Source organism: Amycolatopsis stemonae (genome assembly GCF_054781455.1).
Window position 1 is genome coordinate 502,259 of sequence record NZ_BAAGUJ010000001.1, and the last position, 221,592, is coordinate 723,850.

The following is a 221,592-nucleotide window of genomic DNA, read 5'->3' on the forward strand; positions in this document are numbered from 1 at the left end:
TTGGTGTTGAGGTCCTTTGTGGACGTTCCGGCCCCCGCGCCGCGGCCGGTGAGGTCCGCTTCGCTCAGCACGACCAGAGCGCGCTCCGGCGAGACGAAGCCGTCGGTGAGGCCGCCGCAGGTGACCGTGACCATGCCCGGGGCCGGGGCGCCGGTGAGACCGTCGCCCGCCTGCGTCGCCGGGACGTCGGCGCCGCTCAGCTGCTCGACCGCGCGCGCCGCGGTGCCCTGGCCGGCGACGACGAGCACCGCCGTGCCGCCCGCCGCGGTGTGCGCCCGCAGGTCCGCCATCGCGCGCTCGAGCTCGCCGCGGTAGGACGGCGCGGCCTCGACGGAGACGCGGAAGACGTCGGGGTCTTCGCTGGTCAGCTGGGTGAGCGTCCACCAGGGGCGCTTGGTGTCCTGGGCGTGCGTGGCGATCTCTTCGAGGCCGCGGTAGGCGGACGCGCCGAGGTCGATCGGGGCCTGGCCGCCCGCCGCGGCCGTCGTCCACGACGCCTCGAGGAACTCCTGGCCGGTGCGGACGAGGTCGGCGGCGCGGGCGCGGATCTTCTCCGGGTCGGTGAGCAGGACGTGGGTGCCCACCGGCATCGCGTCTGTGAGCAGCTCCAGCTCGTCTTCGCAGAGCACCGGGATGAGGGCTTCCATGCCCTCGACCGGGATGCCGTCGGCGAGCTTGGTGAGCATCTCGGCCAGGTGCGCGTCCGCTTCGTACGTCTTCGCCAGCTCCGCGGCTTTCTCCTTGACCGGCGCGGTGAGCAGCAGCTCACGGCACGGCGGCGCGGTGACGCGCGGGATCTCGCCGGGCAGCGACCGCTGGTCGGAGACGGCGAACGCGCGGATCTCGCTGACCTCGTCGCCCCAGAACTCGACGCGGACGGGGTGCTGCGCGGTCGGCCCGAACAGGTCGAGGATGCCGCCGCGGACCGCGAACTCGCCGCGCTTCTCGACCATGTCGACGCGGGTGTAGGCCAGCTCGACGAGCCGTTCGAGCAGCGCTTCGAACGGCTGCTCCTCGCCGACGACCAGGTCGATCGGCTCGAGCGAGCCGAGGCCGGGCGCCATCGGCTGGATGAGGCTGCGCACGGTCGCGACGACGACGCGCAGGGTGTCGTCCTCGGTCTTCAGCCGGTGCAGCACCTCCAGCCGGCGGCCGACGGTGTCGGCGCGCGGCGAGAGGCGTTCGTGCGGGAGGGTCTCCCAGCTGGGGAAATCGGCGACTCTCGACTTGCCGAGGAGGGCGCCGAGGGACGCGGTCAGCTCGTCGGCCTCGCGGCCGGTGGCGGTGACGGCGAGGACGGGCTTGGCCGCGCCCTCGTCGGTGGCCAGGGCGGCGGCGACGAGCTGACGGGCGGCGATCGGGCCCTGGAGCTCGAGCAGCGGCGCACCGGCGCGCTCGACCACGCCGCGCAGGGCCGGGTCGGGAAGGATGGCGGTGAGGAGTCCGGACAGTGGAGCGTCGGTCACGGTCCCAGCCTACGTGCCACCCCCGACAGGTTTCCGATCACGGCTGGTCGCGCAGCAGTTCCACCACCTCCGCGAGCCGGGGCAGCTGCTCGTCGAACACCTTCGGGTCGGTGCTCGCGATCCGCAGCAGGAAGTGCTCCGCGCCTTCGTATTCCCGCAGCCGGGCGGCCACCTCCGGCGCGGATCCCGTCACCTGCAGCTGGATCCCCTGGACGAAGTCGGCCGGCATGCCGTAGTTCCGCCGGCAGTACTCCTCGAGCAGCGCGCGGCCGCGGGAAGGGTCGTCCTCCACCAGCACCGTCGCGAACAAGGCCGGGGTCATCGGGCGCGACGACCGGATCCGCGCCAGGCCCGACGCGTAGTCCGCCGGGTCGGGCGGGTACGGCAGCCAGCCGTCGTACAGCCGGCCGACGCGCTCCAGCGCACCCGGCGTGTCCGCCGCCAGCCACACCGGCGGGCCGCCGGCGCGTGCGGGCGCCGGGTAGGACGGCAGCGAGTCGTAGTGCAGCACCGACCCGTGGAACGACGTCTCCCCGCGCCACGCGGCCCGCCACAGCCCCACGATGTCGTCCAGCCGGGCCCGCCGCCGCGCCCACGGAACGCCCGCGAACGCGAACTCGGGCTCGCTCCGCCCGGCGAACCCGGCGCCGACGGCCACCGTCAGCCGGCCGCCGCTCAGCAGGTCGAGCGACAGCAGCTGGTTCGCCGAGAGCACCGGGTCCCGCAGGGCCGGGAGCAGCGCGGACGTCCCCAGCGTCACCCGTGAGGTCCGGGCCGCGAAGGCCCCCAAAACGGTCAAGGCGTCGAGCGGAGCGCGCGCGAGGGTGTCGCCCACCCACACCGAGTCGAGCCCGAGCTCTTCGGCGGCGACCGCGACGTCGACCAGCTCGGGCGCGGTCCGCCCGGCGTCGAGGATGGGCTGGTAGGTCGGCACGACCAGGCCGTGTTTCGTCATACCCGGACCCTCGCCGAATCCGGGAATCCGCTCAATTCCCCGCGGGGAATGACGAAGATGGACCCGTGGACTTCGGAACCGCGCTCAAGGACTGGCGCACGAGGCGCCGGCTCAGCCAGCTCGACCTCGCCCTGCGCGCGGGGACGACGCAGCGGCACGTCAGCTTCATGGAGAGCGGGCGCTCGCTGCCCGGCCGCGGCATGGTGCTGCGCGTCGCGGAGTCGCTCGAACTCCCCCTGCGCGAGCGCAACGGCCTCCTGCACGCCGCCGGCTACGCGCCGACGTACCCCGAAACCCGGCTCGACGACCCCGCGATCCGGCCGGTGCTCGACGGGCTGCGGCGGCTCCTGGACGGCCACCGGCCCTACCCCGCGATCGTCGTCGACCGCTACGGCGTGCTCGTCGCGAAGAACGACGCGTTCGCCCTGCTCGTCGAAGACGTCGCGCCCGAACTGCTGCGCGAGCCGGTCGACACGCTGCGGCTCGCGCTGCACCCGCGCGGGATGGCGCCACGCGTGCGCAACCTCGACGACTGGGCCCGGCACATCCTCGAGCGCCTCCGCAACGACCTCGCGCGCACCCCGGACGACCGGCTGGCCGCGCAGCTCGCCGAGCTGACGGGCTACCTGCCGCCGCACCACCCGCCGGGCGACGGCCACCTCGGTTTCGCCGTCCCCGTGCGACTGTCCACTTCGGTCGGTGAGCTGCGGCTGATCACCGCGATCACGACGTTCGCGACCGCGGCCGACGTCACGGTGTCGGAGCTGAAGCTGGAGACGTTCCTGCCCGCGGACGCCGAGACCGCGGAACGCCTTCAGACCACCATCGCCGTCACCTGACCCGCCAGCAGCTCCGCGCTCGCCCACAGCACCGCCGCGCCCGCGCTGCCCGCGGCGAACCGGCGGTACGGCATCGCCGCCGAACCCGCGATGCGCGGGACCACCGTCCGCAGCCCGGCCAGGCACCGGCCCGCGACCACCGCCGGGACGCCGTAGCGCGCGATCGCCGCTTCGGCGCGGGCCCAGCGGTCCCGGCCGACGCGCCGCGCCAGCCGCGGCCCCCACCACCGCCCCTCGAAGTACGCGAGCTGGTCGCCCAAGACGGCGGCCGCGACGGCCACGGCCAGCGCGAGTCCGAGGTGGAGCGTGCCCCGCTGCGCGAGGTAGCCCATCAGGAGCAGCGCCGACAGCGTCGGCAGCACGATTCCCGGCAGCAGCGCGGTTTCCGCGGTGATCAGCAGCGCGCAGACGAGGTAGACGGCCGCCGGCGGCGCGTCAAGCAGTGGCCGCAGCAGGCTGTCCACGCCGGGTCCTCCCCACCGCCACCGGCAGCGCCGCACGGTAGACGAACGCGGGCGGCAGGTTCCTCCAGACGACCGAAGTGCGCTCTACGACTGCGAAACGGCTTCGCAGCGAAGCGGCGAAGCGACGCGCGGGTGGCGTCCAGGCCGCGTGGGCGTACGCGAACGTCGTGAACCGGCCGTTCGGCGCCAGCGCCGCCGTGACCGCGTCGAGGATGCCGTGCTGCCGGTCCGCGGCCATCGCCGTCCACGGCAGGCCCGAGACGACGACGTCGGCGCCGTCCGGCGCGAGGTGTTCGGCCGATCCCGCGACGACGTCGACCTGCGGAAACCGCCGGCGTAGCCCGTCGGCGAAGCGCGGGTTGATCTCGACGGCCGTCAGCCGCGCTTCGGGGCGAAGCAGCGCGAGGACCGCTTCGGTGAACACGCCGGTACCGGGCCCGAGTTCGGCGACGCGGGCCGCGCGCTCCAGGCCGAGGCCCGCCGTCATCGTCCCGGCCAGCCGTGACGAGCTCGGCGCGATGGCGCCCGTCAGCATCGGGTGGCGGAAGAACTCCCTGGTGATCGACATGACCCCGACGCTAGGTTCGCCGGGGGTGGCCGCGAATCCGTCGGAGCGACCGGTTCCCTCCTCCCGCGGGAGGACCAGGTCGAGCCGCCGGGATGACGCCGTGGGCCGCGTCGCCGCGTTACGTTCGGCGCGTGGAACGGCTCGTGAAGTGGGTGCGCAGGCACCGGTGGACGGTGGACTTGCCGCTGTACGCCGTGTTCGTCTTCCTCGCGCCCGGCTGGACCGGCCAGGACCCGTGGGTGCTGCGCGCGATCCCGATGCTGTTCCTGCTCCCCCTGCTGGTCCGCCGCCGGTACCCGCGCACGGTCGCGGTGCTCGTCCTGGCGGCCACGCTCGCCGCCTACGCGAACGGGGTCTGGGCGTACGACCGCGGCCGCGCCGAGCTGAGCATGGCCGTCGTGCTGTTCAACCTCGTCCAGCGAGGCGACCGGCGGTTCGCCGCGCTGACCGCGGCCGGGATCCTCGCGCTCGACGTGCTGTGGGGGATCGGCCGGGGCCCCGACACGCAGAACCCGGTCCTGAACGTCGTCATCATCCTCCCGATCCACTTCGCCGCGTGGGCGCTCGGGGAGTTCTTCCACGCGAAGGCGCAGCTGACCGCGGAAGAGAACCGGCGCGCCGAAGCGCAGGCCCGGGCGGCGATCGCGGAGGAGCGCACCCGGATCGCGCGCGAGCTGCACGACGTCCTGGCGCACAGCATGAGCGTGATCGTGCTGAACGCCGAGGGCGCGAAGCTCGCGCGGCACCGCGACCCCGAAGCCGTCGACCGGACGCTCGACACGATCGGCCGCACGGGCCGGGACGCGCTGGCCGAGCTCCGGCGGCTCCTCGAAGTGCTGCACGCGGGCCCGGGGGCGCGCCGTCCCCAGCCGACCGTCGCCGAGCTGCGCGGGCTCGTCGAGCAGTGCGGCCGCCCCGTCACGCTCGAGGTCACCGGCGACCCGGCCGGGCTGCCCGCGAGCGCCGCGCTGCAGGCGTACCGGATCGTCCAGGAGGCATTGACCAACATGATCAAGCACGCCCCCGCCGACGCGACCGGCCGCGTCGACGCGACCGGCCGCGTCGACGTCGCGTTCGAGCCGGACGGGATCCGGATCGAGGTGACGAACACCGGCGGCCGCGCCGCGCCCGTCGCGACGCTGCCGTCGTCCGGGCGCGGGCTGGCCGGGATGCGCCAGCGCGTCGAGATGTTCCACGGCGAGCTGGCGGCCGGCCCGCGGCCGGACGGCGGCTACCGCGTGGGCGCGAGCCTGGTGGTGCGGCCGTGAGCACCCGGGTCCTGCTCTGCGACGACCAGGAGCTGGTGCGCGTCGGGCTGCGGATGATCGTCGAAAGCCAGGACGACCTCGTCGTCGCGGCCGAGGCGGCGAACGGCGAGGAGGCCGTCGCGAAGGCCCGGGAGCTGCAGCCGGACCTCGTGCTGATGGACGTCCGGATGCCGGTGCTCGACGGCGTCGCGGCGACCGGGCGGATCTGCGCCGAGCTGCCGGACGTGCGCGTCCTGATCATCACGACGTTCGACCTCGACGAGTACGCGTACGCCGCGTTGCGCGCCGGCGCCAGCGGCTTCCTGGTGAAGGACGCGCCGTCCGAAGAGATGCTCGTGGCGATCCGCGGGGTGCTGCGCGGCGACGCGATGGTCTCGCCTTCGGTCACGCGGCGGCTGCTCGACCGCTACCTCGCCGACGACCGCGACCCGGTGGACGTCGCGAAGCTCGAGGTGCTGACCGAACGCGAGAAGGACGTCTTGGGCCTCATCGCGCGTGGCCTGTCCAACGGCGAGATCGCCGCGAAGCTCTACATCGGCGAGACGACCGTGAAGACGCACGTCGGCCGGATCCTCGGCAAGCTGCGCCTGCGCGACCGGGTGCACGCGGTGGTGTTCGCCTACGAATCCGGGCTGGTACGACCCGACTCCTGATCACTCCTTATTTATCCTCTTGATAGGGAGCGTTAGAGTACTTTGCATGACGATATACAACTCCGAAGCCGGAGCGCGCTTGCTGCGTGAGCGCTACCTCGACGCCCTGACGGCGTGGCCCGCCCACGACCAGGTGCGCGTGCCGACCCCCGAAGGCGAGACGTTCGTGCTGGTCACGGGCCCGGCGAGCGCACCACCACTGGTGCTGCTGCACGGCTCCGGCAGCAACTCCGCGGAATGGGCCGAGCGGATCCCGGCACTCGCCGAGCGGTTCCGGGTGCACGCCGTCGACATCATCGGCGAGCCCGGACTGAGCGCCGAGACGCGGCCGCCACTGGACGGCGACCGGTACGCGCGGTGGCTGGACGCGGTGCTGGACCACTTCGCGGTGGCGCGGGCGGCCTTCCTGACGTCGTCGTTCGGCGGCTGGCTCGCCCTGGACTACGCGACCCGGCGGCCCGAGCGCGTCGCCGCGCTGGCGTTGCGGTGCCCGATCGGCCTCGGCCCGATGAAGAAGGGCTTCGTCGTCAAGGCGGTGTTCCTTTCACTGCTCGGCGAGAAGGGACGGCGGAAGTCGGTGGCCGGCGTGCTCGGCGAACCGGGGACGTCGCCGATCGTCGAGCACCAGCTGCTGGTGTCCGCGCACTACCGGTACCGCACCGGGCCGTTCCCGGTCTTCGGCGACGCGGCGCTGGCCCGGCTGACCATGCCGGTGTACGCCGTCGCCGGGGCGGACGACGCGATGGCCGACTCCGCGACGACGCACCGCCGGCTCGAGGCGGCGGGCGCCGAAGTGGACCTGGTGCCCGGCACGGGGCACTACCTCCCGGGCTCGCGCGACCTGGACTTCCTCACGGCGGTCGCGGCGAACGGCGATTTCACCGCTTGATGGCAGGATGAACCGTATGCGGCGTGTGCTGGGTCTCATCGGTGCGGTGTCCCTGCTGGTCGCGGGCTGCTCGGGCGCGTCGAGCGCGCCCGTCCAGAGCGTCCCGGCCGCGGCCACGCCGGCGGCGTCGACCGGGAAGTTCAAGGTCGAGACGGTCACCGCCGGATTGCAGCACGGCTGGGACATCGGCTTCCTGCCCGACGGCGGCATCCTCGTGCCGCAGCGGCCCGGCAAGCTCGCCCTGATCCGCGGCGGGAAGGCAGCCGACGTCCGGGCCGACTTCTCCGACGTCCTCGTGCAGGGCGAAGGCGGGCTGCTCGGCATGGTCATCAGCCCGGACTTCGCGACCAGCCGCGAGTTCATCACCTGCCAGGACCACCAGGAGGGTGGCAAGGCCGTCGACATCCGGCTGGTCACCTGGAAGCTCGCCGAGGACGGCGCCAGCGCGACGAAGGTGAAGAACCTGCTCACCGGGCTGCCGGTGAACCCGAGCGGCCGGCACTCCGGTTGCCGGCCGACGTTCGCGCCGGACGGCGCGCTGCTCGTCGGCACCGGCGACACCGCGCGCTCGACCGTCGCGCAGGACCGCCACTCCCTCGGCGGCAAGGTGCTGCGGCTGGACGCGAAGACCGGGAACCCGTTGCCGGACAACCCGTTCATCACCTCGGCCGACCCGCACGAGCGGCTGATCTACACCTACGGGCACCGCAACGTCCAGGGTGTGGCGATCCGCCCGGGCAGCGGCCAGGTGATCACGGCCGAGCACGGGCCGACCTTCGACGACGAGGTCAACCTGCTGAAGCCGGGCGCCAACTACGGCTGGGACCCGTCCAAGGGCGGCACGGACTCCAGCTACGACGAGAGCGTCCCGATGACCGACCTCAAGCGCTTCCCGGACGCGGTCAGTCCACTGTGGACTTCCGGCAAGATCACCGAGGCGATCAGCGGCGACGCCTTCCTGACGGGTGCGCAGTGGGGCAAGGACGACGGCGCGCTCGTCGTGGTGGCGTTGAAGGGCCAGAAGCTGCTGCTGTACCACTTGGACGCGGCGGGCAAGGTCCTCGACGTCACCCTGCCACCGGAGTTCGACGACAAGTTCGGCCGCCTGCGGGCGGTCCGCAGCGGCCCGGACGGGGCGTTGTACGTGACCACGTCGGACGGCACCGACGACAAGCTCCTGAAGGTCACCCCCGCCTGACCGTGAGAAAGCCACGGCCGTCCGGTGCCGTGGGCACTTCCGCCGCGGGTGGCGGATCGCGGAACATGGTTCACACCAAGAGTTTCGCCCGCCCCCGACGAGTGTTGGACGCGGTCCGAAGATGGTTTTCCCGCGGCAGCACCGCGCCGGTCCCCGTGCGCCACCGCCGACCTGGCGGACGGGGACCGGCCTCCAGCTCCACCTGCCCACGGCTCCCACCCCGCGCCTAGGATCGGGCCATGACCGTGATCGACAAGATCGCCTGGATCCACGTCGTGGACGGCCGCGTCCTGGCCGCACGCTCCCGCGGCAAGGACAAGTTCTACCTCCCGGGCGGCAAGCGCGAGCCGGGCGAGACGGACGCCGAGACGCTGGTGCGGGAGATCCGCGAGGAGCTGGACGTCGAGATCACCCCGTCGACGATCGAGCCGGCGGGCACGTTCGAAGGCCAGGCCCACGGCAAGGCGGCGGGCACCGTGGTCCGCACGACGGCCTACCGGGCGGAGTACAGCGGGACACTGCGGGCGAACAGCGAGATCGAGGAGATCGCCTGGCTGACCCACGCGGACCGGCCGCGGGTGTCGTTGGTGGCGCAGCTGATCTTCGACCACCTGCGTGAGACCGGCCGGCTCGAGTAGCCAGGAACCCGGCGAGGTCCGCGCTGAGCCGGCGCAGTTCCCGCACGCCCGGCCCCGCGCCGGAAACGCTAACCCAGCCGCAGCTTCGGTTTGTGTTCCAGGTGCGACAAGCCGTTCCAAGCCAGGTTCACGAGGTGCGCCGCGACCTCGTCGCGCTTCGGTTTGCGGGCGTCCAGCCACCACTGGCCCGTCAGCGCGACCATGCCCACCAGTGCCTGCGCGTACAGGGCAGCCAGTTTCTCGTCGTAGCCGCGGGCCGCGAACTGCTGGGCCAGGATGTGCTCCACCTGGCTCGCGATGTCGTTGAGGACCGTGGAAAACGTGCCCGTCGAACTGGCCACCGGGGAGTCGCGGACCAGGATGCGGAAGCCGTCGTGGGAATCCTCGACGTAGGACAGCAGTGCCGTCGCCGCCTGCTCCAGCATCACGCGGGGGTGGCCGCCGTGGAGGGTCGAGACCATGCGGTCGAGCAGGAGCTGGGTTTCGCGGTCGACGACCACCGCGTAGATGCCCTCTTTGCCGCCGAAGTGTTCGTACACCACGGGTTTCGACACGTTGGCGCGGTGCGCGATCTCCTCGATCGACGTGCCGTCGAACCCCTTTTCGGCGAACAGGGCCCGCGCCACGTTGAGCAGCTGCTGGCGCCGCTCGCTGCCGGTCATCCGGACCCGGGTCACCGGGGCGACCGGACGCGCCCCGGTGACCTGCTGCTCACGCTTCGACCGTCGTCTCCCCGCCACCAGAGCAGCCTAGTTGACTAGCCCTTTTCCATCTTGATACGGGCCAGCCGCTGCGGGGTCGGCCAGCGGACGTCGTGCACCCAGCCGAACTTCTCGAAGATCCAGATCAGCCGCGCGGAGATGTCGATCTGGCCGCGCTTGACGCCGTGGCGCGCGGACGTCGGGTCGGCGTGGTGGAGGTTGTGCCACGACTCGCCGAAGCTGAAGATCGCCAGCGGCCAGAAGTTAGCCGACTTGTCGCGCGCGGCGAACGGGCGCTCGCCGATCATGTGGCAGATCGAGTTGACCGACCACGTCACGTGGTGCAGCACGCAGATGCGCACCAGCCCGGCCCAGAAGAACGCGGTGACCGCGCCCCAGAGCGACCACGAGATCAGGCCGCCCAGCAGCGCCGGCAGCAGCAGGCTCACCAGGGACCACAGCCAGAACAGCTCGTCGACCTTCTTGATGGCCGGGTCCTTCACCAGGTCGGGCGCGAAGCGCTCGGCGTTGGTCTGGTCGCGCTCGAACAGCCAGCCCATGTGCGCGTGCCAGAAGCCCTTCGCGATGGCCCACGGCGAGGTGCCGAACGCCCACGGCGAGTGCGGGTCGCCGTCGCGGTCGGAGAACGCGTGGTGGCGGCGGTGGTCGGCCACCCAGGTGATCACCGGGCCCTGCAGGGCGATGCTGCCCGCGATGGCCATGACCACGCGCAGCCACTGCTTGGCCTTGAACGAGCCGTGCGTGAAGTAACGGTGGTAGGACACCGTGATGCCCAGCCCGCTGATCGCGTAGAACACCACGAAGATGCCGACGTCGACCCAGCTCAGTCCCCAGCCCCAGGCGAACGGCACGGCGACCAGCAGGGCCACCAGCGGCGCGATGACGCCGAAGTAGACCGACAGCTGCACGCCGATCCCGCGCGTGCCTTCGATGACGGGTTTGGGCCCCTTCGGAGCCGGTGGCTCCCCGGTGGGCTGCGATCGGTCGAGCGTGGCCGTCATACGCTTCACTTCTTCCTACAGGGTGCCCTTTACGAAGGGTGACCTAACCTACGATGCCGTAAGTTACGGTACAGGAGGTTCGGGTGCCTGGGGAGTGCCTGAACGCTCACACCGGTGCTTCGGAGCGAAGTACCCCGCGGACGGCCCGGTAACGCATCCCCCGCGCGGACGACACCCGATCGTCGCTATCCTGACCAGGTTCGATCCGCCGTAGTGTAATCGGCAGCACTTCAGATTTTGGTTCTGACAGTTCAGGTTCGAATCCTGGCGGCGGAGCAGCAGCACGAGAACCCCGAAACCCACGACACCGGGAGGTTGGCGCTGACCGAAGAGGCGACCGACCCGGTATCGGCCAGGCGGCCCGCGCTGGTCGAGATGTCCGACGCGTGGCTCGTCGGGCGCGCGCGCGAGCTGACCGCCGCGATCCAGCGCTCCGAATACCCGCAGCAGCTCGAAATCGTCTCGCTGATGGACGAGCTGCTCGACGAGACCCAGCGGCGCGGGGAACCCCTGCTCGTCGCGCAGCTGCTGCGCGCGTCCGCGACCGCGCGGCTGATCACGAAGGGCCTGGCCGCCGAAGCGGAGCCGCGGCTCGACGAAATGCTCGCGCACACCCGGCGGCACGGCCTGGCCCTGCTGCGCGCCGACGCGCACGCCCTGCGCGGGCGCCGGCTCGTGCTCGCCGCGCAGGAAGACGCCGCGCTCACCGAGATCGCCCGCGCGCTCGCCATCCTCGACGACTCCGCGACGCCGGACCGGCAGGTCGGGGTCCGCGCGTGGAACCGGATGCTGTGGTCGACGCTGAACGACTGCTGGATCGTGCTGAACCAGCTCGGCGTGTACGAGTCCGCCGAAGAGGTCAGCAGCCGCGCCGCCGCCGCGATCCGCGAAAGCGCCAGCCCGCACGAGATCACCCTGCAGCTGCTGAACCGCGTGAAGATGCTGCTCGGCTGGGGCCTGCGGCTGGAGCGGATCGAAGAGTACGACGAGAGCGCCGAGAAGTTCCGGACCGCCGCGTCGATGTCGATGGCCATCGAAGGGCCCTACAGCGAGTCGCTGTTCCCGCGCCGGGCCGGCGTCGAAGCCGTCGAGCAGGTCGGCGTGCTCGCCGCCGCGCTCGCGCTGCACCGGCCCAGCGAGGACCAGGTCGACCGGCTCCGGCGGCTCCACGAAGGCACCGCCTACCCGGGCGAACGCGAGATCGTGACGATCGCGCTGGCCCGCTGCCTGGACAAGGCGGGCCACCGCGAGGAGGCGCTCGGCGTCCTGCGGTCGGCCCGCGAGTCGCTGACCGACGACACGTCCCAGCCGTCGATGCGGCTGAACATCGCGCGCGAGCTCGCCCGGCTCGACACGAGCCCGGACTACGCGTCCGGCGCCAGCCAGTCGCTGATCGACTACGCGACCCGGCTCGAGACCGAGATGTGGAGCCTGCGCGAGTCGCAGATCGCCACGCTGAACGCCCGCCGCGAGCACGAACGGCTGTCCGCCGAGCACGGCGCGATCACCCAGCAGGCGCTGCAGGACCCGCTCACCGGCCTGCCGAACCGGCGCGCGCTGGACGAGAAGCTGCGCCAGCTCGCGTCGTCGGCCGACGCGCAGCCCCTCGCCGTCGCGCTCGTCGACCTCGACGGGTTCAAGGGCGTCAACGACAAGCAGTCGCACGCCGAAGGCGACAACGTGCTGCGCGTCGTCGCGAGCACGCTTCGTGACGCCCTGCGCGGTGACGACCTCGTGGCGCGCTACGGCGGCGACGAGTTCATCGTCCTGCTCCCGGGCACGCCGGCGTCGGCGGCGAAGATGGCGCTCGGCCGCGCAGTGAAGTCCGTCGCAGGTCTGCCGCACCACCTCTCGCACGGCGTCACGCTCTCGATCGGGCTCGTCTCGCTGCGGCCGCAGGAGCGCGGCGAACAGGTCCTCGCGCGCGCGGATGCGGCCATGTACCAGGCAAAACGCGGCGGCGGCAACCAGGTCGCGTCGGCCAACTCGATGGCCGCCGACCCGGCCGCGGCGTGGGCGGGCGAAGGCCCTCCCACCGACCCCGCGTGGGACGCCGAAGAGCCCGGTTAGGATCGGTGCCCGACAGAAGCCACACGTTGGTAACCGTTGGGAGCGCCGTTGACCGGCCCGCTGAGCACGTTGATCCTCGCCGCGGGTGAGGGCACCCGCATGCGTTCTTCGACCCCGAAGGTGCTGCACCCGATCGCCGGGCGGCCCCTCGTCGAGCACGCCGTCCGGGCCGCCGCCGGCCTGTCCCCCGAGCACCTCGTCGTCGTGACCGGCCACGGCCGCGAAGCCGTCGGCGCCCGGCTCGCCGAGGTCGCCACCGCGCTCGGCCGCGAGGTCGGCACCGCGGTCCAGGCCGAGCAGAAGGGCACCGGCCACGCCGTGTCCTGCGCGCTCGCGACGCTGCCGGCGGACCTCTCGGGCACGGTGATCGTCAGCTACGGCGACGTCCCGCTGCTCGACACCGACACGCTGCGCTCGCTGCTCGAGGAGCACACCGAGGCGAAGAACGCGGTCACCGTGCTCACCGCGGTCGTCGCCGACCCGACCGGCTACGGCCGGATCGTGCGCGACGGCGACGGCAAGGTCACCGGGATCGTCGAGCACAAGGACGCCACCCCGGCGCAGTCGGAGATCACCGAGATCAACTCGGGTGTGTACGCCTTCGACGCCGCCGTGCTGCGCGACGGCCTTTCGCGCCTGTCGACCGACAACGCGCAGGGCGAGCTGTACCTCACCGACGTGCTCGGCATCGCGAACGGCGACGGGCTGCACGTCGGCGCGCTCGTCGTCGACGACCCGTGGCTGACCGAAGGCGTGAACGACCGCGTCCAGCTGTCGGTCCTCGGCGCCGAGCTGAACCGCCGGATCGTGCGGCGCTGGCAGCGCGAGGGCGTCACCGTCGTCGACCCGGCCACGACCTGGATCGACGCGGGCGTGACCCTCTCCCGCGACGTCGTCCTCGAGCCGAACGTGCAGCTCAAGGGCACCACGTCGGTCGGCGAGGGCAGCACGGTCGGGCCGGACAGCACGCTGACGAACGTGCGGATCGGCGCCGGCGCGTCGGTCGTGCGGGTCCACGGCTCCGACTCCGAGCTGGGCGACCGCGTCAACGTCGGCCCGTTCACCTACCTGCGGCCCGGCACCAAGCTGGGTGAGAAGGGCAAGCTCGGCGCGTTCGTCGAGACGAAGGCGGCCGACATCGGCGCCGGCACGAAGGTGCCGCACCTGACCTACGTCGGCGACGCCACGATCGGCGAGCACAGCAACATCGGCTGCTCCAGCGTGTTCGTGAACTACGACGGGGTGAACAAGCACCGGACCGTTATCGGGTCGTATGTCCGGTTGGGTGCCGACAACACCTTCGTCGCCCCGGTGCAGGTGGGCGACGGCGCTTACAGTGGAGCCGGCGCGGTGATCCGGGAGGACGTCCCACCGGGCGCTCTCGCGGTGTCCGCGCCGCCGCAGCGCACCATCGAAGGCTGGGCGGTCCGGCGCAGGCCGGGCACGCCCGCGGCCGAGGCGGCCCAGGCCGCGCTCGACGCCGAGTCAGAAGCAGGAACCGACGGGGAGTCGCCAGCATGAGTCCGAAGTCCGGCACGCCGAAGAAGAACCTGATGCTCTTCTCCGGGCGTGCACACCAGGAGCTCGCCGAAGAGGTCGCCAAGCACCTCAACGTGACGATCACCCCGCAGACGGCGCACACGTTCGCCAACGGCGAGCTGTTCGTCCGCTTCGAGGAGTCCGTCCGCGGCACCGACGCCTTCGTCATCCAGGCGCACACCACGCCCATCAACGAGTACGTGATGGAGCAGCTGATCATGGTGGACGCGCTCAAGCGGGCGAGCGCGAAGCGGATCACCGTGGTGATGCCGTTCTACCCGTACGCGCGCCAGGACAAGAAGCACAAGGGCCGCGAGCCGATCTCGGCGCGGCTGATCGCGGACCTGTTCAAGACCGCGGGCGCCGACCGGATCATGACGGTCGACCTGCACACCGCGCAGATCCAGGGCTTCTTCGACGGCCCGGTCGACCACCTGATGGCGCAGACCGTGCTGGCCGACCACATCAAGGCCACCTACGGCGACGCCGACATCACGGTCGTCTCCCCGGACTCGGGCCGCGTGCGGCTGGCGGAGAAGTGGGCCCAGCAGCTGGGTGACCGCCCGATCGCGTTCATCCACAAGACGCGCGACCCGGACAAGCCGAACCAGGCCGTGGCCAACCGCGTGGTCGGCAAGGTCGAGGGCAAGCTCTGCGTCCTGATCGACGACATGATCGACACCGGCGGCACGATCGTGAAGGCGACGGAAGCGCTGATCGACGAGGGCGCGGCGGACGTCGTCATCGCGACGACCCACGGCATCCTGTCCGACCCGGCGACCGAGCGGCTTTCGCAGTGCAAGGCGCGCGAGGTCATCGTGACGAACTCACTGCCGATCCCGGACGAGAAGCGGTTCGAGGGCCTGACGGTCCTGTCGATCGCCCCGATGCTGGCGGAGGCGATCCAGCAGGTCTTCGAAGACGGCTCGGTGACGTCCCTCTTCGACGGCAACGCCTGACGACCCGTCCGCCGGGCGCGAAACTCCGCGCCCGGCGGGGGTTTCCGGCGCTACCGTCGCCGGCATGGGGAACTTCAAGTTCGGCGTCAGCTTCCGCGAGATCGGCAGCCGGGACGCGTGGATCGCCAAGTGCCGCCGCGCCGAGGAACTCGGCTACGACGTCATCACCGTGCCCGACCACCTCGGCACCGGGCGGTTCGCGCCGTTCCCGGTGCTGGCCATGGCGGCCGCCGTCACCGAACGGCCGCGGCTCGGCACGCTCGTGTCCAATGTGCCCTTCTACAACTTCGCGCTCTTCGCACGCGAAGCGTCTTCGACAGCCGCGCTGCTCGACGGGCGCCTCGACCTCGGCCTCGGCGCCGGGCACATGAAGGCCGAGTTCGACAACGCCGGCCTCCCCTGGCGGCAGGCCGCGGACCGGATCGCCTACCTCGAAGAGAGCCTCGGCCACCTGCGCAGGCACTTCGAAGACGAGGGCATCGCGCACCCGCGGCTGCTGATCGCGGGCAACAGCGACGGCGTCCTGGACCTGGCCGCCGAGCACGCGGACGTCGTCGGCTTCGCGGGCTTGAAGCAGCAGCCCGGCAAGCCGCCCGGCACGTTCGAGCTCGACACCGCGATGGACGAACGGGTGCGGTACTTCCGGGCCAGGACCAGCCGCGAGGTCGAACACAACATGCTCGTCCAGCACGTCGAGGTCACCGAAGACCGCGAGAAAGCCGCCGAAGCGTGGCACGAGCTGACCGAGCGCAGCGCCGTCGCCGACGCCCGGGACCTCCTCGACGCGCCCCAGCTCCTGCTGGGCACCGTCGGGGAGATCGCCGGGCAGCTCGAACAGCGGCGCGAGCGCTACGGCTTCTCGTACATCACGGTGTTCGAACCGTTCCTCGAGACCTTCGCGCCGGTGATCCGGGAACTTCAGTAAGCGACGGTGAACCGCGCGCGGTGGTGCTTCGGCTGCTCGATCTCGTCGACGTACGCGATCGCGAAGTCGTCGCCGCCGATGTGGGACTTGCCGTTCTCGTCGGTCACCAGGACGTCGCCGCCGACGCGGTACGTGCCCGTGCGTTCCCCGGGGGTCCAGGCGCCGAACTCGGCGGCGGGGCTGACGTAGAACCAGTCGAGGCCCTCGGGCTGCTCGCGCAGCAGGCCGAGCACCTCGGCGTGGCTGCCGGCCTCGTCCTTGTACTCGGCCGGGAACTCCGGGGTGTCGAACAGCCGCGGGCCGCCCTCGGCGACGAGCAGGCTCGCCGCGCCACCGACGAACGACAGCCGGACTTCGTGCTCCCGCGCGATCCGGGCCAGCGCCGGCACGGCCTCGATGAGCTTCTTGCCGTCGAGCGCGCGGGCCGGGGTGGCGACGACGAACACGTCGGCGTCCTTCGCCAGCTCCGCCACGAGCTCCTCGTCGTGCAGCGAACCCTGCCGCTCGTCGACGCCCTCGGGCGCCGAACCCGGGTGGCGCGCGACGCCGACCACCTCGTGACCGCGGCGCACCGCCTCGGCGCCGATCTTGCCACCGGCGTACCCGGTCCCCCCGAAAACCACCAGCTTGGCCATGGGATCTCCCTGTTCGTAGTCGGCCTTCGAGGCCGATGGTAGGAACGGAAGATCCCCTACTTCAACGGGAGCAACGCACCCCCGGGTAGGTGTCCAGCTCAGCCGCCCAGGCCGGCGAACTCCGCCGCGACCTGCTGCTTCACCGCGTTGACGTCGAGGGCCGCGCGGACCTCCGCGACGGCGTTCGGCTTCGACAGCACCTGGTAGCTCGCCGTGCGGTTGGGCAGCTTGAAGTTGACCGTGCAGGACATCTTCACCGTGGCGTACGGCTCGGCGTCGGCCGTCGTCGTGCACGTCTGCGAGCCGAGCGCGTCGGCGCTCACCTCGACCGAGAGGTTGATGTGGATGACGCTCTTGCCGCCCGAGGACGGTGAGCCGACGACGCTGGTGGAGACGTCGACCGTCGTCGTGCAGGAGCCGACGAAGTCCTTGCAGTCGAGCTTGTCGTTCGTGACGACTGCGCTCGCCTGCACCAACCCTTCGAACGGCTGCCCCAGCCCGGCGACGGCGGCGTCCAGGTCGGTGTGGAACGTCTTGAGGGCGTCGCCGGCCAGCGGGGCGACGCGGAACTCGGCGCCGAACTTCGGCCCGTTCTGCGGGTCGAGCAGCGCCGGGGCGAAGCTGACGACCCGGTTCGGCTTGGCCGTGGTGACGCGCAGGACGCTCGGGGCGGCACCGAGCTGGTAGACCTCGGTGCCGTCGGGGAGCTTCGCCATGACCGGGTCGCTCAGCCGGTCGAGCCCGGGGAGCGCCTTGCGCAGCCCGTCGGCGAGGGCCTGGGGCGCGAACCGGGCCGCCGGGTCGAAGGGCAGCTCGGAGCCGAGCGACCGCACCCAGCTCGTGCCGAACTGGGTGCCTTCGTCGATCGCGTGCGCCTTCCAGTACTCCGGGTCGGCCTGCAGGTAGAACTGGCCCGCGGCGGCGGTCACCTGGACGACCCGGCCTTCGATCGGCAAACCACCGGCCGCGGTCCCGCCGCGGGTGACGCGGAACTGCTGCTCGGCGCCGTTGGTCGTCGCCTTCAGCGAGAGCGCGGGCGCCTGGCCCAGCGCGGTCAGGGCCGCGTCGACCGCGGCGCGCTGTTCGGCGCGCCGGTCGGCCGTCTGCCGGCCCGCGGCGGAGACACCGGCGCTGCCGGGGACCGCCACCTGGCAGCCGGCCAGCAGTCCGCCCAGCAGCAGCACCGCCGCCGCCGTGGCCCGTCGTGCCCGCATTTCCGCCCCCTGCTCTCCCGCCGTACCCGAGAACACCTCGGCCGGTTCGGTCCCGCCACCGGATTCGTGTCGTCACGCGCCCGGGTTTCTGGGAGGGTTCTAGCCTGGCGCGGGCCCCCGCCGCAACCCACCGTGATGAGGTTGGTTTACACTCTTGAGGTTGTCTCGGCGAGGCGGGGCCCTTCTGGGGTGCCCGGCGTGATCGACGCGGCGGCTCGAGTAGCCCCCGTCGTCGTGCACGCCCGGAAACTCGCCGCCGAACGCAACCGCCTGAGAAGAAAACACCGGCCATCCCCGCCGCCGCATGCTGTCTTGATTTGAAGGAGTGCCACACCGTGTCCGAGGTACGTCTGTCCGTCGAGCCGCGCACCGAGTTCGGCAAGGGCGCCGCGCGTCGCACGCGTCGCGCCGGCAAGATCCCCGCCGTCCTGTACGGCCACGGCTCGGACCCGCGGCACTTCGCGCTGCCGGCCATCGAGTTCGCCCGCGTCGTCCGCGAGAACGGCTCCAACGCCGTCATCACGCTGGACCTGGAGGGCAACAGCGAGCTGGCCCTCACCAAGACCATCGTCGTGCACCCGCTGAAGAACTACATCGAGCACGTCGACCTGCTGGTCGTCAAGCGCGGCGAGAAGGTCACTGTCGACGTCCCGGTCGTCGTCTCCGGCACCCCGGCTCCGGGCACCCTGGTCAACCAGGACCTCGACGCCATCCAGATCGAGGTCGAGGCGCTGCACATCCCCGACCAGGTCGAGGTCTCCGTCGAGGGCGCCGAGCTGGGCACCCAGATCACCGCCGCCGACGTCGCCCTGCCGAAGGGCGCGACGCTGGTCACCGACGGCGAGGCCCTGATCGTGGCCATCGCCGAGCCGCAGCGCGAGGAGCTGCCGGAGGACGAGGCCGCGGCTTCGACCGAGGGTGAAGAGTCCGCCGAAGCGGCCGAATAACATCTCCGCATGACCGAAGACCTCCCCGGGGCCGGCGAGCTGATCCTGCTCGCCGGCCTCGGCAATCCCGGGCCCCAGTACGCCGGGAACCGGCACAACGTCGGGTTCATGGTGCTGGACGAGCTCGCCGCGCGGATCGGCGGCAGGTTCAAGGCGCACAAGACCGGTGGCGAGGTCCTCGAAGGCCGGCTGGGCGGCCGCCGCGTGGTGCTCGTGAAACCGCGGTCCTACATGAACCTCTCCGGCGGGCCGGTGGTCGGCGCGGCGCGGTTCTACAAGGTGCCGCCGTCCGGCGTGGTGGTGGTGCACGACGAGCTGGACGTCGATTTCGGCGCGCTGAAGCTGAAGTTCGGCGGCGGCGACAACGGCCACAATGGACTCCGCTCGATCACCAGGTCGCTGGGCACCCGCGACTACTACCGGGTCCGGTTCGGCATCGGCCGCCCGCCCGGCCGCCAGGACCCGGCGGACTTCGTGCTGAAGGACTTCTCGACGGTCGAGCGCAAGGAGCTCCCGTTCGAGGTGGACCGCTGCGCGGACGCGACGGAGGCGCTGGTCGGCACCGGCCTCGCGGCCGCGCAGAACGCCTTCCATGCGGGCTGACATCGGTGGCAAGGTGAAGCCATGACCCCTGACGAAGTCCGGGCGATCGCGTTCGGCAAACCCCGGTTCGGCCGGCGCGGCTACAACGAGGACGAGGTCGACGCGTTCCTCGACCTGATCGCGGAAGCACTGTCCGGGCGGAACATCCTCACTCCCGACGACATCCACTACGTCGACTTCACGATCATGCCCGTCGGCATGCGCAGCTACGACCAGGCCCAGGTCGACCTGTTCCTGGACGAGGCCGAGGCCGCGCTGGTGGCGCTGCGGAACCCGCGGCCGGCGGCCGAGGAGCCGCGGCCGCAGGGCCCGCGGAAGTGGTTCGGCCGCACCTGACGCTGTGAGACCGGCCACACAGCGCTGCGTAGTCCCGGCTCACTCACAGGCGGACGGCGACCGCCCGTCGGGGTGAGCTTCGGGCTTCAACCCTTCCGGGGGAGCCTGTCCGCGGGTTAGGACGGTGTACGGCAGTTCGCACCGCTCAACCCCGAATCGGAGAGTTGCATGTCGTTCACCGCCGAAGACCTCGCCGAGGTCACCTTCGGTAACGCCCCGATCGGCCGCCGTGGCTACGCGAAGCACGAGGTCGACGAGTTCGTCCGGCGCGTCGCCAAGACGATCGCCGAGGAGGACGACCTGACCGCCGCCGAAGTCCACCACGTGATGTTCGCGAAGCCGCTGATCGGCAAGCGCGGCTACGACGAACGCGAGGTCGACGAGTTCCTCGACAAGGTGGAAGACCAGCTCGCCGCCCGCACGGGCCACGCCCCGGACCTCCCGGGCGCCCGTACGGCGTCGGAAGCCACTTCCGAGCGCGCCACCCCGCCCACGCTCCGCGCCGAACGCCTCCAACAGCGCTAAGACACCGCTTTCCCGTGGAAGTGCCGCCTCCTGGTGGGCACTTCCACGGGAAAGCGACCGTCAGGCGTCGGCGTTCCGCTTGATCTTGTCCGCGAACTGCTGGGCCGTCGCCGCGCGCTTGACCTTGCCCGACGGCGTCTTCGGCAGGCTCCCGGCCGGCAGCACGACCACCGCGTACGGGCGCATGTCCACCGCGTCGCGCACGCGCGCCGCAACCTGCTTCATCAGGTTCTTCTCGGCCTCGGCGTCGCCCGCCAGCTTCGACTCGACGACCACCGCGAACCGCTCGCGGCGGCTGCCCGCGTCCAGCCGGACCGCCACCGCGTTGCCCGCGCGGACGCCTTCGACCGACGTCGCCGCGCGCTCGATGTCCGTCGGGTACAGGTTCCGGCCGCCCATGATGATGACGTCCTTGCGGCGGCCGCAGATGACGATCTGGCCGTCCACCAGGTAGCCGAGGTCGCCGGTGTTCAGCCAGCCGTGCTCGTCCTGGGTGGCGACCGGGCCGTCCATGGTCAGGTAGCCCGGCGTCACGGCCTCGCCGCGCAGCCGGATCTCGCCGACCCGGCGGTCGCCGACCCGGGCGCCCGCCTCGTCGACGATCTCGGCCTCGAGCCCGTCCAGGGGACGGCCGAGCACCGCGAACGACCGGACGTCGTCGGTGCCACGCCGGGGGTCGCCCTCGGGCACCGGCACGGCGCGGTTGTCCGCCTCCAGCGCGTCCGCTTCGACGATGTCGAGCGTCAGCCCGGTGAACAGCGGCGCGAACGACACCGCGAGCGTCGCCTCCGCCATACCGTAGGCCGGGAAAACGCATTCCGCCGGCATCTTGAACCGCGCGCCGGCGTCCACAAAGGTCTGGACGGCCGTCTCGTCGATGGGCTCGGCGCCGTTCAAGGCGATGCGCAGTTTCGAGAGGTCGTAGGCGTTGGCGTCGTCGACGCGGGCCATCCGGCGCCCGACGATCGCGTACGCGAAGTTCGGCGCCGCCGTCGTGGTGCCGCCGTACTTGGTGATCAGCTCGGGCCAGATCAACGGCCCCGAAAGGAATTCGACCGGCGTGATCTTGACCAGCTCGACGCCGAACGTCATCGGCACGGTCAGGAAGCCGACCATCCCCATGTCGTGGAACGTCGGCAGCCACGACACCATCACGTCGGTGTCGAAGTCGAACTCCGCGCGGTCGACCATGGCCTTGACGTTGGAGTACAGGTTCCCGTAGGTGATCCGCACGGCCTTGGGGTCGGCGGTCGAACCGCTGGTCAGCTGCAGCAGCGCGGTGTCGCCCTCGTCGGTCGCGACGACGCCGTCGAGGGGCTCGCCCGCGGCGAGGCCGGTGATGAGCCGGAAACCGATGCCCTTCTCTTCCAGCACCGGCGCCAGCTGGTCGAACGGCTCGCCCAGCAGCACCAGGTCGGACCCGATCATCCCGAGCACGCGCACGGTGTCTTCGGCCCACTCGGCGAGGTCCGTGCGCGGGGTCGGCTGGTGCAGCATGGTGACGCTGCCGCCGGCCAGCCAGACGGCCTGCACGGTCGGCGCGATCAGCACCGGCGCCGCGGCCAGCACCGCGACGGCACCCCCGCGCTCGAACCCGCCCGCGACGAGCCCGCCGGCGATCCGCCGGGCCTCCTCGTGCACCTCGGCCCAGGTCCGCCGGACCGGCTCCTTCGGCTCCCCGGTGACCATGCCCCGCTGCTGACCCCGCCCCGTCGCGGTGGCGACGAGCGTGTCCACGAACCTGCTCATGGCGCAGACATTACTGGCAGCGGTGTCACTCGAGCAGTTCGGACGTCTCCAGCCACCGGCCTTCGACGTCCTCGATCTCGCCTTGGACGCCCTTCAGCTCGGCGTTGAGCTCCATCAGCTTCGCCGGGTCCGTCGCCGCTTCCAGGAGCGCCGCGTGGAGCTTCTCCTCCTTGGCGTGCAGCTGGTCGAGTTTGCGCTCCAGCCGACCCAGCTCCTTCTGCGCCGCGCGCAGGTCGGCAGCCGACTTCTTCGCCTCCACCTTCGCCGCCGTCGGCGCGGCCGCCGCCGGTTCCTTGGCCAGCGCGCGGCGGTTCAGGTACTCCTCGATGCCGCCCGGGAGGTGGGTGATCCGGCCGTCGCCGAAGAGCGCGACGATCGTGTCGCAGACGCGTTCCACCAGGTAGCGGTCGTGCGAGACGACGACCATCGTGCCCGGCCAGCCGTCGAGGAGGTCCTCCAGCTGCTGCAGGGTGTCGATGTCCAGGTCGTTCGTCGGCTCGTCGAGGAGCAGGACGTTCGGCTCGGCCATCAGCAGCCGGCACAGCTGCAGCCGGCGCCGCTCGCCGCCGGAGAGGTCCTCGACCGGCGTCCACTGGCGGGCCTGCGGGAAGCCGAGCTTCTCGCCCAGCTGCGACGCCGTCATCTCCTGCTTGCCGAACACGACGCGCCCGGCCACCTGCTCGATCGCCTGCAGCACGCGCAGGTCGCCGGGCAGGTCGTCGAGCTCCTGGCGCAGGTGCGCGAGCGCGACCGTCTTGCCCTGGATCCGGCGGCCCGTCGCGCCCTCGACGTCTCCGCCGAGCAGCTTCAGCAGCGACGTCTTGCCGGAGCCGTTGACGCCGACCAGGCCGATCCGGTCGCCCGGGCCGATGCGCCAGGTGACGTGGTCGAGCAGCGTCCGGTCGCCGACCCGGTAGGTCGTGTCCTCCAGCTCCAGCACGGTCTTGCCGAGCCGCCGCTTCGCGAACGCCTGCAGCTCGACGGAATCGCGCGGCGGCGGGACGTCGGCGATCAGCGCTTCGGCCGCTTCGACGCGGTAGCGCGGCTTCGACGAGCGCGCCTGCGGGCCGCGGCGCAGCCAGGCCAGCTCCTTGCGGGCCAGGTTCTGCCGCTTCTCCTCGGCCGTCGCGGCCAGCCGCGCGCGCTCGGCGCGGGCGAAGATCCAGTCGGCGTAACCGCCTTCGTACTGCTCGACGCGGCCGTTCGCGACCTCCCACGTCAGCGTCGCGACGGTGTCGAGGAACCACCGGTCGTGCGTGACGACCACGACCGCGATCCGGCGGGAGAGGAGGTGGTCGGCGAGCCACCGGACACCTTCGACGTCCAGGTGGTTGGTCGGCTCGTCGAGCACGACGAGGTCGAGCTCGCCGGTCAGCGCGGCGGCCAGGGAGACGCGGCGCCGCTCACCGCCGGAGAGGTTCGCGGTCGGCGTGTCCAGCCCGATCGCGGTGATGCCAAGGCCGTCCACAATGGACCGCACGCGCGCGTCGGCGGCCCACTCGTGCTCGGCGCCGTAGCGTTCGAGGACGACGTCGCCGACCGTGCTGCCGTCCGGCAGTTCCGTGCGCTGGGTGACCACGGCCATCCGCAGGTCGCGAACATGGCTCACCCGCCCGGAATCCGGCTCGGTCAGTCCGGAAAGGACTTCCAGGAGCGTGGTCTTGCCACCACCGTTGAGGCCGACGACGCCGATGCGCTGCCCGGCCGCGACGCCGAGCGAAACACCGTCCAGGAGCGGGCGAACCCCGTAGGACTTGCTCACCGCCTCCAGGTTGACCAGGTTGGGCATCCGCTCAGCCGATCCTCTCTACGATGACGAACCGGGTCGCCACGACCTGCGTCGTGTCGTCCACGGAGAATTCCGGATCTTCCATGGCCGCGCGCATTTCGGCGCTCTGCCAGTAGTCCGCGTGGTCGGCGCGCCATTCGGCGACGCTCGTGAAGCCTTCGCCTTCGTCGAGCGCGTGCTGCAGGTCCACTTCGGACAGCGGGAGGACGCGCACCTCGGTGGTCTCGAGGATCGCGACGCCGTGGCCGGCCGAGTCGACCATCAGCTCGCGCTCGCCGACAACGGGCAGTTCTTCCCCGTACTTCTCGTATTCCGCGACCAGGCCGGTGGTCGACGTCTTCTCCCCACGCAGGATGGCCGCGATGAGCTTGTCCCGCAACGGGCCGGGGAACGCGAACTCCGCCTTCTTCATGCGTGCACCCGCGGCGGCATCGGGCGCGGCGCGTCGTCGCCGCCGACCACGCGGGCGCCGGGGACCGGGCCGTGCGCTACGCGGACGGTCCGGCACACGCCCGCGCCCGACAGCTCCGCGGCGACCTCCACCGCCGACTGGGCGTCCTCGCAGAGGAACGCGCAGGTCGGGCCGGATCCGGAGACCGTGCCGGCGAGCGCGCCCGCGTTGACGCCGGCCCGCAGCGTCCGGCGCAGCCCCGGCCGCAGCGAAACCGCGGCCGCCTGGAGGTCGTTGCCCAGCAGCAGCGCGAGCTGCCGCGGGTCGCCGGAGGCCAGCGCCTCGACGACCGGCGTGTGCGAGCCGATCCGCGGCGGGTTGCCCTCGGCACGCAGGCGGTCGAGCTCGCCGAACACCTTCGGCGTCGACAGGCCGCGCTGGTCGAAGGCCAGCACCCAGTGGAAGGTGTGCCGCGACAGCACCGGGACCAGCTGCTCACCGCGTCCAGTGCCCAGCGCCGTGCCGCCGTAGAGCGCGAACGGTACGTCGCTGCCCAGCCCGGCCGCGATCTCGGCGAGCTCGTCGCGCGTGACGTCGAGGTTCCACAGGCTCGCCAGCCCCACGAGGGTCGCCGCCGCGTCGGCGCTGCCGCCCGCCATGCCGCCCGCCACGGGGATGCCCTTGCGCAGCACCACCCGGACCTTCGGGTCGCCGGTGCGCCCGACGTGCGCGGACAGCGCTTCGACCGCCCGCCAGGCCAGGTTTTCCGGGCCGGTCGGGACCGTGCCTTCGCCTTCGCCGTAGATCTCCAGCCCCGGCTCGTCGGTGACGGCGACGGTCACCTCGTCGGTCAGCGACAGGGCCTGGAACACGGTGACCAGCTCGTGGTAACCGTCTTCGCGCAGGTCGTCGACCGAAAGGTGCAGGTTGACCTTGGCCGGGACCCGGACGGTGACTGGGGGCGGAACTACGGCGAGCACCCGACCAGCCTACGTGCCCGCGAAAACGCCCCGATGCGAAGTGCGCATCGGGGCGTCATCGGGTCGGGGTCAGGCCGCGGCGACGCCCTGCGGGCCGCGCGCGGTGTGTGTGACGTGGCCGCCGCGCTCGGCGACCCAGGCCAGCGCCGCGTCGGCCCGCTCGCCGCGGACGCCGAGGCGGAACCGGCCGACCGGGGTGTCGCCGATGCGGGTCAGGCCGCCGCCGATGGTGGCGAACTCGACGTCGAAGCGGCCCGCGGCCTCGGGCAGCAGCGCGCCGACCGACGCGAAGCCGACCAGCACGACGTCGGCCGAGCGGTCGTAGCGCGAGGTCTGCGCGCGGGTGGTCTCGATGGCCGGCAGCAGCGCCTGGGCGGTGCGGCTGCCCGGGTCCGCGATCAGGTCGAGGACCGTGCCGCGCTCGACGACCGTGCCGTCCTCGAGCACCGCGACGTCGTCGCAGACCCGGCGGACCACGCCGGCGTCCGGCGTCGTGACGACGACGGTGGTGCCCAGCTCGGAGCGGGCGCGGTCGAGCACGGTGAGCACCGCGCCGGCCTCCTCCGGGTCGATCCCGGCGGTCGGGTCGTCGGCGAGCAGCACGGCGGGGGCCGCCGCGAGCGCCTTCGCGACCGCTACCCGGCGGAGCTGCCCGGCGGACAGCTCGCCGGGACGCTGCGCCGCGCGCTGCGTCAGGCCGACGAGGTCGAGCAGCGAGCCGACCCGGCTGCGGCGCTGCGGGCCGTCGACGCCGAGCTGCTCGAGCGGGGACGCGATGTTGCCGGCGATGGTGCGCTCGGCGATCAGCTCCGGCTTCGTCGAGACGACGCCGAGCTGACGGCGGATTTCGCGGAGGCGGCGGCCGTCGAGCGTGCCGGTGTTGAGGCCGTCGAGGCGGACGACGCCGCGGTCCGGCCGCTCCTGCAGCGCGATGCAGCGGGCGAGGACGGACTTGCCCGACCCGGCGGGACCGACCACGCCGAACAGCGAGCCGGCCTGCACGTCGACGCTCACGTCGCGCAGGGCCAGCACCGAATTTCCGTTGGTGGCAAAGGACTTGGACAGGTTTTCGACGGTGATCACGAAGGCTCCAGAAAACGGGGCGCGCTCACTCGGAGGCGCCCGGCCGCAAGCAGAGTCCGTCCGTTATGGACGGTGCGTGAAGAAGAGGTGGACCGGCTGGGACGAGCTCAGTGGGAGCGTCGACATGCGGTCACGGAGCGGCGGCCTTCGTCGACTACGCGACGCCTGGTCAGGAGCAGGGGGCGGGCTACCCTCTTCATCGGAAACGGCCTCCATCGGTCCTGGCGGTAGCACCTGCCCTGTGGAGGGTGGTTGCTGCGACTTCGGCGAGCCAGGTCTCTCAGTCGCTCGGGATGGACGTACTGAGTAAAACCGATCCCGCGGAGCGAAAGCAAGCCCGTTGGCCCAGATCACACGAGTGGAGGTGTCCGAATCGCGAGATCGCACGTCGGGAGGCGTATTTTCGCCGTCTCTACTGTGGACGTGCTAACGCGCGGCGGCGAGCCTCGCGAAGTCGTGCACGTCCAGCTGCTCACCACGGGTCTTCGGGTCGATCCCGGCGGCCGTCAGCAGCTCGCCGGCCCGCTCGGCCGAGCCCGCCCAGCCCGCGAGCGCGGCGCGGAGCGTCTTCCTGCGTTGTGAGAAAGCGGCGTCGACGAGGCCGAAGAGCCGATCGCGGTCGTCCGACGCCGGAGCGTCACCGCGTTCGAAGGCGACGAGCGCGGAGTCGACGTTCGGCACCGGCCAGAACACCGAGCGTGGCACGGCGGCGACCTTGCGTGCCGGGCCGTACCAGGCGAGCTTGACGCTGGGCACGCCGTAGATCCGGCTGCCGGGGCCGGCGGCCATCCGGTCGGCGACCTCGGTCTGGACCATGACGAGCCCAGACTTGAGCGAAGGCACCTCGGCGAGCAGGTGCAGCACGACCGGGACGGCGACGTTGTACGGCAGGTTGGCGACGAGCGCGGTCGGCTCCCCCAGCTGTTCGCGGGTGACGCGCAGTGCGTCGGCCCCGACGACCTGCAGCCGTTCCACGGCCTCGGGCCCCCGCTCGGCGACGGTCTTCGGCAGCCGCTCGGCGAGCACGGGGTCGATCTCGACGGCGACGACCCGCGCGCCGGTGGCGAGCAGCCCGAGCGTCAGCGACCCGAGCCCGGGCCCGACCTCGAGCACGACGTCCCCCTCGCCGACGCCGGCGAGTTCGACGATCCGCCGCACGGTGTTGGGATCGTGCACGAAGTTCTGCCCGAGCTTCTTGGTCGGCCGCACGTCGAGCTCGGCCGCCAACCCCCGGATCTCGGCAGGTCCCAGCAGTTCAACCACCGGCCGAGCCTACCGGCGGGGCATCACCCGTGATTGAGCAGGCATCACCCGTGATTGAGCAGGCATCACCCGTGATTGAGCAGGCATCACCCGTGATTGGACGGGCATCACCGTGATGCCCCCGCAGTCACGCGTGATGCCCCTCGGCACACGCGTGATGCCCTCCCGATCACGGGTGATGCCTTTTGGTGCACGTGAAACGGCCCTCACCTCGTGAGGTGAGGGCCGTTCGGTGAGGCTGTCAGGCCTTCTTGCCGCAGACCGGCCAGGCGCTGTAGCTGCCGCCACGGGCGGCCTTGACCTTCTCCGCGATCGCGATCTGCTGCTCGCGCGAAGCCTGGCTCGGCAGGGCCGCGTACTGGTCGCCGCCGTAGGCGTTCCAGGTCTGCTTGTCGAACTGGAGGCCGCCGTAGTAGCCGTTGCCGGTGTTGATGGCCCAGTTGCCACCCGACTCGCACTGCGCGATGCGGTCCCACGCGGAGCCGTCGCCGATGTCCGGCGTCGGGGCCTCTTTGGTGCCGACGTGGACGATCTTCGGCTTCGGCTGGGTGATGACCTGCTCGGAGATGCTCTCGCGGGAGACCTCTTTGCCGTTCTTCTGCGTGACCTTGTAGGTCACCATCTTCTCGCCCGGCGTGCCCGGGTCCTCGACCGACGTCTTGCCCTTGGCCAGGTCCGGGTCGTCGACGCGCTGCTCGGGCGGGTCGATGGTCTCCTTCTGGACGACCGTCGAGACGCCGGTGCGGCTGATGTGCACCTCGGCGCCGTCGGTCAGCTTGACGTCCAGGCCACCCTCGGCCTGGTCCTCCGGGCCCAGGGTGAGCTTGTACTCGCCCAGGAACTCCTTGGTCGTGACCGCGGTGGTCTTGACCTGCTTGGGCGCGTTGGCGCCGTCGTACAGCGTGACGTTCTTGAGGGTCTTGATCTCGACCGTGGCGCCCTGCAGCGGCAGCTCGCCGTCCTTCGGCATCGACATCCACGTGCCGGGCTTGTCGAGCTCGGTCATGCCGAGCTGGCCCAGCGCGTCGCCGAGGTGGGTCGCGCGGACCCAGGAGGTGCGCTCCGAGCCGTCGACGATCATCTTCAGCTGGCGGCCGCGCTCGAGCTTGATGACGCCGCCATCGCCGACCTCCGCCTGCGGGGACGGCGAGAGGGAGTCGTGCGCACCGACGGACAGGCCCGCGTCCTCGAGCACCTCGCCGACGGTGTCGCCGAAGGAGTGCACGGTCTGCTGCTGGCCGTCGACGTCGACGGTGACGCTCTTGTTCATCGCCAGCGCGGCCGCGCCGCCGCCGGCGATGGAGATCATCACGGACAGGACGGCGCCCTTGAGGAAGCGGCGCTTCCAGACCTTGGTGGTCTGGCGGAGGCCCTCGTCCAGAGCCGCACGACGCGCTTCGGGGGAAGCGGTGCGGTCCTCCTCGAGGCCGTCCGGGATGACGATCGGGGGCAGGTACGTCGTCTCGGCGTTGATGAGGCGGATCAGCTCGTCGACGTCGACGTCGATCTCGGCCATCATCGCGTCGGCGTCGGGGCCGAGCGCGGCGAGGATGTCCTGCTGCGTGATGTTCGGGTCGTCGGAGAAGTCGAGCTGGCCGTACGCGGTGTCCTCGAATTCGCGGTCGAGGACGGCCGTGGAGCGCGCTCCAGCCTGTCTGCTACCTGTCACCGGGTCGTTCCCTTTCCCAAGACGCCGTTCGGGGCGACGTCTTTACGTCTGGGCCCGCAGCCGGCGCCATCGTCACGGTCCCAGGCCGTACCGCTCCCGGTTCCGCTTCCCCGACGTGCACTGACGTGACTGTGGGCGTAACAGTCGGCAACTGCTCGGGCAGTACCGACCGGCACGATCACGGGACAGTAACGGGTCGCGCCGGGTTGCGCAAACACCCCCCGGAGTGTCGTGATCCCCGTCACTCCATCAGGTGGACGATCAAGCACCCCTGATGTCGCAATGCGTTCAACCCGTTGTGACACTGGGGAGTCGGTAGATCCGCTCGGCGGTGGTCCGGACCGATTCGGCGACTTCGTGGACAGCTTCGCCCCTGAGCGCCGCGAGGTGACGGACGGTGTAAGCCGCGCCGAACGGCTCGTTCGGCCGCCCACGGAACGGGTGGGGGGTCAGAAACGGCGCGTCGGTCTCGACGAGGTACTGGCCCGGCGGGCAGAGCCGCGCCGCCTCGTGGAGCCCCCTCGCGTTTTTGAACGTCACCGTGCCGGCGAAGGAAAGGACGTATCCCGCGTCGAGGCACTTGCGCGCCATTTCCGCGTCCCCGGAAAAACAATGGAAGATTACGGCGTTCGGCGCATTCTCTTCGGCCAGGATGCGCAGCACGTCGTCGTGGGCCTCGCGGTCGTGGATCATCAGCGGCTTGTCCAGCCGCTTGGCGAGGTCGATGTGCCAGCGGAAGGCCTCCTGCTGGGCGTCGTGCGGCGAGTAGTCCCAGTAGTAGTCGAGGCCGGTCTCGCCGACGGCGACCACTCGCTCCTGCGCGGCCAGGCGCTCCACTTCGGACTTCTCGGCGTCGCCGAACTCCTTGGTGCGCGTGGGGTGGATCGCCACGGCGGCCCACACGCGCGGGTCCCAGGTGGCGGCCTCGGCGGCCCAGCGGGCGGCGGCGAGGTCGTCCGCGACCGTGACGACGCGGGCGACACCGGCGCGCTCGGCGCGGTCGACCACGGCCTTCACATCGGCCGCGGTGACCGCGCCGCACGCGTCGAGATGGGTGTGCGCGTCCACCACCGACACCGGGAGCCGGTCCGGGACCGGCGGCAGCTCGCGCTTCTCGTCACCCATGCGTACCTCTTAGTCCTTCGTGATCGGTGCCCACTCCGGACCGGTCTCGCCGAGCGCCGGGTCGAGCTTGGTGAACAACGGCGACGGCTTCTGCAGGGGCTTGCCGACCTCGATCGGCTTGGACTCCCACTTCGCCTGCTCGGCCGCGTAGTCGCCGGTCAGGATCGGGTTGATCCGGCCGTCGATGTCGAGGTCCTCGACCTCCTTCAGCTCCGGCTGGGCGGCCCAGACGCCGGTGCCGCCGAGCGCCTCGTGCACCTTCTGCGCCGAGTGCGGCAGGAACGGCGTCAGCAGCGTGTTGGCGTCCGAGACGACCTGCAGCGCGGTGTGCAGCACCGTGTCGCGCCGCGCGGGGTCGTCCTTGAGCTTCCACGGCTCCTGGTCGGAGATGTACTTGTTGGCCGCGGTGACGACCTTCATCGCCTCGCTCGCCGCCAGCTTGAACCGGGACCGGGCCAGGTGCGCGCCCGCGGTGTCGAAGGCCTTGCGGGAAAGCGCCTTCAGCTCCTCGTCGGCCGCCGTCGGGGCCTCCGGGCGGGGAATCGCGCCGACGTTCTTGTGGGCCATCGAGATGGACCGGTTGACCAGGTTGCCCCACTCGTTGGCCAGCTCGAAGTTGGTCCGGCGGACGAACTCGTCCCAGGTGAAGTCGGTGTCCTGGGTCTCCGGGCCGGCGACCGAGATGAAGTACCGCAGCGTGTCCGGGCCGAAGTCGCGCAGGAAGTCCTCGACGTAGATGACGCGCCCGCGCGAGGTCGAGAACTTCGAGCCGCTCATGGTGAGGAACTCGCTGGAGACGATCTCGTCGGGCAGGTGCAGCTTCCCGTACTTGCCCGGCTCGCCGCCCTTGTCGCCCTCGCCGTTGTGCCCGAACAGCAGCGCCGGCCAGATCTGGGCGTGGAAGGTGATGTTGTCCTTGCCCATGAAGTAGTAGGAGCGCGCGTCGGCGTTGTTCCACCACTCCTGCCACGCGTCCGGGTTGCCCGAGCGGCGGGCCCACTCGACGCTCGCCGAGAAGTACCCGATCACGGCGTCGAACCAGACGTAGAACCGCTTCAGCGGCTGGTCGCGCCAGCCGTCGAGGGGGATCTTGACGCCCCAGTCGAGGTCGCGGGTGATCGGCCGCGGCCGCATGTCGTCGATCAGGTTCTTGGTGAAGTTGAGGACGTTCGGGCGCCAGTCGGTCTTGGTCGACAGCCAGTCGCCGAGGGTCTTGGTGAACGCCGGCAGGTCGAGGAAGTAGTGCTCGGTCTCGACGAACTTCGGCGTCTCGCCGTTGATCCGCGACTTCGGGTTGATCAGCTCGGCGGCGTCGAGCTGGTTGCCGCAGTTGTCGCACTGGTCGCCGCGCGCGCCGTCGTACCCGCAGATCGGGCAGGTGCCCTCGACGTAGCGGTCGGGCAGCGTGCGGCCGGTGGACGGGCTGATCGCGCCCCGGGTCGTCTTGGGCACGACGTAGCCGTTGCGGTGCAGCGCCAGGAAGATCTGCTGCGTCACCTCGGCGTGGTTGCCGGTCGTGGTCCGCGTGAACAGGTCGTAGGACAGGCCGAGGCCCTGCAGGTCGGTGCCGATCTGGCGGGTGTACTTGTCCGCCGTCTCCTGCGGGGTCGAGTTCTCCTTGTCGGCCTGGACGGTGATCGGGGTGCCGTGTTCGTCGGTCCCGGACACCATGAGCACCCGGTTGCCGGCCATTCGCTGGTAGCGGGAGAAGACGTCGGACGGGACGCCGAATCCGGACACGTGGCCGATGTGGCGGGGGCCGTTGGCGTAGGGCCAGGCCACCGCGGTCAACACAGGGGTGCTCATACCTTATTAGCCTACGGAGGGCGTCACGCGCATTGTCGAGAGGGAGGCCCGGTCGTCGGCGGCACGGCTGCGGCGCGAGCTGCTGAACGGGCTACCGGCTCACCGACGTCGGTGAGCCGGAGCACCACGTCCCGCTCTCGAAGACGCCGAGAAACGCCTGATCAACCGCGTGTGGGTCACTGCGGGTCCGTCCCCGGCGACGTATGGTGTGCTCTCCACCGACGTGCCGGGGGCGGATTGTGACGGAACCGGAGAGCGAACTCGGGATCTCGCTGTCCCACCGGGAGCGGGTGACCGACTGGGCCGCTGTCCGCGCGACCGAGACCAAGTTCGTGTCCGTGACCATCACCGAGAACGTCAACTGGAGCAACGGCGCGGCCGAACGCAGCCTGGCCGGCGCCCAGGAGGCCGGCCTGCACGTCGGCGGCCGGCACTACGCGCGGCCCGGCGCGGTGCACGACCAGGCGGACCACTTCGTGCGGACGGCCAGCCGGCTCGGCGCGTTCGCGCCCGGCTCGCTGGCCCCGGCGCTGGAGGTCGCCGCCCAGAGCGTCGACGACCGGTTCATCAAGACGTGGATCAAGCACGTCCGGCACGCGGCGCGCATCGAGCGCGTGCTCGTCTACGCCGACCACGACTGCTGGGCCCACCGCCTGCACCCGGACCGCTGGGCCGACGGCGAAGTCGTGCTGTGGCTGGTCCGGCACAACGGCATCCCGGGGCGGCCGGGCTGGTTCCACTCCCGGCTCGGCGTGCACCAGCACGCGTGCGCCGCGGACGTCCCGGGCGTCGACGGGCCGGTCGAGCAGAACGCCGTCGTGTACCCGTTCACATTGGGTGACTTGCTGCTCTGACGTGTGGTGATATGGCGCCATGCGCGTGACGAGCAGGGCACTTCGGACGAAGGTGACGCCCGCACGCGCGTTTTCGGCATTCGCTCACCACAACGCCTCCCGCGGCTTGCCGCCGCCCGCGATGCTGTCGGGCGAGTGGTTCGCCGCCACGGCGGTGATCGCGCCTTCCCTTTCGGTTTCGCCTCGCGAACTTCCTGCTCTCGGCGAGGTCGACGCCCCGCCCGGCGTGATCGGCGGCGGCTGGTTCGGGTACCTGTCCTACGACCTGGCGGACCCGTCCGGCCGCATGGGTTCGCTCCCGCCGGCGGCGTGGGGCTGGGCGGACCACGTGCTGCGGTGGTCCGCCGACGGCACCTGCCACCTCGAATCCCTGGACGGCGGCGGGCCGTCGGCGGCCGAGGTGGAGTCCCTGCTGACTTCGTCCGTGCCTTCTTCCTCGTGGACGGCCGGGCCGTTGCGGCGCCCGCTGCCGTCGGAGCACCGGGACGCGGTGAAGGCGTGCGTGCACGCGATCGAAGCCGGCGAGCTGTTCCAGGCGAACGTCTGCTGCCGGTTCACGGGTTCGTTTTCGGGCTCGCCTGAGGCGCTGTTCGCGGCCGGCGTCTCGTCGCTGGCGCCCCGCCGGGCGGCGTTCCTGGCCGGCTCGTGGGGGTCCGTGGTCTCGTTCTCTCCGGAACTGTTCCTCGCGCGCCACGGCCGTTCGGTGCGGTCGACGCCGATCAAGGGCACGCTCCCCCGCCGCGGCCCCGCGGATGACGGGAACGCGGTCCTGCTGCGGCAGTCCGCCAAGGACGTGGCGGAGAACGTGATGATCACGGACCTGGTCCGCAACGACCTGGGCCGGGTGTGCTCGGTGGGGTCGGTGACGGTGCCTTCGCTGCTGGAGGTCCGTCCGGCACCGGGCGTCTGGCACCTGGACTCGACGGTGACCGGGGTGCTGCGCCCGTCGGTTTCGGACGCTTCGCTGCTCTCCGCGACCTTCCCGCCCGGGTCGGTGACGGGCGCGCCGAAGATCCGCGCGCTGGACCTGATCGCGGCGCTGGAACCGTGCGGCCGCGGGGTCTACACGGGCGCGATCGGCCTGCTGTCGCCGGCAGCTGGCCTGGAGCTGAACGTCGCGATCCGGACGTTCGAGATCGCCGCCGGCGCGATTTCCCTGGGCGTCGGCGGCGGCATCACGGCGGATTCGGACCCGGAGGCGGAGTGGCAGGAGTGCCTCCACAAGGCGGCCCCCCTGGAACGCCTACTTGCCGGGGTCGAGCAGTAGCTTGCCGACGGTCTTGCGGGAGCGCAGGGCCTCGTGCGCGCCGCGGGCGTCGGAGAGCGCGAACTCGCCGCCCGGGATGGCCTTGAGCTGCCCTGCTTCGACCAGCGTGAACAGCTCGTTCAGCGCGGTCCCGAAGACGTTGCCGGGCAGGCGGAAGACGTGCGGCAGCCACATGCCGCTGACGGTGGTGCTGTGGCCGAGGAGGTTGCGCATCTCGACGGGCTTGGGGTTCTCCCGGCCGGCCATGCCGTAGAAGGCGAGCCGCCCGAACGGCGCGAGCGCGGCGATGCTCTGGTCGGTGGTCGTCCCGCCGACCATGTCGAGCACGACGTCGACCCGCCGGCCGTTGTTGGCCTCGATGAGCGTCTCGGTCATGTCCTCCGCGCGCGAGTCGACGGCGACGTCGGCACCGAGTTCGAGCGCGAGGGCGCGCTTCTCGTCGCTGCTGGCGGTGGCGATGACGCGCCCGGCCCCCCATGCCTTGGCGAGCTGAACGGCAACGGTCCCGACACCCCCGGCGGCCGCGTGCACGACGACGGACTCGCCCTGCTCGAGGTGGGCGTTCTTCCGGAGCAGAACCCAGGCGGTGGTCCCCTGGACCAGCATGGACAGCGCGGCGAGGTCGTCGACGCCGTCGGGAACTTCGTAAGTGGTGGCTTGGGGCGCGACGGCCTTCTCGGCGTACCCGCCACCGCCGTTCAGCAGGGCGACGACGCGCTTGCCTCCGCTTGTCCCGACCACTTCACCACCGGGAACGAGGGGCAGCTCGGACGGCGCGAGGTAGGAGTTTTCGGCCTGGTGGGTGTCGGCGTAGTTGACGCCGATGCGCTCGACGTCGATGAGCACCTCACCGGGCCCGGCCACCGGATCGGGCAGCTCGACGGGCGTGAGCACCTCGGGCCCGCCGAACTCGGTCACCTGCACTGCGCGCATGTCGCTGTCCCTCTCGCCGTCACCTGCTCGATGTGAGACATTCTGGCATATGTCTCAGGAGTTCGAACTGGCCCGCGAGTGGTTCCTGGCGGGTCGCCGGGTGGACATGGGCGAACTGGCGGAGGCGCTGTCCATCAGCCGGGCAACGCTGCACCGCCGGGTCGGGTCCCGGGATCGGTTGCTGGGTGAGATCCTGTGGTCACTGTCCGCCGCGTCGATCGCGCGCCTTTGGCCGGCTTGCGCGGGGCGCGGCGCTGCCGGGATCGCGGATTTCGTGAGCGGGTACGTCCGGTTCGCGAACGACTCACCGCCGTTCCGCGACTTCTTGCGCCGGGAGCCCGAGCGGGCGTTGCGGCTGTTGACGACGCGCGCAAGCATTTGCCAACAGCGGACCACGGCGGAGCTGGAGCTGCTGCTGTCCACGGAGGTCTCAGCCGGACGGTTGAGACCTCCGTTGCCCCTGCCGGACCTGGCTTACCTGCTGGTGCGGATCGGGGAGTCGTTCGTGTACACGGACGTGATCACCGGGGATGCGCCCGATGCGGAGAAGGCGCATGCCGCGGTGACCGCTTTGTTGACGTGAGCTTTCACGACCGCAAGTCACCGGCCGAGCCTTCGCTCAGCTTTCGATCCTTCCATCGTCGAGCCGTTCGGCCGCAGTGCTCGCGACGGTGACCTGCCCGTCCTGGAGACACTCGATCAGCACCTCGGCGACAGTCGCGTATAGCCAGAAGTGCGGTCCCGCCTCGAGTATCGCCCTCGCGTTCCGGACGACGACGTCGGCCGGCGCCAAGACCGTGGGCATGACAAGCGTGCCCCAGAAGATCGCCACGGGCTCCTCGGCCGAGGCAAACCGCGCCAACAGCTTTGTGGCCAGTGCCACCCAATCCGCCTCGTCATCGAACCACTTACGTTCGTCGTAGGCAGCTGCGTCCCAGTCGAGGGAACCACTTTCCAGCGCAGGAAACCGGTTCAGGCTGACGTCTTCGAGCTCGCGGCTGGCCACGTAGTCGAGAACTGATGCCATCGAGGTCTTCACAAAGGCAGGAAGCAGGTCGGGCCTCGTCCCGTAGGGAAGATCCTCATTCACGCGTTTCTCCGAAGCCACTGACTGATACTCGTGCCGGGGAAGGTAATGGCCCATTTCCGGACTGAAGCACCACGTCCGGTCATGACGTTGATGTGGGTCAGCTTCTTGGGATCGAAATCCAGACGCAACTCTCGGTACTCGCCGCCGCTGCGACCGGTGAAACCCGTGACCCGGCCCAGAGTCTCCTTGGCCGCACTGAGCCGACCGACCAACGGGGCTCGGCTGCCAAGATCGAGCGGCCCCACGATTTCCAACGCGGTGTTTCTGGCCTGCTCGAACGAACTGCGGTCCAAAGTGACCTCACTCCTGGGGTTTCCCGGATCGCACTCACATTTCGGCGAGTGTCCTTCGACAGTTCCGCCGCAGTTGTGGACCAGGACCGATGACCCGGCCGAGCCCACGTAGAAATCGTGGATCGCATCCACCGTGAGGTCGTAGACCGGCGCCACCTGCTCGAAGTGGCGAACCGACTTGACCTCGACCGACCGGCCATCAGCCGAGTGTAGGTGCTCGCCTGCGGTCAGCGAGCCGATCTCGACCCAGCCGGCTGCCTCTTCCACCCAGACGGGGTGCCAATCCGTCGCGACCAGCGTGCCGCCCGAGTCCAGGGTGATCTCGGTGCGCTGCCGCTCGTCACCGTGGACGAACGTGCCCACCACCTTGTGGGACTCCACAGCACCCGTCGACGGGTCCGTCGTCGTGACCACGTCGCCGTCGTGGACCTGCTCGATCGGCTTCGTCGAGCCGTCCACGAGGAGCACCTGTGTGCCCGCGACGAAACTGTGGGGCACCGGGCACGAGGCTCCGCTCTCGGCCGCTTCGGCGCCCTTGGCTTCCTCGGCCCCGTGCGCGACCTCGGACGTGGCCCGCTCCGCATCCGCGGCCGCGTTCGCGGCACGGTCCGCGTCGACCAGGGCCTTCTCCGTGTCGACGATGACCTTCTCGGCCTTCTCCACCTCCTTGCCGAAGGTGATCAGAGCGCGAGCGCCCTTCCAGAAGTCCGCGATGATCTCGCCGGCCTTCAGGATCTTGCCCCACGGGATGAAGTTGATGATCGTGCGGACGCACGCGCCGAACGCGCCCTGCGTTACGCAGTCCTTGATGTCGTCCCAGCCGATCAGTCCCTTGACGACCTCGCCCGCAGCCTCGACGAACACGTCCCACTTGGACTTCTTCACCACCTCCTGGGCCGCGCGGTAGTTGCCCATGTCGATGTTCGCGTCGTGGAGGGATCGGTCGTGCGCGTTCTTGTAGCTCGCCGACGCCGCCGGATGTCCCACCGTGTTGCAGTGGTTTTCCGCCCTCTGGGCGCAACTCGCGGCCTGCGGGGTGCCCTGGTTGCACAGCAAGCCGTCCGAGCCCATCGAATAGCAAGCCGACAAGCCTGACGGGTCGGATTCCGTTGCCGGTGCGTTGTTCGCGTACGCGTACGCGTTCAACGTCTGGGGCAGGTCCGGTGTCAGCACCGGGTCCGTCTTCGTGAACCGGCCCGTTGCCGGGTCGTAGTCGCGGGCTCCCAGGTGGGTCAAGCCCGTGGTGTCCTGGTAGCCGCCCACGAAACCGTGCTTGTCCGGCCAGGTCGACGTCTGGGCGCGGACGTTGCCGAACGGGTCCGTGTAGCGCTGCGTCGGCTGCAACGTTCCCTGTGTGATCGACAGGCCGTTCGTGCCGTGCAGGTCGCCCAGCATCCAGCGCAGGCCCGACGTTCCCACGCGCTCGGCCACCTGCGTGCCGCCGTGCGCGTAGTAGCGGATCGCCGTCGCGGCGTGGGTGCCGGCGGTCTGGAAGATCTCCAGGTCGCCGATCGACAGGGTCGCGCCCGTCGGGTCGTGGGCGATCAGGCGGTTGCCGTCCGCGTCGTAGACGTACGTGCTCGTCCCCGACGGGTCCGTCTCCTGCGCCGTGTGGCCTTCCGCGTCGTACGTGTACGTCTGCGTGTTGCCGCCGACGTTGCGGGTCTTGACCGAGCCCGCTTCGTCGTACGTGTAGCCCGTCGTCGACGTGCCGTTCGGGCCCGCCGCGTTCGTGCCCTGCAGTGCGTGCGGGCGGACCGCCGTCGCGCCCGATGCCGGGTACGTGTAGTTCGTCGTGACGTCGCCGGCCGCCTTGTGCTCGACCTGGGTCTTGCGGTTGCCCGTCTTGTCGAACGTGTACGTGTTCCAGTACGGCGCGGCCCCGCCCAGCGCGGACGCCGACTTCGCCGTGCCGCAGTCACCCGACGACGGCGTCCACGCGTCCGTCATCCGCTGCAGGTAGTCGTAGTCGAAGCACTGGATGTCGGCCGTCGCGCCGGCGGGCGTGTCCGCGATCTTGCGGACGTTGCCCGCCGGGTCGTAGGTGTACGTCCGCTTGGTCAGCTCGGGACCCACCTGGGTCTCGCGGCTCACCGTCGTGGTCTGCGGCCGCCGGGTGACCTGGTCGTACGTCTGCGTCACGCCGACGTTCGCCACCGACGTCGCGCTGTCCAGCTGCAGCGTCGACATCTCGTTGAGCGACGTGTAGCCGGTCGAGGAGACCAGGTCCGTGCGCGCGCCCGTCGTCGAGTCGAGCGCGTACGTCGTCGCGGGCAGGCCCAGGTCGGTGTAGGTGTGGACGACGTGCTCCTGGTGGAGGTTGCCCGCCGCCGGGCTCACCGTCTCCGAGACCGCCCCGGTCGCCGAGTACTTCGTGGAGAACTCGTACGTCCCTTTGAGGGCATCTTCCTTCGCGGGGATGTCCACGGCCGTCTTGGTCGGCCGGCTGAACGCGTCGTAGGCGACGACGCGGTTCGTGTAGCCGTCCGTGCCGTCCCAGCGGGTCGAGGACGCCGGGAGCCCGAGCCCGTGCAGCAGCGTGTCGTAGGTCCACGACGCCAGCTTCGGGCCGGTCTCCGAGCCCTGGTTCTCCTGGATCTTCCGGCCGAGCGTGTCGTAGGTGTAGACCAGCGTCTGGTTCCGGGCGTCCGTGGTCGTCTTGAGCTGCCCGGCCTGGTCGTAGGTGTAGGTCGAACGCCCGGCGTCGGGGTCGGTCTGCTCGATCTTGCGGCCGCGCAGGTCGTACTTCGTCGACCAGACGTTGCCCGAGGAGTCCTGGACCGACGTCTGCGCGCCGGCCGCGTTGTACGCGTACGTCGTGACGTCGGCGGGGTTCGCGCCGCCCGGCGTGTAGCCGTTGGTGTACTGCAGCCGCTGGACGGTCTGCCCCTGGGCGTCGGTGACCACTGTGGACGGCGAGCCGCCCGCGGGCGGGATCGTCGTGGTCCGCTCGCCGTCGTAGCGGGTGGTCGTGCGCCACTGCTCGGCGCCCTTGGACATCAGGATCGACGCCGTCGGCCGCGCCCGGCGGTCGTATTCGGTGACGGTCTGCGCCATCACGTCGTTGTCGGCGGCGCCGACGAGCGTCGCGTTCGGCCCCGACGCGTCGTTGTAGAACGGCGCGTTCGTCTTGAACTGCAGGCCGCGCGAGTCGTACAGGGTGTCGGCGATGATCCGGCCGCCGCCCTGCGCCGGGACCTGCGTCTGGCGGATCCGGCCGAGCTTGTCGTAGATCGTGTACGAGTCGGTGTAGGAACCGGTGTCCTGCAACGTCTTCGTGCGCACGTAGATCGGGCCGGTCTGGCTCTCCCCGTACTCGAAGGTCGCGCTCGCCGGCTGGCTCCGGGTCCGGCCCGGGTTCCAGACCGAGACCTTCCGGCCCAGCGCGTCGTAGTCGATGTCCGTCGTGACGCTGTTGACGTCGCTGGACGTCGTCGGGTTGCCGCGCGCGGGCTCGAGCGTCGTGGTCGACGTCCAGCCGAGCGGGTTGGTCGTCTTGACCTGGGTGACCGGGGCGCCGGTGAACTCGGTCTTGGTCAGGTTGCCGAAGACGTCCCGCGCCTCGGTTTCGCGGCCCAGGTCGTCATAGACGTTCTTCGCGGTGGCGACGTAGTGCTTGCCGGCCGCGTCCCAGGTGTCGAGGGTGTCCTGCTCGGTGATGTCGCCCTTGGTCGGCGGGTCCCCGATGGCCAGGTGGTCGTAGGCCACCTTGACGTCGGTGATGCTGTTCGCCGCGGTCTGGGTGCCGGCGCAGGTGCCGCCGAACATCACGACCTCGCTGGACCGGTCGAACATGCCCGCGGCGTTCGCGACGTACGTCGTGTTGGTGCAGGTGTCGTCGCCGGCGTCCGCCTGGTCGCCGAGGTCCTCGACCTGGGTGGTCATCCCGTTGTCGTTGAACTTCTTGTTCACCTGCGTGCGGCGGTAGGTCTTGCCGTCCGAAAGCAGCGTCCGGCCGCGGACCGACTGGGTGTCGATCATGTAGCCCTTGAGGCGCCCGTCGGCGCTGGTCGCCGTCGGGCCGCGCAGCCACGGGTCGTTGATCGAGGCGGAGTCGACGGTCCTGCCGTCGGCCAGCTTCGTCCGCGACTCGCGCAGGAAGCCCTGCAGCGGGTCGGCGTCGGTGATCGTGCCGTTGTCGGAGTCCGTGACCACCTCGCCGTCCATGCCGCGCAGGTAGAGGGACTCGGTGACGGTCTGCGTCGCGCCCGGCGCGCCGATCGACGTGGTCACGACGTTGTAGCCGCGCCACTGGTTCCAGGTGCGGCGGTCGTCCGGGGTGAACTGGCTGTCGTCGTAGTGCCAGGCCGCGCTGTCGGCCGGGTAGGAGTAGTGCGTCTCGACGGGGATCGCGTCCCCCGGCCCGTCGTCCTCGGTGACGTCGGTGACGACGTACTTGTGGAACCAGTCCAGCACCGGGTCCTTCGACTCGGGCGGGCTCCAGTACGAGGCGAAGCAGCGGTACTTGTCCGTCTGCGGCGACGCGGGCATCTTCGTGCCCGGCACGCAGTCCTCCGCCGAGTAGACCACGGAGATCCGGCTGCCGGTCTCGGTGCGGATCTCCTTGAGCCGGCTGCGGGTGATCGCCGCGTACTTGTCGCCGAGCGTGTCGACGCGGTTCGGGAAGACGTAGCGGTCGAACTCGGTCGGCGGCAACGTGATCGGCGTGGCGCCGGTCTTCCCGGTGTGCGTGATCGAGTTCAGCCACGGCGCGGGCGGGGCGTTGTCCCCCGAGCCCGGGTAGGACTGGACGAGGTCCCACTGGTCGATGTCGTGCGGGGTCGTGCCGGTGAAGTACTGGGTGCGGACCGCCGTCAGGCGCTTGCGGGTGAAGAAGGCGGGCGCGCCGTAGTCGCAGGTCGCGCCCTCGGCGCAGATCTGGTCGAACGGGACGTCCGGCCAGTGCGCCGCGTTCGCCGCCGTGAGCTTCGCCGGGGCGCAGTCGAAGGAGGCGTCCGGGATGCACCGCTCGGCCGTGTCGAACACGACCTGGTTCGTCGGGCCGCTGCCGTAGACGCTGCCGTCCTGCAGGCGCAGGCCGTACTCGACGCGCAGCGGGTAGCCGCCCGCGACGTAGGACGTGCCGGCCGAGGTGACGTTCAGGTTCAGCCCGTAGGAGTTCTTCTCCGGCTGGTAGTAGTAGCTGTTGACGTTGCCGTGCGGGTCGACGGAGTAGTCGAGGTTCCAGCGCCAGCCCTGCTGGCACCAGGAGTGCGCGAAGTCGCCCGCCTTGTAGCAGTCTTCGCCTTCGTTGTTGCCGAACACCGGGACCGTCCACGCGGACTGCGTCTCCGGCTTGCCGCTGGTCCAGCCCGGCAGGTGGTTGAGGCCGAAGTAGTACTGCGTGCCGTCGCCGGTGGTGACGCGCCAGTGCTGGCCGCGGGAGACGCCGTTCGCCGCCCCGGTCAGGAGCTCCACTTTGGACCCGTCGTCGCTCTTGGGCCGCCAGAGCGTGTCGCTGACCTTGATCAGCTGGGTCGACCGGCCGCCGAGGACGAGCGACGCGTTGTCGGGTCCCCAGCACTGGTCGCCGGTCTTCGTCTGGCCGTTGTTGCCGCCCAGGTCTTCGCTGCAGCCCTTGTAGTGGCGCTCGATGAAGCCACCCGGCGTGAAGTCCCAGCCGTCGCCGATCCACGACGCCTGGTTGTTGGTCGCCGACGTCAGGCCGTCGATGCTGCCCGAGGAGTAGCTCAGCGCGAGGTTCGGGGCCGCGCCGTTCGGGGCCTTCGGCGCCGCGAACGGGTAGCTGTAGGAGAAGTCGCCGCCCGAGCCGCCGCCGGACCAGTCCCCGGCCGCCGACAGCGGCATGGCCGTGGTCGACCCCGCGGAGCCGCTCGCCGTCGCCGCGGCGGCCAGCACCTGCGTCCCGCCGGCGGTCGCGACGTCCGCCGTGACCTGCTTCGCCTTGGCGTCGTTGGCCGAACCGGCGATCGGCGTGCGCTTGCGGCACTCCGGCTTGTCCGGTGTGGACAGTGCGCAGGCGGGCAGCGTGAACAGCCGGAGCCGGTCGCTCCAGCCGCCGCCGAAGGCGTTCGCGAAGCCGCTGTAGTCCAGTCCGACGTGCACCGGGCCGTCGGCGGCGCCGGTGACCGCAAGGACGACGCCGTCGAGCCCGAGCGCCTCGGCGGCCTTGTGGTCGGCGACCTTGACGTGCACCTTGGCGGGCTTCGCCGCGGCCGCCGCCCGCCCGAGCCGTACCGGGGTGTCGGCGGCGCGCAGCTGCTGCGCGGCGGGCGCCAGGTCGACGTCGGTGTCCTTCGCGGCGGGCCAGGCCGGCGGCGTGACGGGCGGCGTGCCGACCTTGATGTCGGGCAGCTTCCCGGTCACCACCGGGTGGACGGGAACGCTCTTGTCCTTCTGCCCCGGCGGCACCGACCAGCCGCCGGGAGCCGCGGCGGGCGCGGCGACGGCCGTTCCGCCCGAGGTGAGCATGACGGCCGCGAGCACCGCCGCGGTGACCCGGGACGACCGGCCCGACCGGGCCCATCTGGCACTTCTGCGCATGACGGATCTGCCTGTTCTGCGAAGTGGGTGGCGGAGGGCTAGGGGTGGTCGAGCACGACGTCGGCGCTGATGTGCTGCTGGTCGAGCACACCGCTGTAGACCCGGATGCCGCGGAGGTCGCCGTACCAGTGCCCCCCGCGCTGCCCGGCCCACTCGGTGGCCCCGAGCAGGAGACCTTCGAGAGGGTTGGCACCGTTCCAGCCGGTCACGTTCGGCTGGCAGTTCGGTGTGTACTGGTATTCGTCGGTGGCGGCGTAGAGGCAAGCCGTCTTGGTGACCGCGTCGTAGGTACCCGTCAGGTGGGTCCATTCGTTGTTCACCACGTCGGCGGGCGAGAGGACGAAGTACGCCTGGGGCGACGCCGGGGTCGCCGTCGACTGCGGCAGCGTCCACTGCCACCGCGGGTGGTAGACGCCGTTGGCGTCCTTCGTGTCGGCGTTGTAGCCGAGCATGTAGGGCGAGAAGGTCGCCGAATCGACCGAGACGGCCTGCCGCCCGGGGCGGTCGACGCCGCCGCTGGAGGGATCCGCCTGTGCCGCGGCCGCCGCGTCGGCGGCCGTCCACCGGTGCTTCACCCAGGCCTCGACCGTGAAACTCCGGTCACTGCGCAGGTTCTGCGGGCGTTGTCCGGTCAGCTGGCCGGTCCACGAGTTGTCGAAGCGGGCGACGTTCGCGCCGTCGTCGTCGGTGGTCATCGTGACCCCGCCCGCCGGCGTCGCCGACGAGCCGCCCACGCCGTCTGCCGTCGTGCCGTCGAGCTGGTAGTTCGCCCGCAGCACCGCCGTGTTCGCGAGCCCGGCGACTTCGGCCGCGGGCAGCGCCCGGTCCCAGACCTGGACCTGGTCGATCGAGCCCTTGTAGGCACCCAGGTTCTGGTCGGCGACCTTCCCGACGGTGAACGGGCCGGTGCCGCGCCAGGTGGTTCCGGCGGCGATGGACACCTCCGCGACCAGCGCGCCGTCGAGGTAGCACCGCTCCTTCCCGGTCACCGCGTCGTAAGTTCCCGTCACGTGGGTCCACACGCCCACGTGGGACGCGATCGACCCGGTCGCCCACCGCCAGCCGGCGGCGGTGGGGTCGCCGGTGTCGGCGGCGCTGATCCCCATGCCGACGTTGAGGTCGGACATGCTGAGCTGGAAGGCGTTGCCCTTGGTGCCCATCTGGGCGGCCAGCGTGTAGAAGTTCGCGTCCGCCGGCTTGATCCACGCCGAGACCGAGAAGCTCTGGCTGCTGTCCACCACCGGCGCCGACGTGTCGGCGTAGCCGGGGCCCGCGTCCACCAGTGCCTGGCCGCTCGAGTGGCCGATGCCGTCCTCGGTGGCCGACTGGGCGGCCGAGTCCGAATAGCCGGAACCGTAGGTGACGTTGTGCGTGGTCAGCGTGTTCTCGGTGCCGGTGGCGTCCCGGGTGTCACCGTCCAATGTGTACTCACGCGCCGCGGACAGGCCCGCCGGGACGCCGTTGGCGCCGTACAGGGTGCCGACCTCCGCCGCGGACAGGGCGCGGCCGAAGACCGCCGCCTCGTCGATCGCGCCCTTCGTCAGGTACGTGCGGACGCCGCCCCACTTCGCGCCGCCGAGCACCAGGGGGCCGGTCACGTTGGCCGCCGTCGCGGACACCGTCTGCTGGAGGGCGCCGTCGACGTACAGCGCGGCGGTGTGCGCGGTCGCGTCGTAGACCCCCGTGAGGTGGGTCCAGGTCCCGGTGGCCGGCGCGGCCGTGGACACGGCCGACGTGACCGCCGGGTTCGCGACGTCCGAGCCGCTCAGGCTGAACGCCCACTTGCCCGTCGACAGGGCCTGCAGCGCGAACCCGCTGGCCTGGTCGCCGTCCTGGGAGAGGACGGTCCGCTGGCCGGTCAGGTCGGCCGCGTTCACCCACGCCGAGACGGAGAACGACTTGGTGGTGTCGACGATCCGGGCCGGCGTCGCGAAGTAGTCGCCTGCCTGCCCGCTGAGCGTCGCCGCCTGGCCGAGCTTGCCGGTGGCGAAGGTGCCGGTGCCGGCACCCGCGTAGCGCAGGCCGGTGACCTGCGAACGGCCGTCGCCTTCGAACTGCCAGGACGCGACCGGGGCCGAGGCGTCCTTCACGAGGAAGGAGTAGTCGACGCGGTTCGACGGCGTCTTCGCCCGGTTGCACGACCACACGCTGAGCACGTGCGCACCCGAGCTGCCGGGCGCGATCGCCGTGGTACCCGGCCCGTTGAGGGCCTTCGGCTTCACCGTTCCGGCCTCGGTGCCGTCGCAGCTGGGCGCGGCCGTGTTGTCCAGGCGCCAGACGTAGTGGTCGACCGGGGCCGCGGTGCCCGCCGCGGTGAAGGTGAAGTCACCGGCGCGGCCGGGACCGCCGCCGTAGGTGCCGGAGGGGTAGGTCTGCGAAGCCACGCCGGGCGCCGCCGGGGCGGTCAGCTCGATCTCGACCTCGCACGGCACCGCCCACGCGGTGTCCTTCCCGTCGGTGGCGTGGACGTCCCACGAGTAGAAGCCGTCGGCGTTCAGCTCGTCCTTGGGCAACGTCGTGACCGCGTTGCGGTTCGCCTGGTTCGCATCGCTCAGGATGTTGTCCGAGCCGAACTCCCGGCCGTCCCAGCTGTAGTGGCCCGACCCCTGGCTGACGAGTCCCTTGTAGATGCGGAACCGGGCGTCCAGCGCGTAGCCGTCCGGGTCGGAGACGTTGGCGCGGGTGACGTAGCCGGTGCTGGTCGGCCCGAGCACCGGCCGCGAAGCGCCCTGGACGCACGGGAAGGACTGCGTGCCGTTGAAGATGGCGAGGTTCTTCGGCTGGTTCGGCGGCGAGTTGTAGGTCACCGAAAAGCCGACCTGCGGCGAGTAGCGCTTCCACGTCGCCTGGTCGCCTTCGTCCGGCGAGACGATGCCGAAGGTCCACGTCGGCGAGTTGCCGCTGACCGCACTCGCGATCGTCGACGTGATGTCAAAGCTCGTATTGGTGGGGCAGCCCACCACCGTCGCGACGGTGTTCCACCACGGCGGCGCGCTGTTGAACGTCATCCCGGCCGAGATCGCGCCGGCCCAGACCACGTTGTTGTTCGCACCGCAGTTGCCGGGGTTGGTCAGGCTCAGGTTCAGCTGCGCGCCGTAGATCTTCTTCCCGGCGAGGCCGCCCAGGTTCATCTCGACGAACGAGCGGGCCGTGACCAGGTGCCCGCTGCAGCTCGAGCGGGTGTCGTAGAAGTAGCCGGCGCGGAGGTTGTCGTCGCTGTCCCACACCGCGTCGCCCGGCGTCTTGTTCGCGCCGCAGGCGTACTGGACGAGGTAGTGGTTGCGGCCGCAGGCCTGGCAGTACATGTCGTGCCAGGTCGGGTCGACGTAGACCGGGTAGACGGCGTCGGCCGCGGTGAGCAGCTTCTGGTTCGGGGTCAGGGTCAGTTTCGTGCCGGCAAGGTCGACACCGACCGTCGCCTGGTGGCCGCCCGGGGCCGGGCCACGGACGAAGTCGCGACCGTCGGGGTCGAAGCCCGAGGAGTCCCACATGGTCGCGGGCGGCGCGGTGAACTTCTCGTCGCCGGCGGCGTTGCGGACGTGGAGCGTGCCGTCGGCGTCCTTCGTGACCTTGCCGTTCTGCACGGGCAGCCCGAACCCCAGCGTCGCAACGTTCTTCGCCGCCTCGGGCGTCTTGACGACGACGACCTCGTGCACGGTGTCGAGGTCGACCTGGACCCGCAGGTCGACGCCGGGCAGGACCTCGGGGTAGGTCGCGGTGGAGCCGTCGACGACCGGCGCGGGCAGCGCGGCCGGCCAGTCGAACCCGGCCGACGTGCCGTCGCGGGTCAGGCGCAGCAGGGGCTGCGCGCCCACGGCCTTCGCCGCGCGCTGCTTGCCCGCGGAAAGCGTGATGCCGGTCGTCGCGGCCTTGGGGGCAACGACGCCGTCCTTCGCCACCAGCGTGGAATCCGGGGTGACCCAGGCACCGTCCTGCTTGACCCGCACGGGCCGGACGTGGCGGGTGGTGGTGAAGGTGCCGTCCGGGTTGGCGAACGTCTCCGCGGTTTCGGTGGTTTCCCCGGTGACCTGGACGCGTTTGCGGCCCTGGCCCGCGAACCGCGCGGCCGTCGCCTCGTCGGGCGCGGTGTCCGGCACCTGCGCGACGGTGTCGGCCGCGGCGGCCGGCGGGCGCAAAAAGGCCGTGGCGGGAAGGATCCCGAACGCCACGGCCAGCACGAGGAAAAGCACGCCACGTCTGGATCTCAGGCGCGATGCACCCACGAAAGAAGCCACTTGGAGAATCCCCTCACTCCGCAGCCGGACAACCCGCACTGCGCCCAGCAGTACGATTGCCGAAGATCGACTGATCCGGTAGCGGCCGAATGGCTTAATCCGGATCTCACATCGATCACTTACGACAAACCGGACATTTCCGTTTTGTCGTAAGGACTACTTCGCCTGACGGGCAACGAGAACGGCGTCGTAAAGCTCCTTTTTGGACACTCCGGCCGCCGCCGCGACCTCCGCCGCCGCCGACTTCAGGCGCTCCCCCGAGGCCACTCGGTCGGCGACCTCGCCGACGAGGTCCGCCACCGAAACCGACCGGGGCGCCGCGCCTTCCAGCACCACGGTGATCTCCCCGCGCACCCCGTCTGAAGCCCACGAAGCCAGCTCCGCGAGAGAGCCGCGCTTCACCTCTTCGTACGTCTTCGTCAGCTCGCGGCACACGGCGGCGCGCCGGCCCTCGCCCAGCATCGAAGCCGCGTCGGACAGCAGCGACGCCAGCCGGTGCGGGGATTCGAAGAAGACCGCCGTCCGCGGTTCGTCGCGCAACGACGTGAGCCACCGGGTCCGCTCACCCGGCTTGCGCGGCGCGAAGCCCTCGAAACAAAAGCGGTCACACGGCAAACCGGACAAAGCGAGCGCCGTGGTCACCGCGGACGGGCCGGGCAGGCACGTCACCGGGATGTCCGCGGCGACGCACGCCGACACCAGGCGGAACCCCGGATCGGACACACTGGGCATCCCGGCGTCCGTCACGAGCACGACCGTCTCGCCCGCGTGTAACGATTCGAGCAACTTGGGCAGGCGTGCCGTCTCGACGTCTTCGTAGAAGCTCACCACCCGCCCGCGCGGGGTCACCTCCAGCGCCGAGGCCAGCGAGCGGAACCGCCGGGTGTCCTCCGCCGCGATGACGTCGGCTTCCGCCAGCGCTTCCGCCAGGCGGGGGGAGGCGTCGCGGACGTCGCCGAGCGGCGTCGCCGCCAGGACCAGGCGGCCGGGAGGAACCGGTGAGCTCACCCGCCCAGCCTAGGCTGATCAGCGGATCCGGACGACGCACGCCCTGCCCCGCCCGTAGGATCGCCCCGTGACCGCCGTGCTGACCCGTCCCGACGACGAAAGCGTCCGGCCGGACCCGGTCGAGGCGCTCCGGCCGCCGACCGACCGCGAAGCGACCCTGCTCGGCCGAGGCATGCCGACCGACCGGCTGCGCGGCTGGGTCGTCACGATCGTCCTGACCGTGATCGGCGGCATCGTCCGGCTGCAGAACCTCGGCGTGCCGACCGACAAGGGCAGCCCGGTCTTCGACGAGAAGCACTACGTGCCGCAGGCGTGGCAGATGCTGCGCAACGGCGGTTACGAGGACAACTACGGCTACGAGCTGGTCGTCCACCCGCCGCTGGCCAAGCAGCTGATCGCGATCGGCGAATGGCTGTTCGGCTACAACGGCTGGGGCTGGCGGATCGTGCCCGCGCTGGCCGGCACGCTGATGGTGCTGCTGACCGTCCGCGTCGCCCGCCGCCTGACGCGCTCGACGCTGCTCGGCGGCATCGCCGGCATCCTCGTGATCAGCGACGGCGTGCTGCACCTGCAGTCGCGCATGGGCATGCTCGACATCTTCATCGCGCTGTTCGTGCTGGCCGCGTTCGCCTGCCTGCTCGTCGACCGCGACCAGGTGCGCGCCCGGCTCGCGACGGCGGTCCGCGAAGGCTGGGTCAACGAGTCCGAATGGGGCCCCAAGCTGGGCTTCCGCTGGTGGCGGTTCGCGACCGGGCTGATGATCGGGCTTACCTTCGGCGTCAAGTGGTCGGCGCTGTACTACATCGTCGCGTTCGGGCTGCTGTGCGTCGGCTTCGACGTCGCGGCGCGGCGCGCGGCCGGCGTCGAACGGCCGTGGCTGGGCACGATCCGCCGGGACGTGCTGCCGGCGTTGTGGTCGATCCTGCTGATCCCGTTCCTGATGTACCTCGGCGCGTACTGGGCGTGGTTCGCCAGCGAAACGGCGACCGACCGGCACTACACCGAGATCAAGGACATCGCGCCCGGGATCTGGTCGTGGGTGCCGGCGTCGCTGCGGTCGCTCGGCGACTACACGGCGAACGTCCTGCACTTCCACGAAACGCTGGTCACGCCCAAGGACAACCCGCACCCGTGGGAGTCGAAACCCTGGACGTGGCCGATGGGCCTGCGCCCGATGCTCTACAGCTACGACGGCGACGTCACCGGCTGCGGCGAGTCCCGCTGCGTCAGCGCGACGATGCTGATCGGCACCCCGGCCATGTGGTGGCTGGCGATCCCGATGCTGGGCTGGGCGACGTGGCGTTCGTTCTTCCGCGCGGACTGGCGCTACGCGGCCGTGCTGGTGGGCTACCTCGGCGGGTACGTCTTCTGGTTCACCAACATCGACCGCCAGATGTACTTCTTCTACGCGACCCCGCTGGCCGCGTTCCTGGTGCTCGGGCTGACGTTGTGCCTGGGCCAAGTCCTGGGCAGTGCCCGGCGCGGGTTCGAGAGACGCGGGACCGGTCTGCTCGTCGTCAGCCTGTACGTCGGGCTGGTGGTGGCGAACTTCGCCTGGCTGTGGCCGATCCTGAACGGCGTCGCGATCACGACCGGCCAGTGGGAGGCCGAGCGCTGGCTGCCCTCCTGGCGGTAGCTCAGCCGGCGAAGTACGCCCCCGGCGTGACCCCGACAGCACGCCGGAACGCCGCCACGAAAGCGCTTGCGGAGCTGTAGCCCACCCGGTGCGCCACGGTCTCCATCGCCGCGCCCTGGGCCAGCAACGGCAGCGCTGCCCGGAGCCGCACCTGGGTGCGCCACGTGCCGAACGGCATCCGGCACTCGCGCACGAAGATCCGGGCCAGCGTCCGCTCGGCCGCGCCGACGTCACGGCCCAGCTCCGCCAGGGTCCGCGGGTCGGCCGGGTTCGCCAGCACCGCCCGCTCGACGTCGCGGGCGCGCGGGTCGGCCGGGGACGGCACCACGATCGGGACCACGTCGAGCGGCTCCAGCAGGTCGAACGCCACCGCCTCGGCACGCAGGCGGGCCTCCGGGCCCACGCCGTCGCCGGTCAGGTACTCCAGGAGCTCGCGCAGCAGCGGCCGGACCGCCACCAGCCGCGGCTCGGGCCACGACACCGGGGACAGCGCCGGGTCCGCGTAGATGCCCCGCAGGGCGGCGCGGCCGAGGGCCCCGGTGCGGTGCCGGAGGCCGGCCGGGAGCCACAGGGCGCGCGTCGGCGGGAGCACCCAGCCCGCGTCGCCCGCCTTGACCGCGACGACCCCGCGGGCCGACCAGACCAGCTGGTGCACCGGGTGCTCGTGCCACGGGAACCAGGTGCCGGCGGGCAGGTCGACCTCGCCGAGGAGCATGGCCTGGCTGTTCGGCGACATGACTTGGCAGGCTATCGGCTACCGGCCACGCGCGCGCCGAAATAGCGTCGGACGCATGCCGATGAACCTGATCCACCGCAAGATCTGCAGCTCGGACAAGTGGGCGGCGACCGTCGAAGAGCGCCTGACCCCGTGGCTGGCGGGCCGTGACCTGGGCGACGACGTGCTCGAGATCGGACCCGGCTTCGGTGCCACCACGAAGGTGCTGCTCGGCGCCGTCCCGAAGCTGACCGTGCTGGAGATCGACCCCGCGTCGAGCGAGCTGCTGCGGGCGAAGTTCGGTGACCGCGCCGACGTCGTCGAGGGCAGCGGCGCCGAGATGCCCTTCGACGACGGCCGGTTCTCGGCGGTCGTCTGCTTCACGATGCTGCACCACGTGCCGACCCGGCGGCTGCAGGACGCGATCTTCGCCGAGGCCGCGCGGGTCCTGCGCCCGGGCGGCACGTACTGCGGCAGCGACGGCCAGCTCAACCTGAGGTTCCGCCTGCTGCACCTCGGCGACACGATGAACGTCGTCGACGCGGCGACGTTCCCGGCCCGCCTCGAGAAGGCGGGCTTCGAGCAGGTCGACGTCCGGCTGGAGCCGAAGCAGCTGGTGCTCTTCTCGGCGGTGAAGCCCGGCTAGCGGTGGTGCGGCTGGCGTGGAACGACGCGGGTGACCGGGCCGTCCGGCGACTTGCCCGCCCGCGACAGCCAGCCCTCGACCTCGCGGCGCACCGCGTTGAGCGTCGGACGACGGCGTGGCTCGGGGTCCAGCGACGCCGCCAGCAGCCGCGCGTGGGCGCTTCGCTGCGGCAGCCGCGACACCGGTTCGGCGCGGGCCGCGGCCATCAAGGCCGCCATGGGCGTCTCACGGGTTCCGCGCGGGGGCTGGCCGGACAGCGCGTAGCTGATCGTCGCCGCCAGCTGCCACGCGTCGGACGCCGGCGACGCCGCCGAGCCCATCGCCTGCTCCGGGGCCACGAAGTCCGGCGTGCCGATCATCATGCCGGTCGCCGTCATCTTCGAGTCGCCCTGGCTGCGGGCGATGCCGAAGTCGATCAGGTGGGCCAGGCCGCTCGGGTCGAGGATGACGTTCGACGGCTTGATGTCGCGGTGCAGCACGCCCTTCTCGTGCGCCGCGGCGAGCGCGCCCGCCATCGTCGCCCACAGCCGACCCGCCGCGACGTCGTCGAGCGGGCCCTGGCCGTCGACCAGCTCGGCCAGCGGCCGGCCTTCGAGGTACTCCATGACCAGCGCGAGCCCGTCCGGCTCCTCGGCCAGGTCGTACACCTTGACGCAGTTCGGGTGGCTGACCACGGCCAGCGCGCGGGCCTCGCGCTGCATGCGCTCGGCGGTGTCGCGGTCCGGCGCGTGCGCGATCTTCAGCGCGACCGTGCGGTTCAGCTGGGTGTCGACGGCCTGCCAGACCGTGCCGAACCCGCCCGCGCCGAGCTGCTTGACGCGCCGGTAGCGGCTGCCGCCGGCGTTGCGCGAGCCGGGTGGCGGCGGGACCGGGCCGGGGGCCGCGGCCAGCGCCCCGGCCATCGGGGGCTCCGGCGCGGACGCGAGCGCCGTCTTCGGGTACGGCTTGTTGACCGGGGGCGGCGGAGGCGGCGGGGTCGGCCGCGGCTGGACCTGCGACGGCGGCGGCCGGTACGGCTCCTGCTCACGCCGCGGCGGGGCGTCCGAGCGGTTGATCACCGACCACGGCGGCGGCCCGACCATCGCGACCGGGATCAGCCCCAGCACGCTGAACGGCAGGAAGCCCAGCCAGAAGTGCAGCGCGGTGTTGGCCTCCATGCCGACGCTGAACACGATCATCGCGGCGAACGGGATCCAGAAGAACCGCGACGGCCACTTCGGGCCGCGGCGGAAGGCCGTGCGGCCCTGCAGCATGACGAACAGCAGCGAGCCGCCGAACAGCACGATGAAGGCGATCAGGTAGACGAAGAACGGGATTTCCTTCCCGCTCCGGGCGAAGAGCACGTCGTAGACGGTCTGGCCGCCGCCGAGGTACTCCTTCTGGTTGTCCACCCAGCAGCCGCCGGCGCTGTTCAGCGTCCCCAGCTCGGTCTTGGACAGGCCGGACTTCTCGCCCGTGAAGGCGGCGCGGTAGACGCCCGACACGCCGTTGGACAGCAGCCACGGCAGCACCAGCGTGCTGAGCAGGCCGATCACCCCGAAGACACCCAGCGTCGTCGCGTCGTAGCGGTTGCCGGTGCCCTTCCGGATGATCGACACGACCAGCGCGCCGATCGGCGGCAAGAGCGCTACGAGCGCGCCGGCCGCACTCGTGGCCCAGACCCAGTCGCCGGGGCAGAAGCCCGGGCCGAACAAGGAATGGGCTAGCGAGAGCAACGCGCTCGCGAGTCCGTTCACCGCCGGGCTCCCCTCACTGTCCGTGTTCTCTTCGTACCGCCTTGCGGCGTTTTCCCGCAGTCCAGCTTAGGACGCAGCCGGGCGCCGCGAGGTTGCCGGGTCTTCAGCCTGCCCGGAATCCGGCGAGCCCGCCGCCCCCGGGTCATGATGGGGTCGGCGAGACGTTCGACGCGAAGGAGCGGGGCATGGGCGCGTACTCCGAGGCCTACCGGCGGAGCCTGACCGAGCCGGACGTGTTCTGGCTGGCCGCGGCCGGGAAGATCAGCTGGACGAAGGCACCGGAACGGGCGCTCGACGACTCGAACCCGCCCTTCTACCGGTGGTTCCCGGACGCCGAGCTGAACACCTCGTACAACGCGCTCGACCGGCACGTCGAGGCCGGCCGCGGCGGCCAGGCCGCGTTGATCTGGGACTCGCCCGTGACCGGACGGCACCGCGTTTACACCTACGAACAGCTCCGCGACGAGGTCGCGCGGTTCGCCGGTGCGCTCAGCTCCCTGGGCGTCACGAAGGGTGACCGCGTCATCGTCTACCTGCCGATGGTGCCCGAAGCCGCGATCGCGATGCTGGCTTGCGCGCGGATCGGCGCGGTGCACTCGGTGGTCTTCGGCGGCTTCGCGCCGAAGGAGCTGGCGGCGCGGATCGAGGACGCGAAACCCAAGGTCGTCCTGGCCGCGTCCTGCGGCATCGAGCCGACGCGCGTGGTCGAGTACAAGCCGATCATCGACGCCGCGCTGGGGATGACCGAGCACCAGCCGGAGCACGTCGTCGTGCTGCAGCGCGACCAGGCGCCGGCCGAACTGGGCGACCGCGACCTCGACTGGCACGAACTCGCCGAGGGCGCCACCCCGGCCGACCCGGTCCCGGTCGCGGCCACCGACCCGCTGTACATCCTCTACACGTCCGGGACGACCGGGAAGCCGAAGGGCGTCGTGCGCGACACGGGTGGCCACGCCGTGGCGCTGGCCTATTCGATGGACGCGATCTACGACGTCCACGCGGGCGACATCTGGTGGACGGCCTCCGACGTCGGCTGGGTCGTCGGGCACTCCTACATCGTGTACGCGCCGCTGCTGGTCGGCGCGACGACCGTGCTGTACGAGGGCAAACCGGTCGGGACACCGGACGCGGGCGCGTTCTGGCGGGTCATCGCCGAGCACGGCGTCCAGGCCCTGTTCACCGCGCCGACCGCGCTGCGGGCCATCAAGAAGGTCGACCCCGACGCGCGTGAGCTGGAGAAGTACGACCTCAAGGCGTTCAAGACGCTCTTCATGGCCGGCGAGCGCCTCGACCCGGAGACCTACCACTGGGCGCACGAGAAGCTCGGCACGCCGGTGATCGACCACTGGTGGCAGACCGAGACCGGCTGGCCGATCGCGGCCAACCCGCGCGGCCTCGAGCCGATGGACGTCAAGGCCGGCTCGGCGACCAAGCCCGTCCCCGGCTGGGACGTCCGGATCCTCGACCAGGCCGGGGCGGAGCTGCCGGCCGGGCGCGAAGGCGCCATCACCGTGAAGCTGCCGCTGCCGCCGGGGTCGCTGACGACGCTGTGGGGCGACGACGAGCGCTACCGCCAGGCCTACCTCTCGCGGTACGACGGCTACTACCTGACCGGCGACTCCGGCTACGTCGACGAAGACGGCTACCTGTTCGTCATGGGCCGCACCGACGACGTCATCAACGTCGCCGGCCACCGGCTTTCGACGGGTTCGATGGAGGCCGTGCTGGCGTCGCACCCGGCCGTCGCCGAGTGCGCCGTCATCGGTGTCGCCGACCAGCTCAAGGGCCAGCTGCCCCGCGGGTTCGTCGTCCTGAAGGCGGGCCAGGACATCCCCGAGGAGCAGCTGCGCGACGAGCTCGTGGCCATGGTCCGCCGCGACATCGGCCCGATCGCCGCGTTCCGCGACGTGTCCATTGTGGACGCTTTGCCGAAGACGCGGTCCGGGAAGATCCTGCGCAAGACCATGCGCGCGATCGCCGACGGCCGCGACGAGGCCGTGCCCTCGACGATCGAGGACCCGAGCGTGCTCGAAGCCATCCGGAAGGCCCTTCGTTAAGGACTGTTCCAAATGCCGCGGCTGGTCTGTACCTTTGGACGGGAGTCCCCGACCGGAGGTGCCCCGATGCGCTTGTCCAGAGCCGTCCTGACCGCGGCTGTCGTGAGTCTCACGGCAGCCGGCCTGCCCGCCTCGGCGGCGGCCGCCCCCGCCACCGCGGAACGCAGCGTGACCGACGTCGTCCCGGCGCCGGTCTCCGCCAAGGCCGACCCGAGAGGCGACTTCAAGCTGACGCCGTCGACCGTGATCGCCGCCGACCGCGGCGCCGGCCAGGTCGCGGACTACCTGCGCGGCCTGCTGCGCCCGGCCACCGGCTACCCGCTGCCGGTCGTGCCGCGCGCGGGCGGTGCGCCGGCGATTTCGCTGCGGCTCGGCCACGACCCCCGGATCGGCACCGAGGGTTACGAGCTCAAGGTCGCCCGCGACGGCGTCACGCTGACCGCCAACACCGCCGACGGCCTCTTCGACGGCGTCCAGTCGCTGCGGCAGCTGCTGCCGTCGGCGATCGACGCGAAGCGCGTCCAGCACCGGGCGTGGCCGGTTTCCGGTGGCACGATCCTCGACTACCCGCGCTTCGCCGAGCGCGGCGCGATGCTCGACGTCGCCCGGCACTTCTTCAAGCCCGACCAGGTCAAGCGGTACGTCGACCAGATCGCCCAGTACAAGGTCAACACGCTGCACCTGCACCTGGCCGACGACCAGGGCTGGCGCATCGAGATCAAGAGCTGGCCGAAGCTGGCGACGGTCGGCGGCAGGACGGCCGTCGACGGCGACCCGGGCGGCTACTACACCCAGGCGCAGTACCGGGACATCGTCGCGTATGCGGCTTCGCGGCACATCACGGTGATCCCGGAGATCGACATGCCGGGCCACACGAACGCGGCCCAGTCGACGTACGCGGAGCTGAACTGCGACGGCAAGGCCGTCCCGGTCCGCACGGACACCGAGGTCGGCTACAGCTCGCTGTGCATCTCCTCGCCGGTCACGTACAAGTTCGTCGAGGACGTCGTGCGCGAACTGGCGGCCATCACCCCCGGCCCGTACCTGCACATCGGCGGCGACGAGGCGCACTCGACGCCGCCCGCGGACTACGTCGCGTTCGAGAAGAAGGTGCAGCCGATCGTCGCCAAGTACGGCAAGAGGGTCACCGGCTGGCACGAAATCGCGAAGTCGGACCCGCCCGCGTCGGCGGTCCCGCAGTACTGGGACTTCGGCGGCGACAACCCGAGCGTCGCGGCCGCCGCCGCGCGCGGCAGCAAGATCCTGATGTCGCCGGCGAACTTCGCGTACCTGGACATGAAGTACACCGAGCAGACGCCGCTGGGCCAGGACTGGGCCGCGCTGATCGAGGTTCGCGACGGCTACAACTGGGATCCCGCGTCGCTGGTCACCGGTGTCGGCGAGAGCCAGGTCGCGGGCGTCGAAGCGCCGCTGTGGACCGAGACGATCCGCACCAGCGCCGACATCGAGTACATGGCGTTCCCGCGCCTGCCGGGCATCGCGGAGATCGGCTGGTCCCCGAAGTCGACGCACAATTGGGACGCCTACCGCGCGCGGCTGGCCAAGCAGTCCCCGCGCTGGGCGGCCCAGGGCGTCAACTTCTACCGCAGCCCGCAGGTCGACTGGAAGTAGCTACGAGCCGGCCAGGCGCGCCCGGATCGCGCGCCTGGCCAGTTCGTACGCCTGGGTGCCGCCGTTGAGGACGGCGTCCGCGTTGGCCGCGCGGCCCAGCGCGTGCAGCTCGAAGGCCAGGACTTCGGCGTCGGTGCCGAGGTGGCCCAGGGCGACGGCCTCGTGGCAGGACTCGCGGATGAAAGCGGCGAACGACCCGCTCGCCGCCGCCACCGCGTCGTGGACCCGGCCCGGGCGCGCGTCGAACTCCGCGCCGACGTTGAAGAAGAAACACCCACCGGGAAAGACGCGCTTCTCCGAGTAGTCCAGCCAGTTCTCGCAGATCGCCCGCAGCCGCGGCAACCCCGGGCCGACGTCGGCGGAGGGCGTGACGACGTGCGAGCGGAAGATCTCCAGGGCGGCTTCGATCGTCGCCAGCTGGAGGTCCTCCTTCGAGCCGAACAGGGCGAAGACACCGCTCTTGCTCAGCTCCAGCTCGGTGGCGAGCCGGCCGAGGGAGAGCCCCTCCAGGCCGTCGACCGACGCGACGTCCACCGCCCGGCGCAGCACCAGGCGGCGGGTCGCGTCGCCGCGGGCGAGGCGGCCGTCAGCCGGCACGCCGGGCCCGCCAGCGGTCCACAGTGGACTGGACGCCCACGCTCCACGACGGCGACAGCGCCGGGGTCGCCAGGATGCGGTCGGCGAGGTCCAGCGCCGCCTCCGCGCGCTCCGGCGGCAGCTGGCCGTAGTTCGCGAAGGAGATCACGTACACCTCGGCGATCGTCGGCGCGTCCGCGCGCTCGACCAGCTCGATCGCGCCCGACGTCGGCACCGTGCCCGGCCGCAGCACGCGCAGGTACCAGCCGCTGCGGCCGGAGTCGATCATCAGCGGCGTGACGTCCTTGCGGCCGGTCTTCATCGCGAGCTTGAAGCACGGCGACCGCGGCTGCGAGACCTGGACGAGCGCGTCGCCCCAGGACCAGACGTCGCCGATGCGCACGTCGTCCTCGGTGACGCCGCTCAGCGAGACGTTCTCCCCGAAGTCGGCGACCGCCACGGACAGCCCGTCTTCGCGCCAGGCCGCGTAGTGCTCGGCCGGGTAGACGTAAACCGCTTTGTCGACCCCGCCGTGCACGGTCAGGTCGGCCTGCCGGTCGCCGTCGAGGTTCAGCTCGGTCAGCTTCAGTTCCGGCGCGGCGACACGAGCCTTCGTGATCGCGCTCAGCACCGGCAGTTCGCGCCGGTGACCCAGGACGCTCGGTTCCCCCACGTAAACGCTGTCGACGTTCATGCGGCCGAATATAGCACGACCGTTCGTATACTTTTCCTCCTTTAAGGTGGCGAGCATGGAGCTGCTCGACCAGGCCCGCGCCCACGTCGACTCGGGCGCGTTCTTTGCCGAACTCGCCCGGCTGGTCGCCTACCCCACGGTGAGCGACGCCCCCGAGGGCCGCGCCGCGATCCAGGCGTACTTCGACGAAGTCCTCACGCCCGCCTTGACCGGGCTGGGCTGCGACGTCACGCAGCACGCCAACCCCGACCCGGCGGGCGGCCCGTTCCTGGTCGGGGTCCGCACCGAAGGAGCGGACCTGCCGACACTGCTCTGCTACGGCCACGCCGACGTCGTCGGGGAGGCCGGCGAGTGGGGCGAAGGCCGTGATCCGTGGACACTGACCGCCGAGGGCGACCACTGGTACGGCCGCGGCACCGCGGACAACAAGGGCCAGCACCTGATCAACCTGACGGCGTTGCGGCTGGTCCTCGAAGCGCGCGGAAAGCTCGGCTTCAACCTCAAGTTCCTCTTCGAAACCGGCGAGGAGATCGGCTCACCGGGGCTCACGGAGTTCGCCGAGCAGGAGAAGGACCTCCTGAAGGCCGACGTCCTCATCGCCTCCGACGGCCCGCGCCTCGACGCCGCGACCCCGACGTTGTTCCTCGGCGCGCGCGGCGGCATCCGGATCGACCTGGACGTCGACCTCCGCCCCGGCGGCGCCCACTCCGGCAACTGGGGCGGCATCCTGCGCAACCCGGCCACGACGCTGGCCGCCGCGATCGCGAGCCTGGTCGACGGCCACGGCCGCATCCGGGTCCCCGGGCTGCTGCCGCCGGAACTGCCGGACTCCGTGCGCGCCGCGCTGGCCGACGTGGTCGTCGACGCGGACGAAGGCTGGGGCGACCCGCGACTGAGCCCCGCCGAGCGGCTCTACGGCTGGAACACCCTGGAGGTGCTGGCCCTCGACGCCGGGAACGCCGACCGCCCGGTCAACGCCATCCCCGGCCGCGCCCGCGCGGTGCTGCAGCTGCGGTACGTCGCGGGCACCGACGTCGGCGACGTCACCGAGACGATCGAGGAACACCTTGCGGCGCACGGCTTCCCGATGGTTTCGGTGACCACGGACAGCAGCTTTCGCGCGAGCCGCACCCCGGTGGACGACCCCTGGGTGACCTGGGCCCGCGAAGCACTGGCCAAAGCCGGAAAGCCGGTGGCCCTGCTGCCCAGCTTCGGCGGCGGCCTGCCCAACCACGTCTTCACCGACGTGCTCGGCCTGGCCACGCTCTGGCTGCCGCACTCCTACCCGGGCTGCAAGCAGCACGCGCCGGACGAGCACCTGCTCTCCCCGGTGGCCCGGGAAGGGCTGGTGCTCGCCACGGCGTTGTTCGGCTCCCTCAGTTCAGCGCCGCCGACTCTTCGTCGGTGAGCAGCCGCGAACGGATCAGGAAACGCACGCCTTCGGGCGCCTCCAAGGAAAACCCGCTGCCGCGGCCGGGCACGACATCGATCGTCAGGTGCGTGTGCTTCCAGTACTCGAACTGCGGACCGGACATCCACACCGGCACGTCCTCGATCCCCTCGACCTCGAGCGAACCGAGGTTGACGTCCGAAGCACCGGTCTTGAACTCGCCGAGCGGATAGCACATCGGGGCACTGCCGTCGCAGCACCCGCCGGACTGGTGGAACATCACCGGCCCGTGGAGTGACACCAACTGCCGCAGGAGATCCGCGGCAGCCGGTGTCAAGTCGACCCTCTGTGTCATCAGAAGAACCCGAGCGCCTGGTCGGAGTAGGAGACCAGCATGTTCTTCGTCTGCTGGTAGTGGTCCAGCATCATCTTGTGGTTCTCGCGGCCGATCCCGGACGCCTTGTAGCCGCCGAACGCCGCGTGCGCCGGGTAGGCGTGGTAGTTGTTCACCCAGACCCGGCCCGCCTGGATGTCACGCCCGGCGCGGTAGGCGGTGTTGCCGTCACGGGACCAGACACCGGCGCCGAGGCCGTACAGCGTGTCGTTGGCGATCTTGATGGCGTCGGCGTAGTCGTCGAACTTCGCCACCGACACGACCGGGCCGAAGATCTCCTCCTGGAAGACGCGCATCTTGTTGTCGCCGGCGAACACCGTCGGCTCGACGTAGTAGCCGCCGGACAGCTCGCCGCCGAGGTCGCTGCGCACGCCACCGGTGAGGATCTCGGCGCCTTCCTGCTTTCCGATGTCGATGTAGGACAGGATCTTCTCAAGCTGGTCGTTCGAGGCCTGCGCGCCGATCATCGTCTCGGTGTCGAGCGGGTGGCCCTGCTTGATCTTGCGGACGCGCTCGACACCGTCGCCGAGGAACCGGTCGTAGATGCCCGACTGGATCAGCGCCCGCGACGGGCAGGTGCAGACCTCGCCCTGGTTCAGCGCGAAGAGCGCGAAGCCCTCCTGCGCCTTGTTGTAGAAGTCGTCGTTCTGCGCGGCGACGTCGTCGAAGAAGATGTTCGGGCTCTTGCCGCCCAGCTCGACGGTCACCGGGATGATGTTCTCGCTGGCGTACTGCAGGATCAGCCGCCCGGTGGTGGTCTCACCGGTGAAGGCGACCTTGCGGACGCGGTTGCTGGAGGCCAGCGGCTTGCCGGCCTCGACGCCGAAGCCGTTGACGATGTTGACCACGCCCGGCGGGATCAGGTCGCCGATGATCGAGAACAGCAGGTGGATCGACGCCGGCGTCTGCTCGGCCGGCTTGAGCACGATCGCGTTGCCCGCGGCGAGCGCCGGGGCGAGCTTCCAGACCGCCATCAGGATCGGGAAGTTCCACGGGATGATCTGCGCGACCACGCCGAGCGGCTCGTGGAAGTGGTAGGCGACGGTGTTCTCGTCGACCTGGGAGATGCCGCCCTCCTGGGCGCGCAGCGCGCCGGCGAAGTAGCGGAAGTGGTCGATGGCCAGCGGGATGTCGGCGGCGAGGGTCTCGCGGACCGCCTTGCCGTTCTCCCACGCCTCGGCGACCGCGATGGCCTCGAGGTTCTGCTCCATCCGGTCGGCGATCTTGAGCAAGATGTTCGCGCGTTCCTCGGCGGAGGTGCGGCCCCACGCCGGCGCGGCGCCGTGGGCGGCGTCGAGCGCCTTCTCGACGTCCTGGGCGTTACCCCGGGCGATCTCGCAGAACGTCTTCCCGGTGACGGGAGTCGGGTTCTCGAAGTACTGGCCGCTCGCGGGCGGTACGTATTCGCCGCCGATGTAGTGGTCGTAGCGCGATTCGTAGCTGACGACACTGCCTTCGGTGTTCGGTGCGGCGTACTGGACCATCTTCCCTGCCTCGTTGCTCGGAGTGACGGTTGGGCTGATGGCGGCGAAGTTAGGCGGGGCAACGTTGCACGCGCGTTGCAACGCTGTGAGCTGGCTCTCTACGCTGGAGGACGTGGCAGAGGCGCCCGAACCGGAGCTGCTGCGCGACCCCGAGTCGTACGCGCGGCTGCTGGAGCACGTCCGCGAGGCGGTGCTCCAGGGCGTTCCCGGCCCCCGGCCGCCACGCTCCGTGGTTTCCGACTCCTGGAACCGCTCGCTCGCGGCCCGCGTCGACCCGGACGAGGGCGAAGCCCCGTTCGTGTACTCGCAGGGCGACCTCCCTTCGCTGCGCGAAGCCCATCCGCTGGCCCCGGTCCTGCCGGTGCTGCGGCAGATGCTGGTGACGATCGCCGACGACGCCGAGCACGTGATGATCGTGACCGACGCGGACGGCCTCATCCTGTGGCGCGAGGGCGAGACAGCCCAGTTGTTGCGGGGCGACAGCGTCGGTCTCGTCGAAGGCACCCAGTGGAGCGAAGCAGCGATCGGCACGAACGCCATGGGCACGGCGCTCGCGACCGGCGAGCCGGTGCAGATCTACTCGGCCGAGCACCTGGTCCGCCGGTACCACACGTGGACGTGCGCGGCGGCGCCCGTGCGCGACCCCGAAACCGGCCTGCTGCTCGGCTCGATCGACGTCAGCGGGCCGCTGCGCACGGTCCACCCGGCGATGCTTTCCCTGGTCACCGCGACGGCCCAGCTCGCGGAGGGCCAGTTGCGCGCCCACCTCGCGGTCCGCGACGAGCGCCTGCGCCGGGTCAACATGCCGCACCTGGAGGCGTTGCGCGGCCGGCCGGGCGCGCTGCTCTCGGCCGGCGGCCGGGTGCTGGCCGCCCAGGCGTGCCTTCTTCCGTCCACAGTGGACATCCGGCGCGGCGGCGGGACGGTCGCCCTGCCGGACGGCCGGCTCGCCACCGTCGAGCCCCTCGACGAGGGCTACCTGCTGCGCCTGCGCTCGGGCGGCGGCACCGGCCACCGTTCCCGGCTGCGCCTGGAGTACCTGACCGACGGCGCCCACTCGACCACTGTGGACGGTCGCGAAGTCCCCATCACGTTGCGGCACGCCGAGATCCTGACGCTCCTGGCACTGCACCCGAGCGGCCTTTCGGCGGAGCGGCTGGCGTTGCAGCTCTACGGCGAGACCGGCAACCCGGTGACGGTCCGCGCCGAGATCCACCGCCTGCGGTCCCAGCTGGGCGCGTCGGTCGTGCAGACGCGCCCCTACCGGCTGGCGGCGGAGGTCGACGCGGACTTCGTCCGGGCCCGCGCCGCGCTGCGGTCCGGCACCCCGGCCGGCGTCCTGCGCGACTTCCGCGGCGCGCTGCTGCCGGAGTCGGAAGCACCCGCGATCCGCGAGGAGCGGGAAACGCTGACCGCGCAAGTACGTCAGGTGGCGTTGAACAGCGGCGACCCGGCCGTGCTGTGGTCGTTCTGGGAGACGGCGTGCGGGGCCGACGACTTCGCCGTGCTGGACGCGCTGCTGGCCACGCTCCCGCGGTCCGACCCGCGGCGCGCCGCCGTCGCGGCCCACCGCGCGCGGCTCGCCTGACGCGTCACGGCTCCAGGTCGGCGACCCCCTTGCCGGTCGCCATGTCGAACGGCACCGACGCCTGGTCGTGGACGATCACCCAGTCGCCCCCGGCCTTCCGGAAGACGAAGGTGGCCCGCACCCACATGCCCTCCACCGCCGTCCCGTCGCGCAGGGTGCCGCTGACCCGGCCGAAGCCGTGCCCGACGGCCAGGTCCGCGCCCACGGTGACGGTCAGGTCGCGGACCTCGTAGTCCACCTTTTCGAACAAGGTGAACACCTTCGCCCAGTTCGCGAGCTTCGCGTCGATCCCGACGTGCTGCAGCGGCGGCTCGACGTCGAACGACACGACGTCCGGCGCGTAGATCCGCCTGAGGCCGTCGAGGTCCTTCGCCCGGAGCGACTCGACGACCCCGTCGATCCGGGCCCGGATCTCCTCTTCACCACCCCGCGTCGAGGCCAGGGCGGTGCTCCACCGGACGACGTGGTCCAGCAGGGTGTCCAGCGCGGCGACGTGGTGTTCACCCGGCCTGAAGACGTCGCCCTCGAACTCGGTGGCCAGGGGCAGCGTGACCTGCGGGGCGACGTCGGCCACCTGCAGCGCGCCGCAGACCAGCCGCAGCTGCTCGACCGCGCGGGCCCCGCCGACGCCGCCGTACGAGACGAACCCCGCCGCCTTGTCGTTCCACTCGAAGTACACGGTGTCCATGGCGTTCTTGAGCACGCCCGGCGCGGAGTGGTTGTACTCCGGCGTGACCAGCACGAAGCCGTCGAACGAGGCGAGCACGGCCGCCCACGCCCGGGTGTGCTCGTTGCGGTGGCCCGCCGGCGCCATCGGCGGCTCGTCGAGGTGCGGCAGCGGGTGGTCGCGCAGGTCCACGAGCTCGAACTCGGCGTCCGTGCGCCGGCTCGCCAGCTCGTGGACCCACCGCGCGACCTGGTCCCCCCGGCGGCCCGGGCGGGTGCTGCCGAGCACGATTCCGATCCTGATCATGGTTCTCCCCTGGTCGAATGTGTCCTACGACGGGTACGACGAAACGGCCCGCCGGAACGTCAGGCCTGACGTTCGGGGACGCTGCGCCGTCGGAGGAGTCATGACGAAACCACCGGAGCCGGTCGTCGGGGAACGACGTCACCTGGTCAACCTCGCCTACCGGCTGCTCGGCTCGCTGGTCGAAGCCGAGGACACCGTCCAGGAGGCCTACGCGCGCTGGTACGCGCTGCCGCGGGCGCGGCAGGAGGCGATCGCGTCGCCCGGCGCGTGGCTGACGACGGTCGCCAGCCGCATCTGCCTCGACCTGCTCGGCTCGGCCCGGGTCCGGCGCGAGCGCTACGTGGGCGAGTGGATCCCGGAGCCGGTGCCCGAGCAGGCCGGCGACCCCGCCGACCGGATCACCCTCGACGAGTCGGTCAGCATGGCGTTCCTGGTGGCGCTCGAAGCGATGACCCCGGCCCAGCGCGTCGCCCTCGTCCTGCACGACGTGTTCCGCTACTCGTTCGCCGAGGTCGCGGAGATCACCGGCCGCACCCCGGCGGCGTGCCGCGAGCTGGCCTCGGCGGCCCGCCGCCGCATCCGCACGGCCCGGCCGCCGACGGTGGCGGCGCAGGCCGACCTGGTGCGCACGTTCAAGGAGGCCTGGGAAGCCGCGGACATCGACGCGCTGGTCGCCCTGCTGGACCCGTCGGCCACGTTCACCGCGGACGGCGGTGGCCAGGTCCTGGCGGCGCTGGAGCCGATCACGGGCGGCACCCTGATCGCGAGCTTCCTCGCCGAGCTCGCGGGTCGGCCGGGCGAGCCCATGACGCTGGTGGAGCGCCTGGTCAACGGCCGGCCCGGCCTGGTCATCCAGCGCGGCGGCGAACTCGCGGCGGTGTACGCGTTCGACGTCGCCGAGGGACGGATCACGCACATCTGGGCCGTGCGCAACCCCGACAAGCTCCGCCCGTGGACGGCCGGGTGAACCCGAAGTAGACACCGTCTACAGATGTTTGATAGACAGTGTCCGGAAGGTGAACCACGGGTTACGGAGATCGGAATGAACTACCACCGTTTCGTCGTCGTCGGCGACAGCTGCGCCGAGGGCCTCGACGACCCGTACCCGGACCGGCGCGCCTACCGGGGCTGGGCCGACTTCGTCGCCGCCCGGCTCGCCCGGGACGAGCCCGGGTTCCGCTACGCCAACCTGGCCGTCCGGGGGCGGCGGCTCGACCAGATCGTGCCCGAGCAGATCCCCGCGGCGACCCGGCTCGAACCCGACCTCGTCGCCCTCTTCGGCGGCGGCAACGACGTCATGTCCCGCGGCTGGGACGAGCGGACCGTCGCCCGCCGGGTCGACGCCGCCGTCCGCGCCTGCACCGAGATCTCGCCCGTCGTCGTCACCTTCACCCTCAGCGACGTCTCCCACCGGATGCCGCTCGGCCGGCGGATGCGGCCGCGGATCGTCGCGCTCAACGAGGCCATCCGCGAAGCCGCCGTCAGCTACGGCGCGCTGCTCATCGACCTGTGGCCCGACCAGGCCGTCGCCGACTCGCGGTACTTCGGCGCCGACCGGCTCCACCTGTCCGCGCACGGCCACCGCAGGCTCGCTGCCTACGTCCTGGGCCGGCTCGGCCTGGACCCGGACCCCGAGTGGCTCGCGCCGCTGCCCGGCGTCGCGGCCCCGGGCAGCTGGCGCGCCGACCTCTCCTGGCTGCTGCGCGAAGTGCTGCCGGTCGCCGTCTCGCGCACGCGCAACCGCCTGATCGGCCGCCAGCCCGGTGACGGCTTCTTCCCGAAGCGCCCGGACCTGCTACCCATGACCCGGGACGACGCGTGGGCACCCGGCAACGCCTGATCACGACGGCCTCGGAGCTGCTCGCCGAAGAAGGCGTCGGCGCGGTCACGCTGCGCGGGATCGCCAAGGCGGCCGGTGTTTCGCACGGCGCACCGCTGCGGCACTTCTCCGGCCGCGCCGAACTGCTGTCCGCCGTCGCGACGCGCGGGTACGCCGAGCTGCTCGCGCGCCGGGACACATTGCCGGAGACGTCGCCGCGAGAGCGCCTGACCGCCGCCTGCCACAGCTACCTCGACTTCGCGCTGACCAACCCGGCGATGTTCGAGCTGATGTTCCGCCACGACCTGATCGACGCGGCCGACCCGGCGCTTTCGGCGGCGGCGAGCGCGGTGTTCGACACCTTCGCCGTGCTGGTGGCGGCGGTGCCGACGCCGCTCGCGCGGTCGGGCGCCGACCTGCGGCTGGTCGCCGCGTCCCTGTGGGCGGCCCTGCACGGCCTCGCGCAGCTGTGGCTGTGGAGCGGGCTGGCCGGGGCCAGCTTCGCACCGTCGCCGGAGTCGGCGCTGGCCGTCACGATCGACGCGTACCTCGGTCAGCCGACGTCCCGCTGAACCGCGATCATGGCCGGCAGCTCGGTGTAGCCGACCTCGCGGTTGACCCGGATCATGTGCGCGTTCTCGGCACCGGTGGTGGTGCTGATCCAGCGCAGCGCGGGTCGTTCGGCGAGCAACGAGCGCAGCATGCCCGCCTTCACGCAGCGACCGAGACCGCGTCCGCGGTGCGCGGCCACCACGGCGGTGTCCCGCTGGTAGCCCCAGTCCGGCCGGCGTGGGTGCACGCACAGTTCGGTGAGCCCGGCGACGGTCCCGGTCTCCTCGTGGATCGCGACGACGACGTGCTGCACCAATCCCTGCGACCGCGCCTCGGCTTCGGCGGCGCGGACCCGCTCCGCCGTCCATTCGGGCCAGCGGTAGCCCGAGCCCCCGAGCGGCGCGTCGTGGATCGCACCCCGCGCGACGGCGTAGGAGCCGAGCACGTCTTCGGGAGCGGCACCCGTCCAGCCGCGCAGCCGGTACCCCGCCGGGACCGGCACGGCCCAGCGCGACGGATCGGCCTCGGCGACGACCAACGCCTGACGCACGATCGTGCGCACCTGCCGGAAGCCCCGCGCGCCGGCCCACCGCTCGCCGGCCGACCCGGCGACGACCTGCCAGCCTTCGACGCTCCGGCGGCCGCGGGCCCGCAGTTCGGGCAGCACCGCGCGCAGCAGCGCGGTGCCGGTTCCCGAGCGCCGCGCGGCCGGGTGCACGACGATGTCGGTCAGCCCGATCCCGCTGTTCTCGGCGTCCGGGAAGTGCGCCTCGGCGAACGCGACCAGGTCGTCCCCGCGGCGGGCCACCCAGTGCGCCGCCGGTCCCAGGCCCGGCAGCGGCCGGGCCAGCCGCCCGGCCAGTTCCGCGAACGGGAGCGGTGGTTCGCCCGGCCGGTCGGCGGCCTGGCTCGCCACCAGCACGGCGTGGTACCCGGCGAGGTCGCCGGACACCGGGTCGAAGCGCTCAATGGTCACCATGCCTCCAGTGTGCCGATGACGCGACACGCCCCACCCGGTGCACCCGTCCGAACACCTGATCGAATACGCTCCCCGGCATGACCGAATCGGACCCGCAGCTCGAGCGCATCCGGAAGCTGCTGGCCAAGGCCGAGGACCCGGCGGTCACCGAGGCGGAGGCCGAGGCCTACAACAAGAAGGCCGCCGAACTCGTCGCGCGGTACGGGATCGACCAGGCCATGCTCGCCGCGGCCGGAGCGAGCGCCGACGAGATCGGCACGCTCAAGATCCCGATGAACGACCCGTACAGCCGCGACAAGGCGAGCCTGCTGACGTCGGTCGCCTACCCGCTGCGCTGCCGGACCCTGCTGCACCGCTACGGCCAGAAGGTCGAGAGCGTCACGGTGTTCGGCTACCGCTCCGACCTCGGCCGCGTCGAGCTGCTGTTCACGAGCCTGCTGCTGCAGGCGAGCACGCAGCTGACGCGCGTCCGGCCGGACGGCTTCTTCCCCGGCGAGTCGCTGGCGGCGTACCGGCGCACGTGGCTGCACGGCTTCGCCCGCGCCGTGCACGAGCGCCTCACCGCGGCCGAAACCGAAGCGATCCGGACGGCCCCGCCCGGCGAACGGTCGGCCGAGCTGGTCGTCCGCGACCGCGCGCAGCTGGTGCAGCACGCTTTCGACACCGAGTACGGCGACCTGCGCTCGGCCGCGCCGCGGCGGCTGTCCGGCAGCGGCTACCTCGACGGCCACGATGCCGGCACGCGCGCCAACCTCGACCCGTCCGCGCTGACCCGCCGCGTGAAGGCACTGCGCTGAGCGTCGCCCGGATGCCGCTATCCGGACGGTGATCTTTTCGCTTCACTGGGCGCATGCGCGTCGTCGATCTTGCCTCCCGCCCTGACCTGCTCGACGCGGCGCTGAACCTCGGCGACGTCGGCGGCCTGTTCATCTACCAGGGCGCCAGCGGCCGGATGATCACCGGCGAGCGGTTCCTGCGTCACTGGGCGCGCTACTTCCTGATCGCCCTCGACGACGACGGCGTCCCGGTGGCCCGTGCCCTCTCGGTCCCGCTGGCGTTCCCGGCCGACGACCGCACCGAGCTGCCGGACCACGGCTGGGACCAGGCCATCGAGTGGGCGGCCCAGGACGTGATGGACAGCCGCGAGCCGAACGCGTTGTGTGCCTTGGAAGTCGTGGTCGCACCGCACCTGCGCGGCACCGGGCTGTCGACGCCGATGCTGAAGGCGTTGAAGGCGCGGGCCGCGGAAACGGGGCTGCGCAAGCTGATCGTCTCGGTGCGGCCGATCGGCAAGGAGGCCGAACCCGCGGTCCCGATGGCCGAGTACGCGGCTCGCCGGCGGGAAGACGGCCTGCTCGCCGACCGCTGGCTGCGCACGCACGAACGGCTGGGCGCGCGCGTGGTGAAGGTGTGCCCGTTCGCGGTGACGCTGGCCGGTTCCCTGGCCGGCTGGCGCGAGTGGACCGGCGTGAAGCTGCAGGACGGCGAGAACTTCATCCCCGGCGGCATCGCCCCGGTGTACGCGTCGACGGCCTACGACACGGCCACGTACGTCGAGCCGAACGTCTGGATGGAGCATCCGATGTAAGCGATGCTTAACGGTTCGTGCAGGAACCTTCGCTTGTTCTGATAGGACTCTTTCGGCACCGTGGATCCCGTGACACGCATGGTTTTGCTGGCGCTGCTGTGGGGCTCGGGCTTCCTGTGGATCAAGCTGGCCCTGACCGGCCTCAGCCCGGTCCACCTCACGCTCGTCCGGTGCGCCCTCGGCGCGGTGACGCTGCTGGCGATGGCCTTCGCGGCCCGCCAGCGTCTCCCGCGCGACCGCCGGACGTGGGGCCGTCTCATCGTCGCCGCGTTCTTCTGCAACGCCGTGCCGTTCGCGCTCTTCGGCATCGGGGAACGCACCGTGGAATCGGGGATCGCGGGCGTCATGAACGCGACGACGCCCTTGTGGTCGCTGCTGATCGGCGTCCTGCTCGGCACGGACCGCCGCCTCGGCCCGGTGCGGCTGCTCGGGCTCGTCCTCGGCTTCGCCGGCGTGCTGGTGATCTTCGCGCCGTGGGAGCAGTCCGGGCTCCTGAGCGGCGGCGCGCTGGCACTGCTCGGCGCCGGCCTCAGCTACGCGATCGCGTTCGCCTACATGGCCAGGAAACTGCCCCCGGGAGACGCGCCGCTCGCGCTCTCCGCGGCCCAGCTCGCGACGGCCACCGCGTTGACCGCGCTGGCGCTGCCGGTGGCCACGACGGCCCCGCACCTGAACCTGACCGCGGTGGCCGCGGTGGCGATCCTCGGCGTGTTCGGCACGGGTATCACCTTCTACCTCAACTACCGGATCCTCACCGACGAAGGTCCGACGGCGGCCGCGACCGTCGGCTACCTGCTCCCGGTGGTGTCGGTCGCGCTCGGCGCGCTCGTCCTCGGCGAGCCGCTGACGCCGCGCGTCCTCGGCGGCATGGTGATCGTGCTGCCGGCGGTCGGCCTGACGCGGTGGCGGGCTCAGGCGAAGCTGCCGACGAGCTCGCCGGGCGCGCTGGCGACGCCGAAGTAGTCTCCCGTCCCCAGCTCCGCGCCCGCGGTGCGCCACCAGGCCGCCTGGTCCGCGGTGTGGATCCCATCGACGACGAGCGTCGCGCCGACCTGGCGGACCAGCGGGACCAGTGCGCCGAGGAACGTCGAGCCGGACCACGCCTGCCACTCGGCGAGCCGGCGGTCGACGCGCACGATGTCGACCGGGAGGTCCTCGGCCGCACGCAGGTCGTCCGGCCCGAGGCCGAACTCGTCGAGCATGACGCGCACGCCGAGGCCGGCCAGCGCGGAGACGTTCTCGACGACGCCGGACACCCGCAGCGCGCCGACCGGGACGCCGAGCATCAGCTGCTCCGGCGGCAGGCCGGTGTCGGCCAGCATCCGCGTCACGCGGGTGCCGAGCGCCTCGTCCGACACCTGGAACGGGGTGAGCCCGGCGACCACCGGCAGCCGGGAACCCGCGCGCTGCCGCCACCATTCGCCCTGCCGGCCCGCCGCGCGCAGCAGCCAGTCGCCGAGCGGCAGCACGAGCCCGGTCGACTCGGCGAGCTCCGCGCACCGTTCGTGCGGGAGCGCCGGCCCGGCCGGCCGGGCCCAGTGCAGGCGCGCTTCGAACCCGGCGACTTCGCCGTCCTCGAGCTTCGCCAACGGCCGGTAGCGCACGGCGAGCTCGCCGTTCTCCCAGGCCCCGGCCATGCCGACGGCCAGCGCCTGCGTCCGCCGGTCCTCGGCGTCGGCCTCCCGGTCGAACATCTTCCACTGGCCGCGCCGGCGCACCTTCGCGCGCCGCAACGTCTCGTCGGCCGCGCGCAGCAGCTCGGCGGGGTCGATGCCCCTGTCCGGCCGGTGCACGACACCCGCGCTGGCCGAGAGCGCGAGCCCGTGGCCGTCGACGAAGAACGGCTCGGCCAGCTCGTGGTTGATCGCGCGCACGATGGCGTCGATGTCCGGCGTCGTCGCGGAGTTCTCGACGAGGATGCCGAACTCGTCGGCGTGGAACCGCGCGATCATGGCCTTCTCGCGGGCCATCACGGCCTTGAGGCGCTGGGCGAAGTGCACCAGCAGCTGCTCGCCGACACGGCGGCCGAGGCTGTTGCACACCATGCCGAACGCGTCGAGGTCGACCTGGAACAGCGTGACGCCGTAGTCCGGGTCGGCGCGGCGCAGCACCGCCTCGAGGTGGGTGCCGAAGTACTGGCGGTTCGGCAGCCCGGTGAGCACGTCGTGCAGGGCCTGACGGCTGAGTTCTCCTTGCAGCAGCATGAGTTCGGTGCCGTCCTCGACCACGACGACGAAGTGACCCGGCCGGTCTTCGGCGTCGCGCAGCAGGGACGCCGTGAGCGAGATGCGGGCGACGTCGCCGTCCTTGCGCAGCAGCCGCTGCGACTGCCGGATCCGCTCCTTGCCGCCGTCGGCCAGCGCTTTCATCGCTTCGCGCAGCACGTCGACGGTGTCCGGGTGCACGACGTCGTCCAGCAGCGTCCCGGTCAGCTCGCCGGCGGCGTGCCCGAGCATCACGGCCAGCGCGGCGTTCGCCCGCACGATCCGGCCGTCGAGGGCGACCAGCGCGATGCCGCTCGCCGAAGACGTCACGACCTCGTCGAAGCGGGCTTCGCTCTGCTTGAGGTGCCACTGCGCGTCCCGCACCGCCTTGAGCAGCGACAGGTGCATGATTTCCTGCTGGTCGAGGACGCTGCGTTCGTGCGCGAGCAGGAACCCGCACGAGAGCGCGCCGAGCGCCAGCACGACCCGCTCGGCGCGACCGTCCAGTTCGGACAGTGCGGGCAGGCCCTTCCCGAGGACGTCGAGCGTGCACCGCAACCCCGGTTCGCCGACGTAGCCGAGCGCCACCAGCCGTGCGCCGATGCGCTCCGCGGGCTTCGTGTCGGCGGACGTCCCGCGCAGGCTTTCGACGAGCGTGTCGAGCATCCCGCGCAGTTCCCGGTCGAGCTCCTCCCGGCTCAGGGACACGACGGTGACGCTGCTGAGCAGGTAGGCCCACTTCCGGGCGAGCACCGTCCGGGCGCGCTCCGGATCCGGGCCGGCGGCCGGCTTCGGCGCTTCGTGGGTCATCGGCATGCGCGGCGCCCGCTCAGCTCTTCCGGCCGATTCCGGCGTACACGAGCATGTTCATCTCGGCCGCCGCGGCGATGTCCGCCGGCCCCGACGGCCGCCATTCCCCGCAGCCGACGAGCCCCGGTTCGACGATTTCGAAACCGCCGAAAAGCGCGGAGACCTGGGCGTGCGTCCGCAGCGTCACCTGGTCGGGACTCCGGCTTTCTTTGATCACGTCGGTCGCTTCTTCGAGGTTTTCGCCCTGGTGGTCGCCCGTGACGTGGGTGATCGCGAGAAAACTCCCGGGCGCGAGCGCCGCACCATACCGCGCGACGAGGTCGAGCGGGTCCGAATCGTCGGGGACCCAGTGCAACATCAGGAGCATCAGCAGGCCGACGGGCTTTTCGAGATCGAGCAGGCCGCGCACCGGCGGCGAATCGAAGATCTTTTCCGGGTCGCGCATGTCGGCCTGGACGATCGCGGCGTGATCGTTTCCGGCGAGGATCAGTTCGCTGTGCGCGACGGCGACCGGATCGCGGTCGACGTACACCACGCGGCAGCCCGGGTCCTGCGCCTGGGCGACTTCGTGCACGTTCGCCACCGTGGGGATGCCCGAGCCGAGGTCGAGGAACTGCCGGATCCCCTGCCCGGTCATGAACCGCACCGCGCGGCCGAGGAACGCGCGGTTCACGCGCGCGGCGTCGCGCAGCCCGGGCATCGCGCGCTCGATCTGTTCCCCCACCGCGCGGTCGACGGCGAAGTTGTGGCCACCGCCGAGCATGAAGTCGTAAGTGCGCGCGATGCTCGGCACCGAGATATCGACACCAGTGGGAACCCATTCCGGTGATCGTGTCAAGAGAAACACCTTCTCAGCCGCGTCGGATCGCAAAGAGCTTAGCGATTCCCCCGGGATCGGTGATTGCGCCATCCGCGTGAGGGCACACCACCCGATCGGGCACTGTCCCGTTCCGCCGGACGCGCCTACCGTAGGCCGTCTCCTTGGGAAATCCACACAATGGCGTAAACGAGGAGTCCGCATGACCGTCCCGGTGGCGCCGGGCCGGTGGCCTTTTCTCGGGCACACCCCGGCACTGTTGCGGCAACGCTTCGCGTTCACCGATTCCCTGCACGAACACGGCGAAATCGTCAAGCTTTACCTCGGCCCGATGCCCGCCTACTTCGTCACGAGCCCGCGACTGGCCCACGAAGTGCTGGTCACGGCGGCGCCGAAGTTCCGCAAGGGCGCGATGTTCGACAAGTTCCGGCCGTTCGTCGGCAACGGCCTGGTGCTGTCGAACGGCGACTTCCACCGGCGGCAGCGGCGGCTGATGCAGCCGGCGTTCCACCGCGACCGGCTGGCCGCGTACGCCGAGACCATGCGGCGTGCGGCGGCCGAGCTGGCCGGTTCGTGGCAGCCGGGCGAAGTGCGGCAGCTCGACGAAGACCTGCAAGGGCTCGCGGTGACGATCGTCGGCGAAGCGCTGTTCTCGACCGAACTGGGAAAAGCGGCGATCGCCGAAGCCCGCCGGTCCATTTATCTGATCATCCAGCAGGGAATGGTTCGCGCGTTGTCCCCGAAGTTCGTCGAAAACCTCCCGGTGCCCGGAAACCGGCGGTTCGACGAAGCCATCGGGCGGATGCGGGAGATCGTCGTGGCGGTGATCCGGGACTGGCGCGAGGACGGCGCCGACCACGGCGACCTGCTGTCGACGCTCCTGCTGGCCGGCATGACCGACGAGCAGGCCCGCGACGAGGTGCTCACGCTGCTCACCGCGGGCATCGAAACGACGGCGCTCGCGCTCGCCTGGACGTTCCACGAACTCGGCCGCCACGCGGAGGTCGAGGAGCGGGTGCACGCGGAGGTCGACGAGGTGCTGGGCGGGCGGCCGGTCACCGTCGACGACCTCGCGCGGCTGGAGTACGTCCGGCAGGTGGTCGACGAGGTCCTGCGCTGCTACCCGCTCTGGATGCTGATGCGCCGCACGCTCGAGGACGTCGACCTCGGCGGCGTCCGGCTCCCGGAAGGGGCCGAGGTGATCGTCAGCCCGCACGCCCTGCACCACGACCCCGCGTCCTTCGCCGAGCCGGATCGGTTCGACCCCGGCCGCTGGACGCGCTCGCCCGAGGTGCCGAAGGGCGCGTTCATCCCGTTCGGCGCCGGCAACCGCCAGTGCATCGGAAACCGCTTCGCCCAGAACGAAATCGTCATCACGGTGGCCACGGTGGCCGCGCGCTGGCGGCTGGTCCCGGTACCGGGCCGCCCGGTGCGTGTGAAGTTCACTTCGGCCGCCTACCCGGACCGCCTGCCGATGACGGCGGTCCCCCGTTCCTAGCTGGAGGTCGTCCCCCTTGTTCCGCCGATTTTGTGCTGCGTTCTCGCTGTTCGCGGCCACGCTGTTCGTACCCGCCCCGGCCTACGCCGCGACGTGCGAAGACCTGTACGTCCCGGTCACGGTGGGGTTGCTGCCCCAGACGATGCACGGCCGGCTGTGCGCGCCGCCCGGCGCGTCGACGGTGGCGGTCCTGATCCCGGGCGGCACGTACAACGCGTCCTATTGGGACATCGCCTACACGCCGGAAGTGCGCTCGTTCCGCCTGGCGATGAACCAGGCGGGCATCGCAACACTCGCCCTGGACCGCCTGGGCACGGGCGCCAGCTCGAAGCCGTTGAGCACCCTGCTGAGCGCGTCGGCCCAGGCCGTGGCGGCGCACCAGGTGATCCAGTCGGTGCGGCCGCGTTTCGCGAAGGTGGTCGTCGGCGGTCACTCGATCGGCTCGGCGATGGCGATGATCGAGGCGGGCCGCTACCACGACGTCGACGGCGTGCTCGTCACGGGCATGACGCACCGGATGAACCTGACCACGGTGATCCCGACGCTGGCGCAGATGGAGCCGGCCACCCTGGACCCGGACCTGCCGGGCCGCGACGCGGGTTACCTGACCACGGACCCGGACACGAGGTACACGGCCTTCCACACGCCGGGCCCGTACGACGCCGGCGCGATCGCCTACGACGAGTCCACAAAGGACGTCTTCGCGACTACCGAGGCGGTGGACAGCCTGACCCTGACCACAGTGGTCACCCCGGCATCGCAGCAGATCACGGCGCCGACCCTGCTGGTGGTCGGCGACGACCCCAACTTCTGCGGCCTGCCGCTGGGGAGCGACTGCTCGTCACCGGCGGCGTTGCAGGCGTCGGAGGCACCGTTCTTCGGCTCGTCGCTGCGGACGTACATACTCGACGGCTACGGCCACGCGATCAACTACGCCCCGAACGCACCCGTCTACTTCGACGTGGTGGAGAACTGGCTGAACGCGCTGCCGTAACGGCCACCACGGCGAACGCGACCCTCATCCGCGACGAGGGGAGCGTTCGCCATGCACGACTACGCCTACCAGCACGAACTCCTGGACGAATGCGTCAGAGGGGCCCACCGCGACGAGTCGCTGTCGGCCCTCCGGCGCTACTTCACCGAAAGCCGCTACACGGGCCGCTGGTTCGAACGCTTCGCCGGCGGCGGCGACCGCCCGGGAGCGGCCAACACGGTGACCGAGGCCGACGTCCTGGCGCTCAACTTCCTCAGCATCACCAGCCTGGCGAACGTGGCCATCGACGCGACGATGACCCACGCCCACCGGATCCGGGACCTGCTGGAGCAGATCCCGGTCAACGTCCCGATGCACGCGGCCCCGTGGTGCACGTACGACGGCGACGCACCCGCCCGCGAGCTGTGGGAGCTGTTCCGGCGCTGCGGCGGCAAGCACCGCCCGGTGACGGCCGCCAAGCTCCTGGCCCGCAAGCGCCCCGACCTGATCCCGGTCTACGACAACCAGGTCAGATCGGTGCTGAAAACGCCGAAGAGCGAGTGGCACTGCCTGTGGAGCTGGTTCCACACGGACCCGTCGCGAGCACCGGCGTTGACCGCCCTCCGAGCCGAGGCAGGCGGGATCAAGGACATCAGCCTGCTGCGCTGCCTCGACGTCGTCCTGTGGATGCGGGCGCGCACCCGGCTGTAGGGCTCGTCTGCCGACCGGTCATTTCATGGACATTTTGATGACAGTTCCTGCGCATTTTCCGGCGTTCACGTCTTCCGGTCTTTCCGTCGGTTGCCTTTGGCGCATCGCGTCTGCGAAAGTCGTCGAGCCGGAGCGCCGAGATCACCGGGGAGAAACGCATGCGGGTCGTGGCGGTCATGAACTACAAGGGCGGGGTGGGCAAGACGACACTCACCGCAAACCTGGGTGCGGTCGCCGCGAGCCGCGGCTTGCGCGTTCTCCTCATCGACCTCGACCCCCAGACCAACCTGACCTTCTCGTTCTACTCGATCGACGATTGGCACCATCACCTCAAAGACAACCGCACGATCAAACAATGGTACGAAGGCGAATCGCCCGGACGGGACACCTCGCTGGCCGACCTCGTCGTCACACCGGAGCGGATCAACAAGGTGCTCGACGGCACCGGCGGGTGCGTCGACCTGATCTCCTCGCACCTGGGCCTCATCGACATCGACCTGGAGCTCGCCGCTCGGCTGGGCGGAGCAACGACGCTCGACGGCTCGAAACGGAAGTTCCTGGACCTGCACAGTTGCCTTCGGCACGCGCTTCAGGACAGCCATTTCGCCCGGTACGACCTGGTGCTCATCGACTGCGCACCGAACTTCGGCCTCGTCACCAAGACGGCGATCGTCGCCAGTGAGCAGATCCTCGTGCCGGCCAAGGCGGACTACCTGTCCACCCTGGGGCTGGACTACCTGGTCGGCAACTGCGCCGGCCTGGTGCAGCAGTTCAACGAGTTCGTCCGCCACAAGGGCGGCAGCAAGGAATACGGCACCATCGACCCCGGCATCCTGGGCGTCGTCTTCACCATGGTGCAGATCTACTCCCAGCAGGTGACGCTCGCCCAGCACGGCTACATCGAGGAAGTACGCCTCAATTCGCGAGTTCCCGTGCTGGAAAGCAAGATCCGCAACAGTCCTCGCCACTTCGGCGATGCCGGGGAGAGCGGCGTGCCGGCGATGCTGCGCACCGCCGGCCGGGACGAAGTCGTCCGTGAATTCGACCAGCTCGCCGACGAGGTCCTGGGCGCCCTCTCACTTGAACCGGGTGGTAACCGTTGAACGACCTGAAAAACTTCATCTCTCTGCAAGCCCGGTGGTACGAGTTCTTGGAGCAACAAGACGAGGCGACGGTGCGAGCGATCGCTAACGGATCGGTGCAGCTGGGCATCGTCGGAGCGAACGCAGCTCCGGGTTCACCATCGCCGGAACGGCCGCTCAAGCCTTCGTCCGAACCCTGGCAGGTGGCCCAAGATCTGTCGAAGCTGCCCTCGGAGGACGAACGGCGGATCTACCTGAATTCCGCCCAGCTGCTGGTGAAAGACCTACGCGGGGTGGCCCGGTCGATGGGCCTGCGCGGCTACGGCAACCTGGCGAAGACGAAACTCATCGCACTGCTGGCGAGCCACAGCCCGGACCGGGCGAGCGCGACCGTGAACGAACGGAGCGTCCCGGCGGCGGCACCCCCGGTTCCGAAGGACAGCCCTTCGGAACCGGTGAGCTCGCCGGCCGGAACCGGTGCGCCGCAGATCGACGTGACCACCGTCGCCGCGCACCTGCGAGAACTCGAGACCGAGGAAGAAGGGGCCGTTTACCTGCACGAACAGCACCTCGATCGAGACGCGCTGCTGGCGGTCGCCGCCGAACTGCAACTCACGCGGGTCACTCGGCTGAGCCAGCCGGAACTCGAGAAGCGAGTGCTCAAGCAAGCGATCGGCGCCCGGCGCAAGTTCGCCGGGCTGCGGAAGTGGTGACCGCGGTGTCCAGCGGAACAGTGACGACGCAGGCCGACGAGTCCGGCGGCCGTTCGATGTACTTGATCGGCGGGCGCCGGGTGATGGTTTCGGACCTGCTGGAAGCCGGTCTGATCCAGGCGGGCGCGGGGCTGCGGTTCAACCGCAACCGGATTGGCGTGACCTATCACGCGACGGTGACCGACAAGGGGCGGATCCGGCTGGAACCCGACGGCGAAGAGTTCCGCTCGCCGTCGCGCGCGGCCATGGTGGCGGCCGGGATGCGAGCGGTCGACGGCTGGCGAGCCTGGGTGGTGGTCGACCAGGACCGCTTGCTGGACTCCGTGCGCCAGGAGCTGCTCGACCGGGCGATCTCGACAGCTGCCGCCGCAACGCACCGGCAGAACGAGGACCAGGAGCGTCAACGCGTCCACGAGCGTCTCCGCCTTGCCCGCAGCCGCGCGGACCAGCACGAGCCCGAGCGCATCTCCGTCCGGGAGCTGCTCGGGTTCTGGGGAGCGACCGACCGCGGGGACCAGGTCAGCCGGATCGAAGCCGACCTCGCCAACCACGGGCTCGTGACGTCGCCCAGCTTCCGGGCGGTGACCCTGGACACCATGGTCACCCTGACCACGCCGCCCGACGAGGCCGAAGAGACCGTGTCGCCGGAGTCGTCCGGAGGTGACGACGATGAAGGCGACAGCGACCTGAATGTCCGCCTGACCGTGGGGAACCTGTCTCCGCTCGACGGTGTCGAGTCCGTGGGCCCGAACAGCCCGCTCGAGGAGGCCATCACGAAGATGCTCCTCAACGACTACTCACAGCTAGCGGTCCTGAACGGTCCTCGCAACGTGCGAGGGGCCGTGACGTGGCGCTCGATCGCACAAGCAATGCAGCAGAACCCCGACGCCAGTGTCGCCGACGCGACCGATACCCACTTCGAGGCCGTCCCCTACGACCGTGACCTGTCCGAAGTCCTTCCTACGCTGCAGCAACGCGATTTCGTGTTCGTGACGGACGAGAGCAAGGCGGTGATGGGCATCGTCACGACGGCGGACGTGGCCCACCGCTACGGCGAAATGGCCACGCCCTTCTTCCAGCTGGGCGAACTGGACCAGACGCTCCGCTGGATCTTGGGGCGCGCGCTGGACCTCGCGACCGTCCAACCGCTGTGCAGCCGGACGGTCACGAAGTTCGACCAGCTCGGCTTCGGCGACTACCAGCGCATCCTGGCCGACCGCGACGTCTGGACCCGGCTCGGCTGGCCGTTGGACCGCCGGGTTTTCATCGCCCGGCTCGAGGAGATCCGGCTCATCCGCAACAGTGTCATGCACTTCCACCCGGACCCGGTTTCCGAGGACACCATCGAGAAACTGCGGAACTTCACCAGCTTGCTGCACCAGTACCGCGATCCGGCGTAGGGCTCACCAGGTGACCGGCAGCTCGTGCACCCCGTAGATGTTCATGTCGGTCCGCAGCTTCACCTCCCCGGCCGGAACCGCCAGTGCGAGTCCCGGGAACCGCCGCAGCAGGCCCTCGAACCCCGCGCGCATCTCGATCCGCGCCAGCTGCTGCCCCAGGCACTGGTGCACCCCGTGCCCGAACGACAGCAGGCCACGGGCGTTGCGCCGCAGGTCCAGCTCGTCAGGATGCTCGAACCGCCGCGGGTCCCGGTTGGCGGCCAGCAGCGAAACGACGACCGTCGACCCCTTGGGAATCGTCTCGCCGCCCAGCGAAAGGTCCTCGGTCGCGTACCGGTAGAAGATGTCGGCCACGGACAAGTACCGCAGCAGCTCCTCCACCGCACCCGGCATCAACGACGGGTCCTCCCGCAGCTCGGCCAAGGCGGCCGGGTGCTCCAGAAGCGCGAAGGTGCCGAGGGACAGCATGTTGGCGGTGGTCTCGTGCCCGGCCAGCAGCAGGAGGAACGCGACGCCGGTGAGCTCCTCGATCGTGAGGTCGTCCTGGGCGGCCAGGTCGGACAGGATGTCCTCGCCGGGCTCGGCGCGCTTGCGCGTCACCAGCTCGGCCAGGTACGTGTTCAGCGCGATGTACGCGCCCATCTTCTCTTCGAGCGCCTGCTCCCGGACCATGAACTGCGCCGAGTTGGCCTGGAAACTCCCCCGGTCCTCGTAGGGGACGCCCAGCAGTTCGCAGATCACCAGCGAGGGCACCGGCAGCGCGAACTCCTTGACCAGGTCGACCGGCGCGGTCAGCCCGGCCAGGTGGTCCAGCTGCCGCTCGACGATCTCGGCGATGTGCGCTTCGAGCTGCTTCATCCGCTTGACGGTGAACGCGCCGGTGAGCCGCTTGCGCAGGCGCCCGTGGTCCGGCGGGTCCATCGCGATGAACATGCCCGGCAGCTGCGGGGACGGCTCGGTCGCGACGGGCATGCCGGGCGTCTCGAACGGCACGTGGACGACGTCGAGGTCCAGCCGGGAGCTGAACCGGACGTCCGCCATCATCTGACGCACCGCTTCGTAGCCCGTGACGAGCCAGCCCTCGTGCCCGTCGGGGAACACCAGCGGGCAGACCGGGCGGGTCTCGCGCAGCCGGGTGAGCTCGCTCGGCGGGTCGAACGGGCCCGTGTCGCGGTCCATCGGGAGGCCGTTCGGGAAGTCGACCGTCTGGCTCATCGGAGGTCCTTTCGTGGAGGTCGTTGCGGCAACGGTCGCCGAACGGCCTGACACGGCGCTGACACGGCCCGGACAGGGGCCCGTGGCAGACTTGCCCGGTGCAGATCGGGATGCTGGGTCCATTCGAGGTTCGCACGGACGACGGCGTCTCGGCCGACGTGCCGGGCGCGCGGTTGCGCGGGTTGCTGGTCGCGCTCGCGCTCGAGCCGGGTCACGTCGTCCCGAAGACCGCGCTGGTCGACTGGATCTGGGGTGAGCAGCCGCCGGCCGACGCCGCGAACGCGTTGCAGCGCTTGGTTTCCCGGCTGCGGAAGGTGCTGCCGGACGGCTCGGTCGACGGCCGGCCGAACGGCTACCGGCTGGCCGTCACGCCGGACGACGTCGACGCCGTCCGGTTCGAACGGCTCGTCGGCCAGGCTCGCGACGACGACGATCCGCGGCGGCTGCGCGAAGCCCTCGCGCTGTGGCGCGGCGCGGCCATGCAGGACGTCGGCCTGCAGGAGAGCGCGGCCTTCGACGCGGCGGTGACCCGGCTCGAGGGCCTGCGCCTGGCGGCTCTGGAAGACCGGTTCGACGCGGAGGTCGGCCTCGGCCACGGCACGAAGGTCGTCACCGAGCTGACCGACCTCGTCGCCGCGCACCCGGTCCGGGAACGGCTGGTCGGCGCGTTGATGCGCGCCCTCGTCGCGAGCGGCCGCGACAGCGAAGCACTGCTCGTGTTCGAGCGCCTGCGCGAAACCCTGGCCGACGAGCTGGGCGTCGACCCGTCGCCGGAGCTGTCCGACCTGCACGTCGCGCTGCTGCGGGGCGAGCTGGGTCGCCGCGAAGAGGCCCCGAAGAGCAACCTGCGGGCCGAGCTGACCAGCTACGTCGGCAAGGACGCCGACGTCGCCGCGGTCGGCGACCTCGTCGCCGGGCACCGGCTCACCACCCTCGTCGGGCCCGGCGGCTCGGGGAAGACCCGGCTGGCCACGGAAACCGCGCGCACGCTGCTCGGCGAGCGCCCGGACGGGGTGTGGCTGGTCGAGCTGGCGCCGACCGAGGGCGACGTCGCCCAGGCGACGCTCGCCGCGCTGAAGCTGCGGGACGCGCTGCTCGGCGAGACCCCGGACACCGAGCCGATCGACCGGGTCATCGCGGCCCTGCGCGACCGCGACATGGTCCTCGTCCTGGACAACTGCGAGCACGTGATCGAGTCCGCGGCGGCCTTCGCGCACCGCGTGCTCGGCGAGTGCCGGCGGCTGCGGATCCTCGCGACGAGCCGCGAGCCCCTCGGAATCACGGGCGAAGCTCTGTGGCCGGTCGCGCCGCTGCTCCTGCCCGCGGAAGACGCCGATCCCGACAAGATCGAGTCCGCGCCGGCCGTCCGGCTGCTGCGCGACCGGGCCAGTGCGGTGCGCACGGACCTCGGGACCGACGCCGCGACGCTGTCGACCTTGGCGCGCGTCTGCCGCGCCCTGGACGGCATGCCGCTGGCGATCGAACTCGCCGCGGCCCGGCTGCGCACCATGTCGCTGGAGCAGCTCGCCAACCGGCTCGACGACCGCTTCCGCCTGCTCACCGGCGGCAGCCGCACCGCGCTGCCGCGGCACCGCACGCTGCGCGCGGTGATCGACTGGAGCTGGGAGCTGCTCGCCGACGACGAGCGGAGCGTCCTGTGCCGGCTGGCCGTGTTCGCCGGCGGCGCGACGCTCGAAGCGGCCGAGCGCGTCTGCGCGAACGACGTGGTCGAAGACCTGCTGACCGCGCTGACCGAGAAGTCGCTGGTGGTCGTCGAAGGCGACGAGGAACCGCGCTACCGGATGCTCGGCACGATCAAGGAGTACGCGGCGCAGCGGCTCGCCGAAGCCGGCGAAGCGGACTCGGCGCGTCAGGCGCACCTCGCGTACTTCACCGAGCTGGCCGAAACGGCGGACCCGCACCTGCGCGGCGCCGAGCAGCTGGACTGGCTGGCCAAGCTCGAGGCCGAGCACGACAACATCGCGGCCGCGATGCGCGGCGCCCTCGCGGCCGGCGAGGCGACGGGCGCGATGCGGCTCGCGGCGGCCGCGGGCTGGTACTGGTGGCTGGGCGGGCACAAGACCGAGGGCAACGAGCTGATCATGGCGGCCACCGCCGTACCCGGCGAGGTCCCCGAGGACGTCCGGGCCACGGTGTACGGGTTCGTCACGGGGTTCCTGACCGCGGGCCGCGAAAGCGACCAGCGCCAGGCGGTCGAGTGGATCCACGAGGTGCACGAGATCAGCCTGCGGCTCCCCACCCGGCACCCGGTGGTCGCGCTCGTCGCCGCGCTGGAGCGCATGGTGCAGGACCCGGACGCGTTCATCGCCGCGTGGGAACCGCCGCTCACCGACGACGACCCGTGGGTGCGGGCCCTCGCCCGGCTGCAGCTCGGCAAGATGCGGATCCAGTTCGGCGCGGAAGGCACGGACGCGGACGCCTACCTCGAGGCCGCCCTCGCCGAGTACACCGAGCTCGGCGAACGCTGGGGCCTCTCGTTCGCGCTGACCGAGCTGGCGGACCGGATCGCCACGCGCGGCGACTTCGCCGGCGCGGTCGCGCACTACGAACACGCGATCGCGGTCGTCACCGAGGTCGGCGCCATCGAGGACGTCGTGCGGATGCGGTCACGGCAGGCCCAGCTGCACTGGCTCTCGGGTGACGAAGAGTCCTCCGCGGCCGCGATGGTCGAAGCCGAGCGGGCCGCGGCCCGCGTCGCCTGGCCGAACGCCCTCACCGAGTTGGCGCTGACGAAGTCGGAACTCGCCCGCTGGCGCGGTGACCCCGAGCAGGCCCGTCGTCAGCTCGACGTCGCGACCGCGCTGCTGGGCAGCGCCGCGGAACGGGCGCAGGTCCGCGGGATGATCCAGGACGTCCTCGGCTACCTGGCCGAGGACATCGCCGAAGCCCGCGAACACCGCGTCGCGGCCTTCGAAGCCGCAGCCGGCATGGGCACCGCGCCCCTGATCGCCCAGGTGCTCGTCGGAATCGCGGACCTGGCGCTGCGTCGCGAGGACGACGAGCAGGCCGCGCGCCTGCTCGCGGCGAGCGCCCGCGTACGCGGGCTCCAGGACCGTTCGCAGCCGGACGTCGCGCGCATCGAGCAGGCGGCGCGAAGCCGCCTCGGTGACGCGAAGTTCACCGAGGCGGCTCAGGAGGGGACGGAAGGCGACTGGCGCGAGCTCGCCCGGGTCACGCTCGCTTCTTGAACGTGGCGCGCGCCCACAGGTAGCCGACGACGCCGATGCCGACGCACCAGGCGACCGCGGTGATCGCGTAGCCCGTCGAGGGTGTGCCGTTGAGCAGCCCGCGCACGGTCTCGATGATCGGCGTGAAGGGCTGGTACTCGGCGAACTGCCGGAGGCCCTGCCCCATCTTGTCCGCCGGGGCGATCGCACTGCTGAAGAACGGCAGCATGACCAGCGGGACGGCGGCCATGCCCGCGGTTTCCGGCGACTTCGCGAACAGTCCCAACGCGACGGTGAACCAGCCGGCCGCGACCGCGAGCAGCACGACGATGCCGGCGACGCCGAGCCAGTCGAGGAAGCTCGCGGACGGGCTGAAGCCCAGCAGGAAGGCCACACCGACGAGTGCGACGATCGCGATCAGGTTGGTGAGGGCACTGGCGACGACGTGCCCGGTCAGCACCGCCCCGCGCGAGACGTCCATGACCTTGAAGCGGTTGATGATGCCCTTGGTCATGTCGGAGTTCACGGACGTCGCGGTGGCGCCGAGCCCGTAGCAAACGGCCAGCGCCATCAGCCCGGGCGTCGCGTAGTCGACGTAATCGACTCCGACGTCGAAGGCGTCTCCGAGCATGTAGACGAACATCAGCATGATCACGATCGGCATCAGGACCGCGTTGAACACCGATGTCGGGTTGCGGGTGAGGTGCTTGAAGTTGCGGCGCAGCATGACAGTCTGGGCGCTCATTTCGCCGGGACCTCCGTGGTGTGGCCCGTGAGGGCGAGGAAAACGTCGTCAAGGTCGGGGGTGTGGACGGAGAACTCTTCGGCGGCGACGGCGTATTCGTCGAGCCGGTCCAGCAGGGTCCGGAGGGATTTGGTGCCGCCGTCACCGGGAACGCGCAGGGCCAGCGCGTCTTCGTCCTTCGTGGACCCGGGCAGGATCCGCGCGGCGGCGTCGAGTTCGGCGCCGGAGGTGAACTTCAGCCGCACGTGCGTCCCGGGGATCAGGCGCTTGAGCTCGTCGGGCGTGCCCTGGGCGACCAGACGTCCCTGGTCGAGCACGGCGATCCGGTCGGCGAGCTGGTCGGCCTCGTCGAGGTACTGGGTGGTGAGGAAGATGGTCACGCCGTCGGCGACGAGATCGCGCACGATGGCCCACATGGTCCGCCGGCTGCGCGGGTCGAGGCCGGTGGTGGGCTCGTCGAGGAAGATGATCCGCGGGTTGCCGACGAGGGTCATGGCGAGGTCGAGCTTCCGCCGCATCCCCCCGGAGTAGGTGGAGGCGGGCTTCCGCGCGGACTCGGTGAGTTCGAACCGCTCGAGCAGCTCACCGACGCTCTTGCCGTCCGCACCCGGGCTGAGATCGACCATGAGCTGCAGGTTTTCCTGCCCGCTGAGCAACTCGTCGACGGCGGCGAACTGCCCGGTCACGCCGATGGCCTTCCGGACGGCCTTGGCATCCCGGGCAACGTCGAACCCGGCGACGCGCACGGTCCCGCCATCGGCTTTGCTGAGGGTGCTGAGGATGTTGACGGTGGTGGTCTTCCCGGCCCCGTTGGGCCCAAGCAGCGAGAAAACGCTGCCGGAGGCAACATCGAGATCAATGCCATCCAGCACGACTTTGTCTTGGTAGGACTTCCGCAGTCCCGAAGCGGTGATCGCCGAAGTGGTCATGGGGCAACTCTGATCCGGCCCCCTGACACGCCCCTGACCCCGAACTGACACGCTGCCTGTCACGGCTGCGGGCAAACGAAAAAGGCCCACACCTTCGCGGTGTGAGCCTTTCAAAACGTGGAGCTGAGGGGAATCGAACCCCTGACCTTCTCGATGCGAACGAGACGCGCTACCAACTGCGCTACAGCCCCTTGGTTGTGCTCGTAGAGCTTAGCAGTGCCCTACGAGCACCCGAACCGGGGGGTCACTCCCCGACGGCTCGCCGATAAGGCCCGGTCCCGGGCTCGTCGAGCTCCTCGAACGCCGGGTCCTCGTCGTCGAGGTCGACGACCACCGCGCTCCGCCGGACTCGCGAAGTGGGCGACGGGCGGCGCTCCACGACCTCGCGGCGGACCGGCTCGATCACGTCGACGTCCTCGGCCGGCTCGGGCTCCGGTTCCGGCTGCGCCTCGAACGCCGGGCGGGGCTCGGAACGGCGAGGCGCGCGGGTGCTGTTGAAGCGCGCCAGCCGGCGCTGCCGGATCTCCTCCTCGATCCGCACCTGGCGGCGCAGGTAGACGAGGTACCCGACGAGCGCGACGTCGGCGGCCGCATGGCCCCACCAGACCATCGGCATGACGAAACCCGCCACGGCGGCCGTGACCACCGCGGCCGCAAGCAGGATGACGACGATCCGCTGGCGGAAGCTGTACTTCGCGCGGGCGGCGATCTCCGCCGCTTCGGGGTCGAAGCCGCCGCGGCCGGGGCGGTAGCCGGGCCGGTCGCGCTCGGGCCGCGAGCCGCGGGACGGCTGCGGGAGCGGCTCGGCCTCTTCTTCCTCGTAGTCGTCCTCGAGTTCGAGGTCCGCTTCCAGCTCCGCGAGATCGTCCTCGACCGAGGGCCTGGACTTCTCGGGCTCGTCGGACATGGCGAATTCCTCCCGGTCTTCGTTGCGTCCACTGCGCACGACCCTGGCGGCCAGCGCCGAGTCGGCCGTGCGGGCCACTTGCTGCCGCTTACGCGCGACCATGGGCACGAGAACGACGAGCCATGCCGCGGCGAGCGCGACGATGATCACGGAGCTGGGCATCTCCCGTCACCTCCCCCGAATCCTTCACCTGAAATCACGCTAGTCACAGGAGTAACAGATCGGGCGGAGGCTCGCCGGGTTCGATCACGGAAATGCCTCACCGGATTAGGTGAATCTCACAGCATGTGGTAACGCGCTCACGGACCCCGTTGGGTAGTCACGGTCAGGCGTAGTCGGCGCGGCCCGCCGCGACCAGGCGCGACACCAGGCCGCCGCCGGTCTCTTCGCGCGTGACCGCGAAGCAGTAGTGGTCCCGCCAGGCGCCCGCGACGTCGAGGTAGCGCTCGAACAGGCCTTCCTGCCGGTAGCCCGCCTTGGTGAGAACGCGCAGGCTGGCGACGTTTTCCGGCCGGACGGTGGCCTCCAGGCGGTGCAGCCCGCCGAGGCCGAAGGCGTGGTCGGTGACCAGCGCGACGGCGGCCGTCGCGACCCCGCCGCGGACGATGTCGGACGCCACCCAGTAGCCGATCCAGGCCGAGCGCAGGGACGCCCGGATGACGTTACCCACAGTGATCTGCCCCGCGAGCCGCCCGTCGAGGGTGATCGTGAACGGCAGGCACTGACCGCGCCGCGCGAGCGAGCGCAGCGCCGCCCACTGGGACGGCCACGACCAGAAGGCGTTGCGTTCGGGCCACGGGCCGACGCCGGTCGGCTCCCACATCTCGAGGTGCGCCCGGTCGCGCAGGCGGATCCGGCTCCACTCGCCGGCGTCGCGCAGCCGCACCGGCCGGATCGCGACCACCCCGGCGGGCACCCGCAGCGGGCCGAGCCGGGCCGGCCAGCCCGGGTGCCGGCTTTCGACCGGGTAGGACACGCCCGACACGGAAGTCATCAGGCCCGTTGCGCCAGGAACGTGACCTGGACCTGCTCGCCCGCGGCGACGTCGGTCGCCTCTTCCGGCACGTTGATCAGGCAGTTCGCCTCGGCCAGCGAGGCGAGCAGGTGCGCCCCCGACTGGCCGAGCGGCTGGACCAGGTACTCGCCGTTGGCTTCGTCGCGCAGGAGCTGGCCGCGGAGGAACCCGCGCCGGCCCTCGGTCGACGTGATCGGCGACAGCAGCCGCGCCCCGACGATCCGCCGGTGCGGGTTGCGCGTCCCGCGCGCCGCGCGGATCAGCGGCCGGACCAGCACCTCGAACACGACCAGCGCGCTCATCGGGTTGCCCGGGATGAGGAACGTCGGCACCGAGTCCGGGCCGAGCCGGCCGAACCCCTGCACCGAGCCGGGGTGCATCGCGACGCGCGTCATGTCGATCCGGCCGAGGTCCGACAGCGCGGCGTGGACCTCGTCGCCGGTGGCACCACCGGCACCGCCCGCGACCACGACGATCTCCGACATCAGCAGCCGGCCCTCGACGATCTCCCGCAGCCGCTTCGGCTCGCTCGGCACGATGCCGACCCGGCTGACCTCGGCGCCCGCGTCCCGGGCGGCCGCGGCCAGCGCGTAGGAGTTGACGTCGTAGACCTGCCCGACCGACGGCGTCCGGTCGATGTCGACCAGCTCGTCGCCGACCGAGACGATCGACACCCGCGGCCGCGGGTAGACGAGCACCTTCGCCCGGCCGACCGCGGCCAGCAGGCCGACCTGCGCCGAGCCGATCGTGTCGCCGCGACGCACCGCGACGTCGCCGATCTGGACGTCCTCGCCGGCCCGCCGCACGTACCCCGCCGACGGCACCGAGCGGTGCACCGTGACCTTGGCCTGGTGCCCGTCGGTGTACGCGACCGGCACGACGGCGTCGGCCAGGGTCGGCAGCGGCGCGCCGGTGTCGACGCGCACCGCCTGCCCGGGCTGGAGTCGCCGCGGCTGGCGCGAGCCCGCCGCGATCTCGCCGACGACCACCAGCTGCACCGGCTCCTGCCCGGCGTTGCGCACGTCGACGCTGCGGACGGCGTACCCGTCCACGGCGGCCTGGTCGAACCCGGGCAGCGCGTGCTCGGCGACCACCTCCTCGGCGCACAGCAGGCCCTGGGCTTCCGAGATCGCCACCCGCACCGGCCGGGGCCGGACGGCGGCGTCCAGCGTCATCGCGATCTGCGAGTCGACCGAGCGGAACTCGGCCTCGTCCCCGGCCACCTCGGGCCTCGCCGCGTCGAGGGATTCCGTCATGGGCGTTCTGTCCCGATCCGTTCCGTCAACCACGCCCGTAAAGATGGACCGTACTCGGGCGTTTCAAGCGCGAAATCGACCGCGGCGCGCAGGAAACCACCCGGATTCCCCAGGTCGTGGCGTCCGCCGCGGTGCACGACGACGTGCACGGGGTGTCCTTCGGAGATCAGCAGCGCGACCGCGTCGGTCAGCTGCAGCTCACCGCCGCTGCCCGGGGTGATCCGCTTCAGCGCGTCGAAGATCGCCCGATCGAGGAGGTAGCGCCCGGCCGCGGCGTACGTCGAAGGCGCGTCCTCGGGCTTCGGCTTCTCGACCATCCCGTGCACGCGCTTGACGTCGCCGTCTTCGGTGTCGGTGACGTCGAAGACGCCGTACGGCGAGATCTCGGCCTTCGGGATGTCGAACGCGCAGAGCACGCTGCCGCCGTACTGGGCGCGGACCGCGCTCATCCGCTCGAGCACGCCGGTGGGCAGCACGAGGTCGTCCGGGAGGAGCACGGCGACGGCCTCGTCGTCCGGGGCCAGGTTCGGCTCGGCCTGCGCGACGGCGTGGCCGAGGCCGAGCGCCTGCTCCTGAACGGCGGTCTCGACGGCCAGCAGGCCGGACCCGCGGCGGACCTTCTCCAGCAGCTCGGTCTTGCCCTTGGCCTCGAGGTTCTGCTCCAGCTCCGGCTGCTTCTCGAAGTACCGGACGACGGCGTCCTTGCCCGGCGAGGTCACGATGACCAGGCGTTCCGCGCCCGCGGCGGCGGCTTCGGCCGCGACCATCTCGATGCCCGGTGTGTCCACCACCGGGAGCAGCTCTTTGGGCACCGCCTTGGTCGCCGGCAGGAAGCGGGTCCCGAGGCCGGCGGCCGGCACGATGGCGGTTCTGAACGTCTGGGTGGTTGCGGCGCCCGTCATGGGCGCAAAGCCTAACGTGAGGTCATGCACGTGCTGGGCAATGAGCACCCGAGCAAGGCGGAGTGGCGCGAACGGCTGACGCGCGCGCGGGCCGACCAGAGCGCCGAATCCCGCGCCGCCGAGGCATCGGCGCTGGTCAGTGCGGTGTCGAAGGTCACATCCGGCACGGTGTGCGCGTACCTCCCGTTCGGCACCGAGCCGGGCACGACGGCCCTCGTCGACGCGCTGGCGGCCGCGGGCGCGCGCGTGTTGCTGCCGGTCATCGTGTCGCGGGCGGACCCGCTCGACTGGGCCGAGTACACGGGCGAGGCCGATCTGGTGCCCAGCCGGTTCCGCGGGATCCGCGAACCGGGCGGGAAACGCCTGGGTACCGGGGCCGTGGGCGCGGCGGAGCTGGTCCTGGTGCCCGCGCTGGCCGTCGACCACCGCGGCGTCCGGCTCGGCCGGGGCGCGGGTCACTACGACCGTTCGCTGGTGTTCGCCGCGCCCGGCGCGGCGTTGCTGGCCGTCGTCCGGGACGAAGAGCTGGTCGAGTGGCTGCCGGGGGAACCGCACGACGTGCGGATGACCGGGGCCCTGACACCGGCTCGCGGCGTGCTCGACCTGCCGATGTGAGCAATCAGGAATTGCCTTCGGGGAATGTCATCCAGCACAATCGTGTTGGCACTCTAGTCGGATGAGTGCCAGTGAAGGAGCCGTCAGTGCCTACGTACCAGTACGCCTGCAAAGAATGCGACCACCGGTTCGAAGCCGTGCAGTCGTTCTCGGACCCCAGCCTGACCGTGTGCCCGCAGTGCTCCGGCACCCTGCGGAAGGTGTTCAGCTCGGTCGGCGTGGTCTTCAAGGGCAGCGGTTTTTACCGCACCGATTCGCGTGACTCGGCCAAGTCGAGCACCGCCGCGACGCCGGCGAAGACCGAGACCAAGACGGAGTCGAAGTCGGACACGAGCTCGGCATCATCCTCCTCGGGTACGACGAAAACGGCCGCCGCCGCGTCCTGACGCGCGGAGTTGTCCACAACACCCCGGTTGTCCACAGGTGCCGGACGCGGCCCTTCCGGCGGTCCGTCCGGCTTCCCTAACGTCGATCTCGTGCGGCACACCGCCGCACCCGATCCGACCGAGGGGGCGCCGTGGACGTCTTGGCGAAGTTCCACCCACCTGTTCTCACCCGCCTGCAAGGCCCGCGGACGCGGCTGATCCGCCGCTGGCTCGCCGCCGGCCTGCTCTTGGCGGGTGCACTGCTCTTCGCACACCCCGGCTCCGCGCGAGGCGCGCCGACGACTCCGACCGTCGTCGCGGCGCACGACCTCCCGTCCGGCGCGACACTCCACGCCGCCGACCTCCGGCTGGCCGATCTCCCCGGTGAAGCACGTCCCGAGGGCGCGCTCGGCTCCCTCGACGGCGTCGACGGGCGTCTGCTGGCGGGCGCCGTCCGCGCCGGCGAGCCCCTGACCGACGTCCGGCTGGCGCCGACCCTCCCCACGCCGGGTGAACCCGGAACGGCGACCGTGCCCGTCCGGCTCGCCGACGCGGCCGTCGTGGCGCTGCTGGAGCCGGGCCGGCGCGTCGACGTCGTGGCAGCGCCGGAACCGGGCGCGCCCGCGTCCGTGCTGGCCGCGGGCGCGACGGTCGTCGCGGTCGGGGCACCTGTGCCGAAGGCCGCGGCTCCACCGGACAAGGGCCCGCTGGTGCTGCTCCGGCTACCGGAGGAGACCGCGACGAGGGTGGCGGCGATTTCACTGGAGCGTCCGGTAACGGTTACTCTCCGCTAGCGCAAGCCCCACCGCCCTTTCGTGAGGAGTACCAGTGCTCAAAGGCTTCAAAGACTTCCTGATGCGCGGCAACGTCGTCGACCTCGCCGTCGCGGTGGTCATCGGCTCGGCGTTCACGGCGATCGTCACGGCGTTCACCAACGGCCTCATCAAGCCGTTGATCAGCACGATCGGCGGCACGGACGCCGCGAAGGGCCTGGGCTACCAGATCTTCGCGAACAACGACGCGACGTTCCTGGACTTCGGCGGCGTGATCAACGCGGCGATCAACTTCGTGCTGGTCGCGGCGGTGGTGTACTTCGTGATCGTGCTGCCGGTCAAGCACCTGCAGGAACGGCGCAAGCGCGGCCAGGAGCCCGGTCCCTCGGAGCCGACCGACGTGGAGCTGCTCAAGGAGATCCGCGACCTGCTGCGCGCCCAGGCCCAGCGCGAAAAGGGCGACGGCTGAAGCCGTCAGCGATCGTGGTGCGGCGGCCGGTTTTCCCGGTACCAGTCGTCCGGGAGCCCGGTGCGCCGCTCCACGTCCCGCTCGTCGGAAGTCGTGTCGGGCAGGACGTCCCCGAAGATCTCGTCGACCCGCCGGCGTTGCTCGCTGCGGCTCTGGGGATCGGGTTCGGGTCCGGCCATGCCCCCAGTCTCCCACGACGTGTTCTTTGACAACTCCAGAGCGAACGGCATCAGGCCGGGGCGGACACCTCCACCCCGGCCCGGCGAAAGCGTGTTCAGACCTCTTCGAGGCCGGAGAGCTCGTCGATCACGTGGGGAACGAGCGAGGTCAGCGTCGCCATCCCGTCGCGCACCGCGGAGCGCGACCCGGCGAGGTTGACCACGAGCGTGCTGCCCGAGACCCCGGCGAGCCCGCGCGAGATCCCCGCGTCCACGGCTCCGGCGGCCAGCCCGGACGCCCGGATGGCCTCGCTGATGCCCGGGATCGGCCGGTCGAGCACGCCGGCGGTGGCGTCCGGCGTGCGGTCACGCGGCAGCACGCCGGTGCCGCCGACCGTGATCACCAGGTCGGCGCCGCCGATCACGGCGGTGTTGAGCGCGTTGCGGATACCCGCGGTCTCGGCCTCGACGACCACGACACCATCGACGATGAAGCCCGCTTCTTCGAGCAGCTCCGTGACCAAGGGGCCGCTGGTGTCCTCGTGCTCGCCGTGCGCCACGCGATCGTCCACGATGACCACGAGGGCCCGGCCCAGCCGTTGTGCACTCCGTTCCATGGCGCCCACCGTAGTCGGTTTCACCCTTCTGGCGCCGGGAGGTGCCGGGTGAGTTCTGACGATTCCGTGACGTGACGGCGCGCGCCCCGGCGGGCCCCGGCGAGCGCCCCTAGCGTGGCCGGTGTGCGCGTACTGATCACCGGCGGAGCCGGCTTCATCGGGTCCCACATCGCCGACCTCCTGGCCGACCGCGGCGACGAGGTCGTGGTGCTCGACAACCTCCTCCCGACGGCCCACGGCTCCCCCGTCCCGCCGTCGTACACCGGCCGGCACCGGTTCCTGCGCGGCGACGTCACCGACACCGAGATCGTCGCCGAGCTGCTGGACGGCGTCGACGCGGTGTGCCACCAGGCGGCGGTGGTCGGCCACGGCGTCGACCCGTCCGACGCACCCTCGTACGCCCTGAACAACGACTACGGCACCGCGGTCCTGCTGGCCGCGATGCACGCGGCCGGGGTGCGGAAGCTGGTGCTGGCGTCGTCGATGGTCGTCTACGGCGAAGGCCGGTACGCGTGCCCGGACCACGGCGTCGTCCCGCCGTCGCCGCGGCGCGCGTCCGATGTGGACGCCGGCCGGTTCGAGCCGCGGTGCCCGGCCTGCGGCACCGAGCTGGGCTGGCAGCTGGTGCCCGAAGACGCGCCCCTGAACCCGCGCAGCACGTACGCGGCGACGAAGCTCGCCCAAGAGCACTTGGCCGGTGCTTGGGCGCGGCAGACGGGCGGCAGCGTGTGGGCGATGCGCTACCACAACGTCTACGGCCCGCGAATGCCTCAGAACACCCCGTACGCCGGGGTGGCATCGCTGTTCCGCTCGGCCCTGGTGCGCGGCGAGGCACCGCAGGTGCTGGAGGACGGCCGCCAGCAGCGCGACTTCGTGCACGTCCACGACGTCGCGAGGGCGAACGTCCTGGCGCTCGGGACGGCCGGCCCGGCGGCCGACATCACCCCGGTGAACGTCTGCTCCGGCACCCCGCACACCGTGGGCGAACTGGCGGAGGAGCTGGCACGGGCCTGCGACGGCCCGAAGCCGAAGGTGGTCGGCGGCGCCCGCGCGGCCGACGTCCGCCACGTAGTCGCCGACCCGGCGCGCGCCCGCGACCTGCTCGGCTTCACAGCGGAAATCGGCTTCGAGTCCGGCATCGCCGACTTCGCGACAGCGGAACTGCGCGCCCCGGTCTGACGCGGACGGCGCTAGGGCATCGCCAGCGGCAGCCGGACCTCGAACCGGCAGCCGGGACCGTGGTTGTGGACGCCGATCTTCCCGCGGTGGGCCTCCACGAGCCCCTTGGTGATGGCCAGGCCGAGCCCGCCCCCGCTGGTCGTCCCGCCGCGCTCCGGCGTGCGGGCCTGCGTCCCGCGGAAGGCGACGTCGAAGACCCGGTTGATCTCGTCGGCCGGGATGCCCCCGCAGGAGTCGTCGACGGCGAGGAGGGCTTCGTCGCCGTCGACGCCGATCTGCACCGCGACCGTCCCGTCCGGCGGGGTGTGGCGGATCGCGTTGGACACCAGGTTCCGCACGATCCGGGCCAGTTCCGGGTCGCTGCCGGTGACGACCGGCCAGGTCGAGGCGTTGGCGAGCACCCGGACGCGCTTCTGCTCGGCGACCGGGGCCTGGGCGGCGACGGCGTCGCTGACGACGTCCCGCAGCGGCACCGCGGACATCGTCAGCTCGAGGGCACCGGCGGTGATCCGGGAAAGCTCGAAGAGGTCACCGACCATCCCCGACAGCCGGGTGGTCTCCCCGCTGATCCGCTGGGCGTAGTCGGCGACTTCGTCGCGTTCGGACACCACGCCGTCGGCCAGGGCCTCGGCCATCGCCTGGATACCGGCCAGGGGGCTGCGCAGGTCGTGGCTGATCCAGGCGACCAGCTCACGCCGGGACGCCTCGGCGGCGCGCTCCCGGTCGCGTGCCTCCCGCTCCCACACACTGCGGCGCGCGATCGCCCGGCCGAGGATCATCGCGGCGGGCACCGTCACCACGGCGACGAGCAGGCAGACCAGCAGCATCGTGGTCAGCGCCGGGGTGAACATGAACCCGCTGATGCCCAGGACGCCGACCAGCGTGGCGAGCACCGGGATCAGCACCAGCACGGTGAGCGTGGTGGCCAGTGAACCGCGGCGCAGGAAGTAGAGCACGACCCCGCCGAGCGCGGCGATCGGCAGGGAGAAGAGCAACGCCAGCGGCAGGATGTGCCAGAGGTGCGTCAGGGTCTCCGAGAAGGACTCGCCGGGTTCGATCACGGCTGCTCCCGGTCGTAGCGGTAGCCGACACCCCACACCGTCGCCACCCGGGTCGGCTTGGCCGGGTCGCGCTCGATCTTCTCCCGCAGCCGTCGCACGTGGACGGTCACGGTGGACTGGTCGCCGAAGTCCCAGCCCCACACCTTCTCGAGCAGGTCCGCGCGCGAGTAGGCGACGCCGGGGTGGCTCAGGAAGAACGCCAGCAGGTCGAACTCGCGGCTCGTCAGCGGCAGTTCGCGACCGCCGATCGTCGCGGTGCGCGCGGTCATCTGCAGGCGCAGGTCCCCGTCCACCAGCTCGGCGGCGGCCGGCTCCGGGCGCGGCATCCGCGCGCGGCGCAGCACCGAGGCGACGCGCAGGGCGAGTTCCTTGGGGCTGAAGGGTTTCGTGACGTAGTCGTCCGCGCCGAGCTGGAGGCCGGCGATCCGGTTCTCCTCCTCGCCGAGGGCGGTCAGCATGACGATCGGCACCTGGCTGACCTGGCGCAGCCGCTTGCACACCTCGAGCCCGTTGATCCCCGGCATCATCACGTCGAGGACGACCAGGTCCGGCTCGTGGGCGGCGAACTGGGCCAGTCCCTCCGCGCCGTCGCCGGCCTGGTCGACGGTGAACCCGGCCACCTCGAGGTAGCGGCGGACGACGTCGCGGACCGTCTCGTCGTCGTCGACCACGAGCACACGCCCGGCCTGATCGTTCATCGCGTCTCCCTCACCAGCCGGTCAGCAACAGGTGGTTGACCGCCAGGGCCGTCGCCGCCTGGGCGGCGAGCCACCACTGGCGTCCGGGCCGCGGCAGCAGGGCCGTCAACGGCAGCAACCACACCCCGAACGGTAGCCAGATCCGTTCGGTCTCGGCCTTCGACAGGCCCGAGACGTCGGCGAACACGATGGTGACCAGGGCGGCGGCGCCCAGGAGCAGCACCGGGTCGGTGAGCAGGCCGCGAGGTCCCTTGGCCAGGCCCCGCCGGAGGGCGGCCACCACCGCGGGACCGAGCGCGACGGTCACCGCGGCCAGGTCGGCCCAGACCCAGTACGAGTAGGGCCGGACCAGCGCGACGCCCTGGTAGTAACGCTCGACGACCAGGTGGTAGCCGTCGAGCCACCAGAAGCCAGCCCACGCGAAGACGCCGACGACGGCGAAGGCCGCGACGATGGCCAGCGCGGCCGCCCGCCACTGCCGGCCGAGGATCGCGACGGCCACCGCGAGCAGGCCGAGCAGCACCAGGCCGTAGGAGAGGAAGATCCCGAACCCGAGCAGCACGCCGGCCGCCAGCCCGGCCGGGACGGCGTACCGGCGGCCAAGGGTGAATCCCTTGGCGGACAACGCGAGCAGTGCCAGTCCGGTGGCGGTCGTCCCGGCGAACAGGCCGTCAGCCGACACGCCGATCCAGACCGCGCCGGGCGTCAGCACGGCGAACGGCAGCACCGCGCGCGCCGCGTCCGGCCGGCCGAGCAGGGCGACCGTCGCGGGCACGGCCACCGCGACCAGGCTGCCGACGAGCACCACGGCCGTCGCCGCCCAGGCGCCGCCGTGCAGGCCCAGGCGGTCCAGCCAGACGAAGACGAGCGTCGCGCCCGGCGGGTGGCCGGACACGTGCGTCGTCCAGGAGTTCGGCTGGAAGTCGAGGATGCGGGACGAGAACTCGCGCAGCATCCGCGGGATGTCGGTGATGCCGGGCACCTCGTGGAGGTACTCCTGCGGGATGGTGAGGTGCCCGGCGAAGCCGCGGGACCAGCCGTCGACCATGGCCAGGGAAAAGATCCAGGCGAGCGAAGCCAGGTAGCCGGCGGCCAGCGCCCGGCGCCACGGCAGCCGAGCGGCCAGCGTCGGCCCTTGGACCACCACCGCGACGGCGACGAGCACGGCGAACACCGAGCCGGGCCCGACGTGCGGCAGCCAGTCGGCGAACAACGGCGGCGCCGCGACGAAGATGATCACACCCGAATGGGGCCGGTTGTAGTACGAGCCGACCGCGGCGGCCGCGGCCACGAGCACCACGGCCGCCGCGACGGCGAGGAGATCGGCTCGGGTGGCGCGGCGTCCGGGCCGATCGAGTGCCGGGTCTTCGGGTTCGCGGGCAGGCGGCTCGGCGAGCCGGGCTGCCGGGTTCGGCTCGCTCATCACCCACCACCATAAGTCCCCGGGGCACCCCGCGCGCGGCGCTCGAAGGATCCGTAACGACCTGGTAAGAACTCGTCACTCGTCATGATTCAGTAAGGAGCGCAAGGGTTTCCCACGGTCCACGGTGGACTTACGGTCGGCGCCGTGACTGATTCAGGAGTGGACGTCGTCCTGCCCTGCCTCGACGAGGCCGGTGCTCTGCCGAGTGTGCTGGCCGGGTTGCCCCCGGGCTACCGCGCGATCGTGGTCGACAACGGTTCGGCCGACGGCTCGCCCGAAGTGGCGGCCTCGCTCGGCGCGAAGGTCGTCCACGAACCGCGCCGCGGGTACGGCGCGGCCGTGCACACGGGCCTGGAGGCGGCCACGGCGGACATCGTGTGCTTCGCCGACGCCGACGGGTCCCTCGACCTCGGCGACCTGCCGCGGCTGGTGACCGCGGTCGAGTCCGGCGCCGACCTGGCCGTCGGACGGCGGGTGCCGACCGGGCCCGGCGTGTGGCCCTGGCACGCGCGGGCCGGCAACGTCGTGCTGGCGCTGCTGCTGCGCGGCCGCGGGCTGCCGGTGCGCGACATCGCGCCCCTGCGCGCCGCGGACCGGCGGGCGCTGCTCGGTCTCGGCGTCGCCGATCGTGCGTTCGGCTACCCGCTCGAGCTGCTGATCAAGGCCCAGCGGGCCGGCTGGCGGGTCCGCGAGTTCGACGTCCGCTACGGCGAACGCGCCAAGGGCACGAAGTCGAAGGTGTCCGGCTCGGTGCGGGGCACGCTGCGCGCGGTCCGCGACTTCGGGCGGGTGCTGGCGCGATGACCGTCCGGTTCGTGCTGCTCGTCGTGGCGAAGGCGCCGGTGCCCGGCCTCGCCAAGACCCGGCTCTGCCCGCCGGCGACACCCGCCCAGTCGGCGGAGATCGCCGCGGCCGCGCTGCTCGACACGCTCGACGCCGTGTGCGCGGTGCCCGGCGCCGCGCCCGTCGTCGCGATGACCGGCGACCTCGACGCTGCCGCGCGGTCCGCCGAGATCGGCTCGGCGCTGCGCCGCACCACCGTGGTCCCCCAGCGGGGGTGGGACTTCGGCGCCCGCCTCGCCAACGCCCATGCGGACGCCGCCGCGGTGCACGCGGGTCTCCCAATCCTCCAGATCGGCATGGACACCCCGCAGGTCACCCCGGCATCCCTGGCCGCGGCGGCGGCTCCGGTCGTCGACGGCGGGCACGACTCGGTGCTCGGCCCGGCCGAGGACGGCGGCTGGTGGGCACTCGGGCTCGCCGAGCCGCGGCACGCGCAGGTGCTCGCGGGCGTTCCGATGTCCTGCGACGACACCGGCGAACGCACGGTGCGCGCCCTGATGACGTGCGGGCTGCGGCCGCACCGGGCCGGCCGACTGTCCGATGTGGACACCATGGCGGACGCCCGCGCGGTGGCGGCGCTGTGCCCGGACGGCCGGTTCGCCCGCGCCGTCGCGGCGGTCGACGGCCGGGCGGTCGCGTGATGACGACCTTGCTCGGCAACGAGTTCGACCGCGGCCTGCTCGGTCACCACTGCTGGCTCGAACTCGCCGACGGCGAACGGATCGAGCTGCCGGTCGAGCGCTGGACCGCGCGGTCCGAGGGCGACGAGGTGCTGCTCGACGCCTGTTCCGGCCCGACGCTCGACATCGGTTGCGGCCCCGGCCGGCTCACCGCCGCGCTGGCCGAACGCGGGGTCGTCGCGCTGGGTGTGGACAGTTCGCGGACCGCCGTGCGCCTGACGCGCCGTCGCGGCGGAAGTGCGTTGCGCCGCAACGTTTTCGACCGGGTGCCCGGCGAGGGCCGGTGGCGGCACGCCCTGCTCGCCGACGGCAACATCGGCATCGGCGGCGACCCGGTCGCCCTGCTGCGGCGCGCGGCCGGGCTGATCGACGGCGACGGTGACGTGCTCGTCGAGCTGGAGCCGCCCGGCCGTGGCCTGCGGCACGAGCGCGTCCGGCTGCGGCCCGGGCACGCCGACGTCGCGTGGTTCGCCTGGGCGTGGGTCGGCGTGGACGCGATCGCCGAAGTCGCCCTCCGCGCCGGGTTGCGCGTCGACTGGACGACCCGGCACGGGCACCGCTGGTTCGCACGGCTGGAGCGATCGTGAAACTGCCGATTCCCGAGGAAGAACACTTCAAGGCGCCGGCGCACGACGAACGCGTGACGTCGAAGATCGGGCTGGCGCTGGCGATCACGTTCACCACGTGCTTCGTGACCGGCCTGATCAGCCACCTGATCCAGCACCCGCCCGAGTGGTTCTTCTGGCCGAGCCGCCCGGTCGGGCTCTACCGCGTCACACAGGGGCTGCACGTGATCTCCGGGATCGCGTCGATCCCGCTGCTGCTGGCGAAGCTGTGGAGCGTCTACCCGAAGCTGTTCGGCCGGCCGCTCGTCCGGTCGCTGCCGCACGCCCTCGAGCGGCTCTCGATCCTGGTGCTCTCGGGCGCGGCGTTCTTCGAGCTGACGACCGGGCTGCTGAACGTCGCGCAGAACTACCCGTGGGGGTTCTACTTCCCGCAGGTGCACTACGCGGTCGCGTGGCTGGCGATCGGGTCGATCCTGGTGCACGTCGCGGTGAAGCTGCCGGTCATCCGCCGCGCGCTGAGCCGCGGCACACCGGCGGCGGAGGAGAAGCCGGCCGCCGGGCTGTCCCGCCGCGGGTTCCTGCGCACCACCGGGCTCGCGACGGGGGTCGCGGTCGTCGCCACCGCCGGCGCGACCGTTCCGTTCCTGCGCGGCGTTTCCGGCCTGTCGTGGAGAACCGGCAAGGGCACGCAGGGCCTCCCGGTGAACCGGACGGCGGCGGCCGCGGGCGTCACGCGGTCGGCCTCCTGGCGGCTCTCGGTCGTGACTCCCCGCGGCACGAGGAAGTTCTCGCTGGACGAGCTGCGCGCCCTCCCGCAGACGACGGCCGAACTGCCGATCGCGTGTGTGGAGGGCTGGAGCCAGTCGGCGACCTGGCGCGGGATTTCCGTGCCCACGCTGCTGAAAGCCGTCGGCGCTGAACCGGGCACGGCGTTGCGGGTGTCCTCTTTGGAGCGTTCCGGGCTGTACGGCGTCAGCGTCCTGCCCGGTGAGCACACGGCCGACGAGCTGACGCTGCTCGCGCTGGAGCTGAACGGCGAAGAGCTCGACCTCGACCACGGCTTCCCGTGCCGGATCATCGCCCCGAACCGGCCCGGCGTGCTGCAGACGAAGTGGGTCTCGAAACTGGAGGCGCTGTGAAGACCGCTCGCGCTCTGCTCGCCCTGCCGGGCCTCGCGGCGCTGGCGTGGGGTGTGGTGCTCTTCGCCGAGTACGCGCTGCCGTTGCGCCCGGACGTCTTCGGGACGGTCGGCTGGATCGTCGGCGGCCCGCTCGTCAACGACGGCCTGATCGCCCCGCTGACGGCGGTGCTCGGCTTCGCCCTCGCCCGTGTCCTCCGGCCACCGTGGCGGGTCCCGGTGGTCACGGCCACGGTTCTCACGGGCGTGCTGCTGATCCTGGCGTTCCCGCTGCTCTGGCGCCCGTACGGCACCCCGCCGATGCCCGGCCTCCACGACGGCAACCCCGGCCTCGGCCTGGCCCTGACCCTGGCCGCAGTCTGGCTGGCGGCCCTGCTGACCCCACCGCTCCACCGTGTCGTCCGCCGAATCACACGTGATGCCCCTCCAATCACGCGAGATGCCCCTCCAAACACACGTGATGCCTCCCCAATCACGCGAGACGCCCCATCAGACACGCGTGATGCCCCACCGGACACCCCGGCCGGCACCTGACCGGGGCCGAAAATGCGGCCACGCGCGACCGGCAACGAATGCCTGGGTCGCGCGTGGCCTTGTGGGTCCGGCCCCAAAACTGCGGAGGTCGAGCCGATGCTGGTCTCGGCCGCACCAGGGCGGCCGAGCGTCTGGACGGGATCAGTTGGCCGGGACGGGCTGGCCGCCGAGGGTCACCTCGATCGTGCGGCCGTCGGAGAGGGTGAACTTCGCCTTCTCGTCCGGCGCCCGGGTGCGGATCGCGGCGACCAGCGTGTCGGACTTGTCGATGTTGCGGTCGTCGATCTTCGTCACGACGTCGCCAGGCTTGAGGCCGGCCTTCTCCGCCGGGCTGCCCGGGGTGATGGCGCCGAGCTGCGCGCCGCCCTGCGGGGCGTCGGTGACCTGCGCGCCGATGTAGGTCTGCACGGCCTGGCCGGTCTTGATGATCGTGTTCGCGGTGCGGCGGGCCTGGTCGATCGGGATGGCGAAGCCGATGCCGACGTTGCCGCTCTCGGAGCCGCCCTGGCCTTGGCCCTGGCTGGCCGACTGCGGGCTGTAGATCGCCGAGTTGATGCCGATGACCTGGCCGGACATGTTGGACAGCGGACCGCCCGAGTTGCCCGGGTTGATCGCCGCGTCGGTCTGGACGGCGTCCATCACCGTCTCCTGGCCGCCCTGACCGCCGCCCGCGCGCACCGGCCGGTGCAGCGAGCTGACGATGCCCGAGGTGACCGTGCCGGCCAGCTCGAACGGCGACCCGATGGCCACGACCGACTGGCCGACCTTCAGGTCGTCGGAGCGGCCGATCTCCACCGGGGTCAGGTTGTTGACGCCGTCGACCTTGACCACGGCGATGTCGGTCGTCGGGTCGCGGCCGACGACCTTGGCGGCGGCCTTCTTGCCGTCCTGGAACACGGCCTGGATCTGGCCGCCGTTCGCGGCGACCTCGACGACGTGGTTGTTGGTCAGGATGTAGCCGTCGGTGCTGATGACGAACCCGGAGCCCTCGCCGGCCCCCTGCTGCCCGCTCACCTGCAGCTCGACGACGCTCGGCGACAGCTTCTGCGCGACCGCCTCGACCGAGCCGGCGGGGGCGTTGCCGGTCTGCTGGGCCGGCTTCGGCGCGTCGAGCGCGTTGCCGGCCGGACCGCCGGACGAGCCGCCGGTGAGGTACCCGACCGCGCCGCCCGCGATCCCGCCGACGAGCAGCGCCACCAGCGCGACGCCGGCGAGCATCTTCCCGCCGGAGCGCTTCGGCTGGTTGGGCGGCACGGGCGCCGCGCCGTAGCCGGACGTGCCGGGCTGCGCATACGGGTTCGGGTTCGGGTAGACGCTCTGCTGGGTCTGGCCCGGCGCCGCGCCCGCGCCCTGGGCGGACCAGGGGTTGGGGTGCGGCTGCTGCTGCGCCCCGTAGGACGGATCGGCCCCGGTCACCGCGTGGTAGGACGGCTCCGGCGCCGAGTACTGCGGCGTGCCGCCGGTCTCGGGGGTGGCCTGCTCGCCGAACGGGTTCCCCGCCCAGCCGCCCTGAGCGGCCTGCTGGCCGGTCTCGGGGTGCCGCGGCGCCGCGGGGTCGTGCGCGCTGGGGTCGTTCTCGGTCATGTCATCACCTTGCGGGACGGTCCTGAGAGGTTCCTGAGCCGAACCTGTGCATCGGAGATGAGTATGGCCGGGGTCAGCCCGCGGCGCGGAGCCTTTCCGCGATCTGCTCCGGCGTCGCGTCGTTGACCCACACGGCCATGCCCGATTCGGACCCCGCCAGGTACTTCAACTTGTCCTTGGAGCGCAACACGGAGAACAGTTCCAGGTGGAGCCAGCCGAGCTCGCGGTCGCGGCGCACCGGCGCCTGGTGCCACGCCGCGATGTACGGCAGCGGCCGGTCGTACAGGGCGTCACAGCGGCGCAGGACGTCCAGGTAGACGTCGGCGAAGTCGTCGCGCTCGGCGTCGGTCAGCGCGGGGATGTCGGGCACCTGCCGGTGCGGCACGACGTGCACCTCGACCGGCCAGCGCGCCGCCGGCGGCACGTACGCCGTCCAGTGCTCGCCGGACGCCACCACGCGCGCGCCGGACTTCCGCTCGGCGGCCAGCACGTCGCCGAGCACCGGACGGCCGTGTTCGGCCTGGTAGGCGCGGGCGACGTCGAGCATCCGCTCGGTCTTGGGCGTGACGAACGGGTAGCCGTAGATCTGCCCGTGCGGGTGCGAAAGCGTGACGCCGATCTCCTCGCCGCGGTTCTCGAACGGGAAGACCTGTTCCACGCCGGGCACTTCGGACAGCGCGGCGGTGCGGTCGGCCCACGCCTCGACGACGGCCCGCACCTGCTTCGCGCTCAGCCGCGAGAAAGCGCCGTCGTGGTCGCTGGTGAAGCACACGACCTCACAGCGCCCCCGGCCGGGCCGCACCTGCACCAGCCCGAGGCCGTCCACAGTGGACGGCTCGCCGATGACGTCTTCGGCGAAAGAAGGAAAGCGGTTTTCGAAGACGACGACGTCGTAGTCGCTTTCGGGGATCTCACTGGGTTTCCCGGGCTTGCTCGGGCACAGCGGGCAGAGGTCGGCCGGCGGCTTGTAGGTGCGCGTCTGCCGGTGCGCGGCCATCGCGACCCATTCGCCGGTCAGCGGGTCCAGCCGGATTTCCGACGCGGCCGAAACCGGCGGCAGGTCACGGGTGTCCTCGGCGACCCGGTCGGGCGTGCCGGGCTGGTCGAAGTAGATGATCTCCCGGCCGTCGGCCAGGTGTCGTACGGTGCGCTTCACGCTTCTTCGGCCTCGTCCGTCTCCGCCGTCTCGGCGATCATGAGTTCCCCCGCCCGTTCGGCGAGGATTTCCTTGGCCTCGTCGGGAATTCCGTCATCGGTGACGACGACGTCGGCCTCGTCCAGGTCGGCGATCGTGGAGATCCCGACGGTGGCCCACTTGGTGTGGTCGGCGAGCACGACGAGCTTGCGCCCGGCCTCGACCAGCGCGCGGTCGGTCTCGCTCTCGGTCAGGTTCGGCGTGGTGAACCCCGGACCCTCGGCCATCCCGTGGACGCCGAGGAAGACGACGTCGAGGTGCAGCGACCGCAGGCTGTGCACCGCGACCGGCCCGACGAGCGCGTCCGACGGCGTCCGCACCCCGCCCGTGAGCACGACGGTGCGGTCCGGCTGCGTCGACCCGCGCAGCACGTCGGCGACCTGGATCGAGTTCGTCACGATGGTGAGCCCGGGGATGGCGTCGAGCGCCCGCGCCAGCGTCCACGTGGTGGTGCCGGCGGAGATGCCGATCGCGGTGCCGGGCCGGACGAGCGTCGCGGCCAGCTCGGCGATGGCTTCCTTCTGCGCGCGCTGGCGCACGGACTTGGCCTCGAACCCGGGTTCGTCGGTGCTCTTGCCGATGACCGAGGTGGCGCCGCCGTAGACCTTTTCGACGAGCCCGCGCCCGGCGAGCACGTCGAGGTCGCGGCGCACCGTCATGTCGGACACGCCCAGCCTGGTCACGAGGTCACTGACCCGGACCGCACCGGTCCGGCGTGCCTCTTCCAGGATCACCGCCTGTCGCTGACGCGCCAGCAATGGTCAACTCCGTCCCCGTCACACCCCAACCACACAAAATCCTACACGATTCAACACAGGATCCGCAGAGTCGGCGGGGATGAACTTCACCATGGCAGGTCACGGCGCCGGCGGGACGCCCCGGCCGAACAACACCGCCACGGCGTCCGGACAACGTCCGGATCAGCCGGGCGCCCCCGGCAACCGGATCGTCATCAACGCGCCGCCCTCGGGCGCGCGCGCCGCATACACGGCGCCGCCGTGGCGCTCGGCCGCGTGCTTCACGATCGCCAGGCCGAGGCCCGAACCGGGCAGCGTCCGCGCCTCCGACGAGCGGTAGAACCGGTCGAACACCTTGGGCAGGTCCTCTTCGGCGATGCCCGGGCCGGCGTCGGCGACCTCGACCACGGCGGTGCCGTCGCCGAGCGGGTACAGCCGCACCCAGACCGTCGCGTCCGGCGGCGAGAACTTCACCGCGTTGTCCAGCAGGTTCAGCACCGCGCGCTCGATCGAGCTGTTGTCGCCGGTGAGCACCCACGGCTGCAGCGAGACGTCGAAGTTGATCTCGCCCGCGCGGCGCCGCGCCCGGTCCAGCGCGCGCTCGACGACGTCCAGCAGCTCGACGCGTTCGAAGCGCTCGCGCGGCTCGTCCTGGCGGGCGAGCTCGACGAGGTCGCCGATGAGCTGGGTCAGCTCGTCGAGCTGGCCGCTGATGTCCGCGACGATGTCGGTGCGGTCCTCGTCCGGCAGCGGCGGCGCGCCGGGCTTGCTCGCGGCGAGCAACAGCTCGAGGTTGGTGCGCAGCGACGTCAACGGCGTCCGCAGCTCGTGGCCGGCGTCCGCGACCAGCTGGCGCTGGCGTTCCTGCGAGTCCGCGACCGTGCCGAGCATGGTGTTGAACGTCGTGGTGAGGCGCGCGAGCTCGTCGTCGCCGCTGACCGGGATCGGCCGCAGGTCGCCGGTTTTGGCGACGCGCTCGGCGGCCGACGTCAGCCGGTCGACCGGGCGCAGGCCGGCGCGCGCGACGGCGGTGCCCGCGGCGGCGGCGACCAGGATGCCGGCGCCGCCGATCAGGAACAGCACCAGCGCGAGCTCGTTCAGCGTGCGCTTGGTCGGCCCCATCGACTGGGCAAGCACGATCGCTTCGCCGTGCCCGGACGGCAGCGCGACGACACGGCTGTCGGTGCGGAAGTCCGTCCGCAGGGACTGCGGCGAGTCGCCGTTCGCGACGTCCAGCTCGTGCTGGTCGAAGGGCGGCGCCGAGCTCGACAGCGGGTAGGTCATCACGGCGTGCTGGACGTCCGGCGCGGCCGTGAGCTGCCCGATCTGCAGGTCGGCACTGGCTAGGAAGGCGCCCGGGACCTGTCGCAGCTCGGTCTGCACCTGCGGCGAGGCGACGGCGGCCTGCGCGCGCGCCATCAGGCTGTCGTCCAGCTGCTGGTAGAGGTTGTTGCTGACGACCATGTACGCGCCGATCGACACCAGCGCGACGGCGCCGGCGACACAGGCGGCGGCGAGCAGCGTCACCCGGCCGCGCAGCGAGAACCGGCGGGTCCCCCAGCGCGTGCCGCGGGGGTCGCCGGGCTCGGTCACGGCGGGGTTTCCCTCAGGACGTAGCCCACTCCCCGCACCGTGTGGATCAGCCTCGGCTCCCCCTCGGCCTCCGTCTTGCGGCGCAAGTAGCCGACGTAGACCTCCAGCGCGTTGCCCGACGTCGGGAAGTCGTAACCCCATACTTCCTCCAGTATCCGGCCCCGCGTGAGGACGTGCTTCGGGTAGGAAAGGAACAGTTCCAGCAGTGCGAACTCGGTCCGGGTCAGGCTGATCTCGCGGCCACCGCGGCGGACCTCCCGCGTGCCCGGGTCGAGGGTCAGGTCCGCGAAGGACAGGATCTCCGACGCCTGGCCGTTCTGGGCGTCCGGGCTGGCGCGGCGCAGCAGCGCCCGCAGCCGGGCGAGCAGCTCCTCCAGCGCGAACGGCTTCGGCAGGTAGTCGTCGGCGCCGGCGTCGAGCCCGGACACACGGTCGGAGACGGTGTCGCGGGCGGTGAGCACGAGGATCGGCAGGTCGTCGCCGGTGCTGCGCAGGCGGCGGGCCACCTCGAGGCCGTCCAGCCGGGGCATCATGACGTCGAGCACCATCGCGTCCGGCCGGTCGGCGATGATCGCCTCCAGCGCCTGCGCACCGTCGCTGGCCAGCTCGACCTGGTAGCCGTTGAACTCCAGGGACCGCCGGAGCGACTCACGGACGGCGCGGTCGTCGTCCACCACAAGGATGCGCATGGCGACAGTTTTACTCAGCGTGCTGAGACTCGCCTAAGAACACACACAGAACACACAAAGAGAATCCTCACTCCGGTGCTCGCGCGACCGGGGCGTTCCAGTGCCGCCAGAGCGCGACCATCCGCACGGTGACGACGGCGGCGGCCGCCACGACGGTCACCGGCCCTTCGGGCAGGTGCACAGCGTGACCGACGGCGACGAGCACAGAGCCGGCCAGCGCGGCCACGGCGTAGATCTCCTTCCGCAGGACGAGCGGGATTTCCCGGAGCAGCAGGTCGCGCACGGCCCCGCCGCCGATCCCGGTCGTCATGCCGATCAGGCACGCGGCGTAGGCGGGGGCGCCGGCGTTGAGGGCGATGGTCGTCCCGGCGGTGGCGAAGACGCCGAGCCCGAGCGCGTCGGCGAGCAGCACCCCGCGTCGAAGCCGCGCGACCTGCGGGTGGAAGCCGAAGACGACGAGGGCGGTCGCCGCGCAGACGGCGAGGTAGGGCCAGTTCCGCAGCGTCGTGGGCGGGTGGATGCCGAGCAGGACGTCCCGGATCACACCGCCGCCGAGCGCGGTGGTGAGCCCGACGACGACCACGCCGAAGACGTCGAGCCGGGCCCGCACGGCGGCGAGCGCCCCGGACGCCGCGAAGGCGACGAGCCCGAGGAACTCCAGCGCCGTGAGCAGCATCTACTGGTCGAGCAGGCCCCCGCGGTAGGCCAGCAGAGCGGCCTGCACGCGGTTGGCGGCGCCGATCTTGGAGAGCACGGCGGAGACGTACCCCTTGACGGTGGCTTCGGAGAGGTGCAGGCGCCCGCCGATCTCGGCGTTGGAAAGCCCTTGCCCGATGAGCGCGACGACCTCACGCTCGCGTTCGGACAGAGAGGCGAGCAGCTTCCGGGCGGGCTGAGCAGCGCGTTGTTCGTCCCGGTGGGACTGAACCATCCGCGCGGCCACCCCCGGATCCAGGACGGCCCCGCCGCGGCTCAGGTCCCGCACGGCCCGGAGCAGCGCCGCGGGATCGATGTCCTTGAGGAGGAAGCCGTTGGCGCCGAGTCTGAGAGCGAGGCTGACGTATTCGTCGATGTCGAAGGTGGTCAGCATGGCAACGGTGGGCGGATCGGGCAGCGCGAGGATGGCCCTGAGGGCGCGAATGCCGTCGTCCGGAGCCCGCATCTTGATGTCGAGCAGGGCAACGTCCGGGTGGTACCGCCGCGCGACCTCCACCGCGGATCTGCCGTCGGAGGCTTCGCCCACGATCTCGATGTCCTGAGCCCCGGACATCATCGCGCGCAACCCCGAGCGCACCAGTTCCTCGTCGTCGGCGAACATGAGCTTGATCAACGAAGCCCTCCGCAACAGCCAGTAGGAGGCGGCTCCCCGCGTCCCGTTAACGAAGGTTACCTACTGTTGTTCAGCAGTTCGAAACCAGACACGACCAGGTGACCGACTGGTCCGTCCAGGTCAGGTGCGCCGTCCGGCCGGGTGTAAGCCCGCTGTTGGTCACAGGTAAGAACCACTCACCTGGGTGACGACGAGAGTCGGGTCGCCCGTGATCACCCACGACGCCGAGTCGTGCCTCGCTCCCACCAGTCGATGGTTTCGCCCTCGTCAGCCATGCGGTGAAGGACGTGCACGGTGATTTCGGCGTTCGAACCGGACAGCTCGCAGAACGCCCACAGCTTTTGCCGTGCACGGTGGTACTGATGGATCACCTCGTCGACCTCGAAGGCGTCCAGTTCCCCAGCCCGGTGGCGGTCGACCGCCTCCGCCACGTGCGCAACCAGTTCGGCGAGCCGCGCCTCGTGGTAGGCGGAAACCGCCTCACGAGCTGCCCGGAGTTCGCCTTTGGTCCCCACAGGGGGCACCCTATCCGGGACGCCCAGTCAGCGTCGGCGCTTCTTACCCTTCCCTTTGCTGCTCTGGGATCGGGTCACCCCGCCGAGCGGATGAACGTTGCGGACGGGCCGGACCGCCTCGAACATTTCGGCCAACTCCGCGAGCCCTACCCGGTCCGGGTGGCCTGACGCGGGCATCGCTTCCGCGAGGTGAGCGAGTTCATCAGCGGGCACCTCGGCCAACGTCGCGGCCGTGGCTTCCGGACCGGCCGTCTCCAGCAATACGAGGAACTGCTCTGTGATGGCGAGCAGACCTTCGCGTGCATCGAGTTCTTCGAGAGCCAGTGCTCCACGCTCGACCAGCAGCTGAATCGCGATCGGACCCAAGCCCGGTTCAACGCGCAGATCATGCAGTACCGCGTCGCCGTCGGGAAGGGAATCGACGAGGATCTCGAGCATGACGGACGCCCGCGTGCGGAACGGGCACCGGCGGACGGCGTCCAGCAGCAGCGGCAGCCCCGCGTCCCGGCCACCGTGCGCAGCCAGCCAGCCGTCGATCTCCGCCGCGGCTGTCTCTTCGCTGTAATGCTCCGCGACTACGCCCAGCATGGCCGCCGGAGTGGCGACAGCAAGCTCACCCACCACCGGCACGAACCGGCCCTCTCTCCGCAGCCGTTCCCGGACCGCCCAGGTCGCGAGCGGCGTGAGGGCGACCAGCTCGACCGACGGCGCATCGAGGGCGCCACGCAAGCGATCTTGGACTTCCGGCGGGAGCTCGGCGTTCTCCGGCACCAGGTCCATGGTGTACATCGGATCGGCCGGTCCCGTGGTCAGCGCGACCGCACCGAATTCGGCCAGCTTGGTGAGCAACCGCCGGAACTCGTGGCCGAGCCCGTCCCGCCAGAGCGGCTCGATCGAGGGTGCAAGATCGACGTAAGTGCTCTCCCAACAGGCCAGCCAGGCACTTTCGGCGAGCCGCACCACGGGTATCGGCTCCGGCATCCCGTAGATCGTGTTGAACACATCCGGCAGCACGAAGTCAAGACAGTCGTCGAGCAGCACGGCGTAGCCGGGGCCATCCTTGACCAGCACTCCCCGCTCGGGAAGCGCGTCAAACGCGGCCGTCCACAAGGCGAGAGCGTCCTTCACGAGCGGCGCCGCCTTCGCGACGCGAACCAGCTTGCCCTTGACGACCCGTACGATCCGCGCGCGCTTCGCGAGTTCGAAGAGAATGGCCAGGTTCGGCAGATCGGCGCTGCTGCGGACGCGCTGGACCTCGCCGCCCAGCTCCCATTCGAGCCGGTCACCGGTGTCGAGTAGTGCCACGAGCTCACGGGCGTCGGCGAGTTTGAGGGTGCCGGTACCGGTCAACGTCCGGCCGTCGCCCACCCATTCGGCGAATGTCCGCAGCTTGACCACGAGCGAAGAGCGCTCTGCGGCATCCACGAGCTCCGCCTCCGCCGGCAACGACACCGGAAGCTGCGGAAGCGCCCGTCCACCCTGCTCACCGACATGCCTGGCGGCTATGTCGGCGACGAGTCCGGCGTCGTAAGGATGTTTCCCCGCCCGGACCTCGGAGAGGAAGGCGTTCATGGCATCGGAGTCCGAAGGATCAATCCCGTTCCGGATCGCGGTCATCACCCAGAACTTGCCGACACCGAAGTTGCGCTGGTCGGCCATGGCGGCCGGAAACTCGGACGACGCCTTCGCAACGGCCTCCTCGAGGTCGGCCAGGGGGTCGCCCGTGGCGTCGACCAGCTCGGTCTCGTGCAGGTACCGGAGGAAGAGGCGCAAAGTCCCGGGGACGAGCACGGCATCATCGGCGGTGGCCGACAGCGTGCGCGGCACATACGAGAGGAGGAAGTCCCGGACCAGGGCGGCGGTCCAGTAGGCGAGCCGCCCATCGATCGACGTGTGCCGGAACTCAAGGGCGGAGATGACGGCGTACGGGTAGATCTCGCGCCCCTGCGCGGCCGCCCAGGTGCTGAAACGGCGGACCAGCAGGTCCTGCCCGGCCTCGTAACCCTCGTAGTCATCCTCGTCGTAGTACGTACGCACTCCGGCTCCGTCCTGTCGGTTGCCGGAGACGGTAGTGCCGAGAACCGCCCGTCATCGACGATGGCGGTCGACTACGATGGGTAACATCGTATCACTGTTCGCAGCCGTGCTCGTCCAGTGCACGTCACCTCTTCAGAACGCCCGCAGGCCCCGCCGCCCTGCATGCGAACTGTCGGGTAGCCTGACCGGGGAAGGTAAGCCCTCGTAGCTCAGGGGATAGAGCACCGCTCTCCTAAAGCGGGTGTCGCAGGTTCGAATCCTGCCGGGGGCACTTAGTTCATAACGAGACCTTGCCGAGCGCGTTGCAGGGATAGCGGTCTATTGCGCGAAGTCGAGTCGTGGAGCCGCAGTCGAAGCTATTCGGACGTGGCCCCAATCTCCTGTCATCTCGTAGTAGCCGGCTTTCTCGTGGAGGCTGTCGATATTTTCGAGGTCTTTTTCACCACTGGCGTCGCGGTAGGTTTCCGCCGGCCGTGAAATCCACTCGATCTTCGTTGCCTCGGCGAGGATCAGTGTCGCGTCCGCATAGCAGTGGCTTTCGCCAGAAAGCGGGTCGTGGTATCGCGGGTGTGACCGGGTCAGCACGACGTCCAGCCTGAACGACAACGAGCTGGGAGTCTCGGCGATGGTGAGGACGTAGCTGTCCTCGAGGCAGACATTCGCGAGGGCCGGAAATTCGGTGTAGTTCCTCATGGCTGGAGCACGGCCAGACCGTCGGCTACTACGGCGCCGTTGTGCAGCACCGTGCGGTCTTGGCCTCGGTCCATCACCGCGCTTGTCGGGGTCTCGCCGTCCACCAGGACCAAGTCCGCTCGGTCGCCTACGGCCAAGCCCGGGCGGTCCGTGATGCCCGACAAGCGCGGAACCGTGTGGCTCATGATCGACGCGCCGCCCATTGTCGCCACGGCCAACGACAGCTCGATGTGTGCGTCCAGCCGGAAGCCGCGTGTGAAGGCCAGTTGCCAGGTGCGGTCCAGCAGGTCGCAGTTGCCGTACGGGCTCCAATAATCCCGCTGGCCGTCTTCGCCCAGGCCCACTCGGACGCCTGAGGCGACCAGGTCCAGCAGGGACAGCTGGCCCGCCGCGGACGGAGCCACCGTCGTCATGGCGATGTCCAGTGCGGCGAAGTCGTCGATCACCCGGCGGCTCACCGACTCCGAGATCGAGCCCAGGTCGTACGCGTGGGACATCGTCACCTTGCCGCGCATGTCCAGGGCTCGGACGCGCTCGATCACCAGGTCCGTCGAGAACAAGCCCAGGTGGCCCGGCTCGTGCAGGTGGATGTCGACCTCCGCCTGGTGTTTCTCCGCCAGTGCGAACACCGCGTCCAGGTGGCCCTTCGGGTCGCGGTCCAGGGTGCACGGGTCGATGCCGCCGATCACCGTTGCGCCCGAACGCATGGCCGCGTCCAGCACGTCGTAGGTTCCCGGCTCGCGCAGGATGCCGGCCTGGGCGAACGCCATGACCTGCACTTCGGCCTGGGCCGCGAACTTCTCCCGGGCGGCTAGGACCGCGTCCAGCTTCTCCAAGCGGCAGTCGACGTCCACCTGCGCGTAGCTGCGGACGCGGGTCGTGCCGTGGGCGATCATGCGCTCCAGGGTCCCGGCCACCCGCTCGGGCAACGGCACCTCGGCCGACCGCCAGTTTTCACGGTCGTTCGTCATCATCGCCACCACGCCCGGGCCTCCCGTGTGGGGGCGGAACGGCAGGCCGATCCGCGTCGAATCCAGGTGGACGTGGACGTCACTGAACGACGGGAACAGGAGGCGGCCGCGGCCCTCGACGGCCGCCGCGACCCCCGGGGTGTGCGGGCGGATCGCGGCGATCCGGTCGCCGTTCAGCTCGACGTCGCTGCGCTCGCCACCCCAGGGGCGGACATCACTGATCAACACCGGTGCCACGCTACTTGCCCAGCGCGTCCACGCCGGCCTGGGCGAACGACTCGTCCTGCGCACCCGACGGCGCGCCCGCGACACCCACCGCGGCGATCGGGGCGGAGCCCGACGCAACCGGGACGGCGCCGGCCAGGAACAGGGTGCCGTCGATGTCCTTCAACGTCGGGGTCTGCTGCAGGCGGCCGGCCAGCTCGGACGTCTTCGCGTTCCACGAGACCGCCGTGAACGCCTTCTGCTGGGCCGAGCTGTAGGACTGCGGGCCCGCGCCGTCGCCGCGCAGGGTCAGGATGGTGTTGCCGTCGCGGTCCACCACGGCCACCGACACGTGTTGGCCGGCCTTCGCCGCGGCGTCCAAAGCGGCCTGCGCGGCCTTCGAAGCGGCGGCGATCGACAGGTGCGACGTCTGCACGACGCCCTTGACGGTGGGAGCCGGCGCGGCGGTGGCCGACACGGCGCCGACGGTGGTGACGCCCACCGCGGCGAGGCCGGCGACGGCGGCGGCGATCCGGGTACGGGTCGAGATCATGGTCTGCTCCTCGGGGTCGATCGGTTCGATGGCTCCAGCCTCACCCCGCCACCAGGCCGATCCGGTCGTCGTCCCGGCCGACAACCGGGTCATCCGATCGGCTGATGCGCCGCCTCCGGACCGGGCTGACGCTGGTCCCGGACGAGCAGGGAGGAACCATGGAGCGCATGACGGCCGACTCCGACGCGCGGTGGCTCGCCGCGGTCATGCACTCGGCGTTCTTCCTGCTCCTGCTCGCCTCGGCCGTCCGGTACCTGACGCGTCACGAAGGCACCGCGCTCGCGCCCTGGGTGGTCGGGTTGACTGCCGCGCTCGTGATCGCCTACGGCATCGGCATCAGGTCCCGGAACGGGCTCTGGTTGGCGGTGGTCCTGGCGTTCTGGGTGGTCCTGGTGGTGCTCGCCCCCAGCTTCGCCTGGTCGGCGATCCCGCTGTTCATCACCGGCCTGCGCACCCTGCCGACCGGCCCGGCCCTGGGCCTGGTCACCGTGGTCACCGCGCTCGTCGTCGTCTCGCAGAACCGGCTGGCCGACGGCTTCGACCCGAACCTGACCATCGTGCCGATCGCGATCGCCGTGATGACGGCCGCGGTGATCACCTTCATGCGCCGGCAAGCCGAGCGGCTGAGCGAGTCCGAGCGCCGCGCGGGAGTGCTGGCCGAGCGGGGCCGGGTGTCGCGGGAGATCCACGACGCGCTCGCGCAGGGGCTGTCCAGCCAGGCCATGCTGCTGCAGGCCGCCGACCAGGCCTGGGACCGGCCCGAGCTGGCCCGCGAACACGTCCGTGCCGCGCAGGCCATCGGGGCGGGCAACCTGTCGGAAGCGCGGCGGCTCGTGCAGGACCTCGCACCCGCCGACCTCGACGGCGCCACCCTCGCCGAGGCCCTGGACGCCGTGGCCGGCCGCGCCGGGCTGCCGGTGGAGGTCCGGTTCGAGGGCACCGAACGGCCGCTGCCCGAACGCGTTCAGTCCACTTTGGTGCGGATCGCCCAGGGCGCGCTGGCCAACGCGCGCGAGCACGCCGAGGCCGGCCGCGCCGTGCTCACCCTCACCTACCTCGACGACCAGGTCGTCCTCGACGTTGCCGACGACGGCCGGGGCTTCCTCGAGACGGCACCCGAAGGCGGGCGCGGCCACGGTCTGCCGGCCATGCGGGCCCGGGCGCGGCAGCTCGGTGGCAGGCTGACCGTGGAGTCCGCGCCCGGCCAGGGCACGGTCGTTTCGGCCGCGATCCCGCTGGAGGTTGTCCCGTGATCAGGGTCCTGGTCTGCGACGACCACGCCGTCGTGCGCGCCGGCCTGCGCGCCCTGCTTTCGGGCGCCGACGGCATCGAAGTCGTCGGCGAGACGGCGAGCGGTGAGGAAGCCGTAGCGACGGCCGCTGCCCTGCACCCGGACGTCGTCCTGATGGACCTGCAGCTCGGCGACGGCATCGACGGGATCGAGGCGACGCGGCGGATCCGGAGCACCCCGGGTGGTCCCCGGATCCTCGTCCTGACCACCTACGACACGGACGCGGACATCAGCCGGGCCATCGCCGCCGGGGCCACCGGCTACCTCCTGAAAGCCGGGTCCGCCACCGAGTTGTACGCGGCGATCGAAGCGGCCGCGGCCGGCCGGACCGCGGTGTCCCCGCCGGTCGCCGACCGGATGATGGCCCAGCTGCGCGCACCCCGGCCCTCGCTCACCGACCGCGAGCGCGACATCCTCCGTCAGCTGGCCCAGGGGCTGGGCAACAAGGAGATCGCCCGCGCGCTGTTCATCAGCGAGGCGACGGTCAAGACCCACCTCGGCCGGATCTACGGGAAGCTCGCGGTGGACACCCGGTCCGGCGCGGTCGCGGTGGCCAAGGAACAACGGCTGCTCGACTGATCACCCCCAGCGCGTGCCGTAGGCCAGACCCGGGGTGAGGGCGCGGAATCGCAGGTGGACCTCCCCGGACGGGTCCACCGGCTCCCGGCGGCCTCGGTAGCGCGGGTCCGTCACGTCCCGCTGGAACGCTCCATCCACGGCCCAGACCTCCGAAGGCGCGTCGGAGCCGAAGCGGACGTGCAGGTCGAAGCGGTCGCACGGCTGTCTGGGCACCGACACCAGGAACGGCCACAGGGACGGTGGCCGGAACAGCACCGCGCACTCCCACGACTCGCCCCGGGACAACGGCCTCGGCAACTCCAGCCCGTACCCCCACCGCGAGGGCGTCTCCATGCCGCGGTCCACCAGGGTCCCGCCGTGGAGAACGGTGGCCGTGGGACGTCCGGCGGGCAGCGAGACCGCCAGGTCGACGGAGCGCACGCCGTCCTGGTCGGCGGTGATCCGGCGGTGCTCGAGCACCAGCAGTTCGTCGAGCACGAGAGACACCGACAACGACGTCGTGTGCCAGCAGTCCGCCGAGGACACGGCCGGCGGGGCGGACGAAAACGCCTGCTCCGCCATCTGCTCGATCGCGTCGTCGATGCGGCGGCGGATCGTCCGGGGGTCGCGGTCCATCTTCTGCGCCGCCCAGCGGACCCGGTCCTGGTACAGCGGCTGGCGGGCCTCCGCGCAGATCGCGAAGGCCGCCAGCACCGCCAGGCGCAGGTCGTCCGGGAGGTCCGAGGCCCACTCGGTCAGCCGGGCGGACACCTTCTCCCGGATCGCCACCAGCCCGTCGCCGTCGGATACCGCGCACGCCGTTCGCAGCACCGGTCCCACCCGGTCCTCGATCCGGCCCGCCAGGCCGCGGCCCTTGCGGAGCGTTTTCAGCTCCTGGACCAGCTCGGCACGCTCCACTGTCGTTCTCCTTCAGTGCGTTTCCATGGCTGCCACCCCCTTTTCAGGACAGGGTGCGGTCGGGCGGTGGACCGGAAGTGGACAGAACGTGCATCACCGAGGCGATCAGCGCCGTCCCCAGGCGGACGCCGTCGCGGCCGAGGTACGTGCGGAACGTGCCGATGCGGCCCAGGGCCTCTCCGTCCGCGTCGCCGACGCCGAACGCCACGACGCGCGGGCGGCGCGCCCACGCCGGGTCGCACAGCGCCGAGAACGCCGCCGGCCAGGTCACCGGGTCCGTCGGCTGGCCGTCGGACAGGAAGAACACCAGCGGGCGCAGCACGCGCACCCGGTGCGTCTCCAGGAGCCGGACGTCGACGTCGATGACCGAGCGGAGGAACGTGAACACCGGGCCGAAGTTGGTGCCGGCGCACGGGCCCGGCGGCGGCAGCTCGGCGACTTCGGCCGCGAGGCACAGCCCGTGCACCGCCGAAGGCTCCTCCCCGAAGCCGATCACGCTGCAGAGCACGCGGTCGGCGATCGACGCGTCGGCGTGGATCGCGCCGCGGAACTCGCGGAGCCCCCCGTTCAGCTCCTCGATGTGGTCGGCCATCGACAGCGAGACGTCGCACGCCACGTAACACGGCAACACGTCGGACCCCATACCCGTTTCTCCTTCACCCCTGATTCGACCGGCGGAGTCTGGCAAGCGCGCGTGTACCGAACGTGGAAGAAATGCTGATTACCGAAACTCCAACGGCCGATTGCGCGACATCAATCGGGGAAAGCAAGCTGACGCCGGGGAGGCTGCGTGGAGTTTCGGATGCTCGGCCCGCTGGAGGCGTGGCACGACGGCGCGCCGGTGCCGCTGGGTGACCAGCAGCAGCGGTTCGTCCTGGTCGTGCTGCTCCTGAACGCCAACAAGCCGGTGTCGACCGCGCGGCTCACCGAGATCGTCTGGGCCGGCCGGGAAACCAAGCCCACGCTGGTGCGCGGGTACGTCAAGCGGCTGCGTGACGTCGGCGTCGGCATCGAGACGACGCCGACCGGCTACCTGCTCCGGCTCGGCGAGGACCAGCTCGACACCGTCCGGTTCGAGCGGCTGCGGTCCGCGGCCGCCCGCACCGACGATCCGCGCCGGGCCATCGAACTCCTGCGGGAGGCCGTCGGGCTGTGGCGCGGGCGGTTCCTCGAGGACATCGACATCGACCGCGTGGGCGGGCCGGAAGTCGCGTTCCCGGAAGAGAGCCTGCCCGACACCGTCGGCGACCTGGCCGAACTGGAGCTCGACACGGGCGACCACCGCTCGGCGCGTGACCGGCTGCGGCCGCTCGTCCGGTCCGATCCTGCCGGCCAGAAGCACGCCGAACTCCTCATGCGTGCCCTGCTCGCCGGGGGTGACCGGGTCGGCGCGCTGCGCGTGTTCCAGAGCACCCGCGACGCCCTCGCCGAGCTGCGGATGGCGCCCGGTCCCGTGCTGCGCAACCTCGCCGCGCGCGCCGAACACGGCGAGCCGCCGAGCTCGCTGCCGTCGCGGCCCGGCGGGTTCACCGGGCGCGCCGCGGAGCTGGCGACGATCGAGACGGCCGCCGCGAGCGGGGCGGTCTGGATCAGCGGTGCGCCGGGTGTCGGCAAGACCGGCCTGGCCGTCGAAGCCGCCCACCGGCTCCGCGACCGGTTCCCCGACGGCCAGCTCATGGCCCGGCTCAACGGGTTCACCCCCGGTGTGCCCGAGACCAGCGTCGGCGACGCGCTCACCGAGCTGCTGGTCGAGCTCGGCGTGCCGGCCGAGCAGATCCCGGCCACCGTCGGCCGGAAGGTCACGCTCTACCAGACGACCTTGTGGGGCACCCGCACGCTCGTCGTGCTGGACAACGCCGCGTCGGCCGAGCAGATCCGGCCGTTGCTGCCCGAGGTGGACGGCTGCCTCGCCATCGTCACCAGCCGGCTGATGGGCGACACCGGCGAGCCCGTCCGGCTTTCGCCCCTGCCACCCGAAGAAGCGGCCGAACTGTTCCAGGCCCTGACCGACCCGCCGCGGGTGCGCGGCCGGGCGGCGGACGTCGCGTTGATCGTCAAGCGCTGCGGGTACCTGCCGATGCCGATCCGGGTGGCGGCCGCGCTGTTCCGGCGGCACGCCGGCTGGCCGCTGGACCACCTGCTGCACCTGCTCGAGGAGAGCGGGCCGTGGGGCGAGGCCGACGGCGTCGCCGCGGTCCGGGCGTCCTTCCAGCAGCTCGGCGAGCCGCAGCGCACCATGTTCCGGCTGCTCGGCAGCCTGCCCGGGCCGGACGTCGACGTCGTCGGCGGCGCGGCGCTGGCCGGCTGCGGAGTCGCCGAAGCACGACGGCTGCTCGACGACCTGCACGAGGTAAGCCTGCTGGAGGAGGCCGCGCCGGAGCGGTACCAGATGCTGGACCCGCTCAAGGAGTTCGCCGCCGGCGAGCCCGCGTCCGAGCCGGCGCTCGTGCGGTTGCTCGACTTCTACCTCGTGACGCTCGCGGCCGCGGTCGGTGCCGCGTACCCGTTCGACCGGGCGCAGCTGCCCGCGCTCGACCGGTCGTGCCCGGTGACGCCGGTCTTCGCCGACGCCGGCGCCGGGCTCCGGTGGATCGTCGCCGAGCGCGACAACCTCGTCGCCGCGATCCGCTACGCCGCCCGGCACGACCTGCCGGAGCACACCTGGCGGCTGGCCGTGCTGCTGTGGCGCTACTTCAACACGACGAACCAGTTCGAGGACTGGATCGGCACCCTGGAGCTCGCCTGGGCGATCGTGTCGACCGACCGTGGAAACGATTACGGCCAGGCGCACGTGCTGCTGCGGCTGGCGACCGCGCACGACCGGCGCGGCCAGCTCTCCGAAGCGCTCGAGCTGGCGGCCCAGGCGCTGCCGAAGTGGCGCCGGCTCGGTGACCCGCGCGGCGAAGCGGCGACGTTGTGCGCGCTCGCCATCCCGACGATGGAGCTGGGCAAGCACGAGCAGGCGATCGCGCACCTCGAAGCGGCGCTGGAGAAGTACGAGCAGACCGAAGACCGCCGGGGCGAGGCCCACGCGCTGAGCATGCTCGGCTACCTCAACGAGCTGCACGGCAACCTCGACGTCGCGCTGCGCCAGCACTCGGCGGCCGCGGGCACGCTGCGCGAGATCGGGCACGTCCAGGGCGTCGCGCACGCCTTGAACAACCTCGGGTCGGTGCAGGAAAAGCTCGGCCTGCTCCCGGAGGCACTGGCCAGCTACACCGAAGCGCACGGGCACGCCGCCGAGGTCGGCGACCACTGCGTCGAGGCGTACGCCCTGAACAACATCGGCAACGTGCACCGCCAGCGCGGCCGGTACACCGAAGCCGTGCGCTACCACGACAAAGCGAAGGAAGTGGCGGCCAACGTTCCCGACGCCGACCTGCGCACCCAGCTCTACCTCGACCGCGGCGCGACCGCGCTCGCCCGGGGTGCGCACCGGGAGGCGTTGAGCGCCGGCAAGGCCGCCCTCGACCTCGCCGCCGGCGACGGGAACCGCACCTACCAGGCCCGCGCGCACCGCGGTGTCGCGGAAACGCTCCACGCGATGGGCGACCACGAAAGCGCCGTCGAACATTGGACGGCCGCCGAAACGGAATTCGCCGCGCTCGATTTGCCGGAAGCCCGCGAGGTGCGCGACGAACGCGCCGGCTGGGAATGCGCCTGCGGGTCGTGACCGGGCCGGCCGTCCCCCCGCGACGGCCGGTCCGCGCACCTCAGCCGTGCCAGGGGTTGCCGTCGGTGCCCGCCGGCGGCGGCGTGCTGGTGGACGGCGGCGGCGTGCTGCCGTCGCCGTCCGCGTAGGCCGAGGTGGAACCGATCACCGGGACCGCCGCGAGGACGCACAGCGCGAGCAGGGGCCCACCGATTTTGGCCAGCTTTTTGAACATGACGAATCCTTCCGTCGAGTGGTTTCGGATCGGGGATTCCGGCGGAATTTCCGGCCCCGCAACCAGGATTCGTCACCCGGGAAATGCCGACAAGGCGTTTCCTGTTTCCTAGGAGAACAGGAAACAGTCAACCGCGCCGAGGATCAGCACGGTGCCCGCGACGACCAGCGCCGTGGTGGCCGACGTCGAGTTCAGCAGCGCACCCAGGACCGCGACCCCCAAGACCGCGCCGGTCTGCCGGGACGCGTTCAGGGCGCCACCGGCCGTGCCCGCCAGCTCGGGCGGCGCCGATCCGACCACCGCCGCCGCGGCGGCGGAACCCAGCAGGAGCCACGGACGGCCTTCGACCAGGGCGTACGTCAAGGTCGACAAAGCGATGATCGCCGAGAGCTGGCCGGCGACGTCCGTGCTGCCCGGTTTGGGCGGGGTCGGCGGCGCCGAGCGGGACAGCGTGAGCGCCGCCACGGCCACCGGGACGTTCACCAGGAAGATCGCGCGCCGGCCGAAACCCTGCGTCAGGAGACCGCCCAGCAGCGGTCCCGCGACCAGGCCGGTTCCGCTCAGTGCCGCCCACACGCCCATCGCCTTCGCGCGGGACGCGGGAACCGGGTGGGCCGCCGCGATCAAGGACAGCGAAGACGGCACCAGCGCCGCGCGGAGGGCGATCAAGATCGGAGCCGACGGAGAAAGCGCTGACAACGCGGAGAGAAGAGCGAACGAAATCAAGCCCGTGAAGAACATTCGGCGGGCCCGAAGCGGTCGGACCACGCGCCTGCCGTCAGCAGGAATGCCGCGAACGTCAGCGTGTAGGCGTTGGAGATCCATTGCTGCTCGGAAAGCGCAGGGGAAAACGCGGGAAGCGCGACGGTGACGATCGTCGTGTCCAGCGTCACCGAACAGATCCAAGCGCTCGAAGCCGAGCTGGGGGCGCCGCTGTTCGCGCGCGGACGGCCTTTACGGCTCACCGCGGCCGGGGAACGCTTGGTGGGGTACGCGGATCAGGTGCTCTCACTCGTCGAGGAAGCGAAAGCCGCCGTCGACGGAGAACGCGGCGAACCCGACGGTGAGCTGGTCATCGGCGCCCTCGAAACCCTGTGCACGCACTGGGTTCCGCCGCTCCTCGGCGCCTACCGGACGCGGTGGCCGCAGGTGCGGATCTCCGTCCGTGAGGGCGGCCGGGGCGAGCTGTACCAAGCCGTGCGAGAGTCCGAAATGGACGTTTGCTTCACGTTCGGGGCCGCGCCGGACGACCCCGCGGTCGTCTGCCGGGCGCTCGGCGACGAGCCACTCGTCGTCATCACGCCGCCCGGACACCCCTTGGCGGGCAAGGGAGAAGTCGAGCCCGCCGATCTCCGCGGCGTCGGTTTCCTGGCCACCCCGCCGGGCTGCGGTTTCCGGGAGATGCTGGACCGGATCGACGGCCCCGTCGTCGAGACCGAGGTCGGCAGCCTCGCCGCCCTGGGCCGCTGCGTGGCCGCGGGCCTGGGGTGCCGGATCGTGCCCGCGATGGTCGACCACCCGGGCGCGGTCGCCGTCCCGCTGGCCGGGCGGACGACCGCGGTCACCATGACCTGGCGGCGACGCGACGAGCGCAAACCGAACGTCGCCGCGCTGCTCGGGCTCTGTCCAGCACATCGGAAAGCTCCAGCGTGAACGCTCCTGAGGACGGCCATGACAACGGCTTGACCTGGTTGCCTTCTTCTCAAATCGGCGTGAAGGTGGCAGGCTCCCAACCGACTTGGTCCCCGATCCACATCTGACAACGTTGTCATCCGGGAGGAGCAGCCCCATGGGGTCGCAAAGCAGACGGCTGGTCGCCGCCGTGGCCGTGGGCCTTGTGGTCGCGGCCACGACCCAGGCCACGGCACACGCGGCCGAACAGGTCGACCCGGTGAGCCTGGTCAACCCGTTCGTCGGCACGCAGAACTTCGGCAACACGTTCCCCGGCGCGAGCGCGCCCTTCGGGATGGTGCAGGTCAGCCCCGACACCGGCGGGCAGGGCGGCTACGACTACCTGCAGAACGCGATCTACGGCTTCAGCCAGACGCACCTTTCCGGCGTCGGCTGCGGCGTGATGGGCGAGCTGCCGATCATGCCGACCACCGGCGCGGTGGACAACGTTGACAAGAACGCCTACAAGTCCGAGTACAGCCACGACGACGAGCACGCCGAGCCCGGCTACTACCGCGTCGGCCTCAAGAAGTACGGCGTGAACGCGGAGCTGACGGCGACCGCGCGCACCGGCTGGCAGCGCTACACCTTCCCCTCGACCGGGCAGGCGAACGTCCTGTTCAACACCGGCCAGGCCAACCAGTCCGTCAAGGACTCCGAGATCCACGTCGTCGGCGACCGCACGCTCGAAGGCCGCGTCAAGGCCGGCGGGTTCTGCGCCGGGCACGACGAGCACACCGTCTACTTCACCGCGACGTTCGACCGGCCGTTCAGCTCGTTCGGCACCTGGCGCGGTTCGACGCGCACGCCGGGCAGCCGCGACGCCGCGGGCACCGGTGGCAACGGCGCGTGGGCCAGCTTCGACGCCACCACCGACCACGACGTCGTGCTCAAGGTCGGCCTGTCCTACACCGGTCTCGACGGCGCGCGGAAGAACCTCGCGGCGGAGACGTCGAACTACGACTTCGACGCGACGCGGGCCGCGCTGCACCAGCAGTGGGTGGACAAGCTCGGCGCGATCAAGATCGGCGGCGGCACGACCGAGCGGCAGACGGCGTTCTACACCGCGCTCTACCACGCCCAGCTGCACCCGAACCTGGCCGGCGACACCGACGGCAGCTACACCGGTTTCGACGGCAAGGTGCACACCGCGAGCGGCTACACGCCGTACCAGAACTTCTCGCTGTGGGACACCTACCGGCCGCAGAACCAGCTCCTCGAAATGCTCGAACCGCAGGTCGCGCGGGACGTCGCGCTGTCGGTGGTCGCCATCGGCCGGGACGGCGGGTGGTTGCCGCGCTGGGCGCTGGCCGAGAGCGAAACCAACATCATGACCGGCGACCCGGTGACACCGTTCCTCGTCGAGGCGTGGTCGAAGGGCCTGCTCGCGGGGCACGAAGAAGAGGCATACGCGCTGCTCAAGAAGAACGCGACGAGCACGCCACCCGCCGACTCGCCGTACAACGGCCGCTCGGGCGTCAACTACTACAACGACCGCGGTTACATCCCCAGCGGGCTGACGCTCGGCAAGGACTGCGCGGCCAAGGGCGGCGACAACGACTGCGAGCACCCGGCGTCCGCGACCATGGAGTACTCGGCGGCCGACGCCGCGCTCGCGTTGATGGCCCGTGGCCTGAACCACCAGGCCGACGCGAAGATGTTCGCCGACCGCGGCCAGTGGTACCGGAACCTCTGGGATTCCTCGACGCAGGCGTTCCGCCCGCGCACGACCGAAGGCACCTTCCTCACGCCGTACAACCCGGTCGACGCCGACCACCAGTTCCACGAAGGCGGCGCCTACCAGTACCAGTGGCTCGTCCCGCAGGACCCGAGCGGGCTCGTCTCGCTGATGGGCGGCAAGAAGTCCACGGAGAAGCGGCTCGACTCCTTCTTCGCCTACGACAACCTGCTGAAGGACCCGGCGGGCACGGCGCGCAACGACTGGATCTCCAGCCCGTACGACTACTACGGCAAGGCGACGTACAACCCGAACAACGAGCCCGACCTGCTCGCGCCGTACATGTACCTGTGGGCGGGCGCGCCGGCGAAGACCGCGACCGTCGTCCGCGCGGCGATGACGCTGTTCACCACCGGCCCGGACGGCATGACCGGCAACGACGACCTCGGCACGATGTCCGCCTGGTACGTCTTCTCCTCGCTCGGGCTGTACCCGACGATGAGCGGCGCGAACTTCCTCGCGGTGTCGAGCCCGCAGTTCGAGTCGGCGACCGTCCGGATCGGACAGTACGGCCCTTCACAGGGCGGCACCCTGACCGTGAACGCGCCGGGTGCGTCCGACGCGAACCGGTACGTGCAAAGCGTTTCGCTGAACGGCCGCAACGTCCGGGAGACGTCGCTGGACTGGTCCGCGGTCGCGCACGGCGGCGTCCTGAACCACACGCTCGGGTCGAAGCCGTCCTCGTGGGGCACCGGGTCGGAGCCGCCGTCCGTGAACAACGCGGCGGGTGACTCGCGGCGGCACGTCGACGCGTCGCTGCGGCAGACGTCGGTGGTCATCCCTGCGGGTGCGGCTCAGCAGGTGCACCTCGACCTGGACGTCCTGGCGCAGAACCCGGCGCTGCAGCCGGTGACGATCTCGGCGACCGCGCCGGCCGGGTGGAAGGTGCAGACGGACCAGCTGAGGCTGATCTGGTCGGCCCGCCTGCCGGTGCAGCAGACCGTGCCGGTCACCGTGACCGTGCCCGCCGGGACCGCGCTCGGCACGTACCCGGTGCAGGTCAAGGTGTCCGGGCCGGGCGCGAACACGGTGTCGAAGTCGGCGACGGTCGAGGTCCGGACGCCGTCGGCGTGCGTCGCCGGCACGTCGTGCGCGGTCGACCTCGGCCGCGACCTCAACCACGACGGCACGGCGACGGTCGCGGCGTCCACGGAAGGCAACTTCGACGGCGGCGGCTGGAGCTACGACGCTTCCCTGCTGCCGCCGGCCGGGCCGGTGACCTGGGACGGCGTCACGTACTCGGCGCCGGACGCGTCGGGGACTTCGCCCAACTTCGTGGAGGCCCGCGGGCAGTCCCTGCTGCTCCCGGCGGGTCAGCACGGCGCGCTGAAGCTGGTCGGGTCGTCGCACAACGGCCCGGTGTCGACGACGCTGACCGCGCACTACACCGACGGCACGAGCACGGACCTCGCGGTGACGTTCGCCGACTGGGCCGGTTCGGGTACGCCGGTGCTGCTGGACATGCCGCACCGCATCAAGGCGGGCAGCGGCGTCGACGGCCCGCCGGTGCGGCTGTTCGGCATCTCGGCGGCGCTGGATTCCGCCAAGACCCTGCAGTCGGTGAGCCTGCCGAACGACCCGCGGGTCGAGATCTACGCGCTCACCCTGGCGTGATGGTCCGGTTCGCCGGGTCCGGCTCGGCGAACCGCTCCACCTGGCCAGGGAAGCCGAACACCGGGATCCGGCGGAGGCGAAAAGGAGTCGCTCAGGCGCGGATTTCCGGGGACTGCGGCGGCCGGTCGAGCTTGCGGAACTCGACCCACTGGCGGCTGGCGTCGGCCCAGGTCACCTGGTGCCGGTCGAAGAACTCCTGGAGCCGCTCGCGGCTGAGCTCGGCCGTCGGCGTGCCGACGAGGTAGTAGTCCATCTCGTCGCGGATGCGGTTCAGGTTGTAGCGGGTCTCCTCCATCAGCACCCAGCGCGAGCGCCAGTTGAAGAACGTCTCGAGCCCGCCGAGCACGGTGACCAGCGCGACCATCGGCAACGCGATCGACGCCCGCGCCGGGATCTCCTGGATGCCCAGCACCACCGTCGACGCCGCGGTGAGCAGCAACGCGGCCACGCGCACGGCCGACGCACGGCGCCGGAAGCGGCGCTTGCGGCTGTCGGCCCAGTCCATGTCGGCCGAGACCAGATCGCGGAAGCCGAGCAGCTGGTCGCGCAGCGGCCGGTCCGGGTCGCGGCCGGCGACTTCGAGGAACCCGCGTTCGGAATCGAGGGGGGACGCCATCGCGTCAGGTTGGCCGAGCCGCGGCCCCGGCGGCAAGCGTCAGGCGACGATGCGGGGTTCGGACGCCAGCCTCGACAGCGCGTGCGTGAGCCGGCGGGCTGCGACGTCCCACTCCTCCAGCGCGCTGCCCCGGCCCAGGGCCGCCGTGCGCAGGGAGCGGCGCAGCTCCGGGTCGGCGTACCAGCGGTGCAGGGCGTCGGCCAGAGCGAACGGGTCGTTCGGCTCGACCAGCAGGCCCGGCATCTCGCCGTCGGCGTCGACGCCCAGCGCGTCGTACACCCCGCCGACCTCGGTGGCCAGCACCGGGATGCCGCGGGCCAGCGCCTGCGCGACGAACATCCCGGACGTCGCCGCGCGCGCCGGGATGACCAGTAGGTCCGCGGCGTTGTAGGCGTCGCCGAGGTCCACGGCGCCGCCGGCGAGCGTGATCCGGCCGCCGAGGCCGAGGCGCTCGATCGACCAGCCGAGCTCGTCGACGTACCCCGGGTCCGTCTCCAGTGAGCCGGCCAGGACGCAGGACAGTGCCAGGTGGTCGATCTCGCCGAGGGCCTGGACCAGCAGGTCCTGGCCGTTGCGGCGGGTGACGTCGCCGACGCACAGCAGCCGGGAGACGCCGTCGGCGCCGGCCGCGAGCGGGGCCGCGTCGGTGCCGGGCTTGGCGACGTAGACGCGGCCCGGGTCCAGGTCGTGGCGGTCGATGAGCAGCCGGGCGAGCCACGGGCTGGTCGCGACGACCATCCCGGCCATCCGCAGCGTCTCGCGCTCGCACGCGTCCAGCTCCGCCGCGTGCGACGGGTCGAGGCCGGGCTCGTCGGCGAGGGCCTGGTGCACCAGCACGGCCAGCCGCAGCCGCCGCGCGTGCGGGACGACGATCTCGGGCACGCCGGAGGCGATCACGCCGTCGAGCAGCACCACGGTTCGGTCCGGCAGCGCGGCCAGGGATCTCGCCAGGCGACGCCTCGACGTCGCGTCGGGCGACGGCCAGTCGCCGGCGATCGGCAGCTCCAGCACCGGCTGCCCGACGGCGGGCAGGTTCTGGCACATGCGCTTGTCGTACGTGTCGGTCCCCGGTGGCGCGGCCGGAAGGATGAACACCATCGGGTCGGCAGGCCTCATCGCTCAACCTCCAGCAGGGATCGACGGCGGGACGTCTCATCCGTCACACGCAGCCGGAGGCGGGTCGGTTCAGCCTTGGGAGTCAATCATCCAGGTGTTGTTCACCTGGACCATCGTGAAGGTGTCGGTCTCGGCCTGACCGCCGTTGTAGAGGACGGTCGCCGTGACCCGGTTGGGCCCGACTTCCTTCACGTTGGTCACGTTCACCGACTTGAACCGGCCCCACCAGCTCGTGTACGACTCGTACGTCTGGTGGCGGGACGCCCTGAACTTGTCCGTGAGCAGCTTCCACGCCTCCGCCGGGTTGCTCGGCAGCAGGGCGTAGTAGGCGGACAGGGCCTGGGCGGGGTTCATGGTCGAGGACACCGGCGAGACCGGCGTCGAGGTCGGTGGCGCCGTGGTCGACGGCGGCGCCGAAGGCGAGGAGGACGCCGACGGCGAAGGGGTCACGGACGCGGGAGCCGAGGTCGACGGCTGCTGCACGGGCGGCGGGGCGGCGTTGTCCTGCGGCGGTCTCTGCCGCACGACCAGCAGGATCGCCACGACGACCGCGACGCACAGCAGGGCCGCGCCCGCCCCGACCGCGATCAGGCCCTTGCGCGCGCCCGGCGACACCGAGGCGACCTCGCCGGCCGGCGGCACGGCGACCGTGGCGGGCACGGTCGGCACGGCGGCGGGCTCGGTCTCCGGGATCGTCTCCGCGAGCACCGACGCCCCCGGCTCCGCGTCCGGCAGCAGCGCCCTCAGTTCCCGCTCGACCTCGTCCATCGACGGCCGCTCGGCCGGCTCGGAGGCGAGCATCCGCAGCAGCAGCGGGGTCAGCCGGCCCGCCTTCTCCGGCGGCACGATCTCCCCGCTGGAGGCCCGGTAGAGCAACGCGATCGGGTTGTCGGCGGTGCCGTACGGCGGCTGGCCTTCGACGGCCGCGTAGAGCGTGGCGCCGAGGGAGAAGACGTCGGCGGCGAAGCTCGCGTCCTCGCCGCGGGCCACTTCGGGCGCGAGGAACGCGGGCGTGCCGGCGATCTCACCGGTGGCCGTCAGCTTGACGTCGCCGATCGCGCGGGAGATGCCGAAGTCGGTGATCTTCGCCGTGCCGTCGTCGGACACCAGGATGTTGGCCGGCTTCACGTCGCGGTGCACGATCCCGGCGCGGTGCGCGCCGGCCAGCGCCGAGCTGATCTGCGCGCCGACGCGGACGGCGTCGTCCACCGTCGTCGGCTCCTCGCGGACGAGGACGGCGAAACTCTTGGACGGCAGGTACTCCATGATCAACCACGGCCGGTCCTCTTCCTCGAGGACGGCGAACACGGTGATCGCGTGGGAATGCTGCAGCCGGGCCGCGATCCGCGCTTCGCGCATCGCGCGGTTCTTCGCTTCCTCGGTGCGGTCCTCGTCGTGGTCGTGCGGCAGCAGGAGTTCCTTGATCGCCACCGTGCGGTCGAGCATCTCGTCCTGGGCCCGCCACACCGTGCCCATCGCACCGCCGCCGATCGGCTCGACCAGCCGGTACCGATCGCGGATCCGGCGAGTTTCCACGAGCATCCACCATTCTCGAAGCGTGCGGGCGGGATCCGGCCAGCATGCCAGGATCACCCGCCGACCGGTACCAACGTAACCGAAAACCTTGCGCGGGCAGCGCAATTTCACGCGTGGCGCTGCCCACCATGTACCCCGAAATCCTAACGAACAACCCCATACGCGCGATCAAGCGCATCCACGATCTCGTTGCGCAGCCCCGCACCGACGGCGATCGTCGCCGCCGAACCCACCGTGTGCTCGCTGCCGTCGCGGTCCACGACGGCGCCGCCGGCCTCGCGCACGAGCAGCACGCCGGCCATGGTGTCCCACGGGTTGTTGGACAGGATCAGTGCGGCGTCGAGCTTTCCGTCCGCCACCCACGCGAGGTCGATCGCCGCGGTGCCCAGCATCCGGATCTTCTGCGCCCGCGCGCCGAGGTCCGCGAGGAGCAGCAGCCGCGCGCGGTTCAGGTCCTCGGCGAGCCGCCCGATCGCGAAGTCACCGACGGCGATCATCGCGTCGGACATTTCCGTCGCCCTCGACGCGCCCACGCGTTCTCCGTTCGCGAAAGCCCCTTCACCGCGCGCGGCCGTGTAGGTGACACCCAAGTACGGCAGGGCGATCGCGGCGACCGTGCTGTGCTCGCCGTCCACCAGGGCCAGGGAAATCCCGCAGAGCGGAATTCCGCGCGCGAAGTTCGCGGTGCCGTCGATCGGGTCGAGCGCCCACCAGCGGCCGGCACCCTCGCCGGTGCGGCCGCGCTCCTCGCCGAGCACGCCGATCTCCGGTGTCTCGGCGGTGAGGAACTCGCGCAGCGCGTCCTCGACCGCCGTGTCGACGTCGGTCACCAGGTCGCGATCACCTTTCGCGGAAACGGAAAAGCTCGGGCGCGACCGGACGATGGCGGTCGCCTTCGCCACGGCTTCGCGCGCGACGTCGAGTAGTGCGGCATGCTCGCTCATGACTCCAACCTAGTGAAGGGACGTGCCCATGACCGATCTCTTCCCGCTCGCCACCAGCGTCGACGAGCAGGAGCGGGACGCGGCGGTCGCGGTGCTGCCGGTCGGCAGCTTCGAGCAGCACGGCGCGCACCTGCCCCTGGCGACCGACACCGTCATCGCGGCGACGCTCGCCCGCGCGGTCGCCGAGCGGTACCCAGTGCTCCACCTGCCGCCGGTCACGATCTCGTGCTCGCACGAGCACGCGGGGTGGCGCGGCACGGTGAGCGTCTCGGCCCGCACGCTGCACGCCGTGGTCACCGACGTCGCGGACTCGCTGCGCGCCTCCGGTGTCGAGCGGCTCGTGCTGGTCAACGGGCACGGCGGCAACTACGTACTGTCCAATGTGGTCCAGGAAGCCGCCGGCGCGATGGCGTTGTTCCCCGGCGTCGCCGACTGGCAGGCCGCGCACACCGCGGCGGGCCTGCGGACGTCGCTGGACGACGACATGCACGCGGGTGAACTCGAGACGTCGATCCTGCTGCACGCGCACCCGCACCTGGTCCGGCCCGGCTACGAGACGGCCGACCACGTGACCGACCGGGAGCACCTGCTGACCCTGGGCCTGCGGGCGTACACGGAGTCGGGGGTGGTCGGCCGTCCGTCGCTGGCGAGCGCGGCGAAGGGGCACGTCGTGCTGGACACGCTGGTCCAGCGCTTCGCCGGCGTGCTGGAGGCGCTAGGCGCCTGAGAAGACCTGGTCCAGGTGCGGGAGCAGGTGGGCCATCCGCTCGGCCTTGGTCCGCAGGTACCGCAGGTTCTCCGGGTTCGGCGGAACCAGCAGCGGGACCTGCTCGCTGATCCGGATTCCGTAGCGCGTGAGCTGTTCGACCTTCTCCGGGTTGTTGGAGAGCAGCCGCACCGAGCGGATGCCGAGGTCGGTCAGGATGCCCGCCGCCGCGTGGTAGTCGCGGGCGTCGACCGGGAGGCCCTGCGCCACGTTCGCGTCGACCGTGTCGAGCCCCTCGTCCTGCTGCAGGCGCATCGCCTCGAGCTTCGCGAGCAGGCCGATGCCGCGGCCCTCGTGGCCCTGGACGTACACCAGCACGCCCGAGCCCTCTTCGACGATCCGGTCCAGCGCGGCCGCCAGCTGGTCGCCGCATTCGCAGTGCGTCGAGCCGAAGACGTCGCCGGTCAGGCACTCGCTGTGCACCCGGGTCAGGGCGCCGAGCGGCGAGAGCTCGCCGTACACCAGCGCGACCTGCTCGGTGCCGGCCCGGTCGAGGTAGCCGACCGCGCGGAAGGTCCCGTGCCGGGTCGGGAGCCGGGTCTCGACGACCCGCTCGACCACGGCCCGGTGCGGCAGGTCCCCGAGCACTTCGCTTGCGGTCATGAAGGCAACCCCACTTCCGATTCGATCCCGGTGTCCGAGGTCGCGCGCGGAGCGGGCCGGACAGCGGGGTGCGGAGCGCGGGTCACGCGGAACCCGGCGACGCTCCGGACGAGCAGGACACCGGCCCCGGGCAGGCTCGCGACCAGCGTGAGCACGCCGTAGACGACGGCGACGGTGACACCTTGGGCGGCGCCCAGACCGGCCGCGCCGAAGAGCAGGGCGCAGACGCCCTCGCGCGGGCCGAAGCCGCCGACGTTGAGCGGGAGGCCCATCGCGAGCAGCGCGAGGACCATCAGGGGCACGAGCTGCCCGACCGGCGCGCCGACCCCGGCGACGCGGGCGGCGACGACGAACAGCGCGAGGTGCCCGGCCAGCGTCGCGGCCGACAGGAAGCCCACACCGGGCCAGGTCTCGCGGCTGAACAGGCCGAGCCGCAGGTCGGCGAGGGTGACGGCGAAGCCGCGGCGCACCTTCGACGTGCTGTGGATCCAGCGGCCGCCGAACACGCGCCCGGCCACCAGCGCGGCGACGGCGGCCAGCACGACGACCACCCCGGCACCCGTGACGACCTCGCGGAACGCGCCGGGCACGACGTCCGGGGCGAAGAGCACCACGCCGACCGCGGACGCGATCAGCACGATCTGCCCGGCGGTGCGCTCCAGGACGACGGCGCGCACGCCGCGCGGCACGTCGCCGGAGTCGCGGCCGTGCTGCACCGCGCGGTGGACGTCGCCGAGGACGCCGGCGGGCAGCACGCCGTTGAGGAACAGCGCGCGGTAGTAGTCGGCGACCGCCCCGCGCAGGGACAACCGCAGGCCGAGCCGGGTGGCGACGATCTGCCAGCGGCCCGCGCTGAACACCGTCGTCGCGAAGCCGATGACGAGGGCGGCGAGCACGCCGGGCGTGCTGATCCGGCCGAGGCCGTCGAGGAAGGCGGCGCTGCCGAGCTGCCAGACGAGGACGCCGAGGATGCCGAACGCACCGAGGATGCGCAGCCACGCGAGTGCGCGCTTCACGCCGCCACCTCCAGGCTCGGCGGCAGGACCAGCAGGTCGCCGTGGTGGATCACCGCGTGCAGCTCGTGCGACTGCGCCATTTCCAGCCGCCGCTGCAGGTAGACGTCGGCGACCGGGCGCAGCTCCGGCAGCTGCTCGACGGCGGCGCCGACCCAGCCTTCGAGCCACTGCCGCTGCAGTTCCGCCTGGTCCGGGCCGAGCCGCCACGCGCTCGGCGCGCGCACCACCGCGGCACCGAGCCGGCCGAACACGGTCGCGGCGACGTCCAGCGCGAGCGGGCCGAGCAGCCGGCGGCCGCCGGCGATCCGGCGCTGGTGGGCGTTGAAGGCGGCCGCGATGGCGGGGTCGAGCGGGTCGGCGGGCGAGAGCTCCACCCGGCCGGTCACCGAGAGCATGAGCAGGGCCGCGCAGCCGGCCTCGACGATCGCCGTGGCCAGGGCCGTGACCTCGGCCTTGGTCAGCAGGTCGAGCAGTGCGGACGCGGTGACCAGCGACGTCCCGGCCAGGTCCGCGGCCCGCAGCGCGGTGACGTCGCGCTGCTCGGCGACGACGTCGACCGGGCTGCCGTCCAGCGCGGTGGCCGGGAGGGAGGCGCGGGCGCGGGTCAGCAGCTCGGTGTCGTGGTCGTGCAGGATCCAGTGCTGCGTGCCGGGCAGGCGCGCGGCCAGCCAGCGGCCGAGCGAGCCGGTGCCGCAGCCGAGGTCGCGGACGGTGAAGTCCGCGGGCAGGTACTCCCGCAGGGGTTCGAGGAGTTCGGTGGCGCGGGCCGCGGCGTCGGCCGGTTCGCGCAGGTGGAGCCACTCGGGGGCGAAGGTGGTCATGCCGCCGCCTCCTGCCGCTGCAGGACGTCGGCGATCCGGCGGGCCGTGTCGTCCCAGCCGGTCAGGGTCTCGCGGCGCAGCTTCGCCGACGCGCGCAGCCGGGTCCGCAGCTCGGGTTCGGTGAGCCAGCGGCGCAGGGCCGCGCCGAGCGCCGCGACGTCGTCGCCGGGCACGAGCATGCCGGGGACCGAGCCGTCCGGCGCGACGCCGAGGGTGTCGGGCAGCGCGTCGACGTCGGTGCTCAGCACGGGCACGCCGTGGGCGAGGGCTTCGGTGACGACCATGCCGTACGTCTCGGCGCGCGAAGGCAGCACGAGCAGGTCGGCGGTGTGGTAGGTCGCGTGCAGCGCGGCGCCCGTGCGGGGGCCGGTGAGCGTGAAGCGGGCGCCGAGCCGGTGCTCGCGCAGCCGCTCGACGTACTTCGTCTCGCGCTTGATCCCGCCGACGCAGTCGCAGGTCCAGCGCAGGTCGGCGACGGTTTCGAGGGCCTGGGCGAGCACGCCCTGGCCCTTGCGCGGGGTCACGTTGGCCACGCAGACCAGCCGGGACACGCCGTCGGTGCCGACGGCCAGTGGCGCCGGGTCGACCCCGGGCGGCACGGCGTGCACGCGGTGCGGCGCGAGGCCGTGGTGCTCGACCAGCCGGCGCGCGGCCCACTCGCTGGTCGCGACGACCGAGCTCGCGGCCCGCAGCGTCTCGCGCTCGAGCGCGTCGAGCTCGGCGGCGAGCGCGGGCGGCAGGCCGGTCTCGTCGGCCAGCGGCAGGTGCACCAGCACCGAGAGCGACAGCCGCCGCGCCTGCGGGACGACGACCTCGGGGACGCCGCAGGCGACCAGGCCGTCGAGCAGCACCGCGGCTCCGGTGGGCAGCGCGGCGAGCAGGTGGCCGAGGACCGAGCGGGCCTCGGTGTCCGGGCGCGGCCAGGTGCCGGAGACGGCGATCTCGTGGACGTCGAGCCCGGCCGCGGCGAGGCGGTCGCACAGGCGGCGGTCGTAGGTGTTGCCCCCGCTCGGGACCGACGCGTCGTCGATGTCCCCCGGGAGGACGACGTGAAGGGAGTTCACAGGGCACGCTCGTAGCTCGCCCACGCCACGTGGGATTCGTGCAGCGATACGGCGATGCCTTCGAGGCCGCGCGCGCCCTCGCCCAGGCGGCCGGCGTGGACGGCGTCGGCGAGGCGGTCGGCGACGACCTTCGCGAGGAACTCGGTGGAGGTGTTGATGCCCTTGAACTGCGGCTCGTCGTCGAGGTTGCGGTAGTTCAGGTCGCTCAGCACCGCCTTGAGCTCTTCCGTGGCCTTGCCGATGTCCACGACGATGTTGTCCTCGTCGAGCTCGGCGCGGCGGAAGGTCGCATCCACCACGAAGGTCGCGCCGTGCAGGCGTTGCGCGGGTCCGAAGACTTCCCCGCGGAAGCTGTGGGCGACCATCACGTGGTCACGGACGGTGATGCTGAACACCAAGGCCTCCGATGCGTTCGGGGTGGACGTGGTTACTGCGGCTGATACATGACACGGAGGCAGAGCGCGGAAAGTTCATTCCCGGCCAGCCTGGGTAGCACCGACGGAAGATCCTCAAACGCGCACTCGGCGGTGACCAGCGCTTCGAAGGCCGGATCGGCGAGCAGGTCCAGGGCCAGCCGGAGCCGCTGGGCGTAGCTCCGGTCGGGCCGGGCGACCGCCCCGACCTGGCTGCTGCGGATCGTCAGCCGCCGCGAATGGAAGTTCTCGCCGAGCGGAACGCGCACCTCGCGGTCGCCGTACCAGGACATCTCGACGACCTGGCCCTCCGGCGCGAGCAGGTCCAGCGCGCGGGCCAGCCCGGCTTCGGACGCGCTCGCGTGCACGACGAGGTCGCAGTCACCCAGGGCTCGTTCCGGCGTCGAGAAGCCGACGCCGAAGGCTTCGGCGATCTCCTGCCGCGCGGGGTCGACGTCGACGAGCTGCACACGCGTCGCCGGGAAGTCCCGGAGCAGCTTCGCGACGCTGGCGCCGACCATCCCCGCGCCGATCACCGCGATCCGGTCGCCGAGCCGCGGCCGCGCGTCCCAGACGGCGTTCACCGCCGTCTCGACGGTGCCGGCGAGGATCGCGCGGCCGGGCGGGACGCCGTCCGGCACCGTCGTCACGGCGCTCGCCGGGACGACGTACGCGGTCTGGTGCGGGTAGAGGCAGAAGACCGTCTTGCCCGTCAGCTCGGCCGGCCCCCGTTCGACGACCCCGACGTTGAGGTAGCCGTACTTGACCGGGCCGGGGAACTCGCCCTCCTGGAAGGGCGCGCGCATGACGTCGTGCTGGCTCGCCGGGACACGCCCGCGGAAGACCAGGGTTTCCGTGCCGCGGCTGACGCCGGAGCAGAGCGTCCGGACGAGCACTTCGTCGTCGCCGGGGGTGGGCAGGGTCACCGGCCGGAGCGCGCCTTCGCCGGGACTTTGAACCCAGAACGCCTGTTCCACGTGTTCTCCTCTGCGGGCGACCGGAGGCTGGTGTCGCCGCCACCCTATGAGCAGCCGTGCCGATTCGCGGAGTAAAAGATGATCAAGAACGGACTTCTCCTACGCTCTGTGGTCCCGGTGTGGGCGCTCGCCGCCGGGGCCGGTTTCCTTTCCCCGGTCGCCTGGGCGACCGGGATCGCGTACGGCCTCGCGCTGGTGCTGCTGACGGGCTGGGGCCTGCGGCAGAGCGGCCGCGGGAAGTTCGGCCCGGCGGACTGGATCACGTTCGCCCGGGCTGTCCTGGTGGGCGGCGCGGCCGAGCTCATCGCCGACGGCGGTCACCCGCTCTGGCTGCTGGTCGGGCTGGTCGCGGTCGCCTTGGCGATGGACGGCTTCGACGGCCAGGTCGCCCGCCGCACCGGCACCGCGTCCGAGTTCGGCGCGCGCTTCGACATGGAGGTCGACGCGTTCTTGATCCTGCTGCTCTGCATCCAGGTGTCCCGGACGCTGGGGCTGTGGGTGCTGGCGATCGGCCTGATGCGCTACGCGTTCGTCGCGGCTTCGTGGGCGCTCCCCTGGCTGACCGCTCCGCTGTACCCGAGCATGGCGCGCAAGACGGTCGCCGCCGTCCAGGGCGTGGTGCTCGTGGTCGCGGTCGCGGGGGTGCTGCCGTGGGCGGTGTCGCTCGGCGCGGTGGCGTTGGCCCTGGTGGCACTGGTGTGGTCGTTCGGCCGGGACACCGTCTGGCTGGCCCGCCGGCGCGTCCGGCAGGCCCCGGGCCGGATCGTGGAGATCACGCCGCGGCGCCCGGCGTTCCGGCCGGGCCACAACCAGGCGGCTTAGCCGGACTCCCGGGCGGCCCGGGCCCGGCGCTTGCCCTCGTGCATCGCCAGCACCCGGGCGATCGGGATCGTGTGCCCCTCCTCGACGAGGTCGGCGGGCAGCACGAACGGCTCCGGCATCTCCGCCGTCCACGGGTCGCCGGCGTCGAGCAGCCCCGGGACCGTGGTCACGGTGAAGTCCGCCGGCTTGACGCCGTCGAGGTCGGCCCACCGGACCGGGAACGACACCGGCGCGGCCGGGCGGTTGCGGGGGCTGTAGACCGAGACGACGGTCGCGCCGCCGGCCCGGGTCGAATCCAGGAACACCTTCCCTTCGCGGCGGTCCTTGACGAACTCGGTCGTCCCCAGCGCCGGGTCGATGCGCTCGGCGCGGGCCGCGACCGCGCGGGTCGCCGCCGCGATGTCCTCGATCGACTGCCCCGGCGCCAGCGGCACGAAGACGTGCACGCCCTTGGAGCCACTGGTCTTCACGGCGCCGTCCATGCCGTCCTTGCGCAGGGCTTCGCGCACGAGCTTCGCGGCCCCGATGGCCAGCGAGAACGGGCCGTCCTCGGGCGGGTCGAGGTCGAGGATCAGGTGGGTCGGGTCGTGGCCGGGCTCGCGGTGCAGCGAGGTGTGGAACTCGATCGCCCGCTGGTTGCCGAACCAGATCAGCGTGCGGAGGTCGTTGCACAGCGCGTAGGAGACGTCCCGTTTGGACCGGTCGGCCCAGACGCTGGCCCGCTCCACCCACTCCGGCGTGTACTTCGGCAGGTTCTTCTGCATGAACGGGCCCTGCCCGCGCAGCACCCGCAACACGGTCAGCAGCCGGTCGCGCAGCTCCGGCAGCATCCGCCCGGAGACGGCTTCCAGGTACTCCAGCCACTCGCGCTTGGTCACCCCCGCGCCGGGAAAGACCTCTTGGTCGAGGCTGCTCACCTTGACGCCGTGACGAAGCTCGTCAGTGCCCATCGGCCCACCTTCGCGCCCGCGCGCGAAGCGGTCAACTCACTGCGTGCCCCTCAGACCAGCGGACGTCCGGCGCGCAGCCGGCGGCGCAGGTCCCAGAGGCAGAGGTTGAAGGGGAACCGCCGGACCGCGGCGGGCAGCACGCGGGTGACGCGGCCGAGCGCGGCGAGGAGCGCGTCGAACCGGCGCTGGTCGGCGGTGGTCCACGGCAGGCGCATCTCGTCGCGGAAGCGCTGCGGGAGGAAGCCCGTCGTGACGAACCGGTGGAACCGGCGTCCGGGCGCGGCCAGCACCGGATGCACGAAGCGCAGGTCGACGATGTCGGTGAGGTAGCGGCGGACGGTGTCGTCGACGCTGACCTCGTCGAGCCCCGCGGCCCAGTACGCCTCGAAGGCTTCGCGGTCGGCCGGCCACATCTCGGGGCGGACCTGCAGCGTGGTGCCGAGCTTGGCCGCGTCGCGGTAGAAGGTCGTGGGCTCGCCGCCGACGAAGGCGAGGTAGACGTCTTCGAAGCCTTTGTACAGGCAGGCGGCGACCCACAGCTGGAGGTCGGTGTCGAAGGCGTTGTAGGCGACCGGGCTTTCAGGACCCGAGTGCACCTGGGCGTGGGCGGCGTTGACCCCGCGCCGGTACGCGGCGCGCTCGGCGTCGGTGCCCATCGCGGCGACGGCGAGGTAGGTGAGCGTGGTCCGCGTCCGCTTCACCGGGTGGCGGAAGAGGTTCCCGCTTTCGACCTTGCTCTCTACAACGCCGTACCCGACGGGCGCGCGGGAGAGCTGCATGATCACGTTCGCGCTGCCGGCCAGCAGGCCGGCCCCGACGACGGCGTCCTGGAGCGCGGTATCGGTCACGCCTCCAGGGAACGACACTGTTGACGACGTGTCAAGAGTGGTGGCTTGCCCGGGCGAACGCGATCAACGCCCGCGCGGCCGGGCTCAACGGCCCGTCCGTCCGCCAGGCCAGGGCCAGCACCCCGCGCAGCCCGGGACCCGCGATCGGCACGACCCGCAGCTCGTCCTGGTGGAAGCGCGCGAGGGACTCCGGCACCACCGCCACGCCGAGCCCGCGCACCGCGAGCTGGACCAGGACGTTCGGGTCGGCCGCCTCGAACGCGATCCGCGGCGTCAGCCCGTCGCGCGCGAACGCGGCGTCCAGCGCGGTGCGCAGGCCCGTCCCCTTCGGCAGCGCCATCAGCGGCAGCTCGGCCAGGTCCGCGATCCCGACGTCCGCACGGCCGGGCAGGAAACCCGTGGTCACCGCCACGAACGGCTCGTCGATCAGGACCTGCGTCGCGATGCCCGGCGGCGGGTCGGTCGCCAGGCCGACGACCGCGAGGTCGAGCCGGCCCTCCCGCAGGGCCGCGAGCATCGTGTCCGAGTTGGCCTCGGACAGCGTGATCTCCACCGCCGGGTAGCGCTCGTGGAAGCGGGCCAGCAGGTCCGGCAGCTTGACCGGGCCCGCCGACGTCACCGCGCCGATCGCGACCTGGCCGCGGACCAGCCCGGCCAGCTCGTCGACGGCTTCGCGCACGCCCTTCACCGCCGCGAGCGCGGCCCGCGCGTGCGGCAGCGCGGCGGCGCCGACGTCGGTGAGCCGGACCGCGCGGCCCGACCGGTCCAGCAGCTCCTGCCCCAGCTCGCGCTCGAGCCGTTTGACCTGCGCGCTCACGCCGGGCTGCGCGACGTGCAGCCGGTCCGCCGCGCGCGTGAAGTTGCCTTCCTCCGCGACGGCGACGAAGTACGCGAGCTGATGCAGTTCCATAAGCACTGATTCTAGTACGCAGACAATCTAGATCTTGGACTTCTGATCGCGCCGGCCCGAAGCTGGAGGCAACGCACGAAGGAGGCAGAGATGAACACCTACCGCCCTGGTCAGGACGGGTACGCCGAAGAGGTCGCCGGTTTCCAGACCTCCGTCGCCACCCACCCCGCGGTGGTGGTCGCCGCGGAGAACGCCGAGGACGTCGTCGCCGCGGTGAAGTACGCCGCCGAGCACGACCTGACGGTCGCGGTCCAGGCCACCGGGCACGGCCTGACCGCCGGCACGGACGGCCTGCTCGTCAGCACGCGCCGGATGACCGACGTCGAAATCGACGCCGTCGCGAAGACCGCGAGGGTCGGCGCCGGCGTCCGCTGGGGCGCGGTGATCGAGGCCGCCGCGAAGCACGGGCTGGCGCCGCTGAGCGGCTCGTCGACCGATGTCGGCGTCGTCGGCTACACGCTGAGCGGCGGTTTCGGACTGCTGTCCCGGCGGTTCGGCCGCGCGGCCGACCACGTCCGCGCGATCGACGTCGTGACGCCCGGCGGCGAGCTCCGCACGGTGACGCCGGGGTCCGAGCTGTTCCGGGCCCTGCTCGGCGGGCGCGCCGGCTTCGGCATCGTGACGGCGCTGGAGTTCGGGCTGGTCCCGGTGACCGAGCTGTACGGCGGCGGGCTGTACTTCGACGCCGCGGACCTGCCGGCCGTGCTGCGCGCGTGGCGCACGTGGTCGATGACCGCACCCGACGACCTGACGACGTCGATCGCCGTGGTCCCGCTGCCCGACCTGCCGTTCCTGCCGGCGCCGATCCGCGGCAAGCACGTCGCGAACATCCGGATCGCGTACCTGGGCCAGGACGGCGAGGAGCTGGTCGCGCCGCTGCGCGCGGCCGCGCCGGTGCTGCTGGACACGCTGAAGCGGCTGCCGTACACGGAGTCGGGGTCGATCGCGAGCGACCCGCCGCACCCGCACCCGTACCACGGGACGAACGCGACGGTGGAGGTCCTGAACGACGGGATGCTGGCGTCGATCGTCGAGCACGCGGGCCCGGGCGCGCCGGTGGAGACGGTGCTGATCATCGACCGGCTCGGCGGCGAGCTCGCCCGCCGGGACCCGCTCGGCGTCGGCTGGGACTCGAAGGCGGAGTTCGTCGTGCGGGCGCTGTCCGTGGTCGAGGACGGCGTGGACCCGATCCGGCGCGCGCACGCGAAGCTGTTCGACGCGCTGGCGCCGTGGTCGACGGGCCGGCTGCTGCCGTTCCTCTACGGCGAGCACCCGGCTTCGGACCTGGCGTCGGCGTTCCCCGCCGAGGACGTCGCCTGGCTGGCGCGGTTCAAGGCGGAGTACGACCCCGCGGGGCGGTTCCGCTGACCCGGCTCCCGCCGGCCGCCTCGATCGCGGCCGGCGGGACGGGGTGTCAGCGTTCGAGGACGACGATCGGGATGACCCGCGTGGTCTTCTTCTCGTAGTCGGCGAAGCCCTCGGCGTGCGCGACCATGCCCGCGTAGAGGCGGTCGCGCTCGGCGCGGTCGGCGATCACGGTCGCCGTGGCCTCGAACTTCTCCGTGCCGACCTCGACCGTGACCTTCGGGTTCGCGACGAGGTTGTGGTACCAGGCCGGGTTCTTCGGCGCGCCGCCCATGGACGCGGCGATGACGAGCCGCTCGCCGTCGCGGGTGTAGACGAGGGGCGACAGGCGCGGCTCGCCGCTCTTCGCGCCGATCGTCGTGAGCAGCAGCACGTTCTTGCCCTCGAACATGCCTCCGACAACGCCTTCGTTGGCCCGGAACTCGTCGACGACCTGGTTGTTGAATGCGTTCATGTCGGCTGGTGCGGTCATGGAAACCCCTGTTCTGGCCGGTACGCTCGATCGCGGCCCGAGGTACGCTCGGGAGCACGAGAAGCGTTTGCTTTGAAAACAAAGCTACCGACGGGAGGCTGGCGGTGTCAACGGAGGCCGGTCCGAGCGTCGACGACGCCGTGCGTCAGCTGCTGCTGCTGATGCCCCGGCTGGTCGGCCGCGCGAAGCGGACGCCCGTCCCCGCCGAGCTGAACGGCTGCGCGCTGGCGCCGCGGCACCTGTCCCTGCTGTCGTACCTGCTGTTCGACGGGCCGATGACGGTCACCGAGCTGGCCGGCCGCCTGGAGGTCGCCCCGACGACGGCGAGCCTGATGGTCGGCGACCTGGCCCGCCAGGGCGTGCTGAACCGCGACGAAGACCCGGCGGACCGCCGCCGCACGATCGTGAGCATCACCCCGGACAAGCGCCCGGCGGTCGACGCGTGGCTGGCCCGCGGCGCCAAGGCCTGGACCGACGCCCTGGCCCCGCTGACCCCGTCCGAACGCGGCTTGGTGATCGCGACCCTGGAGGCCTACGAACGCGGCACGTGCGAAGGCCCGGCCTGCTGACCACCGTGTCGACCCTCCAATCACGCGAGATGCCTCCCCAATCACGCGAGATGCCTCCCCAATCACGCGTGATGCCTCCCCAATCACACGTGATGCCCGCTCAGTCACGCGTGAGGCCAGGCCGGAAGGGTCGACACGCGTGACTGGAGAGTCGACACGGCTGGGGCGTCAGTCCTCGGTGCGCTTCTCGCGGGCCAGCTTGCGCTGTGCCTCCGCGCGTTCGCGGCACTTGCGGAGGAACTCCTCGTCGTCGTCGGCGTTCGTGGCCGCGAAGCGGCCCGGGCGGTCGTACTCCGGGTACGCCGGGGCGTTCCGCTCGTACGCGCCGCGGGCCCGCGTCGTCTGCTGCGGCCGGCCCGCGACCAGCCAGACGATCGAGCCGACCAGCGGCACGATCAGGACCAGCAGCAGCCACAGGCCCTTCGGCAGGTTCCGGCAGGACGACTCGTCCGTCGTGATCACGTCGACCAGGCAGAAGATCCACAACCCGAGCGTGACGAAGCCCAGCAGACCATCGAAATACAGCAATTCCCGCGCCTTCCCCAGAAGATGAACGCGGTAAGTCTTAGCAGAACCCGGCGGCCGTTCGGCGCCGGGTCACCCGCAGCACCGAGGGCATCCGGAGATTCGGCGACGACACCCACTCCGGCTCCGGTTCCATCAGGCGAAACCCCTGCAGCGCCTGGAAAACCCCGGTCGCGACGGCGAGCGCGTGCCGCGAACCCGGGCATTCCCGGTAGCCGGCGCCGAACGGCTTACCGGCGAGCGACACCGTGACGTCCGCGCCGTCGACCCGACGCCGGGTGCGCAGCACGGGCTGTTCGGCGGGTTTCCCGGAAAGCCGCGCGAAAATCCCGTTCCCGATCAGGCCGGCCGTGGCGTCGCAGGCCTGGACGAGCAGCCCGATCCGCGCCGCCGTGTGTTCGGACGGGCCGCCGCAGGCCGCGATCAGGCGGTCCAACGCGGCTTCGGCGGCCGCGTCGGGCGTCACGTGCGGGTGGTAAGCGGCCGCCACCGGCGTCACGTCCGCCGAGACGTCCGGCAGGCCGAGCGCCTCAGCGAGCACCCCGACCGGCACCGGCCGCGCGATCACCGCCATCACGTCGACGGTCTCCACCGCCGCCACGATCTCCGAGGTCCGCGAGTAAGCGTTGTCCCGCAACGAATCCGGGTCGACATCGGCGAGCAGCGAGACGGCCAGCGATCGCCGCCGGGCATGGTCGGGACCATTGCTGAACCGGGCGACCGTCGCCCGCAGCCAGGCGACACCGCCCGCAGGGACGTCGACGGGAACAGGCGGAACCGGAGCGGAAAGCGAAGTCATGCGGCGAAACTAGCCGCGGAAAACGTCGGCGTGGACCGAAGCTAGAGCAACGACGCCGGGAACCACGTCGCCTGCGGACCACCGCACCGGATCGTCCGCGGGACGTCGTGCTGGAACCACCACGCCTCGGTGACGCGGCCGTCCGGCAGCCGGTACGTCGGCGGGCCGGCGACGCGGGCGAGCCCGGCCGCCTGCAGCGAGCGCGCGCTCGCGAGGTTGCCGACTTCGGCGCCGGCCCGCACGCGCGGCAGGCCGAGGTGGTCGTGCGCGAGCGTCAGGCCGGCCGCGAACAGCACGCGCCCGTGGCCGCGGCCGCGGTAGTCCGGCGCGAGGTACCCGCCGGTCTCCGGGCCGCCGTCCTCGCCGGTGTGCACGCTGACCAGGCCGACGCAGCGGTTGGCCTCGAGGTCGATCATCACCAGGTCGAGGGACTGCGGATCGGGCGACACCCAGTCCGGGCCGGTGCCGGGCACGACGCGCATCGCGTCGGCCCGCGCGCCCCGGGCGACGATCGAGTCGGGCTGCCAGCCGAGCCAGCGCTGCGCGGCCGGGTCGCTACCGCAGGCGACCGCGGCGGCGTACTCCCACGCGGTCGGCGTCCGGAACAGGAACCGCCCTTCGCGCACGACGTGGCCCTGCCGGTCGCAGGTCCGCTTGGTCATCAGGCGGCCGCGGCGGGTGAGCCGGTCGAAGATCCCCTTGGTGGCTGGCAGCATCGCGGCGAAATCGTAGCGGAGCGATCGCGGCCGGGTTGTTATTGTGGCCCGATGACGGCCGTACCCGAGGCAACCGAGCTGGACGGCTCCGGCCGTGCGGCCCAGCCTCGCCAGCTCATCGTGACGGTGTACGGCCTCTACTCGCGCACCGAAGGCGGCTGGCTTTCGGTCGCCTCCTTGATCGACCTGCTGGCCGCCGTCGGGGTCGACGAGCCCGCCGTGCGCTCGTCGATCTCCCGGCTGAAGCGGCGCGGGATCCTCGAAGCGGTGCGCCGCGGCGCGACGGCCGGGTACGAGCTGTCCGACGACGCGCGCGAAATCCTCCGCGAGGGCGACGAGCGGATCTTCCGCCGCGGCCGCGCGACCCCGGCCGACGGCTGGCTGCTCGCGGTGTTCTCGGTGCCGGAGACCGAGCGGCACAAGCGGCACCTCCTGCGCACCCAGCTCGCGCGGATGGGCTTCGGCACCGCCGCGTCGGGCGTCTGGATCGCGCCGGCCCACCTCCACGCGGCGACCGAGGAGGCGCTGACCCGGCTCGGCCTGGCCGGGTACGCCGACCTGTTCCGCGCCGAGCACCTGGCGTTCGGCGACGTCGCCGCGAAGGTCCGCGAGTGGTGGGACCTCGATCGGCTCGACGAGCTGTACACGACGTTCCTCGACGAGCACGGCCCGGCGCTGCGCCGCAGGTCCGTGACCGAAGAGCAGGCCTTCGCCGACTACGTCCGCGTGCTGACCGGCTGGCGGCGGATGCCCTACCTCGACCCCGGCCTGCCCGCGGAGTTCCTGCCCCGCGACTGGTCCGGCATCCGCGCGGCCGAGCTGTTCTTCGAGCTGCACGCACAGCTGGAAAACCCGGCGCGGGCGTACGTCGCGAAGTCGATCAGCTTCGGCTGAGCACCGCGAAGCCCTGGACCTCGACCAAGGCCTCCTCGTCCCACAGCCGGGAGACGCCGATGCCCGCCATCGCCGGGTACTCGGTGCCCGCGAGCCGCTTCCAGACGCCGCCGATCTCGCGCGCGTGGGCGCGGTAGTCCGCCAGGTCGACGATGTAGATCGTCACGCTGCAGAGGTCCGCCGGCGTCCCACCCGCCGCGCGCAGGGACGCCAGCAGGTTGCCGAGCGCCTGCTCGAACTGCTCGACGACGCCGTCGCCGACGATCCGGTTCGACGCGTCCAGCGCGGTCTGCCCGGCGAGGAATACGACGCGGCCCTCGGCCACCACCGCGTGCGAGAACCCGGACGGCTTGCCCAGCTCCGGCGGGTTGATGCGTTCCATGCGGGACACCGTACGCCATCTTTCGCGTTATTGACGGTCGTAGTCACAACGACATACCCTGGACGGCGTGCGTATCGCGGTCATCGGTGGCGGCCCGGCGGGTCTGTACTTCGCCGCGCTGGCGAAACAGCTCGGTCACACCTCGCTTTTCGGGGGTCCGGGTGGCAAAGCCCCCGGCCCGGGGCGAAGCCCCGGTGGTCACAGTCACGAAATCACCGTCTGGGAGCGCAACGCGCCGGACGACACGTTCGGCTTCGGCGTCGTGTTCTCCGACGAGACGCTCGGCGGCATCGAGCACGCCGACGCGGCGGTGCACGAAGCCATGACGGCCGAGTTCGCGCGCTGGGACGACATCGACGTCCACTACCGCGGCACGGTCACCACCTCGGGCGGCCACGGCTTCGCCGCGATGAGCCGCAAGCGCCTGCTCGGCATCCTGCAGAGCCGCTGCGCCGAACTGGGCGTCGGCCTGCACTTCCGCGAAGAGGCGCCGACGGACCTCTCCGGCTACGACCTGGTCGTCGCGGCCGACGGCGTCAACTCGGCGGTGCGCGCGCGGCACGCCGAGACGTTCCGGCCGAGCGTCGAGACCCGCCGCTGCCGCTACATCTGGCTCGGCACGGACCTCGTCTTCGACGCCTTCAAGTTCTATGTCCTCGAGACCCCGGCCGGGATCATGCAGATCCACGGCTACCCGTACGGCCGAGACGGCAGCACGTTCATCCTCGAGGTGCAGGAGGACGTCTGGCAGCGGACGTTCGGGCCGATCGCGTCAACCGCGCTGAAGCCGGGCGAGAGCGACGAGAAGTCCATCGCGCTGATCCGTGAGCTGTGCGCCGGCGTCCTCGGTGGGCACAACGTCATGGCCAACAACTCGAAGTGGGTCTCGTTCGGCACGGTCCGGTGCGAGAGCTGGGTGCGCGACAACGTCGTCCTGCTCGGCGATGCGGCGCACACCGCGCACTTCTCGATCGGCTCGGGCACGAAGCTGGCGATGGAGGACGCGCTGGCGCTGGCCGCGTGCCTCCACGAACACGAAGGCGTCACGGAGGCGCTCAAGGCGTACGAGCTGGAACGGCGGCCGGTCGTCCAGTCGACGCAGCGCGCCGCGCAGGCGAGCCTGGAGTGGTTCGAGAACATCGCGCAGTACACCCACCAGGAGCCGCCGCAGTTCGCGTTCAACATCCTCACGCGCAGCCGCCGCGTCACCTACGACAACCTGCGCCTGCGCGATCCGGAGTTCGCCACCGAGCTGGACCACTGGTTCGCGCGGTCGCTCGGGACGACGTCGCGGCCGCCGATGTTCCAGCCGTTCAAGCTCGGTTCGCTTGAACTGCCGAACCGGATCATCGTCTCGCCGATGGACATGTATTCCGCTGTGGACGGTGTTCCGGGCGACTTCCACCTGGTGCACCTGGGAAGCAAGGCTCTCGGCGGCGCCGGGCTGGTGATGACGGAGATGGTCTGCGTCTCCCCCGAGGGCCGGATCACGCCCGGCTGCGGCGGTCTCTACACGGCGGAACAGGAAGCCGCGTGGAAGCGCGTCGTCGACTTCGTGCACACCCAGACGTCCTCCCGCATCGGTGTCCAATTGGGACACTCCGGCCGCAAGGGATCGACGAAGCTGATGTGGGACGGCATCGACGAGCCCCTCCCCTCGGGCAACTGGGAGGTCTGCGGTCCGTCCGCGCTGGCCTACTCCGAGCGGAACCAGGTCCCGCGCGAACTGTCCACAACGGATCTCGACTCGATCCGCGCGGAGTTCGTGGCGTGCGCGGAGGCCGCCGCTCGCGCCGGGTTCGACGTCCTCGAACTGCACTGCGCGCACGGCTACCTGCTGTCTTCTTTCCTTTCACCGCTGACCAACCAGCGGAGTGACGAGTACGGCGGATCGCTGGAGAACCGGCTGCGCTTCCCCCTCGAAGTCTTCGACGCGGTGCGTGCCGTCTGGCCCGCCGAACGGCCGATGACCGTCCGCATCTCGGCGACCGACTGGTGCGAGGGCGGCATCGACGCCGATGACGCGGTGGAGATCGCGCGCGCGTTCGCGGCCCACGGCGCCGCGGGCATCGACGTCTCGACGGGCCAGGTCGTCAGCGAGGAACGCCCGCAGTACGGCCGCAGCTACCAGACGCCGTACGCCGACCGGATCCGCAACGAGATCGGCGAAGAGTACGGCATCGCCGTGATCGCGGTCGGCGCCATTTCGTCGTACGACGACGTCAACTCGCTCATCCTGGCCGGCCGCGCGGACCTCTGCGCCCTCGGCCGCACGCACCTCTACGATCCACAGTGGACGCTGCACGCGGCGGCCGAGCAGGACTACCCGATGCCGTGGCCGAAGCCGTTCGCCGCGGGCAGCCGGAAGCCGCAGACCGGCCGCAGCGACGGCCCGGAACCACGGCTCGACCTCGTCCGGTCCGGCCCGGCCGGCACCGCCCATGCCCGCTGGCGACCGGGAGCTCCGGCATGACCTTCACGCTCGATCCGTCCCAGCAGGCCTTCGCCGCGCAGGTGCGCCGGCTCGCTGCCGAACAGCTGCTGCCGCTCGCCGAGTCCGGTGTGGCGGGTGCCGTCAACCGGCCTTTGCTCAAGGCGATGGGTGCGCTCGGCCTGCTCGCCCGGCTCTTCCCCGGCGTCGCCGAGGGGAAGCCGTCGAGGCAGGCGGCGGCGACGGACCTGTGCATCCTGCGCGAAAACCTGGCCACGGTGAGCACCGAGGCCGAGACGGCGCTGGCCCTGCAGGGACTGGGAAGCTACCCGGTCCTGCAGTCCGGGCAGGACGATCAGGTCGCGAAGTGGCTGCCCGCCGTGGCGGCCGGCGACGCGGTGGCGGCGTTCGCGCTGACCGAGCCGGACGCCGGTTCCGACGCCGCCGCGCTGTCGTTGGCCGCGGAACCCGACGGCGACGGCTGGCGCCTCACCGGCGAGAAGATGTGGATCTCGAACGCGCCCGAAGCCGACTTCTACACGGTGTTCGCGCGCACGACGGAAGGCGCGGGTTCCCGCGGGGTCAGCGCGTTCGTCGTCCCCGCCGACCGGCCGGGGCTGGGTGGCGAGCACCTGGACCTGGTGAGCCCGCACCCGATCGGCACGGTCACGTTCGACGGCGTCGAGGTCCGGCGTGAAGAGCTGCTCGGCGAGGAGAACCGCGGCTTCGCGGTCGCGATGCGGACGCTGGACCTGTTCCGCCCGAGCGTCGGCGCGTTCGCCGTCGGGATGGCACAGTCCGCATTGGACGCCACTGTGGACTACACCGGACAACGCGAAGCCTTCGGTGGCCCCCTGATCAAGCAACAGGCGGTCGCGCACGCGCTCGCCGAGATGGCCACGCGCACGGAAGCCGCCCGGCTCCTGGTCTACGCCGCCGCGGGCGCGTACGACGCGGGCGAGCCGAACCTCGGCGGTCGCGCGGCGATGGCGAAGCTGTTCGCGACCGAGGCCGCGCAGTTCGTCGTCGACTCGGCGGTGCAACTGCACGGTGCCCGCGCCTTGCGACGCGGGCACCTGCTCGAACACCTCTACCGCGAAGTCCGGGCGCCTCGGATCTACGAAGGCGCTTCGGAAATCCAGCGGACGATCATCGCGCGCTGGCTCGCTTCCGCGCGGGCCGCCGCTCCAGGATCAGCTGGCTGACGAGCAGCCCGAACGCCAGCCCGCCCCAGGAGGAAAGGGCGCCGACGCTCTGGCTGTAGGCGAGTTCGCTGCCGCCGAAGGTCGTCGCGATCCGCGGTTCCAGCACGATCATCGCGATCGGCGAGATCACGCGGTTGACGATGATCGAGAAGGTCAGCGTGACACTGCGGATCATCCACTTGCGGTGGTCACCGAACCGGCGTTCGCGCACCGCCCGCCAGCCGGCGATGGTGCACCCGATCCACAGCACCGCGGCGAGCACGTCGCTGACGCGCGTCACCGGGCCGAACGGGCTCTGCGACCCGATGGTCAGGGCCATCAGCCCGGAGGGCAGCACACCGGCGAAGACGTACGCACGGCCCGCGTAGCGGTGCACCACCGGGTGCGTCCGGCGCAGCCACGGCCAGATCTGCAGCACGGCGCCGATCATCGCGACCGAGCCGAAGACGACGTGCCCGACGAGGAACCAGTAGTGCGCCGGGAACCCCTCGGGCGCCGGGACCCGCGACTGGGCGGGGTCGAGCGCCAGGTACGGCGGCAGCGAGAAGGAAAGAAAGGCGAGCACGAGCAGGGCCAGCGGCCCGATCCACGGCCGCCGCCACCAGGCCGGCCTGGGCGGAGTCGGGGTGGGTCGGAGCTCGGTCGTCGCGGTCATGGTTACCCCCGTGGTCGGTGACCTCTCCGACGCTAGGGGCGGCGAGCGGCCCGGACCATGGTGCGCACCACCACCGGCGCGGTGGGGCAGGCCCCACCTCCATCACGTGAGCAACGAGCGGGCCACGATGTAGCCGGACGCGCCGTTGACGCCGTGCCCGGGCCAGGTCGCCGCGCCGAGCATCCACAGGCCCGGCACCGGCGTCTCGTGCGACGGCTGCCCCGGCAGCGGCCGGAACAGGTAGCTCTGGGCCAGGTCGTGGCTGCCGCCGAACGGGTCGCCCGGGCCGCAGTTGCGGTTGGCGCGCGCGAGGTCGTCCGGCGCCACGACGTGCATGCCGAGGACGCTGCCCGGCACGTTCGGCGCGTACCGCGCGACCTGCGCCAGGACTCGGTCCGCGAACGCCTGCTTGACGGCCGTGGTCCAGCCGTCGGCCTCGATCTCGCCGGCCGCGTCGCCACGCGGGTGCGTCGGGACGTCGAGCAGCTGCAGCCGCGCGGTGGCCCGGCCCGACGGCGCGCGTGAACTGTCTACATTGGACGGCACGTCGAACGCGATGGTCGGTTCCGCGGGCAGCAGGCCGCGCGTGGCTTCGTTGACCGACCGCGAAAGCGCGTCCAGGCCGCCGCTCAGGTGTGGCTCGCCGGCGCTGTTCAGCCGTTCGTCGGCGAACCGCGGCGGCTCGGACAACGCGAGGTGCAGCACGAAGCACCCCCGGCCGTAGCGGAACCGACCGGCCTGCGCGCGGATCCGCGGCGGCACCGCGGACGGCTCGTCGGCGAGCAGCTCGAGGTACAGCTGGTCGGGGTTGACCGACGCCAGCACCGCCCGCCGCGCGTGGACGACCTCGCCGTCCGCCAGCCGCACGCCGCGGGCCCGGCCGTCCTTGACCAGCACTTTTTCGACGCGCGCTTCCGTGCGCACGGTGCCGCCGTGCCGGGTGACCAGCTCGGCGAGCGCCTGGACGAGCCGTTCGCTGCCGCCCGCGGGTGTCGGCATCCCGGCCGTGCTGAGCGCGACCTGGCACAGCAGCACCCACAGACCGCTGTTGACCTCGTCCGGGCCGCGGCCGAGGTGCAGCGCCCACGGCGCGAGCGCGGCGCGCAGCACGGGCGAGGTGAAGGTCTCGGTCAGCAGGTCCCGCGCGGTCAGGGTGAAGAGGTGCGCGAAGTCGGACAGACCGTGGCGTCCCGAGAAGAGCCGCTCGATCGTCCGCGCGGACTCGGCACTGCTCAGCTCGGCGCCGAGCAGCCCGAACACGGGCTCGACGTGCGGCTCGAAGTCCTTGAGCAGCTTGGCGAACGCCGGGCCGTCGCCGAGCCGCTCCGCCTCGGCGAGGTTCTCCTCCGGGTTCGTGGAAAGCACGGCGCTGCCCTCGGGCGTCGCGACCCCGGACCAGTACCGCGGCTGCCGGTACTCGAGCCCGAGCTCGGCGAGGTCCGGCGCGAGCGCGGCGTACGCCGGACCGGCGGTGAACAGCGGGTGCGCCGACGCGAAGACGTCGTGCTTGAACCCGGGCAGGGTCAGTTCCTCGGTCCGGACGAGCCCGCCGGGCCGGTCGCGCTCCTCCAGCACGAGCACCCGCCAGCCGTCCCGCGCCAGGAAGGCCCCCGCGACGAGCGCGTTGTGCCCGCTCCCGACGATCACCGCGTCCCATGCGTCCATGGTCCCCGATTGTGCGGACGGTGGGTCCCGGCCACCAGGGACCACGGTCCCACGGTGGCCGGGCACCTGCCGGAGGTCGTCAGCCGCCGCGGACCCGGCGGACCGTGTCGCGGTAGAAGTAGCCGCTCTGCTTGATCGTGCGTTGCTGCGTTTCGTAGTCCACCCGGACCAGGCCGAACCGCTTCGCGTAGCCGTACGCCCATTCGAAGTTGTCCAAAAGGGACCAGGCGAAGTAGCCCCGGACGTCCGCGCCCGCCTGGCGGGCCGCCGCCACCGCGGCGATGTGGGAGGCGAAGTACGCCGTGCGCTGCTCGTCGCGGACGAAGCCCGACGAGTCCGGGTCGTCGTCGAACGCCGAGCCGTTCTCCGTGATGTACATCGGGAGGCCCGGGTAGTCGCGGCCGAGGCGGGTCAGCAGCTCGGTGAACTTCGCCGGCAGGATCTCCCAGCCCATCGCCGTCGTCGGCTCGCCGAACGGCACCACGCGCGACGCCGGGACGCCGTCGTCGTCGACGGTCCGGCCCGTCTCGTCGACGCCCGAGAACTGCTGGCCGAAGTAGTAGTTGACGCCCAGGAAGTCCAGCGGTGTCGAAATGATCGACAGGTCGCCGTCCTGGACCGGCAGCTTCACCCCGCGCGACGCCAGGTCGTCCACCACGTCCGCCGGGTAACGGCCGTGCACCAGCGGGTCCAGGTAGATCCGGACGCCCAGGCCGTCCGCCTGGCGCGCCGCGCGGACGTCCTCGGGCGAGTCCGTCGCCGGGTCGGCCGTGCACATGTTGAGCGTGATGCCGAACTGCGTGTCCGCCGGTGCGGCCTCGCGCATCCGCTGCGTCGCGAGGCCGTGGCCCAGCAGCAGGTGGTGCACCGCGTGCAGCCCCGCCGCGTAGTCACGCCGCCCCGGCGCCATCACGCCGTGCACGTACCCGTGCATCGCCGAGCACCACGGCTCGTTCAGCGTCGTCCAGTGCCGGACCCGGTCGGACAGCCGGTCGAACACCAGCATCGCGTAGTCCGCGAACCGGTAGGCCGTGTCCCGCGCCGGCCAGCCGCCCGCGTCCTCCAGCTCCTGCGGGAGGTCCCAGTGGTACAGCGTGAGCCACGGCGTGATCCCGCGGCTCAGCGTCTCGTCGACCAGCCGGTCGTAGAAGCCGATGCCCGCCTCGTTGACGCCACCGCGGCCGCGCGGCTGGACCCGGGGCCACGCCACGGAAAACCGGTAGGTGTCCGCGCCCAGCTCGCCGACCAGCGCGACGTCCTCGGGCATCCGGTGGTAGTGGTCGCACGCCACGTCACCGTTGTCATTGTTGTCGATCGCCCACGGGACCTGGCAGAAGGTGTCCCAAATGGACGGAGTGCGCCCGTCTTCCGCGACCGCGCCTTCGATCTGGTACGCGGCGGTGGCGACGCCCCAGCGGAAGTCCGGCGGCAGGGTGTCGATCAGCGCCTGCTGTTCGGCGGTCGCGGCTGTGGTCTCGGTCAAGGCAGGTCTCCTCCAAGTGGACCGGATGGCGTTCAGGGAGTGGCGACGGGGTGCAGCCAGCACGCCACTTCGCGCGCCGGGTCGCCGGGCGTGCCGAGCAGCGGCACCCGGTCGTCACACGGCTCGAAAGCCTTGGGGCACCGCGGGTGGAACGCGCAGCCGGCCGGCATCCCCCGCGTGTCCGGGGGCGAGCCCGGGATCCCCGCGAGCTCGCGACGCGGACCGCGCAGCGCGGGGAACGAGTTCAGCAGGCCGTGGCTGTACGGGTGCAGCGCGTCCCGGTAGAGGTCGGCCGCCGGCGCCTGCTCGACGATCCGGCCGCCGTACATGATCGCGATCCGGTCCGAAAACTCCACCAGCAGCGAAAGGTCGTGCGTGATGAACAGGACCGAGAAGCCCAGCCGCTCGCGCAGTTCGACGAGCTGGCCGAGGATCTGGCGCTGCATGACGACGTCGAGCGCGGTGGTCGGCTCGTCCATGATGACGATCCGCGGTTCGAGCGCGAGCGCCATCGCGATCATCACGCGCTGGCGCATGCCGCCGGAGAGCTGGTGCGGGTAGGACTCCAGCCGGTCGGCCGAAATCCCGACCAGCTTGAGCAGGTCCCGCGCCCGCGCCACCCGGCCCGCGCGGGTCGACTTCGGCTCGTGCGCCTTGATGACGTCGACCAGCTGCGTGACGACCTTGTGCACCGGGTTCAGCGAGTTCATCGCGCCCTGGAACACAATGGACGTTTCGGCCCAGCGGAAGTCCCGCAGCTGCCTGTCCGTCAGCTTCAGGACGTCGTAGGGCTCGCCGTCGGCGGGGTGGTAGAGCACCTGGCCGCCGCGGATCACGCCCGGCGGCGCGAGCAGCCGCGTCAGCCCGTAGGCCAACGTGGACTTGCCGCTGCCGCTTTCCCCGGCCAGGCCGAGGACTTCGCCGCGGTGCAGCGTCAGGTGCACGTCCCGGACCGCGCGCACGGCCTCGTCGCCGACGCCGTAGTCGACGTCCAGGCCCTTGATCTCCAGGACCGGGTCCATCATGGCTGTTCCTCCCGCCCGAGCACGGGCGTGAAGCCCACGCGCATGCGATGCGTCCGTCCGTCGGCGCCCTTGACGCGTGCCTTGCCGCTGCCGCGCAGGCGCGGGCTGACGAACTCGTCGATGCCGAAGTTGAGCAGGGACAACGCGGTGCCGAGGAGCGCGATGGCCAGGCCAGCTGGCACGAACCACCACCACGCGCCTTGCGCGAGGGCCTGCTGGCTCTGCGCCCAGAACAGGATCGTGCCCCAGTTCCAGTTGGACAGTCCCGAGACGCCGACGAACGCGAGCGTGATCTCCGACATCACGGCGAAGATCACCGTGCCGACGAAGCTCGACGCGATCACCGCGGTCAGGTTCGGCAGGATCTCGAAGAAGATGATCCGCCACGTCGACTCGCCGGTGGCCCGGGCCGCTTCGACGTACTCCCGGCCGCGCAACGAAAGCGTCTGCGCTCTCAGGACTCGCGCGCCCCACGCCCAGGACGTGAACCCGATGATCACCGCCACCAGGTAGTCACCGCCGGTCGGGACCGCGCTGCCGATGATGATGATCAGCGGCAGCGCCGGGATCACCAGGAACACGTTGGACAGCGCGGACAGGCCTTCGCCCGGGGTACCGCCGAGGTACCCGGACGTCACGCCGACGATCACCGCGAGGATCGTCGCCACGATCCCCGCGGTCAGCCCGACGAGCATGACGCTGCGCGTGCCGACCACGACCTGACTGAAGATGTCCTGGCCGAGGTGGGTGGTGCCGAACCAGTGCCGCCCCGAGGGCGACTCCAGCAGGTCGTTGCTGCGGGCCGACGGGTCGTACGGCGCGATCCAGTCCCCGATGACCGCGATCACGACGAAGAAGACGATCACGCCGAGGCCGGTGGCCGTCTTGCCGCCGGTGAGGAAGCGGAAGCGGCGCCGGCGGGCGACCGCGTCGACGGGGAGGGCCTGGGCGGCTTTGACGTCCGCCGCGGGTACGGCCATGTCAGCCCTCCTTCCGGGTGCGCGGGTCGAGCGCGAGGTACGCGACGTCGGCGAACAGGTTCGCCACCAGCACCGACAGCGTGATGATCAGGAAGATGCCCTGCATCAGCGGGTAGTCCTGCGAGCCGACGGCCTGGAACAGCTGGTAGCCGACCCCCGGGTAGGAGAAGACGATCTCCACGAGCAGCGTGCCGCCGACGATGAACCCGAGGGCCAGCGCGAAGCCGGACACGCTGGGCAGCAACGCGTTGCGGGCGGCGTACCCGACCATCACCCGGCGTTCGGGCAGGCCCTTGGCGTGCGCGACGGTGACGTAGTCCTCCGACGCGACGGTGACCATCATGTTGCGCATGCCCAGGATCCAGCTGCCCATCGAGCTGATCAGGATGGTGATCGCGGGCAGCAGGCCGTGCTGGATCGCGCTGCCGATGAAACCGCCGTCCCAGCCGGGCACCAGGCCCGGGTCGAAACCGCCGGACGACGGGAAGAAGCTCCCCGGCCCGGCCAGCAGCGTCAGCGCGATCAGGCCGAGCCAGAAGTACGGGATCGACGAGAGGAACGTCGTCACCGGGAGCAGGCCGTCGACCCACGAGCCGCGCTTCCAGCCGGCGACCACGCCGAGCCCGGTGCCGAGCGCGAAGCCGATGATCGTGGTGATGCCGACCAGGATGATCGTCCACGGCAGGCTGTCGCTCAGCAGGTCGGACACCGGCGTCGGGAAGAACGTGAACGAGATCCCGAGGTCGCCCCGGAAGAGCTGGCCCCAGTAGTCGAAGTACTGGGAGATCAGGCTTTCGTTCTTGTCGAGTCCGAACAGGACGTACAGCGACTGGATCGCGTCCGCGCTGATCATGCCCTGGTTCTTCGCGATCAGCGACTGGACCGGGTCGCCCGGGATCAGCCGCGGGATGAAGAAGTTGATGGTGACGGCGGCCCACGCCGTGAAGACGTAGAAGACGAGCCGTTGCAGCAGGTACCTCATCGGGCGGCCCCGTCGTACAGCCAGCACGCGGCCCAGTGGCCGGGCGCGTCGTCGACGTCGAACCGCGGCGGCAGGTCGGTCTTGCACCGCTCCATCGCGACCGGGCACCGCGGGTGGAACCGGCAGCCGGACGGCGGGTCGATCAGGCTCGGCGGCTCGCCGGCTCCGCGCTCGGCCGGGACCTCGGCGGGATCGGCGCCCGCGGTCAGCCGGTCCGGGTCGGGCGCGGACTCGATCAGCAGCCGGGTGTACGGGTGCGCCGGCCGCTGCGTGATGGTCTCGCTGTCGCCGCCCTCGACCATGCGGCCCGCGTACATCACCATCGTCTCGTCGGCGAAGTAGCGCGCCGACGCGATGTCGTGCGTGATGTACAGGATCGCGAGGTGCAGGCGCTCCTTGAGGTCCCGCAGCAGGTTCAGCACGCCGAGCCGGATGGAAACGTCCAACATGGACACCGGCTCGTCGGCCAGCAGGGCCTCCGGGTCGGCGCCGAGCGCCCGCGCGATCGCGACGCGCTGGCGCTGCCCGCCCGACAGCTCGTGCGGGAACTTGTCGATGTACCGCTCGGGCGGTGTCATCTGCACGCGCGAAAGCAGGTCGTGCAACGACTTTTCGAGGTCGTCACCCTCGCGGCCGTGGATCTTCAGCGCGCGCGTCAGGTGGTAGCGCACGGTGTGCACGGGGTTCAGCGACGCGAACGGGTCCTGGAAGATCATCTGGACCCGGCGGGCGTAGGCGCGGAAGGCCTTGCCGTGCTTGATGTTCACGGCCTCGCCGTGCAGCCGGATGTCACCGGCGGTCCGCGGGTAGAGCCCCGCGAGCAGCCGCGCGACGGTCGACTTGCCCGAACCCGACTCGCCGACGAGGGCGGTGACGCGGCCCCGCCGGAGCGTCAAGGTGACGTCGTCGACGGCTTGGACGGCGCGGCGCGGGCCGGTGAGCGCCGCGCGCCCGCGCCGTCGTACGGGGAAGTGCTTGGTGAGGCCCGCGGCCTCGAGGACCACGGGGAGGTCCCCCTCCGACCCGACGGCGACGGGGTCGGAGGGGGACTGCTCGGTCGTTGCCACGGACTCCGCCATCGATCAGGCCGCGGGCTTCAGGTGCAGGACGATGTCGAGCGCGTTGCGCAGCGTGGGCTGCGCCGGGCCGTACGGGTTGGCGTCGTCCGGCCAGCCGACCCAGTTCTTCGTGCTGTACTCGCCGCCCGAGTTGGCCGCCGAGGTCGGGACCATCGGCTGCTGGTCGATCATGATCTTCTGCAGCGTCGCCATGGCGGCGGTGCGGGAGGCGTCGTCCTCGGCGTTGGCGTACGCCTCGAGCGCCTTGGTCGCCTCGTCGTTCTTGAAGCGGCCGTAGTTGCCGTTGATGCCACCCTGGCCGGTCGGCTTGTAGCGGTTGCCGTCCATCACGTCGCGGTACATGTCGTACGGCGTCGCACCGTCGTTGGTCCAGTGCATCAGGCCCTCGAAGTCACCGGTGTCGACCGACTTCGTCCACGCGTCCTGGTTCATCTTGTCGACTGTGGCGGTGATGCCGATCTGCGCCAGGTTGTCCTTGATGATCTCCAGGTCGGTGATGTAGTCCGACCAGCCCGACGGGACCGTGAGCTTGAGGGTGACCGGCTTGCCGCTCGGGTCCGCCAGCTTGTCGCCGGTGAACTTGTAGCCCGCTCCGGTCAGCAGCGCCTTGGCGCCCGGGACGTCGACCTGGACCGTCTTGCCCTTGTACTCCGGCGCGATGAACGGGTCGCCCGCCGGCGTCGGGATGCCGGTGACCTGGTCGTTCTTCGGGTAGAAGTAGCCGGCCTCGCCCTGGTTGAAGATGTCGTCGCGGTTGATCACCTTGCTGACCGCCTGACGCAGCTTCGCGTCGTTCCACGGCGCCTTCTCGGTGTTGAACCACAGGCCGTGGACGGCCAGCTGCGCGGGGAACCACAGCTTGTAGTGCTGCGGGTCCTTGCTGGTGTAGACGGCCTTGTAGTTCGGGATGAAGACGAAGCTCCACTCCGAGGCCCCGCTGACGAGCGCGGCGACCTGCGCGTTGTTGTCGGTGTAGGAGGTGTAGCGGATCTCCTTGACCTTCGGCGCTTCCTGCCAGTAGCCGCTGTCGCGCCGGGTGACGATCATCGTCTGCGGCGTGAACGACTTGAGCGTGTACGGGCCGGTGCCGATCGGGTTCTTCACCAGGTCGAGCGCCGGGTCCTTGACCGACTGCCAGACGTGCTTGGGCACGACGAGCGTCTGCAGGATCTTGACCTGGTTGACGAACTGGGAGGTGTCGAACGCCAGCGTCACCTGGTTACCGGCGGCGGTGACGTCCTTGTACGGCACGGCGTCGATGTTCAACGCCTTGTTGTCGCGCAGCAGCTGGAACGTGTAGGCGACGTCGTCGCCGGTCATCGGCTGGCCGTCGGAGAACTTGACGCCGTCACGGACGGTCAGGACGAGCTTCTTGTAGTTGTCCGACCAGTCCCACTTCGTCGCGAGCCACGGCTTGCCGGGCTCCTGCGGCTTGACGCGGTTGAGCATGACCAGGGGCTCGTAGATCATCCACCGGTAGCCCATGTTCGACAGGGCGGACGTCTCGAGGAACGGGTTGTTGTTCTCCGACTGCGGGCCGTCGGGCTTGCCCACGGTGAGCACCTGGTCCGGGTTGCCCTGCACAGCGGTCGAGCTGCCGCCCGAACACGCGGTCAGGCCCCCCAGAGCCATCACTGCCACTAGCGCTGCGACGATGGAGCGCTTGACTCGCATCGGTTCCTCCTGGTCATCGACGACTTCTTGCTGTCGACTGGTAGCGAGGCCCCGACCGCCGGCGACCGAACGACGCCCCGAAGTCAACCCGGGTGACTCGGGTCACGTCAATAACGCGGTGGTAACTTTTTGTGCCTAAGTTTAAGTACTGAAAGAACTGTCGGTCTGGACCTCTGGCCGGAACTACTCCTTGCGGCGCAAGGGTTTCAGCCGGTCCGGCCCCCGCTCGCGAGCAGTTGCGCGATGGGCAGGGTCGCCGCGCCGAGCGCGACCGCCTCGGGCCCGAGCCGCCCGAGGACGACCTCGGTGCGCTCCGCCAGGTAGTCCAGCGCATGCCGGCCGACCGCGTCGCGCACGGCGGGCAGGATCGCCGGTCCCATGATCGCCCCCGCGGACCCGGAGAGCACGACCCGGTCCGGGCTGAGCAGGTTGATCAGGTTCGCGATGCCGATGCCGAGGTACTCGCCGGTCTCGGCGAGCACGTCGGCGGCGGGCCCCCCGGTCGTCGCTTCGGCCACGATCCGGGCCAGCTCTTCGTCGCTTTCGTCCCCGATGATCGGTTCCTTGCCGACGCGGTCGGCGTAGTGCCGGACGACTGCCTCGGTACCGACGTAGGCCTCCAGGCAGCCGTGGGAGCCGCAGCGGCAGGCCGCGCCGGCCGCCTTGACGACGGTGTGGCCCCACTCGCTGGTGGTGATGTCCGGGTGCGAGCGCCCCGCCGTCGCGACGGCGGCCCCGACGCCGACGCCGAGCAGGACGACGATGGCGCGTTCGGCGCCCCGGCCGGCCCCGCGCCAGGTCTCGACCTGGCCGAGTGTGCGGGCGCGGTTGTCGAGGTGCAACGGCATCTTTCGGGGAGTCCAGGAGGGCTTGTCCCCCGGCCGGGGTTCGGGGCCCGGCCCCGGCGGGAACAGCGCTTCGATGTGCGGGTGGATCAGGTCGGCGAAGGCCACGCCGCTCCAGCCGAGCGTCGGCGCGTGCACGATCCCGCCGTCGCGGACCGCGCCGGGCACGCCGATGCCGACGCCGAACACCGCGCCCGGTTCGCCGCCTTCGCACACTTCCGCGATGCCGGTTCGCACCAATCCGGCCACTTCGTCCGGATCGAGGCGAGTCCCGACGAGCGGGTGGCGCACCGTGCCGAGGGTGCCGAGCGCGCAGTCGAACAGGCCGACCTCGACGTGCGTCTCGCTGACGTCCACGCCCACGACCTGCCCGAAGTCGGGCCGCACGGCCAGCAGCGTCCGGGGCCGCCCGCCGTCGGATTCGACCGAGCCCGCCTCCGCGACGACGCCGTCCGCGATGAGCTCGGAGACGACGTTGGTAACGGTGGCGGCCGACAATCCCGATTCAGCTACCAGTTCCAGCCTGCTGACGGGCCCGCGGAGGTAGAGGGAGGACAGGAGTGCCGCGCGGTTGTGCCGTCGGAGGTCTCTGGTCGTTTGGCGCACCACCTGGGTCACCTGGGGGATTGTGCCAGACACCGCCCGTGCGACCATGAGTTCGGGACTTAGTTCACCACTTAATACATAGCCACAACTTACGGTGATCAGGCATGCTGGTCGTGAGCCGGTAAGAGTTCCAGATGGGTTGCCCATGGCGAGCAAGCGCACCACCGTCCGCGATCTGCGGCGGCACAACCGTTCCCTGCTGCTTTCGAAACTGTACTTCGACGGGCCGCTGTCGCGTCACGAACTCAGCCAGCTCACCGGATTGAGCGCCGCCACGGTCAGCAACGTGACGGCCGAACTGGGCGAAGAACGGCTCATCACCGAGGCGGGCCAGGTCGAATCGGACGGCGGCCGGCCGCGGGTCCTGCTGCGCGTCGACCCGGCGTACGGGCACGTCGCGGGCGTCGACATCGGCGAAACGGGCGTCAAGGTGGAGCTGTTCGACCTGGCGATGAACCGCCTCGCCACGGTCGAGCACCCCCTCCCGAAGGCACCGGACCCGGCAACGGCGGTCGAGCAGGTGACGTCCGGCCTGCGCGAGGTGTTCGCGGACTTCGACGAGGCGAGTGTGCTCGGCGTGGGCATCGGCGTCCCGGGCACGGTCGAGCAGGGCTCGCGGGTGCTGGTCCACGCACCGACGGTGGGCTGGGACGCGGTCCCGCTGGTCTCCCTGCTGCAGGACGCGGGGGTTTCGCTCCCGTTGTTCGTCGACAACGGCGCGAAGACGCAGGGCCAGGCGGAGATGTGGTTCGGCGCGGGCCGCGGCGCCCGCCACGCCGTGATCGCCCTGATCGGCTCGGGCGTCGGAGCCGCGGTCGTCACGGACGGAACGACGTACCGGGGCTCGACGAGCAGCGCGGGCGAGTGGGGCCACACCACGATCGCGTACGGCGGTCAGCAGTGCCGTTGCGGCGCCCTGGGCTGCCTGGAGGCGTACATCGGCGCGGGCGGAGTACTGGCCCGGTACCGCAAGGCGAGGGGCAAGGACGTCCCGGGCGAGGACGAGCAGGCCCGGTTCAAGGCCCTGCTGGAGGCGGCGAGCAAGTCGAAGACGGCAGCCCGGGTCCTGGACGAAACGGCAGGCTACCTGGGCGCGGGGATAGCGAACCTGATCAACTTGTTCAACCCGGAGCGCATAGTGATCGGCGGCTGGGCAGGCTTGGCCCTGGGCGAGCAACTGCTACCCCGCATCCGCAAAGCAGCGGGCGAGCACGCACTGAGGCATCCGTTCAGCCAGACATCGATCCAGCTGGGTTCACTGGGCCTGGACGCAGTGGCAACAGGAGCGGCAACCCTGCCGGTAGCAGACCTCCTGAACCAGGGCGCGACATCAAGGATCGCCAAACCAGGAGCCCCGGACTCCGACGCAGCCTAGAAGAGCCACGACGGAACCCACACCCCCTCCCGCACCCCGATCCGAAGCCAGAACACGGCCGGCAGCACCGGGTCAAGGCACGCTTTCCCGCCTTGACGCGGTCCTGCCGGCCGTAGTCACAATCAGACTTCGGGGTGCCCGGAAGGACGTGCCCCGGTCAGCGGGAACCACTCACCGTAACCCCCTCACCCTTAATTCGGGTTGAAAAAAAATGACCGCCCGACGGTTGCCCGCCTTGTCTGGACCATGCATACTTTGTTGCCAGGCACAACAAAGCCCGCCGCCGCCCGCACCCCACCCCGCCCCGGAGCGCGAGTGACGGCGAACCGGTCGCGCCTGCCGCCGCCCCGGCATGCGAGGCCACCTCCCCCTCCCCGCGTTCCGTGCTGCGCGCGGAACGCCGTTCCCCTCAACGGTGAGAGAGGCGACAACGATGTCCACCTCGTTCCGCAGAGCCAGAAGAAGAACAGCGGCACTCCTGGCGGCCGGCGCCCTGCTCCTGCTCGGCCAGCAGGTCCTGACCCCCACGGTGGCCGAGGCCGCCGCCACCTTCACCGACGACTTCAACGGCCCCGCCGGGTCGGCCGTCGACGGGTCGAAGTGGCAGCTCGAGACCGGGGACAACGTCAACAACCACGAGCGGCAGTACTACACGTCGGGCACCAACAACGCCCAGCTCGACGGCCAGGGCCACCTCGTGATCACCGCCAAGAAGGAAAACCCGGGCAACTACAACTGCTGGTACGGCCGCTGCGAGTACACCTCCGCGCGGATGAACACGGCCGGCAAGTTCAGCCAGGCCTACGGCCACTTCGAGACCCGCATGAAGCTCCCGCGCGGGCAGGGCATGTGGCCGGCCTTCTGGATGCTCGGCGGCGGCAACTGGCCGACCGACGGCGAGATCGACGTCATGGAGAACGTCGGCTTCGAGCCGAACACCGTCCACGGCACCATCCACGGCCCGGGCTACTCCGGCTCCGGCGGTATCGGCGCGGCCTACAACGGCCCGAACTTCTCCGACGACTTCCACACCTACGCCGTCGACTGGTCGCCCAACCAGATCAAGTGGTACGTCGACGGGAACCTCTACCAGACCCGCACGCCCGCCGACCTCAACGGCAACCGCTGGGTCTACGACCACAACTTCTTCATCATCCTGAACCTCGCCGTCGGCGGGTACTGGCCCGGCGACCCCAACAGCAGCACGCAGTTCCCGCAGCAGCTGGTCGTCGACTACGTGCACGTCACGACCGACACCGGCGGCGGCACCCCGCCGAGCGGGCGGACCGGGCGGATCACCGGCATCGGCGGCAAGTGCGTCGACGTCGCGGGCGCGAACACCGCCAACGGCACGCCCATCCAGATCACCGACTGCAACAACAACGCGGCGCAGAACTGGACGATCGCCAGCGACGGCACGATCCGCGCGCTCGGCAAGTGCATGGACGTCAGCGCAGCGGGCACCGCGGACGGGACACCGGTGCAGCTCTACGACTGCAACGGGACCGTCGCCCAGAAATGGGCGATCTCCGGCGCCAACGACATCGTGAACCCCAACGCGAACAAGTGCCTCGACGCCACCGGCAACTCCAGCGCGAACGGCACCCGGCTGCAGATCTGGACCTGCGCCGGCACGGCCAACCAGAAGTGGACCACGCCCTGATCGATCCCCTCGGGTAGGCGGACCCCGCCCGGTCCGCCTACCCGGCACTCTTTCCTTTCCCCACGAGGAGAATCCCAGTGCGACGAATTCTCGTCGCGCTAATGGGGTGTGCCCTGTTAGCGCTTTCTTCCCTGACCACCGGCTCCGCCCAAGCCGCCGTCGAGGCAGGTCCGTCCGCGAGCCAGCTGCTCGCGAAGACGCAGAACTGCCAGCAGATCTCGAACGGCAAGTATTCCTTCGACGAAGGCGGCGCGGCGACCGTGCCCGTCTGCCAGGCCAATGGTGCCGTGTTCTTCACGGCCGACATGGACATCGACTGCGACGGCGTCCGCACCTCGCAGTGCAACGAGCAGACCGACTGCTGCTTCTACCCCGACACCGCGTTCCACACCTCGGCCGACCAGCCGCTGAACGCGGCGCAACTGCCCTACATCGTCCTGCCGCAGCCGACGTCCACCTGGGACTACCGCAACTACGGCATCGACGGCGGTTCCGTCGTGGCGGTGATCTACAACAACCAGGTCACCTACGCCGTGGTCGGTGACACCGGGCCGACGAGCATCATCGGCGAAGCGTCCTACGCGACCGCCGTCAACCTCGGCATCAACCCCGACCCGTCCAACGGCGGCACCGAGGGCCCGGTCACGTACATCGTGTTCCCGAACACGCACGTCAACCCGATCGAGAACCACGCCAACGCGACGAGCCTCGGCGAGCAGGTCGCGACGCAGTTCGCCGGCGGCACCACCACGCCGCCCACCCAGAACGCCGGGCGGATCACCGGCCTCGGCGGCAAGTGCGTCGACGTCGCGGGCGCGAACAACGCGAACGGCACGGCGGTCCAGCTCTACGACTGCAACGGCACGACCGCCCAGCAGTGGACGGTCGGCAGCGACGGCACCGTGAAAGCGCTCGGCAAGTGCCTCGACGTCACCAGTGCCGGCACCGCCAACGGCACGCCGATCCAGCTCTGGGACTGCAACGGCAGCACCGCCCAGAAGTGGTCGGCCAACGGGTCGCGGAACCTCGTGAACGCGGGGTCCGGCAAGTGCCTCGACGCGACCGGCAACTCGAGTGCGAACGGCACCCGCCTCCAGATCTGGACCTGCGGGTCCGGCGCGAACCAGAAGTGGACGCTCCCATGAAGAAACTGCTCACGCTGCTCGGCGTGACCGCGCTCGCCGCGGCCACCTTCGCCGCGCCCGCGCAGGCCGCGGGCGAGACGGTCAACGTCTGGCTCACCACCACCAGCGACTCCGGCGGCCGCCAGGTCACCCGCGGTCTCCAGCAGCAGACCCCGATCACCTTCGCCTCGGGCACCGGATCCGGCGGCGTGACCATCAACGTCAACGAAGGCACCACGTACCAGCAGTTCGAAGGCGGCGGAGCGTCCTTCACGGACACCGCGGCCTGGCTGATGAACTCCAGCGGCGCGCTGTCGCAGGCCACCCGCGACGACACGATGCGCAAGTTGTTCGACCCGAACAACGGCATCGGGCTGAGCTTCATCCGCAACCCGCTGGGCGCGTCCGACCTGGCGCGCTACAGCTACACCTTCGACGACATGCCGGCCGGCCAGACCGACCCGAACCTGACGCACTTCTCGATCGCCCACGACCAGGCGGACGTGCTGCCGCTGACCAAGCAGGCCAAGCAGCTCAACCCGCAGGCCAAGGTGATGGCGTCGCCGTGGAGCGCGCCGCCCTGGATGAAGGACAACGACAGCTACCTGCTGGGCTGGGTCCAGTCGCAGTACTACCCGGCCTACGCGCAGTACTTCGTCAAGTACCTCCAGGCCTACCAGGCCGCGGGCGTGCCGATCGACTACGTGTCGATGCAGAACGAGCCGACGTGCTGCTCGAGCTACCCGTCGACCAACTGGAACGGCTCGGGCCTCGCGTACTTCGCCAAGAACAACCTGCTGCCGGCCCTGCAGGGCGCCGGACTGTCCACAAAGGTCCTCGCGCTCGACTGGAACTGGGACACCTACGCGTCCTACGGCGCGCCGACGCTGGACGACCCGGCGATCCGCAACCACCCGAACTTCGGCGGCGTCGCCTGGCACGGGTACGGCGGCGACATCGCGCAGCAGACGACGACGCACAACCAGTACCCGAACGTCAACGCCTACTCGACCGAGCACTCCGGGGGCACCTGGATCTCCAACCAGCAGGCCGAGGACATGAACAACATCGTCGACTACACGCGCAACTGGTCGAAGAGCGTCACCAAGTGGAGCCTCGCCGTCGACCAGAACATGGGCCCGCACAACGGCGGCTGCGGCACCTGCACCGGCCTGATCACCGTCCACAACGGAGACTCGCGCAGCGGGCAGGTCGACTACACCGTCGAGTACTACACGATGGGCCACCTGACGAAGTTCGTGAAGCCGGGCGCGTACCGGATCGACTCGAACGACAACTCGACGGTCCGCAACGTCGCCTGGAAGAACCCGGACGGCTCGAAGGCGCTCATCGCGTACAACTCCAGCACGGCCAACCAGAGCGTGCGGGTGAACTGGGGCAACTCGTCGTTCACCTACACGCTGCCCGGCCAGACGTCGGCGACGTTCACCTGGGCCGGCAACCAGGGCAACAGCGGCGGCAAGACCGGCGCCATCACCGGCCTCGGCGGCAAGTGCATGGACGTCGCGGGCGCCAACAGCGCCAACGGCACGGCAGTCCAGCTCTACGACTGCAACGGCTCGGGCGCGCAGCAGTGGACGGTCGGCACCGACGGCACGATCCGCGCGCTGGGCAAGTGCCTCGACGTCACCGGTCAGTCCACAGCGGACGGAGCACAGCTGCAGCTGTGGGACTGCGGCGGGACGGCCAACCAGCGGTGGGCGGCCACCGCGGCCAAGGACATCGTCGGGTCCGGCTCGAACAAGTGCGTCGACGCCACCGGCAACTCGAGTGCGAACGGCACCCGGCTGCAGATCTGGACCTGCACCGGCGCCGCCAACCAGAAGTGGAACGTGCCCGCATGAAGAAACGAGCAGCATTCGGCGCCCTGATCGCGGCGTCCGCAATGGTCGCCCTGCCCGGGGCGGCCCAGGCGGCGACCGGCCCGATCACCGGGATCGCCGGCAAGTGCGTCGACGTCAACGCGGCGAGCAGCGCCAACGGCACGGCGATCCAGCTCTACGACTGCAATGGCACCAACGCTCAACAGTGGACGGTCGGGTCCGACGGTTCCCTGCAGGCGCTGGGCAAGTGCCTCGACGTGACGAGCGCGGGGACGGCCAACGGCACGCAGATCCAGCTCTGGGACTGCAACGGCTCCGCCGCACAGAAGTGGACGGCCAACGCGGCGAAGAACCTCGTCAACACCGGTTCGGGCAAGTGCCTCGACGCGACCGGGAACTCCAGCGCGAACGGGACGCGGCTGCAGATCTGGACGTGCGCGAGCACGGCCAACCAGCAGTGGACGCTCCCGTCCGGCGGCACCACCCCGCCGCCGTCCGGGCCGGGTGTGATGGCCGTGGCGCCGTACCTCTACAACGGCTGGGGCAACCCGCCGAGCCCGCAGACGATCCAGAACGCCACCGGCGTCAAGTGGTTCACGCTGGCGTTCATCCTGTCCAACGGCTACTGCAACCCGCAGTGGGACGGCGGCCGGGCGCTGACCGGCGGTGTCGACCAGAACACCATCAACGCGGTGCGCGCGGGCGGCGGCGACGTCATCCCGTCGTTCGGCGGCTACTCGGGCAACAAGCTGGAGTCCTCGTGCGGGAGCGCGGGTGAACTGGCGGCGGGCTACCAGAAGGTGATCAGCGCCTACGGCCTCAAGGCGATCGACATCGACATCGAGGCCGACGCCTACAGCAACCCGACGGTGCAGCAACGCACGGTCGACGCGCTGAAGACGGTCCGGGCGAACAACCCGGGCATCAAGATCTACGTCACGTTCGGCACCGGGCAGTCCGGACCGGACAACAGCCTCGTCAACCGGGCGGCGCAGTCCGGGCTCACGGTCGACGGCTGGGTCATCATGCCGTTCGACTTCGGGGGCGCCGGCCAGAACATGGGCACGCTCACGCAGCGCGCGGCAGAGGGCCTCAAGAACGTCGTCAAGGCGGCTTACGGCTACGACGACGACACGGCCTACCGGCACATGGGCATCTCGTCGATGAACGGCATCACGGACAACAACGAGACGGTGACCCTGAACGACTTCACGACGATCCTGGGCTACGCGAACCAGCACCACCTGGCCCGGTTGACGTTCTGGTCGGCCAACCGCGACCGCCCCTGCCCGGGCGGCTACCCGAACGACGACACATGTTCGGGTGTTTCCCAGCAGGCGTGGGACTTCACGAGGATCTTCGCCCGCTACGCCGGCTGATCCGGCCCGGAAAGTCCGTGAATGCCACATTGAGGGACTTCAAGTCCCTCAATGTGGCATTCACGGCTTTCAGGAGGTTATCCAGCCGCGAGGATGCCCGAACGGGCACTACTCGGACATCGCGGCCCGGGCCGCCTCGGCGCGGTCGGCGTACGCGCCGACCAACTGCTCCTCCGCGTCTTCGAGGTACTTCATCAGCAGCTGCTCCGCGCCCGGGCCGTCGCCCGCCTCGAGGCGGTCCAGGATCTCGTGGTTGCGCGGCAGATAACGCTCGTGGAAGCGCCGCGGCTCGGCCATGATGTGGAAGACCAGCCGCAGCTCGGCGGTCAGCCGGCCGACCAGCTCGTTGACGCGCTCGCTGCCCGACAGCGCCGCCAGTTCCTGGTGGAACCAGACGTTCGCGGTGCCGAGGTCCTTCCAGTTCCCGGTGCGCGCGGCCTCGTCGCCGATCTCGACCTTCTCGCGGATCCGGGCGATCGAAGCGGGCCTCGCCGTCACCCCGCGGACCGCCGCGCACTCGATGATCTTGCGGACGCGGTAGATGTCGACGACGTCGTCCACGCTCGGGATGCGGACGAAGACGCCTCGGTTGAGCTCGTGGGCCAGCAGCCGCTCGTGCGTGAGCAGCCGGAACGCCTCGCGGAGCGTGTTGCGCGAGACGCCGAGCGCGTTGCCGATGTCCTGCTCCGACAGGCGCCCGCCGGGCAGGAAGAAGCCCTCCGCGATGCGCTTGCGCAGCACCCCGGCGACCCGCTCGGCCGTGCTCTTGCGGCTGACGAGGCCGCGGTCGGCCTCCAGGCCCGGTGACCCGCTGTCTTCGATGACCACGCTCCGATGATACCCGTCACACTGAGGACGATCCAATTGCCGTCTTGTGGAATTGTTCAACGATCCTTACTGTGTGAGTCACGCCACGATGAGACACTGGCCAGGAGGTGCCCATGACTGCGACAACAGCTACCGAGGCCCGGCCGTTCGACTGGTTCCGAACGCTCGGCAAACGCGGACGGCGCGCCTTCCTGGGCGCGTTCGGCGGCTACGGCCTGGACTCGTTCGACTACCAGACCCTGCCGCTCGGCCTGGCCGCGATCACCGCGTACTTCGGCATTTCGAGCGGTGAAGCCGGCCTGCTCGGCACGACGACGCTGGTCGTGTCGGCCGTCGGCGGTGTCGGCGCGGGGATGCTGGCCGACCGGATCGGCCGCGTCCGCACGCTGCAGCTCACCATCGCGATGTACACGATCTTCACCGTGCTCTGCGGGTTCGCGCCGAACTTCGAGACGCTGCTGATCTTCCGCGCCCTGCAGGGCCTGGGCTTCGGTGGTGAGTGGGCGGCCGGCGCCGCGCTGGTCGCCGAGTACTCGCAGGCCCGCTACCGCGGCCGGACCGTGGCGTTCGTGCAGAGCGCCTGGGCGGTCGGCTGGGGCCTCTCGGTGATCGTCTACACCGTCGTGTTCAGCCTGGCGAGCCCCGACCTGGCCTGGCGGATCATGTTCTGGACCGGCGTCATCCCGGCCCTGTTCGTGCTGTGGGTCCGCAAGAGCGTCAAGGACGCGCCGCGCGCCGAAGAACGCCTGAAGGCCGAACGCCCGAAGGGCACGCTCGTCAAGATCTTCAAGGCCGACCTGCTGCGCACGACGTTCTTCGCCGCACTGCTGGCCACCGGCGTCCAGGGTGGTTACTACACGATCTCGACGTGGCTGCCGTCCTACCTGAAGAAGACGCGCGAGCTGACCGTGATCGGCACCGGTGGGTACCTCGCGTTCCTGATCACCGGCGCCTTCGTCGGGTACGTCTGCGGCGGGTACCTCACGGACCTGCTGGGGCGCAAGAAGACCTTCCTGACGTTCGCGCTGCTCTCGGCCGCGCTGATCGTCGCGTACACGCAGATCCCCAAGGGCGCCAACGGGCTCGTGCTCGTCCTCGGCTTCCCGCTCGGCTTCTCGATGTCCGCGATCTTCAGCGGCTTCGGCGCATACCTCGCCGAGCTGTACCCGACGACGCTGCGCGGGACCGGACAGGGCTTCACGTACAACTTCGGCCGCGCGGTCGGCGCGATCTTCCCGACCGTCGTGGGCTTCCTCGGCGCCGGCGGCGCGATCGTGTTCGGCGCGCTCGGCTACGGCATCGCCGTGCTCGCGCTGCTGGGCCTGCCGGAAACCCGGGGCATCGAACTCGTCGACTGAGGGGGAACTCATGACGACCTTTGACGAACCCGCGACGTTCACCCCCGCGCAGGCGCGCGAGGCGTTCCGCCGCGGCACCGCCCGGCCGACCACCGGCTGGGCCAACGGCTTCACGCAGACCAACCTGATCGCTGTGCCCGAAGACTGGGCCTACGACGTCCTGCTGTTCTGCACCCGCAACCCGCAGGCGTGCCCGGTGCTCGACGTCACCGACCCCGGTGACCCGGCCACCCGGCTCGCCGAGGGCGCGGACCTGCGCACCGACCTGCCGCGCTACCGGATCTGGCAGAACGGCGTGCTGGCCGGCGAGGTGTCGGACGCGACCGGGTTGTGGCGCAGCGACATGGTCGCCTTCTCGATCGGCTGCAGCTTCACGTTCGAGACGGCACTGGCCGCCGAGGACGTCCCGCTGCGGCACGTCGACCAGGGCCGCAACGTCGCGATGTACGTGACGAACCGGCAGTGCGAGCCCGCCGGGCGGCTGTTCGGGCCGATGGTCGTGTCGATGCGGCAGATCCCGGAGGACCGGGTCGACGACGCCGTCCGGATCACGCGGGCGATGCCGGCCGTCCACGGCGCTCCGGTGCACGTCGGCGATCCGCGCGCGCTGGGGATCGAAGACCTTTCGCGGCCGGACTTCGGGGATCCGGTGGACGCGGAACCCGGTGACGTCCCGGTGTTCTGGGCCTGCGGGGTCACCCCGCAGGCGGCGCTGATAGCGTCCCGGCCCCCGTTCGCGATCACGCACGCGCCGGGGTACATGTTCATCACGGACCGGCTCGACAGCGAATACCGGGTGGACTGAAATGGATCTGAACAGCGATCTCGGCGAGGGCTTCGGCGCCTGGAAGATGGGCGACGACGAAGCCATGCTGGACATCGTGACCAGCGCGAACGTCGCGTGCGGCTTCCACGCCGGCGACCCGTCGGTGATGCGGCGGGTCTGCGACCTGGCGGCCGAACGCGGCGTCGCGATCGGGGCGCACGTCGGGTACCACGACCTGGCCGGGTTCGGCAGGCGCGCGCTCGACATCGCGCCGAACGACCTGGCGAACGAAGTGCTCTACCAGATCGGCGCGCTCGACGCGTTCGCCCGCGCGGCGGGCAGCCGCGTGACGTACGTGAAGCCGCACGGCGCGCTGTACAACACCGCGGCGGTGGACGCCGAGCAGGCCGCCGCGATCGTCGACGGCCTGCGCCGGTACGACCCCGGGCTCGCGCTGCTCTGCCTGCCGAACTCGGAAATGCAGCGGCAGGCGGAAAAGGCGGGCGTGGTGGCGTACGCGGAGGCGTTCGCGGACCGCGCCTACACCGCCGACGGCAAGCTCGTGTCGCGCAAGAAACCGGGCGCGGTGCTGCACGACGCGGACCTGGTGGCCGAGCGCGCGGTCGGCATGGCGACCGGGGGCGTCATCACCGAGGACGGCAGCAAGCTCGACGTCCGCCCGGATTCCCTGTGCGTGCACGGGGACACACCGGGCGCGGTGGAGCTGGCGCGGCGGATCGAGGCGGCGCTGGCCGAAGCGGGCGTGCAGCTGGGCGCGTTCACCGGATGACTGTGCGGCTGCTCCCGTGCGGCCGCCGCGCGCTGCTCGTGGAACCGGACGACGTGCTCGGGTACCAGGCGGCGCTGACCCGGTTGTCGGTGGACGGTGTCGAGGAACTGGTCCCGGCGGCCCGGACGCTGCTGGTCCGGTTCGACCCCGCGGTGACGGACGCGGACCGGCTCGGCGCGGTGCTGCGTCAAGTGTCTCCTGTGGATGGTGCGGTGGCGGAGGCGGGCGAGGTGGTGGTCCCGGTGGTGTACGACGGCGAGGACCTGGCCGACGTCGCGGCCGAGGCGGGTGTTTCGGTGGACTCGGTGATTTCCTTGCACAGCGCGGGTTCGTACGTCTCGGCGTTCTGCGGGTTCGCGCCCGGGTTCGCGTACCTGTCCGGATTGGACCCGGCCCTGCACGTCTCCCGGCGCGCGACGCCCCGGACGCGCATCCCCGCGGGGTCGGTCGCGATCGCCGGGGAATACAGCGCGGTCTACCCGAGCGCGTCCCCGGGCGGCTGGCGGCTGCTCGGCCGGACGGACGTGCCGGTGTGGGACGTCGAACGCGACCCGCCGAACCTCCTGCCGCCGGGCACGCGAGTGCGTTTCGAAGCGGTGCCGTCGTGAAGCTCGAAGTCGTGCGGCCGGGGTTCTCGGCGACGGTGCAGGACCTCGGCCGGCCCGGGCACGCGGCGCTCGGCGTCGGCCGGTCCGGTGCCGCCGACCGCGCGTCGTTCGAGCTGGCCAACCGGCTCGTCGGGAACCCCGGCGACGCGGCGGCGCTGGAGGTCACGCTCGGCGGCCTCGTGCTGCGCGCGTCGAGCGTCACGACGGTGGCGGTGACCGGCGCGCTCTGCCCGGTGTCCCCGGGCGGCATGAACGCGCCGATCACGCTGTGGCCGGGGAACGAGCTCGTGCTGGGCACGGCGTCCGCGGGCTTGCGCTGCTACGTGGCGGTGCGCGGCGGGATCGACGTGGCGCCGGTGCTCGGCTCCCGCTCCACCGACACCCTCGGGAAGCTGGGCCCGCCCCCGCTGGCCGCCGGGATGCTGCTGCCGGTCGGCACGCCCGGCGCGTTCCCGGTGGCCGATCTCGCGCCACGCGCGGCGTTGCCCGCCGAGCCGGTGCTGCGCGTGACGCCGGGACCGCGGCGCGACTGGTTCGCCGCGCCGGACGAACTGCTGTCCACTGTGTACACGGTGTCGCCGGACTCGGACCGCGTCGGCATCCGGTTCACCGGGCCGCCGCTGTCCCGTGCCCGGTCCGGGGAACTGCCGTCCGAGGCGTGCGTGCCGGGATCGGTGCAGGTACCGCCGTCGGGCCGGCCGATCCTGTTCCACGCCGACGGCCCGACGACGGGCGGCTACCCGGTGATCGCGGTCGTCGACGAGGCCGACCTCGACCTCGCGGCCCAGCTGCGCCCCGGCCAGACCGTGCGGTTCCGCGCCGCCTAGGCCCGGGAGTCCGGCACCCCGGCGTAGTCCGGCAGCTCGACGCCGTTGATCGCGCGTTCGATCAGCGGGGTGAGGACCGCCATGTCGGGCTCCTCGACCGGGCCGCCGTCGCGCATGCGCGCGTGCAGCCGGCCGATCTCCTGGTTGGCCTCGACGTACGAGCGCATCCGCTGCTCGTACCCGGCGAACCCGGCTTTGGGGTCCCACCCGGTGGCGGCGAGCTCGCCGGCCAGCAGGTACGCGCCGACGAGGGCCAGCCCGGTGCCGCCGCCGGACAGCGGCGACGAGCTGAACGCCGCGTCGCCGAGCAGCGCCACCCGGCCGTCCGACCAGCGGTCCAGCACCACCTGGGCGATCTGGTCCAGGTAGAAGTCCGGGGTGTCGTCGAGGTGCGCGAGGATGCGCGGGGTCAGCCAGCCGAAGCCGGCCATCCGCTCGCGCAGCAGGCGCTTCTGGGCTTCGATGTCGCGGTGGTCGACGTCGAACTCGGCCGCGGAGAAGGACAGCATCGCCATCGCCCGGGTGGCGTCCGGGAGGGGCCGCAGGCCGGCGGAGCGCCCGCCCTCCTGGTGGTCGAGCATCCAGCGCTCCAGCCCGAACTCGTTGGGCACGCTGTAGAAGGCCAGCACGGACCCCAGGTGGCGGACGAACCGCTCACGCGGCCCGAAGACCATCGCCCGCAGCGACGAATGCAACCCGTCGGCCCCGACCACCAGGTCGAAGCGCCGCCGCCCGCCGCTCGCGAAGACCACGTCGACGCCGTCCTCGTCCTGGGTGAGCTCGGCGATCCGGTCGTCGAAGACGTACTCGACGCCTTCGCGGGTGTCGTCGTACAGCACCCGGGACAGGTCTCCGCGCAGGATCTCGATCTCCGCGATGTACCCGTCGCCGCCGTCGTCCTCCGCGCTGAAGGTCTCGAGGATCCGCCCCTGAGCGTCCACGACGTGCGCGCCGGCGGTCTCGGTCCGGGCCGCGCGCACCGCCGCGTCCAGCCCCATCCGCCGGATGACCTCCCTGGCCACCCCGCGCGCGTCCACCGCCTGCCCGCCGGGGCGCAGCCCGGGCGCCCGCTCCACCACGGTCACCTCGGCTCCCCGCCGGTGCAGCCAGTGGGCCAGCGCGGGCCCCGCGATGCTCGCTCCCGCCACCAGCACCTTGGTTCCGCTCACCGTGTCCCCCTCGTTCTTCGGTCCGGGGTCCGGATCCTACGGCGAGATCCGCACGGCGAGCAGCCAAACGACGTTGGTGGCCGCGATCGCGAGCCACGCGGCCCACGCCGCCGGCGGGACCAGGGCGGTGGTGACGACCCCCAGTGCCACCGTCACCACCACCGGCCAGGCCCGCCGCGCCCGGCGTGGTCCCCGTTCGGCCAGGTAGGCGTCGAGCGCCTCCGCGACCTGGTCGTCGATCTCGTCGCGCACCCGCGGGTCCAGCTCAGACATGGGCCGGCACCGGCGGCCGCGCCGGGAGCGCCACCGTCAGGCACGCCAGCGCCAGCGGAACCTCGAGACCGGCCATGAGCAGGGAAAACACAACGTCGTCGCCGGCCGTCACGACGTCGAACCAGGCGTCGGCGAGCAGCAACGTCGCCGTGGCCGTCGCGGCGAGCGGTGTCCGCGGGTCGCCGCGGCCGAGCAGCCAGGCCGTGACCAGCAGGCCGAACGCCTCCGCCGCGTCGAAGCCCGTCCAGGCCAGTCGCCAGTGCTGTGCCGCCACGACGTCCGGCAGCGTCGTCCCCAGTACCGCGATCCACGGCAGCAGGCACAGCCCCGCCGCCCAGAAGAGTCTTTTCATGGTGAACCCCCATTCGCCGACCACGGTAGCGGACTACAGAGATTCTTTGCAAACAATCTCTGTAGTACGCTGCGAGCATGGTCGAACGTCCCGAACGGCGCGTGCTCACCGGCGCGGATCTCAAAGCCTTCTACAAGGCCCTGGCCAACCCGGTGCGCCGCGACATCCTGTCCTACCTGGGAAAACACGGCGAGGCGAATTCGACGAGCGTCGCCAAGGCCCTCGGCGAAAGCACCGGGACGACCAGCTACCACCTCCGCCGGCTCGCCGACCTCGACCTGATCGCGGAGATCGAAGAGCGCTCGACCGGCCGCGAACGCTGGTGGAAGTCGCTGATGAAGGACATCTACACCCCACCCGGCCTGGAGATGACGCCGGACGAGCGCGAGGCCGCGCGGAAGCTCGGCGCCCTCAAGATGAGCCACGACCTCGGCCTGGTCACCCGGGCGTACGCGGGCTACGACGACGCCGAAGGCTGGAACCAGATCTACCGCGCGGGCCTGACCCTGACGAAGGAGCAGGTGACGTCGTTCGTCGAGGAGTACCAGAACCTGATCTGGAAGTACGTCACCGAACCGGGCCACCACCCACCCGGCTCGCGCGCGCTCGCCGTCCGGCTGATCGTCGTGCCCGAAGAAGAGTCCACAGAGGACTAGAGGCCGGACACGCGCAGCGTGATGTTCAGCCGGCCGGTCAGGCCCAGTGCCGGGTCGGCCGTGCCGGGCAGCGTCTTCGGCACGCCGTGGTACGCCAGGCGCGAGGGGCCGCCGAACACGAACACGTCGCCCGAGCGGAGCTCGACGTCCGTGTACGGCTTGCCGCGCGTCTCCGTGTTGCCGAAGCGGAACACGCACGCGTCGCCGAGGCTGACGGACACCACCGGCGCCAGGCTGCGCTCGTCCTTGTCCTGGTGCAGCCCCATCTTCGCGGCGGCATCGTAGAAGTTGACCAGCGCGATGTCCGGCTCGTACCCCTCGGCCGGTTCGCCGTACGCGTCCGCGAGCGCGCGGCGGCCGAGGTCGCCGAGCCAGTCCGGGAACGGCAGCACCGGCGTGCCCTCGCCGGTCGTGCGCGAGTAGCCGTACGGGTACCAGTGCCAGCCGAGGCAGACGGACTTCACCGACATCACGCCGCCGTTGGGCAGCCGGGTGTGGCGGTAACCGGACCAGCCGCGGCAGGCCGCGACGAGCTCACGCTGTTCGTCGAAGCCGAGCCAGTCGGGTACGTGCACGGCACCGGGGGCGATCTCGGCGCGCGGCCGCGGCAGGAGGGCGTCCATCACCTCGATTGTGCCGGAGACCCCTGCCGCGCACGTTCGGTGATCATCGAAGGCACGATCCGATGACCGCGGACGGTGACGCCCGCGGCGATGTACCGGCGCAGGAGGCGTCCCAACGGACCAACGGGACGCCCCTGCGACCGGTTCCCCTCGCTTTGGGCCACCATGTTCAGACATTCCCACACCGGATGTCTCATGGCCAGCGTGGATCAGCTACGAAATCGTCACTTGACCACGCCGGGGCAGATCAGTCACGGAACGTCACCACGGTGACGCCCGCCCGCGCCGGCACGGGGTCGTTCATCGCCGCCAGCGCGGCCGGGACGTCGTCGAGGCCGATCCGCTGTCCGATCAGCGCGGCGAGGTCGATCCCGGCCGTCTCGACGACGCGCAGCAGCTCCGGGTACTCGTGGGCCTGCAGCCCGTGGATCCCGACCAGCTCCAGCTCGCCGCCGATGACCCGGTGCATCGGGATCGGCGCGACGCCCTGCGCGGGCGGCATCAGCCCGGCCTGGACGTGCCGGCCGCGCTTGCGGAGGCTGCCCACCGATGCCGCGCAGGTCGACGGCGAGCCGAGGCAGTCGAGCGAGACGTGCGTGCCCCCGCCGGTCAGCTCGCGCACGTGCGCGGCGACGGCTTCGGGGCTCTCGAACGCCGACGAGTCGACGACGACGGCGGCCCCGGACTTCTCGGCGAGCGTCAGCGCCGCGGGTGAGACGTCGACCGCGACGACCTTGGCGCCCGCCGCGACAGCGAGCAGCACCGCCGAGATCCCCACGCCGCCGCAGCCGTACACCGAAACCCACTGGCCCGCGGTGACCCGGCCCTGCCGCAGCACCGCGCGGAACGCCGTGCCGAACCGGCAGCCGAGCGCGGCGGCCTCGGCCGAGCCGAGGGAGTCCGGCAGCGCCACCAGGTTCGTCTCGGCGTGCTCGACGGCGACGCGCTCGGCGAACGAACCCCAGTGCGTCGCGCCGGGCTGGAACTCGCGGTCGCAGATCTGCTGGTCGCCGCGGGCGCACTGGGCGCACGTCCCGCACGCGCAGACGAACGGCACGGTGACGCGGGCGCCGAGCTCCCAGCCGCGCACGCCCACGCCGAGCGCGACCACGCGGCCGGCCAGCTCGTGCCCGGCGACGTGCGGCAGCTTCACGGCGGTGTCGTGCCCCTGCCAGGTGTGCCAGTCGCTGCGGCAGACGCCGGTCGCGTCGACCTCGATCACCGCACCACCCGGCGGCGCCACCGGCTCCGGGACGTCCTTGACGACCGGCGGGGCGCCGAACTCCTCCATCACCACGGCTCGCATGGCGCGAGCCTACGTGATCCGCTCAGGTGAGCGGTTTTCCGTTGCTACTGCTCAATTGAGCGGGGGTGGCGTCGGATGAAAGCGCGTTCTGCTCCGCGGCGGGCCGAGGAGCTTGCTGAGCGAGCCGTCCGGCACGTTCAGGATGTCCTCGAGATTCCGCAAGGCTTCCAACGATTCCGGCCGCTCCGGCCGGCACCGCCCGGACTGCCAGTGGCTGAGGGTGGCCAGGCTGACCGTGGTTCCCCTGCCGCGCAAGCGATAGCGGATCCGATCGAGGCCGAGGCCGCGGGCCCTGATCGCCGCGCGCAGGGCGACGTCGAACGGCCCGGCGGCCAGCAGCTGGCTCAGCTCCGCCTGTTCCCCCCGGTCGATGGTGCGTGTTCGCTGACCGGTCATCACAACGCTCCGAAGCACTCCCGAATACGAACATTGGAGCGTAGGCGCAGGTTCGCAAGATCGGAAGGGCACTCACCCACCTGCGAGTTACGCCGCACGCGCCTCTTCGGCGATCGCGGCGAACGGTTCCGCGTAGCCGGAGTTGATCGTGACGTAGGAAATCCCCCACCGCTCCCGCCAGCCGAGAAGCCTTTCCGCCGCTTGACCTGGATCAGCGGGCAGCACGGTGACGGCCCCGGCGGCGGCGAGCTCGGGCACGTCGACCCCGGCCCACCGCGCGATCCCGGGCGACGGCTCGTCCCCGACGGCCACGAGGTTCAGCCCGAGCTCGATGTCCGGCAGCCGCGCGCCGGCGAGCGCCCAGAATCGATCCACAATGGACTGCGCCTCGGCTTCGGTGGTCGTGGGCGCCCAGGTGAAGCTGAGGGTGTCGGCTTCTTGCGCGGCGAGCGCCAGCATTTTCGGTCCCCCGCCGGCGAGAACCAGCGGCGGCCGGTCCGCGGTCTCCTTGAGGACGGCGATCGTCTCCGCCATCCGTGTGATGCGCTCACCCGGTCCGCCGAACTCCCGCCCGAGGCTTTCGGCGTGCGCCCGGGCACCGGGCCGCCCTACCCCGAGCCCGAGCTCGAACCGGCCCCCGGTCTGCTGGTGCAGCGTCCGGGCCTGCCAACCGAGGGCCTTGGCGTCCCGGAAGGGATCGGCGAGCACGAAGGTGCCGACGGTGAGGTCCAGCGTGACCGCGGCGGCGGCCCCGAGCAGCACGAAGGGATCGGCCCAGCCGACGGGATCGGTGGCGAGCAGGGTGTCGAAGCCAAGCTTCTCGACCCGCTCGGCCTGGGCGGTCCACGAGGTCAGATCACGAGCGTGACCGGCAACGACGCCGAAGCGGAAGGGTTTCATGCGGCCATGGTCTCGGCCGCGGCCGTGTCACCACATCCGCTTCGGGACGTCAGTCGCGCGTACGCCTCTCAGCGCAGGGTGACCGACAAGGCCTGCGCGATCTCCTTGCCGATCGCGTGCGTGGCGGCGTCCGGGGGTGAGCCCACCTTGACCACCATCGGGCCGCCGAACGGCTGGCGCTCGACCACCTCGATGCGTTCGCCCAGGTTGATCGCGTGTTCGGTCAGGTAGCGCAGCAGCTCCGGGTCCGTGTCCCAGACCCGGACGATCTCGCCCACCGCGCCCGGCTCGAGGTCGTCGAGGATGCGGACCGCCAGTTCCTCCACGCTGCCGTCCGCCGCCGGGATCGGGTCGCCGTGGGGGTCGCGGACCGGGTTGCCCAGCTTGGCCGCGATGCGCTCGACCAGCCGGTCCGACACCGCGTGCTCCAGGGCGTCCGCCTCCGCGTGGACCTCGTCCCACGTGTAGCCGAGCTCGGACACCAGGTACGTCTCGATCAGCCGGTGGCGCCGCAGCACCGAGCGCGCGAGCTGCCGGCCGTCGGCGGTGAGCTCGATGCCGCGGTACGGCACGTGGGTGACCAGTCCGAGCTGGGACAGCTTCGTGACCATCCCCGACGCCGAGGACGGGCTGACCTCCAGCCGGCCGGCGAGCGAGGTGTTCGTGACCGCCTCACCGCGTTCGACCAGGCCGTAGATCACCCGGACGTAGTCCTCGACCGACGAGGACCTCCGGACCGAACCATCTCCCATGCCGCATACGATACGGGGCCGGGTTCTTTCTCGTGAAAGTTCACGGCCGCCAGCGGTAGCGGATCCAGCCGGGGACCGGCTCCGCGCCGAGCTGGGCGTAGAACGCCTCGCCCTTTTCGTTGCCCTCCTGCATGTCCCACTCGACGCGCCCGGTCGTGCGGGTGCGCAGCTCGTCGAGCAGCTCGCCGCCGAGGCCGTGGCGCCGGTGCGCGGGCCGGATGAACAGGTCGTCCAGCCAGATCCCCGGCCGGGCCTCCCAGGTCGAGAAGTTCCAGCTGCAGAAGGCGAAGCCGGCGACCGTGCCGGGCTCGCCGGGCGGGGTCGCGATCAGCACCCACGCCTTCGGATCGGCCCCGAACAGGTGACCGCTCATCTCGGCGCGGTCGAGCTTGAGGTCGTGGTTGTCCTCGTAGACGGCGTGCTCCTCGATGAGCGCGCAAATCTCTTCGACGTCTTCGAAGACGGCGTCGCGGACGGGCATCGTGCCTCCCGTTTCTGTCGGTGGTGGTCGTTACGGTCGTGCTCGGAGGTGGTCGATGTCCCCGGAAGAGAAGTTCGAAGCGCTGGTCGACGAGTTCACCGGAGAGCCGGGCATCACGCCACCCGGCGCGACCGGCGGCTTCGGGCGCACGGCGCTGCGGGTGAACGGCCGGATCTTCGCGATGTTCGTCCGCGGGCAGCTGGTGCTCAAGCTGCCGAAGGCGCAGGTGGACGAGCTGGTCGAAGGCGGCGACGGCGTGCGGTTCGACGCCAACAAGGGCACCCCGATGAAGGAGTGGCTGGCGCTGGGGAACGACTCGAAGCGGGCTTGGCCCGCGCTCGCGCGCGAAGCGCTCGATTTCGTGGACGGGAAGTGATGCTTCACGACAGCCGGGCCTGGTAACGCAGTTCGCCGCCGACGGCCGTGCCCTGCACGGTCAGGCCGTCCAAAGCGGACTCGTCCAGCGGCGATCCCGAAAGCACCGCGAAGTCGGCGAGCTTCCCGGCCTCCAGGGTGCCCAGATCGCGTTCCGCGAAGGTCGCGTACGCCGAGCCATACGTGTACGCGCGCAACGCCTCCTCGGGCGTCAACGCCTCTTCGGGCGCGAAGGGTGCGCCGGACGCCGTCCGCCGGCGCACCATGTCGGCGAGCGCGAGCAGCGGCGCGCCGTCGACGACCGGGCGGTCCGAGGACGCGGGAAGCACGCAACCCGCGTCGAGGACGCTTCGCAGCCGGTAGCACCAGGGGACGCGGGACTCGCCGAGCGCGGCGCGCATGCCGTCGCCGAGCTCGTTGACGAACCGTCCCTGCGGCGAAGGGAGCAACCCCAGCGAAGCGATCCGAGACAGCTCCGCGGGCTGAAGCACCGCGCAGTGCTCGATGCGGTGCCGGTGGTCCGTACGCGGCGAAGCAGCCAACGCGGCTTCGTACGCGTCGACGACCACGGTGATCGCGCGGTCGCCGATGGCGTGCGTCGCGATCTGCCAGCCCGCGTCGTGCGCGCGACGGATCGTCTCGGCCAGGGCGTCCTCGGGCACCTGGAAGTAGCCGACGTTGCCCGGCTCGCCGTCGAACGGGTCGTGCATCGCGCAGGTGCGCCCGACCAGCGAGCCGTCGGCGAACAGTTTCATCGGGCCGACGCGCAGCCACTCGTCGCCGAGGCCGGTGCGCAGGCCGAGGTCGAGGCCGAAGCCGGCGTCGTCGGGCAGGTCGTGCAGGACGCTCGCGGCGACCATCACCGTGCTGCGTACGCGCAGCACGCCGGTGTCGCGCGCCTCCTGGTAGGCCGCCAGTTCGGCGGGCGTCTCGCCGACCAGCCCGCCGCCGATCCCGGCCTCCTGGACGCTGGTGATGCCCTCGCTCAGGTACCGCTCGGAGGCCCGGCCGAGGCCGCGGACGACGCGCGAAGCCGGCGTCGGGTACGTCAGCGGCCGCAGCAGCAGCTGGGCCTGCTCGCGCAGCAGCCCGGTCGGCGAGCCGTCCGGGCCGAGCACGAGGTCGCCGCCGACCGGCACGTTGCCGACGTCGAGCTGGTCGAGGACGGCCGAGTTGACCACGGTCATGTGCCCGGACGTGTGCTTGAGCCGCACGAGCATCCCCGGCGCGGCCCGGTCGAGGCCGTGCCGGTCCGGGTGCCCGCCTGCGAGCTTGTTCTGGTCGTAGCCGCTCCCGACGACCCAGCTGCCGGCGGGCAGGGAAGCCGCGCGCGCGGCGACGGCGTCGTAGACCTCGTCGACGCTGCGGCAGTCGCTCAGCGGGACGTCGTCGAGGCCCATCCCGAACCACGCCATGTGGTTGTGCGCGTCGTGGAAGCCGGGCACGACGAAGCCGCCACCGAGGTCGACCCGCGAACGCGCCGAAAGGGCCGTGGCGTCGTCGCCGAGCGCGACCACCCGGCCATGCAGCACGGCCAGCGCATGGGTGCCCCCGGCGCCCGTCCACACCGTGGCGTTCTCGTAGACCGCATCGACCCGCATGGATTCAGAGGCTATCGATCGATCGATCGAACGTCTAGCATCGGCCTCATGCCCACCGTGGACTTCGCCGTCGAGGACGGCATCGCGCAGATCCGGCTGAACCGGCCCGAGCGGCTGAACGCCGTCGCCGCCGTGCTGGTCGACGACTTCCTCGCCGCTCTGGACGCCGCCGCCCGCAGTGACGCCCGCGTCGTCGTGCTGTCCGGCAACGGCCGGGCCTTCTGCGCCGGTCACGACCTCAAGGAACCCACCCCCGCGGGTGACTCGCGGGCGCGCCTGGACCGGCTCCAGGACGTCACGCGGCGGCTGCGCGGGCTGCGCCAGCCGGTGATCGCGGCCGTGCACGGCTACGCGATCGGCGCCGGCGCGGAGTTCGCGCTCGGCTGCGACCTGATCCTGGCCGCCGAGGACGCCGTCTTCGCGTTCCCCGAGGTCTCGCTGGGCCTGAGCGTCACCGGCGCGGCGTCGCGGCTGCTGCCGCTGCTGGTCGGCCCGCTCAAGGCGAAGGAGCTCCTGCTGCTCGGCGAGCGCTTCGACGGCCGCAAGGCCGCCGAGCTGGGCATGGTCAACCTCGCCGTGCCCGCCGAGCAGCTCCAGGCCGAGGCACTGAGCTGGGCGAAGCGGATCGCCGGGCACCCGCCCGAGGCGGCTGCCATGGCGAAGCGCGTCCTCGACACGCCGATCGACGTCGAACCCGCCCTGGAACTCGAGGTCAGCCACGCCCTCATCACCGAAACCTCGGCCGCGGTCGCCGCGTCCACGGAGGCCTTCCGGAGCCGGACATGACGCCCTTGGCCGACATCGGCACGCTCGCCCAGCTCGTCACGCGCGCCGCGCAGCTGTGGCCGGAACGCACGGCCTGGGTCTTCGACGAGCACGACCGGCGCTTCACCTTCGCCGACGTCGACCGCGAAAGCTCCCGGTTCGCCGCGGCCCTGACCGCGCGCGGCATCGGCCCCGGCGACCGCGTCGCCGTGATGCTGCGCAACCAGCCGGAGTTCCCGCTGACGTGGCTGGCCCTGGCCAGGATCGGCGCCGTGCTGGTGCCGGTCAACACGAACTACCAGGAGTTCGACGGCGCCCACGTCCTCCGCCATTCCGGCGCGAAACTGACCGTCGCCGCGGAAGAGTTCACCGACCTCCTCGGCCGGATCGGCCTGACCGAGGTCATCACGCCGGCGGCACTTTCCCGGGAAAGCGACCACCAGGGAGCGGCACTTTCCCGCGAAGGTGGCGTCGTGCCGGTGCCCGAGCTGCCGGTCAACATCCAGTACACCTCCGGCACCACCGGCCCGCCCAAGGGCTGCGTGCTGCCGAACCGGTACTGGACGACCCTGGCCGTCGGGCTGGCCACCGACTTCCCGGCCGTCGGCGAGGACGACGTCATCCTGACCGCGCAGCCGTTCCACTACATCGATCCACAGTGGAACGTCGCGCTGGGGCTCGCCGCCGGCGCGACGCTCGTGGTCCTGGACCGCTTCCACCCCAGCACGTTCTGGGCGAAGGTGCGCGAGCACGGCGTCACGTGGTTCTACTGCCTCGGCCTGATGCCGGCCCTGTTGCTGCGGCAGGAGCCGTCGGCGGCCGACCGCGGGCACCGCGTGCGCGCGATCTGCGCGTCCGCGATCCCGCACGAGCTGCACGCCGAACTGGAGGCGCGCTGGGGCGTGCCGTGGTACGAGGCGTTCGGGATGACCGAGACCGGCGGCGACATCCGGATGACGGCCGCGGACCACGACGAGACCGTCGGCACCGGCTGCATCGGCCGGCCGAGCCGCGACCGCGAGGCGATGATCGCCGGCGGCGACGGGAAGCCGCTGCCGCGCGGGGAAACCGGCGAGCTGCTGATCCGCGGGATCGGCCTGATGCACGGCTACCACGAAGACCCCGAAGCGACCGCGAAAGCGTTCGAGAACGGCTGGTTCCACACCGGCGACCTCGCGCGCATGGACGACGCCGGCCGCGTCTACTACGTCGGCCGCACGAAGGACATGATCCGCCGCAGCGGCGAGAACGTCTCCGCCGACGAGGTCGAGCGCGCGCTGCTGCTGCACCCCGCCGTCCGGCTCGCGGCCGTCGTCGCGGTGCCGGACGAACTGCGCGGTGAAGAGATCAAGGCGTACGTCGTGTGCGACGGCGACCGCCCCGAACCGGCCGCGCTCGCCGCGTTCTGCGCGGAAAAGCTGGCCTACTTCAAGGTTCCGCGGTTCTGGGCGTTCGCGGACGAGCTGCCGATGACGCCGTCCGAGCGCGTCGCCAAGGGCGAGCTGCGGAAGGTGGCCGACCCGCGGGCCGGGTCATGGGACGCGAAGGCGGAATTGTGGTCGTGAGCAGCCGGGAGCGCGTCCGCGCGGCGGCGGTGAAACTGTTCGCCACCAAGGGTTTCCACGGCACCGGCATCCGCGATCTGGCGCAGGAGGCCGAACTTTCCTCGGCGAGCCTGTACCACTACATGGGCACCAAGGAGGATCTGCTCGCGGAGATCATGCACACGGCGCTGAACCGCCTGCTGGACGCCGCCCGCGAAGCGACCGTGGGCAGCGCGGACCCGGTGCACCGGCTGCGCACGCTGGTGGCTCTGCACGTCCTCGCGCACGCCGTCGGCCCGGCGGAAACCCGCGTGGTGGACAACGAAGTCGACGTGCTGTCCCCGGCCGCGCGCGAGCCGGTGGTGGCGCTGCGCGACGCGTACGAACGCCTGTGGGCGACGGCGATCGACGAAGGCGTCGCGGCGGGGGTGTTCCACACCGAGCACCCGGCCGTGACGCGGCTCGCGCTGCTGGAGATGTGCAGCGGCGTGGCCCGGTGGTATTCCCCGAGCGGCCCGCTGGCCCTGGACGCGTTGGCCGAGCACTACGCGGAACTGGCGTCCAGGGCGCTGGGCTGCACTTCGCCGTCCGGCGCCGCCGACTTGCCACGCTGCCGGGAAATCGTCGCGAAAGAGTGGGGCGTGTCCGTTTAGCGGCGCTTTTACCTGTGTACGCCTTGCCCAGACGGCGTGCGTGGGGGACGCTCGAAGGGTGACTGAGGAAACGATCCAACTGGAACTGGACGACTCGGGTCTCGCGCCGGGCCTCCCGGCGCCGGCACACCCCCGCGATCAGGTGCAGGACGTCCCCTATCGCCCCGTCGAGTTCCGTGATGACGATCTCCCCACCGCCCTGGAGCGGTGCTCCGCGTGGCTACGGCAGGCGCAGGAATGGCTGGGCGAGCCGCTCGACGTCCTGGCCATCCACCTCGACTACGACGACCGCAAGGGTTCGCCGTACTACGACGTGAAGCTCCTGTGCAACGAAGAGGACCTCGCCGGCGTCCCGATCGCCATTCGCAACAAGCAGTAAGCAGTAAGCAGTACGCAGCCGAACAGCCGTCAAGGCCGCCGGAAAGGCGGCCTTGACGGCTTCACGCTTTTCGGGGTCAGCCCAGCACCCCGCCGACCTTCACGTGCCCCTTGAGCAGGTTGCGCGCGATGGTGCGGCGCTGGATCTCGTCGGTGCCCTCGTAGATGCGCAGCAGCCGCAGCTCGCGGTACCACCGCTCGACCGGCAGCTCCCGCGTGTAGCCCATGCCGCCGTGGATCTGCAGGACGCGGTCGACGATTTCGTTGGCCTTCTGGCCGCCGTACAGCTTCGCCATCGACTGCGCGTGCCGCGAGTCCAGGCCCTGGTCGACCTGCCAGGCGGCGTTGAGCACCAGCCACCGCAGCGCCTCGAGCTCGACGCCGGAGTCGGCGATCATCCACTGGATGGCCTGGCGTTCGGCGATCTTCTGCCCGAACGTCTCGCGTGTGTTGGCGTGCTCGATGGCCATCGAGATCAGCCGCTCGCACGAGCCGATCGCGCGGGCCGGCAGCAGGTAGCGACCCTGGCCGATCCACTGCATGGCGAGCTCGAACCCGCGGCCTTCTTCGCCGAGGATCTGCGTCTCCGGGACGCGGACGTCCTGGAAGATCAGCGACGCCGGGCCCCACTCGCCCATGGTGTCGATGTACTCGGACTTCCAGCCGGCTTCGCGGTCGACGAGGAAGCAGGTGACGCCGCCGTTCGCGCCCTTCTCCGGGTCGGTGATCGCGAAGACCATCGTGAAGTCGGCTTCGTTGCCGCCGGTGATGAAGGTCTTCTCGCCGTTGATGATCCAGTCGGTGCCGTCCTTGCGGGCGGTGGTCCGGATGGCCTTGGCGTCCGACCCGGCGCCCGGCTCGGTGATCGCGAAGCACGACTTGCGCTCGCCCGAAATGGTCGGCAGCAGGTAGGTCTGCTTCTGCTCTTCGTTGGCGTGGAACAGGATGTTGTCCGCCGAGCCGCCGAACCGGAACGGCACGAAGGTGCGGCCGAGCTCGGCTTCGAGCAGCGCGGCCATCACGGCGGACAGGCCCATGCCGCCGTACTCCTCCGGCGTGAGGACGCCCCAGAAGCCCGACTCCTTGGCCTTGAGCTGGAGGTCCTTGAGCTCCTCGCCGGTCAGGCCGGGCTGGTGCGCGCGCTCGCGCCGGAGGACTTCCTGCTCGAGCGGGATCAGCTCCCGCTGGACGAACGTGCGGACCCAGTCGCGCACTTCACGTTCTTCGGTGCTGAGAGAGAAATCCATCCGAGCTGCTCCTCCGACACTGGCTAAGCGCTTGCTTAGCTCCAGGGTACCTCTTATGAGCCGGATTACCCCAGACCTGTCCCCGGATTCGTGACAACGGCCCGCGCCGCCGGAAGGATCGGGGGCGTGATGGAGATCGTGGTCCGCTGGTCGTCGCCGCTGCCCGCCGAAGAGCGCTTCCTGCGCCTGCTGGACGACGTCGAGCAGGGGCGGTTCGAGGCGTACCGGCAGGACGCGGACAAGCGGCGCTTCCTCACCGGCCGCGTGCTGGCGAAGACGGTCGCGGCGGAGCGCCTCGGCCTGGCCGTGGAGTCGGTGAAGTTCGACGCGACCTGCGAAGACTGCGGAAAACCGCACGGCAGGCCCCGGGTCCCGGGCGCGGACCTGACGCTGTCGATCTCCCACTCGGGCGAGCTGATCGGGGTGGCGGCGACCCCGTCGGTCCCGGTGGGCTTGGACGTCGAAACGGCGGGCCGCCGCGCGGACGACGGACTCATCGAGTACGCGCTGAGCCCCGCCGAGGCCGCGCACCTGACCGGGTTGAGCGCGGAAGAGAAGGCGGCGGCGTTCTTCGTCTACTGGACGCGCAAGGAAGCCGTGATGAAGGCCACGGGCCGCGGGCTGCGCATCCCGTTGAAGAGCATCACGTTCTCCCGCTTCGACGAACCGCCCCGGCTGCTCGCGTCGGACGACGCGGCCCTGGACCCGGCGAAGACCCGCTTGGCCGACCTGAAGGCGGCCGACGGCTACCGCGCGGCGATCGCCGTGCTGACCACCGAGGAGCTGTCGGTGACCGAGGAGCTCTGGACCCCCTAGACCGGCAGGTCCTCCAGGCCCATCGCCGCCAGCAGCGTCCGGAACTTCGCCGTCGTCTCGTCCAGCTCCGCCTGGGGGTCCGAAGCCGGGACGATCCCACCGCCCGCGTACAGCCGCATCGAGGTCGATGCGATCTCCGCGCAGCGGATCGCCACCGCCCACTCGCCGTCGCCCGCGGCGTCCACCCAGCCGACCGCGCCCGCGTAGTAGTCGCGGTCGAACGGCTCCAGCTCCTGGACCAGCTCGCGCGCGCCGTCGGTCGGGGTGCCGCAGATCGCCGGGGTCGGGTGCAGGGCCGCCGCGAGGTCCAGGGCCGTGATGTCCGGGTCGGCCAGCTCGCCGGTGATCGGGGTGCGCAGGTGCCAGATCGCCGGCGTCGTGACCAGCTCCGGCTCGGCCGGGACGGCCAGGGTCCGGCAGAACGGCCGCAGCGCCTCGACCAGGTAGTCGATCACCACCGCGTGCTCGACCTGGTCCTTGCGGGACGCCCGCAGTGCCTCGCCGTTGGCGCGGTCGGCCACCGGGTCGGCCGAGCGCGGCATCGAGCCCGCGTGCGGGGACGAGAACACCGTGCGGCCCGTGCGGCGCAGCAGCAGCTCGGGCGTGGCGCCGACCAGCGACCGCCCGCCGGGCAGCTCGGCCGCGTACGTGAAGTGCCGGGGGTTGCCGACCGCCAGGTTGCGCACGACGCGCTCGGCGGACACCGGCGCGTCGAACTCGAGGTCCAGGGCGCGGGCGAGGACGGCTTTGCGCAGGTCCCGCGCGCCCAGGGCGTCGACAGCCGCCGAGACGGCCGCCATGTGCTGCGCCGGCGACGGCACCGCGTGCACCCGCACGGGCGCCGGCAGGACCTCGCGCGGCAGCGAAGGCGCGCCCTCGGCGCGGTGGACGGTCCGGGGCACGACCAGGTGGCCCGGCACCTTCGTGTCGGGCCCGGTGTCGAACGGGAGGACGCCGACGGCCAGCGGAGCACCCGTCTCGGCCAGGACGCCGGGGATCGCCGAGGCGAGCCGCCGCGGGTCCGTCTCGGTGACGGTCCGGAGGGTGCCCTGCGCGACGAGCGCGCGCGAGGCCGTCGTGAACAGGAAGTCGCCACGCTGGTAGCGGGCGGCGAGGTCGAGTGCCGGGGTCGCCGGGTCAGGTGAACTCACCTCACCAGCGTCCCAGGCTTCGGGAGATCCGCGAGGGAAGTGTCGCGAGCGACACTCCCCTCGCGGGAGCTCCTGGTGACGGCTACTTGAGCGCGTCGATGAGCGCCTCGCGCTGGCGCTCGCCCAGGCCGGCGGCCCGCCGGTCCGGGTCGATGCCGGCCTGCTCGAGCAGGGCGGCGACCTTCACCGCGCCGAGGCCGGGGACGGCCTTCAGCAGCTGGGTGACCTTCGTCTTCCCGATCGTCTTGTTCTCCTTGGCCTGCTTGAGCACCTTTTCGATGCTCTCCTTGCCGGACTTGATCGACGCGAGCAGCTCCGAACGCGCCTTGCGAGCCTCGGCGGCCTTGGCCAGGGCCTCGGCGCGCTGCTCCGGAGTCAACGTAGGCAGAGCCAACGTAGTAGTCCTTTCCTCTCAGGTCTCCGCTTTCGCGGCCGACGACTTTTGTGAGTGCTTGCTGCTGCAAGCGCTGCTCAGCCGTCTCTTACCACGGCCCCAGTAAACGCCACCGGCTTCACGGCCGTGCAACCGACACGCACTTATTACCCCCGGAGGTGATACCGGGCAACCCGCTCCGGCCTGCGGAAACGCTCCCAAGAAGCGTCCAGAGTGGCCCGGCTCACCCGGAAGTGAAGCCTCCACTACCCGCTGTTCGAGCGCGTATTTCCTTGTCCATAAGGAAAAGCGTAAGAATTGATGATCATGATCATCGACCGGTCGTCGCCCGATCGCGCGACGACCGTGACCGAACGGAGCCGTTGTTGACCATGCCCGCTTCACCCGATCCGCACTAGAGTCGGCCCAACCCCAGTTCACCGGCGAACAACCCCCGGGAGCGACCATGTTGAGCACCATGCAGGACGGCCAGCTGTCGCTGGCGAACCTGCTCCGCCACGGCACGTCGGTGCACTCGGCGAGCGAAGTCATCACCTGGACCGGTTCAGAAGCCCGTCGCGAGACCTACGGCGACCTCGGCCGCAACGCCGCCCGCCTCGCGAACGCGCTCCGGAGCCTCGGCGTGACCGGCGACCAGCGCGTCGGCACGTTCATGTGGAACAACGCCGAGCACCTGGCCGCCTACCTGGCCGTCCCGGCGATGGGCGCCGTGCTGCACACCCTGAACATCCGGCTGTTCCCCGAGCAGCTGGTCTTCGTCGCCAACCACGCCGAGGACCAGGTCGTCATCGTCGACGGCACGCTCGTCCCGCTCCTGGCGAAGCAGCTGCCGGAGTTCAAGACGGTCCGGCACGTCATCGTGGCCAACGGCGACGCCGCGTCGCTCGAGGCCCCGGCCGGCGTCGAGGTGCACTCCTACAGCGAGCTGCTGGCCGCCCAGCCGGACACCTTCGACTGGCCCGTCGTCGACGAGCGCTCGGCCGCTGCGATGTGTTACACCTCGGGCACGACGGGTGACCCCAAGGGGGTCGCCTACTCGCACCGCTCGATCTGGCTGCACTCGATGCAGGTCTGCATGAGCGACAGCATGAACCTCGCGCAGAGCGACAAGGCGCTGGCCATCGTGCCGCAGTTCCACGCGATGGCGTGGGGCCTGCCGTACGCGGCGCTGATGGTCGGCGCGTCACTGCTGATGCCGGACCGGTTCCTCCAGCCGGCGCCGATCGCGGCGATGCTGGCCGCCGAGAAGCCGACCTTCGCCGGCGCGGTCCCGACCGTCTGGCAGGGCCTGCTCGCCCACCTCGACGCCCACCCGCAGGACATCTCGCACCTGCGCGAGGTCGTCGTCGGCGGGTCGGCGGTGCCGCCGTCGCTGATGCACGCCTTCCAGGAGAAGCACAAGGTCTCGATCCTGCACGCCTGGGGCATGACGGAGACGTCACCGCTGGGCAGCGTTGCCCGCCCGCCCGCCGGTGCGACCGGCGACGAGGCCTGGCGCTACCGCTACACGCAAGGCCGCTTCCCGGCGGCGGTCACCGCGCGGCTGATCGACGACGACGGCGCCGTGCTGCCCTGGGACAACGAGGCCGTCGGCGAGCTCGAGGTCCAGGGCCCGTGGATCGCCGGCTCCTACTACGGCGGCGACCAGGTCGACCCGGAGAAGTTCCACGACGGCTGGCTGCGCACCGGCGACGTCGGCAAGATCAGCGCCGACGGCTACCTGACGCTGACCGACCGCGCCAAGGACGTCATCAAGTCCGGCGGCGAGTGGATCTCCTCGGTCGACCTGGAGAACCAGGTCATGGGCCACCCGGCCGTCGCCGAGGCCGCGGTCGTCGGCATCCCCGACGAGAAGTGGGACGAGCGGCCGCTGGTCGCCGTCGTGCTCAAGGAGGGCAAGACCGCCACGCCCGAGGAGCTGCGGGAGTACCTCAGCGACAAGGTCGCGAAGTGGCAGCTGCCGGAGAACTGGACGTTCGTGGACGAAGTGCCCAAGACGAGCGTCGGCAAGTTCGACAAGAAGCGCATCCGCGCGTCCTACTCCGAGGGAAAGCTCGACATCGCACAGCTCTAACGGGTAAATCTCCGGCGAGTCTTCATGCCTCTGAAGGCCGCCATGAGGGAGTCTGACGCCTTCATGGTGGCCTTCGGAGCACGTCGGAGGGGTTCTGGGGATGCAGCGGAACAGGCGGAGTTTTCTCGCGCTCGCGGGGATGGGCGCGCTGGCGACGGCTTGCGGGTCGAACACCGGACGGCAGGGCACGCCGCCGCCGTCGACGGCCTACAGCGCGGGGCCGCCGCCGTCGGACGCGCCGAAGGTCACGCTCCAGCAGTGGTACCACGCGTACGGCGAAGACGGCGTCCAGGAAGCGGTCAAGCGCTACGCCGCGAGCTACCCCGGCGCGACGGTCAACGTGCAGTGGAACCCGGGTGACTACGATTCGAAGATCGTCACCGCGCTGCAGAACAGCAAGGTGCCGGACGTCTTCGAGGCGCAGGTCAAGATCGACTGGGTGCGGCAGAACCAGGTCGTCTCGCTCGACGACGTCATCGCGCCGGTCAAGGGCGACTTCAGCCCGGCCGTGCTCGCCGCGCAGACCGTCGAGGGCAAGGTCTACGGGATCCCGCAGGCCACCGACACGCAGGTGCTCTTCTACCGCAAGAGCCTGCTGCAGGCCGCGGGCGTGCAGCCGCCGCAGACGGTCGACGAGCTGATCGACGCGGCCGCGAAGCTCACGAAGGACGGCGTCAAGGGCTTCTTCGCGGGCAACGACGGCGGTGTCGGCGTGCTCACCGGGCCGCTGCTGTGGTCGGCCGGCCTCGACTACCTCAAGAACGGCAACCGCGAAGTCGGCTTCGACGACCCGCGCGCGGCGACCGCGCTCGGCAAGCTCCACACGCTGAACTCCAACGGCTCACTGCTGCTCGGCGCGCCGGCGGACTGGTCGGACCCGGGCGCGTTCGTCGACGGCCTCGCCGCGATGCAGTGGACCGGGCTGTGGAACATGCCGAAGATCCGCGACGCGTTCGACGACGACTTCGGCGTACTGCCGTTCCCGAAGCTGGACGGCAGCGGCGCGCCGTCGGTGCCGGTCGGCGCGTACGGCGCGATGGTGAACGCCAAGAGCCTGCACGTCGCCGAGGCCAAGGCGTTCGTGAAGTGGCTGTGGATCGACAAGACCGACGACCAGCTGGAGTTCGCCACCAAGTTCGGCTTCCACGTCCCGGCGCGCCAGAGCCTGGTCGCCCAAGCGAGCAGCCTCGCGTCGGGCCCGGCCGCCGACGCCGCCCGGTTCGTCAAGGAGAACGGCCACCTGGTCGGCGGTCCGGTGTGGACACAGCAGGCGAACACGGCGTTGTCCGACGCGGTCGCGAAGATCGCCAAAGAGGGCGCCGACCCGGTCGCGCAGACGAAGACCGCGGTCGAGGTGGCCCAGTCCGAACTGAAGCGCCTGTTCGGATGAGGCGGCGCGATGCGCGCGCGTTCTGGTTGTTCGTCGGGCCGTTCCTGATCGGGCTCGCGCTCTTCGCGTACCTGCCGATCGGCTGGAGCGCGTACCTGTCCTTCTTCGACGCGCGCAACACGGTGACCCCGACGGACTTCGTCGGGCTGGACAACTACGGGCACATGCTCACCGACGAGCCGTTCCTGTCGAGCCTGGGGACGTTCAGCGTGTTCGCGGTGTTCATCGTGCCGCTGACGTTCGTGCTGTCGCTGGCCCTCGCGCTGGGCGTCAACCAGCTCCGGTTCGCGCGGGCGTTCTTCCGGTCGGTGTTCTTCCTGCCGTTCGCGTGCTCGTACGTCGTCGCGTCGCTGATCTGGAAGACGTCGCTGTTCTCGGGTGTCCGCTATGGACTCGCGAACACCGTCCTCGGGCTGTTCGGCGCGGACCCGGTGGCCTGGACCGGGACGGTGGACCCGCCGCTGTACTGGATCGTGCTGGTGACGGCTCGGTTGTGGCTGCAGCTCGGGTTCTACATGATCCTGTTCATCGCGGCCCTGCAACGGATCCCGCGGCACCTCTACGAAGCGGCGTGGCTCGACGGCGCGAAACCGGGCTGGCAGGTCTTCCGCAACGTGACGCTGCCGCAGCTGCGCGCGACGGCCGTGGCGGTGCTGCTGCTCAACCTGATCAACGCGTACCAGGCGTTCGACGAGTTCTACAACATCATGGGCGACTCCCGGGGTTATCCCCCGTTCGCCCGGCCGCCCTTGGTGTACCTGTACTACACGTCGCTCGGCTCGGGCGGCCAGGACCTCGGCCGCGGCAGCGCGGGCGCGGTGATCCTGGCGCTCATCATCGCCTTGGTGACGCTGCTGCAGGGCCGCGTGCTGCGCTTCGGACGTGCGTCGTGAGGGCGTTCTTCCGCTGGACGGCGCTGGTCGTCGCGGCGGTGGTGTTCCTGCTGCCGTTCTACCTGCTGGTGCGCAACGGGCTGGCGTCGCGCGCCGAGATCACCGCTCCACAGTGGACGTTCTTTCCATCCACAGTGCACTGGGAGAACTTCGGCAAGCTGTTCTCGCTTTCGGACGTCCCGTTCGCGCGGAGCCTGCTGAATTCGTTGATCGTGGCGGTTTTGCAGACCTTCGGACTGCTGGTGATCTGTTCGCTGGCGGGGTACGGGCTGGCGCGCATCCCGTACCGGCATTCCCGGGGCGTGTTCTACGCCGTGCTGGCGACCTTGATGATTCCGACGTCGGTGACTTTCGTGCCGAGCTTCGTGGTGGTTTCGTCGCTGGGCTGGCTTTCGGACTTCCGCGGGCTGGTGGTTCCCGGGCTGTTCAGCGCGTTCAGCGTTTTCCTGTTCCGGCAGTACTTCCTCGACTTCCCGCGTGAGCTGGAGGAGGCCGGGCGCGTCGACGGCCTGACGCGCTGGGGTGTGTTCTGGCGCATCGTGGTCCCGAATTCGAAGGGTTTCTTCGCGGCCATCGCGGTCATCACGGTGATCGGCAGCTGGAACGCGTTCCTCTGGCCGCTGATCATCGCCCAGTCCCCCGATTCGTGGACGGTTCAGGTGGCTTTGTCGGGATTGCTGACGGCGCAGAACCCGCAGCTGAACCTGCTGTTCCTGGCCGCGGCGGTGTCGATTCTGCCGATCGTGGTGCTGTTCGCCGTTTTGCAGCGCTATCTGGTCCGGGGCGTGACGGAGTCCGGTTTGGGCGGCTCGTAACACGCGGGCGGACGGGGCCGACTTCGGTAGGTCCCGAACGAAGAGGTGCGACATGACCATTCCCGACCCGTACGCGCAGGAACCGCCGGCGCAGCTGCCGGTCCCGATCGAACCGGCGTGGCGGCCGCAGTACCCGGTGTCCGGGCCGGTGCCCGCGCAGCAGTACCCGGTGTCCGCGCCGGTGCCCGTCCAGCAGCCGTACCCCGGGCCCTACAACGCGATGCCGTACCCGATGCTGCGCACCAGCGGGCTCTGCGTCGCGGGCATGGTGATCGGCATCCTGGCGCTGATCGGGTTCTGGATCCCGTTCGGCGACGTGTTCATGGGCGCGCTCGCGATCGCGTTGTCGTGGGCCGGCATGGTGCAGAGCGCGAAGCCGGGCTACACCGGCCGCGGCATGGGCATCGCCGGCCTGATCTGCGGCATCCTCGCGATCATCCCGGCGATCATCGTGGTCGTGCTGTTCCTGTCCTTCGGCGTCGCGCTGATCTGAGCGCCCGGATTCACCACGACGTTCGGCGGTACTCCCCTCGCCGCGTCGTGTGACAGGGTGGACTGAATTGTCACGATGAATGTTTTTCATGTTCACCGTGCGTCCACTCCTGTCCGGCACGGTGCTGGGCAACCGAGATGACTGGGGAGCGAACACCATGGCCGAACTCACCCGGCGCACCTTCGCCACCGCGGGCGCCGCCGGTGTCGGACTCCTGCTGTGCACGCCCACCGCGAACGCCCTCGACCGCGCCCTGCGGCTCACGACCGCGCGCTCGGTCACCACCGCCGGCACCACCCTCGAGCAGGTGGCCACCGGCGGCGGCACCGCCACCTACAGCCGGCTGAGCGCGGGTCCGGGCTGGCCGCTGGTCGTCCGCGGCGACCTCGCCACCCCGCAGAACGGCCGCGACGACCGGCGCCGCGCGCTCAGCGCGTTCGTGCAGTTCACCGATCTGCACATCACGGACACCGAGAGCCCCGCGCGCTTCGAGTACCTGCACCCCTTCATCGGCTCCGCGCACCGGCCGCAGGAGGTGCTCGGCACCGTCGCCACCAGCGCGCTCGTCGAGCGCGTCAACAGCGTGCGGCAGGGCCCGTTCACCGGACGGCCGTTCGACCTGATGGTCACCACCGGCGACAACACCGACAACCACGAACTGATCGAGCTCGACTGGTTCCTCAAGGTCCTCAACGGCGGCAGCGTCACGCCGAACTCCGGCGACCCGAACGCCTACGAAGGCGTGCAGAACTCGGGCAACCACGAGTTCTGGAACCCGGGCAGGCCGGGCACCGACGACTACTCCGCCAAGGGCTTCCCCCAGATCCCCGGCCTGCTCGAAGCGGGCATCAAGACGTTCACCGCGCCCGGCCTCGACGTCCCGTGGTTCTGCACGTTCGGCAACCACGACGACAGCATCGTCGGCTCGTTGCCGGCGCAGATCCCCGGCATCGACGCCTGGTACACCGGCAAGTACAAGGTGATCGGCAAGGACGAGACCTCCGCCAAGAAGCTCGCCGACGCGATCAAGAGCGGCTCCAGCGTCCCGGTCGGCGAACTGTTCGGCGGCAGCGGCACGATCCGCGAGGTGACGCCGGACGCGCGGCGCCGCCCGTTCACCACCGGCGAGTTCGTCCGCGCCCACCTCGACGCGGCCAACACCGGCCCCGGCCCGGCCGGGCACGGCTTCACCAGCGCCAACGCCGACGGCAAGAACGTCTACTACACGTTCCGGATCGCCCCGGGCGTCACCGGGATCAGCCTCGACACGACGACCGACGCCGGGTTCGCCGACGGCTCGATCGGCCTCGCGCAGTACAACTGGGTCGAGGCGACGCTGAAGCGCAACAGCTCGAAGTACTACGACTTCTTCGGCCGCAAGGTCACCCAGACCGTCACCGACGAGCTGTTCCTGCTGTTCAGCCACCACACCAGCGGCACGATGGGCAACGTGCTGCCGGACTCGCGGCACCTGCTCGACCCGCGCCTGGACGGCAACGCGTTCGTCGCGCTGCTCAAGCGGTTCCCCAACGTGCTGGCCTGGGTCAACGGCCACACGCACCTCAACAAGATCACCCCGCACGCCGGGAACACCCCGCAGCAGGGCTTCTGGGAGATCAACACCGCATCGCACATCGACTTCCCGCAGCACGCCCGGATCGTCGAGGTCGCCGACAACGCCGACGGCACGTTGTCGCTGTTCACGACCTTGATCGAGGCGGAAGCGCCGTACGCCGTGGACTACGGCGCCCGGACCCCGCAAGCGCTTGCGTCGCTCTACCGCGAGCTGTCCTACAACGACATCCACACCAACCTCGGCCGCGTCGGGGACGCCGTGGACCACAACACCGAGTTGCTGCTCGTCAACCCGCTGAGCTGAGCGCGTTACCCGCGGGGTAATCGCCCTCGGGCGCGGCCGTGCGGCACAGTGACCGCATGACCGATCCCGAGGGCACGCAGCTCTTCCACCGCACCATGCCGTTCTCCGAACGCCTCGGCGTCGAGGTTCTGGAGCACGCGCCCGCGCTCGTCCGCAGCCGGCTGAAGTGGGACGAGAGCCTCTGCACGCTCGGCGGCGCGCTGCACGGCGGCGCGCTCATGGCGCTGGCCGACTCGACCGGCGCCGTCTGCGCGTTCCTCAACCTGCCCGAGGGCGCGCAGGGCACCACGACCGTCGAGTCGAAGACGAACTTCCTGCGTGCCGTGCGTTCGGGCTACGCCGTTGCGTCGTCCAGACCACTGCACGCCGGGCGCAAGTTCGTCGTGGTGGAGACGGAGATCCACGACGACGGCGGCAAGTTGGTCGCGAAAGTGACACAGACGCAGGCCGTGCTCTAGACAGCTGTTTACATACCCGGCCGGACCGGCGAAAATCCCTGCCTACTGGGTGGGTCTATCAGGGAGCCGGGATGCGGGCACGCAAGTTGTTCACCTTATTGTCAGTCGTCGTGTTGACTGCTGTAACCGCGCAAGTCGCCGAGGCCGCGCCCGCCCGGCCCGGCGACGACGAAGCGATCGACTACCACGAGTGGAACGGCGGCCGCTTCCACGAAGGCCACTTCGCCGGGCTGGACCTGACGCGCGACGGCCTGCGCATCACGCACCCGGCGGGCACGGTGGAGCACACCGAGCCGGAGCTGGGCACGACGAGAACGTACGAGTACGGCCAGTGGACCTCGCCGGAGTACCGCGAGGGCTTCGGCGCGACGCAGCTGGTCGCGTCCTGGAACGCGAAGACGCCGGAGAAGACCTGGCTGCAGGTCGAAGCGCAGGGCCGGACGTCGGCGGGCGTCGAAACGGCGTGGTACGTCATGGGCCGCTGGGCGAGCGGCGACGGCGACATCCTCCGCACGAGCGTCGACGGGCAGGACGACGCGAACGCCGCGGTGGACGTCGACACGCTGGTCATGAAGACCGGGGTGACGCTCGAGTCGTACCACCTGCGGATCAGCCTCTACCGCGAGAAGGGCTCGCACGCGACGCCGTCGGTGACGTCACTGGGCGCGATGACGTCGGCGGTGCCGGACCGCTTCGACGTCCAGACGACGAAGCCGGGCCGCGCGACCGGGATCGAGCTGAAGGTGCCGGCGTACGCGCAGAACCTCCACAAGGGACAGTTCCCCCAGTACGGCGGGGGCGGCGAGGCATGGTGCAGCCCGACGTCGACCGAGATGGTGGCGGAGTACTGGGGCAAGAAGCCGTCGGCGGCGGAGATGTCGTGGATCCCGGCGGACTACGTCGACCCGTCGGTGGCGTTCGCGGCGCGCTACACCTACGACCACGCCTACGACGGCACGGGCAACTGGCCGTTCAACACGGCGTACGCGGCGTCGCGCGGGCTGCGCGGGCACATCACGCGGCTGCACTCGCTGAACGAGCTGGAGAACTACATCGCCCGCGGCATCCCGGTGATCACGTCGCAGTCGTTCCTGGCCTCGGAGCTCGACGGCGCCGGCTACGGCACGTCCGGGCACATCATGGTGGTGGTCGGCTTCACGAAGGACGGCGACGTGATCGCGAACGACCCGGCGTCCAGCAGCAACGACCGGGTGCGCAACGTGTACAAGCGCGACCAGTTCGAGAAGATCTGGCAGCGGACGAAGCGTTACCGCGCGGACGGCACGGTGGCGAGCGGCCCCGGCGGCGTCGCGTACATCATCACCCCGGCCTGAGTGTCTTGCCGTCCGCTCCCGGATCGTGCGAGCCGGGAGCGGGCGGGAAGGTCCCGGAGGCCCGTGCCAGACTGCCGTCACCATGCGCCCCCTGCTGTTCCTCGACATCGACGGCCCCCTGATCCCGTTCGGCCGCGGTTCCGGCGAGTACGCGCAGTTCACGGACGCCGACCTGGGCAATCCCCTGCTGTCCCGGGTCGACCCGGGCTTCGGCCCGTGGCCGCACTGGAAGACCCGGCCGATCGTCGAGCACGCGGCGGGCCGCCCGTTCGCCTGCGTCGACGACGAAACCACCGACGCCGACCGGAACTGGGTCGCCGAAGTTGCGTAACACGCAACTCGTTGCGCATGAGTCACCGACTCTCACTCATGCGGATGTCGCCATCCCACCGTGATCCGTGGCAAGCTGCGGGCGAACCTGCAGTGCAGCCGGAAGGTGGATTCGCATGCCGTACGAGGTCCAGGGGGTCGTTTCGCGGGCGAAGGGTGAGCCGGTCTCGCTGGAGACCGTGGTCGTCCCGGATCCCGGGCCGGGCGAGGCCGTCGTGAACGTGCAGGCCTGCGGGGTCTGCCACACCGATCTGCACTACCGCGAGGGCGGGATCAACGACGACTTCCCGTTCCTGCTCGGCCACGAGGCCGCCGGCGTCGTCGAGGCGGTCGGCGACGGCGTCACCGATCTCGAGCCCGGCGACTACGTCATCCTCAACTGGCGCGCCGTCTGCGGCACCTGCCGGGCCTGCAAGCGCGGCAAGCCCTGGTACTGCTTCTCCACCTTCAACGCCGCCCAGCCGATGACCCTCACCGACGGCACCAAGCTGTCGCCCGCCCTGGGCATCGGCGCGTTCCTCGAGAAGACGCTCGTCCACAGCGGACAGTGCACGAAGGTGAACCGCGAGGCCGAACCCGCGGTCGCGGGGCTGCTCGGCTGCGGGGTGATGGCCGGACTCGGCGCGGCGATCAACACCGGGGCCGTCACGCGCGGCGACTCGGTCGCGGTCATCGGCTGCGGCGGGGTCGGCGACGCCGCCATCGCGGGCGCGAAGCTGGCCGGCGCCACCACGATCATCGCGATCGACACGGACGACCGGAAGCTCGAGTGGGCGAAGGACTTCGGCGCCACGTACACGGTGAACAGCAGGAACCTGTCCGAGGAGCAGGTCGTCGAGGCCATGCAGGACGCCACGCACTCCTTCGGCCCGGACGTCGTGGTCGACGCCGTCGGCCGCCCGGAGACCTGGCGGCAGGCCTTCTACGGCCGCGACCTGGCCGGCACGGTCGTCCTCGTCGGCGTCCCGACGCCGGACATGCGGCTGAACGACCTTCCCCTGATCGACTTCTTCTCGCGCGGCGGTTCGCTCAAGTCGTCCTGGTACGGCGACTGCCTGCCGAGCCGGGACTTCCCGATGCTCGTCGACCTCTACCTGCAGGGCCGGCTGCCGCTCGACAAGTTCGTCACCGAGCGCATCGGTGTCGACGGCGTGGAGCAGGCCTTCGAGCGCATGCACCGCGGTGACGTCCTCCGCAGCGTGGTGACGTTCTGAACCTCTTCGCCGACGCGGACTACCCGGCCGACCCCTATCCGGGGACCCGGCCGGGCTACTCCTTCGTGCACGAAAACGGCGTCGGCCGGCCGCTGGACACCGCGCCGGACGGCTGGCGCGACAGGCAGGCCGTGCTCGCCTACGGCTCCAACGCGAACCCGTCGAAGATCAGCTGGATGCGTGCCGAACTGGGCCTCGAAGGCCCGGTCGTGGTGGCGCACGCCCGCTGCGACGGCCTCGCCGCGGTGTGGGCGGGCGGCCTGCGCTACCGCGACGGCCAGCGCCCGGCGACGCTCACCGCGCTGCCGGGCGTCGAGGAGCACGCCGTCTGGTTCGTGACGCCGGACCAGCTCGCCGTGCTGGACGTCTGCGAAGGCCGCGGCAACCGCTACCACCTGGTCCGGCTCACCGAGCCGCGCATCACGCTCGAAGACGGCAGCCCGGTGACGGACGTGCTGGCCTACATCGGCGCGGTGCCGATCCGCTACCCGCTGCTGGTCGACGGCAAGCCGGTCCGCACGGCCGACGTCCCGCAGGCGCAGGCCGTCGAGCTCCGGGGCGAGCCCGCCGGCGGCCCCGGCGTGGCGTGCGAGGTCGTCGAGCCGCCGGACGGGCGCACCTTTCCCTAGATCAGCTTGCCGGGGTTGAGGATCCCGGTCGGGTCGACCGCGTTCTTCGCCGCGCGCAGCACGTCGACGCCCAGCGCGCCGATCTCCGCCTTCAGGTAGGGCGCGTGGTCGACGCCGACGGCGTGGTGGTGCGAAATCGTGCCCAGGCCGGCGATCGCCTCGCACGCCGCCGCCTTCGCGCGCTGCCACTGGCCGACCGGGTCGGCCTCGTCGCGGGCCGTCAGCACCGTGAAGTACAGCGACGCGCCCGTCTCGTACGCGTGCGAAATGTGGCACATGACGATCGCGCGCCCCAAGGACGCCGTGAGCGCCGCGCGGACGTCGTCCCGCAGCTCGTCCACATTGGACCAATAGGCGGCGGTCTCCAGGGTTTCGACGCAGACCCCGTGGTCCATCAGGGCATCCCGCTGACGGGGCCCGGCGAACCGCCCGTGCCGCCACGACTCACCGAGCGCCTTGCCGACGCGCACCGCGCCCAGCGCCTTGAGCCGCCGGGCCGTCCGGCTGCGCCGGATCGCGACGTCGTCGGCGGTGCCCTCCCAGCCGACGATCAGGAAGCACGGGTGCGGCACCCCGCGCGCGGCCAGGTACCGGCGCAGCGCCGTCGTCTTCAGGCCGGCGTTCAACGCCAGCGAAACCTCGGTCTCGTCCACATCGGACAGCCGGGTCACGTCGGCGAGCGCGTGGTGCTGCGCGAGGTCGCGGACGGCTTCGCGGCCCGCTTCCCACCCCGGCAGCGCGTAGCCCTCGTACCGCTTGACCGGCGGTGCCGGCCGCACCCGCAGCGACACCTCGGTGATGACGCCGAGGGTCCCTTCGCTGCCGACCGCGAGCTGCCGCAGGTCCGGCCCGGCGGCGGACGCCGGCGCGATCCCGAGCTTCCACTCGCCGCGCGGGGTGGCCAGCCGCACGCCCTTGACCATGTCCTCGAAGCGGCCGTAGCCCGACGACGCCTGCCCGGCCGAGCGCGTCGCCGCGAAGCCGCCGATCGTGGCGCGCTCGAACGACTGCGGGATGTGCCCGAGGGTCAGGCCGTGCTCGCCGAGAAGCCGCTCGGCCTCGGGACCGCGGACACCCGCCTGCAGGACGGCGATGCGCGACTCCGCGTCGACCGACACCAGGGCGTCGAGCCGGGCGAGGTCGAGGGCGATGACCGCTGTCTTCTCCCCGCTGAGCGCGGCGACGCCGCCGACCACCGACGTGCCGCCACCGAAGGGCACGACGCCGACGTCGTGCCGGACGCAGACGTCGAGCACGGCCTGGACCTCGTCCGGGTCGGCCGGCAGCACGACCGCGTCGGGCACCGGGAAGCCCACCTCGGGCGACCGGCGGCGCAGCAGGTCGAGGTACGACAGCCCGGTCGCGCGCGCGAGCCGCTCGGCGTTCTCCACCAGCACGTTCTCCGCGCCGACGACCTCCGACAGCGCCGTGACAGCAGATCCGGCCAGTTTCGGTGACGGTATTTCCACCGGCATTTCGCCCGCGGGGGCAGCACCGGGGGCGATCGGACCGATACGCTGGCCGAGCCACTTGGCGGCCCGGACGGGCAGCCGGGCTGCGTCGGCGGCTTCCGGGGTCCAGGACCCTCGAAGGCGGTGGTCAATGAGCGCGTTCACCGATACAGTGTGACACATGGACGTGAAACGTCACACCACCCAGACCGCGGGTTCCTCCGCGCTCGCGGACACCCGCAACCGCCAGACGGCGACGCGCGTGGCCGATGACGTGCTGCTCGACGCCGCGCGCTCGTGCGTGCTGGCCGTCGGTGTGCGCCGCACCACACTCGCCGAGATCGCCCGCACCGCCCGGGTCAGCCGGATGACGGTCTACCGTCGCTTCCCGGACGTCCGCAGCGTGCTCGCCGCCCTGATGACCCGCGAGTTCAGCGGGCTCCTGCGCACGGCGAGCGAGCGCGGCGCCGACGCCGCGAACAGCCGCGAGCGGCTCGTGCTCATCGCGTCAGCCGGCGTCCGCGCGCTGGCGGCCGACCCGCTGTTCCGCACGCTGCTCGACGTCGACCCCGAGCTCGTCCTCCCGTACATCGTGGAGCGGCTCGGCGCGACCCAGAAGTTCGCCGAACAGGCCCTGCACCAGCTGCTGGAAGCCGGTCACCGCGACGGTTCGATCCGGCGCGCGCCCGTCGCGGCGCAGTCCCGGTCGGTGCTGCTGGTGGTCCAGTCGTTCGCGTTCTCACTGCGGCCGGCCACGGTGGACGTCGGCGAGGCGGCACTGCTGGCGGAGTTCACGCACGTGCTCGACGCGGCGCTGAAGCCATGACGTCCGGCTCGCTCAACGCGCGGCGCCGCGAACGCGAGCTCGCGGAGCTGGCGTCGGGCGAGCGCGTCGACGTCGCGGTGGTCGGCGGCGGTGTGACCGGCACGGGCATCGCCCTGGACGCGGCTTCGCGCGGGCTGTCGGTGGCACTTGTCGAGGCGCACGACCTCGCGTTCGGGACATCACGCTGGTCGTCGAAGCTCGTGCACGGCGGCCTGCGGTACCTGGCGCACGGCGAGCTCGGCCTGGCCCATGAAAGCGCTGTCGAGCGCGGCATCCTCATGACGCGCACGGCACCGCACCTGACCCGCGCGATGCCGCAGCTGTTCCCGTTGTACCCCAGCACTTCCCGGGCCCAGCAGGCGCTCGTGGCGGCCGGCCTCCGCGCGGGCGACGGCCTCCGCCGGGCGGCGCGCACGCCGTCGTCGGTGCTGCCGCGGCCGCGTTCGGTCCCGGCCGCGGAAGCGCTTGCCCTGGCTCCCGGGCTCGCCGTGCCCGGTCTGCGCGGCGCGTTGCTGGCCTACGACGGCGCGTTGGTCGACGACGCCCGGCTGGTGGTTTCCCTGGCGCGCACGGCGGCGTCGTTCGGCGCCCGGATCCTGACCCGCCTGTCCGCGTCGTCGCTTTCGGCGGACCGGGTCCGGGTCCGCGACGGCCTTTCGGGCGACTCGTTCGACATCCACGCCCGCCAGGTGATCAACGCGGCGGGCGTCTGGGCGGGCACCCTCACGGGGTCGGTCCGGCTGCGGCCGTCGCTGGGGTCGCACCTGGTGCTGGCGCCGGGGACGGTCCCGATGGGCACGACGTCGGTGAACATCCCCGTGCCGGGCGAGACCAACCGGTTCGTCTTCCTGCTCCCCCAGCCGGACGGCCGCGTCTACCTGGGACTCACCGACGAGCCGGTGCCGGGCTCGATCCCCGACGTGCCTTCGGTGCCCGAGTCCGATGTGGACTTCCTGCTGTCGCTGGCCTCTTCGGTTCTTTCGCGGCCCTTGACGCGAGACGACGTCGCCGGCTCGTACGCGGGCCTGCGGCCGTTGGTCGAGGGCGGCGGCCGGTCGGCGGACCTGTCGCGCAAGCACGCGGTCCTGGCCGGATCGGACGGGCTCTTGACCGTGGTCGGCGGGAAGCTCACGACGTACCGACGGATGGCGGAGGACGCGGTCGACGCCGCCGTCCGGCTGGCCGGGCTTTCGGCTTCGCCGTGCCGGACGTCCCGGTTGCCCCTGCTGGGCGCGGCTTCCCGGCCGAGTCTGTCCCTTGTGGACGCCGCACCGCGGCTGGTCGCGCGCTACGGAACGGAAGCGCCGCGCGTGGCGGCGTTGGGCGAGCTGGACGAGGAGTTCGCCGCGCCGGTCTTCCCCGGGACGGAGATCACCGCGGCCGAGGTCGTGTGGGCGGTCCGGAACGAGGGCGCCCTGGACGTCGCGGACGTGCTGGAGCGCCGGACCCGGCTGGCCTTGGTCCCGGCCGACGCCGAGGCCGCGAGGCCACGCGTCGCGGAGCTTGTCGACAAGTCGCTCGCCGGGCTCGCCTGAACCGGACCTTGACGTTCTCTTGAGTTGACGTCCCATTGGGTTTTTGCAACAGTACGTTTCATGAGTCCGGTCAGACGCGGCAAAGAGCTGCCGATCTACAACCGGCTGGCCGTGCTTCGCGCCGAGCGCGGGTTGAGCAGGGCCGCGCTCGCGAGCGCCGTCGAGGTCAACCCGCAGACCATCGGCGCGCTCGAGCGGGGAGACCACTATCCGAGCCTGGACCTGGCGTTCCGGATCTGCGCGGTGTTCGACCTGCCGGTCGAAGCGGTGTTCAGCCGCGAGCCGTTCACACCGCTGTCCACCCAGGTCTACCGCGAGGGGGGAGCATGACCGGGCACGAGGAGGGGATGGGGAATGCCTGAGGGGACCCTGGAGATCGACGCGATCTCCAAGCGCTACGGCACGAAGGTCGCGCTGGACGGCGTCTCGTTCGACGTCCGCGCCGGGGAGCTGTTCGGGTTCGTCGGCAGCAACGGCGCCGGCAAGACGACCACGATGCGGATCGCGCTGGGGGTGCTCGCCGCCGACGGCGGGGAAGTCCGCTTCGACGGCCGCCCGGTCACCCACGAGACCCGGACGCACATCGGCTACATGCCGGAGGAGCGCGGGCTCTACCCGAAGATGAAGGTGCTCGACCAGCTCGTCTACCTGGCGGAGCTGCACGGCCTGAGCACGAACGAAGCCCACCGCAACGCCGAGCTCTGGATCGCCCGGCTCGGGCTGGCCGAGCGCCGCAAGGACGAGGTCCAGAAGCTCAGCCTCGGCAACCAGCAACGCGTCCAGCTGGCCGCCGCGCTGGTGCACGACCCGGCCGTGCTGGTGCTCGACGAGCCGTTCTCCGGCCTGGACCCGCTCGCCGTCGACGTCATGAGCGCGGTGCTGCGCGAGAAGGCGGCGGCCGGGGTGCCGGTCGTGTTCTCCAGCCACCAGCTCGACCTCGTCGAGCGGCTGTGCGACCGCGTCGGGATCATCCGCGCCGGCCGGATGGTCGCCGTCGGCACGGTCGCCGAGCTGACCGCGGGGGCGAGCAGCAAGCTCGTCGTGACCGCGCCGGCCGCGCCCGAAGGCTGGGCCGCCGGGCTGCCCGGCGTGCGCGTCGTCGAAAACCACGGTCCCACCACCGTGCTCGACCTCGAACCCAGCGCCGACGACCAGGCCGTGCTCGCCGCGGCCCTGGCGACCGGACCGGTCACCGAGTTCAGCCGCCGTCGCCGGTCGCTGACCGAGCTGTTCCGCGACGCGGTGTCCGACAAGGGGGAACGATGAAGAAGCTGAGTGGCCGCCGGGCCGTCTGGCTCGTGCTGAAGCGCGAGCTCAACACCCGGCTGCGGACGCGTTCGTTCGTGATCGGCACCGCGGTGCTGCTCGTGCTGCTGCTGGGGTACGTCGGCTTCCAGACGGCGCTGGCCGGGTCGGCGGAGAAGAACACCGTCGGCCTGACCGGGCAGGCGACCGGCATCGCGCGGCAGCTGCAGGTCGCGGCGGCCCAGTCCGGGCGGCAGGTCGAGACGGTCACCGTCACCGACCCGGCCGAGGGTCGCCGGCAGGTCGAGAACGGCGACCTCGACGCGCTCGTCTCGGGCAGCGCGGCGAAGCTGACCGCCACCTACAAGTCCTCTTTGGACGACCAGCTGCGCCGGGTGCTCGACCAGGTCGCGCAGCAGCAGGTGCTCGACGGCGTGCTGTCGTCCGCGCAGCTCGAGCCGGCCGACGTGATGGCGCAGGTCGACGGCACGCACGTGCAGGACGACCCGATCTCGCCGGAACCCGCCGACCACACGCAACGGCTGGTCGTCGGGCTGATCGTGGCGTTCCTGCTCTACCTCAGCATCATCACCTACGGGATGATGGTCGCCCAGGGCGTCGTCGAGGAGAAGTCGAGCCGGGTCGTGGAGATCCTGCTCGCCAGCGTGCGGCCGTGGCAGCTGTTGCTGGGCAAGGTGATCGGGCTCGGCCTGGTCGGCCTGACGCAGCTGGTGATCCTCGGCGCGGCCGGGCTGGTCGCGGCGTCGGTCACCGGCGTGTTCACCCTGTCCGGCTTCGCCACCGGGACGCTGCTGTGGGGCCTGCTCTGGTACCTGCTCGGTTTCCTGTTGTACGCCACGATCTACGGCGCGCTCGGCTCGCTGGTCTCGCGGCAGGAGGACACGCAGTCCGTGGTCTCGCCGCTCAACATCATCCTCGTCGTCGGGTTCATCGCCGGGATCAACTTGCTGCTGCAGGACCCGTCGGGCACCGGGACCAAGGTGCTCTCGCTGATCCCGCTGCTGTCGCCGATCCTGATGCCGGCCCGGATCTCGACCGGCGCGGCGGCCGGCTGGGAGATCGGGTTGTCGCTCGGCCTGACCGTCGCGCTGGTCGCGGCCCTGACCTGGCTGGGCGGCAGGATCTACGGCAACAGCGTGCTGCGCATCGGCAGCCGCATCAAGCTGTCGGAGGCCCTGCGCGGCTGACCACTCACGACGTGATCGCGCCGTACCGCTCCAGGGACACCTGGCGCTCGTGGGCGTGGTCGACCATGGGCTCCGGGTAGTCCTCGGGGCGGTCCTTCAGCTTGTGGACCGCCTTGCCCTGGACCGGCCGCAGCTCCGGCACGTACTTCCGGACGTAGTCGCCGTTCGGGTCGAACTTCTCCCCCTGCGTCGTGGGGTTGAAGATCCGGAAGTACGGCGCGGCGTCGGTGCCGCAGCCCGCGACCCACTGCCAGTTCAGCTGGTTGGACGCCAGGTCGCCGTCCACCAGGTGCTTCATGAAGTGCCGCGCGCCCCACCACCACGGCAGGTGCAGGTCCTTCACCAGGAAGCTCGCGACGACCATCCGCACCCGGTTGTGCATCCAGCCCTCGGCGAGCAGCTGCCGCATCCCGGCGTCGACGACCGGGTAGCCGGTCTTGCCCGCGCACCACCGCTCGAAGGCGTCGTGGTCGTTGTCGTGCTTCATCTTGTCGAAGCGCGAGTCGTAGTTCTCGCGTGCGGTTTCCGGGCGGTTGAACAGGACGTCGGCGTGGAATTCGCGCCAGCAGATCTCGCTGCGCAGGGATTTCGCGCCGACGCGGTCGTCGCCTTCCAGGTCGGCCAGGAGCGTCCGCGGGTGGACGCAGCCCCAGCGCAGATACGGCGAAAGCCGGGTCGTGCCTTCGCGGTCCGGCCGGTCGCGATCCTCGTCGTAGGTTTCGATGCCGTCGTCGAGGAAGGCGTGCCAGACGTCCAGCGCGGCCTGCTCGCCCGGCTCGGGCAGCGTCGCCGGAACCTTGGGCGGCTTGGGGATCTTCAGCGACCGCGGTGGCTCCACCCAGTCCACAAGGGACGGTCCGGTGTCGGCGGGCCCGCGCCAGCCGTGCGCGGTCCAGGCGCGGTGGAACGGCGTGAAGACGCGGTACGGGTCGCCGTCCGGCTTGGTGACGCGGCCGGGCGTGATCGCGTACGGCGAGCCGGTCTCGACCCAGTCGATGTTGTGCTCCGCCAGCGCCTTCGCCACGGAAGCGTCCCGTCGACGGCCATACGGCCCGGTGTCCGCGCTGACGTGCACCGCCGCGGCACCGATCTTCTTCGCCGCCTTCACGACCTCGGCCGCCGGTTCGCCGCGCACGAGCATCAGCCGGCCGCCGAGCTGCTCGTCGAGCTTCTCCAGGCACCCGTAGAGGAACGCCTCCCGCGGCGCGCCACCTGGCTTCAGCAGCGCCTCGTCGAGGACGTACAACGCGAGGACGTGCTTGCTGTGCTTCGACGCTTCGAGCAGCGCGGCGTGGTCACCCAGCCGCAGGTCGCGGCGGAACCACAGGACGACGGGTGCTTCTTTGGTCACGCGGCCCAACGATAAGCGCCCCGCCGTGCGGGTGCACGGCGGGGCGCTGTTTCAGCCGAGGCTCCGCCTCGGGCCGGGGGCTTCGCCACCCGGAACCCCCGAAAAAGCCCCTGCCGGGGTGAAAAACTCAGCGGTCCGACATAGGGATGTAGTCCCGCGAGTCGTAGCCGGTGTAGATCTGCCGCGGGCGGCCGATCTTGGTGGCCGGGTCCTGGATCATCTCGCGCCAGTGCGCGATCCAGCCCGGGAGCCGGCCGAGCGCGAACAGCACCGTGAAGAACTTCGTCGGGAAGCCCAGCGCCCGGTAGATCAGGCCGGTGTAGAAGTCCACGTTCGGGTACAGCTTGCGCTCGACGAAGTAGTCGTCGGAAAGGGCCGTCTCTTCGAGCTTCTTGGCGATGTCGAGCAGCTGGTCGCCGCCCTTCAGCTTGCCGAGGATCTCGTCGGCGGTGTTCTTGATGATCTTCGCGCGCGGGTCGTAGTTCTTGTAGACCCGGTGCCCGAAGCCCATCAGCTTCACGCCCTTTTCCTTGTTCTTCACGCGCTCGACGAACTTGGCGACGTCGCCGCCGTCCGCCTGGATGCCCTCGAGCATGTCGAGGACCGCCGCGTTCGCGCCGCCGTGCAGCGGGCCGAACAGCGCGTTGATGCCCGCGGAAATCGAGGCGAACAGGTTCGCCTCGGACGAGCCCACCAGGCGCACCGTCGACGTCGAGCAGTTCTGCTCGTGGTCGGCGTGCAGGATGAACAGCAGGTCGAGCGCCTTCGCGATGTCCGGGTCGACCTCGTACGGCTCGGCCGGGAAGCCGAACGTCATCCGCAGGAAGTTCTCGACCAGGCCGAGCGAGTTGTCCGGGTACAGCAGCGGCTGGCCGACGGACTTCTTGTAGGCGTAGGCGGCCAGGGTCGGGACCTTGGCGAGCAGCCGGATGGTGGACAGCTCCACGTTCGGCTCGTCGAACGGGTCGAGCGAGTCCTGGTAGAAGGTCGACAGCGCCGACACCGCGCTGGACAGGACCGGCATCGGGTGCGCGTCACGCGGGAAGCCGCTGAAGAACGCCTTCAGGTCCTCGTGCAGCAGCGTGTGGCGCTGGATCTTTTCGGTGAAGTCGGCCAGCTGGGCCTCGGTGGGCAGCTCGCCGTAGATCAGGAGGTAGGACACCTCGACGAAGGTCGACTTCTCGGCCAGCTGCTCGATCGGGTAGCCGCGGTACCGGAGGATCCCGGCGTCACCGTCGATGTAGGCGATGGCGGACGACGCGGCGCCGGTGTTGACGAACCCGGGGTCGTAGGTGATGTACCCCGTCTGCGCCAGCAGCTTCCCCAGTTCGATCCCGGGCGCGCCCTCGACCGGGTGGACGATCTTGAACTCGTGCTCGCCACTCGGCAGGGTCAGCTTCGCGGTTTCGCCGCCGGACTGCCCCGCAGTCGTCGCGTCGGACATGCAAGTCCCTCTCACGTTTCGGCACGGGCCGGCGGCGCCTGCGGGTTCCACAGGTAGCCAAGTGTTCACGCGAGGAAACACTGGCGCCTCGCTGCACACCGCCCCGCTGGGGTATGAAGAATGCCCCTCAACGTTAGTCGAGAAACGTGTGTTCGCGCAGCGGTGGCGTTGCTCCTGGGGGCCCCTTTGGGACCAGGTTCACACGGTGGACGCCATGTCGGCCGACGTGGGCGGCTCGGCCCCGCTGCGCGACACGGTGATCGACGCCGCTTTCGCCGCGTACTCCAGCGCCTCGAGCCACGCGCCGGCGTCGAGGGACGCCAGGTCGGCGGCCTCGTGCGTGTGCAGCCAGGCCAGCAGCGCGCCCTGGACGGTGTCGCCCGCGCCGATCGTGTCGACCACCGTCACCTTCCGCGACGGCACGTGGGCCAGCTCACCCGCGGCGGTGATCACGGCGATCCCGTCGGCGCCCCGGGTGAGCACCACGGCGTCCACACCGGACTCGACCCACGTCTTCGCGGCGGCGACCGGGTCGGCGCCGCCGGTGAGCCAGGCGGCGTCGTCGTCGGAGATCTTGAGCAGCCGGACGTCCGGCAGCCAGGAGGCGAACCGGGCGCGGTAGGCGGCCGGGTCGGTGATGAGCGCCTCGCGGATGTTGGGGTCGAGGACGGTCAGCACGCCGCGGGCGGCCTCGCGCCGCAGCATCGCCTCGTACGCCGACGCGCCGGGCTCGAGGACCATGCCGAGGGTGCCGAGTGAGAGCGCGGTCACGTTCTCCGGCAGCGGTCCCGGGTCCGCGACCAGCCGGTCGGCCGTGCCCTCGACGTAGAACGTGTAGTGCGCGGCGCCCTTCGCGTCGAGGGCGACGACGGCGAGCGTCGTCGGCTCGTCCCCGCGCTGCAGCAGCGCCGTGCCGACGGCCGAGGCGTGCAGGCGCTCGACCATCGCTTCGCCGAAGCGGTCGGTGGAGACGCGGGAAAGGAAGGCCGTCGGCACGCCGAGCCGCCCGGCCGCCAGGGCGACGTTGTACGGCCCGCCGCCCAGGCGCGGCAGCAGCGCGCGCAGCCCACCGTCCACAGTGGAATCCAGGGGGTCGCCGGGAACCAGGTCGACCAGTGCTTCTCCGCCTACGACGATCACGCGGGGAGTTTAGTGGAGTTCAGGCTGACAATTCCTGTCCGCTATTTGTCGAGCCCGCCGAGCAGCAGTTCACCCAGTGCGGTGAACGCTTCGGCGTCGGACACCTCGGCCCGCTGCCCGAGCACCCCGGTCTGGATGCCTTCGATGATCAGCCCGGTCATCTCGGCGACGAGCCGGGCGTGGACGTCGCGGAAGACGCCCTCGGCCACGCCCCGGTCGATGAACTGCCGGAGCCGGTTCGCGGCGAACCGGCTGTTGACCTGGTACGCCTCGCGGGCCGGGCCGAACTCGGCGAGGTCGCGCATGAACGACGGGGAAGCCCGGTTCAGGTGTTCGGCGACGCCGGCCAGGTACTCGCCGATCAGCTTGCGGGCGTCGTCGATCCCGGCGATCCGCTCTTCGATCCGCTCCGCGGCCCCGCGGAAGAACCGGGTGACGACCTTGACGGCGAGTTGCTCCTTGCTCGGCGCGAGCGCGTAGAGCGTCGACTTCGAGCAGCGCAGGCGGGCGGCGAGGTCGTCCAGGGTGAACTCGGCGAAGCCCTCGGCGAGGAAGAGCTCTTCGAGCTCGGAGAGCAGCGCGCGCTGGCGAGCGGTCAGCCGGCGGCTGCTTCCGAGGGCGAGGGCCTCGCGGGGGGACATCGGCTCACTATCTCCTACGCAGTCGGTCCGCCCCAGTCCGCTCTATAGTACTCTAGTTGAGCCTAGAGTACTGTTTTCAGTACCGTCATGGAGGACGACGATGCCCGCGGAACGCCTGCTGCCGGATTCGGCCGCCGAGGACCTGATCGCGCTGACGAGGGAGATCGCCCGTGACGAGCTCGCGCCCCGCGCGGCGGCGGCCGAAGAGGCCGAGCAGTTCCCGCGCGAGCAGTTCCGCCTGCTCGGCAAGTCCGGCCTGCTGGGGCTGCCGTACGCGGAGCGCTGGGGCGGCGGCGAGGTGCCGTACGAGGTCTACCTGCAGGTCCTGGAGGAGATCGCGACGGCGTGGATGACGGTCGGCGTCGGCCTGTCGGTGCACACGATGTCCTGCTACGGCCTGGCCGAATGGGGCACGGACACCCAGCGCGACGAGTGGCTCCCGGACATGCTCGAAGGCTCGCTCCTGGGCGCGTACGCCCTGTCGGAGACGAACGCGGGTTCGGACGCGGCCGCGTTGTCGACCCGCGCGCGGCTCGACGGCACCGACTACGTCGTCAACGGCACGAAGGCGTGGATCACGCACGCGGGCGTGGCGGACTTCTACACGACGATGGTGCGCACCGGCCCGGACGAGATTTCGTGCCTGCTGGTCGACTCGTCGACACCCGGCCTCTCGGCGGCGCCGCGCGAGCGCAAGATGGGCCTGACGGGCTCGCCGACGGCCCAGATGATCTTCGACGGCGCCCGCGTCCCGGCATCGCGGCTGCTGGGTTCCGCCGGCGACGGCCTGCGCATCGCCCTGTCGTCACTGAGCTCCGGCCGCCTCGGCATCGCGGCGTGCGCGGTGGGCCTGGCGCAGGCGGCACTGGACGAAGCCGTGACGTACGCGAAGGGCCGCTCGCAGTTCGGCCGTCCGATCATCGACTTCCAGGGGGTGGAATTCCTCCTGGCCGACATGGCGGCGGTGGTGGAGTCGTCCCGCGCCTGCTACCTGGAGGCGGCGCGCCGCCGCGACCGCGGGCTGCCGTTCCAGCGCCAGGCCTCGATCGCCAAGCTGGTGGCCACGGACGGCGCGATGAAGGTGACGACGGACGCGGTCCAGGTCCTCGGCGGCGCCGGGTACACGCGGGACTTCCCGGTGGAGCGGTACATGCGCGAGGCGAAGGTGCCGCAGATCTTCGAAGGCACGAACCAGATCCAGCGGCTGGTCATCGCGCGGGAGCTGAAGAAGGCCTGACCGAGCGGCTCCTGTCACACGTACCCGGCAACGTGAGGAGAACCTGCGGCCGCCCTTCCCAGCCGGGCCGTACTGGACGCCTCGGCGGTCACCGGCACCTTCACCACCGACGTCCCGTTCCCGGTCAAGATCGGCCTGGACGCCCTGCTCGACTGAGCCGACCTGGTCGAGCGAACGCTGTCCCGCCCGCGGGACGGATAGCGTTCTGCGCATGCCCGACCAGCTGTTGTCCCTCGAGGAGTACCGAGCGCTCGGGGAAACCGACCGCGGCTTCACCGAACTGGTCGAAGGCCGCGTGGTGCCCTCGCCCGGCGGCGGGCGGGCGCACAACCTGGCCGCGTGCCGGCTGGCCGGGCAGCTGGAACGGCAGCTGCCGCGCGGGCTCGCGTTCGTCCTCGGCAGCGACCTGGACCTCGGCTTGGCGCCGCCCGGTGAGCCCGGCTTCTCCCGCCGCCCGGACCTGCTGGTCTTCGACCGGGCCGCGCGGGCCGACCCGATCCGCGCCGAGGAGGTGGCGGTGGTCGTCGAGATCGCGACCTCGGGCTCCCGGCGCACCGACTACCGCGTGAAGCACGACGAGTACGCCGACGCCGGGATCCCCCACTACTGGATCGTCGACCTCCGTGAGCCGGTCGCGCTGGTCGCCTGCCGGGGCTACCGGGACGCCCCGGCCGTCACCGGCACCTTCGCGACCCGTGAACCGTTCCCCGTCGAGCTCGACCTGGACGCGCTGCTCTCGTGAAAACGGACGGCACGCCGGAACCGCCCGGTAACCGGCGTGCCGCCCGAAACTCAGCGGGCTTCGCGGTAGCGGCGGTCCTTGGACACGCCCTCGCCCAGGGACTCGTCGAAGTGGTACACCTCGTCGCCGCGGACGAAGACGCGCAGCGCGCGGTTCATCACGTCGAGGGGGTCGCCGGACCACAGCACGACGTCCGCGTCCAAGCCCGGCTTCAGCGAGCCGATCTGCTCGTCCAGGCCCAGCATCGACGCCGGGTTGATCGTCAGCGACCGCAGCGCCGTCACCGGGTCGAGGCCGTCTTTCACCGCCAGGGCCGCCTGGTACACCAGGAAGTTGATCGGGATCACCGGGTGGTCCGTCGTGATCGCGATCCGGACCCCGGCGCGGGCCAGGATGCCCGCCGAGCGCAGCGTGCGGTTGCGCAGCTCCACCTTGGACTTCGTGGTGAACAGCGGGCCCAGGATCACCGGGACGTCCCGCTCGGCCAGCAGGTCCGCGATCAGGTGGCCCTCGGTGCCGTGGTTGATCACGAGCTTGTAGCCGAACTCGTCGGCCAGCCGCAGCGCCGTGACGATGTCGTCGGCGCGGTGGACGTGCTGGTCCCAGTACAGCTCGCCGTCGAGGACCTTCGAGAGCGTCTCGAGCGTCAGGTCGACCTCGTGCGGCTTGCCTTCGGACTCCGCGTGCGCGCGCTTCGCCTGGTAGTTGCGGGCCTTGGTGAAGGCCTCGCGCAGGATCGCGGCGACGCCCAGCCGCGTCGACGGCGTCTGCTTCTTGTCGCCGTACACGCGCTTCGGGTTCTCGCCGAGCGCGCTCTTCACGCTGACCTGCTCCGCGAAGACCATGTCGAGGATGCTGCGGCCCCAGGTCTTGACGCCGATCGTCTGGCCGCCGATCGGGTTGCCCGACCCCGGCTTGATGACGACGCTGGTGACGCCGCCGGCCAGCGCGTCGTCGAAGCCCGGCTCGTAGGGGTCGATGCCGTCGATCGCGCGGAAGCGGGCGCCGTTCGGGTCGGTCATCTCGTTGGTGTCGTTGCCGGCCCACCCCTCGCCGTCCTCGTGGACGCCGAGGTGCGCGTGGGCGTCGATGAAGCCGGGCAGCACCCAGGTGCCGGCCGCGTCGACCAGTTCGGCATCCTCCGGGATGTCGACGTCGGCCTCGGTACCGACCGCGACGATCTTCCCGTCGTCGATCAGGACCGTGCCGCCTTCGATGGGGTCACCGTCGATGGGGAGGACATAGCCCCCGACAATTGCCTTCGCCATAGTTCGCCACGCTAACGAACTGGCGCCGGGCCCTCCACACGGGCCTTCTCCAAGTGCACCAGTTCGTGGTTGTTCTCGGGCGTCCGGTGCGTCTCGCGGTAGCCGTGCTTGGCGTACAGGCGCAGCGGCCCCACGCTCTTCGCGCCCGTGAACAGCCGGAACACCGTCACGGACGGCGGGGCCGACGACTCCGCGAACCGCAGCAGCCCGCCGCCCAGTCCGAAACCCTGGCGGTCCGGCGCCACCACCAGCCGGCCGATCGTGCCGACCGGCCCCGTCACCGTCAGCCGCACCGAGGCGACCAGGCGGCCCGACTCCCGGATGCCCCACGACAGGCACGACGACAGCGCCGCCTGGGTCTCCTCGAGGGTTTCCAGCAGCGGGGGCAGGTCCCAGTCGTCGTGCGCGCGGGCCTCCGTGACGTACGCGGCGCGTTGCAGCGTCAGCACTTCGCCCGCGTCGGCGACGTCCAGGCGGTTCACCGGACGCGGATGCCCCAGCTGCCCGACCACGACGCCGCCGGCTCCAGGTCGATCAGGTCCGTGCCCGTGTTGAGCGCGTCGGCCGGGCAGGTCATCGGCTCGATCGCCACCGCGCGACCGCGGCCGACCAGGTCGTCCGGCGTGAACACCTGGGCCCAGCGGAAGTCCGGGCCGGTCCACACGACGAGCTGCTTCTCGCCGTGGGCCAGGACGAAGTGGTGCGTGCCGTCGTCGGCCGTCGACAACGCGCCGAACGCCGTGTCCAGGTCGACGCCCGCCAGTACCCGGCCGCCGCGGAAGTCGTACTCCGTGCCCTCGACGTCCTGCTCCTCTGCGTACGGCATCTGCTGGTCGCCGACGTACGGCCGGACGCGGCTCGCGGGCAGCGTCAGGGTCAGCTCGTCGGTCGGGACGTCGCCGACGCGGAAGTACGGGTGCGTGCCGACGCCGACGCCGATCGGCTGCTCGCCTTCGTTGCGGATCTCGTGGGTGATGGTCAGCTCGCGCGGCGCGACCTCGTAGGTCACCGTCGCCCGCAGCGGCACCGGCCAGCCCGGCTGCACCTCGACGTCGACGGCCAGGGTGATCGACGACTCGGCGTGCTCCAGCAGCTCCCATTCGAGGTGGCGGGTCAGGCCGTGGATGGCGTTGCCGCGCGCCTCCTCGGTGATCTCGAGTTGCTGCTCCTCGCCCTGGAACGTCCACTTGCCGGCCTTGGTCCGGTTCGGCCAGGGCAGCAGCACCTGCCCGGCGCCCTTCGGCGGCTTCGCGTCTTCGGGGAACTCCTCGACGTACGGCACTCCGCCGACTTCGAACGCGCGCAGCCCGGCACCGATTTCGGTGACGACGGCGCGTGCGTTGCCGCGGGTGATCTCGAACTGCTGACCGGTCGGGTTGCCCATGCGGACGACCTTACCGAGCATCGAACTCACTAGACCGGTCGTCATAGTTTGAGTTACAGTCGGCGCCATGGTCCGTCGCACCGACACGCGGCAGCGGATGCTCGACACCGCCGCCGACCTGTTCCAGACCCAGGGCTACCACGCCACCGGCCTCACCCAGCTGACGACGGCCGGGGGTGCGCCGAAGGGTTCGCTCTACTTCCACTTCCCCGGCGGCAAGGAACAGCTCGCCGCCGAAGCCGTCCGGCTTTCCGGCGAACGCACCGGAGCCGTGCTCGAAGCCGTCCTGCGCGACGCGCCCGATGCCGCGACGGCCGTCGACCGCGCGGTCGACGCACTGGCGGGTTTCCTGACCGGGTCGGACTTCCAGCGCGGCTGTCCACTCGCGACGGTCGCGCTCGACGCCGCCGCGGAGAGCGTGCCGATCCGGGAAGCCTGCGCCGACGGCTATTCGTCGTGGCACGGAATCCTGCGGGACTACCTTGCCGGGCAGGGTCTTACCGCCGGACGCGCCGACGAGCTGGCGACCGTCGTGCTCGCCGCCATCGAAGGCGGGCTGCTGCTGGCCCGCACCCGCCGGGACGTCGCGCCGCTGCGCGCCGTCGCCGCCCACCTGCACGCCACCCTCGACCGGGAGCTGTCCTGATGCGCGTCCACCACCTGAACTGCGGCACCATGCGCCCGCTCGGCGGCAAGCTGGTCGACGGCCGGCCGGGCCTGCTCCGGCGCGCCACCATGGTGTGCCACTGCCTGCTGCTCGAGACGGACACCGGGCTCGTGCTCGTCGAGACGGGCATGGGCACGCCCGCCGCCGTCGACCGGAACGCCTGGCTGGGCGCGGGTTTCGTCCGCCGGTCGAACCCGGTCGAAGATCCCGCGGAGACCGCGATCGCGCAGATCCGCGCGCTCGGCTTCGACCCGGCCGACGTCCGCGACATCGTGCTGACCCACCTCGACCTCGACCACGCGGGCGGGCTCATCGACTTCCCGTGGGCGCGCGTGCACGTCTACGCCGAAGAGCTGCGGGCGTTCACCGAGCCGCGCGACGCGGCGGAACGCGGGCGCTACCGCCGGATCCAGTTCGCCCATGGTCCACAGTGGACGTCCTATGCGGACACCGGCGAGCCGTGGTTCGGGTTCGGCGCCGTCCGGCAGCTCGACGGGCTGCCCCCGGAGATCCTGCTGGTCCCGCTCTCCGGGCACACGCGCGGGCACGCGGGCGTCGCCGTCGACACCGGGAGCGGCTGGCTGCTCAACGCCGGCGACTCGTACTTCTTCCACGGGCAGGTCGACGCCGAGCCGCACTGCCCGCCGGGCCTGAAGTGGTTCGAGGGCCGGATGGAGACGGTGAAGGGCGCGCGACTGGACAATCACCGCCGCCTGCGCCAGCTTGTTCAGGAGCACGGCGACGAGGTCACCGTGTTCGCCGCGCACGACGAGACCGACTTCCTCCGGCTGAGCACAGGTGACAACCGGGGGCTTCGCCACCCGGGCCCCGGAAAAACGAGCAGGAGCAGGGTATGAAGGTGCACCACCTGAACTGCGGATCGATGCGGCCGGCGGGCGGCAAGCTGCTCGACGGCGAGCCCGGCCTGCTGCGCCGCGCCGAACTGGTCGCGCACTGCCTGCTGGTCGAGACGGGCGACAGCCTCGTGCTGGTCGACACCGGGTTCGGCACCCAGGCCGTGGCGCGTCCCGGCGAGTGGCTGGGCCGCCCGTTCATGGCGCTGGTCGGCGCGCGGCTCGCGCAGGCCGAGACGGCCGTCGCGCAGATCCGCGCGCTCGGCCTCGACCCGGCCGACGTCCGGCACATCGTGATGACGCACCTCGACGTCGACCACGCGGGCGGGCTGGCCGACTTCCCGAACGCCGTCGTGCACGTCCGGTCGGAAGAACACCGCGCGGCGACGTCGCCGGCGAACGCGGCCGAGAAGAACCGCTACCGCGCGGCCCAGTTCGCGCACCAGCCGTTGTGGAGCGCGTACGACGAGCTGGGCGAGCCCTGGTTCGGCTTCGAGGCGGTCCGCTCGCTCAAGGGCCTGCCGCCGGAGATCCTGCTGGTCCCGCTCACGGGCCACACGCGCGGGCACACGGGCGTCGCGGTCGACACCGGCGACGGCTGGCTCCTGCACGCGGGTGACGCGTACTTCTTCCACGGCCAGCTCGACCCGGTGAGCCCGCACTGCCCGCCGGGCATGACGGCGTTCCAGAACCTCGTCCAGACAGACCGCAAGGCCCGGCTGGCGAACCTCGAGCGGCTCCACGAACTGGCCCGGGAGCACCAGAACGAAGTCAGGGTGTTCTCGGCGCACAGCCCGGTCGAGCTGGCCGCCCTGCGGCGGTGAGCGTCAGCTCGCTTCGAGAGCCTTCTTGAGCAGCGGCGCCATCTGGTCGGCGGTCATCTTCGCCGGGCCGGTGTAGTTGACCAGCACCGGCGTCCCGGACACCAGCTCCGCGGAAGCGAGCGTCGCCGTCTTCTGCTCCTCGGTGTAGAAGACGGCGCCGTTCGGGAAGCCCTGGATGTCCTGCGCGCCCGGCTTGCCCTTCTTGATCGAGGCCACCATCTCCTGCGGCTTGCCCTGGCGGCCCTCGTAGCGGGTCACGGCCAGCGCGCCGGCCGCTTTGCCGTCGAGCTGGTACTCGCAGCTGCGGGACTTGCCGCCGTTGGCCGAGGTGTCGCGGGACGGGCCCGGGACCGCCTTGAGGTTGTCGAGGAACAGGGCCTTCGAGACGGCGTCCGCCGGCAGCAGCACGCACGGGTCGAGGTCGGCGGCCGCCGCGGGCTTCGCGCTCGTGCTCGGCTTGGGCGCGGACGACGACGTCGGCGTCTTCGCCGGTTCGGCACCCGAAGAGCAAGCGGTCAAAGCGGCGGAAGCGACCAAAACGACGGCGAGGGTACGCATGCCCGGCACCGTACTCCGAACGGCCTAAGCGGTCGGCGCCCGGTACCGCCAGAACGCCGGGAGCAGGAACATCGACGCGCACACCGAGACGATCACGAGCAGCCCGCCGACGGTCGCGGCGGCCTCGGTGCCGAACGCGGCGGCGCCCCAGCCGTGGACGAGGTCGGCGATCCGCGGGCCGCCGGCGACCACGACGGTGAACACGCCCTGGAGCCGTCCGCGCATCTCGTCGGTGGTCGCGACCTGCAGGATCGCCATCCGGTAGACCGCACTGACCATGTCCGCCGCGCCGGCCGCGGCCATGAAGAGGACGGCGAGCCACAGCGAGTGCGCGAGCCCGAACGCCGCCACGGCCGCGCCCCACGCGCAGATCGAGACGACGACCGCGACACCCTGGCGGTGGATGCGCGTCAGCCAGCCGGAGAAGAGCCCGATCAGCATCGCGCCCGCGGGCAGCGCGGCGTAGAGCCAGCCGAGCGCGGGGCCGCCGCCGGGCGGGTCGCCGAACGTGCGTTCGGCCATCTCCGGGATCAGCGCCCGCGGCATGCCGAAGACCATCGCGATGATGTCGGCGACGAACGACGCGAGCAGCACCTTCTTCGTCGCGAGGTACTTGAAGCCGTCGATGACGTCGCTGAGGCCGGCGCGCCGCGACGGGCCGTTGAGCGGCGGGATCGCCGGCAGCCGCCAGACCGCGATCAGCGTGATCGTGAGGGCGACGACGTCGATCAGGTAGAGCGTCGAGAGGCCGAGGACCGGGATGAGCGCGCCGGCGAGCAGCGGCCCGAAGACCGCGCCGAACGTCGACATCGTCGAGCTCAGGGCATTGGCCGAAGGCAGCAGCTCGGGCGGCACGAGCCGGGCGACGACGGCGCCGCGCGTCGGCATGTTGATCGCGAAGAGCGCCTGGTTGACGGCCAGCAGGCCAAGGACGAGCCACACCGAGCCGAAGTTCAGGAACGCCTGCAGCCACAGCAGCGCGGAGGTGATCGCGACGAGCACGTTGGTGACGACGAGCAGCTTGCGCCGGTCGACGGCGTCGGCGACGGCCCCGCCCCAGAGCCCGAAGATCAGCAGCGGCACGAGCGCGACGAGCCCGGTGAGGCCGACGTAGGCGGAGGACCCGGTGAGGTCGAAGACCTGCTTCGGCACGGCGACGGCGGTCAGCTGGGTCCCGACCGCGGTGACCACAGTGGACAGCCAGAGCCGCCGGAACGCGGGGATCTTCAACGGCCGGGTGTCGACGATGATGCGGCCGAGGAGCTTGCGAACGCCCGAGCGGGGCGGCAAGGTCTCCGGTTCGGAAGTCACAACCGTCGAGCTTAGCTCGGCTAACTATCGCCGGTCGCGTGATTTTCGTCGCCTGCGAACGTGGCCCCCGCCGAAGCGGAGGCCACGTTCGAGAAAGCGGTTACGGCGCGACGCGCTCGATGCTCCAGCCGTCGTCGTTGCGGACGAAGCGGAGCCGGTCGTGCATGCGGTCCTCGCGGCCCTGCCAGAACTCGACCAGGTCCGGGCGGATCCGCCAGCCGCCCCAGTGCGGCGGCGCCGGGATCTGCTCGACGTCGGCGAACCGCCGCTCGATCCCGCTCAGCGCGTTGTCCAGCGCCCGGCGGCCGTCGACGACCCGGGACTGCGGCGACGCCCACGCCCCGAGCTGCGAACCCCGCGGCCGCTGGGCCCAGTACTCCGCGGTCTCCTTGACGCCGACCTTCTCGACCTCGCCGCGGACGTGGACCTGGCGGTGCAGCGCGTACCAGGGGAACGTCACCGACGCGTAGCGCGTCGCGGTGAGGTCGTGGCTCTTCGAGGACGTGTAGTTCGTGTAGAACACGACGCCGCGCTCGTCGAGGCCCTTGCACAGGACCGTGCGCGAGGACGGCCGGCCTTCGGCGTCCGCCGTCGCCAGCACCATCGCGTTCGGTTCGGCGATCCCGGCGGCCACCGCCTGGTTCAGCCAGCCCTGCAGCTGGTCGGTCCAGGTGGCCGCCAGCGCGGACTCGTCGAACGCCGCTCCGTCGTACGCGACCCGCATTCCGGGCAGGCGAACTACGGCGTCTTCCACCTGGTCCTCGATCCTCGGCGTCATCGCCAAACCTCCACGCCCGGTCGGGGCATCAGTCGACTTCGGCTCTAGGCACGTTAGGGCCTTCCGAGCTGCGGCGGAACCCACTGAACGGTGACACCCGACACCACCGCCGTGTAACCGCAGTACAACAAGCCGTAACCCGGGCGTTACCCACCGGACCAGGATCGATACAGGACCCGCCTACCTTTCGGCCCGTTCCCCACCACCCCGGAGGCAGGCATGACCGAGACCCTGTCGGACGCGGAAGAAAGCGCTCCGCCGAAACGGCGGTACGCCCCGCTCGCGGCGAACGAGAACCGCGAGGACTACTCACTGCGCTTCGCCGCTCATTCGTTCCGGAAATGGTCACCGTTCGTGGTCGCGACGACGGCGCTGGGCGGCATCGCCTACCTCGCCGACTTCGCCATCGGGGCCAGCATCGTCCTCTCCTACGGCTTCACCTCCGGCGTCCTGGCGATCCTCGCCGCGGCCGTCGTCATCTTCGTGACCGGCGTGCCCATCGCGGCCGCCTGCGCGAAGTCCGGAGTGGACATGGACCTGCTGACCCGCGGAGCCGGCTTCGGCTACTTCGGGTCGACGCTGACGTCGCTCGTCTACGCGAGCTTCACCGTCATCTTCTTTTCGCTCGAAGGCTCGATCATGGGCCAGGCCTTCGAGCTGGCCCTCGGCATCCCACTGCCCATCGGCTACCTGCTGGCGACGCTGATCGTGCTGCCGTTCGCGCTCTACGGCATGGGCGCGGTCGCGAAGATGCAGACCTGGACGCAGCCGCTGTGGATCGCCGGCCTGGTGCTGCCGTTCGTCGTCGTGCTGGTCCGCGAGCCGGGCAAGTTCGCCGAGTTCGCGCACTTCGGCGGCACCGAAGGCGCGGGGTCCGGGTTCTCCGCGACCGGGTTCGGCCTCGGCATGGGCGTCGCGCTGTCGCTGATCGGGCAGATCGGCGAGCAGGCCGACTACCTGCGGTTCATGCCCGAGAAGACAGCGGACAACAAGCGGTCGTGGTGGGCCGCGGTGCTCGCCGCCGGACCCGGCTGGGTGATCCTCGGCGCCGCGAAGCAGATCGGTGGCGCGCTGCTGGCGTTCCTCGCGCTCGGCGTCGTCGGGAAGACGCACGCGCTCGAGCCGATCGCGCCGTACCTCGAAGCGGTGAAGCCGGCTTTGGGCCCGGTGGCCCTGACGTTCGCCGCGCTGTTCGTCGTCGTCTCACAGATCAAGATCAACACGACGAACGCGTACTCGGGGTCGCTGTCGTTCGCGAACTTCTTCTCCCGCGTGCTGCACAAGCACCCGGGCCGCGTCTGGTACGTGCTGGTGAACTGCGGGATCGCGCTCGCGCTGATGGAGTTCGGCGCGTTCGCCTTCCTGAACAAGATCCTCGGCTTCTACTCGAACGTCGCGATCGCGTGGATCGGCGCGGTGTGCGCCGACCTGGTGATCGCGAAGCCGCTCGGGCTCTCGCCGCGCTACATCGAGTTCAAGCGGGCCTACCTGCCCAAGATCAACCCCGTCGGGTTCGGCTCGATGGTCGTCGCGTCGGTGGTGTCGATCGTGGCGTACTTCGGCGCGTTCGGGCCGTTCCTCGCCGCGTTCAGCCCGCTGCTGGCGCTGGTGATCGCGATCGTGCTGGTGCCGGCGCTCGCCGCCGTCACCCGCGGCCGGACGTACCTGACCCGGCCGAACACGGTCATCGGCCCCGACGCCGACCTGCGCGCGACGCACACCTGCTCGGTCTGCGGCGATCCGTACGAGTTGCCGGACGTCGCGGACTGCGCGAAGCAGGACGGCCCGATCTGCTCGCTGTGCTGCACGCTCGACAACAGCTGTCACGACGTCTGCCAGACGAAGGGTCCGGTCGCGCTCGGCCTCCCGGCGGTTCGTACGCCGTAGTGTCCGTGAAGGCCCTTTGCCGTGGGCAAAGGGCCTTCACGCGAGCCGGCCTCCCCCCGGATCCCCCTCCCGGCTCGACTCCTTCACGTCCGGGAGCGCGCCGGGGTTGCCCGGGATGTCCATGATCTTTTCCGGCCGCATGATGGCGGCCAGCATCAGCGCGCGCAGCTCCGCGCCGACGTCTTCCACCGGCAGCGGCGGCTCGTGCGCCTGCCACTCGCGCAGGAGCCCGGTCCCCGCGCCGACCAGCGCGATCGCGGTGAGCCGGTAGTCGCGCGCCGGCGCGACGCCGTGCTCCGCGGCGCGGGTCGCCTCCGCGGCGATGAAGTTCGCCCAGCGGTCGACCCACACCTGGTGCTGCGCCTCCAGCTCGGTGCTGACGCCGACCGCTTCGACGTAGGTGAGGCGCGGCATCCGCGGGTCCGCGGTGACGGTCGCGATGAAGACGTCCAGCAACGTCGAGATGCGGGTGAGCGCGTCGGCGTCGGCGACCTTGTCGAGCTCGGCGGTGACGTGCTCGAGCGCGAGGCTGTTGATCCGGTCGTGGAGGGTGCGCAGGACGTCCTCCTTGCCGGAGAACTCCTCGTAGAAGTTCCGGGTCGACACCCCGGCGCGGGCGCACACCTCGGTGATCTTCGTGTGCCGGAAGCCGGTGGAGGTGAACAGCTCGAGGCCGGCCGTGAGCAGCCGCTCCCGGCGATCGGCGCGGCGTTGCTCAGGCGCGACGCCGCCGTACGTGCGAGCCACCGGTTGTCTCCTCCTTCTGAGGGATTGCCAGATACTACCGGGCTGGCTATTTTGTGAAAATCTTGATTACCAAAGGGCCGGAGGCAATGGTGCTTCGTCGGTTGCTGGTCGCGGTCACCGTTCTTTTCGCAGTGACGACTCCCGTCGCGCAGGCGGATCCCGGTGTGCTGCTGTCCGCTCAGCCGACGACGGTGTTCCTCGGCCCGTTTCCCGCCCCGGTCAAGGCATGGCACCTCCTGTACCGCTCGACGTCGGCCACCGGCGAGCCGAACGCGGTCTCGGGCACGCTACTGGTCCCGCCGGCGCCGTGGGCGGGTGGTGGCCCCCGGCCACTGATCACGTACGCGGTGGGCACGCACGGGCTCGGCGACCAGTGCGCGCCTTCCCGCCTGCTGGCGCAGGGCACCGAGAACGAAAGTGCCTTGCTGGCACAGGCTTTGTCGCGGGGCTGGGCGGTCGTCGTCACGGACTACGAAGGGCTCGGCACGCCGGGCACGCACACGTACGCGGTCGGGCAGTCCGAAGGCCGGGCGGTGCTCGACGCGGCGCGTGCCGCCTCGCGGGTACCCGGCGCCGGGTTGTCGCCGTCGGGCCCGGTCGGCGTTTTCGGTTACTCACAAGGCGGTCAGGCTGCGGCTTTCGCAGCTGAACTGCAAGGTTCCT

The 221,592-nt window shown here is 71.2% G+C and carries 212 protein-coding genes, 3 tRNA genes and 1 riboswitch (2 of these 216 only partly in view); of the genes, 100 read left to right on the forward strand and 115 right to left on the reverse strand.

Going from position 1 to position 221,592, the window contains the following annotated elements; translation table 11 throughout:
- Positions 1-1,451, reverse strand: the 5' portion of a protein-coding gene (gene mfd, locus ACYVLJ_RS02530; RefSeq protein WP_460437999.1) for a transcription-repair coupling factor. 2,107 nt of this gene lie to the left of the window's left edge; only the first 1,451 of its 3,558 coding nucleotides appear in the window; it begins with the start codon at positions 1,449-1,451; the stop codon falls past the left edge of the window.
- A 52-nt stretch (positions 1,452-1,503) separates the two neighbouring features.
- Complete coding sequence (locus ACYVLJ_RS02535) at positions 1,504-2,421, reverse strand: LLM class flavin-dependent oxidoreductase (protein ID WP_460437604.1); 918 nt, start codon at positions 2,419-2,421, stop codon at positions 1,504-1,506.
- Between the two features lie 65 nt (positions 2,422-2,486).
- Between ACYVLJ_RS02535 and ACYVLJ_RS02540 the strand changes: the two genes are divergently transcribed.
- On the forward strand, positions 2,487-3,260 hold the full coding sequence (locus ACYVLJ_RS02540) for an MmyB family transcriptional regulator (RefSeq protein WP_451968379.1): 774 nt from the start codon (positions 2,487-2,489) through the stop codon (positions 3,258-3,260).
- Here ACYVLJ_RS02540 and ACYVLJ_RS02545 read toward each other — a convergent pair.
- Entirely contained in the window at positions 3,236-3,724 is a 489-nt protein-coding gene (locus ACYVLJ_RS02545) for a DedA family protein (protein WP_460437605.1), read from the reverse strand. The genes ACYVLJ_RS02540 and ACYVLJ_RS02545 overlap by 25 nt on opposite strands.
- On the reverse strand, positions 3,696-4,292 hold the full coding sequence (locus ACYVLJ_RS02550; protein WP_460437606.1) for a class I SAM-dependent methyltransferase: 597 nt from the start codon (positions 4,290-4,292) through the stop codon (positions 3,696-3,698). The genes ACYVLJ_RS02545 and ACYVLJ_RS02550 overlap by 29 nt, the downstream gene beginning before the upstream one ends.
- Before the next feature lie 131 nt (positions 4,293-4,423).
- Here ACYVLJ_RS02550 and ACYVLJ_RS02555 point away from each other — a divergent pair, with 131 nt between their 5' ends.
- The 5 genes from ACYVLJ_RS02555 (at position 4,424) to ACYVLJ_RS02575 (ending at position 8,938) form a co-directional block, all read left to right on the forward strand.
- The gene (locus ACYVLJ_RS02555) at positions 4,424-5,560 is read left to right on the forward strand and encodes a sensor histidine kinase (protein WP_460437607.1); all 1,137 of its coding nucleotides are present in this window, start codon (positions 4,424-4,426) and stop codon (positions 5,558-5,560) included.
- Positions 5,557-6,213: a transcriptional regulator gene (locus ACYVLJ_RS02560; protein ID WP_460437608.1), complete on the forward strand. Its 657-nt coding sequence runs from the start codon at positions 5,557-5,559 to the stop codon at positions 6,211-6,213. The genes ACYVLJ_RS02555 and ACYVLJ_RS02560 overlap by 4 nt, the downstream gene beginning before the upstream one ends.
- 46 nt (positions 6,214-6,259) lie before the next feature.
- Positions 6,260-7,102 (forward strand): alpha/beta fold hydrolase, encoded by an 843-nt coding sequence (locus tag ACYVLJ_RS02565; RefSeq protein ID WP_460437609.1) that lies wholly within the window; start codon positions 6,260-6,262, stop codon positions 7,100-7,102.
- A 16-nt stretch (positions 7,103-7,118) separates the two neighbouring features.
- Positions 7,119-8,300: a PQQ-dependent sugar dehydrogenase gene (locus tag ACYVLJ_RS02570; protein ID WP_460437610.1), complete on the forward strand. Its 1,182-nt coding sequence runs from the start codon at positions 7,119-7,121 to the stop codon at positions 8,298-8,300.
- A 245-nt stretch (positions 8,301-8,545) separates the two neighbouring features.
- The gene (locus ACYVLJ_RS02575; protein WP_460438000.1) at positions 8,546-8,938 is read left to right on the forward strand and encodes an NUDIX hydrolase; all 393 of its coding nucleotides are present in this window, start codon (positions 8,546-8,548) and stop codon (positions 8,936-8,938) included.
- Positions 8,939-9,006: 68 nt separating this feature from the next.
- Here ACYVLJ_RS02575 and ACYVLJ_RS02580 read toward each other — a convergent pair whose 3' ends face one another.
- Together ACYVLJ_RS02580 and ACYVLJ_RS02585 are read right to left on the reverse strand one after the other, a co-directional pair.
- Positions 9,007-9,600, reverse strand: a complete 594-nt coding sequence (locus ACYVLJ_RS02580) for a TetR/AcrR family transcriptional regulator (protein WP_286003625.1) — start codon at positions 9,598-9,600, stop codon at positions 9,007-9,009.
- 95 nt (positions 9,601-9,695) lie between these two features.
- Positions 9,696-10,661, reverse strand: coding sequence for an acyl-CoA desaturase (locus tag ACYVLJ_RS02585; protein ID WP_451968393.1), 966 nt, complete (start codon positions 10,659-10,661; stop codon positions 9,696-9,698).
- 204 nt (positions 10,662-10,865) lie between these two features.
- On the opposite strand from ACYVLJ_RS02585, the gene ACYVLJ_RS02590 reads away from it, so the two are divergent.
- The 5 genes from ACYVLJ_RS02590 to ACYVLJ_RS02610 all read left to right on the forward strand — a co-directional run bounded on the left by ACYVLJ_RS02590 (position 10,866) and on the right by ACYVLJ_RS02610 (position 16,154).
- Positions 10,866-10,937: transfer RNA gene (locus ACYVLJ_RS02590), tRNA-Gln, on the forward strand.
- 39 nt (positions 10,938-10,976) lie between these two features.
- Entirely contained in the window at positions 10,977-12,731 is a 1,755-nt protein-coding gene (locus tag ACYVLJ_RS02595) for a GGDEF domain-containing protein (protein ID WP_451968395.1), read from the forward strand.
- Between the two features lie 48 nt (positions 12,732-12,779).
- Positions 12,780-14,252 (forward strand): bifunctional UDP-N-acetylglucosamine diphosphorylase/glucosamine-1-phosphate N-acetyltransferase GlmU, encoded by a 1,473-nt coding sequence (gene glmU / locus ACYVLJ_RS02600; protein WP_460437611.1) that lies wholly within the window; start codon positions 12,780-12,782, stop codon positions 14,250-14,252.
- The gene (locus tag ACYVLJ_RS02605) at positions 14,249-15,229 is read left to right on the forward strand and encodes a ribose-phosphate diphosphokinase (protein ID WP_451968399.1); all 981 of its coding nucleotides are present in this window, start codon (positions 14,249-14,251) and stop codon (positions 15,227-15,229) included. Before glmU ends, ACYVLJ_RS02605 begins: the two co-directional genes overlap by 4 nt.
- A gap of 64 nt (positions 15,230-15,293) precedes the next feature.
- On the forward strand, positions 15,294-16,154 hold the full coding sequence (locus tag ACYVLJ_RS02610; RefSeq protein ID WP_460437612.1) for an LLM class oxidoreductase: 861 nt from the start codon (positions 15,294-15,296) through the stop codon (positions 16,152-16,154).
- Here the strand turns inward: ACYVLJ_RS02610 and ACYVLJ_RS02615 are convergent.
- Together ACYVLJ_RS02615 and ACYVLJ_RS02620 are read right to left on the reverse strand one after the other, a co-directional pair.
- A complete protein-coding gene (locus ACYVLJ_RS02615; protein ID WP_460437613.1) occupies positions 16,148-16,789 on the reverse strand; it encodes an NAD(P)-dependent oxidoreductase in 642 nt (213 codons plus the stop codon). The genes ACYVLJ_RS02610 and ACYVLJ_RS02615 overlap by 7 nt on opposite strands.
- A 98-nt stretch (positions 16,790-16,887) precedes the next feature.
- Positions 16,888-18,003 (reverse strand): hypothetical protein, encoded by a 1,116-nt coding sequence (locus ACYVLJ_RS02620; RefSeq protein WP_451968403.1) that lies wholly within the window; start codon positions 18,001-18,003, stop codon positions 16,888-16,890.
- A 335-nt stretch (positions 18,004-18,338) separates the two neighbouring features.
- Here ACYVLJ_RS02620 and ACYVLJ_RS02625 point away from each other — a divergent pair, with 335 nt between their 5' ends.
- The 4 genes from ACYVLJ_RS02625 to ACYVLJ_RS02640 all read left to right on the forward strand — a co-directional run bounded on the left by ACYVLJ_RS02625 (position 18,339) and on the right by ACYVLJ_RS02640 (position 20,414).
- Complete coding sequence (locus ACYVLJ_RS02625) at positions 18,339-18,950, forward strand: 50S ribosomal protein L25/general stress protein Ctc (protein ID WP_451968405.1); 612 nt, start codon at positions 18,339-18,341, stop codon at positions 18,948-18,950.
- A gap of 9 nt (positions 18,951-18,959) precedes the next feature.
- A complete protein-coding gene (gene pth, locus ACYVLJ_RS02630; protein WP_460437614.1) occupies positions 18,960-19,553 on the forward strand; it encodes an aminoacyl-tRNA hydrolase in 594 nt (197 codons plus the stop codon).
- Positions 19,554-19,574: 21 nt separating this feature from the next.
- Positions 19,575-19,889, forward strand: coding sequence for a DivIVA domain-containing protein (locus tag ACYVLJ_RS02635; RefSeq protein ID WP_451968407.1), 315 nt, complete (start codon positions 19,575-19,577; stop codon positions 19,887-19,889).
- A 168-nt stretch (positions 19,890-20,057) separates the two neighbouring features.
- Positions 20,058-20,414: a DivIVA domain-containing protein gene (locus tag ACYVLJ_RS02640; RefSeq protein WP_451968408.1), complete on the forward strand. Its 357-nt coding sequence runs from the start codon at positions 20,058-20,060 to the stop codon at positions 20,412-20,414.
- Between the two features lie 60 nt (positions 20,415-20,474).
- Here the strand turns inward: ACYVLJ_RS02640 and ACYVLJ_RS02645 are convergent, their stop codons facing one another.
- From ACYVLJ_RS02645 to metG, 9 genes are all read right to left on the reverse strand, one after another.
- Entirely contained in the window at positions 20,475-22,163 is a 1,689-nt protein-coding gene (locus ACYVLJ_RS02645; protein ID WP_460437615.1) for a fatty acyl-AMP ligase, read from the reverse strand.
- Positions 22,164-22,188: 25 nt separating this feature from the next.
- Entirely contained in the window at positions 22,189-23,952 is a 1,764-nt protein-coding gene (locus ACYVLJ_RS02650) for an ABC-F family ATP-binding cassette domain-containing protein (protein WP_451968410.1), read from the reverse strand.
- 4 nt (positions 23,953-23,956) lie between these two features.
- Complete coding sequence (locus tag ACYVLJ_RS02655; protein ID WP_460437616.1) at positions 23,957-24,364, reverse strand: ASCH domain-containing protein; 408 nt, start codon at positions 24,362-24,364, stop codon at positions 23,957-23,959.
- The gene (locus tag ACYVLJ_RS02660; RefSeq protein WP_451968411.1) at positions 24,361-25,323 is read right to left on the reverse strand and encodes a 4-(cytidine 5'-diphospho)-2-C-methyl-D-erythritol kinase; all 963 of its coding nucleotides are present in this window, start codon (positions 25,321-25,323) and stop codon (positions 24,361-24,363) included. The genes ACYVLJ_RS02655 and ACYVLJ_RS02660 overlap by 4 nt, the downstream gene beginning before the upstream one ends.
- A 69-nt stretch (positions 25,324-25,392) precedes the next feature.
- The gene (locus ACYVLJ_RS02665) at positions 25,393-26,406 is read right to left on the reverse strand and encodes a methionine ABC transporter ATP-binding protein (protein ID WP_460437617.1); all 1,014 of its coding nucleotides are present in this window, start codon (positions 26,404-26,406) and stop codon (positions 25,393-25,395) included.
- A 209-nt stretch (positions 26,407-26,615) separates the two neighbouring features.
- Positions 26,616-26,706, reverse strand: a riboswitch (SAM riboswitch).
- 126 nt (positions 26,707-26,832) lie between these two features.
- Positions 26,833-27,669: a 16S rRNA (adenine(1518)-N(6)/adenine(1519)-N(6))-dimethyltransferase RsmA gene (gene rsmA / locus ACYVLJ_RS02670; RefSeq protein WP_451968414.1), complete on the reverse strand. Its 837-nt coding sequence runs from the start codon at positions 27,667-27,669 to the stop codon at positions 26,833-26,835.
- Positions 27,670-27,910: 241 nt separating this feature from the next.
- The gene (locus ACYVLJ_RS02675; RefSeq protein WP_460437618.1) at positions 27,911-29,338 is read right to left on the reverse strand and encodes a transglycosylase family protein; all 1,428 of its coding nucleotides are present in this window, start codon (positions 29,336-29,338) and stop codon (positions 27,911-27,913) included.
- 288 nt (positions 29,339-29,626) lie between these two features.
- Positions 29,627-30,463 (reverse strand): TatD family hydrolase, encoded by an 837-nt coding sequence (locus ACYVLJ_RS02680; protein WP_451968416.1) that lies wholly within the window; start codon positions 30,461-30,463, stop codon positions 29,627-29,629.
- A 9-nt stretch (positions 30,464-30,472) separates the two neighbouring features.
- Entirely contained in the window at positions 30,473-32,269 is a 1,797-nt protein-coding gene (metG, locus tag ACYVLJ_RS02685; RefSeq protein ID WP_460437619.1) for a methionine--tRNA ligase, read from the reverse strand.
- Positions 32,270-32,508: 239 nt separating this feature from the next.
- Here metG and ACYVLJ_RS02690 point away from each other — a divergent pair, with 239 nt between their 5' ends.
- Positions 32,509-33,123, forward strand: coding sequence for a glycoside hydrolase family 25 protein (locus ACYVLJ_RS02690; protein WP_460437620.1), 615 nt, complete (start codon positions 32,509-32,511; stop codon positions 33,121-33,123).
- A gap of 19 nt (positions 33,124-33,142) precedes the next feature.
- The gene (locus ACYVLJ_RS02695) at positions 33,143-34,390 is read left to right on the forward strand and encodes an aminodeoxychorismate synthase component I (RefSeq protein ID WP_460437621.1); all 1,248 of its coding nucleotides are present in this window, start codon (positions 33,143-33,145) and stop codon (positions 34,388-34,390) included.
- Here the strand turns inward: ACYVLJ_RS02695 and ACYVLJ_RS02700 are convergent.
- Positions 34,367-35,323: a quinone oxidoreductase family protein gene (locus ACYVLJ_RS02700; protein WP_460437622.1), complete on the reverse strand. Its 957-nt coding sequence runs from the start codon at positions 35,321-35,323 to the stop codon at positions 34,367-34,369. The two genes, ACYVLJ_RS02695 and ACYVLJ_RS02700, sit on opposite strands and share 24 nt — an antisense overlap.
- 49 nt (positions 35,324-35,372) lie before the next feature.
- On the opposite strand from ACYVLJ_RS02700, the gene ACYVLJ_RS02705 reads away from it, so the two are divergent.
- A complete protein-coding gene (locus ACYVLJ_RS02705) occupies positions 35,373-35,906 on the forward strand; it encodes a QsdR family transcriptional regulator (protein WP_460437623.1) in 534 nt (177 codons plus the stop codon).
- A gap of 36 nt (positions 35,907-35,942) precedes the next feature.
- On the opposite strand, the gene ACYVLJ_RS02710 is transcribed toward ACYVLJ_RS02705, so the two are convergent.
- The 4 genes from ACYVLJ_RS02710 to rsmI all read right to left on the reverse strand — a co-directional run bounded on the left by ACYVLJ_RS02710 (position 35,943) and on the right by rsmI (position 48,453).
- Positions 35,943-36,431 carry a hypothetical protein gene (locus tag ACYVLJ_RS02710; RefSeq protein ID WP_460437624.1) on the reverse strand — a complete coding sequence of 163 codons (489 nt, stop codon included), beginning with the start codon at positions 36,429-36,431 and terminating at the stop codon, positions 35,943-35,945.
- A complete protein-coding gene (locus ACYVLJ_RS02715; protein WP_460437625.1) occupies positions 36,410-43,210 on the reverse strand; it encodes an RHS repeat-associated core domain-containing protein in 6,801 nt (2,266 codons plus the stop codon). Before ACYVLJ_RS02715 ends, ACYVLJ_RS02710 begins: the two co-directional genes overlap by 22 nt.
- A gap of 38 nt (positions 43,211-43,248) precedes the next feature.
- Complete coding sequence (locus ACYVLJ_RS02720; RefSeq protein WP_460437626.1) at positions 43,249-47,400, reverse strand: LamG-like jellyroll fold domain-containing protein; 4,152 nt, start codon at positions 47,398-47,400, stop codon at positions 43,249-43,251.
- Positions 47,401-47,601: 201 nt separating this feature from the next.
- The gene (gene rsmI, locus ACYVLJ_RS02725; protein WP_460437627.1) at positions 47,602-48,453 is read right to left on the reverse strand and encodes a 16S rRNA (cytidine(1402)-2'-O)-methyltransferase; all 852 of its coding nucleotides are present in this window, start codon (positions 48,451-48,453) and stop codon (positions 47,602-47,604) included.
- A gap of 67 nt (positions 48,454-48,520) precedes the next feature.
- Between rsmI and ACYVLJ_RS02730 the strand changes: the two genes are divergently transcribed.
- The gene (locus ACYVLJ_RS02730; protein WP_460437628.1) at positions 48,521-50,089 is read left to right on the forward strand and encodes a dolichyl-phosphate-mannose--protein mannosyltransferase; all 1,569 of its coding nucleotides are present in this window, start codon (positions 48,521-48,523) and stop codon (positions 50,087-50,089) included.
- Position 50,090: 1 nt separating this feature from the next.
- Here the strand turns inward: ACYVLJ_RS02730 and ACYVLJ_RS02735 are convergent, their stop codons facing one another.
- On the reverse strand, positions 50,091-50,804 hold the full coding sequence (locus ACYVLJ_RS02735) for an AraC family transcriptional regulator (RefSeq protein ID WP_460438001.1): 714 nt from the start codon (positions 50,802-50,804) through the stop codon (positions 50,091-50,093).
- A gap of 76 nt (positions 50,805-50,880) precedes the next feature.
- Here ACYVLJ_RS02735 and ACYVLJ_RS02740 point away from each other — a divergent pair, with 76 nt between their 5' ends.
- Positions 50,881-51,450, forward strand: coding sequence for a class I SAM-dependent methyltransferase (locus tag ACYVLJ_RS02740; protein ID WP_451968436.1), 570 nt, complete (start codon positions 50,881-50,883; stop codon positions 51,448-51,450).
- Here the strand turns inward: ACYVLJ_RS02740 and ACYVLJ_RS02745 are convergent.
- Positions 51,447-53,186 (reverse strand): serine/threonine-protein kinase, encoded by a 1,740-nt coding sequence (locus tag ACYVLJ_RS02745; protein ID WP_460437629.1) that lies wholly within the window; start codon positions 53,184-53,186, stop codon positions 51,447-51,449. The genes ACYVLJ_RS02740 and ACYVLJ_RS02745 overlap by 4 nt on opposite strands.
- Before the next feature lie 185 nt (positions 53,187-53,371).
- Between ACYVLJ_RS02745 and ACYVLJ_RS02750 the strand changes: the two genes are divergently transcribed.
- The gene (locus tag ACYVLJ_RS02750) at positions 53,372-55,243 is read left to right on the forward strand and encodes a propionyl-CoA synthetase (RefSeq protein ID WP_460437630.1); all 1,872 of its coding nucleotides are present in this window, start codon (positions 53,372-53,374) and stop codon (positions 55,241-55,243) included.
- Between the two features lie 66 nt (positions 55,244-55,309).
- The gene (locus ACYVLJ_RS02755) at positions 55,310-56,875 is read left to right on the forward strand and encodes a beta-N-acetylhexosaminidase (protein WP_460437631.1); all 1,566 of its coding nucleotides are present in this window, start codon (positions 55,310-55,312) and stop codon (positions 56,873-56,875) included.
- On the opposite strand, the gene ACYVLJ_RS02760 is transcribed toward ACYVLJ_RS02755, so the two are convergent.
- Entirely contained in the window at positions 56,876-57,472 is a 597-nt protein-coding gene (locus ACYVLJ_RS02760) for a TetR/AcrR family transcriptional regulator (protein ID WP_460437632.1), read from the reverse strand.
- Positions 57,462-58,145: an MOSC domain-containing protein gene (locus tag ACYVLJ_RS02765; protein WP_460437633.1), complete on the reverse strand. Its 684-nt coding sequence runs from the start codon at positions 58,143-58,145 to the stop codon at positions 57,462-57,464. Before ACYVLJ_RS02765 ends, ACYVLJ_RS02760 begins: the two co-directional genes overlap by 11 nt.
- Positions 58,146-58,200: 55 nt before the next feature.
- On the opposite strand from ACYVLJ_RS02765, the gene ACYVLJ_RS02770 reads away from it, so the two are divergent.
- Entirely contained in the window at positions 58,201-59,553 is a 1,353-nt protein-coding gene (locus tag ACYVLJ_RS02770) for a M20 family metallopeptidase (RefSeq protein WP_460437634.1), read from the forward strand.
- On the opposite strand, the gene ACYVLJ_RS02775 is transcribed toward ACYVLJ_RS02770, so the two are convergent.
- Together ACYVLJ_RS02775 and exaC are read right to left on the reverse strand one after the other, a co-directional pair.
- A complete protein-coding gene (locus tag ACYVLJ_RS02775) occupies positions 59,522-59,890 on the reverse strand; it encodes a DUF779 domain-containing protein (protein ID WP_451968450.1) in 369 nt (122 codons plus the stop codon). The two genes, ACYVLJ_RS02770 and ACYVLJ_RS02775, sit on opposite strands and share 32 nt — an antisense overlap.
- Positions 59,890-61,413, reverse strand: coding sequence for an acetaldehyde dehydrogenase ExaC (gene exaC, locus ACYVLJ_RS02780; protein ID WP_451968452.1), 1,524 nt, complete (start codon positions 61,411-61,413; stop codon positions 59,890-59,892). Before exaC ends, ACYVLJ_RS02775 begins: the two co-directional genes overlap by 1 nt.
- A 112-nt stretch (positions 61,414-61,525) precedes the next feature.
- Here exaC and ACYVLJ_RS02785 point away from each other — a divergent pair, with 112 nt between their 5' ends.
- A complete protein-coding gene (locus ACYVLJ_RS02785) occupies positions 61,526-63,001 on the forward strand; it encodes a sigma-54-dependent transcriptional regulator family protein (protein WP_460437635.1) in 1,476 nt (491 codons plus the stop codon).
- A gap of 4 nt (positions 63,002-63,005) precedes the next feature.
- Here the strand turns inward: ACYVLJ_RS02785 and ACYVLJ_RS02790 are convergent, their stop codons facing one another.
- Positions 63,006-63,974 (reverse strand): NAD(P)H-dependent oxidoreductase, encoded by a 969-nt coding sequence (locus ACYVLJ_RS02790; RefSeq protein ID WP_460437636.1) that lies wholly within the window; start codon positions 63,972-63,974, stop codon positions 63,006-63,008.
- A 100-nt stretch (positions 63,975-64,074) separates the two neighbouring features.
- Here ACYVLJ_RS02790 and sigJ point away from each other — a divergent pair, with 100 nt between their 5' ends.
- The 3 genes from sigJ to ACYVLJ_RS02805 all read left to right on the forward strand — a co-directional run bounded on the left by sigJ (position 64,075) and on the right by ACYVLJ_RS02805 (position 66,365).
- Complete coding sequence (gene sigJ, locus ACYVLJ_RS02795) at positions 64,075-64,941, forward strand: sigma-70 family RNA polymerase sigma factor family protein (protein WP_460437637.1); 867 nt, start codon at positions 64,075-64,077, stop codon at positions 64,939-64,941.
- A gap of 75 nt (positions 64,942-65,016) precedes the next feature.
- Positions 65,017-65,814, forward strand: a complete 798-nt coding sequence (locus ACYVLJ_RS02800) for an SGNH/GDSL hydrolase family protein (protein WP_460437638.1) — start codon at positions 65,017-65,019, stop codon at positions 65,812-65,814.
- Positions 65,793-66,365: a TetR/AcrR family transcriptional regulator gene (locus ACYVLJ_RS02805; RefSeq protein WP_460437639.1), complete on the forward strand. Its 573-nt coding sequence runs from the start codon at positions 65,793-65,795 to the stop codon at positions 66,363-66,365. Before ACYVLJ_RS02800 ends, ACYVLJ_RS02805 begins: the two co-directional genes overlap by 22 nt.
- Here the strand turns inward: ACYVLJ_RS02805 and ACYVLJ_RS02810 are convergent.
- Complete coding sequence (locus ACYVLJ_RS02810) at positions 66,347-67,324, reverse strand: GNAT family N-acetyltransferase (protein ID WP_460437640.1); 978 nt, start codon at positions 67,322-67,324, stop codon at positions 66,347-66,349. The two genes, ACYVLJ_RS02805 and ACYVLJ_RS02810, sit on opposite strands and share 19 nt — an antisense overlap.
- A gap of 77 nt (positions 67,325-67,401) precedes the next feature.
- Here ACYVLJ_RS02810 and ACYVLJ_RS02815 point away from each other — a divergent pair, with 77 nt between their 5' ends.
- From ACYVLJ_RS02815 to ACYVLJ_RS02825, 3 genes are all read left to right on the forward strand, one after another.
- Complete coding sequence (locus ACYVLJ_RS02815) at positions 67,402-68,121, forward strand: DUF2786 domain-containing protein (RefSeq protein WP_460437641.1); 720 nt, start codon at positions 67,402-67,404, stop codon at positions 68,119-68,121.
- Positions 68,122-68,174: 53 nt separating this feature from the next.
- On the forward strand, positions 68,175-68,912 hold the full coding sequence (locus ACYVLJ_RS02820; RefSeq protein WP_460437642.1) for a Long-chain-fatty-acid--CoA ligase: 738 nt from the start codon (positions 68,175-68,177) through the stop codon (positions 68,910-68,912).
- A 78-nt stretch (positions 68,913-68,990) separates the two neighbouring features.
- On the forward strand, positions 68,991-69,875 hold the full coding sequence (locus ACYVLJ_RS02825; protein WP_460438002.1) for a DMT family transporter: 885 nt from the start codon (positions 68,991-68,993) through the stop codon (positions 69,873-69,875).
- Here ACYVLJ_RS02825 and ACYVLJ_RS02830 read toward each other — a convergent pair.
- Together ACYVLJ_RS02830 and ACYVLJ_RS02835 are read right to left on the reverse strand one after the other, a co-directional pair.
- Positions 69,824-71,932, reverse strand: a complete 2,109-nt coding sequence (locus tag ACYVLJ_RS02830; protein ID WP_460437643.1) for a putative bifunctional diguanylate cyclase/phosphodiesterase — start codon at positions 71,930-71,932, stop codon at positions 69,824-69,826. The two genes, ACYVLJ_RS02825 and ACYVLJ_RS02830, sit on opposite strands and share 52 nt — an antisense overlap.
- Positions 71,933-71,945: 13 nt before the next feature.
- Complete coding sequence (locus ACYVLJ_RS02835) at positions 71,946-72,764, reverse strand: SAM-dependent methyltransferase (protein WP_451969836.1); 819 nt, start codon at positions 72,762-72,764, stop codon at positions 71,946-71,948.
- Positions 72,765-72,945: 181 nt separating this feature from the next.
- Here ACYVLJ_RS02835 and ACYVLJ_RS02840 point away from each other — a divergent pair, with 181 nt between their 5' ends.
- From ACYVLJ_RS02840 to ACYVLJ_RS02865, 6 genes are all read left to right on the forward strand, one after another.
- Complete coding sequence (locus tag ACYVLJ_RS02840; RefSeq protein WP_460437644.1) at positions 72,946-74,241, forward strand: cytochrome P450 family protein; 1,296 nt, start codon at positions 72,946-72,948, stop codon at positions 74,239-74,241.
- Positions 74,242-74,257: 16 nt separating this feature from the next.
- Entirely contained in the window at positions 74,258-75,235 is a 978-nt protein-coding gene (locus ACYVLJ_RS02845; RefSeq protein WP_460437645.1) for an alpha/beta hydrolase, read from the forward strand.
- Positions 75,236-75,286: 51 nt separating this feature from the next.
- Positions 75,287-75,925: a DUF6308 family protein gene (locus ACYVLJ_RS02850; RefSeq protein WP_460437646.1), complete on the forward strand. Its 639-nt coding sequence runs from the start codon at positions 75,287-75,289 to the stop codon at positions 75,923-75,925.
- 158 nt (positions 75,926-76,083) lie between these two features.
- On the forward strand, positions 76,084-77,028 hold the full coding sequence (locus ACYVLJ_RS02855; RefSeq protein WP_460437647.1) for a ParA family protein: 945 nt from the start codon (positions 76,084-76,086) through the stop codon (positions 77,026-77,028).
- Positions 77,025-77,720 carry a hypothetical protein gene (locus ACYVLJ_RS02860; RefSeq protein WP_460437648.1) on the forward strand — a complete coding sequence of 232 codons (696 nt, stop codon included), beginning with the start codon at positions 77,025-77,027 and terminating at the stop codon, positions 77,718-77,720. The genes ACYVLJ_RS02855 and ACYVLJ_RS02860 overlap by 4 nt, the downstream gene beginning before the upstream one ends.
- Positions 77,721-77,725: 5 nt before the next feature.
- Complete coding sequence (locus tag ACYVLJ_RS02865; protein WP_460437649.1) at positions 77,726-79,120, forward strand: restriction system modified-DNA reader domain-containing protein; 1,395 nt, start codon at positions 77,726-77,728, stop codon at positions 79,118-79,120.
- Between the two features lie 3 nt (positions 79,121-79,123).
- On the opposite strand, the gene ACYVLJ_RS02870 is transcribed toward ACYVLJ_RS02865, so the two are convergent.
- The gene (locus tag ACYVLJ_RS02870) at positions 79,124-80,335 is read right to left on the reverse strand and encodes a cytochrome P450 (RefSeq protein WP_460437650.1); all 1,212 of its coding nucleotides are present in this window, start codon (positions 80,333-80,335) and stop codon (positions 79,124-79,126) included.
- A 98-nt stretch (positions 80,336-80,433) separates the two neighbouring features.
- Here ACYVLJ_RS02870 and ACYVLJ_RS02875 point away from each other — a divergent pair, with 98 nt between their 5' ends.
- Complete coding sequence (locus ACYVLJ_RS02875; protein ID WP_460437651.1) at positions 80,434-83,544, forward strand: BTAD domain-containing putative transcriptional regulator; 3,111 nt, start codon at positions 80,434-80,436, stop codon at positions 83,542-83,544.
- Here ACYVLJ_RS02875 and ACYVLJ_RS02880 read toward each other — a convergent pair.
- The 7 genes from ACYVLJ_RS02880 to ACYVLJ_RS02910 all read right to left on the reverse strand — a co-directional run bounded on the left by ACYVLJ_RS02880 (position 83,528) and on the right by ACYVLJ_RS02910 (position 89,277).
- Positions 83,528-84,268 (reverse strand): ABC transporter permease, encoded by a 741-nt coding sequence (locus tag ACYVLJ_RS02880; RefSeq protein WP_451968480.1) that lies wholly within the window; start codon positions 84,266-84,268, stop codon positions 83,528-83,530. The genes ACYVLJ_RS02875 and ACYVLJ_RS02880 overlap by 17 nt on opposite strands.
- Positions 84,265-85,197 (reverse strand): DrrA family ABC transporter ATP-binding protein, encoded by a 933-nt coding sequence (locus tag ACYVLJ_RS02885; protein ID WP_460437652.1) that lies wholly within the window; start codon positions 85,195-85,197, stop codon positions 84,265-84,267. The genes ACYVLJ_RS02880 and ACYVLJ_RS02885 overlap by 4 nt, the downstream gene beginning before the upstream one ends.
- Before the next feature lie 118 nt (positions 85,198-85,315).
- Positions 85,316-85,388, reverse strand: a tRNA-Ala gene (locus ACYVLJ_RS02890).
- Positions 85,389-85,441: 53 nt separating this feature from the next.
- A complete protein-coding gene (gene sepX / locus ACYVLJ_RS02895; protein WP_460437653.1) occupies positions 85,442-86,266 on the reverse strand; it encodes a divisome protein SepX/GlpR in 825 nt (274 codons plus the stop codon).
- A 163-nt stretch (positions 86,267-86,429) separates the two neighbouring features.
- A complete protein-coding gene (locus ACYVLJ_RS02900) occupies positions 86,430-87,098 on the reverse strand; it encodes a GNAT family N-acetyltransferase (protein WP_451968542.1) in 669 nt (222 codons plus the stop codon).
- Positions 87,098-88,375, reverse strand: a complete 1,278-nt coding sequence (glp, locus tag ACYVLJ_RS02905) for a molybdopterin molybdotransferase MoeA (protein WP_460437654.1) — start codon at positions 88,373-88,375, stop codon at positions 87,098-87,100. The genes ACYVLJ_RS02900 and glp overlap by 1 nt, the downstream gene beginning before the upstream one ends.
- Entirely contained in the window at positions 88,372-89,277 is a 906-nt protein-coding gene (locus tag ACYVLJ_RS02910; protein WP_460437655.1) for a UTP--glucose-1-phosphate uridylyltransferase, read from the reverse strand. The genes glp and ACYVLJ_RS02910 overlap by 4 nt, the downstream gene beginning before the upstream one ends.
- 24 nt (positions 89,278-89,301) lie before the next feature.
- Between ACYVLJ_RS02910 and ACYVLJ_RS02915 the strand changes: the two genes are divergently transcribed.
- The 4 genes from ACYVLJ_RS02915 to mscL all read left to right on the forward strand — a co-directional run bounded on the left by ACYVLJ_RS02915 (position 89,302) and on the right by mscL (position 91,499).
- A complete protein-coding gene (locus ACYVLJ_RS02915) occupies positions 89,302-89,892 on the forward strand; it encodes a 5-formyltetrahydrofolate cyclo-ligase (protein ID WP_460437656.1) in 591 nt (196 codons plus the stop codon).
- Positions 89,893-89,978: 86 nt separating this feature from the next.
- Positions 89,979-90,278 carry an FmdB family zinc ribbon protein gene (locus tag ACYVLJ_RS02920; RefSeq protein ID WP_451968548.1) on the forward strand — a complete coding sequence of 100 codons (300 nt, stop codon included), beginning with the start codon at positions 89,979-89,981 and terminating at the stop codon, positions 90,276-90,278.
- A gap of 131 nt (positions 90,279-90,409) precedes the next feature.
- Complete coding sequence (locus tag ACYVLJ_RS02925) at positions 90,410-91,051, forward strand: CpaB family protein (RefSeq protein ID WP_460437657.1); 642 nt, start codon at positions 90,410-90,412, stop codon at positions 91,049-91,051.
- 34 nt (positions 91,052-91,085) lie between these two features.
- The gene (gene mscL, locus ACYVLJ_RS02930; RefSeq protein ID WP_460437658.1) at positions 91,086-91,499 is read left to right on the forward strand and encodes an MscL family protein; all 414 of its coding nucleotides are present in this window, start codon (positions 91,086-91,088) and stop codon (positions 91,497-91,499) included.
- Between the two features lie 5 nt (positions 91,500-91,504).
- Here the strand turns inward: mscL and ACYVLJ_RS02935 are convergent, their stop codons facing one another.
- Both ACYVLJ_RS02935 and ACYVLJ_RS02940 read right to left on the reverse strand, forming a co-directional pair.
- Complete coding sequence (locus tag ACYVLJ_RS02935) at positions 91,505-91,678, reverse strand: hypothetical protein (RefSeq protein WP_451968554.1); 174 nt, start codon at positions 91,676-91,678, stop codon at positions 91,505-91,507.
- 95 nt (positions 91,679-91,773) lie between these two features.
- Positions 91,774-92,274: a MogA/MoaB family molybdenum cofactor biosynthesis protein gene (locus ACYVLJ_RS02940; protein ID WP_072476233.1), complete on the reverse strand. Its 501-nt coding sequence runs from the start codon at positions 92,272-92,274 to the stop codon at positions 91,774-91,776.
- A gap of 123 nt (positions 92,275-92,397) precedes the next feature.
- On the opposite strand from ACYVLJ_RS02940, the gene ACYVLJ_RS02945 reads away from it, so the two are divergent.
- Positions 92,398-93,453 (forward strand): NAD-dependent epimerase/dehydratase family protein, encoded by a 1,056-nt coding sequence (locus tag ACYVLJ_RS02945; protein WP_460437659.1) that lies wholly within the window; start codon positions 92,398-92,400, stop codon positions 93,451-93,453.
- Positions 93,454-93,464: 11 nt separating this feature from the next.
- Here the strand turns inward: ACYVLJ_RS02945 and ACYVLJ_RS02950 are convergent, their stop codons facing one another.
- From ACYVLJ_RS02950 to ACYVLJ_RS02960, 3 genes are read right to left on the reverse strand one after another with little or no spacing between them, the layout of a single operon-like run.
- On the reverse strand, positions 93,465-94,514 hold the full coding sequence (locus tag ACYVLJ_RS02950) for a sensor histidine kinase (protein WP_451968558.1): 1,050 nt from the start codon (positions 94,512-94,514) through the stop codon (positions 93,465-93,467).
- Entirely contained in the window at positions 94,511-95,212 is a 702-nt protein-coding gene (locus tag ACYVLJ_RS02955; protein ID WP_451968560.1) for a response regulator transcription factor, read from the reverse strand. Before ACYVLJ_RS02955 ends, ACYVLJ_RS02950 begins: the two co-directional genes overlap by 4 nt.
- 10 nt (positions 95,213-95,222) lie before the next feature.
- Complete coding sequence (locus ACYVLJ_RS02960) at positions 95,223-96,635, reverse strand: hypothetical protein (protein ID WP_460437660.1); 1,413 nt, start codon at positions 96,633-96,635, stop codon at positions 95,223-95,225.
- A gap of 159 nt (positions 96,636-96,794) precedes the next feature.
- Between ACYVLJ_RS02960 and ACYVLJ_RS02965 the strand changes: the two genes are divergently transcribed.
- Genes ACYVLJ_RS02965 through ACYVLJ_RS02985 form a run of 5 tightly spaced genes read left to right on the forward strand, consistent with a single transcriptional unit; the run spans position 96,795 to position 100,396 of the window.
- A complete protein-coding gene (locus tag ACYVLJ_RS02965) occupies positions 96,795-97,439 on the forward strand; it encodes a glycosyltransferase family 2 protein (protein WP_451969840.1) in 645 nt (214 codons plus the stop codon).
- On the forward strand, positions 97,436-98,119 hold the full coding sequence (locus ACYVLJ_RS02970; RefSeq protein WP_460437661.1) for a TIGR04282 family arsenosugar biosynthesis glycosyltransferase: 684 nt from the start codon (positions 97,436-97,438) through the stop codon (positions 98,117-98,119). The genes ACYVLJ_RS02965 and ACYVLJ_RS02970 overlap by 4 nt, the downstream gene beginning before the upstream one ends.
- On the forward strand, positions 98,119-98,745 hold the full coding sequence (locus ACYVLJ_RS02975) for a class I SAM-dependent methyltransferase (protein WP_460437662.1): 627 nt from the start codon (positions 98,119-98,121) through the stop codon (positions 98,743-98,745). The genes ACYVLJ_RS02970 and ACYVLJ_RS02975 overlap by 1 nt, the downstream gene beginning before the upstream one ends.
- Positions 98,742-99,863, forward strand: coding sequence for a molybdopterin-dependent oxidoreductase (locus ACYVLJ_RS02980; RefSeq protein WP_460437663.1), 1,122 nt, complete (start codon positions 98,742-98,744; stop codon positions 99,861-99,863). The genes ACYVLJ_RS02975 and ACYVLJ_RS02980 overlap by 4 nt, the downstream gene beginning before the upstream one ends.
- Positions 99,860-100,396, forward strand: a complete 537-nt coding sequence (locus ACYVLJ_RS02985) for a hypothetical protein (protein ID WP_460437664.1) — start codon at positions 99,860-99,862, stop codon at positions 100,394-100,396. Before ACYVLJ_RS02980 ends, ACYVLJ_RS02985 begins: the two co-directional genes overlap by 4 nt.
- A gap of 141 nt (positions 100,397-100,537) precedes the next feature.
- Here the strand turns inward: ACYVLJ_RS02985 and ACYVLJ_RS02990 are convergent, their stop codons facing one another.
- From ACYVLJ_RS02990 to ACYVLJ_RS03030, 9 genes are all read right to left on the reverse strand, one after another.
- Positions 100,538-101,980 (reverse strand): S1C family serine protease, encoded by a 1,443-nt coding sequence (locus tag ACYVLJ_RS02990; RefSeq protein ID WP_451968569.1) that lies wholly within the window; start codon positions 101,978-101,980, stop codon positions 100,538-100,540.
- A gap of 73 nt (positions 101,981-102,053) precedes the next feature.
- A complete protein-coding gene (gene galT, locus ACYVLJ_RS02995; protein ID WP_460437665.1) occupies positions 102,054-103,136 on the reverse strand; it encodes a galactose-1-phosphate uridylyltransferase in 1,083 nt (360 codons plus the stop codon).
- Positions 103,133-103,933, reverse strand: a complete 801-nt coding sequence (locus tag ACYVLJ_RS03000) for a DeoR/GlpR family DNA-binding transcription regulator (protein WP_460437666.1) — start codon at positions 103,931-103,933, stop codon at positions 103,133-103,135. Before ACYVLJ_RS03000 ends, galT begins: the two co-directional genes overlap by 4 nt.
- A 162-nt stretch (positions 103,934-104,095) precedes the next feature.
- A complete protein-coding gene (locus ACYVLJ_RS03005) occupies positions 104,096-105,505 on the reverse strand; it encodes a HAMP domain-containing sensor histidine kinase (protein WP_451968574.1) in 1,410 nt (469 codons plus the stop codon).
- Positions 105,502-106,194 (reverse strand): response regulator transcription factor, encoded by a 693-nt coding sequence (locus tag ACYVLJ_RS03010; RefSeq protein WP_125312437.1) that lies wholly within the window; start codon positions 106,192-106,194, stop codon positions 105,502-105,504. The genes ACYVLJ_RS03005 and ACYVLJ_RS03010 overlap by 4 nt, the downstream gene beginning before the upstream one ends.
- A gap of 67 nt (positions 106,195-106,261) precedes the next feature.
- A complete protein-coding gene (locus tag ACYVLJ_RS03015) occupies positions 106,262-106,870 on the reverse strand; it encodes a trimeric intracellular cation channel family protein (protein WP_451968576.1) in 609 nt (202 codons plus the stop codon).
- Entirely contained in the window at positions 106,871-107,524 is a 654-nt protein-coding gene (locus ACYVLJ_RS03020) for a response regulator (RefSeq protein ID WP_013230063.1), read from the reverse strand.
- A gap of 212 nt (positions 107,525-107,736) precedes the next feature.
- A complete protein-coding gene (locus ACYVLJ_RS03025) occupies positions 107,737-108,039 on the reverse strand; it encodes a hypothetical protein (protein WP_460437667.1) in 303 nt (100 codons plus the stop codon).
- A gap of 27 nt (positions 108,040-108,066) precedes the next feature.
- Positions 108,067-110,076 (reverse strand): hypothetical protein, encoded by a 2,010-nt coding sequence (locus ACYVLJ_RS03030; protein ID WP_460437668.1) that lies wholly within the window; start codon positions 110,074-110,076, stop codon positions 108,067-108,069.
- Between the two features lie 198 nt (positions 110,077-110,274).
- Between ACYVLJ_RS03030 and ACYVLJ_RS03035 the strand changes: the two genes are divergently transcribed.
- Positions 110,275-110,347: transfer RNA gene (locus ACYVLJ_RS03035), tRNA-Arg, on the forward strand.
- Between the two features lie 47 nt (positions 110,348-110,394).
- Here ACYVLJ_RS03035 and ACYVLJ_RS03040 read toward each other — a convergent pair.
- Genes ACYVLJ_RS03040 through ACYVLJ_RS03050 form a run of 3 tightly spaced genes read right to left on the reverse strand, consistent with a single transcriptional unit; the run spans position 110,395 to position 112,497 of the window.
- On the reverse strand, positions 110,395-110,769 hold the full coding sequence (locus ACYVLJ_RS03040; protein WP_460437669.1) for a hypothetical protein: 375 nt from the start codon (positions 110,767-110,769) through the stop codon (positions 110,395-110,397).
- Positions 110,766-111,968 carry an amidohydrolase family protein gene (locus ACYVLJ_RS03045; RefSeq protein ID WP_460437670.1) on the reverse strand — a complete coding sequence of 401 codons (1,203 nt, stop codon included), beginning with the start codon at positions 111,966-111,968 and terminating at the stop codon, positions 110,766-110,768. Before ACYVLJ_RS03045 ends, ACYVLJ_RS03040 begins: the two co-directional genes overlap by 4 nt.
- A 10-nt stretch (positions 111,969-111,978) precedes the next feature.
- The gene (locus ACYVLJ_RS03050) at positions 111,979-112,497 is read right to left on the reverse strand and encodes a GlcG/HbpS family heme-binding protein (protein WP_460437671.1); all 519 of its coding nucleotides are present in this window, start codon (positions 112,495-112,497) and stop codon (positions 111,979-111,981) included.
- A gap of 104 nt (positions 112,498-112,601) precedes the next feature.
- On the opposite strand from ACYVLJ_RS03050, the gene ACYVLJ_RS03055 reads away from it, so the two are divergent.
- The gene (locus tag ACYVLJ_RS03055) at positions 112,602-113,750 is read left to right on the forward strand and encodes a sensor histidine kinase (RefSeq protein ID WP_460437672.1); all 1,149 of its coding nucleotides are present in this window, start codon (positions 112,602-112,604) and stop codon (positions 113,748-113,750) included.
- On the forward strand, positions 113,747-114,367 hold the full coding sequence (locus ACYVLJ_RS03060) for a response regulator (RefSeq protein ID WP_451968619.1): 621 nt from the start codon (positions 113,747-113,749) through the stop codon (positions 114,365-114,367). Before ACYVLJ_RS03055 ends, ACYVLJ_RS03060 begins: the two co-directional genes overlap by 4 nt.
- Here the strand turns inward: ACYVLJ_RS03060 and ACYVLJ_RS03065 are convergent, their stop codons facing one another.
- Positions 114,368-115,264, reverse strand: coding sequence for a hypothetical protein (locus ACYVLJ_RS03065; protein ID WP_460437673.1), 897 nt, complete (start codon positions 115,262-115,264; stop codon positions 114,368-114,370).
- Positions 115,265-115,307: 43 nt separating this feature from the next.
- Positions 115,308-115,907 (reverse strand): vWA domain-containing protein, encoded by a 600-nt coding sequence (locus ACYVLJ_RS03070; protein WP_460437674.1) that lies wholly within the window; start codon positions 115,905-115,907, stop codon positions 115,308-115,310.
- Positions 115,908-116,054: 147 nt separating this feature from the next.
- On the opposite strand from ACYVLJ_RS03070, the gene ACYVLJ_RS03075 reads away from it, so the two are divergent.
- Complete coding sequence (locus ACYVLJ_RS03075; RefSeq protein ID WP_460437675.1) at positions 116,055-118,937, forward strand: AfsR/SARP family transcriptional regulator; 2,883 nt, start codon at positions 116,055-116,057, stop codon at positions 118,935-118,937.
- Positions 118,938-118,977: 40 nt separating this feature from the next.
- On the opposite strand, the gene ACYVLJ_RS03080 is transcribed toward ACYVLJ_RS03075, so the two are convergent.
- The 3 genes from ACYVLJ_RS03080 to ACYVLJ_RS03090 all read right to left on the reverse strand — a co-directional run bounded on the left by ACYVLJ_RS03080 (position 118,978) and on the right by ACYVLJ_RS03090 (position 120,044).
- Positions 118,978-119,151: a hypothetical protein gene (locus ACYVLJ_RS03080; protein ID WP_451968626.1), complete on the reverse strand. Its 174-nt coding sequence runs from the start codon at positions 119,149-119,151 to the stop codon at positions 118,978-118,980.
- Between the two features lie 108 nt (positions 119,152-119,259).
- Complete coding sequence (locus ACYVLJ_RS03085) at positions 119,260-119,892, reverse strand: MFS transporter (protein ID WP_460437676.1); 633 nt, start codon at positions 119,890-119,892, stop codon at positions 119,260-119,262.
- Complete coding sequence (locus ACYVLJ_RS03090) at positions 119,874-120,044, reverse strand: hypothetical protein (RefSeq protein ID WP_460437677.1); 171 nt, start codon at positions 120,042-120,044, stop codon at positions 119,874-119,876. Before ACYVLJ_RS03090 ends, ACYVLJ_RS03085 begins: the two co-directional genes overlap by 19 nt.
- Here ACYVLJ_RS03090 and ACYVLJ_RS03095 point away from each other — a divergent pair.
- The gene (locus ACYVLJ_RS03095) at positions 120,031-120,804 is read left to right on the forward strand and encodes a LysR family transcriptional regulator (RefSeq protein ID WP_460437678.1); all 774 of its coding nucleotides are present in this window, start codon (positions 120,031-120,033) and stop codon (positions 120,802-120,804) included. The two genes, ACYVLJ_RS03090 and ACYVLJ_RS03095, sit on opposite strands and share 14 nt — an antisense overlap.
- 136 nt (positions 120,805-120,940) lie before the next feature.
- A complete protein-coding gene (locus ACYVLJ_RS03100) occupies positions 120,941-124,174 on the forward strand; it encodes a GH92 family glycosyl hydrolase (protein WP_460437679.1) in 3,234 nt (1,077 codons plus the stop codon).
- 91 nt (positions 124,175-124,265) lie between these two features.
- On the opposite strand, the gene ACYVLJ_RS03105 is transcribed toward ACYVLJ_RS03100, so the two are convergent.
- From ACYVLJ_RS03105 to ACYVLJ_RS03120, 4 genes are all read right to left on the reverse strand, one after another.
- Positions 124,266-124,790, reverse strand: coding sequence for a DUF4231 domain-containing protein (locus tag ACYVLJ_RS03105; protein WP_451968634.1), 525 nt, complete (start codon positions 124,788-124,790; stop codon positions 124,266-124,268).
- A 39-nt stretch (positions 124,791-124,829) separates the two neighbouring features.
- Positions 124,830-125,888: a glycosyltransferase gene (locus tag ACYVLJ_RS03110; protein WP_451969842.1), complete on the reverse strand. Its 1,059-nt coding sequence runs from the start codon at positions 125,886-125,888 to the stop codon at positions 124,830-124,832.
- A gap of 87 nt (positions 125,889-125,975) precedes the next feature.
- Complete coding sequence (locus ACYVLJ_RS03115) at positions 125,976-127,448, reverse strand: serine/threonine-protein kinase (protein WP_451968636.1); 1,473 nt, start codon at positions 127,446-127,448, stop codon at positions 125,976-125,978.
- Between the two features lie 137 nt (positions 127,449-127,585).
- Complete coding sequence (locus ACYVLJ_RS03120; RefSeq protein ID WP_451968638.1) at positions 127,586-128,386, reverse strand: inositol monophosphatase family protein; 801 nt, start codon at positions 128,384-128,386, stop codon at positions 127,586-127,588.
- Positions 128,387-128,414: 28 nt separating this feature from the next.
- Between ACYVLJ_RS03120 and ACYVLJ_RS03125 the strand changes: the two genes are divergently transcribed.
- Complete coding sequence (locus ACYVLJ_RS03125) at positions 128,415-129,113, forward strand: creatininase family protein (protein ID WP_451968640.1); 699 nt, start codon at positions 128,415-128,417, stop codon at positions 129,111-129,113.
- Here ACYVLJ_RS03125 and ribA read toward each other — a convergent pair.
- The 6 genes from ribA to ACYVLJ_RS03155 are packed head-to-tail and all read right to left on the reverse strand — an operon-like array spanning position 129,102 to position 134,046.
- Entirely contained in the window at positions 129,102-129,755 is a 654-nt protein-coding gene (ribA, locus tag ACYVLJ_RS03130; protein ID WP_460437680.1) for a GTP cyclohydrolase II, read from the reverse strand. The two genes, ACYVLJ_RS03125 and ribA, sit on opposite strands and share 12 nt — an antisense overlap.
- Positions 129,752-130,771: a lysylphosphatidylglycerol synthase transmembrane domain-containing protein gene (locus tag ACYVLJ_RS03135; protein ID WP_460437681.1), complete on the reverse strand. Its 1,020-nt coding sequence runs from the start codon at positions 130,769-130,771 to the stop codon at positions 129,752-129,754. Before ACYVLJ_RS03135 ends, ribA begins: the two co-directional genes overlap by 4 nt.
- The gene (locus tag ACYVLJ_RS03140) at positions 130,768-131,592 is read right to left on the reverse strand and encodes a methyltransferase domain-containing protein (protein ID WP_460437682.1); all 825 of its coding nucleotides are present in this window, start codon (positions 131,590-131,592) and stop codon (positions 130,768-130,770) included. Before ACYVLJ_RS03140 ends, ACYVLJ_RS03135 begins: the two co-directional genes overlap by 4 nt.
- Positions 131,589-132,656 carry a glycosyltransferase family 4 protein gene (locus tag ACYVLJ_RS03145; protein WP_460437683.1) on the reverse strand — a complete coding sequence of 356 codons (1,068 nt, stop codon included), beginning with the start codon at positions 132,654-132,656 and terminating at the stop codon, positions 131,589-131,591. The genes ACYVLJ_RS03140 and ACYVLJ_RS03145 overlap by 4 nt, the downstream gene beginning before the upstream one ends.
- Positions 132,653-133,051: a 6-pyruvoyl trahydropterin synthase family protein gene (locus ACYVLJ_RS03150; protein WP_451968647.1), complete on the reverse strand. Its 399-nt coding sequence runs from the start codon at positions 133,049-133,051 to the stop codon at positions 132,653-132,655. Before ACYVLJ_RS03150 ends, ACYVLJ_RS03145 begins: the two co-directional genes overlap by 4 nt.
- 32 nt (positions 133,052-133,083) lie before the next feature.
- Positions 133,084-134,046 (reverse strand): zinc-dependent alcohol dehydrogenase, encoded by a 963-nt coding sequence (locus ACYVLJ_RS03155; RefSeq protein WP_460437684.1) that lies wholly within the window; start codon positions 134,044-134,046, stop codon positions 133,084-133,086.
- Positions 134,047-134,124: 78 nt separating this feature from the next.
- Here ACYVLJ_RS03155 and ACYVLJ_RS03160 point away from each other — a divergent pair, with 78 nt between their 5' ends.
- A complete protein-coding gene (locus ACYVLJ_RS03160; RefSeq protein WP_451968649.1) occupies positions 134,125-134,868 on the forward strand; it encodes a CDP-alcohol phosphatidyltransferase family protein in 744 nt (247 codons plus the stop codon).
- Here ACYVLJ_RS03160 and ACYVLJ_RS03165 read toward each other — a convergent pair.
- Genes ACYVLJ_RS03165 through ACYVLJ_RS03175 form a run of 3 tightly spaced genes read right to left on the reverse strand, consistent with a single transcriptional unit; the run spans position 134,865 to position 137,576 of the window.
- Positions 134,865-135,818 (reverse strand): DNA polymerase domain-containing protein, encoded by a 954-nt coding sequence (locus ACYVLJ_RS03165; protein WP_451968650.1) that lies wholly within the window; start codon positions 135,816-135,818, stop codon positions 134,865-134,867. The two genes, ACYVLJ_RS03160 and ACYVLJ_RS03165, sit on opposite strands and share 4 nt — an antisense overlap.
- A gap of 50 nt (positions 135,819-135,868) precedes the next feature.
- Entirely contained in the window at positions 135,869-136,666 is a 798-nt protein-coding gene (locus tag ACYVLJ_RS03170) for an oxygenase MpaB family protein (RefSeq protein ID WP_451968652.1), read from the reverse strand.
- Between the two features lie 31 nt (positions 136,667-136,697).
- Complete coding sequence (locus ACYVLJ_RS03175; RefSeq protein WP_460437685.1) at positions 136,698-137,576, reverse strand: LysR family transcriptional regulator; 879 nt, start codon at positions 137,574-137,576, stop codon at positions 136,698-136,700.
- A gap of 90 nt (positions 137,577-137,666) precedes the next feature.
- Between ACYVLJ_RS03175 and ACYVLJ_RS03180 the strand changes: the two genes are divergently transcribed.
- Positions 137,667-138,944: an FAD-binding oxidoreductase gene (locus ACYVLJ_RS03180; RefSeq protein ID WP_460437686.1), complete on the forward strand. Its 1,278-nt coding sequence runs from the start codon at positions 137,667-137,669 to the stop codon at positions 138,942-138,944.
- Between the two features lie 46 nt (positions 138,945-138,990).
- Here ACYVLJ_RS03180 and ACYVLJ_RS03185 read toward each other — a convergent pair whose 3' ends face one another.
- Positions 138,991-139,413 carry a nitroreductase family deazaflavin-dependent oxidoreductase gene (locus ACYVLJ_RS03185; protein WP_451968658.1) on the reverse strand — a complete coding sequence of 141 codons (423 nt, stop codon included), beginning with the start codon at positions 139,411-139,413 and terminating at the stop codon, positions 138,991-138,993.
- Between the two features lie 104 nt (positions 139,414-139,517).
- Between ACYVLJ_RS03185 and ACYVLJ_RS03190 the strand changes: the two genes are divergently transcribed.
- The gene (locus ACYVLJ_RS03190; RefSeq protein ID WP_451968660.1) at positions 139,518-139,982 is read left to right on the forward strand and encodes a MarR family winged helix-turn-helix transcriptional regulator; all 465 of its coding nucleotides are present in this window, start codon (positions 139,518-139,520) and stop codon (positions 139,980-139,982) included.
- A gap of 168 nt (positions 139,983-140,150) precedes the next feature.
- Here the strand turns inward: ACYVLJ_RS03190 and ACYVLJ_RS03195 are convergent, their stop codons facing one another.
- From ACYVLJ_RS03195 to ACYVLJ_RS03205, 3 genes are read right to left on the reverse strand one after another with little or no spacing between them, the layout of a single operon-like run.
- The gene (locus tag ACYVLJ_RS03195) at positions 140,151-140,510 is read right to left on the reverse strand and encodes a PLDc N-terminal domain-containing protein (protein WP_460437687.1); all 360 of its coding nucleotides are present in this window, start codon (positions 140,508-140,510) and stop codon (positions 140,151-140,153) included.
- Positions 140,511-140,547: 37 nt separating this feature from the next.
- On the reverse strand, positions 140,548-141,306 hold the full coding sequence (locus ACYVLJ_RS03200; RefSeq protein ID WP_460437688.1) for a hypothetical protein: 759 nt from the start codon (positions 141,304-141,306) through the stop codon (positions 140,548-140,550).
- Between the two features lie 41 nt (positions 141,307-141,347).
- Positions 141,348-142,022, reverse strand: coding sequence for a GNAT family N-acetyltransferase (locus ACYVLJ_RS03205; RefSeq protein WP_451968663.1), 675 nt, complete (start codon positions 142,020-142,022; stop codon positions 141,348-141,350).
- A 51-nt stretch (positions 142,023-142,073) separates the two neighbouring features.
- Here ACYVLJ_RS03205 and ACYVLJ_RS03210 point away from each other — a divergent pair, with 51 nt between their 5' ends.
- The gene (locus ACYVLJ_RS03210; RefSeq protein WP_460437689.1) at positions 142,074-142,916 is read left to right on the forward strand and encodes a PaaX family transcriptional regulator; all 843 of its coding nucleotides are present in this window, start codon (positions 142,074-142,076) and stop codon (positions 142,914-142,916) included.
- On the opposite strand, the gene ACYVLJ_RS03215 is transcribed toward ACYVLJ_RS03210, so the two are convergent.
- Positions 142,903-143,298, reverse strand: a complete 396-nt coding sequence (locus tag ACYVLJ_RS03215; RefSeq protein ID WP_451968667.1) for a RidA family protein — start codon at positions 143,296-143,298, stop codon at positions 142,903-142,905. The two genes, ACYVLJ_RS03210 and ACYVLJ_RS03215, sit on opposite strands and share 14 nt — an antisense overlap.
- 67 nt (positions 143,299-143,365) lie before the next feature.
- Between ACYVLJ_RS03215 and ACYVLJ_RS03220 the strand changes: the two genes are divergently transcribed.
- Together ACYVLJ_RS03220 and ACYVLJ_RS03225 are read left to right on the forward strand one after the other, a co-directional pair.
- The gene (locus tag ACYVLJ_RS03220) at positions 143,366-145,771 is read left to right on the forward strand and encodes an oxidoreductase (RefSeq protein ID WP_460437690.1); all 2,406 of its coding nucleotides are present in this window, start codon (positions 143,366-143,368) and stop codon (positions 145,769-145,771) included.
- Positions 145,768-146,934: an acyl-CoA dehydrogenase family protein gene (locus ACYVLJ_RS03225; RefSeq protein WP_460437691.1), complete on the forward strand. Its 1,167-nt coding sequence runs from the start codon at positions 145,768-145,770 to the stop codon at positions 146,932-146,934. The genes ACYVLJ_RS03220 and ACYVLJ_RS03225 overlap by 4 nt, the downstream gene beginning before the upstream one ends.
- Here ACYVLJ_RS03225 and ACYVLJ_RS03230 read toward each other — a convergent pair.
- The 9 genes from ACYVLJ_RS03230 to ACYVLJ_RS03270 form a co-directional block, all read right to left on the reverse strand.
- Positions 146,879-147,589 (reverse strand): DUF2306 domain-containing protein, encoded by a 711-nt coding sequence (locus ACYVLJ_RS03230; RefSeq protein WP_460437692.1) that lies wholly within the window; start codon positions 147,587-147,589, stop codon positions 146,879-146,881. The genes ACYVLJ_RS03225 and ACYVLJ_RS03230 overlap by 56 nt on opposite strands.
- Before the next feature lie 102 nt (positions 147,590-147,691).
- Positions 147,692-149,254: a phytoene desaturase family protein gene (locus tag ACYVLJ_RS03235; RefSeq protein ID WP_460437693.1), complete on the reverse strand. Its 1,563-nt coding sequence runs from the start codon at positions 149,252-149,254 to the stop codon at positions 147,692-147,694.
- Between the two features lie 79 nt (positions 149,255-149,333).
- On the reverse strand, positions 149,334-150,737 hold the full coding sequence (locus ACYVLJ_RS03240; protein ID WP_460437694.1) for a glycoside hydrolase family 1 protein: 1,404 nt from the start codon (positions 150,735-150,737) through the stop codon (positions 149,334-149,336).
- A gap of 32 nt (positions 150,738-150,769) precedes the next feature.
- Positions 150,770-151,762 (reverse strand): ABC transporter ATP-binding protein, encoded by a 993-nt coding sequence (locus ACYVLJ_RS03245; RefSeq protein ID WP_460437695.1) that lies wholly within the window; start codon positions 151,760-151,762, stop codon positions 150,770-150,772.
- The gene (locus tag ACYVLJ_RS03250) at positions 151,759-152,742 is read right to left on the reverse strand and encodes an ABC transporter permease (RefSeq protein ID WP_451968681.1); all 984 of its coding nucleotides are present in this window, start codon (positions 152,740-152,742) and stop codon (positions 151,759-151,761) included. The genes ACYVLJ_RS03245 and ACYVLJ_RS03250 overlap by 4 nt, the downstream gene beginning before the upstream one ends.
- A 1-nt stretch (position 152,743) precedes the next feature.
- Positions 152,744-153,724: an ABC transporter permease gene (locus ACYVLJ_RS03255; RefSeq protein ID WP_451968683.1), complete on the reverse strand. Its 981-nt coding sequence runs from the start codon at positions 153,722-153,724 to the stop codon at positions 152,744-152,746.
- On the reverse strand, positions 153,721-154,728 hold the full coding sequence (locus ACYVLJ_RS03260) for an ABC transporter ATP-binding protein (RefSeq protein WP_460438003.1): 1,008 nt from the start codon (positions 154,726-154,728) through the stop codon (positions 153,721-153,723). Before ACYVLJ_RS03260 ends, ACYVLJ_RS03255 begins: the two co-directional genes overlap by 4 nt.
- A gap of 78 nt (positions 154,729-154,806) precedes the next feature.
- A complete protein-coding gene (locus ACYVLJ_RS03265; protein ID WP_460437696.1) occupies positions 154,807-156,435 on the reverse strand; it encodes an ABC transporter substrate-binding protein in 1,629 nt (542 codons plus the stop codon).
- 248 nt (positions 156,436-156,683) lie between these two features.
- Positions 156,684-157,940 (reverse strand): ROK family transcriptional regulator, encoded by a 1,257-nt coding sequence (locus tag ACYVLJ_RS03270; RefSeq protein WP_460437697.1) that lies wholly within the window; start codon positions 157,938-157,940, stop codon positions 156,684-156,686.
- 133 nt (positions 157,941-158,073) lie between these two features.
- Between ACYVLJ_RS03270 and ACYVLJ_RS03275 the strand changes: the two genes are divergently transcribed.
- From ACYVLJ_RS03275 to ACYVLJ_RS03295, 5 genes are all read left to right on the forward strand, one after another.
- The gene (locus tag ACYVLJ_RS03275; protein WP_460437698.1) at positions 158,074-159,303 is read left to right on the forward strand and encodes an ROK family transcriptional regulator; all 1,230 of its coding nucleotides are present in this window, start codon (positions 158,074-158,076) and stop codon (positions 159,301-159,303) included.
- 433 nt (positions 159,304-159,736) lie between these two features.
- The gene (locus tag ACYVLJ_RS03280) at positions 159,737-160,966 is read left to right on the forward strand and encodes an RICIN domain-containing protein (RefSeq protein ID WP_460437699.1); all 1,230 of its coding nucleotides are present in this window, start codon (positions 159,737-159,739) and stop codon (positions 160,964-160,966) included.
- A gap of 77 nt (positions 160,967-161,043) precedes the next feature.
- Positions 161,044-162,111, forward strand: a complete 1,068-nt coding sequence (locus ACYVLJ_RS03285; RefSeq protein WP_451968691.1) for a ricin-type beta-trefoil lectin domain protein — start codon at positions 161,044-161,046, stop codon at positions 162,109-162,111.
- Positions 162,108-163,955 (forward strand): ricin-type beta-trefoil lectin domain protein, encoded by a 1,848-nt coding sequence (locus ACYVLJ_RS03290; RefSeq protein ID WP_460437700.1) that lies wholly within the window; start codon positions 162,108-162,110, stop codon positions 163,953-163,955. Before ACYVLJ_RS03285 ends, ACYVLJ_RS03290 begins: the two co-directional genes overlap by 4 nt.
- Positions 163,952-165,313, forward strand: a complete 1,362-nt coding sequence (locus ACYVLJ_RS03295; protein ID WP_460437701.1) for a ricin-type beta-trefoil lectin domain protein — start codon at positions 163,952-163,954, stop codon at positions 165,311-165,313. Before ACYVLJ_RS03290 ends, ACYVLJ_RS03295 begins: the two co-directional genes overlap by 4 nt.
- Positions 165,314-165,421: 108 nt before the next feature.
- Here the strand turns inward: ACYVLJ_RS03295 and ACYVLJ_RS03300 are convergent, their stop codons facing one another.
- Positions 165,422-166,141 (reverse strand): GntR family transcriptional regulator, encoded by a 720-nt coding sequence (locus ACYVLJ_RS03300; protein ID WP_460437702.1) that lies wholly within the window; start codon positions 166,139-166,141, stop codon positions 165,422-165,424.
- A 113-nt stretch (positions 166,142-166,254) separates the two neighbouring features.
- On the opposite strand from ACYVLJ_RS03300, the gene ACYVLJ_RS03305 reads away from it, so the two are divergent.
- From ACYVLJ_RS03305 to ACYVLJ_RS03325, 5 genes are read left to right on the forward strand one after another with little or no spacing between them, the layout of a single operon-like run.
- Positions 166,255-167,499 carry an MFS transporter gene (locus ACYVLJ_RS03305; RefSeq protein WP_451968695.1) on the forward strand — a complete coding sequence of 415 codons (1,245 nt, stop codon included), beginning with the start codon at positions 166,255-166,257 and terminating at the stop codon, positions 167,497-167,499.
- 10 nt (positions 167,500-167,509) lie between these two features.
- Positions 167,510-168,304 (forward strand): putative hydro-lyase, encoded by a 795-nt coding sequence (locus tag ACYVLJ_RS03310; protein WP_460437703.1) that lies wholly within the window; start codon positions 167,510-167,512, stop codon positions 168,302-168,304.
- A gap of 1 nt (position 168,305) precedes the next feature.
- On the forward strand, positions 168,306-169,055 hold the full coding sequence (locus ACYVLJ_RS03315; RefSeq protein ID WP_451968698.1) for a LamB/YcsF family protein: 750 nt from the start codon (positions 168,306-168,308) through the stop codon (positions 169,053-169,055).
- Positions 169,052-169,663 carry a 5-oxoprolinase subunit B family protein gene (locus ACYVLJ_RS03320; RefSeq protein ID WP_460437704.1) on the forward strand — a complete coding sequence of 204 codons (612 nt, stop codon included), beginning with the start codon at positions 169,052-169,054 and terminating at the stop codon, positions 169,661-169,663. Before ACYVLJ_RS03315 ends, ACYVLJ_RS03320 begins: the two co-directional genes overlap by 4 nt.
- The gene (locus ACYVLJ_RS03325; RefSeq protein WP_460437705.1) at positions 169,660-170,490 is read left to right on the forward strand and encodes a 5-oxoprolinase subunit C family protein; all 831 of its coding nucleotides are present in this window, start codon (positions 169,660-169,662) and stop codon (positions 170,488-170,490) included. The genes ACYVLJ_RS03320 and ACYVLJ_RS03325 overlap by 4 nt, the downstream gene beginning before the upstream one ends.
- Here the strand turns inward: ACYVLJ_RS03325 and ACYVLJ_RS03330 are convergent.
- The 3 genes from ACYVLJ_RS03330 to ACYVLJ_RS03340 are packed head-to-tail and all read right to left on the reverse strand — an operon-like array spanning position 170,487 to position 172,284.
- Complete coding sequence (locus tag ACYVLJ_RS03330; RefSeq protein WP_460437706.1) at positions 170,487-171,659, reverse strand: Rossmann-fold NAD(P)-binding domain-containing protein; 1,173 nt, start codon at positions 171,657-171,659, stop codon at positions 170,487-170,489. The genes ACYVLJ_RS03325 and ACYVLJ_RS03330 overlap by 4 nt on opposite strands.
- Before the next feature lie 36 nt (positions 171,660-171,695).
- On the reverse strand, positions 171,696-171,932 hold the full coding sequence (locus ACYVLJ_RS03335) for a hypothetical protein (RefSeq protein WP_451968705.1): 237 nt from the start codon (positions 171,930-171,932) through the stop codon (positions 171,696-171,698).
- A complete protein-coding gene (locus ACYVLJ_RS03340; RefSeq protein WP_451968707.1) occupies positions 171,925-172,284 on the reverse strand; it encodes a hypothetical protein in 360 nt (119 codons plus the stop codon). The genes ACYVLJ_RS03335 and ACYVLJ_RS03340 overlap by 8 nt, the downstream gene beginning before the upstream one ends.
- Positions 172,285-172,361: 77 nt before the next feature.
- Here ACYVLJ_RS03340 and ACYVLJ_RS03345 point away from each other — a divergent pair, with 77 nt between their 5' ends.
- On the forward strand, positions 172,362-172,940 hold the full coding sequence (locus ACYVLJ_RS03345; RefSeq protein WP_451968709.1) for an ArsR/SmtB family transcription factor: 579 nt from the start codon (positions 172,362-172,364) through the stop codon (positions 172,938-172,940).
- On the opposite strand, the gene ACYVLJ_RS03350 is transcribed toward ACYVLJ_RS03345, so the two are convergent.
- The 6 genes from ACYVLJ_RS03350 to ACYVLJ_RS03375 all read right to left on the reverse strand — a co-directional run bounded on the left by ACYVLJ_RS03350 (position 172,937) and on the right by ACYVLJ_RS03375 (position 177,398).
- A complete protein-coding gene (locus tag ACYVLJ_RS03350; protein WP_451968711.1) occupies positions 172,937-173,563 on the reverse strand; it encodes an alpha-ketoglutarate-dependent dioxygenase AlkB family protein in 627 nt (208 codons plus the stop codon). The two genes, ACYVLJ_RS03345 and ACYVLJ_RS03350, sit on opposite strands and share 4 nt — an antisense overlap.
- Positions 173,564-173,810: 247 nt before the next feature.
- Positions 173,811-174,869: an MDR/zinc-dependent alcohol dehydrogenase-like family protein gene (locus ACYVLJ_RS03355; protein WP_460437707.1), complete on the reverse strand. Its 1,059-nt coding sequence runs from the start codon at positions 174,867-174,869 to the stop codon at positions 173,811-173,813.
- 51 nt (positions 174,870-174,920) lie between these two features.
- Positions 174,921-175,265, reverse strand: coding sequence for a transcriptional regulator (locus ACYVLJ_RS03360; protein WP_451968714.1), 345 nt, complete (start codon positions 175,263-175,265; stop codon positions 174,921-174,923).
- 87 nt (positions 175,266-175,352) lie between these two features.
- Positions 175,353-176,165: an LLM class oxidoreductase gene (locus ACYVLJ_RS03365; RefSeq protein WP_460437708.1), complete on the reverse strand. Its 813-nt coding sequence runs from the start codon at positions 176,163-176,165 to the stop codon at positions 175,353-175,355.
- Between the two features lie 68 nt (positions 176,166-176,233).
- Complete coding sequence (locus ACYVLJ_RS03370) at positions 176,234-176,917, reverse strand: metal-dependent transcriptional regulator (RefSeq protein ID WP_451968720.1); 684 nt, start codon at positions 176,915-176,917, stop codon at positions 176,234-176,236.
- Between the two features lie 40 nt (positions 176,918-176,957).
- Positions 176,958-177,398: a GNAT family N-acetyltransferase gene (locus ACYVLJ_RS03375; RefSeq protein WP_451968722.1), complete on the reverse strand. Its 441-nt coding sequence runs from the start codon at positions 177,396-177,398 to the stop codon at positions 176,958-176,960.
- Between the two features lie 55 nt (positions 177,399-177,453).
- Here ACYVLJ_RS03375 and ACYVLJ_RS03380 point away from each other — a divergent pair, with 55 nt between their 5' ends.
- Complete coding sequence (locus ACYVLJ_RS03380; RefSeq protein ID WP_460437709.1) at positions 177,454-177,774, forward strand: hypothetical protein; 321 nt, start codon at positions 177,454-177,456, stop codon at positions 177,772-177,774.
- 4 nt (positions 177,775-177,778) lie between these two features.
- Here ACYVLJ_RS03380 and ACYVLJ_RS03385 read toward each other — a convergent pair whose 3' ends face one another.
- A complete protein-coding gene (locus tag ACYVLJ_RS03385; protein ID WP_460437710.1) occupies positions 177,779-179,374 on the reverse strand; it encodes an amidohydrolase in 1,596 nt (531 codons plus the stop codon).
- A gap of 48 nt (positions 179,375-179,422) precedes the next feature.
- Here ACYVLJ_RS03385 and ACYVLJ_RS03390 point away from each other — a divergent pair, with 48 nt between their 5' ends.
- The 4 genes from ACYVLJ_RS03390 to ACYVLJ_RS03405 are packed head-to-tail and all read left to right on the forward strand — an operon-like array spanning position 179,423 to position 182,715.
- Positions 179,423-180,160, forward strand: coding sequence for an enoyl-CoA hydratase/isomerase family protein (locus ACYVLJ_RS03390; RefSeq protein ID WP_460437711.1), 738 nt, complete (start codon positions 179,423-179,425; stop codon positions 180,158-180,160).
- Positions 180,157-181,704, forward strand: a complete 1,548-nt coding sequence (locus ACYVLJ_RS03395; protein WP_460437712.1) for an ATP-dependent acyl-CoA ligase — start codon at positions 180,157-180,159, stop codon at positions 181,702-181,704. The genes ACYVLJ_RS03390 and ACYVLJ_RS03395 overlap by 4 nt, the downstream gene beginning before the upstream one ends.
- The gene (locus ACYVLJ_RS03400; RefSeq protein ID WP_451969846.1) at positions 181,701-182,336 is read left to right on the forward strand and encodes a TetR/AcrR family transcriptional regulator; all 636 of its coding nucleotides are present in this window, start codon (positions 181,701-181,703) and stop codon (positions 182,334-182,336) included. Before ACYVLJ_RS03395 ends, ACYVLJ_RS03400 begins: the two co-directional genes overlap by 4 nt.
- Before the next feature lie 58 nt (positions 182,337-182,394).
- Positions 182,395-182,715 carry a hypothetical protein gene (locus tag ACYVLJ_RS03405; RefSeq protein WP_257920800.1) on the forward strand — a complete coding sequence of 107 codons (321 nt, stop codon included), beginning with the start codon at positions 182,395-182,397 and terminating at the stop codon, positions 182,713-182,715.
- Between the two features lie 76 nt (positions 182,716-182,791).
- Here the strand turns inward: ACYVLJ_RS03405 and ACYVLJ_RS03410 are convergent, their stop codons facing one another.
- Positions 182,792-183,961: an acyl-CoA dehydrogenase family protein gene (locus ACYVLJ_RS03410; protein ID WP_451968731.1), complete on the reverse strand. Its 1,170-nt coding sequence runs from the start codon at positions 183,959-183,961 to the stop codon at positions 182,792-182,794.
- Positions 183,962-184,090: 129 nt separating this feature from the next.
- Here ACYVLJ_RS03410 and ACYVLJ_RS03415 point away from each other — a divergent pair, with 129 nt between their 5' ends.
- Entirely contained in the window at positions 184,091-184,777 is a 687-nt protein-coding gene (locus ACYVLJ_RS03415) for a 4'-phosphopantetheinyl transferase family protein (protein ID WP_460437713.1), read from the forward strand.
- Here ACYVLJ_RS03415 and ACYVLJ_RS03420 read toward each other — a convergent pair.
- Positions 184,774-185,928: an isochorismate synthase gene (locus tag ACYVLJ_RS03420; RefSeq protein WP_460437714.1), complete on the reverse strand. Its 1,155-nt coding sequence runs from the start codon at positions 185,926-185,928 to the stop codon at positions 184,774-184,776. The two genes, ACYVLJ_RS03415 and ACYVLJ_RS03420, sit on opposite strands and share 4 nt — an antisense overlap.
- 82 nt (positions 185,929-186,010) lie before the next feature.
- Complete coding sequence (gene mihF / locus ACYVLJ_RS03425) at positions 186,011-186,322, reverse strand: integration host factor, actinobacterial type (protein WP_051767699.1); 312 nt, start codon at positions 186,320-186,322, stop codon at positions 186,011-186,013.
- Positions 186,323-186,767: 445 nt separating this feature from the next.
- Here mihF and ACYVLJ_RS03430 point away from each other — a divergent pair, with 445 nt between their 5' ends.
- From ACYVLJ_RS03430 to ACYVLJ_RS03480, 11 genes are all read left to right on the forward strand, one after another.
- On the forward strand, positions 186,768-188,396 hold the full coding sequence (locus tag ACYVLJ_RS03430; protein ID WP_451968734.1) for a long-chain fatty acid--CoA ligase: 1,629 nt from the start codon (positions 186,768-186,770) through the stop codon (positions 188,394-188,396).
- A 100-nt stretch (positions 188,397-188,496) separates the two neighbouring features.
- Entirely contained in the window at positions 188,497-189,786 is a 1,290-nt protein-coding gene (locus ACYVLJ_RS03435; protein ID WP_460437715.1) for an ABC transporter substrate-binding protein, read from the forward strand.
- Positions 189,783-190,679, forward strand: a complete 897-nt coding sequence (locus tag ACYVLJ_RS03440) for a carbohydrate ABC transporter permease (RefSeq protein WP_460437716.1) — start codon at positions 189,783-189,785, stop codon at positions 190,677-190,679. Before ACYVLJ_RS03435 ends, ACYVLJ_RS03440 begins: the two co-directional genes overlap by 4 nt.
- Positions 190,676-191,494, forward strand: a complete 819-nt coding sequence (locus tag ACYVLJ_RS03445; protein WP_460437717.1) for a carbohydrate ABC transporter permease — start codon at positions 190,676-190,678, stop codon at positions 191,492-191,494. Before ACYVLJ_RS03440 ends, ACYVLJ_RS03445 begins: the two co-directional genes overlap by 4 nt.
- 52 nt (positions 191,495-191,546) lie before the next feature.
- Complete coding sequence (locus ACYVLJ_RS03450; RefSeq protein WP_460437718.1) at positions 191,547-191,987, forward strand: DUF4190 domain-containing protein; 441 nt, start codon at positions 191,547-191,549, stop codon at positions 191,985-191,987.
- Positions 191,988-192,144: 157 nt separating this feature from the next.
- Positions 192,145-193,866 (forward strand): TIGR03767 family metallophosphoesterase, encoded by a 1,722-nt coding sequence (locus ACYVLJ_RS03455; RefSeq protein WP_460437719.1) that lies wholly within the window; start codon positions 192,145-192,147, stop codon positions 193,864-193,866.
- A gap of 56 nt (positions 193,867-193,922) precedes the next feature.
- Entirely contained in the window at positions 193,923-194,324 is a 402-nt protein-coding gene (locus tag ACYVLJ_RS03460) for a PaaI family thioesterase (protein ID WP_451968741.1), read from the forward strand.
- Positions 194,325-194,395: 71 nt separating this feature from the next.
- A complete protein-coding gene (locus tag ACYVLJ_RS03465; RefSeq protein ID WP_451968743.1) occupies positions 194,396-195,658 on the forward strand; it encodes a peptidase C39 family protein in 1,263 nt (420 codons plus the stop codon).
- Positions 195,659-195,740: 82 nt separating this feature from the next.
- Positions 195,741-195,989 (forward strand): hypothetical protein, encoded by a 249-nt coding sequence (locus ACYVLJ_RS03470; protein WP_460437720.1) that lies wholly within the window; start codon positions 195,741-195,743, stop codon positions 195,987-195,989.
- 115 nt (positions 195,990-196,104) lie between these two features.
- Positions 196,105-197,202, forward strand: a complete 1,098-nt coding sequence (locus tag ACYVLJ_RS03475; protein ID WP_460437721.1) for an S-(hydroxymethyl)mycothiol dehydrogenase — start codon at positions 196,105-196,107, stop codon at positions 197,200-197,202.
- A gap of 65 nt (positions 197,203-197,267) precedes the next feature.
- On the forward strand, positions 197,268-197,831 hold the full coding sequence (locus ACYVLJ_RS03480; protein ID WP_460437722.1) for a gamma-glutamylcyclotransferase family protein: 564 nt from the start codon (positions 197,268-197,270) through the stop codon (positions 197,829-197,831).
- Here the strand turns inward: ACYVLJ_RS03480 and ACYVLJ_RS03485 are convergent.
- Positions 197,828-199,447 (reverse strand): FAD-binding oxidoreductase, encoded by a 1,620-nt coding sequence (locus ACYVLJ_RS03485; RefSeq protein ID WP_460437723.1) that lies wholly within the window; start codon positions 199,445-199,447, stop codon positions 197,828-197,830. The genes ACYVLJ_RS03480 and ACYVLJ_RS03485 overlap by 4 nt on opposite strands.
- Before the next feature lie 97 nt (positions 199,448-199,544).
- Between ACYVLJ_RS03485 and ACYVLJ_RS03490 the strand changes: the two genes are divergently transcribed.
- The 5 genes from ACYVLJ_RS03490 to ACYVLJ_RS03510 are packed head-to-tail and all read left to right on the forward strand — an operon-like array spanning position 199,545 to position 204,096.
- On the forward strand, positions 199,545-200,108 hold the full coding sequence (locus tag ACYVLJ_RS03490) for a TetR/AcrR family transcriptional regulator (protein ID WP_451969852.1): 564 nt from the start codon (positions 199,545-199,547) through the stop codon (positions 200,106-200,108).
- A complete protein-coding gene (locus ACYVLJ_RS03495) occupies positions 200,105-201,643 on the forward strand; it encodes a glycerol-3-phosphate dehydrogenase/oxidase (RefSeq protein ID WP_460437724.1) in 1,539 nt (512 codons plus the stop codon). Before ACYVLJ_RS03490 ends, ACYVLJ_RS03495 begins: the two co-directional genes overlap by 4 nt.
- Before the next feature lie 60 nt (positions 201,644-201,703).
- Positions 201,704-201,973 carry a helix-turn-helix transcriptional regulator gene (locus tag ACYVLJ_RS03500; RefSeq protein ID WP_451968753.1) on the forward strand — a complete coding sequence of 90 codons (270 nt, stop codon included), beginning with the start codon at positions 201,704-201,706 and terminating at the stop codon, positions 201,971-201,973.
- Positions 201,974-201,997: 24 nt separating this feature from the next.
- Positions 201,998-202,909, forward strand: coding sequence for an ABC transporter ATP-binding protein (locus ACYVLJ_RS03505; protein ID WP_460437725.1), 912 nt, complete (start codon positions 201,998-202,000; stop codon positions 202,907-202,909).
- Positions 202,906-204,096 (forward strand): ABC transporter permease, encoded by a 1,191-nt coding sequence (locus ACYVLJ_RS03510; protein WP_451968755.1) that lies wholly within the window; start codon positions 202,906-202,908, stop codon positions 204,094-204,096. The genes ACYVLJ_RS03505 and ACYVLJ_RS03510 overlap by 4 nt, the downstream gene beginning before the upstream one ends.
- 4 nt (positions 204,097-204,100) lie before the next feature.
- On the opposite strand, the gene ACYVLJ_RS03515 is transcribed toward ACYVLJ_RS03510, so the two are convergent.
- The 4 genes from ACYVLJ_RS03515 to ACYVLJ_RS03530 all read right to left on the reverse strand — a co-directional run bounded on the left by ACYVLJ_RS03515 (position 204,101) and on the right by ACYVLJ_RS03530 (position 208,672).
- Positions 204,101-205,447 (reverse strand): cryptochrome/photolyase family protein, encoded by a 1,347-nt coding sequence (locus ACYVLJ_RS03515; RefSeq protein WP_460437726.1) that lies wholly within the window; start codon positions 205,445-205,447, stop codon positions 204,101-204,103.
- 127 nt (positions 205,448-205,574) lie between these two features.
- Positions 205,575-206,891, reverse strand: a complete 1,317-nt coding sequence (locus ACYVLJ_RS03520; protein ID WP_451968757.1) for a citrate synthase — start codon at positions 206,889-206,891, stop codon at positions 205,575-205,577.
- A 198-nt stretch (positions 206,892-207,089) separates the two neighbouring features.
- Complete coding sequence (locus ACYVLJ_RS03525) at positions 207,090-208,031, reverse strand: carbohydrate kinase family protein (RefSeq protein ID WP_460437727.1); 942 nt, start codon at positions 208,029-208,031, stop codon at positions 207,090-207,092.
- 41 nt (positions 208,032-208,072) lie between these two features.
- Entirely contained in the window at positions 208,073-208,672 is a 600-nt protein-coding gene (locus ACYVLJ_RS03530; RefSeq protein WP_451968761.1) for a TetR/AcrR family transcriptional regulator, read from the reverse strand.
- Positions 208,673-208,772: 100 nt separating this feature from the next.
- Between ACYVLJ_RS03530 and ACYVLJ_RS03535 the strand changes: the two genes are divergently transcribed.
- A complete protein-coding gene (locus ACYVLJ_RS03535; protein ID WP_460437728.1) occupies positions 208,773-209,909 on the forward strand; it encodes an acyl-CoA dehydrogenase family protein in 1,137 nt (378 codons plus the stop codon).
- A gap of 211 nt (positions 209,910-210,120) precedes the next feature.
- Positions 210,121-210,651 carry a Uma2 family endonuclease gene (locus tag ACYVLJ_RS03540; RefSeq protein ID WP_451968765.1) on the forward strand — a complete coding sequence of 177 codons (531 nt, stop codon included), beginning with the start codon at positions 210,121-210,123 and terminating at the stop codon, positions 210,649-210,651.
- A 50-nt stretch (positions 210,652-210,701) separates the two neighbouring features.
- On the opposite strand, the gene ACYVLJ_RS03545 is transcribed toward ACYVLJ_RS03540, so the two are convergent.
- The 3 genes from ACYVLJ_RS03545 to ACYVLJ_RS03555 are packed head-to-tail and all read right to left on the reverse strand — an operon-like array spanning position 210,702 to position 213,303.
- The gene (locus ACYVLJ_RS03545) at positions 210,702-211,919 is read right to left on the reverse strand and encodes an amidohydrolase (RefSeq protein ID WP_451968766.1); all 1,218 of its coding nucleotides are present in this window, start codon (positions 211,917-211,919) and stop codon (positions 210,702-210,704) included.
- A gap of 11 nt (positions 211,920-211,930) precedes the next feature.
- Positions 211,931-212,431 (reverse strand): GNAT family N-acetyltransferase, encoded by a 501-nt coding sequence (locus ACYVLJ_RS03550; RefSeq protein WP_451968768.1) that lies wholly within the window; start codon positions 212,429-212,431, stop codon positions 211,931-211,933.
- The gene (locus tag ACYVLJ_RS03555) at positions 212,398-213,303 is read right to left on the reverse strand and encodes an aldose 1-epimerase family protein (protein ID WP_451968770.1); all 906 of its coding nucleotides are present in this window, start codon (positions 213,301-213,303) and stop codon (positions 212,398-212,400) included. The genes ACYVLJ_RS03550 and ACYVLJ_RS03555 overlap by 34 nt, the downstream gene beginning before the upstream one ends.
- Positions 213,304-213,370: 67 nt before the next feature.
- On the opposite strand from ACYVLJ_RS03555, the gene ACYVLJ_RS03560 reads away from it, so the two are divergent.
- The 3 genes from ACYVLJ_RS03560 to ACYVLJ_RS03570 are packed head-to-tail and all read left to right on the forward strand — an operon-like array spanning position 213,371 to position 215,648.
- Positions 213,371-213,949: a TetR/AcrR family transcriptional regulator gene (locus ACYVLJ_RS03560; protein WP_460437729.1), complete on the forward strand. Its 579-nt coding sequence runs from the start codon at positions 213,371-213,373 to the stop codon at positions 213,947-213,949.
- Positions 213,949-214,827: an MBL fold metallo-hydrolase gene (locus ACYVLJ_RS03565; RefSeq protein WP_460437730.1), complete on the forward strand. Its 879-nt coding sequence runs from the start codon at positions 213,949-213,951 to the stop codon at positions 214,825-214,827. The genes ACYVLJ_RS03560 and ACYVLJ_RS03565 overlap by 1 nt, the downstream gene beginning before the upstream one ends.
- Positions 214,824-215,648, forward strand: coding sequence for an MBL fold metallo-hydrolase (locus ACYVLJ_RS03570; protein WP_460437731.1), 825 nt, complete (start codon positions 214,824-214,826; stop codon positions 215,646-215,648). The genes ACYVLJ_RS03565 and ACYVLJ_RS03570 overlap by 4 nt, the downstream gene beginning before the upstream one ends.
- A 3-nt stretch (positions 215,649-215,651) precedes the next feature.
- On the opposite strand, the gene ACYVLJ_RS03575 is transcribed toward ACYVLJ_RS03570, so the two are convergent.
- From ACYVLJ_RS03575 to pdxH, 3 genes are all read right to left on the reverse strand, one after another.
- The gene (locus ACYVLJ_RS03575; protein WP_460437732.1) at positions 215,652-216,206 is read right to left on the reverse strand and encodes a DUF3558 family protein; all 555 of its coding nucleotides are present in this window, start codon (positions 216,204-216,206) and stop codon (positions 215,652-215,654) included.
- A gap of 24 nt (positions 216,207-216,230) precedes the next feature.
- On the reverse strand, positions 216,231-217,496 hold the full coding sequence (locus ACYVLJ_RS03580; RefSeq protein WP_451969853.1) for an MFS transporter: 1,266 nt from the start codon (positions 217,494-217,496) through the stop codon (positions 216,231-216,233).
- Positions 217,497-217,617: 121 nt separating this feature from the next.
- Positions 217,618-218,295, reverse strand: a complete 678-nt coding sequence (gene pdxH, locus ACYVLJ_RS03585; protein WP_451968778.1) for a pyridoxamine 5'-phosphate oxidase — start codon at positions 218,293-218,295, stop codon at positions 217,618-217,620.
- 219 nt (positions 218,296-218,514) lie between these two features.
- On the opposite strand from pdxH, the gene ACYVLJ_RS03590 reads away from it, so the two are divergent.
- Positions 218,515-220,182, forward strand: coding sequence for a purine-cytosine permease family protein (locus ACYVLJ_RS03590; RefSeq protein ID WP_460437733.1), 1,668 nt, complete (start codon positions 218,515-218,517; stop codon positions 220,180-220,182).
- A 36-nt stretch (positions 220,183-220,218) separates the two neighbouring features.
- Here ACYVLJ_RS03590 and ACYVLJ_RS03595 read toward each other — a convergent pair whose 3' ends face one another.
- A complete protein-coding gene (locus ACYVLJ_RS03595; RefSeq protein ID WP_451968781.1) occupies positions 220,219-220,929 on the reverse strand; it encodes a TetR/AcrR family transcriptional regulator in 711 nt (236 codons plus the stop codon).
- Between the two features lie 89 nt (positions 220,930-221,018).
- Here ACYVLJ_RS03595 and ACYVLJ_RS03600 point away from each other — a divergent pair, with 89 nt between their 5' ends.
- Positions 221,019-221,592, forward strand: partial view of a lipase family protein gene (locus tag ACYVLJ_RS03600; protein ID WP_460438004.1) — the 5' portion only. It continues 527 nt past the right edge of the window; the window shows 574 of its 1,101 coding nt (coding positions 1-574); it begins with the start codon at positions 221,019-221,021; the stop codon falls past the right edge of the window.

Bases quoted from the DNA above. Each gene is read 5' to 3' on its own strand.
- ACYVLJ_RS02535 (WP_460437604.1), bottom strand. From the start codon at position 2,421: ATGACGAAACACGGCCTGGTCGTGCCGACCTACCAGCCCATCCTCGAC.
- ACYVLJ_RS02550 (WP_460437606.1), bottom strand. From the start codon at position 4,292: ATGTCGATCACCAGGGAGTTCTTCCGCCACCCGATGCTGACGGGCGCC.
- ACYVLJ_RS02565 (WP_460437609.1), top strand. From the start codon at position 6,260: ATGACGATATACAACTCCGAAGCCGGAGCGCGCTTGCTGCGTGAGCGC.
- ACYVLJ_RS02570 (WP_460437610.1), top strand. From the start codon at position 7,119: ATGCGGCGTGTGCTGGGTCTCATCGGTGCGGTGTCCCTGCTGGTCGCG.
- ACYVLJ_RS02580 (WP_286003625.1), bottom strand. From the start codon at position 9,600: ATGACCGGCAGCGAGCGGCGCCAGCAGCTGCTCAACGTGGCGCGGGCC.
- ACYVLJ_RS02585 (WP_451968393.1), bottom strand. From the start codon at position 10,661: ATGACGGCCACGCTCGACCGATCGCAGCCCACCGGGGAGCCACCGGCT.
- ACYVLJ_RS02605 (WP_451968399.1), top strand. From the start codon at position 14,249: ATGAGTCCGAAGTCCGGCACGCCGAAGAAGAACCTGATGCTCTTCTCC.
- ACYVLJ_RS02610 (WP_460437612.1), top strand. From the start codon at position 15,294: ATGGGGAACTTCAAGTTCGGCGTCAGCTTCCGCGAGATCGGCAGCCGG.
- ACYVLJ_RS02615 (WP_460437613.1), bottom strand. From the start codon at position 16,789: ATGGCCAAGCTGGTGGTTTTCGGGGGGACCGGGTACGCCGGTGGCAAG.
- ACYVLJ_RS02620 (WP_451968403.1), bottom strand. From the start codon at position 18,003: ATGCGGGCACGACGGGCCACGGCGGCGGCGGTGCTGCTGCTGGGCGGA.
- pth (WP_460437614.1), top strand. From the start codon at position 18,960: ATGACCGAAGACCTCCCCGGGGCCGGCGAGCTGATCCTGCTCGCCGGC.
- ACYVLJ_RS02635 (WP_451968407.1), top strand. From the start codon at position 19,575: ATGACCCCTGACGAAGTCCGGGCGATCGCGTTCGGCAAACCCCGGTTC.
- ACYVLJ_RS02640 (WP_451968408.1), top strand. From the start codon at position 20,058: ATGTCGTTCACCGCCGAAGACCTCGCCGAGGTCACCTTCGGTAACGCC.
- ACYVLJ_RS02645 (WP_460437615.1), bottom strand. From the start codon at position 22,163: ATGAGCAGGTTCGTGGACACGCTCGTCGCCACCGCGACGGGGCGGGGT.
- ACYVLJ_RS02650 (WP_451968410.1), bottom strand. From the start codon at position 23,952: ATGCCCAACCTGGTCAACCTGGAGGCGGTGAGCAAGTCCTACGGGGTT.
- ACYVLJ_RS02655 (WP_460437616.1), bottom strand. From the start codon at position 24,364: ATGAAGAAGGCGGAGTTCGCGTTCCCCGGCCCGTTGCGGGACAAGCTC.
- ACYVLJ_RS02680 (WP_451968416.1), bottom strand. From the start codon at position 30,463: ATGGGTGACGAGAAGCGCGAGCTGCCGCCGGTCCCGGACCGGCTCCCG.
- metG (WP_460437619.1), bottom strand. From the start codon at position 32,269: ATGAGCACCCCTGTGTTGACCGCGGTGGCCTGGCCCTACGCCAACGGC.
- ACYVLJ_RS02695 (WP_460437621.1), top strand. From the start codon at position 33,143: ATGCGCGTGACGAGCAGGGCACTTCGGACGAAGGTGACGCCCGCACGC.
- ACYVLJ_RS02700 (WP_460437622.1), bottom strand. From the start codon at position 35,323: ATGCGCGCAGTGCAGGTGACCGAGTTCGGCGGGCCCGAGGTGCTCACG.
- ACYVLJ_RS02705 (WP_460437623.1), top strand. From the start codon at position 35,373: ATGTCTCAGGAGTTCGAACTGGCCCGCGAGTGGTTCCTGGCGGGTCGC.
- ACYVLJ_RS02715 (WP_460437625.1), bottom strand. From the start codon at position 43,210: ATGCGCAGAAGTGCCAGATGGGCCCGGTCGGGCCGGTCGTCCCGGGTC.
- ACYVLJ_RS02735 (WP_460438001.1), bottom strand. From the start codon at position 50,804: ATGCTCCTCGGCGAGGTCGACCTGCCCGCCGGCACCTGGTTCCCGTGG.
- ACYVLJ_RS02740 (WP_451968436.1), top strand. From the start codon at position 50,881: ATGCCGATGAACCTGATCCACCGCAAGATCTGCAGCTCGGACAAGTGG.
- ACYVLJ_RS02750 (WP_460437630.1), top strand. From the start codon at position 53,372: ATGGGCGCGTACTCCGAGGCCTACCGGCGGAGCCTGACCGAGCCGGAC.
- ACYVLJ_RS02755 (WP_460437631.1), top strand. From the start codon at position 55,310: ATGCGCTTGTCCAGAGCCGTCCTGACCGCGGCTGTCGTGAGTCTCACG.
- ACYVLJ_RS02765 (WP_460437633.1), bottom strand. From the start codon at position 58,145: ATGAACGTCGACAGCGTTTACGTGGGGGAACCGAGCGTCCTGGGTCAC.
- ACYVLJ_RS02770 (WP_460437634.1), top strand. From the start codon at position 58,201: ATGGAGCTGCTCGACCAGGCCCGCGCCCACGTCGACTCGGGCGCGTTC.
- ACYVLJ_RS02775 (WP_451968450.1), bottom strand. From the start codon at position 59,890: ATGACACAGAGGGTCGACTTGACACCGGCTGCCGCGGATCTCCTGCGG.
- exaC (WP_451968452.1), bottom strand. From the start codon at position 61,413: ATGGTCCAGTACGCCGCACCGAACACCGAAGGCAGTGTCGTCAGCTAC.
- ACYVLJ_RS02790 (WP_460437636.1), bottom strand. From the start codon at position 63,974: ATGATCAGGATCGGAATCGTGCTCGGCAGCACCCGCCCGGGCCGCCGG.
- sigJ (WP_460437637.1), top strand. From the start codon at position 64,075: ATGACGAAACCACCGGAGCCGGTCGTCGGGGAACGACGTCACCTGGTC.
- ACYVLJ_RS02800 (WP_460437638.1), top strand. From the start codon at position 65,017: ATGAACTACCACCGTTTCGTCGTCGTCGGCGACAGCTGCGCCGAGGGC.
- ACYVLJ_RS02810 (WP_460437640.1), bottom strand. From the start codon at position 67,324: ATGGTGACCATTGAGCGCTTCGACCCGGTGTCCGGCGACCTCGCCGGG.
- ACYVLJ_RS02815 (WP_460437641.1), top strand. From the start codon at position 67,402: ATGACCGAATCGGACCCGCAGCTCGAGCGCATCCGGAAGCTGCTGGCC.
- ACYVLJ_RS02820 (WP_460437642.1), top strand. From the start codon at position 68,175: ATGCGCGTCGTCGATCTTGCCTCCCGCCCTGACCTGCTCGACGCGGCG.
- ACYVLJ_RS02825 (WP_460438002.1), top strand. From the start codon at position 68,991: ATGGTTTTGCTGGCGCTGCTGTGGGGCTCGGGCTTCCTGTGGATCAAG.
- ACYVLJ_RS02830 (WP_460437643.1), bottom strand. From the start codon at position 71,932: ATGCCGATGACCCACGAAGCGCCGAAGCCGGCCGCCGGCCCGGATCCG.
- ACYVLJ_RS02840 (WP_460437644.1), top strand. From the start codon at position 72,946: ATGACCGTCCCGGTGGCGCCGGGCCGGTGGCCTTTTCTCGGGCACACC.
- ACYVLJ_RS02850 (WP_460437646.1), top strand. From the start codon at position 75,287: ATGCACGACTACGCCTACCAGCACGAACTCCTGGACGAATGCGTCAGA.
- ACYVLJ_RS02855 (WP_460437647.1), top strand. From the start codon at position 76,084: ATGCGGGTCGTGGCGGTCATGAACTACAAGGGCGGGGTGGGCAAGACG.
- ACYVLJ_RS02870 (WP_460437650.1), bottom strand. From the start codon at position 80,335: ATGAGCCAGACGGTCGACTTCCCGAACGGCCTCCCGATGGACCGCGAC.
- ACYVLJ_RS02880 (WP_451968480.1), bottom strand. From the start codon at position 84,268: ATGAGCGCCCAGACTGTCATGCTGCGCCGCAACTTCAAGCACCTCACC.
- ACYVLJ_RS02885 (WP_460437652.1), bottom strand. From the start codon at position 85,197: ATGACCACTTCGGCGATCACCGCTTCGGGACTGCGGAAGTCCTACCAA.
- sepX (WP_460437653.1), bottom strand. From the start codon at position 86,266: ATGCCCAGCTCCGTGATCATCGTCGCGCTCGCCGCGGCATGGCTCGTC.
- ACYVLJ_RS02900 (WP_451968542.1), bottom strand. From the start codon at position 87,098: ATGACTTCCGTGTCGGGCGTGTCCTACCCGGTCGAAAGCCGGCACCCG.
- glp (WP_460437654.1), bottom strand. From the start codon at position 88,375: ATGACGGAATCCCTCGACGCGGCGAGGCCCGAGGTGGCCGGGGACGAG.
- ACYVLJ_RS02910 (WP_460437655.1), bottom strand. From the start codon at position 89,277: ATGACGGGCGCCGCAACCACCCAGACGTTCAGAACCGCCATCGTGCCG.
- ACYVLJ_RS02915 (WP_460437656.1), top strand. From the start codon at position 89,302: ATGCACGTGCTGGGCAATGAGCACCCGAGCAAGGCGGAGTGGCGCGAA.
- ACYVLJ_RS02935 (WP_451968554.1), bottom strand. From the start codon at position 91,678: ATGGCCGGACCCGAACCCGATCCCCAGAGCCGCAGCGAGCAACGCCGG.
- ACYVLJ_RS02940 (WP_072476233.1), bottom strand. From the start codon at position 92,274: ATGGAACGGAGTGCACAACGGCTGGGCCGGGCCCTCGTGGTCATCGTG.
- ACYVLJ_RS02955 (WP_451968560.1), bottom strand. From the start codon at position 95,212: ATGAACGATCAGGCCGGGCGTGTGCTCGTGGTCGACGACGACGAGACG.
- ACYVLJ_RS02960 (WP_460437660.1), bottom strand. From the start codon at position 96,635: ATGAGCGAGCCGAACCCGGCAGCCCGGCTCGCCGAGCCGCCTGCCCGC.
- ACYVLJ_RS02970 (WP_460437661.1), top strand. From the start codon at position 97,436: ATGACCGTCCGGTTCGTGCTGCTCGTCGTGGCGAAGGCGCCGGTGCCC.
- ACYVLJ_RS02975 (WP_460437662.1), top strand. From the start codon at position 98,119: ATGACGACCTTGCTCGGCAACGAGTTCGACCGCGGCCTGCTCGGTCAC.
- ACYVLJ_RS02990 (WP_451968569.1), bottom strand. From the start codon at position 101,980: ATGACCGAGAACGACCCCAGCGCGCACGACCCCGCGGCGCCGCGGCAC.
- ACYVLJ_RS03010 (WP_125312437.1), bottom strand. From the start codon at position 106,194: ATGCGCATCCTTGTGGTGGACGACGACCGCGCCGTCCGTGAGTCGCTC.
- ACYVLJ_RS03015 (WP_451968576.1), bottom strand. From the start codon at position 106,870: ATGCTGCTCACGGCGCTGGAGTTCCTCGGGCTCGTCGCCTTCGCGGCG.
- ACYVLJ_RS03040 (WP_460437669.1), bottom strand. From the start codon at position 110,769: ATGAGGAACTACACCGAATTTCCGGCCCTCGCGAATGTCTGCCTCGAG.
- ACYVLJ_RS03050 (WP_460437671.1), bottom strand. From the start codon at position 112,497: ATGATCTCGACCCGTACCCGGATCGCCGCCGCCGTCGCCGGCCTCGCC.
- ACYVLJ_RS03055 (WP_460437672.1), top strand. From the start codon at position 112,602: ATGCGCCGCCTCCGGACCGGGCTGACGCTGGTCCCGGACGAGCAGGGA.
- ACYVLJ_RS03070 (WP_460437674.1), bottom strand. From the start codon at position 115,907: ATGGGGTCCGACGTGTTGCCGTGTTACGTGGCGTGCGACGTCTCGCTG.
- ACYVLJ_RS03080 (WP_451968626.1), bottom strand. From the start codon at position 119,151: ATGTTCAAAAAGCTGGCCAAAATCGGTGGGCCCCTGCTCGCGCTGTGC.
- ACYVLJ_RS03085 (WP_460437676.1), bottom strand. From the start codon at position 119,892: ATGTTCTTCACGGGCTTGATTTCGTTCGCTCTTCTCTCCGCGTTGTCA.
- ACYVLJ_RS03100 (WP_460437679.1), top strand. From the start codon at position 120,941: ATGGGGTCGCAAAGCAGACGGCTGGTCGCCGCCGTGGCCGTGGGCCTT.
- ACYVLJ_RS03105 (WP_451968634.1), bottom strand. From the start codon at position 124,790: ATGGCGTCCCCCCTCGATTCCGAACGCGGGTTCCTCGAAGTCGCCGGC.
- ACYVLJ_RS03110 (WP_451969842.1), bottom strand. From the start codon at position 125,888: ATGGTGTTCATCCTTCCGGCCGCGCCACCGGGGACCGACACGTACGAC.
- ACYVLJ_RS03115 (WP_451968636.1), bottom strand. From the start codon at position 127,448: ATGCTCGTGGAAACTCGCCGGATCCGCGATCGGTACCGGCTGGTCGAG.
- ACYVLJ_RS03120 (WP_451968638.1), bottom strand. From the start codon at position 128,386: ATGAGCGAGCATGCCGCACTACTCGACGTCGCGCGCGAAGCCGTGGCG.
- ACYVLJ_RS03125 (WP_451968640.1), top strand. From the start codon at position 128,415: ATGACCGATCTCTTCCCGCTCGCCACCAGCGTCGACGAGCAGGAGCGG.
- ribA (WP_460437680.1), bottom strand. From the start codon at position 129,755: ATGACCGCAAGCGAAGTGCTCGGGGACCTGCCGCACCGGGCCGTGGTC.
- ACYVLJ_RS03140 (WP_460437682.1), bottom strand. From the start codon at position 131,592: ATGACCACCTTCGCCCCCGAGTGGCTCCACCTGCGCGAACCGGCCGAC.
- ACYVLJ_RS03160 (WP_451968649.1), top strand. From the start codon at position 134,125: ATGATCAAGAACGGACTTCTCCTACGCTCTGTGGTCCCGGTGTGGGCG.
- ACYVLJ_RS03165 (WP_451968650.1), bottom strand. From the start codon at position 135,818: ATGGGCACTGACGAGCTTCGTCACGGCGTCAAGGTGAGCAGCCTCGAC.
- ACYVLJ_RS03175 (WP_460437685.1), bottom strand. From the start codon at position 137,576: ATGGAACTGCATCAGCTCGCGTACTTCGTCGCCGTCGCGGAGGAAGGC.
- ACYVLJ_RS03180 (WP_460437686.1), top strand. From the start codon at position 137,667: ATGAACACCTACCGCCCTGGTCAGGACGGGTACGCCGAAGAGGTCGCC.
- ACYVLJ_RS03185 (WP_451968658.1), bottom strand. From the start codon at position 139,413: ATGACCGCACCAGCCGACATGAACGCATTCAACAACCAGGTCGTCGAC.
- ACYVLJ_RS03200 (WP_460437688.1), bottom strand. From the start codon at position 141,306: ATGACTTCGCTTTCCGCTCCGGTTCCGCCTGTTCCCGTCGACGTCCCT.
- ACYVLJ_RS03205 (WP_451968663.1), bottom strand. From the start codon at position 142,022: ATGCTGCCAGCCACCAAGGGGATCTTCGACCGGCTCACCCGCCGCGGC.
- ACYVLJ_RS03210 (WP_460437689.1), top strand. From the start codon at position 142,074: ATGACGGCCGTACCCGAGGCAACCGAGCTGGACGGCTCCGGCCGTGCG.
- ACYVLJ_RS03215 (WP_451968667.1), bottom strand. From the start codon at position 143,298: ATGGAACGCATCAACCCGCCGGAGCTGGGCAAGCCGTCCGGGTTCTCG.
- ACYVLJ_RS03225 (WP_460437691.1), top strand. From the start codon at position 145,768: ATGACCTTCACGCTCGATCCGTCCCAGCAGGCCTTCGCCGCGCAGGTG.
- ACYVLJ_RS03230 (WP_460437692.1), bottom strand. From the start codon at position 147,589: ATGACCGCGACGACCGAGCTCCGACCCACCCCGACTCCGCCCAGGCCG.
- ACYVLJ_RS03235 (WP_460437693.1), bottom strand. From the start codon at position 149,254: ATGGACGCATGGGACGCGGTGATCGTCGGGAGCGGGCACAACGCGCTC.
- ACYVLJ_RS03245 (WP_460437695.1), bottom strand. From the start codon at position 151,762: ATGATGGACCCGGTCCTGGAGATCAAGGGCCTGGACGTCGACTACGGC.
- ACYVLJ_RS03250 (WP_451968681.1), bottom strand. From the start codon at position 152,742: ATGGCCGTACCCGCGGCGGACGTCAAAGCCGCCCAGGCCCTCCCCGTC.
- ACYVLJ_RS03255 (WP_451968683.1), bottom strand. From the start codon at position 153,724: ATGAGGTACCTGCTGCAACGGCTCGTCTTCTACGTCTTCACGGCGTGG.
- ACYVLJ_RS03265 (WP_460437696.1), bottom strand. From the start codon at position 156,435: ATGGCTCTGGGGGGCCTGACCGCGTGTTCGGGCGGCAGCTCGACCGCT.
- ACYVLJ_RS03275 (WP_460437698.1), top strand. From the start codon at position 158,074: ATGGCGAGCAAGCGCACCACCGTCCGCGATCTGCGGCGGCACAACCGT.
- ACYVLJ_RS03280 (WP_460437699.1), top strand. From the start codon at position 159,737: ATGTCCACCTCGTTCCGCAGAGCCAGAAGAAGAACAGCGGCACTCCTG.
- ACYVLJ_RS03290 (WP_460437700.1), top strand. From the start codon at position 162,108: ATGAAGAAACTGCTCACGCTGCTCGGCGTGACCGCGCTCGCCGCGGCC.
- ACYVLJ_RS03295 (WP_460437701.1), top strand. From the start codon at position 163,952: ATGAAGAAACGAGCAGCATTCGGCGCCCTGATCGCGGCGTCCGCAATG.
- ACYVLJ_RS03305 (WP_451968695.1), top strand. From the start codon at position 166,255: ATGACTGCGACAACAGCTACCGAGGCCCGGCCGTTCGACTGGTTCCGA.
- ACYVLJ_RS03310 (WP_460437703.1), top strand. From the start codon at position 167,510: ATGACGACCTTTGACGAACCCGCGACGTTCACCCCCGCGCAGGCGCGC.
- ACYVLJ_RS03315 (WP_451968698.1), top strand. From the start codon at position 168,306: ATGGATCTGAACAGCGATCTCGGCGAGGGCTTCGGCGCCTGGAAGATG.
- ACYVLJ_RS03320 (WP_460437704.1), top strand. From the start codon at position 169,052: ATGACTGTGCGGCTGCTCCCGTGCGGCCGCCGCGCGCTGCTCGTGGAA.
- ACYVLJ_RS03335 (WP_451968705.1), bottom strand. From the start codon at position 171,932: ATGTCTGAGCTGGACCCGCGGGTGCGCGACGAGATCGACGACCAGGTC.
- ACYVLJ_RS03340 (WP_451968707.1), bottom strand. From the start codon at position 172,284: ATGAAAAGACTCTTCTGGGCGGCGGGGCTGTGCCTGCTGCCGTGGATC.
- ACYVLJ_RS03345 (WP_451968709.1), top strand. From the start codon at position 172,362: ATGGTCGAACGTCCCGAACGGCGCGTGCTCACCGGCGCGGATCTCAAA.
- ACYVLJ_RS03350 (WP_451968711.1), bottom strand. From the start codon at position 173,563: ATGGACGCCCTCCTGCCGCGGCCGCGCGCCGAGATCGCCCCCGGTGCC.
- ACYVLJ_RS03355 (WP_460437707.1), bottom strand. From the start codon at position 174,869: ATGCGAGCCGTGGTGATGGAGGAGTTCGGCGCCCCGCCGGTCGTCAAG.
- ACYVLJ_RS03360 (WP_451968714.1), bottom strand. From the start codon at position 175,265: ATGACCGGTCAGCGAACACGCACCATCGACCGGGGGGAACAGGCGGAG.
- ACYVLJ_RS03365 (WP_460437708.1), bottom strand. From the start codon at position 176,165: ATGAAACCCTTCCGCTTCGGCGTCGTTGCCGGTCACGCTCGTGATCTG.
- ACYVLJ_RS03370 (WP_451968720.1), bottom strand. From the start codon at position 176,917: ATGGGAGATGGTTCGGTCCGGAGGTCCTCGTCGGTCGAGGACTACGTC.
- ACYVLJ_RS03375 (WP_451968722.1), bottom strand. From the start codon at position 177,398: ATGCCCGTCCGCGACGCCGTCTTCGAAGACGTCGAAGAGATTTGCGCG.
- ACYVLJ_RS03380 (WP_460437709.1), top strand. From the start codon at position 177,454: ATGTCCCCGGAAGAGAAGTTCGAAGCGCTGGTCGACGAGTTCACCGGA.
- ACYVLJ_RS03385 (WP_460437710.1), bottom strand. From the start codon at position 179,374: ATGCGGGTCGATGCGGTCTACGAGAACGCCACGGTGTGGACGGGCGCC.
- ACYVLJ_RS03390 (WP_460437711.1), top strand. From the start codon at position 179,423: ATGCCCACCGTGGACTTCGCCGTCGAGGACGGCATCGCGCAGATCCGG.
- ACYVLJ_RS03395 (WP_460437712.1), top strand. From the start codon at position 180,157: ATGACGCCCTTGGCCGACATCGGCACGCTCGCCCAGCTCGTCACGCGC.
- ACYVLJ_RS03410 (WP_451968731.1), bottom strand. From the start codon at position 183,961: ATGGATTTCTCTCTCAGCACCGAAGAACGTGAAGTGCGCGACTGGGTC.
- ACYVLJ_RS03415 (WP_460437713.1), top strand. From the start codon at position 184,091: ATGGAGATCGTGGTCCGCTGGTCGTCGCCGCTGCCCGCCGAAGAGCGC.
- ACYVLJ_RS03430 (WP_451968734.1), top strand. From the start codon at position 186,768: ATGTTGAGCACCATGCAGGACGGCCAGCTGTCGCTGGCGAACCTGCTC.
- ACYVLJ_RS03435 (WP_460437715.1), top strand. From the start codon at position 188,497: ATGCAGCGGAACAGGCGGAGTTTTCTCGCGCTCGCGGGGATGGGCGCG.
- ACYVLJ_RS03440 (WP_460437716.1), top strand. From the start codon at position 189,783: ATGAGGCGGCGCGATGCGCGCGCGTTCTGGTTGTTCGTCGGGCCGTTC.
- ACYVLJ_RS03450 (WP_460437718.1), top strand. From the start codon at position 191,547: ATGACCATTCCCGACCCGTACGCGCAGGAACCGCCGGCGCAGCTGCCG.
- ACYVLJ_RS03455 (WP_460437719.1), top strand. From the start codon at position 192,145: ATGGCCGAACTCACCCGGCGCACCTTCGCCACCGCGGGCGCCGCCGGT.
- ACYVLJ_RS03460 (WP_451968741.1), top strand. From the start codon at position 193,923: ATGACCGATCCCGAGGGCACGCAGCTCTTCCACCGCACCATGCCGTTC.
- ACYVLJ_RS03465 (WP_451968743.1), top strand. From the start codon at position 194,396: ATGCGGGCACGCAAGTTGTTCACCTTATTGTCAGTCGTCGTGTTGACT.
- ACYVLJ_RS03470 (WP_460437720.1), top strand. From the start codon at position 195,741: ATGCGCCCCCTGCTGTTCCTCGACATCGACGGCCCCCTGATCCCGTTC.
- ACYVLJ_RS03475 (WP_460437721.1), top strand. From the start codon at position 196,105: ATGCCGTACGAGGTCCAGGGGGTCGTTTCGCGGGCGAAGGGTGAGCCG.
- ACYVLJ_RS03495 (WP_460437724.1), top strand. From the start codon at position 200,105: ATGACGTCCGGCTCGCTCAACGCGCGGCGCCGCGAACGCGAGCTCGCG.
- ACYVLJ_RS03500 (WP_451968753.1), top strand. From the start codon at position 201,704: ATGAGTCCGGTCAGACGCGGCAAAGAGCTGCCGATCTACAACCGGCTG.
- ACYVLJ_RS03505 (WP_460437725.1), top strand. From the start codon at position 201,998: ATGCCTGAGGGGACCCTGGAGATCGACGCGATCTCCAAGCGCTACGGC.
- ACYVLJ_RS03510 (WP_451968755.1), top strand. From the start codon at position 202,906: ATGAAGAAGCTGAGTGGCCGCCGGGCCGTCTGGCTCGTGCTGAAGCGC.
- ACYVLJ_RS03520 (WP_451968757.1), bottom strand. From the start codon at position 206,891: ATGTCCGACGCGACGACTGCGGGGCAGTCCGGCGGCGAAACCGCGAAG.
- ACYVLJ_RS03530 (WP_451968761.1), bottom strand. From the start codon at position 208,672: ATGTCCCCCCGCGAGGCCCTCGCCCTCGGAAGCAGCCGCCGGCTGACC.
- ACYVLJ_RS03535 (WP_460437728.1), top strand. From the start codon at position 208,773: ATGCCCGCGGAACGCCTGCTGCCGGATTCGGCCGCCGAGGACCTGATC.
- ACYVLJ_RS03540 (WP_451968765.1), top strand. From the start codon at position 210,121: ATGCCCGACCAGCTGTTGTCCCTCGAGGAGTACCGAGCGCTCGGGGAA.
- ACYVLJ_RS03545 (WP_451968766.1), bottom strand. From the start codon at position 211,919: ATGGCGAAGGCAATTGTCGGGGGCTATGTCCTCCCCATCGACGGTGAC.
- ACYVLJ_RS03555 (WP_451968770.1), bottom strand. From the start codon at position 213,303: ATGGGCAACCCGACCGGTCAGCAGTTCGAGATCACCCGCGGCAACGCA.
- ACYVLJ_RS03560 (WP_460437729.1), top strand. From the start codon at position 213,371: ATGGTCCGTCGCACCGACACGCGGCAGCGGATGCTCGACACCGCCGCC.
- ACYVLJ_RS03565 (WP_460437730.1), top strand. From the start codon at position 213,949: ATGCGCGTCCACCACCTGAACTGCGGCACCATGCGCCCGCTCGGCGGC.
- ACYVLJ_RS03570 (WP_460437731.1), top strand. From the start codon at position 214,824: ATGAAGGTGCACCACCTGAACTGCGGATCGATGCGGCCGGCGGGCGGC.
- ACYVLJ_RS03575 (WP_460437732.1), bottom strand. From the start codon at position 216,206: ATGCGTACCCTCGCCGTCGTTTTGGTCGCTTCCGCCGCTTTGACCGCT.
- pdxH (WP_451968778.1), bottom strand. From the start codon at position 218,295: ATGACGCCGAGGATCGAGGACCAGGTGGAAGACGCCGTAGTTCGCCTG.
- ACYVLJ_RS03590 (WP_460437733.1), top strand. From the start codon at position 218,515: ATGACCGAGACCCTGTCGGACGCGGAAGAAAGCGCTCCGCCGAAACGG.